We start from the raw sequence: 230,686 nt of genomic DNA, 5'->3' as shown, positions 1-230,686 counted from the left end.
CATGTAGTACAAACCAAACTCAGTCTCACCTAACTGCGGAGCATAATAACCAAGCTTGATACCATACTGGCCAGAGTCACTGGCACTTTTCTGATCGTCAACCAAGGTGACTTTGGTTGGGTAGGCCAGCGCTAAACTACCCAATGTCGCGGCATCATAGTTACCTGAGGCAATCATCGCCGCCAAGGTATTATATTCAGCTTGCAAGAAATCGAGGTTAATATCTGGGTTAGCGTTAAAACCTAACTGAGCATTTTGCGAGTAACCGCCATAACCGGCAAAATCATTAGTTGAGAAATATGAACCAGGTGTTGGTACCCAAACTGGTTCCCAGTCGTACTGATAAAAACCTTCAACTGATAACGAGTCGGTAATGCCAAATGAAGCCCACACCATACCTTGTGGTCTAAAGGCTTCTTTGAGTTCCGCACCTGGCGCATTCAAAATATTCAAATCAACAGGGTTAATCACCCCAATACCATGGGCGATTAACGTACTTTCCCCCCAAGAAACCACTTGATTACCAACACGAACGGTCAGTGGGTTAGCACCATCATTAAAATCGAAATCAGCATAAACGAACGCATCTAACAGGCGAATATCTTTACATTGTACTTTTGATGCTTGGTCATCTGCACAGGGGTCATATTCTTGGCCAGTGATAGGGTCACTAAAGCCATAATCGCCATCATTGGCTTTTTGGTCATAAAAATACATACCACGGGCGAATAAGCCAAAGTTCTTATATTGCAAAGAAAGCTCATGCAAGCCCTTAAATACCATAGAGGTAACGTCACCTTGAGAGTAAAGCAGGTTACTCAAATCACCGTTACTTGAATATGAACCTGGCTGAGCCCAAATCTCAGACGAGGTATATTTGGTGTTATTAAATGCAGAGTAGTTAGACCAATCAAAACGTGGGTGATTCACTTTACCAATGTGATCGTTCCAGTTTCGCTCTTCAACACGCCAGCTAGCACCAGCACTGAAGGTCGAATCGAATGTCCCTTCTACTTCTCCCCAATTAAAGGATACTGCTTGCGCGGTAGTAGCACTTCCCATGCTTAGCGCTGCAACGATCCCCAAAGCAAGTGTCGACTTGTTAAAGCCGGTTTTCACGTTTTTCATTATTGCTATTCTCCGTAACCTGCTGGATTCTTGTTATAGGAATGATAACCAACAACTTGTTAGCGTTCAGATAACACCATTGTTACAGCATTTACATCGATGGAGCAAGACGAAAAATTAGAAAAATTACTCAAAAAATTGGTTACTTAAGTCAAAATTTAGACAGGAATTAAAACGGGTGATTTAAATTTGCAGAACGTAATATAAGAATAAACAAGGAAAAAGGGTTAAAATTATTTATAAACAATAAGTTAAAGTGCAGACAGTTGTTGAACGGCAGTTCAAAAATATAATCAGTCGTTTGAAGTATATACTCTAAACTAGAGTTTATTGAGTGATTGAAATTCTCCTTGTTTGTTAAGAATTAATCGAAATTGGCCTTGTAATCCGTTTGCGGTGAGAAATTTTCGGAAGTAACGGGCATGGATCCACAAAGTCTTACCACTATGTTGATCACGCACCTCAATTTTGTCTACATACCCCTGATAATATTGTAAAAAGTCTTTATAGCTAATACGAACACTAAAATAAAATTCCATCATTTTTCGCTGTAACTTTTAAGTAAACCTTGCACATTAGGTTAAATCAATGTTGTAGAGGAGGCGCACTCATCGCCTCCTCTATTTTAGCCTTAGGCTAACGCTTTAGATACTTTTTCAAACAGATCTTTTGATAGATTATCCAATGCTAGTAGTTCTTTGAGTGCCGACTTTATCAACTCTTGACGCTGATTGTCGTATTTCTTGAATTGAATCATAGGTGTAATAATACGAGCAGCAACCTGAGGGTTCAACGTATTGAGCTTTTTAAGGGCCCCAAGCAAGAATTGATAACCACTGCCATCTGCGGCATGAAACTCGAAAGTATTCGCAGCAGCAAACGCACCAATTAATGAACGCACTCGGTTAGGATTTGAATAACTAAAAGCAGGATCTTGGGTAAGCGCTTCTATCGCAGCCACTCTTCCTGCAGCCGGACACGTCGCTTGCAATACCAGCCACTTATCCATCACAAGCGGTGTATCTTGCCATTGATTGTAAAATTCAGCCAACAAACGCTGTCTTACCGCATTATCTTCACCATTAATGGCCTGCAAAGCCCCCAGACTGTCAGTCATGTTAGTCGCACTTTCAAATTGACTAACGGCGTAATGCTGATACTCATCTGACACACGTTGCAATAATAATAAACAGGCATTTTTTAACGCCCGTGAAGCAGGCTCGTTATATTTGAGCATTTCACGGTAAACCGTCGCAAGCTCATCTTCACAACGCGTGGCTATCTCTTCAACCACAAAGCTTCTAGCCTTTTGCAGCAAGTTAAGCTCCACTTGGTCGACTTGCTCAATTAGTGTTGATGCATTGGGTAGCGTTAAAATTTCGGCCAGTAATGCTCTATCTAATTCTGGATTTAATAACAATCCCTTAAAAGCATCGCTGACTTCGCTCGGTAAGCTCATCGCTTGGTGCTGCGACAACGCTGCCACATTGTGCCAGGTCGCGTCACTAAACAAGGCAACTGACGCCTCCCATTTGGCGACCTCGCTTGATGCATAGCGGATAAGATGAATAAGCTGATCATTACTATAGTTAAACTGCAATTTAACTGGCGCTGAGAAATTTTGTAATAATGACGGTACAACGCCAGCGCCAACACCCTCAAATTCGAATGTTTGTGATGCTTCAGTCAAATTAAGCACCTGATTAATAACGCTACTTCCCTCTTTATCAATAAGTTCTACATCAAAAGGAATGTGCAGTGGTAATTTAGCTGCCTCACCCGCCATCGCTGGGGTATGTTGAGTCACGGTTAGCGCATATTTGTTGTTGGCTTCATCATAAGATTCCGTTACGTCAACAATCGGCGTACCGGCTTGGCTATACCACAATCTAAACTGCGTTAAATCAATACCTGATGCATCTTCCATTGCCGCCACAAAATCATCACAGGTGACCGCTTGGCCATCATGACGCTCAAAGTACAACGCCATGCCTTGCTGGAATGCTTGTTCGCCTAGCAAGGTGTGCATCATACGAATCACTTCCGCGCCTTTGTTATACACAGTTACCGTATAGAAGTTATTCATTTCAATAACAGACTCAGGACGAATAGGGTGAGACATTGGTCCTGAATCTTCTGCAAACTGCTGATTTTTTATGACTTTGATCGCTTGAATCCGGTTCACCGCTCGTGAACCTAAGTCTGAGCTGAACTCTTGATCGCGAAAGACAGTCAATCCCTCTTTCAAGCTCAACTGAAACCAATCTCGGCAAGTCACGCGGTTACCCGTCCAGTTATGGAAATACTCGTGGCCGACAACAGATTCAATACCATGGTAGTCATCATCAGTTGCTGACTCGGTATCTGCTAACACATACTTAGTATTGAAAACATTCAAGCCTTTGTTTTCCATCGCCCCCATATTGAAAAAGTCGACAGCAACAATCATATAAATGTCTAAGTCATATTCAAGATTAAACCGCTCTTCATCCCACTGCATGGCTTTTTGCAGCGATACCATTGCATGTTTAGCTTTATGGAGGTTACCGATATCGACAAACACTTGCAGCAAAACTTCGCGGCCACTTTGGGTTACAAACTTATCTTCCAATAAGTCAAAGTTACCTGCCACTAGAGCAAACAAATACGCAGGCTTAGGGAATGGGTCTTGCCAGCTAACAAAATGACGGCCATCAGCCAGATCACCACTGTTAACTTTGTTGCCGTTACTTAGCAGATACGGGAATTGCGCTTTGTCAGCTTCAACGCGTACATCGTAGGTCGCAAGCACATCGGGTCTATCAAGGAAGTAGGTAATACGGCGAAAGCCTTCAGCTTCACACTGAGTGCAATACGCACCATCCGACATATACAGGCCTTCTAATGCCGAATTAGCTTCAGGATCAAGCGCAGTCACAATCTCTAAACTGAATTCGTTTTTATCAGCAGCAATAACCAGCTGTTCATTATCAAAGTGATATTGGGCTTGGTCACCATCTATTTTTAATGACACTATCGTCATGTTATCGCCATCAAGGACCAATGACTTTTTAACGTCATCAATACGCTTCACTTGGCTTACAGCTGTAACCTGGGTTGCAGGGCCTTTAAGGTCAAAATTGAGATCGATATGATTAATCGTGTAGCTAGGCGCTTGATAATCCTTGAGGTGTTTAGCTTGCATTTGAGACATTTTCTTCCCTCTGTTTACGCGTTCGAATTCTTATATAAAAAAACGCGCCTAATGCGCGTTTTTGTGTTCAGGCTCAGTAACTTTTAATCACTCAGCTTGATTTTTGGCCAATCTACCCGCATCGACCATATCTAAAGTGATATTGACCGTTTCATCAAGGAACGCGTCAGGTGTCTCAACATCGTCCTCAACATCATCAAGGTTTTTAACCACCTCAAGGCCATCAGCAACACGTCTTTCGTTAAAACGATCTAACTGTTTCTTATCCGCGGTTTCACGCTCTTCAATGCGCTCACTTTCAACCAAAGAAACGGTTGTTTCATCGTGATGCTTCTTAAACTCAGCAATATCCTGGAAAATATAGCTAAACTCAACATCTTGCTTAATACGCTGCTCATGCTTACCGGCTAATTTAGCAATTAAAGCTGGGTCTATGTCACCTAAGGTGCCGTATTGGGCAACCGGTACTTTATCCCATGGTAATGCATTGTCTTCCTCTGCCTCACCGTACTCACCTGGCTCTAAGGCACTTGGGAAAGCGATATCAGGTGTAACACCTTTTAGCTGAGTTGAACCGCCATTAATGCGATAGAACTTAGCAATGGTGTACTGTACATGGCCAACAGGCTTCTCATACATGTCATAAATCTGACCAAGGCTCTTATGCTGCTGCACGGTCCCTTTACCAAAGGTAGACTCACCAACAATCAGTGCACGATCATAATCTTGCAGTGCGGCAGCAAAAATCTCTGAAGCCGATGCACTGTAACGATCAACCATTACCGTTAATGGTCCGCTATAACTGGTGCGGCCATCGTTGTCACGATTTTGCGATACCGTTCCGTTAGCGTCGCGGATCTGTACAACCGGGCCTTGCTCAATAAACAAGCCAGTTAATAAAGTCGCTTCAGTTAACGCACCGCCACCATTACCACGCAGGTCGATAATAATACCTTCAACCTTGGCTTCTTTCAGTTTAACCAGTTCTTTAGAGACATCTTGAGACAGGTTCATATAGAATCCTGGAATCTCAATCACGCCGACTTTGCGACCGGCATACTCTCCTTCAGTCGGCTCCATCACCTCTGAAGTTGCTGCTCTGTCTTCTAAACGAATCTTGTCACGAACGATGGTCACATCAAACGGTTTCGCCGCTGAGCCACCCTTTTTAGGCAAGATCTGTAAAACAACTTTACTGCCCTTAGGACCCTTGATGAGTTCGACAACATCATCAAGTCGCCAGCCAATCACGTCGACGATTTCTTCGCCGTCTTGGCCAACACCCACAATTCGATCCTCTGGGGACAATTTCTCACTTGCTGCAGCCGGGCCGCCAGCAACTAAGCTACGTATCACGGTGTAATCTTCATCCATCTGCAATACGGCGCCAATCCCCTCTAAACTGAGGTTCATCTCCATTTGGAAACGCTCGGCATTACGTGGCGACAGATAACTAGTGTGCGGCTCGACAGTACGAGAGAAGGCATTCATCACGCCTTGAAAAACATCTTCGCTTTTCGTTTGACTTAGACGTTTGATGGCATTGTTATAGCGTTTTTCCAATACCGGGACAATCTCTTCCCACGTTTTGCCAGTCAGTTTCAAATTCAATGCATCATATTTGACGCGCTGACGCCATAACTCATCTAACTCGGCTTCATTCTTCGGCCAAGCAGCATCTTTGCGATCGTACTGATACTTGTCATCGGGAACATCAAACTTGATTTCATTTTCAAGTTGACTCAATGCAAAGGCAAAACGGTCGTAGCGACGCTTTTGAATCAATTCATACATTTCATATGCTGGCGTCAAATTACCGCTTTTAAGCATATCGTCGAATTGAGTGGCGTATTTTTCTAAACTATCTACGTCCGATTGCAACAACACATTGCGGCGGAAGTCGAGCTGCTTTAGGTAGCGGTCGAAAACTTGTTTAGAAAATTCGTCATCTAAATCAAATCTATGATAGTGCGAGCGCGTGAACAGACGTGTTACGCGCTTACTTGCCACCTTATGTTGTGGCTCTTGTGACAGTGAGGGTAACTCGCTGAATGGAATGGTTGGCGATAGCGCCAAAGCTGAGAATCCAACAAAAAGACTGGCAATAGAGGCGGCCAGAGATAATTTTCGCATCAACAAGTTACTCCTTTATGACTATGAGGCAGTTACAATAGGATATGTTCTACCCGAACTTTAACGGTCAATCCCGAATCTAACTGCACTTGAACATCTTGCTTCTTAATGTCCAAGATAACGCCCTTAACAGGGGCTTTGCCAAGTTTGACATTCACACGTTGATTTGGTTTCAATTCATTTAACACAGCTGGTGTTAAATTAACCGCTTTAGGTGCAGCTGCAGGCTTACGTTTCGGCGGATTTTTCTTAACCGGCTTCTTCGTTGCCTTAGGTGCTTGACCTTCAGACTTAGCGGCTTTCTCAGCACGCTTGGCCTTGGCTCTGTCTTGGCTTTCTTTTAGCGTAGCTTGAGCGTGATCAATATGCTCCTGCTCTAGCTCACCACAAGGGTTACCGTCTAAGTCGATGCGCTGAGCGCCCGCTTTAACCCCTTTAAGGTAACGCCAACTACTAGTATAGCGTCTCAGTGCAATTCTCAACTGAGTCTTACTGACTTTTGAATCATCAGCTAACCTTTCAGCCAAATCCTGAAACAATCCAATTTTAAGCGGCTTAGTTTCACCTTCGGCGATAAAGCACAAAGGAAATGTTTCATATAAATACGCGAGTATCGCGTTGGTGTCGGTCAACTTTTCTGTTGATTCCATCATTACTTCCACAGTTAAAAAGGGGCACTTAGTTGCACTTTAGTTGAGTAGCAGCCAGTGTCGTTCATCATTGTTAGCTTACGCATAGAAACAAATAGTCGATCATTTATTTTCTGCGCGGTCACCAACATACCTTAGCAATTACAAATAACAAACACCAAGTGTGATTCACTCATAGAAATATGATGTAACACTTGGGTTCATTCCAGCAGCCTATTATAAGGAGGATACTGACGATTGCGACCTTCAATTGATAAAAATTGGTTGTAGTTTAGGCGAATAACGTCTTTTCAAACGAATTTACTAGCTTTTCTAACCCGATTTGATCAGTTTCACTAAATCTGTCCAACGAAGGACTATCGATATCTAACACCGCAATCACCTGATTATCACGACGAACCGGGATAACAATTTCAGAATTACTGGCCGCATCACAGGCAATATGACCATCAAACCCATGGACATCTGCAATGCGTAAGGTACGGTTTTCAGCTGCTGCCGTGCCACACACTCCTCGGCCCATAGGGATACGAGTACAGGCAACTTTACCTTGAAATGGCCCTAATACTAATTGGTCCTGCTTAAAAATATAAAAGCCAGCCCAATTGATATCATCAAGATTATCATTCACTAACGCTGAAAAATTCGCCATTGCTGCAACAAAGTCATCTTCGCCAGCCAATAAAGCTTCTGTCTGTTTTGCTAAAGTGTCGTAACACGGGGAGTTCATACAAATTTCCTAACAATTTATCTCGATGTTAATCAGCTTTCTTGGCTGCTTTTTTAGCAACCGGCGCCTTCTTAACCGGCGTCCCTTTAAGCAGCGCCATTAATTGATCTTTATGCTGTGCCAAATAAAAGCTCAGCTTTTCACTTGCTTCATCGTCGAATCCTAGGTCAGCTTCGCTGATAAAAGGAAGCAGGTTGTCGGCGATATCGAGCATCTTATCATATGCATCCGCCTCCTTTTTAGATGTGAATGTCATCTTCTCCACCCCTTCTCTGACCACGACAAATTTAGTTATAACTGCCATGCCTACCCTCATTACTGTTTTTATATACAGTGCTAGAATCTCACACAATCAACTTCTTATGCAAGTATTGGAAATAATCTGATATTATTGCGTAACCATCGTTTGCATAAAAACACTCTTTTTGATGTTAAAATGCGACGGTTAGCCTTTGTATCATAACGCTTTGATGTTTATTTGTGCTGGGTTTAGGTCAATAAACATTGGTTTTTTTTCATTTTTGCAAACCAACATCAATAGGTATTGAGTCACACAAGATATGCAGCAATGTGCTTTAGATAAAAGTGTTATTTTATGCCGTTCGTGTGATCTAGTGGTAAGCAAACGTGCGTTGCCCACCGGGGTGCGAGCCTTGTGCCCGCGTTGCCATACTGCACTTTACGACACACCTTATTGCTCTATCAATGGCATGCTGGCCCTGTGCTTAACTGCGCTTATCTTCTTTTTCCCAGCCAACCTACTTCCCGTTTTAGAACTGCATTTTCTTGGCAGTATCAGAACCACAACGATTGCAGAGGGCGCCATCAATGTCGCCCAGCAAGGCTACTGGATAGTGGGGATTGCGGTCATTACGGCAGCGGTCATCGCGCCTGGGTTGCTGATTGCATCCATACTGGCGCAAATTCTTATTGTAAAATATCAACTTAGCAGCCCCTTTTTCAGAGAAGTATTGCGCCAACTACTCAGGCAGCAAAGCTTGTTATCGCAACTTACTATGCTAGAAATCTACATGATCAGTATTTTAGTCTCGGTGTTCCAACTGTCTGACTATACTGATTTATATTTTGGGATGGGCACTTTCTGCTTCACCATGCTGTTTGTTATGACGATTTTTTTACAGCGTGAATATGACCTTGAACATATGTGGAGCATGCTAGATGACTGATAAAGCCAAGCAAGTTCAGGGCAAAGACAATGGACTGGCACCGTGTAAGACCTGTCTTAAATTGTGCAAAATAGAAGATCGTCAGTGCCAACGTTGTGGCACAACGATTTCAGCACGGGATTATACCAGTGTGCAAAAAAGCTGGGCCTTGTTGATCACTGCAGCCATATTGTTGATACCGGCCAATGTCTACCCTATCACCATTATGACAAGCCAAGGTACCATGCGCCAAGATACCATTTTCAGTGGAATTACCCACTTAGTGGAACTTGAGTTGATGCCAATTGCCATCATCTTATTTACCGCTAGTATTTTGGTACCTATGTTGAAAATTGTCGGCCTCAGTATCTATCTGTGTGCGATTAGTTTTCGAATGCCCATTTCCAAAAAGAATTTAATGTCCGGTTTTCACATCATTGAGTGGATTGGACGCTGGTCCATGTTAGATCTGTTTGTGATTTCCATTACCGCCGCTTTAGTTAATATGGGACAGTTACTTGATGCTAAGCCTGCCCCTGCTGCTACCGCATTTGCCCTTGTGATTCTCTTGACACAGTTAGCCGCAAAAGTACTCGACACTCGCCTATTATGGGATAGATTGGAATTAGACAATGACACAAATTGAAACACCCAAAGTCGTTAAGAAAAAACTATTTTCACCTATATGGTTACTGCCGATCATCGCATTGGTGCTCGGCGCCTGGTTAGGGGTAAAAAGCATCCGAGAATCCGGTGTCGAAGTACGCATTCATTTTCCAAGTGCCACCGGTATCGATGTAGGTAAAACCTTAGTGCGTTATCAAGGTCTTACCGTGGGTAAAGTGGTAGACATCAGTATCGATGATGATCTGCAAGGCGTGAATGTAGATGTATTGATGGATTACCGTGCAGCGCCGTTTCTAAATGATAACACCCAATTTTGGTTGGTTACGCCCAAAGCCTCTATCACCGGCGTCGAAGGCCTTGATGCGCTGTTTTCTGGTAACTATATCGCCATTAAGCCCGGTGACGGCGATTCTCGTTCGGTATTTGAAGCTGCACGTGAAACGCCAGTGATGCTGCCGGGTAATGACGGATTAGTGATTGAACTATCCAGTGACACCTTAGGCTCGTTAGATGTTGGTTCACAGGTTTATTATCGACAAATACCCGTAGGTAAAGTCATTAGCTATCGCTTAGAGACCAGTGAAAAGATTGTTTTTAATGCCTACATTCAACAAAAGTACGCTGATTTGGTGAAAGTAGATTCACAGTTTTGGAATGTATCAGGATTTGATATTGATGCGTCACTCAATGGCATTAGCGTTAAAACAGAAAGTTTAGCGGCTATTCTAGCTGGCGGCATAAGCTTTAGCTCAACGGGTAATGCTACCGCACAAACCGGTCAGCACTTTAACCTCTATGAAAGTGAAGCGTTAGCCTATGGCGGCAAAGAGTTTACCTTAATTGCCAGCAATGCTGACCAAATCAGCGAAGGCAGCCGTATCCAATTCCGCGGCATTGAAATTGGCCGAGTCGTGCAATCTAACCTAGATGATACAGGGGTCGAATTTAAGGCAAAGATAGACCACCAATATGCTGATTTACTTACGGGTACAGCCAAGTTTTGGATTGAAGGTGCCGACATTTCATTTGCTGGCGTCAAGCACGCCAGTCGACTGATAACCGGCAGTATCGTCAACTTTATGCCAGGTCAAGGGCCGAGCAAAGACAGTTACAACCTGCTTGAGTCAGCCCCAGAAATAATCAATGCGCAGCCAATTACACTACAACTGACGGCTAGCGAAAACCCCAATATTAAGCAAGGCGCTCAAGTTCGCTATAAACAACTCCCCATAGGTAAAGTCACCAAAGTGGCATTTAGCGATGATTTTAAAGCGGTTGAATATCAAGTCGAAATTGATGCGGTTTATGCAAGTTTACTGAAACAAAACAGCTATTTCCTGCCCGAGTCGGTATTTGCTATTGATGCATCTTTAGATGGTGTGAGTGTCACCACCCGAGATTTAGACACCTTCTCGCAAGGGGCAATAAGCCTAATATCGGGTGATAGTTCAAGCTTACTAAGCACGGGCAGCAAAGCCAACTTGTATGCCTCTGCCGATGCAGCAGAACAAGCAATGAGTCGCGCCTCACAAACCCTGATTACCTTAAGCAGTCCCGATGGCGGTCAACTTTCTGCCAATGCCCCTGTGTATTATAAGAAAATGCAGATCGGTCAAGTTAACCAAGTTAACTGGCAAGCGGACCAAGATAATTTCGCCATTGAAATCGGTATCGACAAAACCTTTAAACGACTGATACAGCCAAATACCGTGTTTTGGCGCAATAGCGCAATGACAATCAATGCGGGTCTGAGTGGTGTTGATATTGACGTTGCCCCGATCGAGGGAGCCCTTAAAGGCAGCATCACCCTAAGCCTACTCGCTGAAGATCAGCAAGCTAACAGTGACTATCTCTACCAAAGCCAAGTGTTAGCTGAAGCCCAAGCCGTTGCCGTGAAGCTGCACTTCCCTGCTTCTACCAAACTAAGCGCTAAAGCGGCTATTCGTTATCAAGGTCATCAGGTTGGCGAAATTGAGCAAGTGAGCCTAGATAACGATCTGCAAAACCTCACTGCAATTGGTTACTTATATGGCGACTACGCCGATAAATTTACTCAAGATGACGCCCACTACACGATTACCGAAGCCAAAGTATCTATTACTGGCATCGAAGCACCAGAGACTTTGATAACCGGGGCCTACGTTAGTGTGACACCGGGCAATAGCGGCACCTCATCATTCGAGTTTTACGGCGAACAAAGCGCACCATTAACCCTCAACGAAGGCGATGTACGCTTTACATTGATCCGCGACACACTGGGCAGCCTAAATATCGGTACGCCTCTGGTGTATCGCGGCGTTAAAATTGGCCAAATTGATCACTATCAATTGAACGGCGCAGGGAATCAAATTGAATTGACAGCCCATGTTGAACAACCTTTTGCTCACTTGGTCAATCAGAGTAGTCAGTTCTGGGATCTATCTGGTATTAAAGTCGACTTTGGCCTGTTTTCAGGCGCGCAAGTAGAAACTGGCTCCCTAGAAACCATATTGGCAGGCGGTATAGGCGTGGCCACTGAATTAGTGACATCACAAAGCAATCTAATCGCCACCGGGCAACAATTTATCATTGCACCGAAAGCCGAAGAGCAATGGTTACAGTGGTCACCGGTCCAACAAAAACCCTAAACTCTCTTCGAATATAAAGGCAATAGCTGCAAAGTTATTGCCTTTTTTTATGATGAAGTCAGTTTTAATTGGACAAGTTGGCCGCTTCTCGTAAACTTTAACTTAGGCCTCAGCAATCACAGGCTTAAGTAGATAACGCGATAACAATCACTACGTCAGTGAGTAAGTCAGACAGGAAAATTATGTCAAAGAATCTGATGCAACAAGCAGCTGCCAACCTTAAAAAAGCTGTACCTTTGATGTTAAAGCATCAAATACCGACGACCCCAACTAACTATGCGTTATGGTACGCCTACGTGGGTGAGCAGAGCCCACAATTGGTTGAAAAGCTCGATAGTGTGATTGAGCAATACCAAACCTGTCCGCCAATAAAAGCAGAAATGCTGTATCGCGAACACATTAGCGATCCCGTTGAAATTGATTTAATTGATATGCGCCAGAACCTAGAAGCTATGGCTACTGAATTGTCGCAATCATTAAAAGACACCAACCACGATGCCAGTCAGTTTCAAACTCGAGTAGATACCAACTTTAACCGCCTAAACCGTATTGAAGAAGAAGGCGTAAGTTTGGAAAAAGTCCTAGGATTGGTGCGCGAATTAGTAAAAGAATCTGACGATATCCGCCAATCAACACAATTTTTTACTGGTCAACTGGACAAAGCTCAATCGGAAATTGAGTCACTAAAAAGCAAACTAAAGCAGTCTGAAAACGATGTCTATCACGATGCGCTCACTGGCGTGCTCAACCGGCGGGCCTTTGACCGCGATTTAGACGGTATTCTCAATCAATCCCCCCAAGGTTGCTGCTTAATCCTCGCCGATATTGACCATTTTAAAGACTTTAATGATACCTATGGCCACCTACTAGGCGATCAGGTATTGAAAGTCGTTGCTAAACGATTAAGTGAGTCTTGCAGGGATGGCAGCCAAATTTATCGCTACGGCGGTGAAGAGTTTGCCATTATTGTCCCCCACAGCCATCAACGCAAAGCACGTCACTTAGCCGATGCAATGCGCCGTTCTATGGAGAAAATATCTTTAAAGGATCGTCGTAAAAACCAAAGAATTGATAATGTTACAGCATCATTTGGGGTAACAGAATGGCAAAAGTCTGACGACGCAATTAAGTTAATAGAGCGCGCCGACGGACTATTGTACGAAGCCAAACGACTAGGCCGAAATCGGGTAATGCCTATTTGATGAAACAGGCAGCGCCGTCACCACTAAACGATATTCAGTGTTTGGACTGATACTGTCAAATGGGTAGCAAGTCACTAGGGTTAACATAACCTCGTCATTATCAGAAAATTCAATTTGTGATTGATGCACTATCTGAGTATTAACAACCCGATAGGTCATTTCATCCGCATTGGCATCTTCCACTGCTATCGTATCACCGGGTTTAACATACTTAAGTAGTGAAAAATGACTATCTCTATGGCCCGCAATCACAGTATTACCCCATACATTAATTTCGTTATCTACCAACATTGCAGCTGGGCCAAAAGCTAAATTTCGCCCAGAAGCCCCAGCCAGCACATACAGATCATTTCTGTCTCCTTGCTGACGCTCAAAGCGTAATTTGGCTACCGGATAGGTATCAGCCCAACTCCAAGGCTTATGAAACTGACTGTCATTCAAGGTTTTTTGCCAAGCGTTTTCGATAAGAAACTGAGCAAAATGGGCTTTAGCTTGCATATATCCTCCAGAAAAAATGAGTGCAACACCACCAAGTACCAATCCAAGCACACAGATCTTTAGCTTAAGTGTTGCCGTAAAATTTGCTGATTTGTTCATACTGGCCCCGTCACAGAACCCTCAAGGGCGAGTTTACTGCCCTTGATGTTGAATAAATGTCGATAACTGACATATAAAGCCCCACCGAACATCAACATGACACTGCCCAGAAATAGTAATAACGGGCTCATCGTTGCAGTTTGCGGCAAGCGTCCAACCTGCCAGCCTTTAGGGAGATTTTGCGCTGTTTGCCCCTGCATTAATGACTGGCCTTGATTACGCCGTGCCACATCATCGATAGCGACTAGGCTGGTGTATTGACTAACAATGTGATGGGAAAGCGCTAAGGCAGTGACTTCGCGCTTGATAGCGTCACGGTTATCAGACCGTCTTGCCAGCATCAGACCGGCAATTTTCTCTCTCGCCCAGACAATATCGAGCCCTGGCATCTCGCTCGCCGGCTGCGGTTCAACCTCGGTATACCAGTATTGTCCATCCAACAGGCCTGAAATAACGATGCTATCTGCAACCAGTGGTTTTTTATAGCTGAACATCAGTGCCTGATCTTGATACACATCGCGCTGACGTTGCGGCCAAACATCTAATGGCTGGCCACTTTTGCTTGCTATTTTGATGTCGGTAAGACGAGGAGTAGAGATTGCGCTTAGCAACTGCTGCATCTTGACTTCGACTTCTTCAACTTTGCCAATATAGGTATAAGTCCCGCGCCCGACCCTAGCAGCCTTTTCCATAAAATAACCATTTGGCGCAGCACCAATACCCACGGTAAATAACCGGCTGTCACCCAGTTGTTCGGTAATTTGATTGAACAGGGTTTGCTCATTCCCTACCGCGCCGTCGGTTATGAATATCACTTGGCGTAATTGCGCCTTGCTTGCAACATTGCCCTGATGTGGGTTGGCTAGCACTTGATGTTGCAAAGCCTCAGTTAACGCAGCGGACATCTCCGTGCCACCATCGGCAGACAGTTGCCTGATAAACTGCTGGGCCTTACCAAGCATTCTGGCAGTCACTGGCATCGCGTAAGGGGCAAAACTGCGGGTGTGAGAGTCAAAAGCAATGATATTAAAGGTATCTTGACTGCCTAAGTCAGCCAATGCCGTTATCAGCGCAGATTTAGCCTGCTGTATTGACTCACCGTACATTGAGCCCGACGTATCAACCACCAATATCAGTTCACGATGTACTTGCCGCTCTGAGCCGTAAGACGGATTCACCATCACTAAGCCATATTCTTGCTCAGCACTAGGTAACGAATCTTGCAAAAATTCATTATCTTTTGTGCTTGGCAACCCTCTATGGGTGATCCCTGCCTGACTAAATGCTGCTATCACAGGTTGCTGTGCAGATCGCATTTGCCAGTTGAGCACAAAATCACGCTCGGGCCGCGTCGCCTCCTTTAACGCAACATTCAACTCGCTACTGTTTTTCGAGCTGACCTCAATATCATGGTACGGCGCACTAATACTGCTGATATCAGCTTGAGCATTCAGCGTTATATTGAGAGTCATATGTGCCTGCTTCGCCGCGACAAAACTGGTATTTGCAGGAGCCAAAGCTGCATCATCAATCCTAGAAGCTGAGCTCGTCCTAACTGCCTCATACCTAGGTGTGATGGCCGTTGGAAAGCGTAATGCAAACTGACCATTACGTAGCTGCAATCTTTGCTGGTAGACCAGTTCGACATGCAAGGTCTCGCCCGGTGCGAGGTTGGTAAAGGCATTGCTAAACAGGTTTGGTCGTCGCTGTACTGTTAATGTTGCTGTCTTACCCTGCTTTTGCGCCTGCTCGAACATGGCTTTGGCCTGCGCTTTGGGCTTAATCACCCCAACCAGCTTTCGTTCGCCGACTCGCATGATTAGCGTATCAATAGCCGCATCATGGGGTAAGGGAAATTGAAATTGCCCCCGCATCCAGTGCTCGGTGTGATTAACAAAAGTTTGTTTGACCCGCGCACGATTAACCCAACCCGTGACCTGCATTTCGACATCAGTTTGAGTGGGCAAGCTAACCAGTTGTGTGGGGCTACCGTCAAAAAGCTTGCCGCTTTGTTCAACCAGTTGATAATTAATGTAGCTTTGACCTAAAGTCGGTTCTATGGCGCTCATCGCCATAACTGCGTCACTTAACAGCATAACGGCTACAGAAAAGGTCACTAAAATGTGTTTGGCCCAAGTGGCTCCCAACGGGAGCCCTTTTGGGTGGTGTTGCCATTCCTTCGAGCATGCAATGTCCATCGTATTGCTCCCAAAATCACTTAGTGGTTGGCTGCAACAGCAGTTTCTTCGGTCACTAAGCGTAAGGTGACACGGCGATCAAAAAAGTCATTCTCAAAATTCTGTTCTTGATTCAGTGGTGAGCTAGCACCAAAGGCACTGGTGTCTAGTCGTGCCACTTCCACCCCCTTATTAACTAGGTAACCTCTCACTTCTGCCGCTCGCTGCTCTGACAAGGCTTGGTTGTAGGTTGAATCGCCACGTCTGTCGGCATAGCCGGTGAGGTCGAGTCGTAAACTAGGAGATTGATTTAGCAAGTAGGCCACTTCATCTAACTGCGCTTGAAAATGCGGTTGGATTTCTGAAGAGCCGGTTTTAAATTGCACATTGAGGCCTAAAGTCAGCTCAGCTAAACGAGTAGACTGCGCCTGTTTTAACGCCACAAGTTGCTGTTTGGTTTGCTGCTGGTTGGCCGCCAGACGCTGTTTTTCAGCTGCAAGGTTGGCAATTTCATCTTGTTGCATTGCTAATTGCGCACTATTACTTTTCAGCTCTGATTCATCACCAACAGATTTACCAATGATGGTTCCGGTAAAGGCACCAATAATCGCACCAACGGGGCCGCCTACCACAGCACCCAGGACAATGCCCGAGCTTAGGCCAATGAGCTCTTCGTTATGGCTGCGGGTTTCAGGCTCTTGTGCTTGCTCGGCGAAGCTCGCTTGAGAGAAAGTAACGCTTGAGATAATTAATGCGCTTAGAAGTTGCTTTTTCATAATGTATTCCTTTATTTCAACTGTTTGTTAGATGTCGACTTAATGTGTCGATGAACTTGATGTCACCTATTAAAACGATTTGAAATGGCTACATTGGGCGGCAAAAATGGCATTGCGTCGATCAAATGTGGCAACAAAATGGCAATTGGCCTGCACGCCTTTAAACCCGCAAAAATTACTGTATAGTTCGAACAATCAAAGCAGTAAAAGAGACTCGTTGGTTATGAAACGTATTGCCATCGTTGAAGATGAAGCGGCTATCCGCGAAAACTATAAAGAAGTATTGCAGCAACAAGGTTACCAAGTTCAAGCCTATGCCAATCGTCCTAGTGCGATGGAGGCATTTGCCACACGCTTACCCGATTTGGCCATAATAGATATTGGCTTAGAAGATGAAATTGATGGGGGATTTACTCTCTGTCAATCGCTGCGAGCCCTATCCAGTAGTTTGCCAATCATTTTTCTGACCGCCCGCGACAGTGACTTTGATACGGTATGTGGCCTGAGACTGGGTGCGGATGACTACCTCACTAAAGACGTCAGCTTCCCGCACCTGATTGCACGCTTAGCGGCGCTGTTTCGCCGCAGCGAGCTCATCGCGCAAACAACCAAGCAAGATAACTTAATTGAACGCGGTGATTTAACTATCGATGCCAATCGCATCCAAGTCTATTGGAAGCAACAAGCCATTGAGCTAACCGTTACAGAGTTTTGGATGGTACATGCGCTGGCCAAGCACCCTGGCCATGTCCGCAGTCGCCAAGCGTTAATGCAAGATGCAAAAATCTATGTCGATGACAGCACGATTACATCGCACGTTAAACGGATTCGGAAAAAGTTTTTACAGCAAGATAGCGAATTTGATTGCATTGATACCGTATACGGTATGGGTTACCGCTGGGATCCACAAGGTTAACTATGTACCATCCGCCCATTGGTCTACGCTCAAAAGTTGCCATTTTATCGTTGTTTTTATTGTGCCTACCTTGGTTGGGTTATCAGTACGTGTGGGAGATGGAAAAATACCTCAGACACGGACAGGAAAAAACCCTTGAAGGTACGACTCAAGCACTGGCAACCGCCCTGCATGAGAGACCAAAGCTGTTTGACAAACAAGCCAGTTTTCTTAATCAAGTACAGCTAGGCCGCGACCTGTATGCTTACCCGTTGGCACGTCCAATTCAACTTGATGGCAAGTTAGGTGATTGGGATGCCTATCGCCACCGTTCTATCAATTATGCTGAGCAATACCAGATTTACCGCGCTGATCCCGCTAAGCCATTAACCCTGAGTTTTGAGCATATGGTCGGCAAGTATTCTGGCTACCTATATGCATTTTTTGAAGTCACAGACCCTAGCGTAATATATCGAGGCAGTAACAGCCTACAAATCGATAATAATGATCATTTAAGTATTGCCACCTTGGCGCCAGACGGCGAGTTTAGGCGTTATATCGTCTCTACCACTCAAGATGGTTGGGTTAGCGCGTTTGAACTCCCCCTTGACCCCAACAAGCGCACGCCGGTAACGCCTGAAGTACGTATTCAAGGCAAATGGCTGAAGACCGACAAAGGGTACAATGTTGAACTAAGAATGCCGCTGCACATGGTTGGCAGTAAACTTGGTTTTGCCATTGCCGATGTCAATTCCAAATACAGCCGCAACATCGAAGCCATTATCGGTACCTCGGGCATAGATGATGTTGAAAAGCTTGGAACCGTACTCGTACCCTCCCCCGAAATTGAAAGCATTATCAAAGGTATGAGCCATAATAGCTCGCGTATATGGGTCGTAGACAAGCATGGACGCGTATTGGCTAAATCGGGTGACATTCGCGCTAGCCAAAGTGTGTGGACAAAAACCGCAGCGGATAAACCAGCAGACAATGCTTGGGACCAATTCAAGCAGCAGTACCTGCACCCGCTTTATTATAAAATTCTAACCACGCCACCGAAAGATTTTGTCGACTCTTTGCAAGATTCAACGGTTCTCAACGGCAGTCACATTGAGTTGGCCTTAAAAGGAAAGCAAGGCTCTACATGGCGACTGACTCCCGATAACAAGGCTGTAGTGCTGGCAGCAGCCAGTCCAATCTGGATTGACGATAAAGTGATGGGAGTCGTCATAGCTGAGGAGACAACCCATGGCATTCGCACTTTGCGTAATCGCGCACTAGAAAAATTGTTTAATGTCATTCTCACCATTATGAGTATGGGAACACTGGCGCTGTTTTTCTTTGCGTCGAGCATCTCTAGCCGCATTAGACGGCTACGTGATGATGCCGAACAAGCCATTGATAGCCAGGGCCGAATTCAAAAAGCCATTGAAGGCTCCAAAGTGAGGGATGAGATTGGTGATTTGTCACGCAGTTTCTCCAACATTGTTAGTCGTTTAGGTCAGTACACCCACTATTTGGAAAATATGTCATCTCGGCTCTCCCATGAACTGCGCACACCTGTGGCGGTAGTGCGCTCCTCACTCGAGCACCTCAACAACCAAGCCTTGGATGAAGCCAGTCAGAAATACGTTGATCGTGCGCAAGAAGGGGTCAGCAGGCTTAATATGATCCTTAACAATATGAGTGAAGCCACTCGCTTAGAACAAAGCTTATCGCAAGCTGAGCTAGACGAGTTTGCATTAAACAAGGTCATCGCGGGCGTGATGCAAGGTTATCAGTTCACCTACCCAGAGCAGACATTTAACCTTAATCTCAGTGAGCAGCAGATGCCAATGCAAGGTGTACCGGAATATATCGCCCAACTAATGGATAAACTGATTGCCAATGCCATTGAATTTAGTCCTAAAGAGAGTGCTATTGCCGTGGATTTAAGCGCCAGCAGCAAACAAGCCATCATCATAGTGAGTAATCATGGCCCGGCATTGCCTAGCGATATGGGTGAGCAAATATTTGAATCTATGGTGTCAGTGCGCAGTCAAAAAGCCCAAGAAAAGCCGCACTTAGGACTTGGGCTCTATATTGCTAGGCTCATCTGCGACTTCCATCAAGGCAGCATCACAGCCAAAAACCTGCTTGATGAACAACAGCAGGCCATTGGCGTCCAGATCACCATTAAATTGCCATTGTATTCAGGCTAATAATACAGCGCGTTAATTCTAAATTATTCAACTTAGCGCACGCACCACTTCTATTTAGCCGTACAGATGTTAAGATGGCTAAATAGACGTCAGCGACAGAGTGTAATGTTCATGAAAAAAGAAACAGCAATTGTTAGCGTAGGCCGCGATAAAAAGTGGACTAAAGGGGTGATCAACCCGCCGGTATTTAGAGCCTCAACTATGGTGTTTGATACCATCGAAGAGATGCGGTTTGCCACCAAGAACCGCGCCAATGGTGAAATGTTTTATGGTCGCCGTGGTGGCCCGACTCATTTCGCGTTTCAAGCTGCCATTGCTGAACTCGAAGGCGGAGTAGGCACCGCACTCTACCCTTCAGGTAGTGCCGCCATTAGCGCTGCGCTCATGTCGTTTTTAAAAGCCGGCGATCACTTGTTGATGGTTGACAGCGCATACGAGCCGACTCGCGATTTGTGTAATAAATTATTGGCCGGCTATGGTATCGAAACCACCTATTACGACCCTATGATTGGCGCAGGTATCGCCGAGCTTATTCAACCCAATACCAAGGTTTTGTTCTTAGAATCGCCAGGTTCTATTACCATGGAAGTACAAGACGTCCCTACTTTATGCAAAATCGCGCATCAACATGATTTGACAGTTATGCTCGACAATACATGGGCTTCGCCTATTAATAGCCGCCCATTTGACATGGGCGTCGACATCTCCATTCAGGCGGCCACTAAGTATATTGTGGGCCACAGTGATGTAATGATGGGGACTGCAACCGCCAATGAAAAACATTGGGAGCAACTCAGGGAAAACAGCTACCTGATGGGCCAATGCACCTCACCCGATGACGTATACCTTGCCAGCCGCGGCCTTAGAACACTAGGTGTACGTATGGCTCAGCATGAACAAAACGCCCTTAAGATTGCCAACTGGTTGGCTAACCGCCCAGAAGTTGATCATATTCGTCATCCGGCATTTGAAACTTGCCCCGGCCATGAGTTTTTTAAACGCGACTTTAGCGGTGCCAATGGCCTGTTTTCCTTCGTTTTAAAGCAAGGCAACATCAAGTCTGTTACCGCATTTGTTGAGAACATGGCGCACTTTAAGATGGGCTTTTCTTGGGGCGGCTATGAGAGCTTAATTTTGGGCGTTTTTGGCATCGATAAGCTGCGTACTGCGACCCAGTGGGATAGCGGTAAGCCGCTGATACGTTTACATATTGGATTGGAGAATGTTGACGACTTAATTGCCGATCTAGATGCGGCGTTTGAGCGGTTCAACCAAGCACTATAATGGATCCTTTTCAGGGTGGTATTGGCCACCCTGATTAATTGACCTCAATATCTTGATAGTCATCGCTGATACCTTTACCTTCAAGTAAACGGATTTTCACTTCTAAATTATGGCGTGAATCGCCAAAATTAAGCGCTGCTTGTTTATCTATTCTCCCCTGCTTATACAGCTGCAGTATCGCCTCATCAAATGTCACCACTTCTTGTTCCAAATTACGTTCAAGTGCATCACGAATATCATCAATTTTTGCGCGTCGAATGAGCTCTCTAATGAACGGGGTATCTCGAAGGATTTCAATCGCAGGCCAACGCTTTTGATCCACTCCTGGGATTAGACGTTGGCAGATAACCGCTTTAAGATTGTGAGACAAATCAATTAATAACTGCTTATGGGCAATTTCAGGGAAAAAGTTTATCACTCGATCTAACGTTTCTATACTGTTGCTTGCGTGAATAGTCGCTAAACACAAATGGCCGGTCTCAGCATAGGAAATCGCATTTTTCATTGTCTCTTGATCGCGGATCTCGCCAATGAGTATCACATCCGGTGCTTCGCGCATCGCACTGCGCAATGCTTGAGCATAGCTTTTAGTGTCCTCACCAACTTCACGTTGATTAATAATGGCTTGTTTATAGCTATGAACAAATTCGATGGGGTCTTCAATGGTAAGAATATGTCCAGGTTGGTTAGCATTGCGATAATCAATCATTGAAGCCAATGTGGTCGATTTGCCTGATCCCGTAGCGCCAGCAACCAAAATTAATCCTCTCGGCTGCATGACTAAATCTGCTAAACACGGCGGTAGATTCAGTTCATGTAATTGCGGTGGTTCAGTTTTGATATGTCTAATGACCATCGCCACATCAGCCATTTGCCTAAAAATACTGACTCGAAATCGACCTACACCAGCTAAGGTTATACCAATACTGACATCCCACTCAGACTCAAATTGGGCTAATTGGCGATCTTTCATTAATGAGTACGCCAAACTCTTAACATCATCAGCATGCAATATCGTTTGCTGTTCGACTGGGCTGCATTGACCTTCTATTTTAATCAGTACAGGCGCATCAGGACTGAAAAACAGATCCGATGCTTGCTTTAACACCATTAACTTTAAGTACTTTGCAATTCCCATAGGCATCCCTTACCTGCGAGTCCAATATAAAAGGCAACCCTCAAGGTTGCCTTTAAAACATAGCAGAAAATCAATAACCTGTAGTACTAACCACTAATTTGGGGCAGATTCACTTTGGTTGTCGACCCAAGCCTCTGTGCCATACAAAGGCACTGTCGACAGTGCGTGTTTATGGCTCCCATTGGTCTCTTTGGTTGAATACGACAAATACAGCAAAGTTTGATTTTCTGCATCGTAAATTCGACGCACTTTTAGTGATTTAAATAAGATACTTAACGACTCTTTAAATACAATTTCACCATTTTTACTGCGGTCAATCGCTGCAATATCGGCACGACTTATCGGCCCGGTTTGTCGACAGGAAATGCTCATGTCGGAGGGATCGGCAAAATCTAAATTAGCTTCCACTCGACTAATATGACAAGTCACCCCGGCAATTTTTGGATCGTCACGAGCATCTATCACCACATCTTTGGTGGTAAACAGCCCCAAACTCACTTTACCAACATCATCGCCGCAACCCGCCAGCAAGATTGTGCCTAATAAACCCAGCAATAAACGCTGTATCATTGTCAAATTTCCCTTATTCCATTAGTAACTTCAGTCTATCAGCGTTCAACGCCAATAGCTTATTTCCCGTTAAATACTTTTTGCGCCCAGCGCGTTAAACCCGCAGTTACACTACCAAAGTGATCCCCAACTACAATCGGTACTTGCGGATAGAGCGATGCGATAACACTGTATATCGCAGGGCTTCGCGCAGTACCGCCAGTGACGTATATTACCTCTGGTGATTGGCCTGCTTGTTCAACCGCCCGCTGCATTAAATGAGTAATTTTACTACTAGGAGCCTGAATTGCTTCAATAAACATAGCCTCAGTCACATTGGCGTGTAGGCCACGGTGCAAATAATCTAGTGGCGCGTCGGTGGCAACATTATCCGATAACGCAATTTTTACCGACTCAGCACTTCGCACAATACGATAGCCCAATTGATCAGCTTGCACCTTTAATAAACGCTGCAGTAACTGAGGCGATTGAGCATCTTTAATGAGATCTAAAATGAGTGTTTTTGAACTCAAAGCGGCAAATTCGCGCTGCGCACTGATATCATTGACTGCAACCGCATTCCAAAAAGGCTTGCTTGGCACTGGTAGGCCATTGGTCATTAGTGTATCTAACCCCAGGTGTGGCATAAATGCGCCCATAGCGAGCGCTATATCAAGATCGTTACCACCAATACGTTGTCCGGTATGAGCCAGAAAATCAGCACTTCTGTCGGAGTTACCACTTAAAGTCGGCCCCATGTTCACCACAGAGCAGTCAGTAGTACCACCACCCACATCGACCACTAACACACATTTATCTTCAGTTAGGCTCGCTTCATAATCCATACCTGCGGCAATCGGCTCAAACAGGAAGGCTACGTCAATAAAGCCGGCACGCCTTGCCGCTAAACGTAGAATTGATTCTGCTTGTTGATTGCTCTCTTTACCGCCAATCCCTTGGAAGTTTACCGGACGCCCCACGACGGCATGGGTAATTGGCTCACCTAAACTTTGCTCGGCAGATTGCTTCACATGGAGCATCATCATAGTGACAATATCTTCAAACAGAGCAATCTGTTCGCTACGCAAGCCTTTTGCGCCCAAAAATGATTTGGGTGAGCGGACATAAAAGCCTTCTTCAGGCATATCTAAATAGGCATCAATTGCTGCTTGTCCGACAAACACAGCCTGCTCATCAGCGTCAAGATCTAACTCTCGTCTCGCCGCTCGGGCACGCGCTAATTGGGAGGAACGTAATTTGGCATAGTCTGGTCTAAATGCAGCTGGCATTTGATTTAACACCGCTTCAGCGATCAGTTCCCTGTCCATTGCGTAAAGGGTGGAGCTGATGTACTGGCTACCATTTACTAGCGGTACAAGCTTCACTTCACCCGCTGCCATTACACCGACAGCACAATTGGCACTGCCGTAGTCAAAACCAACAAACATGGTTCACTCCAAAGACTCTAAAAAAGCCGGCAAAGTTAACACACTCGCTGTAAAAGGCAATGGCAACAACAAAAATTCCTACAGGTCATCACAAATAGTAAAACGCCGTAATCGACTACTAGCGTTGCAACCAATATTCAAAAATAAGAAATATATAATTTCCCATAGTACTTCTGACTGTATATTCGAAATCAAGTTTGATTAATTAATAACCTATAACTAGTCTAACTATTCAACTTATTTTACCTGAAACGTCTCATGGATGCGGACAAAAAAACTCAAAAGAAAAGCAATTTAACTGCCTACTTAATTTTAATACTCGCCGGTGTTGTCTCCACTGGAATCTATTTTGACTATAAAAGCGATATAGATAGGCAAGTTAATGTCGATTACTTTCGTCAACTATCCGAGGTTGAAGACTCTTTCAGCCATACAATAGCCAGAATAGCAGCGCTTAGTAAATATGATGATTCAAAAACCCTGGCGAGACAATACAATACCTATAGTGAAATAAACCTAGATACTGCAAATGGAACCTGTTTATTCTTGGGTCCGCCCACTAGAGAGGATGCTAGCCGAGAACTAAATGGGGATAATCCAAAAAAAGGCGTAAGTGATATTTGTATTCGGAAAAAAGGTGAAGATAAAATAGACAACAATGATGAAGGTAATTTCCAAGCCATTGAGATTAACGAAGTACTGTCCCAGCTACCCAACCAGTTTGATGAAATACTATTAGCTAACAATGATGACAAAATAATCGGCCATTCAAATAAATACAGCATCCATAACATCAGTAATATTAACAAGCTAATCAATAAGGTTTATAAAGAGGCCGAAAAATCCGGCATATCGAAGATATTATCTAGCCGTGCCCAACCTTTAGCACCTACTGAAGAAAAAATAAGTTTGGGTCAAACCAGTTTTACGGATACAGAGTTAGGTGGACAACGTTATCGAATATTTTTTCATCCCATGGTTTACTCTGAACTTAACCAAGGTGATGAGCTGGTTTTAGTCGCGATACTCTCCCATGCGAAACTAATGAGTCGAGATCCGCTGTCCCATAACCTACCATTTTTAGTCAGTGGACTATTTTTGCTCTTAAGTATCTGGGTTGCGACGCTACTTTGGTTTTACCCTATCAATGCAAGCTTAACAAAGCTAACAAGAAACCTATCGATCGTTACGCTCTATGGACTACTGTTTACAGTTTTAGCACTGACCTTATCCCTAAGTTTCAAAAATCGAGTCAAAGACCACCGACATCAATTAACTGTCGAAAAAATCAAACAGTTTAGATTAGACTTTGAAAACGACATAAATTATGCCACAGAAAATCTTTTAGAACAGAAACAACTATTTGAGTACATTTGGTCCATTGATGACAAAGTTGATTGCGAAGAGCTAACCGCTAAAGCAAAAAAAATTATCAACACCAACTTTTACCAGAAAAAAACAACGTCAAGAACTAAAAAAAATGAACAGTTAGAGGAGACTTTCAATCAGGGTAGTTGTTTCTTATCTAGTGAGACATTGCAATTTATAACAGAAAATGTACAAGGCGAAGATGAGACAGAAACTCATAGCATAAGGTTTATCGGTAACGACCTTATTCCACCAAACGAAAGAGAAAACCATGCCCAAGATGGACAGCGACTTGATATAGAAAAAATCAAAAACGGCCTGACTCAGTACAATGGCGATCAACCATTTCCCCTTAGTGCTTTTATTGCCAACGATAAAGGTATTACAGTTTTATCCATTCATCATCACGAGGCCAATTTAACTAGCGGCACCAATCTGTCACATCGAAACTATATAAAACAAATTCAACGAGGTAATAGCTGGTCTCTTCCAACAAATAATAACCCGCAGACACAAGGAGAAAAGTTCTACTTACAACGCCTTTACAACGTCACCAACGGTTCTCTAGGCACTACCATCAGTGTACCGTCGAGCTTTCCGAATCAGGTTATCGCTGGTGATTACTATCTACCTAGTAGTCTATTAATGTCCGTAGATAAACACGATTCAATAGAAAATAACCAATGGATATCTGATCTGATTATTATGATTAGTAATATTAATACTGGCGAAGTCATATTCCATACTGAGAATGAACGAAGTCTTAAAGAAAATCTAGTCACACTTAATAGCGAAAACTCAAAAGCCTTTGCAACATGGTTAGCCACTTCAGTCAGCAACGAAGAGGAACAACTTAGCTTTAAAGGTTTTTACCATGGTGAACCAGGGCGATATTACAAAACTCATAGTATTACAGGCCCTTATACTGTGACAGCTTTTCTACCTGACAACAGCCTTAAAACGCTAACGGTTAATCAATTTTCATATTTACTAACCGCTATAACTATAGTAATAGCTATAACCTCATCATTGATGTATTTGTTCTATACACTCTATGTCGGTTTTAGAAATAAGTCGCGTACAGAAGTTGTAGTCAATGGTATAAAGCACCCTTTTTTCTATCGATTGCACCTACCAACATTAATTACAGTCTGGTACTTAGTAGTAATAGAGTCATTGCAAGTCTCTGCAGCCATTTTTTCAATTACTTTAGCGAGTACTTTAGCATTAGCTGGGCTTTATATTCTCAAGGAGTTAAAAAAAAGCCGATCCCACTTCACCGATTTTAAGATAGAAAGCATTGTTAAGCATAAAGCCACATTCTCTACTGGAATTACGCTAGTAGCTTGCATAATAGTCATCACACCTACCTATCAATCTAGCCTGTTCACCTTCAATAAATATCAACAACTAGTGCACGAACATATTATGAAAAATAATACTCGAGACATCTCCAAGTTCTACCGTGAGTATTACCCAAAAACACTGAGTCATTGTGTTAGTCAGCAAACTGAAATGCCTATCTGCGAATGGTTTACCCAAGATATAACTAAAGCCTCCAAGCCTGTCGATTTTACAACTTACACACAGCTAAGGTTACTTGAGCACTATGTAGATGAACAGTTGTCTGCGATTGTAAAGGAACAAGCTAAATTGTCCCCGGTTGAGCTGTTAGGTCTTTCAAGCCTATGGGTAATACTCTCGATTTTGCTCAGTGCGAGTTGGCTCATAATATACAGCTGGTGGGTAAAGCCAAGATTACTTTTGTCTACAGGTACTCGGAAACACTTAACACTCATGCGGAGGCTTAACCGCAGTCTAGCTTTATCTGAGCTAAAAACAAACCAAGACGCGAGTGGGTCACAAACGGCCAAGTTAACAATTTGTTTGGGCATGACTAAGCGCCATGGCGAAAGCCTACCGCATGCGCTTGCTACTAGGGATGACGACTTATTTCGTGAACTAAAATCGGCAGTTAATGCTGATCAATCAAATTACCAGCCCTTAGAGCAATTGAATGAACACCCACAGCAGGCTAACAAAACGATCAATTATAGAGAAATGTTACCTAGCATAAAATATTCATACGACGCTGCTGAAAATGCCATGTCTCTATGGGATCTAGAAATTTGTCTTGAAACTCACTTCACACGCACACAATTGCTGCGTCTTATTGAAGAGCTCAAGCAACAAAATCAAGTCACCAACCTAACCGTTACCCTGCATTGCTCTAGTTCTACATTAGATAAATTGAACTGGCTGGACGAGTTACAGCTTAAGAAGTTTGAAACTTTGGAACATAGAGATATGTTAGCTTGGTCTGAATGTCTAATGGACTTTGATGTTGAGCTGGCAGATGAGCTGGATACTTACTATATCGGCCTAGACAAAAGTATCGCTGTCAAAGAGCAAACGTCCTTACCCGAACTAGCAGCTATTCCGTTGCAACTAAAGCGTTTCTATTGCAACGAAAAAAGTTCAGACCTCACTACTAAGTTTAACCGAAATTTATCTCGAGCCCACACGTACAGCTATTTACTACACCATTACAGTGCGACCTATCGATATAAGTGGGAAAGCTGTAATGACAATGAAAAGCTAGCCTTATTCTATTTAGCACGAGATGAACAAATAAACCCCCAAAACAAAAACTTAATTAGTATCCTTGGTCAAAAAGGTTTGATCGAGCTTCACCCTAACGGCATCGATTTAAAGATAATTAATGAGACATTCAAAATCTATGTCAAATACGCAGAATCTCAAAAGGTATTCGAACAGTTAAAGCGCCGTGGTTCAGCAGGCACTTGGAATAATTTCAAAGTACCTTTTACTATCCTAATTTTTATGGCTGTCATAGGTTTAGCACTAACGTCTGGCCAATCAATATTTGTGTTGTTAGGCGGCATCAGTGCGGCTCTTTCATCTATAGCCAGCATTAGGACTAATATGGGGAATGGTCTACCTAAGTAATAGTAAACGTTTAAATTAATTTAAAGGTAATCACGTAAAGCTGCTCGGTATCGGGGTAGACATCGCGGATAATTTGCTTGAGCTTATCTAACGGAAGATATTCTTGTTTAGCATGAAACTGATTAAGTTCGCTAAACAAGATGGGCTCGACACTCAGGATTTCAATGTCGCACACTTTGACTTGGGTCTCTAAGGTAAACACAGCGACTTGAGTACCAGGAACATAATGGCTTTCAGCTTCGTCACGAATGGTTATGGTCTTCTTCCCCGAAGCCACTAGTGGAGTTAAGAAGTCAAAAAAGGTAATGGTTGATGGGGCAATATCTGGCATATATTAGTTCTTTTAGGAAAAATGACAGCTAGTACATGCCTAATTATACCATGTTTATTGGCCAACTAACGCGACATATTTATAAAAGTAATTGGTGTTACTTAATGTACAGTTACCAAAAAAATCAAAACCACACATTAGAGTTTTATTGCATATACTTCCCCCTTTTAGTTCGGCTTAAAAAAATAAGGGGGTAAACATCAAGAGTTACACCCTTATTTTCTTAGTTCGTCTATTTAGTAGAAATTACAAGAACCCGGTACTTGGCGGGCACACGCTCTAAACTCATTACTGCATTGCATCGGTGTTTTGTCGCCCGACACTAAACAAGCCTCCCAAGCACGATTACACTGAGAACAAGATGGGTTAAATGCGTATGCAGTTACAGCTGCGCCTAACCCTAAACCCACTATTACAACTTTAAACATTTTGCTAATTGTCATTATTATATCCTTATAATCAGTTACTCATTTCCCAATATTAGACAAATTTAAGTTAGCACTATTAAAATCCTACCAGCAATAACCCAAAAGTTTATATTCAGAACTGTTAGGTCAACAAAATGTCGTCAAAAACAGCACAAACAAATTGACAAGATATAAAGACAATAGAGGTTAGAACAAAAATAAATAAGGCCGCATTAGCGATCTTATTTAAATATATTGTTTAGAAAGAGTTTATTTATTCTGCTGACTTTGCTTCACTTGTGCTTTACGGTCACGGCGTTGTTCAATAACTTTATTTACATCACTGCCGATATGACTTTCGCCACGTTTAGCGGCTAGTTGCACCTGCTTTTCACGCTCAGCAAATCGCTGCCTTTGTTTCTCAGAAATACTATCAATACAGTGCGGGCAACTGACACCTTTTACATAGTGTTCGCTGGCTTTATCTTGCTCGGTAATAGGTAATCGACAGGCATTACATTGGTCGTAGTCACCTTTCTCAAGATCGTGATTAACTGAAACACGATTGTCGAATACAAAACATTCGCCTTGCCATAGGCTGTCTTTTTGATCGACTTCTTCTAGGTATTTAAGTACGCCACCTTCTAGGTGATAAACCTCATCGAATCCCTGCTCTTTTAAATAAGCGGTCGATTTTTCACAGCGAATACCCCCCGTGCAAAACATGGCCACTTTTTTGTGTTGTTGCGGGTCTAGGTTATCTTTTACGTAGTCAGGAAACTCTCTAAAGGTCTTCGTTTTTGGGTCAACGGCATGTTTGAAGGTACCAATATCGACTTCATAATCGTTACGAGTATCAATAAGCAGCACTTCTGGATCAGAAATCAGTTTATTCCAATCTTTGGGTTTCACATAGGTACCAACCACTTTACGTGGATCAATACCTTCAACACCCATAGTCACAATCTCTTTTTTAAGTTTAACTTTGGTGCGATAGAACGGCATTTCGTCGTCAAAAGAGAGTTTGTACACAATATTGTCTAGTCCAGGCTGCTCACCCAACCAAACTAGTAGTGCATCAATCGCGCTTTGGCTGCCAGCTACGGTGCCGTTAATACCTTCATTGGCTAACAGTAAAGTACCTTTAATTTGCAAGCGTTCCATCTGTTGTAACAACGGCGCTTGTAATTGCTCGTGATCGGCTAAGGTGACAAATTTATACAGGGCACACACAACAACTTTTGACATAACATCCTCTTTGCTGGCTGAGGCTTAATCCCCAGTGCAGGTAACCACAATGATTGCTATTTATGAGTTAACAGCACTGCAATCATCACATAATCGGGCGCAAATTCTACCTAGATCACACCCCAACAAACAGGGACAAAAAGTAAGGTTATTAAAATTATTCATAAATCTTGCTTGAGCCAAGGCAATAATCACGCAAAAATGGCGCCTATAAACGCCAAATAGCGGCGAACTTTGCAAGGAACTGCCAGTGTCGACTCAACTCAATCAATCAACACAACGACCGATATTATACTCTTTTAGGCGTTGTCCTTATGCTATGCGCGCTCGACTCGGCTTACTACTTGGGCAGCAGTCGGTACAACTTAGGGAAATTATCCTTAAGCACAAACCACAGCCCATGTTAGATGCCTCACCCAAAGGCACAGTGCCAGTTTTGATATTGGCTAATGGACAAGTGATTGATGAGAGTTTAGACATCATGCTGTGGAGTTTAAGTCAATCTGATCCCAACAACTTATTATTAGCTGGCAGTGCAAAACAAGAGTTAGCGCAAGCGCTCATCGCAACCAATGATCAGCAATTTAAACCTTGGTTAGATAAGTACAAATATGCAGACCGCCATCCCGAACATGACGAGCAATACTACCGTCAGCAAGGTGAAACCTTTATTGCTCAGCTTGAAGCCCTGCTAGGTAAACATGACAATTTATTAGGCGAGCAGGCTAGCATTGCCGATTTTGCAATCTTTCCGTTTATTCGCCAATTTGCCCATGTTGACCGCGATTGGTTCTTTCAGGCCAACTATCCACAGGTGCAAAGCTGGTTGACCGCGCACATCAACAGTGAGGTATTTACTCAGGCAATGAAAAAATACCCACAGTGGCTCGATGACCCTAGCCCTATTACTTTTGGTACCAACTAAGCGCTGCTAGCTCACACGGCCCCCGCCAACATCCACTAAACCAATGCCAACAAACAGCATCGACACACGAGCGCTAGCAAACGAGCACTAGCCAATAAAAAGCCCGGTGATCCAATTGGGTCACCGGGCATAAGTCACTAAGCCAATCTGATTTGCTATGGTTTCGCGATTAATACCATGAATACTAGCGTCACAGAGAATCGCACCATCGGCTAGTAAACGCGTTAGCTTAAAGGCTCAATTGATACACAGCCGTGGTGCCACTCACTTCATTGCCAATAATCAACAAAGGCTTAGCAGTTGGGCTATATTCTGCCGCGACAAACTTCATGCCTTCAGGGCCTAAGTCGCCAGCCAGTTCCGGTGTGCCAGTAATGTCACTGCCATCAATCTCAAAATCGACATCAAAATCTCGATTAACAATATAATCAACAAATTGCACAGCAAACGGATTAGTTATGTCAAAAATCATAAAGCCAGAGGTGCGCTCCAAGCCAACAAATGCATAGTGCTTACCCGCGATTTGCCCTAAGGCCAATGCTTCTGGCTCGGCGCCTTTGTCATCGCTACGGCTATCACCTTTGCTTTCTTCATTATGATTGTTGAAGTTGTCGCCCAACACTGCCGCTGTAATGCGAGCAATCTGGTTGCCGCTATCGAACACTTGGTTACCAGACGTATCCCAAATTGAGAACGAGCGTCCGCCATAACCCACTATTTGGTCGTAGTCGCCATCACCGTCGGTATCACCCATTGATGTGGTGACTTTTAAACGGCCTAACTGGGTTTCATCTTGCGCTGCAGCCACTTGTGGATGGTTGGCATCTAAGGTGAGATCTTCGGCACGAACTTCTTCAGAAAAACCACTGTAGTCTCGAGCGTCACCTTCATTAGCCGAGACAATAAAATGCGCGCCGTTCCACGAGTAGCTAGCAATGGTATCAGGCTGATACAGGCCATATACCCCTTCATAGGCTTGGATATTGATGGCATCATCTTTATCACTGGCATCAATGGCGTTATGCGCTAATCCAAAGTCCTTTAGTCCCAATGGCATTATTGATACCACTTGCATCAGCTCAAGGTCGATAACAGCAATGGCATTATTTTCCTGCAGGCTCACATAGGCTTGGGTGTTATCTGCTGATACTGCAATGTACTCAGGCTCTAAATCTTGCGCAATGCTTGCACCCGGTCCATTAATTTTGATTTTGTCACTAAACTCGCTATTGCGCTCGGAGCCAACATTAAAGGCAGTAAAGTCAATGGTGTTGGCGGTATCTGCTGGTACCCCATCAGCCAGAGTAATTATTGATACGCTGCCTTCAGGATCAACTGTGTAAGCATCATTAGGTTCACCCTCGTTAGCAACAATCACTTTGCTACCGTCATGACTAAACACCACATTGTCAGGCAGTGCGCCAACTTCTACTGCTTTAAGCAAACTAGGTTGCGCTTCTGCGTCAAGTTGGTAGAAAGCAATATAGCCATTACCCTGCTTACTGTTACCTTGGCCGTCACCGCGCTCAATCGCCACTGCCAATAGGTCATCGAAAATTGCCAGGCTATTTACGCCACCTAAATCGGTAAGCGCCAAGTCACCTGCAACATCAATTGAAGCAACTTTATCGATATTATTAAGGGTGTATTGAGCATCCGCTGCAACCTCTTCACCACTTAGGCTACTGGCATCAATGATGTCAACTTGACCACTTTGGGCGTTCACGACAAAAATGTGCTGCGACGTTTTATGAAAATCGACAATTTCAGCGGCACTTTGACCAAATATACCAGACTCATTACGCGCAATTAGCTGCGCAGAAAGCTGACCGATCGCCTCTTTGCACAGCGCTTGAGTTTGACTGGCATCGACTTCATCAGCGTCAAGCACACTATTGCCATTAGCATCGAGGCCAGTTTCGATTAATTGGCCACCCAAAGCACACTGTTCGCTACCCATTGCTAGCTCAGTAATCGCCACTAAAGAACTTAAACCCTGGCTACCGTCGGTACCATTTGTACCGTTAGTTCCGTTAGCGCCTGCCGCACCGTCGTCGCCATCACACCCAGTTAGCAGTGCTGATGCGACAAGTAGCGACAATATGGTTTTTGTTGTTTTCATTTTTATTTCCCTTAGGTTTCAGAATGGGTTTCAAAAATTGCCAATTGGCCCGATAAGTGCCGCTAATTTAGAACCCTAGTAAGAAAATAAAATGAAACAAACATGACACTTTTGATACGTTAATTTAACAAAGCTTGCTATCGGTGATGCAAACATGAGATTTGTTACAAATAAAGCGCGAAACAACAGGCTTAAAGATGGTCAAAACGCCAGCATGAGCGTAGACTAATCCACCTCTCAAAAATTGCTGTGCCCTCAGCAGTTCATCGATAAGTCATCCAAAATTCACAAGAGGTATGAGTGAAAAGCGATCCGATCCCAACAGCCCCATCTCAAGCCGAGTTAACGATCAGCCTAGCGCTGTTGATCCCAATGCTATCTGCCATTGTGGCCATTACTCCGCTGGCCATCGATCTGTATCTGCCGGCGATGGCAACCTTGGCCACCAGTTTCCACACCGATATCACCATGGTGCAGCAATCATTAAGCATCTACCTCGCAGGTTATGCCGTGGGTATGCTGACTTTTGGTCCTCTTGCAGACCGATTTGGTCGCAGACCATTAGTGATTATTGGGCTAACAGGCTTTGCCATTACTAGCCTAATACTGGCGTTTGTTAATAATATCGAACTATTTCTCAGCTTGCGGTTTGTGCAAGCTTTTATTGGAGCCGCAGCAACGGTAGTTGTACCGGGGTATATTAAAGAGGTGTACGGTAAAAACACCGCCAAAGGCATGTCTTATGTCAGTCTGATTATGATGCTAGCGCCGTTAATCGCCCCTAGCATTGGCAGCTTAATTCTTGAGTTTGGTGATTGGCATCTGATTTTCTTCATCTTGGCCTTTTATGCCATTGCCCTGTTGATGTTGGTCATGGTTAAACTCAAAATGCCCAGCGACATCAACCACGGCCAGCGCAGTCAAAAATCATTCTTTGGCGCTTACGCAGTGGTATTTACTAAACCCGGTGTCAAACTGCATATCACCAGTGGTGTACTGACCTCGTTTGCGTTTTTCTGCTACCTCACCGCATCGCCTTTTGTGTACATGGAAGTGTTTGGGCTGGATAAGTCACTATTTGCGGTGTTGTTTAGTACCAATGTTGGCGCCCTTATGGCCGCAAACATCATCAATACTCGCATTGTAGGCAAGTACGGTTCGCGGCGCATGCTTCGAGCCTCAACCATATTAGCGATTTTCGCCGGCAGTGCCTTACTGAGTGTTAACTTACTGGATTTAAGCTACCACTATACCGTTGCGGCGCTTATTCCCTTTATGGGCTTTTTGGGGATTATGTCGGTGAACGCCGATGCCATCGTGCTGATGAAATTCCAACAAGAAACCGGCACTGCGACTGCAGTTATCGGAACGCTAAGGTTTGGCTTTGGCGCCGTTGCTGGACCATTACTGGCGCTATTTTATACTGGTACCGCTGTGCCGTTTTCGGCGCTAATGCTCGGTGCCGTCATGCTAGTTGGCGTGTGCCAAATTGCCAGTCGGCGTACCAGTAACTAGCCACATTCAGTGTAATAAGGGATGCCTTGTCGCATATTGCAATTGAGGTGAGGCTAGCGCCCCGGTAAGCAGCGCATAAATAGTAGGCTAGAATTAGCGAGGCACGAGCGCAAGCCTACTGTTTTGCGTCCGCCCTTGATCGGCTTGTTACCTGCCTATACCGACGCCCCTATTAACCATGTACTGATAAAGTAATTGGCTTTCAAGGCTTTTCGTTTTTGATAAAGCCGAGGTAACCCCAAGCTGGTCTTCTGTTGAGCGATGTTGCCCCAGCTTTTGTTTACCTTGAAGCGATTCTATGTTGATTTTAAAACCAACAATACCTTTACTAATTTTTGATTTAAAGTCCTCTGGAATAGTTAAATTAGGCTCATATTTCTTAACGGTTTCATCAAGTGTTGTCAGAGTTGTTTCCTGATCCGTTAGGTGAATTATTCCTGTGACGTGGACAGCGCTGTAATTCCAAGTTGGCACCGCTGGAGAAGCATGATACCAAGTAGGTGAAATGTATGAATGTGGACCAGAAAAAATTACTAAAACCTTGGCTCCGTTAGCAGCTTTCAAGTGCTGATTTGTTCTGGCAAAGTGACCATAAAGAGTGCCATTTTCACCTTCATTTTCCTTAATCAATAAAGGGAGATGCGATGCCTCTAAGTCATTAGATATAACAGCAGCAAAACCATACTCTTTAATAAAGTTTTGTATTTCTATGTCAGAATTTATTTTCCATTTGTCGGGAATGTGCATTGTAGTCCTTTGGCAGATAACGCCTAAATCAGGTGCGCCGTAGGCGCCACCTGTATTCACTTGTTAGGTGCGTGATGCTTAGGGTTTATTTTTGACGTGAGAACATGGTCTTGCCATTTACCCGCAATTTGCAGATACGATTTTGCAAGACCCTCACGCTCAAAGCCCAATTTGTCCAGTACAGCCGCACTTTTTGTGTTTGTTGGAATGTAGTTGGCCATAACTCTATGAAGATTAAATTCAAGAAATATCTGTTCAATTGATGAGGTTAAAATCTCTGTTATTAGCCCTTTACCTTGATGTTTTTCAGCAACGGAATAACCAAGATTGCATGCTTGAAATGGGCCAAAGACGATGTTTGTGAAATTACAAACACCTACAATTTCACTTCTGTCAGGTGTCAGAGCAGCAAATTTTACTGCGGATTTATCCTGAAGAAGTTTATGGTTTTCGCTAAGCATTTTTGAGAAGTTACTCAGCTTAAAATAATCATCATCTCTCGTTGGTTCCCACGGTTGAAGATGATCTTTATTTTCCAAGTGATAATTCAGCATTAACTCAGCATCTTCTTTGCCAAGGACTTCAATCACTGTTCTATCTGTTTCTATTCTCATACGACTCGATGTTTGATATTTGGTAGCACCTAACGCCCGCTTAACAGGCAAATGCTGATTGGTTAATCCGAAGCGCAGCGTAGATACCAACCAGTATTTATCCTTGTTGAAGCGCTTGTTAGCAATTTTTTACATCGTTCTCTGAAACTTTCTTGCTTCCTCTCCAAAAGAGAGCATTTTCAATGCTATTGCTTGTTTATCTTTATATATTGCTTGCAACCTAGCTTCAGTAAACGCTTTAAAAACAATAGTTTCTTTATCAAGCAGCTCTATTTCAAAAGCTGGTTCATCTAAATTTTGATAAAAAAGTTTGCCATTTTCTTTAAAAATTTTGCGCTTACCATACGTACCTATAATTTGGTCGATGTCATTCTGACTTGGCTGGTATTTGTTGGATTTAGCTTTTACTAGCGGATAGACCCATTGATGTATACCTAGGTTTCTATGCTTACTTTTTATTAAAGTGTTCAGAACCTCTGCATAAGCAAGATAAAAAGCATTGTCACTGCTTGTTTCAATATTAGGTTTTACACCTTTTCTTTCCCAGTTGCCATTTGTTCTCGGATCTATAGGTCGTGAAGATGGCAATGTGAGGATATAATTTTCATTAACTATTTCAGCACTTCTTGCATGAGCTGCACCAGCGGTAACCTCTCCAATAATGGTAGCTCTTGCTAGATTTTTCATAACATAACTGAAGCTTTCTGCTGCAGATGCAGAATTATTGCTGGTAAGAATGTAGAGGGGTGTATCTTTAAATCTGGGACCCGGAACATAAGGCGACGTCCAATCTTGTGTTTGGGTTAACACGCCATTTGTACGACTTTCAAAAGTTAATAAGTGAACAGTATCTAGGTCAAAGAAGTAACTTGCTAAGGAAGTCACCATAAATGGACTGCCACCAAAGTTGTTTCTTAAATCAATAATAATACCATCAGAATGTTGTAAAAATTTCATCGAATTTTCAAGTGTTTCACCACCCAAATGACTATCTGAGAACACTCTAATGTCAAGATAACCAATGTTACCATCAAGCATTTCAACCTTTTTAAAACCATAGTTGTCTGTCGGAGTCTCCATTTCACGACTACCTGCAAACGCCTCAGTTTGTGCTGACGAACGATAGGCTTTCAATTCACTAACCCAATTTGGATCATAAACAACAGAGAGGTGTTTATCATTTGCAATCTTGTTTAATTCCAAAGTTATAAAATCAGCAATATCTTCAGATGACTTTTGACGTTCACAACCAGATAAAAATGCTTGAGAGCGCATTAACTGAGCTAACGTTGTTGCTGTATTTTCAATAACGTAGTTATCTTCAAGTTGTTTGGCAATAACTTGCGACACATCACGACAATCTGCGGCGCTGACATAATTGCATAGAACGAGTGAACTAACGATGAGGGATTTAAAAATTTTATTCTTCATATTCTTCCTGAAATTTTAATTGTTACTTCCTATAACGCTCAACCACACCAAAAGAGGTAAATAAAACTTTAAAAACTTTAGCCAGCCAATATTAATCAATAACATAGCAAAGCTACTACGTACTACTCAAGGGCAAACTAGATTTGTACCTTCAAATGCTTTGCTTAATACAAAAAAACTTTTGAAATTAGCAAAAATGAGGAAATAATCTGTTAATTGCTGTATTTGGCGCAAGGGGGGGGTTACTCTGCGGAAGGAGCTGAGGAGTTATGAAAAATATGAACGTTTGAATTTAGTTTGCAGGCATAAACTGGCAACTACTTGAGAAATGTCGCCTTCGCTTGTTTAGATGTTCACAGTAATGGCTAAACTCCTCCAATGTCCCCACAGGTCCATGAAAAAGTTGTCCAAATTCTGTGACTATTTTAAGCCAATTAGCTGAGGGGATGTTTAGCCTACTCAGTATGTCACAAGCCTGTAAATCAATCGCGCCGCGCTTATCGTCTCGAATCACCCTGCCTGTTTCATCCACCAACACGAGGTAGTCTTGAAGAGAGAAAGCGATGCCTTTGGATTGCTATTACCAATGAAAGGTAAAAGGCGTTTAGGTTGCTCTCCCGTGAGCGCAGCTTTGACTCTGAGCTTGATACTAGTGAAGTCCGATTGCTCAGGTGTGGTCGACATTTTAGCCCGTATCGGATTAAGTTCGACATAGGCCATACAGGCCAACACAGCTGCTTCATTAAGCAGCGCTTGTGATTTAAATCGTCCTTCCCACAAATTTGTATGGAACAAATTTGAACGCGTTTAGGCGGCCTGAAAGGTGAACGCCAAGGATGGCAGTGAATAGAAGTGTCCTCTGCAGTTATCTTCTATACTAGCTTGTCTTGCAACAGGCTCATTTAGACACCTCAACTCTTTTGAAAGCGTTAGCAGCTAATATCGCAAAGGCGCGAGCGATACGTCGCAACCAGGTATTTAAGCTGAGCAACTTTGTATTCTTCTATCACTTCACCTTTGACGAATTTCTGCGTTAACTCAGTCCCTTTAAACAGTTTATGCCATTGCAATACAACGTCCCTATCTGACCAAGTGTTAACTTGTTCAACATCAATATAGAGCACGACATGCAGGTGGTTACTCATCACTGCGTAGGCAGTAACATCGATGGCAAACACTTCGGTAAGCTTTAAGATTTGAGTTTCTACCCAACCACGGCGGTGGTCATAATTCTTGCCGGTGTATTTATCGTCACCACATACTCTTTATTGCAAAAGATTGCGCGTCGTACAACGAGACTACAGCAATGATAATAAGGTCATCTTGTTGATAAGAGTTCGAGACTAATGAGGGTTCGTCTTGGCCTTAGCATCCAACCTCCTTGTTAAATGCTCAAATCAAGCATAGTTGGAGGGCGTCATTTACGCTATTAACAATAGCTGTCTAAATTATTTTGTCTTGCAGAAGTAATAGCTTCTCGTTTTTATCATCCCACTCAAGATGATCAGAGATGATTAACTCTATATTAGAGTCATTAACTCCGATGATATCTACCTTGTCTAATTGCTCTATTGTCATCATTTCCCTTGGCAACTAACGCCCAGCTAAGGGGCTGATAATAGTTGGCTAAAATAGCGAGGAACGAAGCGCAGCAAACTGTTAGCAGTCCGTTTTAAGCAGCTTGGTAAGTGGCTGATACTTTTGACTTTATAGAGTCAAAACTTTCAACGCTAGTATTAATTTTATCACCTAAATATATTATAACTTCTCTTGCTCCTGAACCAGCGGCAAGCTCCCGTAGTACGCGGTCTTCTATAGAAGTTAAACCACCTTCAACTTTTTCAAGTTGGTGCATAATGATTCTTGGTGCAGGTCGAATTCTAGATTTATGGATTTGATAGATTCCATGTTGAAGAATTTTTTCAGCAAGCATAAAGTCTGCAACAAATGATCTAGGGTGCTTAAAAGGGTTAGTTATTGTGATATTGGTAGCTGTTTCCCGTTTTGCTTCTTTTCCAATAGCCTTTACGATTTCACCTTTTTTGGTATTTTCTACAGCAATATATGGCTCTTCTTCAAACTTTATATCTGACGAAAAAACCTTAATTGAAATTTTACTTTCACTTAACTCAACAAGTAAATCATTCGAGAAAAGACTTCTAAGATATGTGAACAATACTTTCGGCCTCCGAGCCACTTAACGCCTTGCTAAGAGGCGAAAAAATAGTTGGTTAAAATAAGCGAGGCACGACAAAAACCAACTGTTTTTTGTCCTGCTTTAATGACTTGTTATGTTTTTGATAACTCAACTTTAACCTGAAAATGTAAATGATGAATTAAAACAGAATACTGGTTCTAAATCCTTGTAAGGCTCTGGAGCCCAACAAGTAGTTCTAAAGTTTTCATAAACATCCCTAAACGGCGATAATATTAATTCACTTTCATCCATCATTATTTTAGAAAAATCAGCGGATTTGATAACAATATAGATGAATTCAAATTCATCGTCTTTTTCATAAAATACAGAATCCCAGAAGTATCCTTTTTGCTCCATTTCGCTCTTTGGAAACTCAATATTTTCACGCATATAAGAGATCAAAGTATCTAAATCACTTCGAGAATTTGGGTTCAATTTAATTTTTAACAGCTTAGATTGCACTCTTACCTCTAGAAAAACATAACGCCCACATTAAGGGGATTTTTATTAGTTTGCTAAAATTGTGTAGCGAAGCGGAACCGAGCAAACTGTAAAAAGTCCCGCTTTAATTGCTTGTTAAGTGCCCCTGACGTACTCAACCATAATAAAAGCACTACCTAGAAATAAGCTAGATGCTGAAATTAAAAACCAAGGTTCCGAGTAAATGCCCATATAAAGCGCGATACTCAACACGGAGCAGCCTAACCCTATGACATAAATAGTAAACTTACTAATTTTAGGGTATCGAATTACTGATACTACAGCAACTAATAATGAAAATAAGCCAGCTAATGTTGCAAGTGTTAGAAAGAATGAAGGAAGATCTCGAAAGGCACCGTGAGCAAAAATCGCAAAACCGAAAAGGCACATACCAAGCCAATGAATACTGGCAGGAATAACTAACGTGATTAATGCTACTTTCTTGAATTTAATGCTCATACTTCCTTGGGGCATTTAACGCCCAATTAACAGGCAAAAAATGGTTGGCTAAAATAAGTGAACGTAGTGAACAAAAAGCCAACTGTTTTTTGTCCTTGTTTAATTTCTTGTTAGGTATACGGTGCCACTTTATAATCAATTTTATTAACTTTATGAAACTCGTTAATTTCACTCACCGCTTTTTCTACATATTCAATTGATGCATTTTCTGCAAAATACAAAACGTAGTCGCCGGTTACATCCTCATTAGAACAGAAAGCATAATCTAAATCGAAATGCTCACATAATACATCTTCAATGTAATCTCTATGTTCATAATCAATGAGTTCAATATAAGCTCCCCATTCAGGATGACTTTTGACACTTATTGGTGACAAGATGTATCGAAACTCTTCGAGCATGATTGTATACCTAACGCCGCTATTAAGCGGACAAAAATTGTGTGTCAAAGTTGTGAGGATCGAAACATGGCACACTGTTTTTGTTCCGACTTAAATGCACTTGTTAGGGGGTTAAGGTAAGCCTATTTTTATTTTTAGTTTATTGAAAGCTGAATTAATATCACTTTCCTTTACACTATGATCCACTCGGAATAATTTAGATTTATGCTTTCTCTTTTTTAGAGTGATTTTGCCATCAATATTAACTAACAAATAATCATTGCCTTTCCAATTTCTTAATTGATACCCTTCTTGACTAGCAATCCAATCGGGAAGACCAGCCCTAACTTTTGCAAGTTCAGCCAAGAATTCACTTACATTCGAATATCTCTTACCATGATTGAGAGTAGCTTTTTTTATTACTCTAATTATTTTTTTTGGAACATAAAATGGAATAGAAGACCAATCCAATAGCTTTCCTGACTTGATCCGTTTTTCAATACAAGCATCAACAAATTTTGATTCTTCAAATCCATCACCTGTTAGCTTTACTTTTTCAAAGTTATTTAGCTCATTATTATTTAAGTGCTCTAAAAGATCATTACTCAATAATCCGCCAAAGAGTAAGTACGCAATTAGTCCCGCTTGATAAACATCAGAAGAAAAGTCAAAAAATGCATTATCACCAAAAGCTTCAGGAGGCCTATATAAAATACTATGTTTGGAGGCAGGGGCTTTACCTGTTGCTTCATCAATTCGACGAACAGAACCAAAGTCCGCAATAACAAGCTGGTCATCATGTACTAAAAGGTTTTCAGGTTTTAAATCCCTATGAACTAATTGCTTATCCGGGCAATGCATCGCAGACAAGCCAGAAAGAAGCTGACATAGTAATTTATTACTTAAATCTAATGATAAATGATAGCGCTTTTGAAATGTAAAAAGATCCCCATCATTTGCAGCTTGCATCATGTAAAAGGAACAACAATTCTCTACTTTCCTTGCATCGAAAACCTTGAGTATGTTTTCATGGTTTAACGTTGCGATAATAGCAGGCTCTTGGTCAACATCATTCGCCTCATGAAAGTATATCTTTATGGCTACATCTTTTCGTAACACATCATGACGACCAATCATGACGTAGCCGTTTGCACCAGAATCATTAAATTCTGCTAGCTGAAATTCACTGAATTGCTGTAATGCTTTTTTTGCCTCACATGGAAGTGATTCTATATCTACTGTCATACTTTAACTTAAACCTTCATAACCAAAATCATAGGCTTTACCTAAATCAATTGTTGTGGGCTTTATTGATTTTTTATCCATTTCTCTTTTATTCGTAGCTCTGACAGTAGCTGGGTGAATAAACTCTATCGGGGCAGGCGAAATCGCAAGTAAGACACCTTCAAGAAGAAATGTACCAGCACCTCCTGCACCTTGCCCGCTAGTAGCTCGCCTGTTGATTACAATTTTATCAACACCGCTACTGGCACAATATGCTTTGAATGCTTGTGTAAAAATTTCTACATCATCTTGTGTTGGGTTCTTTGGAAGTGAAAATTTATTAAGTTTAGGTGCGACTAATTGATGAGAGTCACGACTACCTGTGATTGTTACAACTCTGATTTCATTCGCTTTTAGAAATATTCCTGAAATTACCATACGTATATCTCCATGTTAAATATCCCCCTAACAGTATATTAGGCTGAATTCCGCATAACAACGGACAGCCATGTTAATCCAATAACATGTAAGCTACCTCAAAAAACTATCGGCTTCAAATGCTTACAGCTAATTTAATAATGGTTTTTCTTCAATAGCTGTTGTTGAAAGTCGGAATTGACATATTTGTGACGTTCGCTGAACCAAGAACCTAAAAAGACCCTATAAAAACAAATACTTGTAACACACCTGTATTTCATTGCTGTCTGAGTTGCCCCAGAGTTCGGTCAAAATATGTGATATTTCAATATAACTGTATATAAACACAGGCGTGCAAGTCTGCATAGCAAGGGCTATTTAAATCGCTATTACTCGCTTTAACACTCAATCGTCATACTCATTCTAACGTGATTCATTGTAAGAAAGCTCATTCTACGGTCTTGATAATTCGGGCGGGATTACCGGCGACTATCAGGTTATCAGCCACGTCTTTAGTGACCACAGCGCCGGCGCCAACCACCACATTATCCCCTAGTGTCACCCCAGGCATAATGGTGGCGTGACCGCCTATCCAGCAGTTGTTGCCAATATTAATAGGCCGGGCAAATTCAACACCGCTATTGCGCTCAACAGGATTTATTGGGTGACAGGCAGTATAAATGCCCACTTGTGGACCAATAAAACAATTATCACCTATGGTTACTGTGGCGCAGTCGAGGATCACGCCAGCAAAATTCATGTAAAAGTTATCTCCCACATGAATGTTTTGCCCATAATCACAGTTAAAATGTGGCTCTATCATGGCGCCTTGGCCGCAATGACCCAACAGCTGATGTAGTAGAGCGCTGCGCTCAGCCTTTTGCTGGCACTTGGTCGCATTGTATTGGCCAACCAATAAGCGGGCTTTAACGCGCATGTCTGTTAACTGCGGATCGCAAGGGTCATAACACGCCTGCGCCAACATTTTTTCAAGTTCTGTCATCGTTTATCCTGTGCGACACCTGCTGTGCCAATTCATGCTGCGATCAAAATAGCCTGCTATCTTGCTGTTAATCATTAAAGCTGGTTATGATGAACGCTATAGACCATCTATATTACCTGTATTTGAACCCATTAATCGACGCCAATAAATATAGCACCATTGCCGCGTGGTCACTGGCCATAGCCAGAGCGCTCGCTGCCAATAAAGTCGACCCACAGCAGGTGTTTGCGGAAGTGGGTTTAAACCTACAGCAACTGGAATCCGCCCCCAATTCACGCATTGCTATTGAGCAGATGACCTCCCTGTGGGGATATGCCCAACAAGTCACCAACAACGAGGCATTTGGCTTATGTGTAGGCCAATATGCTTATCCAATACATTTTAGTGAGTTGGGCTCGCTACTTATCAATAGCAAAACGTTAGCGGCCGCGTTTGAAACTTTGCCGCACTATGGTCCATTGGTAAGCAATTCAGCTGCGGTTAGCTTGCAGCGAACCCCCACACTATTGGGTTTTACCATCACCCCACTTAACAGTGTTGAAATAAGCCATTTAGCAATCGATGCTTTTTTTGCCAGTTTAATGCTTTTGGGCAAGCAAATGATTGGCCAGCAAGCTTTGGTAAAAAAAGTTGAACTGCAAAAAGCTAACGTGACTAACCCAGCCACTTGGGAGACATTTTTTAACGCCAATGTCGACTTTAACCAAACCCAAAACTGTATGTGGATGGACAGGACCATTCTTGAGCAACCCGTCGCACACCGAGATCAACACCTAGCTGAACAAAAAGAGACCTCAGTACAACAATACCTCACCCAAATGCAGTCTTTGTCTTGGCGGGAGAAAACCAGTCAAGGCATTCATACCTTGTTGGTCGACCAACAACCTAACGCGGCGAAAATCGCGCAAATGTTCAATATTAGTGAACGAACTCTTAGTCGATATTTGCAAGTGGAAGGATGTAACTTTAGGCAGTTGCTGGCGAATAAACGCCTTGAGCTGGCACACCACTATTTGGTGAACACCCCAATCGCCATCAACTGTCTGTCTGATACCTTGGGTTATACCAGTGTCAGTAATTTCAGTCGTTCATTTCAAAAGTGGACCGGTCAAAGTCCTGGCTGTTATCGCAAACAACACCAGCAAAACCGCGAGTAGCGAGTCGATTGGGTTCGGCTCTTTGCTGTGCAGCGCACTGCAGCTCTGAACACTATAGCTCTGGGCACTAAATCTCTGGGCACTAGCTCTGGGCAGTTCCGTGCTTAGCGGTGCTTTTGGCGAAAAATGATAAACCAAAAGTTAATAACTTGTAATAACTTAGTGAGCATCGTTAACTTTTAGGGTCTGACTATGAAAGGCTTACACTCAGCAAGTATTAGCAAATCGACAACCGCACCAAGTAGTATCAGCAAAGCTGCCAGTGACTTTGGCAGCAAATTATCAAGTGCAATAGTGCTACTTGCCTTACTAGGGTGCGAGCCACAGCCCAATAACGCAACGTCTCTACCTTCGAATGGCACCGCTAATGGCACCGCGCAAGATGTTGCTGTTGATCAGCATGGATTTACCGCTGCCAGTGTTCATACCATTGACGCTAACAACGCCCTGCTGTCACAACTTCCTTTTGACAGTCAGCAAGATTTTGAGGGCGCACAGCGCGGATTTATCGCCAAAATGCCACAACTTATCGTGCAAGATGAACAAGGCAAAGTGATCTGGAGTCGACCTGAGTACGACTTTATCAACCAATCGGCACCTAATAGCGTCAACCCAAGTTTATGGCGTCAAGCGAGCCTTAATAACATCGACGGCTTGTTTGAAGTCACCGAAGGTATCTACCAATTACGCGGTTTTGACCTTGCCAATATGACCGTGATTAATGGTGATACTGGTTGGATTATCATTGACCCGCTGACCACCACAGAGACCGCTAAAGTCGCTATTGATTTTATCAACCAACAACTCGGGCCCAGGCCAATTAGCACGATTGTGTTCACTCATAGCCACATGGACCACTTTGGTGGCGCGTTAGGTCTGATGGCTGCAAATAGTAACAATGATATCGAAGTGGTAGCCCCAGCTGGGTTTATGCATGAGGCCACCAGCGAAAACGTGATGGCAGGCACTGCCATGAGTCGCCGAGCCATGTACATGTATGGTAAACAATTGCCCCGCTCTGTCCGAGGCCATATCGACTCAGGCTTGGGCAAAGAACCCGCTTTTGGCCAATTTGGTATTTTGCCACCCACGCAAATAATAGAACAAGATAGCCAGCTAACCCTAGACGGTGTCGAGTTTGAATTTCAAATCGTATCTGGCACTGAAGCACCGGCTGAAATGACATTTTATCTGCCGCAGCATCAAGCCTATTGCGGCGCTGAGCTTGTCTCAAAAAATATGCATAATCTATATACCTTGCGCGGTGCAAAAGTGCGTGATGCACTGGCTTGGAGTCAGGCGATTGATAATGCCATTAGCGCACAGCGGCAAACCAAGGTTTATTTTGGCAGTCATCATTGGCCAATTTGGGACTTAGATAACATCAATCAATTTTTGATAACCCAGCGCGACACCTACAAGTACATCCACGATCAATCGGTGCGTATGCTCAACGCTGGTTTAACGCCAGCGGAGATTGCCGAAGCCATTGAGATGCCGCCAGAACTGGCCAATACTTTTGCAAGCCGAGGATATTATGGCACCGCTAAGCACAACGCTAAAGCGGTCTATCAGGCCTATTTAGGTTGGTATGATGCCAATCCAAGTCACTTAGATCCCCTGCCAGCCACGCAGTCAGCAGACAAATATGTCCAGCTTATGGGCGGCGCAGATAAAGTCATTGCAGCGGCAACCCAAGCGTACCAACACGGTGATTACCGCTGGGCCGCACAACTTCTCAATCATGTCGTGTTTGCCGACAGTGATAACCGTCAAGCTAAAGCGCTGCTAGCCAATACCTATGACCAGCTTGGCTATCAGGCAGAATCGGCCCCATGGCGTGATGTGTATTTAAGTGGTGCTTATGAGCTGCGCCATGGCAGTCCCGAGGTAGGCATAGATTTAAGTTCCATGAAACACATATTGCTACATGCCCCAGTAGCGAACTTTTTGCAGTCGATGGCATCAAGGATTAACGGCCCTAAAGCCTTTAATCAACAATATGAAATTAATCTCAACTTTACTGATTTACAGCAAAATTACGTACTAAGCCTTAATCATGCCGTGTTACATCACCGCTTGGGCGCAAAATCCGCCACCGCCACGGTTACTTTAAATATTAGTCACGGTTTGTTTATCGACATTGTGATTGGCGCCGCTGATGTGAGTGATTTACTGTTTTCTGATGAGCTCAATATTGAAGGCAGCAAACTGGATTTAGTCGGCTTTTTATCGCTATTGGATAAACCCAAAGGGGTATTTAACATTGTAGTCCCGTAATAGCGCGTCACTCCCTAAGGAAAGTGCCACAGCTTAGTAGAGTGCCACAGCTTGGTAGAATGTCATTCCCCAACAATGCCACCGTACCTACCAACCTCTAACTATAAAAAGCCGCGACTTACGCGGCTTTTATAGGGGCAAACTAGTTAGCGCCGTTTAATCTCGCTTGAATCGCCAGTTTAGCCTCTTCTTGTGCCAATAATAGCTCTTCTTGTTCTTTCTGGCGCATTAAGCCATCAAATGCCAGCCGTGCTTGTTGCGCCTGAGAAGAAGCCTGCACTTTTACCTCTTTAGCTTTAACAGCGTCGAGTGCCAGTTGCTGTAACTGCTCAAGCAATTCCGCTGGCGCATCCCCCAAATCGACACTCGACTCTCCGCGAGACAACGCCTCTTTGCGCAGCTGTTTCTTGAGCATCCAGATAGCTTCATTGATATCGCGCTCACTATTCGCCGCGGCTATGGCGCTGTCGCGTGCGACTTCAAACTTCCCTAGTGCTTGGCCCTCTTTACTCCACGGATCGACATCAGGCAGATCAGAGATATTAATAACCGGATCAACATAATCGTCTTGATGAGATAGGTCGAGCATGGCTGCCTTAATACCTGATACCATCAGCAACACGGCAATCACCAACAGAGGTAACCCACCAACAATTGCTGCCGTTTGCAGTGTCTCTAACCCACCCATAAACATGAGTGCTGATGGCATTAAAGACAAAGTGAACGCCCAAAACAGTCTATTCCAGCGCATGGGATCTTCAGTGACATTGGTTTGCACTACTGAGGCCAAAATATAAGAGATAGAATCAAAAGTCGTAGCTGTAAAAATAATGCACAAGATAGTAAACAGCGTAATAACTAATGCGCTAAAAGGTAGTTGCTCCAGCACCGCAAAAATAGCCCTAGTTGCTCCTTGGGCGTTAAGAATGGCAACCACATCAAGTTGACCTGATAACTGTAACGACAAGCCATAGTTACCTAAAATGATGAAGTACATCGAACAACCTAATGATCCAAAAAATACCGCGCCAGAAACCATCTGTTTAATGGTTCTACCCCGTGAAATACGGGCCACAAACAAGCCCATACTGGGCGCAAACACCAGCCACCATGCCCAATAAAAAATCGTCCAATCTTGTGGAAAATGGGTATCAGCAAACGTTCCTAATCCGCCAAAGGGCTCTGCCCAAGTCGCCATAACAAAAAAATTGGACAACATACGGCCAATAGAATCTAAACCCGTTTCCAACATAAAAATCGTCGGCCCGCAAACTAACACAAACAGCAATAAGACCAGCGCGCCCCAAAAATTGATATTGCTGAGGATCTTAATGCCCTTGTCCATGCCTTTGTATGCCGAATAAGCAAAGATGGCGGTACATAACATCAGCACACCTATTTGACTACCTGTGGTGGTGGGGATGCCAAACAGATAGCTAATCCCCTCATTTATCAGCGGTGCCGCTAAACCTAAGGTTGTGGCCGCGCCGCCCAATAGACCAAATATAAATAAAATGTCGACCGCTTTACCCAGCTTACCCACGCTATTGGCTTCACCAATCACAGGCATAAGCGCCGCTGATACCTTCAAAACCGGTTGTTTACGCACATAGTAGAAATAGGCAATCGGAATCGCTGGGATCATGTAAATACACCAAGCAATTGGGCCCCAGTGAAATAATCCGTAGGTTGCAGCCCAGCGAATGGCTTCTTCACTGCCAGCGGCCAATTGAAATGGCGGGTTCTGATAGTAATAGGCCCACTCGATGGTGCCCCAATATAAAATACTCGCGCCAATGCCCCCGCAAAATAGCATCGCCGCCCATGACGCCAACGCAAACTCTGGCGCTTCGTCTGGATCGCCCAGCTTTATCTGACCAATGTCAGAAAAAACAATGTAAATCATGAAGAAAAAGGCCGCGAGTCCCAAGCCAAGATAAGCAAAACCCAGCTTATCTGTCATAAATGTTTTCGCAATCGCAATCCAATGCGCACCTTCAGCAGGAAACACCAACAATGGGGTGACTACCGCAAACAGCAAAGCCAATGCGCCGAAAAATGTCGGCTTATCGATCAGCTCAAATGATTTGTTCATTTTTTTTAAATTCCAAAACAACAACAGCATATTTAAGTAAAAGCGCGCCACGCATATTCGCTCCAAAACAACATTCATTTTGGAGAGCAATATCTTGTTTAAACTAAGTAGTGTGTCGTGCGTATTTGTCGTGCAGAAATCCTGAAAAGCGCTCACTTAACTGATTGGTGAGCCGGCGACAAAATAGAACCAAACGGCTTAGAAGTCGACAAAATAATCTTCAAGTCAGATCAATAATGAGAAGCGGATCACAAGCTGATAAGCCATCATAAATGAGACTAACCATACCCTGTCAGTTCAAGGTATTTAACCCGTAAAGTGCTTTAGCTAAATTCTTGGCAAAACGAATAAATACCAAATGCCTGGTCAATTTTACCAAGTAAAGAACACCGGAAAGTCGCACTCTAAGAGACCGTCACTGTATCTAATAAGCGAGATAAGCAAATGGCCGATGATAGACAAAGAGAAATTAAACGGGTGATCAGTGGTTGGCTAACAGAGAAGTTAAACGAACTTGGCGGAACTCAAAATCAAGAGCTAGAAGATTTCAAATCTCAAGTTCGCTCTATCGTCTTGGTCAGTTTAGAGCGAATTAACTTACGTCTGCACGAAATCAATCGAACAACAAAACAAAAATTTAGCTTGCAAGACGGTATTGTATTGTCGCGGTTTTACATTAAAGGCGGAAACGCTTTTCGGTTCACAGTTGAAAACCAGCAAGGAAAATCCGACTGGGACACCCAGATTGTCATTAACCCTTGGCTACCAGAACCTCTAACGGACACCCTTTATGCCCTTATTGAAGATGCTGTACTAGATGAATTCTATTATTGCAGCGAACAGATCGGCCAAGCCTCTGATCTACTATTGAGTGATGCCAATCATAGCTTCAGTGAAGTAATTAAAAATTTTTGGTTAGCAAGTGATTTAAAAGTTAACCCACAGGACACAACACAACTACCTGCAGTCTATCTACTAGAATACCCCCCGCAGCAATCCATTAAACGTGTTTTTGCTCATAATAAAGCTGGTCTCTGGGACTATGACAGCCGACCGATGATGGGCAAAACGACGGGCAATCAATCTGGACCAGGAATGGTATTTAACGATGCAATACCTCCCTTTGTTCTATATCGATTAGGCTATGTTTGGACAACTAAGATCCAAGAGAATGAGATACCTACAGAACGCTATCCACTGATAACCAGCCCAATATTAATGGAGATAATTGACGTTACTATTCCCCGTAAAAACACCATTGAAGCCATTGGGCTGTGGGATGAGATCCAGGCCGAGTTAACACTTGATACCTTACCCATACCTGTACCTGTTACCGACGACGTGCTCGGCTATGTTTCTCAAGTCTCTCTACCTTTCCCCAACAAGGACTATCACTGCGCTGAGCAACTCACCATGCTTGGTGAAGTAGCCGATGGTTCATCAAAACATGCTGACAAAAAAATGAAACGTTTCAAACGCTTTGGTACTTTATGGGCATCACTTGATGTGCAACAGCGTGAACGTATGCTAAGTCATGTCATTCAACCTATGATGGGGATCAATGATATACATCGATATGTCATCCAAGATCCGATATGGCTACAGCAAGCGTTTCAAGATGTGGGAGCGCAAGATAGACAAACGATTACTCCCCTCATTGATTTGCTGAGCAACGGCCATTTTATCATTGGTCAAAATCAAGGCTTAACACCTACCGAAAACGCCTATGTGATAGCGTTGATGTTTATGGATAACGTCCATTATCGTTCTATCCAAGCCACTCCTGTCACCGAGCAACAACTTCAATTTTATGAAGCCATTGCACGGCAAGTCCTAGGTAATGTGCAAACTCGGTTAAGGGCACGAAACATCACTAACATTGACATAGAAGAAGCCGCTTTCTCTGGCGATTCAATGTTACAACAAAGCTTGACAGAAACGGGCTTATTTAACTTAGACCCAATGCCATTAAGTGGAGTGGCGAGTATGTTCTATATCCCCGTCACTAACAAAGAAGCCATTGAACTTTGTACTGAACTACTTATTGATGAGCTAATGAGGCCTGGTGTGAATATTCCACCCGCCAATATCCAATATAGAACACATAATGAGCAACAACTTACCCGTTTGTCGTTCGCCGCAACCACCTGTGTCTATAATGACGTTGGTCAGGTAAAACTGGCTTTTACCTTTAGCTCTGCCACCGTTGCTGAAAGCCCATTACTTTCTCCTTTCAAGGGCACACTGGTAAAACATGTTAACGCTAAAGCCATGGCGGAGCAGCGACGAGTCGCCGCAGGTATGGTTAAAGATTATGTAGTGCGTACCGCTTTTGCTAAACAGATAGAGATGTTAGACAGCATCTTGCCAGCGGATTAATAGCCAACTTAAAACCAGCCTGCATACGATTCATTTGCTAAAATTCATGGTTATTTTGTGGTAGCGAGATATACTGCCACGCTCGGAGACCCTCTGAGCAAATAGATATTTGATAATGTAAAGGCAGGCTATGACCGTTCTACTAATGACTCCCCCCATGACTCAGCTAAATACGCCCTACCCGGCAACAGCGTATTTAACCGGATTTTTGCGATCCCGTGGTTATGAGGCAGTACAACGCGACCCTGCTATTGAGCTATTTTTAGAGATGATGACCGCGCCTGCGTTGGATGTCATTCGCCAGATCGTCGAACAGAACTTTGAGCATTTTGAAGACCATGAGCTACCGGATGTTATCTTTAATTTTCTGGCAGAGTTTGACCGCTACCAACTCACCGTAGAGAGCGCTATCCGCTTTTTACAAGGCAAAGATCCTAGCTTAGCACTACGTATTAATTCTCGGCGTTTTTTGCCCGAAGGCCCTGCATTTGATGCCATAGCGCAAATGGAAGCTGTATCGGGTGACGTATTACAAGCGGCATTTGGCAATTTAGGTGTGCAAGATAAAGCTAAGTACCTCGCCACCTTATTCATCAATGATTTATCATCGGTCATTACCCAAGGTGTCGATCCTTACTTTGAAGTTAGCCGTTATGGCGAGCAATTAGCTGCCGCTAATCCCACTTTTGATAATCTGTACGACACATTAATGGATGAGCCAACCTTCAGCTCTGAAATTTTGGAACAACTGGTAGAGCAATACCTAGAAGAAACACAGCCTAGTGTAGTGGCACTGACGGTACCCTTTCCTGGCAACATGTTAGGGGCGCTGCGTATCGCCCAGACCTGTAAGGCGCTCAACCCAAATATCCCAGTTGTGATGGGTGGCGGTTTTATTAATACTGAACTGCGCGCGCTAAAAGATCCGCGAGTATTCGAGTTTATTGATTTTATCTGTTTAGATGATGGTGAGCGGCCGCTGATCACCCTTTTAGAGTATTTGCAGGGCCAGCGTGAAGTCGACGATTTAGTCCGTACCTATTTTCTTGCCGAAAATGAACAAGGCGAAGTCTATGTTCATTTTAACGAAAATACCGAGCTACACGACATCCCGCAAACTGATGTAGGTGCGCCTATCTATGACGGCTTACCATTAGATGAATACCTGTCTTTATGCGAAATGCTCAACCCAATGCACCGCATCTGGAGCGATGGTCGCTGGAACAAGCTTACCATTGCCCACGGCTGCTACTGGCGCAAGTGTAGCTTTTGCGATGTTAGCCTCGATTACATCGACCGATATGACGCTGCCGGCGCAGATGTATTAGTTGATCGAATTGAACAGCTTATTGAAGAAACCGGCCAAACGGGTTTTCATTTTGTCGATGAAGCCTTACCGCCTAAAGTGCTGTTTTCAATGGCCAAGCGCTTAATTGAGCGCAATGTAGTGATTAGTTGGTGGGGTAACATTCGGTTTGAACGGACCTTTAGCCCAGCCCGTTGCCAATTGTTGGCAGATTCTGGCTGTATTGCGGTCAGTGGCGGACTTGAAGTTGCATCAGACAGGCTACTAAAACTGATGAAAAAAGGCGTCAGTGTCGAACGTGTTGCCAATGTCACTAAGTCATTTAGCGATGCTGGCATTATGGTACATGCATACTTAATGTATGGCTTCCCTACCCAAACAGAACAAGAAACCGTCGACTCACTGGAGATGGTAAGACAAATGATGCAACAAGGCTGTTTCCAATCTGCCTACTGGCACCGTTTTGTTGCTACAGTCCACAGTCCGATAGGCATGAATCCCGAACAATTTGGTATAACCTTAGCGGAGCGGCCAGAGATCTTATTTGCTGAAAACGATGTCGACTTTATCGACCCAACCGGCACTGATCATGACATGCTTGGTGAAGGCTTACGCAAAGCCATTTATAACTATATGCATGGCATAGGCTTTGACCAACCAATGAGCTTTTGGTTTAACCAAGCCGTTGCGCCCACCAGCATGAAAAAAGATTTAATAGCGAACGCAATCACCCAGTTTATTGAAAGCCATCAGGAATAATGCAGTCAAGGCCACCACTAAGTGGCCTTTAACAGCAGCAATGGTTAATTGTTCTCTAGTTGTGACGCCATTTCTTCATCAAGGCGTGTGACTAGCAGTTGATCGACTTTGTAGCTATCAACATCGACGACTTCAAATTTGTAACCTGCGTGGATGACCGAGTCAGTGCACTTAGGAATTTTACGCAACATGAACATCATAAAACCGGCAATGGTTTCATAGTTATGACTTTGCGGGAAAGCCTCAATATCTAACGCGCGCATCACATCAATGATGGGCGTCACTCCGTCGACTAACCAAGAACGGTCATCGCGGGCAATGATCTGCTCTTCACTCTCGGGAAGTGACCATGCACCCATTACCGCATCTTGCAGATCTTTAGCTGTAACCACACCCACCACCAGTGAATACTCATTCATAACAACCGCGAAATCTGCCCGACTGTTTTTGAAGTAGTCCATCGATTCCGACAAACTCAAGGTATCGGGAATGAAAAAACAATTGGTCACTAAGCTTTTATCTTTAAGACTAATGCTCTCGCCATTAATTAAGTAAATCAGCAGCTTTTTGGCATTAACAATGCCAACCACGGTATCGAGCTGCTCATTACAAACCAAGAAATTTGAATGGGGCTGCGCAGCAATCTTGGCTCGAATCTCCTCTTCGCTATCTTGCAGCAGAAAATACGCAAGACTCTCCCGCGCCGTCATTGCTGCTGTTACCGGAATGGATTGCATCTCAAACACTTTTTCCATCATCAGCTGATCGCCTTTATCCAGCACCCCGGCTTCTGCGCCCGCATCCATTACCGCGTAAATATCGTCGGAGGTCACTGCATCATCTCGGGCGGTTTGCACTCGAAAAATTCGAAATACAAGATTGGCTAAGCTGTTAAAAAACCAAACAAATGGCTTTAACACCACAATACATATCATCATCGGGCCAACAAACACCATGGCCACTTTTTCAGGAAAAGCCATTGCCAATCGTTTTGGCATTAAATCGGCAATTAAGATAAACAAACTGGTCACCAGCATGAAAGAGAGAAAGAAGCTGGTTTTCTCTAGCCAAGGGCCTGACAGCCATGCCGATAAAAAGGCCTGTATATGGGGAGTAAAGGCCGACTCACCGACAATCCCGCCCATGATGGCCACGGCATTGAGACCGATTTGTACCACAGTGAAAAAGTTGCCCGGTTGCGCTTGAAGATGCAGCACTTTTTGTGCGCGAATATCGCCTTCATCGCTCAATTGGCGCAGACGTATTTTTCGCGCCGCAGCCAAAGCAATTTCAGACATAGAAAAGAAACAACTCACCCCAATAAGGAGGAGAATGACCACAACATTATCAAAGAAGCTCATGAGGCACCTGAATTAACCCGAATGTTCAGACTAACAATTAGATTAGCGCTTTAGGTTAGCAAATCAGTTTAAACACGCACTGAACCACGCACTGAGTTTAAGTTGTCAAACAAACCAAATTGACGCTGTATTTCGACCATCTCATAACCATAGAGGGCCCGATTTGCGGAGTATATCCGCAATATTGAAAGCTCGCTAGTGAATAAATGACACATTGTGATTGAGTTAAATTCATACACTTGTTGCTACCTGTATTAGCATTGCTGCCATACAAAACTTGCACGCTTAGCTTACTGTTAATCAATCAATTGGTGCTTCACTTGATAGGTGGATTTATAGAGAGTAGGTCTAAGTGCTTAAGATATTAAGGCTAGCTGCTATTTGGTGTTATAAATAAGCCGTAAATCATACAAATTAAAATCATTTACTAAACACCTCAGACAACATCCACCACTAAAATCAATGGTAAACAGTAAAAATACACACCACCAACAAACTCAAGCTTTATCTGTAACAACCTGGCAACTTAAGTTTATATATTAATCACTTAAACACAACTTCCCTGCGTTTTATATCCAGACAATTGACACCTATATAGAATGATGCCGAAGCTCAAATAAATGAGCTCGTTAATATAATTACAATTGATGGGTCAAAACATGAAATTACTTAAATCTGCCGCAGCTTTAGCTGTTGGTTTAGCACTACTTACTGGTTGCAATAACGATGATGACATTAAGTATGTTGATCATACCGAAGTTAAGATTGCGGCTTACAATTTATCGTTCGATCGTGCAACTTTTGCTGATTTAGTGGCTGAAATGGCAATTGCAGCGGATCAACAGAATATACTCGTTGCAGCGTACCTAGAAGATCGCGACGCTATGGAGCCTGCTGACAAGGCTACAGCGGAAAAAGTTATCCAAATTCGTAATGTTGCCGCAATCATTCAAAAGACTCGCCCAGATGTCCTAATGATGGGTGAATATAATAATGACGGTACGGGTGAAGACTTATCAGCATTAGAAGGCTTTCAAGCAAACTACTTATCAGTAGCCCAAAGTATTGACGGCGCTGGCGGCACTGCAGAGTTAGAACCAATTGAGTACCCATTTGCGGAAAGCTACGCAACGAATACGGGCTTATTAAGCGGATTCGATTTGAATAATGATGGCTACATTGCAACTGCCGAAGATCTTGGTACCGATGCCTACGCCAATGATTCTTGGGGTTATGGCAAGTATCACGGTCAATATGCTTTTGCGCTAATGTCTAAATACGAAATTGATTCTAAAAATACCCGGACTTTCCAAAACTTTAAGTGGAAAGACTTAGAAGGCGCTGAAAACCCATTATTAGATGGCGAAAACTGGTACACAGATGAAGAATGGCAGCAAATGACATTGTCATCGAAAAACCATGTGGATGCACCTATCTTAATTCCAACTAAAGATGGTACTGAAACCGTACACATTCTCATGTCTCACCCTACGCCTCCTGTATTTGATACAGGTAAAAACAAACTTCAAAATGCGGCAGAAGTGGAGTTTTGGCATAAGTACGTAACGAGGGCACAAGATTTCTACGACGATGCTGGTAATACAGGTGCACTCACAGCCGGTGCCCATTTTGTCATTGTAGGCGATCAGAATTTAGACGCTGCAACAGGCGCAGGTGACGGATTTACGGAAGTGATGGCACAGTTACATGCTGATCCTGTGGTAAACCAAAATGTCACTAACGGTGATTTGTACCCCACTAGTTTTGGTGCTGCGGAATATGCAGCTGATAGAAGCTCCGCCCATCCGTACCCTAACCGCATCACGGCCGAGTTCCATAATGCCTATGGCGGAATCAATGCAGATCATGCAATTCCTTCGGCTAGCCTAAACATTATTGATTCTGGTGTATATTGGCAGGCTTCTTACCAACAAGGTCGTCTATTGTTTAATGATGCCCGCATTGGTAATTACGGCAATGGTAAAGATGTTTCTTCTGATCACCGTATGGTTTGGGTGAAAGCTAGATTCTAATCTGAAGTGCGCTATAAAAGCCTCGATTTATCGAGGCTTTTATATTACTGCACTACCCAAAATCATAATCTAAGTGCATGACAGGAAACTCAACCGAAAGCTTTGAAATAGCGCCCACTAATTTGGCTGAGTAGAGGCGTTTTTAGCAGCTATCCACTGTGACATGTACTTGGTGCTCGCCATAGAATGATGCTTTAACATGGCACCAGTAAAATTATTCACCCTGTGCTCAGCTAGATTAGCCAACGTCTCATTGAGCTTTTTCATCCACTCAGCGGCTAAGACTTTGCCATTATACCTAGCCGTTAACAATGTAGCGGCATTCTCCTGGGCTTCACTCCAAAGGGATTGTTGTTGATACAGTCTGATTGCAGCTTGTGCAAACTCTTGATAATCATCGATGATATCACCTGGCCATGGTTCATCACCGCACATACCTTCACTGCCTACAGAGGTCGTTACACTAGGAGTCTGCATTATCATGGCGTCAAGCAATTTGCCCTTAATGCCAGCACCAAAGCGAATAGGCGCCAAACAAACTCGCGATTGCTCCATCACTTGATAGGCATCTTCTGCCCAGCCCTTAACTAAAAAACCGGTTTTGGGATTATTAAGCGCTGTGGCTTTCGGCGGCGGATAAGAGCCATAAATATGCAGCTCAGCCTGAGGTAGCTGTTGGCGAATAATGGGCCATATCTTTTGCAGATGTAAGACCACATCCCAGTTTGGCGCGTGGCGGAAATTACCTATGGTCATAAAGTGCTGACGTTCGGCATAGCTTTTTGTTTTAGTCGGGCAGTTATCTAGATCCACCATAAATGGCAAATGATGCAAAATGCTTGGGTCAATTTTAAACTGTTTTTGCAAAAGCTCCATTTCGAAACTGGAGATGATAAGTGAAATATCACAACGAAGAATAGCCGCAATCTCACGTTTAGCGATATCACTAAACAGATCCGCTTTTGTGAGCTCTCGTTCAGCCTTAACAGCTTGGTGACGCGCATTACGCAAACATTGTAGATCTTCAGTATCCAGTATTTTTAAAGCATTGGGGCAGCTTTTTTCAACTCGCCAGCCAAACTGCTCCTCCATCATAAAGCGATCAAACATCACGATGTCGGGCTGATAATCTGAGATATAAGCATCAAAGCTGTCGCAGTTTAAATTGATATTCTGACTAGTTATGCCGGCTAAACTTAGATCGACCATATGATCGGAAGGTTGAGCAGGAGTGGCAAATTCAACCTGCCAGCCTTGCTGTCTATAAAGTCTTAATAGCGACATCATATGGCTACCTGCCGCCGATGAGTTTGGCTCGGGCCAGACATAACCAATCACTAGTACTTTTATCATTACCGCTCACTTTATTGTTTTTTGGGAAGGTTAGGGTTTAGCCGATGAACATTCAAGCTTGTCGTTTAACACAACACAGCCATGTATAACTCTGGATGTACGACTTTAATTGATATTGGCAATGTTATTCATCACCTGCGTTGCAGTAAGTCCCATTTGTTACCGTATAGGTCTTCAAACACCACAACCGTGCCATACTCTTCCTCACGAGGCTGTTCGTTAAAATGCACGCCAATGGCTTTCATCTGCTCATAATCACGCCAAAAGTCATCAGTTTGCAAAAACAAAAATACCCTTCCGCCAGTTTGATTCCCAACTGCATGTCGCTGCTGGTCGTCGCTTGCCTGAGCTAATAACAGGTTGGTGCCATTGCCATTGGGCGGTGCCACTTGCACCCAACGCTTACCCTGCCCTAAATCTGTATCTTCAATCAAAGTGAACTGCAATCGCTGAGTGTAAAACTCAATTGCGTCATCATAGTTATCGACAACCAGCGCGATATTACTGATTTGCTGAACTCGCTCAGGCATAACGGTATCCTTAATTTCAAACCACCAATTCTATATCAATAGCCGCGTTAGCCACAAAGTCACAATGCCACCAAAGGGAAAACCTTTATCATGTTTCAAACCTGTCTCCATGGCTAGGTGGTGTTGAAGTCACAATAAAAACCAAATCGCCTTGGTGTTGATTGCTTACCTGATGCTTTGCACCTGCCGGAATATGCAGCCCTTGATTTGACGTGAGAGTGAAGACCTTTTCTTCAAGTTCAATGGTGGCAATTCCGGATAATATGAAAAAAAATTGCTCCGCTTGTTGATGAAAATGACGACTCTCATAACACCCTGCTGGCACCCTTTCTTGAATAACACTTAAATTTTTAGACTTAACCAAATGCCAGCCATCACATTTCTCTCCCCAAATATAATGTTCTGCAGATTGTTGACTCACCACAGTAGCCAAGCGCGCTCCTTTTCAAATATGAATACCGACTTTACGATAATAAACGAGCATAAAAGCAATGAGAACAGCTAAAATCTATTGCAATATAGACATCAATATAAAAATGGCACGCATCACGCCAGGCCACTTACCGTAAAGATTTTGGCCGCAGACTTTCAATCACTTCAGTACTCACCCAATATAAGTTGGATATCCCGTGTTGCTCATCGTAGCGACTGAAAAACATAAATTTGCCATCGGGCGTCACACTAGGCACAGTTTCACTAAAGGCTGAGTTAATATCAGTGCCAAGATTAATGGCCTTAGACCATGTCTGGTCTGGTTGCTTGAAGTACACATAAATATCGCTATCTGTACGACTGGCCTCTTCTCTGGAACGTGAATCCACCAACAAGTAATCTCGAGTTGGCGATATAAATCCATGCACACCAAAATCGATAGCCACTTTTTTGGGTTTGCCGTAATGACCATTAATGAAAGCGGAATAGTAGGTTTGAGATTTGAAAATATCAGTAAAGAAAAGATCGCCGTTTTTCGCTAGCGTCGAGAAAAACACCTCTTCATCATTGATCGGTGAGTCGAGCTTTTTAGCGCTCTGCCACTTTTTTCCTTTGCGGTTTGCTAGCCATATTTTGGTGTCGCTAAAATCAGCGTTATAGGCCGTAAAGTACATCTGTTTGCCATCAAGGCTTAAAAAAGGCTCCATTTCACCGGCTTTATCGCCTTGGGTAAAATTTGCCTTTTTGAACGGTTGCCATAGGTTATTCTCTACCGTTGAAAAATAGATATCAGCCGTTTTATCCGGCAGTTGTGCAGAAAAGTAAATCTCCTTTAAATCAGCCGAAAATGTCACACCGTACTCGTACCTGCCGGCGATTGACACTAGCCCCTTTGCAAATACCTTAGGGATCACTCCTGGGGTTTGTTGCCCTAAATAAGCCCCCTGTAATAACGGAAAACCATCTTGACTGTAACCTTTGTTGGCTGTCGTTTGCGCCACAAGCAAGGCGACTAGCATCACTTTAATAAGTGTCACTCTATTAAGCATCATACATTTCCTTTTAATAGCCATAACCTGCTTTAATTCGTTAATAAATTGAATGACTACAGTGTAGGTAGACAGGTAAAAAAACACCTGACGTCTTTATGATTTTTGACTGATTTGCAACTGGCGATAGCTAACGACAATTAACTGTCGTTTTACGAATAGCGCTGCCTCTAACAACAAGCAGATCTTTTCCACTTATCCCTAAGCAGTTATTAGTACCCAGAAATAGATTTATTTCGATTGAGGGCACCAATGCACTATCAACCTATTCCTGAAAAGATACGCCAAAGCAGATAGCAACAACCTCCTTTATGTCGCTTACTCAAAAATGACTCACAGATAGAACGTCTAATTACATTCTTAAACTCAGATTCAAGCACTGAACAAAAGACCTTAAAAAACAGAACCACATTGAAACCACGATACACACGATATTACTTACCCTTTCAAAAAATCGCGTAAGTACAAACACCTAGCTTAAAAACTCATAACTGTGCAGTATAGGAGAGCCGAGTAACATTTCTTTTACATATAACTAAAAGCAGGAATAATAAATGCTAAATGAACCCAAAAGTGTCTCGTTACCCCAATTGTGCTCGTTGGAGGAACAAGGACAGAGAAGTTTTGATTTATCTATTTCAAAAACTGACTATAACTATATGTTCAGTTATTTAGAGCCTATCCCCATTGCTGCAAGCGTACCTAAAAGTGAAGAATTTAGTCTTGCTTATGAAGCTAAGGTCTTACAAGTATTTCTTGCTATCGCTGAAAATTTCAAATCGGTTGTGATCAGTTTTATGGAAAAAGAGTTGGTGGATGATATGCCCACTAATTTACGCTCATCAATTGATGCTGTTGAGGTCGCCCACGAGAAGTTAAAACAAGCGATGCAAGAAGGAATAATCGTTAAAAAAGTGCACGAGGTCGAGTATTCCATCGAGTTGATTCAAGCGTTAGCTAAAGTCCCTAAAGAATTGGAAGAAGCATTGGCTGGCGTCGCCAGGCTGCCCAAAGATCTGCTAAAAATGGTCAAAGGTCTTGAGCAAGTATTTCATGATTTAGCCAAGGAAGGACCAACCGCTTTCTTAAAAAGTAGCTTGTACGACATGCTCGCGACAGACGGCAATCGAGACTATTTAGCCGCCACATCGGTAGAAGATTACCGCGACTTATTCAAAACACTGCCTACTCCAGACAATTTAAAGATAAAAAAGCAAAGCTGGATGCCAGACAACAATCAGGAAGTGTGGCAACAGGACTGGTATTTTGGCTATATGCAGACTGCGGGCTTTAATACTACCAATTTGAGAGGGGTGTTGCTGAGTGATAGCTACTCATCCGAAGCCGTTGTGTTACAACAGCTATTGGAGAAAATGCCTATTAGCGATGAGATCTTTCACAACGTTGTCGGCCACAATGAGCTCTCGCTTAGCCAAGCTGCTGACCAAGGACTACTATACGTTTGCGATTACGCTATGATGCAAGGGCTTGAATCTAGCATGCTCCATGACAAAGAACGTTACCCTTGTGCCCCCATCGCACTATTTTTTTGGAATCAAACCCCGCCCGAAGGCTATCCGCCAAGCGGTGCACTGCAACCTATCTGCATTCAACTAACCCAGAACTTTGATGCAGAAACATCACCTATCTATACCCCCAATGACTGCACCGCAAATAACGACAGTACTGGTGTAAAGTGGTCAGTTGCAAAAACAATGGTCCAAAATGCCTGTGCGGTTCAACATGAAACCGTTGCCCATTTAGGCGCCTGCCATTTAACCATTGAACCTATGGTGGTCGCGGCAAATCGACAACTTGCACAATCACACCCCTTGATGGTGCTGCTCAAGCCTCACTTCAGATTTACTTTGCCAATTAATGACGGCGCAATTCATAGTCTGATTGTCCCTGGTGGCGTTGTCGCTTCAGTGCTTTCCCCTAGCCATCAAAGTACCGCAAAACTCATCACAGATGCCCATGAAAAATGGCGTTTTGACCAGCAGTTTCCTGATCAGTTATTCCAGCAAAGGGGCGTTTGTGACAAAACCTTGGCTAAATTTCCTTTTAGAGAAGACACATTAGAACTTTGGGACTCGATTACAAAATTTGTTAGCCAATACCTATCCCTTTACTACGCAGGAGATTCAAAGCTAGACCAAGATAAGTTGGTCACTGAGGACTATGAGCTGCAAAACTGGGTAAATGAGATGGTAAACAGTCGCTGTGCTGCAATTAAAGGCATGGATGGCTTAGTTGAAACCGGCGATAGTCAGTCTCCTTACCAGATAAGAGACTTTAATTACCTAGTAAAAATAGTCTCTTTGATTATCTATACCGCCAGTGCCCAGCATGCGTCAGTCAATTACGCTCAATGGCCACTAATGAGTTACTTGCCTAGCGTATCGGGCACCCTTTACGCACAAGCACCGACGCGCTCAGATAAGCTGTCCGAAAGCAGCTTTTTGCAGTACTTGCCTCCTCTAGATGTCGCACTTTATCAAGCAACCTTTGGATACCTGCTCAGTAATGTTCAGTTCGACAGTTTAGGCCACTATAGTGAAGACCCAAGAAAGCCCTATTTTCAAGATGAACAAGTCCAGCCGCTAGTGACCGACTTCCAATTGGCCTTAAATCAGGTAGAGATGAATATACACCAACGAAACAAGCAACGGCCTTTTCCCTATCTGTTTCAATTACCGTCAATGGTACCCAACAGCATAAGCATCTAAATCTTGCTGAAATGCCAACTGACAACCCTAAAAGTACGGGATAGGCCAAACGTTTCCTGTCTCGTACTTTTGTCTGAGCAAGATAAAACTAAACTAATCTGTTTTATAACAGATTGATACATACTAAATTGGCCAAAGCTGTTACCATTGCAACACAGCAATAAAATAATAATAACATTGTCGTAACCATCGGATTAACCGAGCCACTGTAATTAAGCAAGTTCAGTTGCTGGTTCAATGGTTGGGTTCAGCATCAAGGAGATAACAGTGAGTACCCTTCTCTTTATCCTAGGTTTCTCTTCGATCTTTTCTCTAGGTACTCAATCAAAGAATGCAATGGCTTTAAATACCTTGCTTGCGCTGTCTTTTATACTCATTACACCGTTATCTTTTGCTTTCGAGCCCAACACCATTGAGATTAACGCTAGCCAAAAAGTGCAAAGTACTGGTGATAACTATCTTTACTTAACGGATGCAAGCAACTCACTTTATCTAGAGCAGGTCATCACGAGTTCACAATGGCGTATTCCTGAACCCAATATCACCAACCGCGGCTTTACATCCGCGAGTTCTTGGATGAAGTTTGCCATACAAAACAGCGGCGACACTGATCTCAATCTCATTTTAGAATATGTTGAAGCCTCTATTGATCGAATCGACCTATACCATAGAGTCAAGGGCTCCGCGGCAGATTTTGAACACGCGAGCTTTTCATTTACCGATGCTGTCGCCATGCGTGAAATCAGCTTCTTTAGGCCCGCATTTCAGCTCCCTTTACCAAAAAATGAGACAAAAGAAGTATACGTAAAAATATTTCCCGGCAATCAGATCCCCATGCACAGCTTTACAGCAATGAAGATATGGGACGAGTCGAGCTTTTACTATTCAACTCACATCGAACTCAGTTTCATGGTGATTTTGTTGTGTACAGAGTTATTGATGGGCATTGCAACATTACTCGTGTTCTTTGTCTCAAAAGATAGGATGTTTCTGTATTACTCTATTTTTGCTTTTTCAATCGCTTCACTGTTCGCCTCGTTGAGTGGTATTTGGGGATACTTTTTCTACAAAGAAGGCTACCAACTTTGGATGATTGTCCTGCAAATAAGTATTTGCCAGGTCGCGGCCATATGGTTTGTCAGATCATTTCTCAATATTCGACGCTTATCAGTTACTATCGACAACCTTTTGCTCATGGCTTTGGCCATCTCGATCGCGGGCGTGCTAACCAACCTCGCGGGATACCATTACTACCCTAGATTAATCATCGACAACATAGCGTTCCTATATATTCTACTGCTGCCAATTGGGCTATACGCATGGAAAAAGAAGGTTCCCCATGCAGGGCTATTTACCTTTAGCTGGGCAGTATTTATTTTTGGGATGCTCACTGCTTCGCTTAGGCTGCGTGGCTATTTAAATGATTCATACGGCGTACAGTGGCTGATCTACATTGGTGGCTTCATCGAGGCCTTTTTGTTAACAACGGTCATGTTGCTTCGATTAAAAGACATACAAGATACTAAACAACAGATAGAACAGAAACATCGCCAACACCTACAAAATTATGCAGATGAACTGGCCTTGCAAGTCCAACTGCAAACCAAACAACTTTCAGAGGCAAAAGATGAGGCTGAATCAGAAGCCCGCGTAGACTTTTTAACGGGTATCTATAATCGCCGCGCATTCATCGAGTCTGCCAATCGGTTCCTCGCAAGAGTTAATCGTAATCAAGACGCGGGCCTGCACTTTCTGATGATAGATATCGACTATTTTAAGTACGTAAATGACACATACGGTCATGCTGCGGGGGATGCGGTACTCATCGCGGTAGCCGATGCGATTTCTGCAACGGTGCGCACAGTAGATGTTGTCTCGAGACTTGGCGGTGAAGAGTTTGGCATTCTTATGGAAAATAATGAGCCACAAGATACGATTACCCTAGCAGAGCGAATTCGCAGTGCAATTGAATCACTCAATATTGAATTTCAAGACCACCGAATCACCATAACCGCTTCAATCGGTGTCGCAAAATGGCAATCTGGGATGGACTTAGATTCGCTAATGAATCAATCGGACCGATTACTTTATCAAGCTAAAGAATCCGGCAGAAATAATGTAGTGAACAACTTTTATGAGAACCACCGGCTAACCTTATAATACTCACTAGGCTCAATATCAGCGATGTTACTTAAGCTTTTTATTAACTACTTAAAATCTATCGTTAAGCCCTTATCAGCGAGAATTACTCAAACCATTTCATCTGCTACTTGTGAAATGCTCGAAGCAATCATTAAAGTAAACTGATATAGGGCCTATCAACTATCGCAACTAGAGGCTTGCAATTTTCAAAATCAACGAGCGTATAGGGGTTATACCACTTTCCCCATCTAACCCTATTAACCAGCGATAGCTATTATACTTGCAATTAAGTAATACCTACTAGGTAGTTACACTGTGTCTATCGACAATATCTTGAGTTGCTCGATTCATGCCTATTAGAGATACACGTACGCCTTGTCTTTTATACTTAGCCAAAACTGTATCCAAGGCCTTCACCGCAGTGAAATCCCAGAAATGTGCGGTAGATATATCGATAGTCACGGTCTCGATGTCATCCATAAAGTGGAAAGAATTGATAAACTTGTTCGACGAGGCAAACAGCACCTGCCCTGTCACCTTATATTCACGGTGCGCATTATCTTTTAGTAAACTGTTAACGACCATCATGTGGCTAACTTTATTAGTAAAAAATACCGAAGCCAACAACACCCCGACTAATACACCTATAGCAAGATTGTGCGTCATAACCACGACTATTACCGTAGATAACATAACCACATTAGTCGACAACGGGTGCGTTTTCATATCAATAATCGATCGCCAAGAAAAAGTCCCAATTGCCACCATAATCATAACCGCGACCAATGCTGGTATAGGTATCTGCTTTAGCCAGTCACCAAGAAACACCACCATAAACAATAAAAATACACCTGCCGCTAAGCTTGATAAACGGCCTATGCCGCCGGATTTAATGTTAATCATAGACTGACCAATCATGGCACACCCAGCCATTCCGCCAAGAAACCCTGCTGACATGTTTGCTAATCCTTGCCCTCTGCACTCTCGGTTTTTATCACTATTGGTTTCAGTAAGTTCATCAACAATAGTGGCTGTCATCATCGACTCCAACAATCCAACCGTCGCTAAGGAAAGTGAATAAGGCAACACAATTAATAGCGTATCCAAATTGAAAGGTACGTCTGGCCAGACAAATATCGGTAAGGTATCAGGCAGTTCTCCCATATCTCCAACACTACGGACCTCGACGTTAAAATTCATAGCTAATAGCGTTAGCGCCACAATACAAATGAGTGGGGAAGGAATCAGTTTGCCGACAATAGGCAAATACGGGAACAAGTATATGATGCCTAACCCCGCCAGTGTCATAGCGTATACATGCCAACTAACATGGGTAAGCTCTGGCAATTGCGCTAGCAAAATTAAAATTGCGAGTGCATTTACAAATCCAGTGACTACAGACTGAGAAACAAATCGCATAAAATTACCAAATTTTAGGTAACCAGCAACAATTTGTAGTGCACCAGTCAATACGGTTGCTGCTAGCAGATACTGCAAACCATGCTCTTTTACTAGCGTGATCATAAGTAGCGCCATCGCACCGGTAGAGGCAGAAATCATTCCTGGACGTGCGCCACTAAAAGCGATTACAACCGAGATACTAAATGACGCGTATAAGCCCACTTTAGGATCGACACCTGCGATAATAGAAAAAGCGATAGCCTCTGGAATGAGCGCTAAGGCGACAACAAGTCCAGCAAGAAGATCACCTCGAATATTGGAAATCCAATCAGTTTTATAATTTTTAGACATTAAACTCTCAAATTTGACACAGCCGAACGCACCAGAGATAAAACTGGAGTGTTATATGTGCTTTTGACAAAATATGGCGCTAGAGCACTGCCGTTGACATTCGACAATGAATTTAAAAGCGCAAGAAATTAAGCGTTGTACTTAAACTAGTAAGATAGCTTTAGGCGGGACAAAACGTTAGGGTGGCGTCATTAACACAGTGAGTAATTTCCTCGATTGCAAAATTTTCAGCATGGTACACCTTGAGAAACCAAGTTTGTGAGACGTAGATCACGTAAATAGGTGTTAGTGTTAGCACAATCTAAGCCTTCTCATACTACACCCTCTGAGTAATAGCTCGAGATAATTCGCCATCACCTTGGTCTAAACCACTTTATGATGAACTTTCAGCTTCACCAAAAAAATTAACTTGCTAAAGGTATGTTCACTTGCCTGAGTATGTCACAAGCCTTTAAGTCAATGGCGCCACGCTTATCATCTCGAATCACCTACCCGTTCCATGCACCAATACAAGGCAGTCTTGAACAAAGAAAGCGATATCTTTTAGTTAATTAGCACGTTCATTATCAATGAACGGCAAAAGCCGTTTAGGTTGCTATCCAGCCAGCACGCCTGCTTCATAAATCAGTGCGCGTAACTTAAACCGCACTCCCCACAAACTTGTTTAGTTAAACCAAAAACCAATAGCCCGCCTACTTTTGCACCATTTTCATGCGTTTTAGTAGCAAAACAATGAGTTTTGTTCATTTTGAGCCATTTTTGTCATAAAAGGCTTGAAATCATAAGTGATTTAAATATGATGAAAATCTGAACATCTTCAGATGAACTCCGCCTTACAGGGCGACAAATGCGATGTGATGAGTTCTACGCGCTTGAATTACCGTTCAAGCTTAATTTTAAATAGCGATTACCGTCGCTGTAGCAAGATACTGCATACCGTAGCGGTAACTTATTGAGGGATGAAAAATGGAGCAGTTATCCGGCGCCAGCATGATCGTACGATCATTAATTGATGAAGGCGTAAAACACATTTTCGGCTACCCAGGTGGCTCTGTCCTTGATATCTATGATGCGTTGCATCAAAAATCTGATATTGACCATATTTTAGTTCGCCACGAGCAAGCTGCGGTGCACATGGCCGATGGCTATGCACGCGCCACAGGCGAAGTGGGCGTGGTGTTAGTAACCTCAGGCCCCGGCGCAACCAATGCCATTACCGGTATTGCCACCGCTTACATGGACTCAATTCCATTGGTGGTACTTTCAGGCCAAGTACCTAGCAACCTGATTGGTAATGACGCTTTCCAAGAGTGCGACATGATTGGTATTTCCCGTCCAGTGGTTAAGCACAGCTTTTTAGTCACTGACGCGAAAGACATTCCCGCCATCATTAAAAAAGCTTTTTATCTCGCCGCCAGTGGCCGACCTGGACCCGTTGTGGTTGATATTCCAAAAGATTGTTTGAACCCACAGATATTGCATGATTATCAATATCCTGAAGAAATTCAAATGCGTTCATATAATCCAACGACCACCGGCCATAAAGGCCAAATTCGTCGTGGTTTACAGGCATTATTAAAGGCCAAAAAGCCGGTACTTTATGTGGGTGGCGGCGCGGTTATCTCTGGTTGCGACCAGCAAATTTTAACCCTGTCTGAAAAACTCGGCATTCCGGTTGTCAGTACCTTGATGGGCTTAGGAGCGTTTCCTGGTACCCACGCTAATAGCGTCGGTATGCTTGGTATGCATGGCTGCTACGAAGCCAATATGTCGATGCACAATTCCGACCTCATCTTTGGTATTGGTGTGCGCTTTGACGACCGTACCACCAATAATGTCGAAAAGTACTGCCCTAACGCGACCATTTTGCACATTGATATCGACCCATCTTCAATTTCGAAAACCGTTAAAGTTGATATCCCAATTGTTGGCTCTGCAGAGAACATTCTTGATAGCATGTTAGCTATTCTCGAAGAAGATGAAAGCCTCACCAACGATGTGGCCGCCAATGAATTTTGGTGGAGCGAGATCAATCAATGGCGTGCGCGTAAAAGCTTAGCCTATGACAAAAGTGGCGATAGAATTAAGCCACAGCAAGTTATTGAAACTTTACATAAACTCACTAATGGTGATGCTTATGTATCGTCCGATGTTGGCCAGCATCAAATGTTTGCCGCATTGTATTACCCCTTTAATAAACCACGCCGTTGGATCAACTCTGGCGGGCTTGGCACCATGGGATTTGGTTTACCCGCGGCGATGGGCGTAAAAATGGCCATGCCCGATGAAACCGTAGTGTGTGTTACCGGCGATGGCTCTATTCAAATGAATATCCAAGAGCTTTCTACCGCGCTGCAATACGATACACCGGTTAAAATCATTAACCTTAACAACCGTTTCTTAGGCATGGTGAAACAGTGGCAAGATATGATTTACTCTGGCCGCCACTCGCACTCTTATATGGACTCGGTACCCAACTTTGCCAAGATTGCTGAGGCCTACGGCCATGTGGGCATGACCATTAGCGATCCAGCAGAGCTAGAAGCGGGTCTAGAAAAAGCCCTAGCAATGAAAGACAAGTTGGTATTTGTTGATATCAGTGTTGATGAAACTGAGCACGTTTATCCGATGCTAATCCGCGGCGGAGCAATGAACGAAATGTGGCTAAGCAAAACGGAGAAAAGCTAATGCGTCGTATTTTATCTGTATTACTTGAAAACCAACCCGGTGCTCTTTCACGCGTGGTCGGTCTGTTTTCTCAGCGTGGTTACAACATTGAAAGCCTAACCGTGGCACCGACTGATGATGCAACATTATCACGACTTAACATTACCCTCGAAGCAGATGAGACAGTACTTGAACAAATTGAAAAGCAGCTACACAAGCTGATTGATATTTTAAAAGTAGCTAACATTACCGAGTCTAGTCACATTGAGCGTGAAATTGCCTTAGTAAAAGTCAAAGCTAAAGGCGCGGCGCGTGAAGAAGTGAAGCGCACTACTGATATTTTCCGTGGTCAGATTGTCGATGTCACCAGTGAGCTGTATACCATTCAACTTACCGGTACAACCGCTAAGCTTGATGCTTGCATTGCCTCATTAGGGGAAATGACCAAAGTGGTTGAGGTGTCTCGCTCTGGTGTAGTGGGACTATGCCGCGGTGAAAAATCTATGCGCGCTTAATTGCCGCTAAACACTTATTATGTTGCTTAGAGCAATAACTAAAAAAGGGAGCCTAGGCTCCCTTTTTTATGTACTCGTGATGTCGATGGTCAGTGATGAGTCCAGGCAACCCTGCCATCATTCACTGGGGTTTATTTGGCGTCTAATACTCTAGAGCGTCCAATTTCGATTTTGCGTGGTTTAAGTGCTTCGGGGATCTCACGCTGTAAATCGATATCGAGTAAACCATTTTCAAGGCTTGCACCTACTACAGTGACATAGTCGGCTAACTGGAACGTGCGCTCAAATCCGCGCTCAGCAATACCTTGATACAGGTACTTACGTTCTTGGTCTTGCTCGACTTTAGTGCCTTTGACGAGTAATTTCTCACCTTCGCTGGTGATTTCAAGTTCATCCATCGTAAAGCCGGCAACAGCCATAGTAATTCTATAACGGTTTTCGCTTAACGATTCGATGTTATATGGGGGGTAGCCAGAGTTACCTTTGTTTGACGCCGCATGTTCAGCAAGTTGAGCTAAACGGTCAAATCCAATGGCGCTACGGTATAGTGGAGTTAGATCATAGTTACGCATAGGTATATCCTCACAATTAAGCAATATATTAAGTTGGCCAAATTGATGTCATAGCATCGTTTTGCACCGATAAGTTTTACAAACCGCTAAGCCCCGCAGGCACCTAACTTGATGGTTTGTGATGAAGCCTCATTGAGCGCCTCATACTCACTATATGTAGACAGGCCATTTTGTTTTCAAGCCTTTTCAAAAAAATTTTACTTTCAAAAGATGAATAAATAACTATATCATTGATAATAATAAGAAATTAATTTGCTATTTTTAATTGGATTTTGTCTTAGTTAACAAACCAATTATCATTTCTTAGGCTCAAAAAACAAAAAAGGCAGCCCCATGGCTGCCTTTTTTAGCTGCTTTTTATTTAGTTAGCAGTAATTTTACACCCTTCAACACTTTCAGAGTTTTCGTAAACGATATCGCCTACTGGGTTGTAGTCAGCTGCTACGATGCTGCCAGCATCTTTGAAGTAACCGTAAAGTACGTCGGCATCAACGTAACCAGTTTGTACTGGTGTAAGCACTGGATAGCCGTCACCACCTGCGGCGTTGTAGCTAGGAACAGTAAAGGTGTATGTATCTGTATCGCTGTAACCTTTGCCGTTAATGTCACTAATGGCCACTGACTGAGCTTCACAGTCTACGGTCATTTTCACGCCGGTAATTTGTGCATATGCACCTGCGCCAATTTGTAGACTCGCCACATTACCTAAGTACTCCGATACCTGTGCACCTGTCATGGTACTCAGTGTCACCATGTTGCCAAATGGCTGTACAGTCAATACATCACGGTAAGAGATCTCGCCTTGCTCAATTGATGCACGCACACCACCTGAGTTCATCACACCAAAATCAGCATTCACTTTTTTAGCTTGAGCAATCGCAATTAGGCGGCCTAGGTTAGTTTGCATGTAACGTACGTTACTACGCTCACCGTCAAGTAAGCCATCAGTTGCAGCAATTACTTCATCAAGGCGCTCTTGTCCCTGTTCTTGGTAAAAGCTCAGTAGTTCAAGTAGCTCAGCATCTGGCTCGATTTTCTCGCCAACAATCTCTTCTACTTCGTTGCCTTCTTCGTCAAGAACCGGCTCACCGTTTTCGTCAAGCACAGTACCTAACAAGTTAACGGGTACTAAGTTATAGCTTGCTAGGTGTAGCTCACCATTAAAGTATTCAAAATCAGCACGGCCAACATACTTACCCCATTCGTGGGCTTGCATGATAAAAGTGCCGTTTTGCACATCTGGTTTACACTCATCACCAGGCTTAAAGTCTTCTGCATAGCCATCGCCTTCCATACACACTGGGTTTTGCGAGTGACCACCAATAACCGCATGAAGTTGACCCGCTTCAAGTGCATTAGCGAGTGCCACATCACCAGGAGCATTGCTACCGTGCTCGCCGTTAGCATAGTGACCCATATGAGTGGTTGCGAAAATCAAGTCTGCTTCACCAGCATCGTTGATCTCTTGAATCACCTTAGCCACTTCCTCTTTAGGATCGGTAAAAGTCAGTTCGCTAATAAATTCTGGGTTACCCAATTTTGCAGTATCTTCGGTAGTTAAACCAATCACGGCCACTTTTACACCATTGATATCAAATACCTTATAAGCATCAAAGTAACGTGTACCGTCTGCTTTGTAGATGTTTGCAGCTAACATTGGGAAGTTAGCAATAGAGCGCTGTGAGTCTAAAATAGCTAATGGGTTATCAAACTCGTGGTTACCCACGGCCATTGCATCATAAGCAATCTCATTCATGCCAATGAAATCTGGGATGGCATTTTGTAAGTCTGACTCAGGTACGCCAGTATTGATATCACCGCCTGATAGCAACAGCGTGTGGCCGCCTGCACTTTCTACTTCAGCGCGAATTTGATTAATTAGAGTTTTACGTGCAGCCATTCCATATTCGCCGTCTTTGTTTTCCCAAAAACGACCATGGTTATCATTGGTATGCAGTACAGTAAACTGCGTACATGCATCACCGGCTTCGGCACATGTTGTTGGCGTGTTGTTGTCATCATCACTGCTATTACAACCAGCTAGTGCCGCTAGCACTGCAGTTGCAAGTAATCCTTTAACTAGCTTATTTGTCATTACATCAACCCCTGTATTTTTTATAAAAATATCTTTAATTGGTAACACTCTATTATCTACAAAAACAAACACACTGTTTTTATGGCCAACATCTTAGCAAATAATATCCAACCTTTGTGTCATTTTTATGAATTAATGTGACATTAATGTGTTGATTATTAAGTATTTACATCCAACTTTGTTTCAAAATGAGAACGGACATCAACACATGCATCAGGCTAAAGTATGATTAAAGTGATACCAGCAAAAACCATCCATTTGGTTTATAAGTCATTTGTGTTATTCACAAACAAACGAGATTCATCCGCACAGGCGAACACGACCAGCCGATTAATAAGAAAAAACTGATAAATTACAGGGCTAAGAAATGACAAATTTATTAAACAGAAGAGCAAGAATGGGTCAAATGAGCAGTAACAACCTATCGGGTGAAAAAGCATTTTGCGCTTAATTAGCAAACCATTAACAAAAAAGGGCAACCTATGTTGCCCTTTTTATCAATTAACTTCTAGGTCAATTTATTTTACATCACCAGCACAGCTTTTCACTTCTGCACCGCCTAGGAAGAAGCGCAATTGGCCTTCAACAGGCGTATAGTCACTAGCAATGATGTTTGGGTTCGCAACAAAATACTCGCGGAACACCGCTGCATCACTTAACTGAGTGTCAATGTAATTAGGATGCTGGTTGATCACTGGGTAATCATCACCACCTGCTGCACTGAAATGAATTAACGAGAAGGTGTAGTCTTGTTGCTCATCAAATGCACGGCCACCAAGACTGGCAATTTCAACGCTGCCAGCGTCACAGTTCACATCCATCTCTACGCGATTAAGTTGCGGGTAACCACCGCCTGTTTTCACCGCAATGGCCGCAAGGTACTCTTGTACTTCGCTACCTGTCATTGTGACATGAGAAACAAAGTTGCCAAATGGCTGCACGGTGGTAAGGCAATAATATTCTTAGTGTTATGTATTAAATTATCGAATAGATATTAATTACTCCACTACTCTTCTACTCGCTATCCTGCACACCTATTCAAGATCAGGAGATGAGCATGAAGAAAACATTCAGTGAAGATGAGAAGCAAGCAATAGTTGAGATGATAAGTAGTGGTGCTAGTTGTAGGCAGGTACAGCAAGAGTTTAACATCTCTACGTCCTACTACCACAAGTTGAAGAAAGACATAGGATTAGTGGCTCCCCTTACAAGGGGGACGGTGGAAGTATCCACTACAGACAAAGCTTATGAGCTATTTAAGAAGGCTTATGGGCTACTAGGTGGTAATGTGAAGGATGCTATTAAAGAGGCTATGGAGCTTGTCCAGAGTGATGAGATAGAGGCTGAGAAGGCTAAAAGGATAGCTGAGGTGGAATCTGAGTACGCTGAAGGTGTAAGGAATGCCATGGGAGCTTGGGGACAATGAAGAAACTAATATCAACCATCGCTCTATCTATCTGCTCTCTAACCGCTACTGCTGTTGATCTAAAAGCAATTACTATTGACTGGGAAGATAATGCAACAAAAGTGCACCTAGTAGGTGCAGATACTAGACAAACAGCGAAAATGCAGATTATGTCATCAGCCGAAGGCTGGGCTAGTGTGTATTTCAGTTGGCAAAATTTAGAAGAAGGCATGGAAACGTGTAGCCCTAGGGATGAAGAATGGGACGCTAATGGTTACAGAGAGACTGTTTATAAAATAAATGGACAAAATGTAAAAATGAGAGAGCGCTGTACAAAGTACACTGACACTAACTCCCATTACAAAATGTCGTGGGCGATCACTGACAACGGCCACTCTTTTATTGTCAATACTTTCAAGAATGCGAAGGATAGCGTGCACGTTAAATTCAGTGACGGAGGTGCTGTCAACTTCAGTGCTAAAGGTTTCTCTCGTGAATGGAATAGCTTTGGCGGTAATGCAATATGAAACTAATTCCTTGGTTACTTGGTGGCTTATTACTTGGTATGGCTTTCGTACCAACGCATAGCTTGGTCAGAACAGTAGATGGATTACATTATGACACGCTGACATATTCTAGTTACTTCCGCTGTAGTGTGAACAAAGCTGAAATGGAAGAAGCTAGTAAGAATAATCCACTGTTATCTGTATTCGATTATGAATGTAAGATGTGAATCCTGTGACGATTTGTAAAGGGGCAAAATTGCAGCCCCCTACTGGCGTGGGTTTGAGAGGAGTGTTATACAAAAAACTGATAAATCACAGGGCTAAGAAATGACAAATTTATTAAACAGGAGAGCAAGAATGGCTCAAATGAGCAGTAACAACGTATCGGGTGAAAAAGCATTTTGCGCTTAATTAGCAAACCATTAACAAAAAAGGGCAACCTATGTTGCCCTTTTTATCAATTAACTTTTAGGTCAATTTATTTTACATCACCAGCACAGCTTTTCACTTCTGCACCGCCTAGGAAGAAGCGCAATTGGCCTTCAACAGGCGTATAGTCACTAGCAATGATGTTTGGGTTCGCAACAAAATACTCGCGGAACACGGCTGCATCACTTAACTGAGTGTCAATGTAATTAGGATGCTGGTTGATCACTGGGTAATCATCACCACCTGCTGCACTGAAATGAATTAACGAGAAGGTGTAGTCTTGTTGCTCATCAAATGCACGGCCACCAAGACTGGCAATTTCAACGCTGCCAGCGTCACAGTTCACATCCATCTCTACGCGATTAAGTTGCGGGTAACCACCGCCTGTTTTCACTGCAATGGCCGCAAGGTAATCTTGTACTTCGCTACCTGTCATAGTGACATAAGAAACAAAGTTGCCAAATGGCTGCACGGTAAGTACGTCGCGGTATGAGATGTCACCAGTTTCAATTGATGCACGAATACCGCCTGAGTTCATCACACCAAAATCAGCCGTGACGTTAAAGTTATCTGTTACATACTCAGAATAAGCAGTGGTTAACAAGTTACCTAAGTTGGTTTGCTCGATGCGCACCACTTCACGATCACCTTCAAGCTTACCGTCGGTGTGTGAGATCACCACATCAAGTAGCTCTTGACCACGTTCTTGATAAGGCTTAAGCATGTCGTACACACCTTGGTGCTTATCGATTTCTTCTGTGATAAATACCAAGTCGCCGTTTTCATCTTCTTCTTTGAGGTTAATCGGGATTAACTTGTAGCTGGCTAATGTTAGCTCACCATCAACGTATTCAAAGTCAGCACGGCCGACATACTTACCCCATTCGTGTGCTTGCATAATGTAAGTACCATTTTGCTGATCGGGCTTACATTCTCCACCTGGAGTGAAATCAGCATAGTCGTTACCTTCCATACAAACTGGGTTTTGCGAGTGACCACCAATAATTGCCTGTAGGCGCCCTTCTTCTACTGAACGTGCAAGCATAACATCGCCTGGTGCTTCAGTACCGTGGTTACCATCGGCATAGTGACCCATGTGCGTTACCGCAAAGACCATATCAACGGTTTCATTGGCTTCAATTTCAGCCAACACTTTTGGTAGTTCTTCTTGTGGGTCAGTAAAGGTTAATGACTCAACATTTTCCGGGTTAACAATTTTAGGCGTATCTACCGTAGTGAAACCAATAATAGCGATTTTGATGCCGTTAACGTCAAACACTTGGTATGGCTCAAAGTAGCGAGTTTCAGTGTTATTGTCATAGATATTGGCAGCCAACATTGGGAAATTAGCTAAGGTAGATTGCATATGCAAAGTGCTAAGCGGGTTATCAAACTCATGGTTACCCACCGCCATGGCATCGTAGCCCAGTAAGTTCATGCCGACAAAATCAGGGATGGCGTCTTGCATGTCTGATTCTGGTACACCAGTGTTGATGTCACCGCCAGACAATAGAATGGTTTCACCACCGGCACGCTCAACTTCGTCACGAATTTGGTCAATAACCGTTTTACGAGCTGCCATGCCGTACTCACCGTTACCGTTTTCCCAAAAACGACCGTGGTTGTCATTGGTGTGAATGACTGTAAAACCGGTACAGTCGGCAGCACCACTTTGACAGCCAGTGTAGTTTTTATCATCGTCGCTACTGTTACAGCCCACTAGTGCTGTCATTACCGCTGTCGCCACTAAGCCTTTTATTAGCTTATTTTGCATCTCATCAACCCCTTTTATTATGTGTTTCCTGCTCGGTAGGTCGAGCTTAAGGAGCGCTGACTATAATCAATGTTTATGACAAAAGCAGACACGACCGTTCATAGAAAATCAATAAAACCGCCAAAAATTAACAAGTTAAGAACATTGTTGTTCGAATTAGCAGATAAACAAGCTAACGAAGGGTAGGCTCGGAAGATACACTGAGTGCTATTTAGGTCAATAAATATCGAATTAACTTTATTTTACATTAGCTTACATGTTACAGGCAGGTGGCAAATGCTTGACAGTGATAAAAACAATTTATTTTGCAACACTTTGTATCAAGCATTTGTTTTATAACAATAATTTAAATCAAGATAAACGTTTTATCAACCATTGGCTGATATCACCGATTTGCTCAGGCACGACACTGTGCCCCATGGCATATTGCTGCCACTGGGTGTCATATCCTGCAGCCTTAAGTGCGTCAAATGCCATTTTGCCAGCCATAAACGGGACCACTTCATCTTGCTCGCCATGATGTTGCAACAGTGGGGTTGCCTTGTTGCTATCGCTTAAACCTTCTGGCAACGATTCACCCGTAGCTAAATAGCATGACATAGCCAGAATACCGGCTAATGGTTGCTCATAACGCAGTCCGGTAAATAGGCTCATCACCCCACCTTGGCTAAAACCGGCCAAGACAATTTTGTCACTGGCTATGCCGGCAGCGATTTGCTCATCAATCAAATCACGGACGTGCTTTTCAGATGCCAACACATCTGGCATGAAGGCGCGATTGCCAATATCCATGCCTTTAATGTCATACCAAGAGCGCATCACATAGCCTTGATTTATGGTCACTGCTTGCTCTGGAGCATGGGGAAAAATAAAGCGCACACCAAGTTGCGCTGGCATGTTTAACGCCGGAACGATGGGAGAGAATCCCGCCCCTGAATCACCTAATCCATGTAACCAGATCACACAAGCCTTAGCTTGGGTTTCAGGTTCAATTGTGATCCGCTCTAATGTACTGCCAGACATACTCTCTCCGTTGAGATAACTAAATTTGGTTGCTGATAATAGCAGTGTTTGCGGCGCGACCCAACCGCATAGCGACATCGACAATCCTAGATGGATAAATCAATTAATCTATCGCCAGTGCTTGTTTTACTTGATTAAGTTGCTCAAGGTTGTCTAATGCAATGCTCCAACGTACTGCCCCCGCGTCGGCTAACAAAAGCCGCGCGTCATCTATCGCTTTAACATCCTCAGCCATAGCAAACAACGTGGTATTCGCCGCAGTCAGACGAATTTGGATCTCAAACGCACTGGTAATAATTTTGCCCTGCGAAAACTCAACAATCATGATTATCCCCCATAAAAAAAGCGCTAACTTTACCGTAGCGCTTTTCGGTCTTAACCCACACCTAATTAGTGCTGGTGACCACCAACGCCATGTGCATGGCCATGGGCAATCTCTTCATCGGTCGCTTGACGTGCGCCAATGACTTTCAAATCGAAGGTCAATTCGCGGCCCGCTAAAGGGTGATTGATATCAATCGTTGCCATAAACTTACCGACTTTGAGTACAGTCACCTGACGTTGACCTTGTTCAGTATTAACAATGGCGCGCATACCGGCTTTCCACTTCTTTTCACCTTGCAGGTGCTTAACTGGCACACGCTGCTCGGCGTTTTCATTACGAATACCGTAAGTGGTTTCTGGCGCTAAAGTCACTGAAAACTCATCATCAACTTCACGACCTGTTAATGCATCTTCAACACCAGGCATCATATTATCGTGACCATGTAGGTATGCGATAGGATCAAGCCCTTCATTGCTTTCTAACACTTCGCCCTGCTCATCTTTCAAAGTGTAGATAAATTGCACCACCATATTGTCCTGGATGCTCATAATTTCTCCGTCTGTTACGCCATTTATAGATAATTGCGCCGCAGCTTAACAAAGTGCGACCAACAGGTCACGCCAAAGTCACTTATCGACTAGGATTAGCCCCAGGGACAATCGCTAAATGCTCAATGTCTGCCAGTACCGCTTGGTTGGCTAATGCCAATTGGCACACACCGCTGGTAATTTGGTGTTTTGGCGAGCAATCAACGCTCCATTGACGTAACAAGTACCCCGCTAACGCCGCTCTTGTTTGTACCAGCTTACAACCATTTTCCATTTGATAATCTAAAGCAATCGCTTCACCGTGAGCTAAGCTTGGGTGCGGCACGAGTTTTAGCTCGACCATTGTTTGCCAATGCTGGTCTTTTGCCGCAATTTCGGTTGCTCGGGTCGACTGTTCACAGTGCTGGATCTGTTTAATGCGGGTTACCACAAAATCGGTAAATGTCTGATGGGTTCGGTCAAATGCCCGTACATGCCAACGTTGACCATTATTAACCAGCGCATGGGGAACAATTTGCCGACGCTTTTCGCCACTTGATACCGACACGTAATTCACTTCTATCGCCTGCTGACTTTGAATCGCCCGCATCAACGCAGCAATAATGTCGGTATTGGGATGAATGAGTTGCACTGCATCAAAACACACTTCACTGGGCCTTAACGGCTGTGATAAGCCATCACCAAACCCTTTAGCTAAGCCATGCAAAATCACTTCGGGATCATGGTCAAATATGGCTTTAAAGTGCTGGCCGCGATGGTAACTTTTAGTTTGGTGAACTAACGTGAGATTATCCGGTGCAAGTTGACGGTAGCTAGCAAAGTCGCGGGTAGCTGCGGCAAGGCCGGTGGCAAACTTCTGGATTAAATCTTGGCGACTAACCTGCCCAAAATACTGCAAACTAAAATCAATAAAAGCCAGTCGTTGTTTCTGGCCGTGATTAAGTGAATCGATAGCGTCCATTGGCAATATACATCCTCAACCTGCGGTAATTGAGGTTAACTTACCCAATAAACAAAAAAGATGCAATCATAATGATTACATCTTTTTTTGTAAGACGCTCAATAAACTTACTGTGCGACGCCTAGTGCTTTGAATGTGGTTTCACTGGGGAAACCATCTGGTACCATTCCAGCGCTGAGTTGGTAAGCTTGCAAACCAGCACGCGATTTAGACCCTAACACGCCATCGGGTTTGCCCACATCAAAGCCAAGTTCATTAAGCTTAACTTGTAACTGCTTCACTCGGGCGCGGCGCAAATTATCTTGCTGAGGTGGTGGAGTCACTAGTGTCACACCACCATTGATTCTATCAGCCAAGTGCCCAACAGCAATGGCATAAAATTCAGAGCGGTTCCAACGCATAATGACATTAAAATTGTCATAGCCTAAAAATGCAGGACCTGTGTAACCGGCAGGTAGATACAGCTTGGCTTGCATATCTGGGGTTGAGAGCGGCTGGCCATTAGCTTGTCTAATGCCACTTTCAGCCCAATGAGTTAACGGCTGTTTTTTAGACTGCCCCACCAATTGATAGTCAAAGTCATCGGGCAAATTCACTTCACGTCCCCAACGCTCATTTCTAACCCAACCTAAGTGTTGTAAAAAATTTGCCGCTGAAGTCAGTGCATCTTCGGTGCTGTTCCACAAATCTACCTTGCCATCACCATCACCGTCGATGGCATACTTAGCATAAGCAGAGGGCATAAACTGAGTATGACCCATCGCGCCAGCCCACGATCCCACCATATCGCTGCTACTAAAACCGTTAGCCTCTTTGAGTTTTAGGGCTTGCATTAACTCGCCAGTAAAATATTGACTACGGCGTGGATCGCACGCCAGTGTGGCTAACGAATCAAGCACAGGCATCTTGCCTTTATAAGAGCCAAAATTGGTTTCTAGCCCCCAAAATGCCATTAGATATTGTGGTGGAACCCCATACTCTTTATGCAATTTGTTGAGTAATTCACGGTGCTGGTTGAGCATCTTGCGCCCCTGCTCCACCCGCCAATCTGTCACACGTTTACTGAAATAATTGTCGAAGGTTTGGCTGAACTCTGGCTGCTTTTTATCTAGCTCAATAACGCGACTCACATACTTAACATTTGCCAAGGTGTTATCGATGGTATCTTGCGACAGGCCTTGGGCTTTGGCGGTCACTTTTAACTGCGTCACACACTGGGCAAAATCGTCAGCATGGGCGGTAGGCAAAATAAATGTGGAAAATAACACTGCTGATGCAATAGGAAACAATTTCTTCAAAACAATACTCCACGTCAAATACATTGATAGGACGGCACGAGCAACTGACTCCCATCCCAGCCAAGTTGCCACTTTCATCATATATGCCATCATAACGATAGCGAAGATTTATACTATAGCTAAGTGGGTAAAAGTCACCGAATTAAACCAAAATTCATCTAATCGGCCAATTAGTACACTTTTTCTTTGCTCGCCCCCTTGGACAAGTGCTGGCTTACCGTATAATAGCCGGGTTAACTAACCTATTTAAGAGAAATACCATGACTGATATCCACCCAACGCTTGCACGCTTTATTGAAAATGTAAAAGAGCACCAAATGGTCTGGGGTCTTCAAGATGAAACCGGTGAAGGATGGGTGGTATGTGATTCTTCAGAATATGAAGACACAGATGTTATGCCTATTTGGTCTACTGAAGCACAAGCTCAAGTTCACTGTAGTGATGAGTGGGCTAACTATAAGCCAGCAGCCATTAACCTAGAAGAGTTTCTAGAGTATTGGGTCGGTGATCTACATGACGATGGTGTGCTTATTGGCGCTGATTGGGTTGCTGAAGAAGAATGCCTTGAGCTAGACCCAATCGTTGTGGCGAAATCTTTGGTAGATGTTGAAGCGGAATAAGCTCAAATTGCCAATGAAACAGCCTAAGGCTGATAAGGTCGCATAACCTTGTCAGCCTCATTTCAATTTCAACCCATTGATGTCCCCTTTGAGTTACGTCACCAATGTTGGTTTTGCGCCGAGCCCTGCGCCAACGAGTTATATTACAGCGCCAGCACACATACCCCGCACCCATCACTGATTATTCCAGCTTGCAAAGAGTGCATGCAACTGGCAAAGAAACAGCCATTGACTTCTATTTGGGACTGCCAAGTCGCAGTGAAAGATGAGTTGATGCGGATCTACCGTAAACATTTAGCCATTGGAGTCAACTGGACAGAAGCGGAAATCGCCCAAGCCGAATTTGACCCAGACTGTAAGATATTTGGTGGATTTGGTAAAAGCGCGTGGGCGATGTATTTGATTGCTAAAAACCGTGTTAACTATCCCGGTTGGCCATTGAGCGTCAATGGTATCGCACTCGACAATCACGATTATTCAGTGAGTTTTGCTTTTGATGGCGTGACTTATACGTCACTATCTCAAGCCATTAGTCACTACAGTCAAAGTTTGGGGCTAGATAAACGTTTTTTGCAGGACATTGTCAGTAAAGTCGGTCGGGAACGTTTTGGCTATGCTGTGCGGGTAGCACGCATCAATATTGTGTCTACCAGTAAAGTTAAGCAGCAAGTGCTGCGAGATATCATTGCAGAGCAGAAAAACTAATACGGCACGAATACAGAACTAATACAATACCTAACCCACGATTTGGCGTAACCTTTCTTGTACCACGCCCACCAGTAAGTCAGGCTGGAACTTAGAAATAAACCGATCACAACCGACTTTTTCAACCATGGCATTATTGAAACTGCCACTTAACGATGTGTTAAGGGTGATATATAGCTCATTCATGCGCTTGTCGTTGCGGATCTCATAGGTCAGCTTGTAGCCATCCATTTCTGGCATTTCTGCATCGGTGATCAACATGATAATTTCATCATACACATTCACGCCGTCATCGCACCATGCTTGGAGTTGCTGCAGAGCCTGTAAACCGTCAGACACTTCCATCACTTCGATACCCAGTGGTGCCAGGGTTTCTTTCACCTGCCTGCGCGCTGTTGAGGAATCATCGGCAATTAAGATTTTGCGGCCCAACATTTGCGAAGTCAGCGACTCATCTAATACCCCATCAGATAGGCGAATATCATAACTGATTATTTCAGCGAGAACTTTTTCTACATCAATTATCGATACTAACTGGGTAGCACCGTCATAATCGACTTTAGTGATGGCGGTCAGATAGTTGTGTGCACCGGCTGTTTTAGGTGGCGGTAGAATGTCGCCCCAGGTCATATTGATAATATGTTCAACCTTGCCGACCATAAAGCCCTGAACACTGCGATTATACTCAGTGATAATGAGGTTAGCTTCTTGGTCGTCTTCACGGGCGCTAAATCCAATGGCTTGGCGAAGATCAATAACCGGAATCGACATGCCGCGAATGTTAGCCACGCCTTTAATACTGTGATGACTACCAGGCAAAGCACTTAAATGAGGCAGTTTAACCACCTCTTTGACTTTAAATACATTAATGGCAAAAAGCTGGGTCGCGTTAATCCGAAATAACAGTAATTCCAGTCTATTTTCACCCACAAGCTGGGTACGTTGATCAACGGTTTCTAGTACTTTAGCCATAATACATCTCTTTGGTAAACAGGCACACGATGACGCGTTTTATACCAATCAGTATAAAGATTTAGGCACTCAGCGAGAGTTTAGCGCTTCTGAGGCACGGTCATTAGTTGTCATATTATAGCCTTTATGGTGCAAGTTTAACTAGTTCACTCGATGAAAACGCTATTTACATCATGATTTTTATATTATTTAGTCGCTATGGGTGCCACAGGTATAATCCGCGACCCATGCTGGTTAACAATATCCATAATGCCTAAATGTAACTCTTGTGCCACCAGCTGATAAGTGGGAAAGCTTGTCGTGGCCACATAGGCAAACACATTGACCTGTAAACCATGCAGACCAAAGCCCTGAAACGTCACACGCAGAGGGTCGGCTTCAACTTGTTCATGTTGCTCTAACATGGTGCGAATATCTGAGGTGATATCCTTAAGCTGCTTTGAATTTGTAATGGCGTAATCGAGGCGAATATCCGCTTTAAAACGAATTTTTTCTCGCTCGGAAATGTTCTCAATTTCCATCTCAGCTAACTTAGCGTTGGGCACATGGATTAAGGTACGATCTAAGGTACGTATTTGTGTACAGCGCAAACCTATCTCTTCAACGGTACCGTTAATAGTGCCAAAGCGGCATAAGTTACCCACTTTAATTGGGGCAGCCGAATACAATGTAATGGTACCGATAAAGTTTTCTATCGACTGTTTAGAAGCCAAAGCGATAGCTACACCGCCAATGCCCATGCCTGCCAGTATCGCGCTGGCATTAAACCCTAAATGCTCTAACCAAACCAATACCGCGATAATCACAAAAATGATCCGCACAAAGTTGGTTAAAGGTCGCAGTAATGACGCCCCTTGTTGGTTATCACGCATCAACCAGCGTTGCTTGAGGCCGGCCTGAAATATCCCTAATGCCGACCACACTAACCAAACCACGGCCAACATCAATAACAAGCCACTGTCGATAACCGCTAGTGCGCCGGCAGAAATTGAACTGTGCGCAATCCAAGCTCGGCACAGCACCACTGCTAAAAAGAAACGCAGTGGGCCGGCAACCACATAGGCGACCTCTTGTTTAAGCTCACTTTTACTTCTTAGGATGAGCCACTTAGCCAACCATGTCAGAGGAATAATGACCATAAAGGCGCCAATGAGGTAGCACAGGATCAGTGACCATTCCCACAAGTTAATTTTAAAGAGTCGGCCTTCAGGAATATTATCGACAAACCATTCGACAACCGGCCCGTAGCCAAGTTGGTCATATAAGTTAGGGACCTTGGCAACAGTGGCGTTAGATATTTTCCAGATGGAGCCACCTTTTGATGGTACTCGTTGTAGTAGTAAGGTGATGTGGCCACTGTTGATGGCTATTCGGCCAAAGGCATCTCGGTAAGCTGGCAGGTTATCGTTAGCGACACCCTGCGGCGTATCATTGACGTCTTCGAGTTCTATCCATAAGTTGCGGTCGATAATGGCTTGCAGTTTTTTGGCATACTGCGGGCCTTTATCTTTTGACATGTTGTCTGGAAGGTAACGTAAGTCAAGATACTCAGCGGCCAACTCAAAGTCTTGCTCGTAGGCGGCGTTAGTGAAACCGGCTAACGTGCCCCGCGGCGTGTCACGTTGCAGCTCGTCTTGATACTGATAGCGTTGATGTACCGCCAAATCAGGCTCATCAGCGGCCTCTTGCAACGTATTGACTAATCCCGGTGGGTTGGCAGCCCAAATTGGCAGTGCCAAAATGGTGAAACAGATACCCAGCAGATATTTGACTATAGTAGCGCGCATAGTAGGTTGTCTTCCCTTAACAAACTTGTGTAAATTCTAACACCTATACAAAAAAACAACATAATTAGTGCTGATAAATTTTTGTCATGTCGATAAAGGGATTTTGCAACGAAATTGATTGACTAAGTTTTAGCCAAGGTTATAATGGCGGCGATTTTAGTTATATCCACTTGTAGATCTGTGCACCTGTTTGTTTGACTCGTTAATGTTCGTCACACCGTAAACACTCACAATTTTCTCTCGTCATATCACTGTCATATCCCTGTGCTTAACTTCGTGCATCTAGTATGTGCGAGCGCTTAGATACAATTTCTAACACAAAGCTCAAGCAAGGTACTTGATAAGGAATGAAAAGCTGGGTAGTCTCAAATCGAACAACTCATCTTTTGCAACAAAAGCTAAGGATAAATTATTAATAAATTTCAACTACTAACAAGTAGTTTCGTTAAAAAGGAGTATGGCCAATGTCGTACACAGTAAATGGTCACGAGATCACAGTAAACTTTCCAGTAGACTCTATTTCAGTTAACAAGTCTTCGATAGCGTTCACAGACAGCGCCGGTAAAAATAAGCAAACCTTTACCAAGCGTACTGAAGCTTTGAAGTTCATGAAATGGTTATTAAATAGCAACAAGTAACATCGAAAATTACGCTAGCAAATACAGCTCCTCTCACTTGTATTTGAGCCTGCACTTTACAGGCAAGGTTGGACTAACACCGGTTAGCAACTGCTAGATATCATTTGGTTTAGGCAGTATCACTTTCACAGATACGCCTAACCAAATGACTTAATTCCCATCAAACTTTCTCTTATACCGTGGCAACATGGTTTCATTGCCCAACAACCCACCTTGATGCAAGTAAAGCATAGGTTCATCGCTCGATTGTTGTAGGTACTGTTTGCACATCATCCACCCCAGTGGGTCATACAATAATTCAAACTCTATTCCTGACTGATTGAGCTCAAGCCAATGCTGGTAGAACTCGTGATATAGCTTGCCAAAGTGATAACGCTTGGGGGGAGTAATGATTTGTGGATGATCGTTACAATCCGATGAAAGCTCGTAAAACTGGCTAGTTAAATAATCATCACCGCCGACAACCGCGCAAGTTAACACCTTAATCGATTCATCTAGCTGCGCGAAACTGCGGGTTAAAAACAGCGCGGTTGTACCGGTACCCGACGGTAAAAACACATTAAGCTGACTCAGTTGTTGTTGCTGTTTCCAATCAACGATTTCACGCGCTAATTGAAACAAACCATATTCAGCGTATTCGCAACGTCCACCTTCAGGCACATAAAGAACCGTGTCATCACCGGCTACATGACGCTCGATATAATCTCGCGTACTTAAATCATTGCGATCATCTTGCTGGCTCAAATCAATCACATTAGCACCATGGGCAATGGCGGCGGCATAGTTTCCCGCAGGCTGCTTTAAAATTTGCTTTGCAATATGATCAACATAGAAGTCCAGCTGCCAACCGCGCATCTTTGCGAGTACCGCCATTGAATACAAAGAGTTGGCCTGCGGTGATCCATAACCCACAAGTTTACTAACCTGGGTATACGGCTGCGCTAAAAAATAGGCAAATTTGCGCGCCTTGTTGCCCGAAAAGGCCGGATGCAACTGATCATCTCGTTTTACAAAAACATCAAAACCCGCAATGGTGACCTTATCGACAGGCGTGTGGCTAAGTTGCATCAATGCCTCATTCATCAAAATTTAAATTCCAGTGTAAACCAACTTGATGGCACTCGACTAACTCGTGCGTCATTTTCGCTAACAAGATCAAACTGGTGGGAGTGACTAACCTTTAGTAATACTCGCCACCCACCCAACAACACCATAATAAAAAACCATTAAATTCAACAACTAAAAAGTTGGCATACTACTCGCATAGACTCAAGTGTTATTCGTGATAGTTTAACGCAACAATAATAATAGTCAGGAATTTAGGAGTATAACAATGGCTGTTTTACGCTTGATATTTAACATTGCATGGTTTGTGCTTGGTGGCTTTGTGATGGGGCTTGCTTGGTGGTTGGCAGGCATACTTTGTTTTATTTCAATTATTGGTATTCCTTTTGGCCGTGCGTGCTTTGTTATTGGTGAAATGACTTTTTGGCCATTTGGTCAAGAAAGCCAAAACCGTCGTCACCTAACCGGTGTGGATGATCTTGGTACTGGTCCGCTGGGTATGATTGGTAATATTGCCTGGTTCTTATTATTTGGAATTTGGTTAGCCATCGGTCATATCGCCCATGCTCTGGCTTGTTTTGTAACCATAATTGGCATTCCATTTGGCATCCAACATCTCAAGCTTGCGCTACTGTCACTGACTCCTATCGGTCAAACGGTAACCGCTAAAGCGTAAGGGCATTGCCCCGGTCACTCAAACTACAATAGCAGCCAGTCGCTTGCGCTGGCTGCAAGCAACTTAGCTATTGGTAACGACTAAAGTACTCAGCAAGCACCTTATCTGCATCAATCTTTTTTAGGCCTTTATCGTAGATATCACGCCAATACTGACCTTGCTCAGAATCAATAAAGGCAATGTGTAAGCTAATCCGCGCCAGCGACTTTTTATTAACCTGCAATTTAGTGGCTAATGGCTTAAGGTGTGGTTGCGCCAACAGATGCATAAACACCTGACGGTCTATCACAGCGGCATCAATCCGGCCTGTGGCGACCTTCTTGACGTTATGCTCATCAGATGTCACCTCTTCAACTTTTTGCAATCCATTAGCAATCGCAATGTCCAGCTCAGGGGTGTTGATGTAATCTTTTACAGTGCCTATGCGGTACTGCTGCAGGTCACTGACTTTGCTCCAACTGATGGGGTCTAATGGCCTTTCAATTATGACTAATTCACTGTGACCACTGACTTTGGAAAACAGTACTTTGTCATTTGGGTGCAGATACTCTGGAAAATAACCTGCATATTGACTGCCCTGCATATGAGGTAACCTCACTGCCCGGCTCCACGGGTAGAAATCAACTTCTAAATCATGCCCCATGGCTTGCAACGCCGCCCTAGCTACAGCCACACTCCCGCCTTGTTGCGGCAGCTTCTCAGCACAATATGGCGGCCAATGTAAGGTCGATAAATGTAAGGTCGCTGCGTTGCTAACTTGCACATTCAGCCAACAAAGCGCGATTAGCCCACACCAGCGAATACCTTGGCAGATATGATTCAAACAATGCCTCCTAGCCCAGCAGCATCAATTGCGCTGCATCATAGATTCCTGCCATTGATTATAGTCGTTTCACAGATTGTTCAATATTTATCCTTTGTTACAAAAGCCAACTAGCCAAGTACAGCAACAAAATGGCATGCTGAATTTAAGCTACAACAATAGGTGCAAACAGATGTTAAGAAAAACCATGGTGACAATCATAGGCGGATTAACCACTGCATTAGGTGTCGTTTTTATTTTGCTACCGGGGCCAGCCTGGTTACTGCTGCCCATTGGTTTGGCCATTTTGAGTTTAGAATACCCTTGGGCGAAGCGATATTTGCGGATAAGTCAGCGGAAAATGTCGCAATCAGCGGCTTGGATGGACAAAAAGATCAGAATGATGCGCAATTAAAATGTTAGCGTAACAACTGCAACCCACATCAAGATCACACTTTTAATTTTGTTTGTGAACTCAAGCAGAACACTATCCTATTAGTTATTGATTTTCAGCGATAAATGTCACATTTATATAATCCAGTTTAGCGATAGTCCTAATCTAAACAACGCGTTATACCCAAGCTAAAACACACATTAATATCAGGGTTAATCAAAACAAAGCAGCTCGCTACTAACCCTATTTAAGGTGCTGAAGATGAACAAACTAACCCCTATTAGCTTAGCTATATTAGCAAGCGTGATCACGGCTCCAGCCGTAGCTAAAGAGCCTATCTCTATTATTGAACCTGTTAAAATTACTCAGCCTGAAAAAGTCGAGTTAGGCAAAATGCTGTTCTTTGAACCACGTTTGTCAGCATCTGGTTTTATCTCTTGTAACTCTTGCCATAACCTATCTACAGGTGGCGTTGACGCCCTACCGACTTCTATTGGCCATAACTGGCAGGAAGGCCCAATCAACTCGCCAACAGTACTTAATGCTGAGTACAACCTTGCGCAGTTCTGGGATGGTCGTGCAAAAGATTTGCAAGAACAAGCAGCCGGTCCTATTGCTAACCCAGGTGAGATGGCTCATACCCACAGTGTTGCAGTTGAAACCATTGATTCAATCCCTGAGTATCAACAGCGTTTTGCCGCAATCTATGGTAAAGACTCCGTCAACCTTGAAAACCTAACTGATGCGATTGCTGAGTTTGAAAAGACCTTAGTCACGCCAAATAGCCCATTTGATCAGTACCTACAAGGTGACAAAAAGGCGATTAGTGACCAAGCAAAGAATGGTTATCAACTATTTAAAGACCGTGGTTGTACCTCTTGTCATAATGGTCCGGCAGTTGGCGGCACTATGTATATGAAGATGGGACTCGTTAAACCATTCCACACTGATAACCCTGCAGAAGGACGTATTGCGGTTACTGGTCATGAGCACGACAGAATGGTATTTAAAGTTCCAACACTGCGTAACATTGAACTTACCTACCCTTACTTCCATGATGGCGCGACTTGGACATTAGAAGAAGCTGTAAATACCATGTCTGATATTCAGCTTGGTCAGCAACTGTCTGAGCAAGAAACCGCAGACATGGTGGCATTCTTAAAAACCCTAACCGGTGATCAGCCGCAAATTGTATTACCGATTTTGCCGCCTTCAAATGCCAACACGCCTCGACCTGTGCCATTTGCAAAATAAAGCACAGTTTACTGGCGCAGCAAGTCATTAAATAGCAACAACTTGAATAAACGGCAGCGCTAAGCTGCCGTTTTTATACCGCCACTCCCATCGCCAACGTCTGCATACGACTTACAATGGCAATCAGCACGCCTTGGCGACGATAGTTATCGATAACGCCGGGACTAAATTTTTCTAATCTCGCCATTGCAGTTAACAATAGCTGGCATTGATACCATGTTGCATCAGCAATATAGTCAGGGCGATCAACAAAGTGGCTATGTTCATACCACTCGTCCCAATTTAGATGCGGTAAAAGTACGCCTTGTTGTTCCAGTTCGGCGACAAACTGCTGAAACTGGCTAACACAAACTGGCTTATCACCTTGTAAGAACAGATCTGCATATCGACTGTATAAGGGCGAAATAGCTAAAGTATTCATAGAAACCTCCATTGCGCTGGCAATTGGCTTAGGGTCTGACTGGCTGTTAATCAGCGCTAAGTGCTATCAGTCAAAATGCATAAGCCATACCAACAATTCATGCGCCCATGCTAATGCAATGAAGCTGAACTTTAGCTTAACGTTTTGTAATACCAATCAGTATAAACATTTAGTCACTCAGCGAGAGTTTAGCGGTTCTGAGGCAAGGCAACGAGTGAAGAGCATAGTTATTCTACGGTTAAGCTCGTTAACACAGCATCAGAATCGCTAAAACTCGCCATTCTGGCGCGTTTTAGGCTGCCTACTTCTGCGTTGAATAATTTCACAAGGGAACAACCATTGTTTCAATCATTCGCCTTGAATTAGTTTGCCCAAAGCGCGCTGAGTAGATCAAATTCTTATACTGATTGGTATAATTGGTTAACCGATTAATAATTAAGCAAATTAAAAATCAGCTGTTGGCCATATTGATGGTGAGGATAGTGATTAGCTGCGACTCATTTTAGCCGCAGGCCTATTCTCTACTTGCCTGAACCGCAAGCTATGACAGGCAAAATCAACACGCCTTTGCAAATTGCACTCACGGCTAGCGGGTCCTATTGAAACAGGTTAAATTCTTCAAGTATAAGGTCGGTAAACAGCATGCCCGCGCGGCCTAGCGGTCGCTCCATGGTCGATACCAGTTGCGGCGTAAAGCTATAATGACTACCGCCAATGAAATCGAGCTCTTTGAGTTGCCCTGAGCGCAATTCGTCAGCAATCAAAAACTCAGGCATCCAACCAAAACCCAATCCCATGAGTAAGGCATTTTTCTTCATTATAAAGCCTGACAAATAGAAAACTTTATCGCCACCAAACTGCAAATCATCGCGCGCGGCCTGCTGCGGCGCAGAGTCTTCAATCGTCAGCTCAACATGCTGTAGCAAGTCAAACAGGCTAATGTTTTGTAGACTAGAGAGCGGATGCTCCTTAGCAACCACCAGCAGGCTTTTTACATCCGGTAAAGCCTGTGGCCGATAATGGGGCCCGGTGCGATAGTCTTTAACTAACATCAAATCAGCGTTATCGCGCTCAAATCGTGCTTGCACACCGCCTAAGAACTCCATATTCAACTGAATTTTGGTAGGGATATCATATTCAGACATACGCTTTAATGCGCGCATGATAGGCTCCATTGGTAGTGAACCATCGATCACTAACTCAAGTTTTGGCTCCCAACCCTGACTAAAGCGCTGGGCTAAATGCTCTATGTTGCCTAAGTATTGCAGTAAACGTTGGCCTTCCGCGAGGATGACCTTACCTTCATCGGTTAATTCTGCTCGATAGCTATCACGACAAAAAAGCTTTACACCTAGGTGTTGCTCCAGTTTTTTCACTTGGTAACTAATTGCAGACTGTGCCTTGTGCAATCGCTCAGCAGCCTTAGCAAAGCTGCCTTCTTCCACTAATACCTGCAATACATTAAATGCGTCTACATCGATTCTCATTATTCATTCCCCGCGTAAACTTTTTTATACCATCTAAAAAATAGAACATCTTAAGCTATTTATTATTCTTTTTTTTGTTCAAGACAGCAACTAAATTGATACTTAGATCACAAAACAGGGTGGTTAGCCAATCAATAAGCGCTGACACACCGATTAAAAATCCCATGCGCTGACCTGAGTTAGCGAGCTAAAGTCACCCACTATTGCAAGAGTGACCTTTGGGTACAACATAATGAAAGAGGACTCACCCATGGCAAGCGAACAAAATCCACTTGGTCTACTCGGCATTGAATTTACCGAGTTCGCCACACCTGATATCGATTTTATGCATCAGGTTTTCATCGATTTTGGTTTCTCAAAGCTTAAACAACACAAAGAGAAAGAGATCGTTTACTACAAGCAAAACGACATCAACTTTCTACTTAATGTGAACAAACAAGGCTTTTCTGCAGAGTTCGCTAAAACACACGGTCCTGCCATCAGCTCAATGGGCTGGCGTGTAGAAGATGCTAACTTTGCCTTTGAAGGCGCGGTAGCACGCGGTGCAAAACCAGCAAACGAAGACAGTAAAGATCTGCCTTACCCTGCCATTTACGGTATTGGTGATAGCCTGATTTACTTTATTGATACCTTTGGCGAGAACAATATCTATGATGTTGACTTTGTCGACCTTGACGAGCCTGTGATTGTTGAAGAAAAAGGCTTTATGGAAGTCGATCACCTAACCAACAATGTTTACAAAGGCACCATGGAGCATTGGTCTAACTTCTATAAAGACATTTTTGGCTTTACCGAAGTACGTTACTTCGACATTAAAGGTGAGCAAACCGCACTAGTGTCTTATGCACTACGCTCGCCAGATGGCAGCTTCTGTATTCCTATCAATGAAGGTAAAGGCAACGATAAAAACCAGATTGATGAGTACCTACGCGAGTACGACGGTCCAGGTGTTCAGCACTTAGCATTCAGAAGTCGCGATATTGTCGCTTCGCTTGATGCAATGGAAGGTTCGTCAATTCAAACCTTAGACATCATCCCAGAGTACTACGATACCATTTTTGAGAAACTGCCTCAGGTAACTGAAGATAGAGAGCGTATTAAACATCACCAAATCCTGGTTGATGGCGATGAAGACGGCTACTTGCTGCAAATCTTCACCAAAAACCTATTCGGCCCTATTTTTATCGAAATTATTCAACGTAAAAATAACTTAGGTTTCGGCGAAGGTAACTTCACTGCACTGTTCCAATCTATCGAGCGAGATCAGAAGCGCCGCGGCGTGCTGTAATTCCATGGCAAATCGATATTGATAAAAAACCAGCCTAATGGCTGGTTTTTTATTTTCAGCAGCAAATTAATTCTCTACACTAGCGCCCTGCTAAGCGGCCTAAGCCGTGATACTTTGTTAGCCACTAAGGAACACCATGCCAGATTTTGCTGTACTCGCTGTCTTTATACCGACCTTTTTCTTTGTTTCGATCACACCGGGTATGTGTATGACGTTGGCCATGACACTGGGGATGAGCATAGGTGTAAGGCGCACATTATGGATGATGATAGGTGAGCTAGTCGGTGTTGCCATTGTGGCCATAGCGGCAGTTTTGGGCGTAGCTAGCGTGATGCTTAATTATCCGCAAGTCTTCGAAGTGCTCAAATGGGTCGGTGGCGCTTACCTGGCATACATTGGGATTAATATGTGGCGCGCCAAAGGTAAAATGGCCATTGTTGAAGGTCAACAAACCGACCGCTCCATTAGCAATATGACCCTAATGTCGCAAGGGTTTGTCACCGCCATAGCGAACCCAAAAGGCTGGGCATTTATGATCTCGCTACTGCCGCCATTTATCAATGTCGATCGCGCGGTGGCGCCGCAATTGTTGATGTTGCTTAGCGTGATCATGATGACCGAGTTTGTCAGCATGCTGGCCTATGCTACCGGCGGCAAGAGTTTGCGGCTATTTCTAAGCCGAGGCGATAACATCAAGTGGATGAATCGTATTGCCGGCAGTCTAATGGTGGGTGTGGGATTCTGGTTGGCATTAGGTTAGCGCTTGCCAATTAGCGCTAACCACTTGCTATGCCGACTTAGTCGGACTCTTTTGCCGGCTCTCTATACGGTAAGAGCTCATCTAACTGCGACATGTACTGCGCCATGTTGTGCCGCTCTTGCCCGCAAAAATCTTCTATCGCCGTGCTAAAAGCTTGATGTTCAATATAATGCACCGAATGCATGGCGACTGGTTCAAAGCCGCGCAACACTTTATGCTCACCTTGTGCGCCAGCATCAAACACCTGCAAGTTTTGGTTAATTGCGTAATCAATCCCTTGGTAATAACAGGTTTCAAAGTGCAACCCGTCTATCTCTTTGAGTGCGCCCCAATAACGCCCGTATAGATGGGTGTCAGACACAAAAAACAACGCCGCAGCGATTAACTCAGGTTCGGTATTTTCACTGCTATCCTCGACTGGCTTATCACTGTGCTGATACACCATCAATAGGCGCACGTTCTCTGGCATTGTGCGGCCTAAGGTTTGAAAAAACGCTTGATTCAAGTAACCACTATGGCCGGAGCGCTTCAGATACGTGTGCATATAACAGTGATAAAACGCCTGCCAATCATTGGGCGTGATCTGCTCTCCTGCTAGCATTACAAAGCTGAGATTGTGCTTTGCAACACATTGACGCTCTTTACGGATATTCTTACGCTTTCGGCTTGTCATTGCGGCCAAAAAATCATCGAAATGATGGTAATCGCGATTACACCAGTGAAACTGCGTCCCTAAACGGGCAATCAATGCACTTGACTGATACTGCGCTAGCAATTGCGGCGTAATAAACAAGCTATGCCAGCCCGAGTACTGACCACTGCTAACTTTGCCGGTAATGAAGTTAACCAGCGCGGTCACGAGCTGTTGTTGTTGCTCGTCATCCAAATGCTTAGCAATAGCGAGTTTACTGGCAATCACCGGCGTAAAAGGCACCGCGTTAACCAGTTTAGGGTAGTACTCTAAGCCATTACGTTCATAGGCTTCAGCCCAAGCCCAATCAAATACATACTCACCATAGGAGTGGTACTTTTCGTATAGTGGCATTAAGGCAACCACATCTTGCTGATGCATGACCTGTAAATGTTGCACCTTCCAACCGGTTTTCGCTGACACCGCCCCACTACTTTCTAGCGCAGACAGAAACTCATAACGCATAAACGGCATGGTAGTGCCCACTATCGCAGCCCATGTTTGTTGGCCAATCTGCTCAATGCTATCAACCAACCTAAAACTCAACTCATCCAATTAATCTTGCTCCTTAAGGTTGATTTTCGACGCGATAGGCGTCACATTGTTGGCCTAAAACACAAGACGCAAAGGAATGACAATGCGCGCCGCTAAGACCTTATGCTGTATCCTTACGCTTACTTTGCCACTCATTGCAAGCAATGTCAGTATTGCAAAAGAATCATCAATTTATAGTCATGCTGCCACCTCTCAACCTGTGTGGGCAAAACACGGCATGGTTTCAAGCCAAGAAGCCCTCGCCACTCAAGCTGGCGTCGCCATTCTAGAACAAGGTGGCAATGCGGTTGACGCTGCGGTTGCGGTTGGTTTTACCTTAGCCGTCACCCTACCAAGGGCCGGTAACTTAGGTGGTGGTGGGTTCATGCTGGTTCACCTAGCCAAAGAGCAAAAAACCATAGCCATTGATTATCGAGAAAAAGCCCCGAGTGCTGCCCACAAAGATATCTTTTTAGATGAAAAAGGCAATGTTAACAGCGACTGGAGCCGCAGCCATGGCTTAGCTGTTGGGGTGCCCGGCACGGTAATGGGCATGGAGTTGGCACTTGAAAAATACGGCACAATGTCGATGAAACAGGTCATCGCTACGGCAATAGAACTGGCTGAAAAAGGCATTAGTGTCACCCCAGATCTTGCCACCTCACTGGCAGGGCTGAAACGACGTATTGGCCGCTGGCCAAGCTCTGCAGCAATATTTTATCATCCAGATGGTCGCAGCTATGACATTGGCGAAACATTAGTACAGAAAGATTTAGCCAAGTCACTAAGCCTAATTAGTGAACATGGCAGCAAAGGATTTTATCAGGGCGTCACAGCCGAAAAGCTAATCGCAGCCATTTCCGCTGCAGGCGGTAATATGACCTTAGCCGATTTAGCCAACTACCATGTGGTTGAAAGAGAGCCTGTGGTTGGCGAATACCGCGGCTATCAGGTGGTGTCTATGCCACCGCCCTCATCGGGTGGTGTGCATGTTATCGAAATGCTCAACATGCTTGAACCCTACCCAATAGATAAGCTTGGCCACAATACCGCTGACACCTTGCACTTAATGACTGAAGCGATGAAGCGTGCTTATGCCGATCGCAGTGAATATTTGGGCGATCCTGATTTTGTATCGGTGCCGGTCGACAAAATTATCGATAAGGCATACGCCAAATCTCGCGCATCTGATATCACCATCAACAAGGCGACCCCCAGTAGCGAGATAAAACCTGGCAACCTAAACCCGTACGAAAGCGACCAAACAACACACTACTCTGTCGTTGATAAGTGGGGTAATGCAGTTTCCAATACCTATACACTTAACTTCAGTTACGGCTCAGGTCTGGTAGCAGAAGGCACAGGGATATTACTTAACAATGAGATGGATGACTTTTCAGCAAAACCCGGTGTACCTAACGGTTATGGGCTAATTGGTGGCGAAGCCAATGCTGTCTCGGGTAATAAAAGACCGCTAAGCTCGATGACCCCCACCATTGTGATGAAAGATAACAAACCCTTTATCGTGACGGGTAGCCCAGGCGGTTCTCGAATCATCACTACTACGCTACAGATCATTATGAATGTGATTGACCATGATTTGAATATTGCAGAAGCCACCCAAGCGGCGCGTATTCACCATCAATGGCTACCGGACGTGATCCGCGCAGAGCGCAGTTTAAATCGAGACACCATCTCCTTGCTTGAACAAAAAGGCCATAAAGTTAAAGTTAAAAATGCTATTGGCTCTACCCAGTCAATTATGGTCACAGAGGACGGGATCTATGGCGCATCAGATCCCCGCAGAGCCGGCAGTCTAACAGCCGGACACTAACTCAACAGTTGTATTTATAACCGTATCGCAGTCTGCTTAGCAAAAGTTGACTGCTTTACGGTTATTAACTTGCTAACAAACTAGTTTGAATCCATTTTAAGACACAAGGCGGCATTAAAGACGAGCAGAAAGCTTGAGTGCTGGATTATGCTCGATATTTCTTATATCAACATTGCTTAAATCACCGAATAAAACCTCATAACCGGTCGAGTAAATGGCCAAAAACACCCCAATCGAAACATTTGTTACAAACAAATGGGCTATTTATTGGATTTAACACCCCTAGACATGTTAAATAACATCCTTTAACTGCGGCAACAAAAGTATTAACGCCGATTTAAGCTAACTGGCGTATAACGAGATCTGGCTCACCTTTTTTAATACCAATTAATCTTGGCGAGATTAGACAAATACCTTGTCGACACAACACACGAGCAACAATTCGGGGATAACATAATGAAGGGATTAACCCTCAAACCAATCGTAACAGCCATGGCGCTCACCTTTGCCTTAGGTGCATGTAGCAATACTGATAACCAACAAGCTACCGATAACGCTAACCAAGCGCCCAATGTCGTTGCACAGCAAATCATTGAAAACAACGCCAGCAACCCATTCTTTAAGCCCTATGACACGCCATACGGCATCCCTGATTTTGCCAAGATAAAGACTGAACACTACCTGCCCGCATTCAAAGCCGGTGTTGCTCAGCAAAAAGCTGAAATTGCAGCCATCGTCAACAATCCTGATGCACCGACATTTGCTAACACTATTGAAGCAATGGAATTTAGCGGTGATCTTGTCCGTCGTGTCAGTAGCGTGTTTTATAACTTAACCAGTGCCGACACCAATAAAGATTTGCAAAAATTATCTAAAGAAGTGTCGCCAATGCTTAGCGCCGCATCTGATGATATTCGTCTTAATGACAAACTTTTCCAACGTGTAAAAGCGGTGTATGCGCAAAAAGATTCGCTTAACCTCAATCATTCAGAAGCTAAGTTGCTTGAAGATGCCTATAAAGGGTTCACCCGCGGCGGTGCTAACCTAAGCGAAGCAGATAAAACCAAGCTACGCGGCTTAAACGAGCAAATTGGTAAACTAAGCCTAGAGTTTGGTGACAACCTACTGGCAGAAACCAACGCATTTGAATTGGTGATCGATAATCAAGCCGATTTAGCCGGCCTGCCGCAAGATGTGATAGCCACTGCCGCTCAAACCGCGACCAAGCGTGGCCACGAAGGCAAGTGGGTATTTACCACCTCTCGCCCTTCTATTACGCCGTTTTTGACCTATGCCGATAACCGCGACCTACGTGAGATTATCTACAAAGGGTACATTGAGCGTGCCAATAACGATAACGCCAATGACAACAAGAAGATTCTTGCCAAAATGGCGGCATTACGCGCAGAGCGTGCCCAGCTAATCGGCTACAAAACCCATGCACATCTTGTACTTGAAGAGCGTACGGCTAAAACACCAGAAAATGTGTATGAATTACTAAACAAAGTCTGGCCAGCAGCGTTAAATCAAGCTGAAGCCGAAGTCGCTGAAATGCAAAAGCTGATTGACAGCGAAGGTGGCAACTTCAAGCTAGCCGCGTGGGACTGGTGGTACTATTCAGATAAAATTCGAGTGGCTAAGTATGACTTTAACGAGCAACAAACTCGCCCATACTTCTCGCTAGAGAGTACCTTAAAAGGGGTGTACTACACCGCTAACCGCCTGTTTGGAATTACCGTAAAAGAGCGCACCGATCTACCAACATACAACGATGAAGTCCGTACTTGGGAAGTGTATGACAAAGATGGCTCACTTATGGCTATCTTCCTTGGCGATTACTATGTACGCGACAGTAAGCGTGGCGGCGCATGGATGAACTCTTACCGTCAGCAGTACAACATGAATGGTGTAGACTCTATGCCTATCATCGTTAACGTACTTAACTACCCACGCCCTGCTGCAGGTGAGCCTTCATTATTGACGTTCGACGAAGCCAGTACCTTGTTCCATGAGTTTGGCCATGCGCTACACGGTATCCTGTCTGACGTTAAATACCGCTCACAAGCTGGTACCTCTGTGCCACGTGACTATGTAGAGTTTCCATCACAAGTGATGGAAAACTGGATGACTCAGCCTGAAGTGTTGGCGCAGTTTGCTAAGCACTACAAAACTGGCGAAGTGATCCCACAAGAACTCGTCGAAAAAATTCAAGCGGCCAGCAAGTTCAACCAAGGCTTTGCGACGGTTGAGTACATGGCAGCAACTAAACTTGATTTAGACTGGCATACACTGACTGATTTTACACCAAAAGATGCAGCGAAATTTGAAGCAGACAGCTTAAAGAAAATGGGGCTAATTGAAGAGATTGCACCTCGTTACCGTAGCACCTACTTTGCGCACATCTTCTCTGGTGGATATTCAGCGGGTTATTACAGCTACCTATGGTCAGATATCCTAGGTGCTGATGCTTTTGAAGCCTTTAAAGAGAACGGCATCTTCGATAAGAAAACTGCAGATGCTTTCAGAGATAACATCTTATCTCAAGGTGGCAGTGACGATCCGATGAAACTGTACAAACAGTTCCGCGGAAAAGAAGCGGGTATTGAGCCATTACTGCGCAGTCGTGGACTGCTGTAACAGCAAAAGCCTACTGCGCTAATTAACCCATTAGTTTAAAAAGCATGGCCTGAGGCCATGCTTTTTTTTGCCTATAGCATAAACGGTATTGACGTGCTTGTTCAGCTAACCCTGCCCTTGTTTATCTACCACTATACTTTCACTGCGGCGCATATATAAACAGTCTTCAATCGGCAATGGCTCTGGGCATGACCACACTTCAAACCCAAGCTGCTGATAAGATTTCAATGCGGCCTTGTTGTACGCCAATACAAACAACGACGATGTTTGACAACCCGGTAAAATATCCGTGTTGCCCAGCGCAACTTTTACCAATTGATTGACCAACAAATGGCTAAACTTTTCACCATTTTTTCGTTTACCACGAAAGTTAGGGGCAACAATTAAGCGTGATAAATGGATGCAATGCCAGCGCGGGTACCACTGACCAAACGCCACCAGTTCACCGTTATCCACCAGTGCATAAGATGCCATTTTACTTAACTGTAAATCGTCACTAAAACTTTGTTCATCATAGGGATAGCGAAAGCCAGGCCCTCCCCACTGATACAATGCTGCTTCATCATCAATCCATGACATCAACGTGGTTATGTGCTGCTGCTCAACGTCAACCAACTCCATAGTTAATCCCTGTCCTTTTACTCATAATTCCCACCGATACAACGATTAGCAAAGGCTCACCATTGAAAGTGTGCCCCACTACGTTGTTGCATTATCTTACTGAGCCCAATTAAATCGGCGCTTCTCACTTAATGCTATTCGCGCTACAGTAACGAGCAAAGCCAATAGCATACATGCCTAATACTCCAATGAATTTACCTTTTTCTCAAGCCTGTGAAAACAATAAACAGCCAATATTTGAAAAGCTTAGCCAAATATTTAACCAGAGTGAGCATATATTGGAAATTGGTGCAGGGACGGGTCAGCATGGCGCTTATTTTGCTCAACAGATGTTGCATCTAACTTGGCAATGCAGCGATCAACCCCATTACCTAGATGGGCTTAATTTACGCATCGCCGCCTCAAAATTGGCAAACCTGCCACTCGCTGTGGCTGCCGATGTCGCTAACCCCAGTGAGCAGCTGTTACAACAACGCTTTGATGGCATATACACTGCCAACACCTTGCACATAATGAGTAAAGCTTTGGTGGCGCGCTTCTTTGCGCTCGCAGAGCAATTGATAAAACCTAATGGGTCTTTGTGCATTTACGGGCCATTTAATTACCAAGGCCAATATAGTAGCGATAGCAACCGCGACTTTGACCAATGGTTGCTGGCGCGAGATCCTAACAGTGCTATTCGCGACATTGAATGGGTCGACCAATTAGCCACCGCACACGGTTTTGTTATGCAGCAAGACCATGCCATGCCCGCCAACAATCGTTTACTGCACTTCAACGCAATAGCATCAGCAGCCCAGTAAGCGTTTATACTTTAAAACCTGCAATATGCTTAGCCAGTTGCTGAGCATCATTGGCCAAGCGTTGGCCTAACTCGCTGGCGCCTTGGGCAGTATTTAGCGCCGCTTGGGCATCACTATCAATCGCGCGAGTTTTACTGCTCATTTCAGCGGCTGCGAGGCGTTGCTCGCTCACAGCAGTACGAATTTCGTCGGTAATACTGACAATCTGACTCACACTGCTGGTTAATCCACTGATGCTTTCACTAACGGCACTGGCTTGCACGACGCCTTGCTCAGCTTGTTTATCCCCGTTATCCATGGCTATAACCGCTTCATTTGCCCCCGCTTGAACAGACTCAATCATAGTTTGAATCTCTGATGTTGAGGTTTGGGTGCGGCTGGCCAAAGTACGGACCTCATCAGCCACAACCGCAAAGCCGCGGCCCGCTTCACCAGCTCTGGCCGCTTCAATGGCCGCATTGAGTGCTAACAGGTTAGTTTGCTCAGCAATAGAGCGAATGACATCAACCACCTTGCCAATCTCTAAGCTGTGATCGGCAAGACGGTGGATCACTTGTGCGCCACGGCTAACTTCAGTTGCAATATCATTAATGCCGGTTACGGTTTGTGTAATCACTTGCTGGCCATCAAGCACGTTAGCATGAGCGCTGTCGGTGATCGTTGCCGCCTGTTGCGTACTGCCTTCAACCAGCTCAACTGAACTGACAACTTGTTCAATGGCTATCGATACATCTTGGGTTTGTAGTCGTTGTGCTTTTAGGGTGTCGGCCACTTCATCGGTGACATTATTGACCGCATTACTGGCATCGAGCACCTCTTCACTCAGCAGTTTAACTTCGGTAATAAGTGCTTTAACACTGGCTTGCATGGTGTTAAAAGCCGTCGCTATTGCAGCAAACTCATCCCGTCCAGCAACCGTTACAGGCTCGGTAAGATTACCCTCTGCCATCGCGGCCATCGCCGTTTTAATCTGGCTAACATTGTTGGCAATGGCATAATAAAAGGTCCATAAAAAATACACGCTGGTAGTCACCACTAAAGCCAACATCACCAGTAACAGCCACATCATGCCCTTTTGCTCAACAACTCGCTCAGCAAGGTTGCTAGACAACTGCTCTGCCACTAACTGCAATGCCGCTTGCTGTTTAGTCGCGACAACGCGGTTTTGACTAGCAAAGCTGCTAAGCGTGACTTGTGGGCTATCAGGGTTGATGATCTGCTGCTCTACCAAGTTGCTTAAACTGGCTGTTTGTTGCTGCATGAGTGTTAGCTCATCAAGTAACGATGATAAACCGGCCACCTGCAGCTGAGATAATCTTTGCACGGTTTTCTGGCTAAGTGTGAGTAACTCTAAGGTGCGATTGTTCAGCGCGACAACTTGAGTGTAGTTAGTGGGGTTAAACCCGTTTTGCAAAATATCAACGACGGTGGTGGCTAAGCGAGACTGATAGTCACGCAATAACGGGTACTGCTTAACGTACAATTGCGCCAGGTAGAAACCATCGGGCTGCTTATCTAACGTTAAACCACTTTGAGCGCCAATATCTTCTTTAATTTCAACCAAACGGTCTGCCAGGGCTTCGACTACTGCATCAGCCTGGCGCGATGATTTCACCACACTGATTAAACTGTCGCTGTGTAAGCTCATTTGCTGGCGTTCGGTAGCCGAGCTGTAATGCCCTTGACCACGTTGTTGGTCAACAAAACGGGTAAAAGTATTGGCTTCAAATGACTGGGATTGGCGTGCTTGAATTAACCATTGATCATATTGGGCGACATCCATGAGCATCTGCATGCCAGTGCGCTCACTTTCGACCGCGTTTACCTGCTGATATTGCAAATTAGCTAAATAAATCGCGCCGAAACACAACGGGGTTAAAGTGACGAGTGCTAGCACCACAAATTTGTGTTTAAACGTGAGGCGATTTCCTAGGGATATCCCTATCGCAAGTATTGGGTTTGTCATCTATCGCAGTATCCTTTCTCAACATGCCGATAACATAGACCTGCAAAACGCGATAGATATTTCTTTTTATTTAAAATTAATTCACTCTGTGGCCGCTAAAGACGCTTAGCCGCCAGTTTGAACGCTGCTGTCGCGCTCAAACTGGCCACAATGTACTGCCTCAGCAACCAAGCTCTACTAGGCATTGCGACAACAAATTAAAAGTGGCTTTCATCGAACTCTGTCAGTAACTGGCTGCTGGCTTCAATCTGTTTACGCAAACTGCGGGTCTGCACTGCCCAGTAATGCATGTAAAACTTAGCACCACGCAATTTATTTTCATAAAAAGCCTTGTCACCTTGGCCACTGGCAATAGCATCAAGAGACACCACCGCCATCCTGCTCCACATCCATGCGAGCGCTGTGATACCAAATATTTGCATATAAGGCATAGATGCAGCGCCTATGATGTCAGGGTTTTTCTGTGCATTCGCCACAATGAAATGGGTGGCTTTTTCTAAGTCAGTCGAGGCATCCATTAATGCCACGATATATTCTTTCATCGCCTCATTGCCCATGTGTTCAGCTAAGAATGGCTTTAATTGATCAGACCATAACGTCAGCGCAGCGCCGCCGTCGGCCAATAACTTACGCCCAACTAAATCGAGCGCCTGTACACCATTAGTACCTTCATAAATCATTGCAATACGGCTATCTCGGACAAACTGCTCCATGCCCCACTCATGAATATAACCATGGCCACCAAAGACTTGCTGCGCATCAACACAGGCTTTAAAGCCTTGATCAGTGACAAAGCCTTTGGCAACGGGTGTAAACAAGGCCGCCAACTTAGCAGCATTGGTTGCCTGCGCGGCGTCTTGATGACGATGGGACTCATCTATCCACAGCGCTTGTTGACCTAAAAGGGCTCTCGCGCCTTCATTGAAGGTTTTTTGGGCCATTAGCATACGTCTTACATCGCCATGTACCAAAATGGAATCGGCGGCTTTATCCGGCGATTTCACTCCGCTTAATCCGCGGCCTTGAATACGCTCTTTGGCGTACTCAAGCGCATTTTGATAAGCGATTTCAGAAACACCTAACCCTTGAACGGCAACCCCTAGACGCGCTTCATTCATCATAGTGAACATGGCCCGCAACCCTTGGTGTGGCTCGCCAATCAATTCACCTAGGGCGCCATCAAACACCATCACACAAGTGGAGTTACCATGAATGCCCATTTTATGCTCTAGCGCCGCAGTTTGTACGCCATTTTGCGCCCCTAGGCTGCCATCATCATTGACCAAGAACTTAGGTACTGCAAACAAGGAAATGCCTTTTACACCCGCGGGGGCATCAGGCAGTCTGGCTAACACCAAATGGACAATGTTTTCAGCTAAGTCATGATCGCCCGATGAAATGAAAATCTTCTCTCCACTAATCGTGTAAGTATCATCGCCCACCTCTTGTGCCTTGGTGCGCAGTAACGCCAAGTCTGTGCCAGCGTGAGATTCGGTCAAGTTCATGGTGCCAGTCCACTCGCCGCTCACCAGTTTTTCTAAATACTTATTTTTTAACTGGTCGCTGCCATGGGCATGAATCGCCGCATAGGCACCGTGGGTCAAACCCGGATACATGGCGAATGCCATGTTAGTTGAAGTATTCATTTCTGTGGCAAACACCCCAACCACCTCAGGTAATCCTTGACCACCAAAGTCGGGGTCACTGGTGAGGGTCGCCCAGCCATTATCAACATATTGCTGATAGGCATCTTTAAATCCATCGGGGGTGATCACTTTGCCATCGACTAGCTTGCAGCCTTGTATATCGCCAACACCGTTAAGCGGTAACATGACTTCAGTAGTAAAATCTGCCACACCTTGCAAAATGGCATCGACGAGTTCGCTGTCCACTTCGTCAAAACCTGCAAGTTCAGTTTTATTGTTAATTGTTAATAATTCATTAAGAATAAATTGATAGTCTCTTAGCGGTGCTTGGTATGTCGGCATTCCCCACTCCTTTGTTATTATGTTGCAACGACAATGACTGACTTCTTTGGTCAGTGCTCTGACCACTGTACCCAAGTATGAGTAAAAACACAGCAATTATGTTGCTTTGTTTAGTTTTTAGAACAAGCTTAACCAAAAATCAGCACAACAAGCCCTTATTTATTGGGGAAAAAATCAGTAAGCTTGATGAATGATTATTCCGCCTTCGGGCCTGTATTTAGGAATGAGGAGCACCACATGGGTTCAGTTACGACAAAGAAGCACGCCAATGGATTGGAGTATGTCGATGTTGATACGTCATTGTGTAAAGCACGCATTTTTCTTCAAGGTGCACAAATAGACTTTTTTCAACCCGCGGGTAAAAAGCCGCTACTTTGGGTGTCTGATGCCGATGACTACCAACCAGGAAGTGGTATTCGTGGTGGTATTCCTGTGTGCTGGCCGTGGTTTGGCATGAGCGATACCCCTGACTGGCCGCAACATGGTTTTGCTCGTACCCGTTTATGGGCGCTTGAGTCGGTAAAAATGAACAATCAAGCCGTGGATCTGCGTTTTACGTTGGCAATCAGTGAAGCCGATAAACTCTATTGGCCGCATAATACCCAAGTTGAATTATTATTCAGCCTCACCGACACCCTTAAAGTGACATTGAAAAACACCAACCATGCGGATTATCCGGTAAGTTTTACTCAAGCGTTGCACACCTATTTCCCTATCGGCGATATCAGCCAACTAAAAGCCGCTGGCTTTAGTGACTCACAATATATTGAGTTTGGCGATGGCCCCTATAAACAGCCAAGCGACGAAGTGATTTTTGATCGTGAAACGGACCGTGTATACACCCAGTTATCACCGCTGCAAACTCTGCACACTGCCGATGGTGTCATTGAAGTTGGCCGTGAAAATAGCCAATCAGCAGTACTGTGGAACCCGTGGATTGAAAAGTCGCAACGATTGTCACGATTTAATAGCGATGATTATAAAACCATGGTGTGTCTAGAAGCCGCGAATGTATTGGAAGATAAAGTGACCTTAGCGCCTGGCGACAGCCATGAATTAACCACAACCATAGCGTGGCAGTAAGCTAAATAATCTTACTTAGCGCTACAGGCAAATAAGCAGTAGCGCTATCATTTACGCCCATCCAAAAGTTTGTATTGTTTATTTACCAATACTATTTCCTTTGACCCTAGCAGTTGATTTACACTCAATACACTCACTCTTTTGGCAGCGACAACTTTCCTATCCGCGATGAATAAACGGCGCCTAGCAGCAATATTTGTGCTGCTCTGTATCATTGTTATCAGTGCAGCTGCAGTGCTGACGCAATATTACGAAACTTTAACTCGTGATATCGCCAATCGATTCCTGCGCCCTTACCACACACAAATCGACCAGGTGAGTTTCTCGCTCTCTAGCCCGCATCACTGGCATGTTGAGCAGATATCGCTAACGGTTAACGGCACTAAAATTCACGCCAACGGTATAGACATAGTGAGAAAACCCGCTAGCCCTTGGTTTAGTCTGACCACCGAAATGATTGATTACCTTGCGGTGCAATCATTAACCGTCGATCTCAGTGCAAGCTTGCTCAATAACAAAACCAATCAGATTGACCAGCAAGGGCCATCAGCAGCGTTAGATGTCAGCCAGTTACCCCAAGTGGTGCTGGGTAATATCAGCTTAACCTTACCCGATGCGCAGCGCAGCGCTGTTGACATAGACTACTTAACCTTTGATGAGCAGGCTAACCTGCGACTGGCGGCCAATTACAATCAGCAGCTGCTTGCTCGTATTGATGTGTCGCTGGCACCAAAGCGCTGGCAACTGGACTCGACGATAGATCTGCAGTCGCTGCAAAAGTTAACCTCCACCTTGGGTAAGATAGCAGGCGCTGAGCAACCGCAATCTCGACTGCACTCTCTGCACCAGTTCAGTCAATTGCCATTAGTGCTAAACGGCAGTCTGCATAGCCAAGCGACGCTTTCACTAAACAATGCCCAGCTAACATCTCGCCATCAGATAACGCCATTTGAATTACTCTGGCAAGGTGACAACAGCGCTGAGCTACGTGCTTTTAACGCTAGTCAATCGCGACAGCCAGGGCTCGACTTTACTATCATCGGCGCAGTGAATCAGCTGATACTGACACTCGATACCTCGCATTATGCGCTGCAGTTGCCACTGGCCAGTGTCGAGCAATTGGCACAAGATAACTTTACGCCTCATTTGCAGTCGCTAATAGCACAATGGAGTACCAACCCCACTCAAATTGCACCGCCCCATTCAGCAGTCAATCATGGCGTGACACCGAGTACTAACCAAACAGAACCCACAGCAACGTTGACACTCGACAGCACCCCTATCGCCATTGATTTAGCCAATCTACAGTTAGCACCGGTGACACTAAACGCCAACTTGTCCTTGCCGCAACTGCATAGCCAATTGCAAATGAGTAGCGAGCAATCAATACCTTTACATGCTGATTTGGCAGCCAGTAACCAACCACTGCCATTTGACTGGCAACTATCGTTACACACAGGTCCATTTGCGCTCGCCTCTGCGCCGAGCCAATCTCAAACCCATCATTTGCAGCACAACAGTACAGACAAACACGCTAACGATAAGGATAAGGAAAACGATAAGGATAATCTCAGCGTGGTTTGGTTTGATGCAAAACGCTTAGCCTTTAATGCCAGTGGTAGCACTGAACTTCAACGCTCACCGCTAGACTTATCCAATACAAATCAAAATACTAAGCCAAGTAGCGATACCCAAAGTGCTTGGCAATGGCACGCAGACATTCAGCCTAACTGGCAATTTAGCTTGTTAAAGCCAAGGTTGAGTAAGCAAAGCTCCGCTCTGGTGACGAAGCAAAGCCCTCTTACTAAACAAAATCCACAGTCTGTTGCGAGCCAACACCACAAAACACCTAGTGAAACAAGTGTTCAGCGAGTCGCATTAGCCAATGCGGCGTTTAGCAATCTGACACCTTTTTACTCAGCAGATAATATGAGTTTAACCAGCCAGCACGTTAATCTAGATGGGCAAACACTCAATAAGACCTTAAACGCCAATGTACAAGGCCCCGTGCTTAACGTTGTTGGCGCATCTTTTGATATCGCGCAGCTTAGTGACAATCTTGCCCAATCAGCGCCTTCAGTCAGCTTGCTGCGCAGTGAACAAAGCCAATTAAATATACAGCAGCTTAAATGGCAAAGTGGTCCACAAGCGTGGTCATTGTCGGTGGGTAAACCTCAGTTAACCACCAAAGCTATCCATTTCAGTCATGACACGGCTGATATTCGTAGTCAGCAAATTAGTTTGGCCTCGCAAGGCATAGAGATCGTACAACAAGCAGGCACAGCACTTGGCAGCCAAACCCAATTAACCGCCCCTGCCACGCCGGCTTCAACACAAAGCACATCGCAACTGATATCGGTATGGCCGTTATCCACTCAATTGACGAATACAGAAGTGTTTGTGGCCCAACAACATCAGCACTACCAAGCGATCATTGACACTATTCACATCGATTCATCGACCACTAACACAAGCCTAGAACCGCATGATGAAACATCGATAAAGATTAATCTCACTGACTTTACGCACAGCCAAATTAGTCAGTTACTTAACTACCAGTTAGACGGCGTAAGCCTTACCAAAACAGACACACAAGCTAAAAGAAATGCCAGTCAAACACTGCTTGATTTCAGCCAGATTTATTTGTCTCAACACCTAGATATTAAGCCGGCGACCCAAAGTCCCCATCAAAATGCCAGTGAAAACAGCGCTGCAGCCCAAGAGCACACCCTCGCCGTAAACACCCACGAACAGTGGCAACTCGGGTTGTTGGCATTAACGAGTCAACATAAGGCGAGTTTTGGCCGAGACATTACCGTCACAGGCCAACTTCAGCAACAAGGCGATATAGAACAACTACTCGCCCTCGCCCCCAGTGATGCGCTGCAGCAATGGCAAGTAGCACTTGCTGGCAGCAGTGACATTAGCAGTGATTATCAACTGATTAAAAGCCCACAACAGCTGACACTTAACGCGGATATTAATGCCCGTTTTAGTGCGCTAAATGGCGGCTACCGTAATTTGCCTTTTGAAGATGGTTTACTCACCGTCAATTGCCACAGCAACCTTAACAGCAATAAGACAATACAAGCCCGAGTTACCTGCCCTGCAATTGATTTTAATGTAGCCGCGTTCAACCCCAGCACGGTAATTTCAAACCTTAACATTAACGCCGATATTGACGCTGACCTGTCGCCATTAATGGCACAAGGCTCAAAAATACAACCGTCATCCGCCAGTAATGTAACACCATCAAAAATCGGTCCGACAACCCTCAACCTCACAGCATCAGGAGAACTGCTTGGCGGTGAGCTACTCATCCCTAGCTTTAACCTTAATACCAACGCTGACTCCCATGCCTATCTAGTGTTGCAAGGGTTGCAATTACAACAGCTGCTAGACATTCAGCCAGTCACAGGCCTATATGCCGACGGTGTGTTTGACGGCGTACTACCCATGGATGTGGTCAATCGTCAGTTAACCATTAGTGGTGGACAGCTGGCGGCGCGGGCACCAGGCGGGCTTATTATGCTCGACGGCAACCCTGCCATCGAGCAGATGCGGTTAACCCAACCTTATTTGGATTTTGTGTTTTCAACCCTAGAGCATTTGCAATATAGTGAACTGGCCAGCAGCTTTGATATGGCGGCCGGTGGTGATGCGGTAATGGCGGTATCAGTTAAAGGTAAAGCCGCTGATGTGACTCGGCCTATCCATTTAAATTATCATCACCAAGAGAACGTATTACAGCTTTTAAAGAGCTTACAGATTGGTGATAAACTACAAAATCAAATTGAACAATCGATGCAACAATAACTGTTCAGCTTATCGTCATCTACATTGACTACAATAAAACTAACTCGCTAAGTGAGCGCACAAGCTTACAGAATAATAAGGACACCTCTGTGATTATGCTAAAAAAGACATCACTGTGCGGTATGGTAATCACCCTGTTAATAGCCAGTGGTTGTACACCGACAGTCAAAATAGAGCCACCAGAGAAACCCATTGTCATCAATCTTAATGTCAAAATTGAACACGAAATTAAGATTAAAGTAGATAAAGAGTTAGACGACCTATTGTCTAATGACGAACTTTTTTAACCACCAAACCACAGGAGTATCATAATGAACCGTTCACTTTTATTACTCGTCGCTGGCCTGGTGTTTAGCGCGAATGTTTTCGCCATCTCACTACAAGATGCAAAATCCCAAGGATTTGTTGGTGAGCAAACCAACGGTTACTTAGGCATAGTAAAAGCCAGTCCCGAGGCACAAAGCCTAGTAAGTAGTGTTAACGCTAAACGTAAATCACACTATCAGAAAATTGCCACTAAAAATGGCATCAGTACCCAAGATGTCGCCAAACTCGCGGCAGAAAAAGCCATTCGTGGCACCAAAAAAGGTCACTATATACAAACCCAGTCGGGTAAATGGATTAAAAAATAATGCCTTGCAGCTCACCCCAGTAGCAAACTGGGGTGAATGTAATGTGTCGCGAAAACTTGACTTATTTTTAGCTCACAGCGTAGCACTGGTACTCAACTCTTAGTTCAACAGTAAAACCCATTAACTACTTAAACGATCGAAAGGGCTTATCGTTCCGGCTCTTGTTTGACCAAGTACATGAGTATAAATCTCTGTTGTACGTAAATCCCTGTTGTACGTAAAAAACTGTGCCCCAATAACTCTTGCACTGTACCAATGTCGCTGCCTTGCGCTTGATTCAATAATAACGGATGGTATCCCTTTCCCCTCCCAACTACTCAACTGTATATTTACACCGCTATAATGCAAAGTTTGGAATTTTGCCACATTTTTGGGGCAACTCAGAAAGCAAACAAAAACACGCTCCCCTTTAACATTTAATTTTATTACTTTTTAAATAAATACCTATTAACTAGCGGCACAAATAAGTCAATTCCGACGTTCTACACCAGGTGTTGAAAACAAATCACTCTCAAATTAATCGTAAGCTATTGAAGGCAATTAATTTTTAAGTTAACTTGCAGGTATTAGATTAGCGCGGCTGTACGTTGTTATACGGAATTCAGCCTAATATACTGTTAGAAGTACAAGAATGGGGAGCTAATGGAAGTATCCAGAGAGTTTGAAAATTGGGGGCTACGTTTCTCTGGGTGTGACGGTGGAGATATTGGAAGCCCAACAAGCCCGGCAATCTGGGTATGCGGCATAGAGTGGGGTGGTGGCCATACCCCAGAGTCCCTAGAGTCCCACATGGAACAGGATGTAAATCACCCGCCGAGAGGGTATGCCGACTGGATGGAAAACGTTGCCTATATCTTCAACTGGCAGGTAATGAAGATACTTTCTGTGCTCGACGGCGGGATCATATCAGAGTACAAACAATTCGCAGAACGTGCTCAACCGTTTGTTGATGGTGGGCGCGGTTACTTCAAGATGAACCTTTACCCGATCGGTTTTAAAGACACCAGTCATACTCGGTGGCATGATAATTTTGCAACTATCACGGGCTTACACAGCAAAGCAGACTACCTTGCATGGTGTTTGGCGTTCCGGTTCCCTCGAATGCGAAAGTGGGCAGAGCAGGCTGCTCCGAAATTGATACTTTGCCTGGGAAAAACCTATATTAACGAGTTTCAATCTGCCTTCTATGATGAAGGAGCTGAATTGACGCACGAGATCATCGATGATCGAGACCTGTTTTGGGGCGTGAATAGCCAAGGATCAGTTGTTGCGGTAATTCCATTTATGGTGAATCGAAATGGCTTAGTTAAAAATGAATCCATTCAACGATTTGGTGAACGTATATCGCAACTGCTAACAAATCAAAGCACTCGGACGCAGAATAGCTGCGCCTGTGTTTGAGGCGTTATGCCCTACTATTTTACAAAGGAGGTTATTTTGAGAAAAGCGATTTTATTTATATCCTTTATTTTTATTTGTCTACCTGTGAGCGCAGAGGAGCTTGACCTAACGGAATTCGGCAAGTCATATTTCGCTGCTTGGAAAGCTACTCAAGTTCCAAATGCAACAAAAAAGGACATCGAGCACTATTTATCGTTCCTAAAAGAAGATATTGGCCATCAACACCTACCCTACGTAAATGACGATTCTCGCATTCCAACAGGTAAACAAAATATGCGTAGTGGCATGGCATATTACCTTGGTGCGCATACTCAGTATTCTGCCAAGCTCAATGAAATCGTTCCAGCACATAATGTTGTTGTAATCAAATACTTCACTAAAAGTAGCGGCGTTCACCCTCAAACCAAAGAAGTCGTAAATCAAAGCTACGATACTATGGAAGTACTAGAAATCGAGGATGGCAAAGTATCTGTGATTAGGAAGTATTCAGAATAGCGGCAAGGCATAACTAGTTAATCAAAAGGACGCAAAACAGTTGGCTTTTGCTCCTTCGTCGCTAATTTTGTCCAACAAATTTTTGCCCATTATTTGGGCCTTAGGCACCTTTCTTATAGGAAATATTTATGACTGTAGATATTCGTTTCAGGTATTACCAAAACAAAGATAGAGAAGATTGCCTCAAGGTGTTTGATGCCAACTGCCCAGAATTTTTTGCGCCGAATGAACGTCCAGATTATGCCGACTTTCTGGATGCCTCTCCTGAGACTTATGAAGTTTGCGTTTTGGATGGCGATATCATTGGCGCTTTTGGTTTGTCGGGTAATGACCCTTTATATAAATCGATAAACTGGATAATGATATCACCCAAAGCTCAAGGCTTGGGGCTAGGCTCCAAATTTATGGAAAGAGCGATTAATTTGGCTAATGAGCAAGGGCTGAGCTATATAAAAATCGCTGCTAGCCATTTGTCCGCACCATTTTTCGCTAAATATGGCGCACTAAGCATTAATGAGATTAAAGATGGCTGGGGTGCAAACATGCACCGTATTGATATGGAGTTACACCTTTAAAGCCGACGTCAAACATTGCGATGTTTTGACTTTCCTAGGTCAATTATGAGCACCACAACCCGTTTCCATACCCATGATAGCAAGCAAGACAGATGCAATTTTAACTGATAGCTTGTTTCTTTTAACTGTTTGCTTTAGTTTAGTTTTGCCCTATTAATCTACGGCACAAACACTAGCATTTGCCTAAATCGATGCAAATTACTTTAATTAAACACTTATGGACTCTCCTTGTTTGAACCCCTGCGCTTTCAATGTGACACATAGTGGCCAATGGGTAAGCGGAGTCTATATCATTCGTAAAATTTCACCATGATTAAAGATCTTACCGAATTTTGGGAAACAGAATTCAAAAGCTTTGTTCCTGAAGCTCACAACTTAAAGCATGAGTTCAGTGATCGTTGGGTTCGATTCCATTACTTACCAGAATCAAAAAGGTACCCACAAAACGAGCAAGAGTACATAGAAGTGCTTCGTAGGTACAATACATTACTAAATGAGTTACTTGGTAAGAATGAGGTTTTTGTCATATTGCCAGAATACTCTGAATCAAAAACTCCCACAAAACCTAGTTCTGAATTAACAACATTATTTCCCATTACAAAACCTTGGCGCTCGGTAGAGCAGCACGAAGATGATGACGACTATAAGCTGTACTGGCATCTTCATGTATCTGAAGTTAACTACAGTGGTAGCGAGCTAGATAGCTTGTTTCGCTTGGTGGCTCACGATGAGGCTAGCAACATTATCATTGTTAATCCCAATAAAGGTGTCATATTTCACCCTTATGATGGAGGGGCCGACATTGTGTTAGCATCCACAAGACAAAGAGACCAACTCAAGGATAGACACCCTGGATGGCTACCATCGCATTCTGAAGGTTTCTAGGTTAAACAGGGCAAGTCAACCCGACACCTTACACTTCGTTTACGCTGTTAGTTGAGCGTAGTAATTTAATTTAGAGGGTTCATATGAAGAATCTCATTTTTATTTTTGCATCTTTTTTGGCGGTAACATCACAAGCATTTTCTGAGGATTTAATTAAGTATAATAAAGAATTAGATGGATTTGATTATCCATTTGAAGTCACTACATTTGAGTTTAACTCTCAAAACCAAGATCTTAAAATGCGATACATGGATGTAGGCGATAAAGATGCAGAAAAGGTCGTCGTTTTATTGCATGGTAAAAACTTTTCTGGTTACTACTGGGAAAAAGTCGCCCAATATCTTTTAGACAAAAATTACAGAGTTGTTATTCCTGATCAAGTAGGTTTTGGTAAGTCAACTAAACCCGATTCCTACCAATATAGTTTTGGTCAACTGGCATTAAACACTAAAGTATTATTGGATGAACTCAACATCAACAAAGCGCATGTTGTGGGCCATTCTATGGGAGGCATGTTAGCGACTACCTTCTCAGTTAATTACCCAAACCTAGTTGATAAACTTATTTTGATAAACCCAATTGGATTAGAAGATTACGGCCGCTACGCTGAGTTTAAAGACACTAACTTCTTCTATAAGAATGAATTAAATAAAACAGTGGATAAAGCCAGAAACTACCAAAAGAAAAATTACTACGACGGTAAATGGTCAGATGAATATGAACAGCTTTTAACACCTTTAAAAGGTATGTTGTCAGGTGGTGATTGGGACATTATCGCTTGGAATAATGCGCTAACTTATGGGCCAATTTTCTCGGAAAATATTGTAGATAGACTATCACAGGTTAAAACCGAAACCTTCTTGATTATAGGAACCAGAGATAAAACCGGACCAGGTAGAGGTTGGCTAAAACCAGGAGTAAACAAAAACCTAGGCGACTATAAAACGCTCGGCCAAGAAGCTAACGCATTGATTGAAAACTCAACACTAATTGAGCTCGATGGGCTCGGTCATATGCCTCAATATGAGAACTATGATGTGTTTATTAAAGCTTTCAGTAAAGCGATTGACGCACAATAGGCAATATGATTGATGAGGCAACCTTGCTATTTAGCGAGTTGCCTCTATAACTCATAGTTTCTTAAGGTAAAGCATGACTCGCTAAGCTATCAAATCGTCCTTGAGCACGCCGCAATAAGTTTTTGATAAGCAATACACCGATGTATATTGGTTACATACAAGTGCAAACAGGGCCTATCGCTTTGCTTACATTACCAGCTCATTGATACTCGATATTGCAAACCCATCACTAGATTAACTCTGATATATCTCGGCATTTAGAGTCACAATAAATGCCAACTTAATACCGCTTTATTCCCCCCTCACCTATTTACATATAGCAATCCTAAAGCAGTGCTATAAATCATCACAACGATTGATTAATAAATAACCAACTAAGAATAGTATAAGCAGTGACCTTAAATAGAACATACCGAAAGTCAATTAAAGAAATAATACATTATTTAATGAGCAAGGATTAATAGAATTAACAAAGGAGAAAGTAGACATGAAGTTGATTAAGTTATTATCAAGACCTTTATTGATGTTATCGCTGGTATTTTTAACTGGCTGCGTCGCCCAACTCGCGCCTAAATATGATCAAGCACTTTTTGAGGGAATAACAAGCACTAACGTGCAAGTTATGCAGCTATTTGCATCTGTATCATCTGGTACAGACCGCAAAACCTGTACTGAAAGAGCCAATGCCTACAATTCAGTCATTGGCGCTATTGATGCGCTAGCACTGCAGTCAAAAGCCCGCCCAATGCCAGATAGCTCCAGCATCGATAAAATTAATGATTACCTTAGCTCGAAAGGGTTTGCTGCAATCGTAGGCAATGAACCGCCAAGCACAAATGCGCTTGAAGAGGTATCAAAAAACCTCACTAAAATGAAACAGACCGATTGCAAAATCGGATTGCAAGAACCGGTGGTTGCTACGTTTAAAAACGCGGTTTCTATTTCAATGGATCAAGCTATTACTTATGAGTCTTTTCTAAATCGATAAAGGAATATTGAAATGTCTATAGATATAAACCAACTACTGTCTGATATGAAAAACGCGGCTTCTCAAGTCATTAATCAAGATGTGACTGTGTTAAGAGGCTTTTCAGAAAGACAATTAAAAGCATTAGCTAAACAAGCTGAACTGATTGCCAAAGGGGTTGCTTCGGGCGACATAGACGAAGATTTGCGCGATTTCTTTTTAGATTCACTTGAAGATATGACGTTAAATTTTGCCAAAACGCTTCGAGGTCTGCTGATGGTCACCATAGAAAAGGTGTGGAACGCCCTTGTGGGTGTTTTATGGGGCGCGATCAGTGCTGCCACAGGCATTGATATTGCCGCGCCGTCAGCCAATTAGCATCTAAACCACTGTACCTGTCCTTAGTTATACAACGGACAGGTACGGTTAGAGGTTAGCTCAAAACCTTGGCATCGTTAAATCCACCACAAGATTTTTGACATTCTCTTACCGCTTAGCTTTGCAACGTTCAATCAAAAAACACCGCCAGCCAGATAGTGGCTTGCTCAGGGTCGGTAAAGCTCACTTTGTGCTTTTGTTGAGCGGGTATCAGTAAACTGTCGCCATTGCTTAAATCAAACTCACGGCCATCATCATAGCTAACAATACCTCTTCCCTTTAGTACAACGACCCACTCTTGCTGCGCTTGTTCATACCAACCACTTTGCGGTGATTGTTGGCCAAAGGATACAATACGCTCAATACGCACGTTTGCTTGATTGACGATATCTTCAAAATGTTCCATTGAAGGATCCGCTGGCAGATTTTCATATAGATTCACTCTTTATCTCCAATAGATTTAACCACAAGTATTAAAATTTCGAATACTAACTAACTTAATGAATTTGTTTCTAGAATAGAAAATAGCCTTAGCCAAAACAACACTGACTTAACTAAGGACTTATCTATGAAATCAATTTTTGCCGTCTTACTCACTTCTATCATGCTATTTGGTTGTGCTTCAAATGAAGTTTCAATGCACCGCCAAGGTGAAGTGCTAGCAAATCAAATTACTAAAGCCGATAACACCGGCACAGGACAGGCCATTGGTAAACTCAGTGGCCTAGCAGGATCAGACTCTAGCTCTCGCCTGTCTGGTTGGATCATCGGCGGTCTAATTGGTGATGCCATAGAAGAAGGCACGCTATCGGTGACCTCAGAGTTGGTTATCCGTTTAGAAGATAATCGTGTTATCAACCTTAAATTGCCGGCAGTAAATGACACTATTGCCCAGGGAGATATTGTTGATGTCGTCTTTGATGGTTACGGTGATCCATTAGATGTACGAGTGATCAAAAAAGCCGACACACAAGCCCACACGGGCGCTATCGCCGCGACTGGACTGACTCACTAGCAGCCACCAACAATAAAAAAGGCCACTGTTAACAGTGGCCTTTTTGCTGATTAAGCCAACACTAGAACGATTTAGAGATACTATCTTGTAAACCGTCGTTATCGGTGACAGTTAACGTCACTTCGGACGCACTGCTACCAAAGCTTATTGCCAATAAGTTTCTACTGGTTTTACCGTTGTTAAACTGCCATAACTGCTCAGTAATATAACCATCGGAATCAGTACTAGTGGAGATAAATACCTGCATAAAACGGAAGTTTACGTGCCTGAAACTGGCTATCGGCTGTGATTGCTCGGCAGCAGAGTCAACTATTACTTGTTGCTGACTTTGCGTGCTGGCACCACTATTATCAGTGGCTGTCATCGTCACCATGTAAGTCCCGGCTTGGGCATAGGTATGTGCGGCCGTATCGCCTGTGGCCTGTGCACCGTCACCAAATTGCCACTCAATACTCACCACTTCGCCATCAGCATCGGCGGCGAGTGAGGCAAAACTGACATTGAGCTGGTCGATATCAACAGTAAAATCCGCTGTGGGTGGCACATTGTCGGCTTCGAGTAGCAATGAAATAATAACCGGATCATGATCTGACGAACGGTAAGCATCTGCTTGGTATAGTTCGCTTAACTGCGTATCCGATTTATATTCTTCGTTATAATCTAAAACTCGAGGTTCATCGGTATTGATATGCCACTCGGCAATGTCGACCACCTTTTCTAACAAACTTACATTAGCCAATGCGTGATCGAGCTGACCTGTCTCACCTTTGAATATGTAGCTGTACGAAGCTGGTTTGTTCAAATAGTCATTTAACTCGGTATAGCCAGCACTCGCTAACGCTGTCAGCGGATCTTCTTTGGCGTAGGCATTTAGATCACCAATCACTAAATGGTCCTGGGCAGGATATTGCGTTTGCATCCATTGCCCAATGGCTTGCGCCGCACGGGTACGAGTTAGATTACAGTTGCCTTGGCCATCGCCTGCATCAGGATCATTAAGACTATCGCAGTCACTGCCTTTAGACTTCAGGTGATTAACTGCAACCACCAATCCTTCTTGGCTATCTAGCAATCTGAACCCTTGGGCCAACATAGGTCGGTTTTTTGTGTCGTTAAACAGCGGTGCCCCCTGACCATCTAGCGGCGAATTGGCGCTAGATAGCACCTGAGCAGCACCATCTAAGCTGAGTTTATCGTTGCGATAGATTAAGCCAACAGCAATGGCATCACTGCCGATACCATTGCCAGTACCTGCGACAAAACTATAGCGACTATCACCCCAGGCTTGATTAAGTCCATTGACCAAATCGGCGATGGCAGAATGTTGGTCAAAACCATCGTTCTCAATCTCCATTAGACCAAAGACATCCGCATTTATGCCCACCATGGCACTGATGATCTTGTCACGCTGACGTGCAAACTCGCTCGCTGAATCTGCACCACGTTCGGTTGGGAATCCATTGCCTAAACCATCACCATTGAAATAGTTAAGCACGTTAAAGCTGGCAACAGTAACGTTGCCGCCCGCGCTAAGTTCTGGCGCTGGTGTGCGCATGTTAGCTTGTACAAAATTGACGGTATCGACAGGCATGAGTCGATATTGATCAAAGCCATAGTGCATAACCGCATTAAGATTAGTGATGCTATCACCCACTCGCACCGTGTTGGCAGCACTTAAGCCCGGTTGTGGGTAACGGATAGGGTCTGGGTTTTGTGCGGTAAGCCCATCGTCGAGAATCAACGTATCTTTGAGGTTGGCTGCGGTTACTGCCAGCGCATCAGCACCAGGAGCAGCCACTTGCGTTCCAATAAAGTTACGGCTACTACCCAGTAACAGTTCACCATAACGGCCTAGATTATAAACTTCGTTGACCACCAAAGGTTGAGCAAAGCTCACTAACATACCTTCAAATGCTTCAAAATCGGCTAGGCTATCAACCGGAAGTTGAATTGCAGCGGCGCTAGGTAAAATAACATTAGTCTGACATAAAGCATGGGCACTCACCTCAGCAAGTTCAGTCAGTCCGTTGTACTCTTTTACCAATGCTTCAACTCTAATTTGATCGCCAACCTGATAACCCAATTGGCCGCCACTGTATACAAACACGCCTTCAGAGGTTAACGGGTCACCATCAATATCACTGTCTAGACTTTGAATGAATAGCCCATTAAGACCCGCCTCTTGGTTGCTGGTCACTACCGCTTCAACCACAACGGTTTGGCCTACAAGTGGGCTGGCATCACCACTGCCCTGTATCGCATTAATAGGCGTAGCCGTTTCACCACAAACAAAATCAACTGGGTCGGTAGGATCTGTTGGGTCAGTCGGGTCAGTTGGGTCAGTCGGATCGGTTGGCTCCCCTGCATCAAACAAACCTAAATCTGAACTGTCATCGGTTGCAAACCCAGACCAAGCCGTTAAGGTGACTTCATCACTGGGGTCAATATCAGCTACTAACTGGTCGGTTAAACGGCGCAAGGTATTATTTTGAGTGGATAATTCACCCGTGCCCCACTGAGAACCTGGGTCGACACCCACTTGACCCAAACTGTCTACCACCGTACCGGCTTTTGAAAGTACAATGGCGTCGTCGCCATTAAAAAAGCTACTGCTACTGACCTGATCTGTGACTGCTAAAATATCTGCATTGGCATCATTGTCCGCCAATACAAATACCCCTTGCGGCTCCAGATTGCCCACTAAGTCTATCGTGGTACCAGCTTGGTCGCTGCCATTAAAGTAAAAGGCCAATTGATAGCCCGCCAAGTCAATGGCTTGTGTGCCATTGTTGTATAGTTCAATGGCTTTATTATTGCTGCTGCCCTCAATATACTCACTAATAAGCAAGTCATTAGCATGTGCGCTGGTCACCGACGCAATTGCTAGTGCGACAACACTGAATTTAGATAACATGAAAACCCCTTATAACATCCTAGTTTTATTTGAATTTAGATCTGTTTGCCTAAATTTCGTTGGCTTTGTCTTAAAGCTCGGATGACTATAAGGCAGTCAAATTACATTTTGCTTACACCTGTATCAAATTTAGCGCTTTAGACTGATACTCTTTACCTATTTATCAATCATTTAGATGAACACTACCCGCTGAAAACTCCCACTAAAGTTGCAGCGTTTGTCGGTCAATTCTCTGTCTCACTCAGCTATGTCACTACGGCTATCTCACTACAGCTAAGACAATGTCGATTAAGCCAGCGACCTAAAGTGCGTCAGATCACAATCAATCGCACTCAAGCCTGTGGCAGTTCACAACTTGCACAAAAACTGAATTAGTAAAGCCGATAAAGCGCTAAACAGGCGTAAAATTGATTATTGCTGCACCTCGCAGCCAATTAATCTACTGTTTAACTATTCACTAGCGGAAAACCCGCACTGAGGCTGGCATGTTAGTCGCTGAATTATTTATCGTATTGGCTTTTATTTATCTTGGCGCACGCATGGGCGGGATTGGTATCGGCTTAGCCGGCGGTGCAGGCGTTTTAGTACTGACACTGGCCCTTGGGGTTGATGCTGGCAGTATTCCAGTTGACGTAATTTTAATTATCATGTCAGTTATCGCGGCTATCTCCGCCATGCAAGTCGCTGGCGGACTCGACTGGCTGGTTGATTTAGCCGAGCGGTTCTTACGCAAACACCCTAAACGCATCACGTTTTACGCGCCTATCGTTACCTACTTTATGACCTTACTCGCCGGTACTGGTCACACAGCATTTTCGACCTTACCGGTTATTGCTGAAGTTGCCAAAGAGCAAGGTATTCGTCCATCAAGGCCACTGAGTATTGCGGTTATTGCCTCACAAGTTGCTATCACCGCTTCACCAATTTCTGCCGCGCTGGTGTTTTTCTCAGGATTGCTCGAACCTATCGGTGTGAGCTATCTAACACTGTTAGCTATCTGTATTCCTGCCACGTTCATCGCCTGCTTAATCGGCGCATTTGTGGCTAACTTTATTGGCTGTGAACTAAAAGATGATCCGGTTTACCAACAACGATTGAATCAAGGTCTAACGGCCAGTAAAGGGCCCACTGCGCGCAATATTTTGCCTAGCGCCAAACCAGCAACCTTAATCTTTGCTGCAGCAATTGTCAGTGTGATTGGCTATGCTACGCTGATTTCAGATTCAGTTGGGCTGATCGCCTCCCCAAGCCTAAGCCGCAACGAAGCTATCATGGTATTCATGCTCGCTGCCGCGAGCCTCATTGTCACCCTCACTAAAATTGATGCCGCCCAGATCACCAATACGGCCACTTTCCGCTCAGGCATGAGTGCCTGTATCTGTGTTTTAGGGGTTGCTTGGCTTGGTGACACGTTTGTATCACACCATATTGATGCCATTAAAGCATTCAGCGGCGACCTATTAGCTCAATACCCTTGGTTATTAGCGGTGACCCTTTTCTTCGCTTCAATGCTGCTCTATTCACAAGGTGCAACTACCACAGCACTTATGCCTGCGGCTTTAGCAATTGGTGTTTCACCTTTGACCGCTATCGCATCGTTTGCAGCAGTCAGTGCGTTATTTGTTTTGCCGACTTACCCAACCTTGCTGGCCGCTGTAGAGATGGACGATACCGGCTCAACGCGCATTGGTCGCTGGGTGTTTAACCATCCGTTTTTTATACCGGGTGTGGTCACCATCGTAAGTTCGGTCATACTGGGCTTCATTATTGGTGAGTTACTGCTGTAATCGACTTAACACTCGCCAAGCAACGTCATTAAAAACAGCGCCGTTAATCGGCGCTTTTTTTATGGCCCATTAGCGGCAATCGTCTTGGTGCGAATGGCATAAAGCCTCTTGCAAAAAATTGACGTTCATCGCTAATTAAGTGTGATTTACAAAAGCGTCAAAAACCCAGTAAACATGGGGATTTCGACAAGATATTGGCAGTATCACTAGCATAAAAATCACGCTATAGTGCTCAGCCCCAATCATTATATTGAGTGTGTTTGCGATGTTTAGAGTTACCATATACGCCATTTGTGCTTATGCATTTTGGCTTACTTTTGTCGATGTTTCGGCGTTTTTTGAGCCAGAAGAAAATAGTACAGAAGAGGTAGAATCAGCATACCAAACAGAAGCTTATGCTAAGCAATCAACCCAGTTGCAACCTGAGCCGGTGATCATTGAAACCGCGCTTCTTAACGAATAACCTCGCGGACAATCAGTCGCCGATGGGCAATAAAGCACGCTATTAGCTCGTCTAGACACCTTAGTGAATGCGTTTGCTGATGGCAAGCTGCCAGTTAATCCCTGTCATTTAGCGCCACTGTATGCCTATTCGGCTGCATCTTTACTGTAGATAAGGCTAATGCTTGATTTTTTATTTATATCAAATATAAATAAGAAACGTTGTAAATTGACAATCTGAATATATAAATTGTTCGCCTAACTACGCTGTCATTAGGCGAACATTCACTGTTAAAGGCGATTAATCTCGCTGTAATGCCACAATAGGGTCAAGTCTTGCGGCTTTTTTAGCAGGATAGAGGCCAAAACCCACGCCAATGGTCATACATACACCAAGCGCGAGAATGATAGCAAACGGCGACCATGCCACTGGCCAGCCCGCTGCGGTAGAGATGATCACAGCCAACAGCAAACCAACCAATATACCAATTAGCCCACCTGTTGCTGAAATTGCGATACTTTCAATAAGAAATTGCCGCGCAATATCTTTTCTACGCGCGCCTAATGCACGCAGTAATCCTATCTCGCCAGTCCGCTCTAGTATCGTCGCCAACATGATATTCATAATGCCAATGCCACCCACTAACAAGGAGATTCCGGCTACACAGGCCATCACGATATTAAATATTTGCTGGGTTTTTTGATGTTGTGCCAACAAGTCAGCCGGCACTACAATTTCATAGTCTTTCTCACCACCATGACGCCGATTTAGTAGATGGCGCAAACTCTTGGCGGCCAAAGTAGGTTCAACCCCAGCAGATAACGCCAACTTAAACGAATCTAGCTCATCCTCAAGCGGCTTAAAGTTCATTTTCTTTAAAGCCGTCGCTAACGGAATGAACACTTGATTGCGCTCGCCACCCAATTTAACACCTTGGATTTTGGAGTTGCCTACCTCACCTTGAGACAAAACGCCCACCACAGTGAACCATTGATGGTTAACTTTAATGATGTTACCCACAGCATTACCTTGAGGAAACAAACTCCGCGCGGCTTCTGAGCCCAATACGGCGACCTGCCGATAATGCGCATTGTCACTGTCACTAAAGGCTTGGCCATCATCAAGGGCAAAAGCACTCAATGCAAAATAGTTAGCCGTTACCCCTTTTACCGAAGCATCACTGCGCCCTTCAGTACTAAACAGGGAAAAGGTTTTAACCTGCTTTTCAGCGCTCCAATTTTCTACAAAAGGCAATGTCTCATTGGCACTTTGCACGTCGCGTAAACTCAAACCTATACTATGTTCACGTACAGATTTAAGTGCTTCGCCATCGGCTGGGCGGGCATTAACCACCAGATTATTGACCCCCATCGATTCAATCATCTTCAAGGCTTCACGCTCGGCCCCCTCACCGACACTTAACATGGCAATAACGGCGCCTACACCAAAAATCATCCCAAGCAGAGTCAATGCGGTGCGCAGTTTATGATGGCGCATCTCATCGAAAGCTTGCTTGATGCCTTCAAAATATAAAGTCAGCTTGCCCTGTTGGCTCATACTCGACTCCTTTTCGGCGGTGTGGTCAATGCAATCACATCACCTTGATTTAATCCCTGTTTTATCACGGTACGATTTAGGCTGCGGCTGCCAGGCTCAACGGTTTGTTTAGAAAAACCGCCACTGGTCTTTAAATAGACCCAATACTGACCCTCTTTTTGAAACAGCGCTTGATTAGGTACAGTCAACACATCTTTTTCAGCAAGCGCATGCACTGCGGCGTTAACTTGACGACCCGGTTGCATCAACCGCTCGACGGTTTGCTCAAGTTTGACGGTAAATTGAAAGTAATTAACCGGTGAGTCTTTTTCCCGAGGTTTGGCTAAAGCATCAACCTGAATCACTTCGCCGTTAAAAGGCTTATCAGGATAAGCATCAAGGTAAATCGTGGCTTTTTTGCCCAAACTTAACCCCGCAGCTTCAGATTCAAGCACAAATAGCTTTGCCTGCATCTCGCGGGTATCAGGTAGCGTGCCAATAGGAAAACCTGAGAACATCATATCGCCCACCACCGGGAAGGTGCCGTCCCAGCCCGCTTGATAAACAAACAGGCCATCGCTTGGTGCAACGATATCCATTTGACTGAGGTTGTTTTGGTAACGACTGATTTTTGCGGTAAGCCCTTGTTGCTGCAACTTGATTAATTCAAGCTCAGCTTGCGCTTGCGAGCCATGCTGTTCAATACCCCAGCCATAGAAATCTAATTTGGCATCGAGATAGTCTTGGTTTCGCATCTGCTCAATGATCTCAATTTTGGTGTAAACCCGCTCATCTTCACTAAAAAAGCGTTCAGCTAAATCACGCTCTTTGGTCGTCACCTCAGTGCCGGCATAGAGCTCATTACTAATCGTTTGATCTTTTTGCGTTTGCATCGAACCATCAAGATCAAGTCGGTCATAATCAAACTGCTCCATACGCAGTCGATAGCTCTCACGGGTTGGATCCATTTTGGCAATCACATCACCTTGCTTTACCTGGGTAAAATTATCTTGGATCCACGCTAAAGATTGCGGTCCGCGCAGCCCCGGCGGCACAATAATAGAGGTAGATTTACTGGCCTCTAATTCACCATTAGCAGGAATTTCGACGGTAAAGTCACTGCGCTTAACCTCCATCGTTAACACGCCATCGCTATTGTTATCGCTGCAGCCACCTACAAGCACCAACAAAGGCATGACAAACGCCATCAGTTTTACATGCTTCATGGTAAAATCACCTCATCGCCTACAGTGACACCTTCGGTAATCGCCACTTTATCTATTCCTACATCACCCAAGGTCACCAGCTGTTTAGCTTGGCCCCATAGCTTACCGGCGGTATACACATAAGGACGGCCATCGTCGTAATGCACCGCTTCAATTGACAATAGATTCACTTGATCATCATTGGCGGTATTAATCGCAATTTTTGCCGTCATACCTGGACGCATTAGATCAGTATCGGGTTTGGCAATGCTGGCCACCGCATCAAACACCACCAGTGGAATATCTTGGTTTTTATGTCTAAAAACGGCGCCGAGTTCGACAATCTCACCGTTGAAAACCCGCTCTGGGTTAGCATCTAGACGAATTTTGATTTGCTGGCCCAATTTAACCCGGCGAGCCTCAACTTCAGGCACCGTCATATTCACTTGCATATGAGACAGATCAGGAATGCTGAGCACTGCATCCCCCACATAAACCGACTGGCCTTCTTTAATTTTATTTCCCTGCGAATCATTGCCATAAACCACCATTCCCGCCCGTGGCGCTTTAAGGGTCAGCGAGGCAATACCGCGTTGTAGGTTAGCCACTTCAGCGGCAAATTTTTGCTCATCACCACTTAACATTGCTTGGCGTTGCTTGGCACTTTTTATTTCTAAATCAATTTGTTGCTCTGTGAGTAGAACCTTGTCTGCAGCAATTTCCGCATCGCGTTGATATTTCTGCTTTTCAATCGCAGCAACCGTATCATCGGAGAGGTCAAATTTGCGCTGCGCTTTTTCAAAGTTCATTTTCGCTTCGGCTAAATCAAGCCTTAGCTCCTCTAACTTCTTCGCATTGCGTAATTTGGAAGTTTCAATATCTTGTTGGGTCGCAGCCAGTTTGGCCGATCTTACCGACAGGCGCTGACTCACCTCAGAGGTATCGAGCCGAGCAACGACATCCCCTTGTTTAACTTCACTGCCCTCAGGCGCAAGATACTTCACCTGATATTGCCATACACGACGCATTGCCGGCGGCATCATCGATACCGTATCAGCTGAAACTAACTCTCCGGTCACTTCAATTTGTTGAGCCAATACACCCTGCTCAACTTCGGTCACAGCATGACCATTGCAGCCACTTAATGCCATTGAGCCCACCAGCACAGCCAATGATGTCGTTAAACGATTACAAAACATTAGTGACCTCCGAGGTATCAACCATGACGCTCATACCCGGTATGAGTTTAATATCTAGCGCGTCGGTAAAATCGATTTCGACTTTAAACCATTTACTTTTGCCCCACGCGGGCTGCGCAATGGCTTGGCGGCCGATCTCACTAATCACACCTCTAAACTCGCGTTCTGCCTGGGCATCTAAGCGCAGTGTTACCTGCTGTTGTGGTTGGATCTTATCGACATCGACCTCGTTTACCCACGCTACAACTTCTAGTTCTTCTAATGCTGGAATCATGGCTACTTGGCGGCCAATTTGTACTGTTTCGCCAACGTTAAACTTCTTGTTAGACCAAGGGTCACGCGAATACAGCACTGGCCCAGTTATTTCGGCACTGAGTTCAAGTTGCTCGAGGCCATTTAACGCCTGTTGCAGCTCTAACTGTGCTTTATGTTTGTCAATCGCGAGTTGCTCGGTGGTGGCGCGCTGACGATCTAAGGTTTCCTCTAATGCTTGTTTTGCCTTATTGTATTCCGTATTGGCCTGCATTAAGTTGAACTGATTCTCGGCATACTCTTTGGCCGCAATAAAATCTGCCGGCACCTCTGCATCCAGTTGGGCCTTTTCTACCTCTAATCGACGTTGTTTGAGATCAAACTGGGCTTGTAATACCGCCGAGCGTAAGTCAATGGCATTGCTTTGCTCTTGAGCGGTCACCCGCAATAAACTGGCTTCAAGTTGCTCAATTTGATTGGCAATTTGGCTTTTATCAAATATAACCACAGGTTGGCCTTTCTGGGCAATCTGCCCTTCGGGCAACATCCACTGAATCTGATATCGCCAAGCATCGCCGGCTTTAGGCACGGTAAAGGTTTGGGATTGTGCAGACGAGATAGCCCCGGTTAGCAATAAAGGCTCAGTGACTGGCTGCGCCAGCAACGTGGTTGGCCAAGAAAGCAATATAACTGCACTAAGTTGAAACCAGCTACGCAGCATAAGTATCACCTCGTGTCTCAATCTCGACGATGCCGCCATCACGCATGCGGATCACTCGCTGTGCATACGCTGCAACCTCTTCTTCGTGAGTGACTAAAATAATAGTTTGGCCCACTTGGTGCAGCTCGGTGAACAGTTGCATGATCTCTACTGACGTTTTGCTATCCAATGCCCCTGTGGGTTCATCGGCCAATAAAATTGCCGGTTTATTTATCAATGAACGCGCAATCGCGACACGTTGTCGCTGACCACCCGACAGTTGATTTGGGCGATGATGTTGACGGCTATGTAATCCCACTCGGTGTAACAGTGATTGTGCATACTCATCAGCACTATCGGGATGCTCGCTGTAGCGAATTGGCAACAATATATTTTGCAGTGCACTCAAGCGCGGCAGTAAATGAAAACTCTGGAACACGAAGCCAATCTCTTTGTTTCTCACCGCTGACAGTGCATCGTCATCAAGCTGAGCGACCTCTTGGCCATTGAGCTGATAATGCCCGCTAGTGGGCTTGTCCAGACACCCAATGATATTCATTAATGTCGATTTTCCGCTGCCCGAAGGCCCCATAATCGCGACAAATTCATTGGCATTTATATTAAAATCAACCCCAGTTAGCGCGGCAACGAGGTTCTCGCCCATCTGATAGGTTTTGGTTAATTGAGAGACACTAATCATAATATTTCGCTTAACACTGATACTCATCCTTAAGGCTCCACCGGTGTGGAGAAAAATCCATTTTTCGCATAGAGAGATGCAAGGTCGTACCGCAAGAGCTCGACCTATTTAATAACAGTCACCTTATTGGTTAACTGCCATTGATATTTGAGAAACTTGGGTTACTAAAGTTCAACAACGGATTGAATAAGTCAAGAAAAAAGCGAGTTAAAGAGTATTTTTCATACGAAAAACAGCTTATTACAACAAAGTTGCAACATTAAGTTGTGATTGCACCCACGACACTCAATGCGGAAATAGTCAAATACAACAGCCAGTGATTGACCTTAATAAAAGGCGTTTTTAGGTCACTGACAAAGCTGATATACAATTGCCAGATGGCAAAAATACCGCAAGCCATACCGATAAACAGCACCATGCCAAAACCCTGCATAGAGGCGATGACATCAAAAGCACAGGCGGTCAGTACCGCTGCACTGAGCAATAACATCACCGACTGATAATGATAGCTGCATTGCAGTAAGGTTTTAACCATGGGGTCAAGCTCGCTATTTTTTAATGGCACGAGTACTTGTTTACGGCCAATCGTTAATTGCCATAGCAGCAACAGCGCAGCACAACTTCCTGCTGCAAGAAAATAGATATTCATATCACCCTCAGAATTGCTAGCCAGTGGCTAACCCATTTGGTTCACTTTTGCTCATCAAAGCAATAGACCTTACTAGTTGGCCTTTGCTTTCATCATTAAAAAACGCGCCGAAGCGCGCTTTTATACCAATCAGTATAAACATTTAGTCACTCAGCGAGAGTTTAGCGGTTCTGAGGTAAGGTCCTTAATTGCTCCTGCATTAATGACATTCACCACATCCATGTGGTTTGCAACGAGTGAAGAGCATAGTTATTCTACGGTTAAGCTCGTTAACACAGCATCAGAATCGCTAAAACTCGCCATTCTGGCGCGTTTTGGCTGCCTACTTCTGCGTTGAATAATTTCACAAGGGAACAACCATGGTTTCAATCATTCGCCTTGAATTAGTTTGCCCTAAGCGCGCTGAGTAGATCAAATTCTTATACTGATTGGTATTAATCATTCAGTTGAGTCACATTGTTGCCATGATCCAATAATCGAGTCGTTTTTGTGGTTCGGCTAATAGGCTCTTACAGGGTTCTTTGTATTTCCCCATTAATCGACCTAAGGCTTTGTTATTTGGAAGGCTATCGAGCTGAGCTTGTTTTTGGCTGGCGAGCACTTTCTCAACGTCCGCTTCTGCTTGATATTGTTTAGCAAGTGTCACCGCCTGCTGTGATGATTGCTTCAGCCGCTCACCAACTGCCGCCATTTGCGGCGCATTCATGTTAGCGATCGCATCAGACGCAATCTCATAATAGGCCGCACATTCCAATACTTCTTTATTAAATGCCACTTCAGCATCTGATGCTTGTTTAGCCTGCACTGCCGTGCTGGACATTACCCACATCGACATCATCGCTGTTGCGAGCATTCTTTTATTCAACGCCATCATTTGTTCCTTGCGTGAGTCCCACATCATCACCTGATATTAGGTGACAACTGCAGCATTGTTATTATTGATTGCATTCACATATTTCTACTTTAGCTGTGACTGAATATCAAGTACATAGGTAAAAAAGCTTTGTTCTTTAACAAAGCCCAACTGTTGGTAAAGCGCTTGTGCGGTATGATTGTGCTGATGGGTTTGCAAACTTAGACTACTGACTTGCTGCGTTTGGGCAAATTCAATGGCCGCTGCCATTAACTGTTTGCCTATCCCTTGCTGCCGAGCGTTTTCAGATACAAATAGGTCATTTAGAATTAAAGATCGACTGACACTTACTGACGAAAAACTCCAATAAAGCTGCACAAAGCCTTGTGCTTCACCTGTCTTGCCACGGGCGATAAAAATAATTCCGCTGTCGTCGGCTAAGCGCCGAGTAATAAATTCAGTGGCTACCTCTATGTCATCAACTTGCTGATAAAACTGTCGATAGTCATTAAATAACTGGCTGACCTCTTGATGATCAGCAATGGTGGCACGGTGAATAATCGATGCCATTTCAACTCCTTGAAACTTGTCGTGGCCTTCTAGCCTGCGCTGTTAACACAGACCCTCATCGAGGTATTAATCAGCTGTAAGCCGAGCTTTTAACGATTGCTTCACTGCGGGCCATTCGCTATCTATGATGGAATACACCACGGTATCGCGTATGGTGCCATCTTTTAAAATACGATGGTTACGCAGCACCCCATCTTGCTTAGCCCCAAGGCGCTCTATCGCTTGTCGCGAACGTTCATTGTGCCAGTGAGTGCGAAACTCGACAGCTAATACATCAAGCGTCTCAAACGCATACGCTAACATCAGCAATTTAGTTTCCGTGTTTACCCCTGTGCGCTGTGCTGACTTGGCATACCATGAATGACCAATCTCTAGCCGTCGGTTGGGCTGATCCCAATTGAATATCCGTGTACACCCCACAACGCCACCTGAGTGCTTATCTCTAACCACATAAGCTAGCGCCTCACCGCGGCTCTCTTGGGCCAATGCCAGCTCAACGTACTCAGCCATTTCATCGGGATGGGGTACCGAGGTAAACCACAACGACCAAAGCTCGCCATCCGTCACTGCAACACTTAGTGCTGGAATATGGTCTTTACTCAATGGCTCCAAAACAACATGCTGACCCACTAAGCCTCCAAGCTCAGTCACTTTATCCATACATCCTCCCTTTATTGGTTATTATTATTGTTCAGATAACTGCTTATTATTGAGTAAATAGTGCTAGCTATAAAGCGCGTTGAAACAACATGACCTGCTCATCTGGTTGCCAATCTATTAATCCTTGAGATGTAAAACCTAACTTTTGTAACACGTTGGCCGATGCTTGGTTACTCGGTGAAATCACGCCATAAAGTTGCTTTAGCCCTTGTTGTTTTGCCCATTTTAGTACGGCCATAGCCGCTTCGGTAGCAAACCCCTGTCCTTCATATTGCGGCAGTAATGCGTAGCCAATATCAGGGAACGGTAAATGGTCTCGTTTAATCAAACCCGCTTGACCTAGCCACTCGCCTGTCGCTCTATCTTCAACGGCAAACATGCCAAAACCATGTTGCTCGTAACTGGCCAAAGTGCCTTGCTCTAGGTACTGCTTTGCTTGGCTTTCATCACGAACTCCTCGATCGCCGATGTGAGTAATAAAGCCCTCAGTGTTGACTAATTTCAATACCTGAGCGGCATCAGCAATTGTAAGTAGCCGTATTCGTAATCGGCTTGTCTCTATTGGCTGCATCAATATCTCCCTATATATCAATATACTACTATACGAACAATATTCAGCAGAAGATAGCGACCCTAATTGAAGATTATTAAACTTAGCCACCCACCCATTGCAGCAGCATTAGCTTAAGCACAAACTTTATAAATAACGCACCACATTATCCGCTTTGCGGCTCGGTTTGCTTGGCGCCTTAACTGCTGGCGTACCTATGTATAAAAAGCCAACAATTTGATCTGCATCTACAAGTTCAAGTTGTTGATGTAAGTGACGGTTAAACGCCAAGCCACCCGTGCGCCAAATCGCACCGAGTCCCAAAGCAAACGCTGCTTGTTGCATGGCCATTACCGCACAACCTGCTGCAAGCTGTTGCTCCAAAGCCGGAACTTTAGGATGAGCAGTCACCTTTGCAACAATAGTTATTACCATAGGCGCTCTGAACGGCATCTTGGTACATTTCTCTAGTAGCTCTTCATCGCCACCCTCAGCCTTAGCCGCTGCGACAAAATGATCAGCTAATGCTTGTAATCCTGCTTGCTGAGCGATAATAAATTCAAAAGGCTGTATGCCTCCGTGATCTGGCACTCTGAGCCCTGCTGCGATAATCGTGTCTAGCTGTGATTCTGTGGGACCAGGCTGTTGTAAACGTGGAGTAGACTGACGAGTAGTAAGTAATTCAATGGCGTCCAATGCATACGCTCCATATAAAAAAGTTAACTAAAAGAATATCAAAGCGCAAAAAAAAATCCTACCAAATTGGTAGGATTAATTTCTAAGGTACTGGCAACTGAACGCTTAGTCGTTCAATCTGTTCTTTCGAGCTACCCAATAGTCAACGCTGGTGTAACGTCCGCCGCCCATAAACAATAGCGCCAATAACATCACAAAATAAGTGATGGCAAACTCAATGCCATTGTTAAGTACCACAAAGTTGCCTGAACTAGTGAGCCATTCGTAGTTACCGTTATCTTGCAAAATAGACTTGGCTCTATCTAATTTTTCTGCCGACGCTAGCACTTGATCATTGGCCAACCACGAACTGGCATCAGCAATGGCCAACCAACCGTTTTGCCAATGTACTGCAAAGGCCGCAACCAACATAGTGACCATCAGCGGAATGGAGATAAGTCGCGTTGCCAAACCGATAATTAACAAGATGCCACCAAAAAACTCGGTACCCGCCGCAAGGGCAACCATCACTTCCGGCATAGGTAATCCCAATCCCCAATCAGGATTACCAAACCATGCAGCGGTATCTTCAAAGTGCGACAGCTTGTTATAACCAGCTTGCATCAATACCGGCGCAAGATACAGGCGTAACGCCAATGGCGCTGCACCCTCCAAGTGTTTTATGGTATTTAGAAATTGTTGATAGTAGTGTGCCAATTGCATAGAAAATCCTCTTAACTGCTCTTGACAGAATAGACCATAAAAGTTGATTTTATCTTTCAAATTTTTGAATTTAACGCAATAAATGTCGACATTGATACTATTTCTGGTCAGAAGATGAGATGTCGATTGCTTTTTCAAGGTAGTCATCAAACCAAGTGAAATAATCGTTAGCTTGGTAAGGGGTCAGCGCCTGAGTCACAGGTTTATTCTCAGCAGCAAGAGATTGTGCCGCCATTAATAGCGCCCAGGCAGCACTATAAAACCAGTATAAGCTGCTGATACCAGTCAATGCCTTAGCAGCATTAGGCTTGAGATTTGATTGCTGAGCAAAGTAGATATCACATAGACGTTGTTGCTGCATACACGTTAAGTTATGGGTTTGCAGTATAACCGCCAAATCAAATAACGGGTGGGATGCGCAGGCATACTCAAAATCAATGCAAAATAGTCGCCCATCAGCATGCAGTAAATTATGTGGCGTTAAATCTCGATGACAAAACTGCGGCCCAATGAGATAACTATCACTTAGTGAGATAGCTTGCCTGACAACCTGCTCATACTCATTTAAGCGATGCCAACGCCGACACCAGCGCTGTTGTTGTTCATCCTGCGTATCACTGCTTGGTGAGGATGCTTTTAAGCCATCATTGGCCAGCGCTAGCTGTTGCAAATAATGCTGCCATTGCCCGGTCAAATCCATGTGATTAGCAGGCAGAGGTAGACTTTGTAAGCGAAGCAACAAGTCTGCTAATCGTTGCTCAGCATCTGGACAAAGTTTGTGCTGGGTAGCATCAGCGTGACTTTGAGAAGCGGTCATTTGCTGAGACCAAAGCTTGTCAGTGACAATAAACTCGCTTAAATAACATTGTCTATCTTCACTTACGAACAAAATTTTAGGCGCTAAGTTTGCTTGGGCGGCCAATTGCCAGCAGTTAAGCTCATGCTCTCGACTCACAAAACCATCACTGCCTTTGTGATTCAACCGTAATACAAAGGCTTGCTCACCATCTTTAATCAAATAATTTAAGTTACTTAATCCCTCAGATAAGCGAAACACTTGCATGTGTTGGCTAAAACGTACACCCATAGTGTGCGTTATCTGTTTTAGGTAAGCGGCCACGGTACTCACGTTGACCGCTATGCCCTGCACTTCACTGTGGCTCATGGCTGTCTATTTCTCTTTCGGTCATGGCAATAAGTAACTCACGGCTGTGCAACGTGCGCTGACTCATGCAACGAGCCCTGCTGGCTAAGAATAGTTTTACGCCACATGAAATAGCCGCCAATCGCCATCGCGACATAAAACACAAACAGTACAGAGGTCAGCATCAACCCCTTACTGAAATAAAGGTAGATAGATACCAAGTCTATCACGACCCAATAGAGCCAATTTTCCAAAACTTTTTTGGCCACCAAGTAGGTGGTCATTACCGCAAAACAGGTAGTGGCAGCATCAACGTAGGGAAACGATGCTTGTGTGTATGTTGCCATGCCATACCCCACCGCAAGGGAAATGGCTGTGGTTACGCCAATTATCGTCAGATGACGCGACATTGACCAACTCACTACAGCAATTGATGAGCCCTTATCTCCACCCCGCCATAAACGATAACCATACACCGCCATCGCCATATAATAGACATTAAGCAGTGACTCCATTAATAACGAGACATGCCAGAATAAGGCAGTATAAATGGCGGTGCTAAAGAAAGCCGCTGCCCAGCACCAGATATTGGTGCGCATCGCAAGCGCCAGATACGCTACCGCTAATACCACCGCAACCAGCTCCCACAAGGTCATCACTGACACTTCTGTAACAGCTGCTAACACGGTTGTTTGTATAAGTTGCCAAAGCTCAGCCATTGGGTTCTAACCTTTATTGGGACAAATTATTCACTGTGGCTCAAATCCAGCTCACCACCAATGAACTTAACAACAAAGACGGCCTTACCCCATTTTTCATGACCGGCTTGCATTTCTGTCGCCAACATCGCCATTACATCGGCGTATTCACCGCATACCTGTGTTGCCATAGCATTGGTTTTGCGAGTGATGTTGTCGTAACTATCCACGCGACCAATAAACCATTTGATTGGGTCGAGATAGTTGTCTTTAAGCGGATACATACTGATTTCTGCTGTGAGCTTCATTTTTGTCCTCAAAGATTAAAACGGCGTCTAATGACGCCGTTTGTATTAAATTACATAAACTTAACGTTTACCGTCACACCAAGCTGACGGGGATCACCGTAGCGGATATACTGTTTGTCGGCCCAATCTTGATCGGGCTCATTACCGAAGTAGAAGCCACGTACGCCATACTTCTCATCAAACAAATTGCGTCCCCAAAGATAGGCAGACCACACATCAGTCTCGTAACCTACGCGTGCATTAAATATGGTGTAGGGATCTGAGCGTGAATCGTTACTGTCTGAGTAATAAAACTCACTCTTACCACTGGTAGTTAAATTAGCAAACCAGCCTGAATCACTGCGGTATGTCCCGCCTACGCTATAAGTGAAATTAGGCGAATGGGCTAATTCACGCCCGGATAAATCAACCGTTCCACCATACTTGTCTTGATACTGGTAATCGCCATAAGCGGTTTCTAGCCAACCTAAGCTCGCATAGAAGTGTAGATTATCTGTGGCATACCAATTGGCATCAAGCTCGGCGCCATAGTTGTGTGAACTGCCTGCATTTTCAGTATATAAGATGAATTTTTGCGGCTCTTCAGGGTTTTGCTGTGAAGCGGAAACCTGCTGATCGCGTCTATCCATGTAAAATACCGAGAAGTTGGTGGCAACATCACCGTCAAGCCAGTTTGATTTAATGCCTAACTCATAGTTATAGAGTGTTTCTGCATCGAACTCTTTCTTATCGCTTAACTCAACAGGCAGTGACATGTTAAAGCCACCCGCTTTATACCCTCTAGCAACACGGATATAGCTTTCATGGTTCTCAGCTAACGCCTTACTCAATGCAATATGCCCGCCCCACATGGTTTCTGATGGGTCAAAAGCATCACCCGCACTGTCGCGGTAATCGCTGTCACGACGCTCAGCACGTAAGCCAAATGACAAAGCATAACCATGGCCTAAGTCTGAATCTAGCTGACCAAATATCGCTAAATTTTTCGCCTCATATTGTGCTTGCAGACCATCTATCCAACCGTTGTAGTACTCGGTGGTATCATTGTCTTCTTCAAGACGCATACCATAGAGCCCAAATAACCAATCAGTACTGCCATTGAACCAACGACCGGCGTCGGTTGAACTTAAGCGAAACTCTTGCGATAAGGTTTTACGGTCACCCTCTTTATCCCAAGTATAGTCATACACACAGGCTTCCCCGCCGCAGTCTAAACCAGCCCAATAATCTGAATTGGCCCAGTCGCCGTCATAACCGTGGTGGTGGTCAGTACTGGCATAAGATGTCAGTGAGACTAATTCAAAAGTCTGCGCGCCACTATAGGTAAACTTAAGTGAGCTACCTGTAGTACGCTGTTTATCAACACCTGGGTCGTCTGTCAGCGTATCAAAGCCATTGTTATCTAACGTCCAAGCATCGTAGCCATTATCAAAATTGGCGTGCAACATCGTTAAATCTATGGATAAATCGTCAGTCGCGTACCAACGCAATTTCGCTCTAGCAGTAAATTCGTCTCTGGCATTAGTATCGTCACGATCTAAATACAGGTTATTGCGATAACCATTTTGTTGATGTTGTTGCAGCGAGACGCGATAGAGTAATTTGCCTGAATCAGTCAACGGCCCTGAGCTAAAACCGCTAAAGGTTTGTAGATCGTCATCGCCCATTGAAATCTCGGCGCCATGCTCAAATACATCAGTGGGGTCATTACTCTTCAAGTAAATTAGACCAGCTAGGGCATTGGCGCCATATCGCGTACCTTGTGGGCCGCGAAGCACTTCCACTTGCTGCAAATCATACATACTGGAGATCATACCAAGACCCGACATATCAATGTCATCGATGATATAACCGACCGAAGAATTAGGCGCACCTTGGTACTCCTCTTGCTCGCCTACACCACGAATTTGAAAGTACTTTGGACGCGAACTACCGCCAGACCAATTGAAATTAGCGACCGAATTCAGCAAGTCCTCGAAGTGCTGTGCGCCTTCGTCTTCAATTTGTTGCTGATCAATCACCGTAATGCTTGAAGGCATTTTTTCGATACTTGATTGACGAAAATCAGACGTAACAACAATGACTTCCATTTCATCGTCGGCAGTATTAGTGTCAACTGGGTTGGCAAAACTATAGGGGCTAGTCAGGGCAGCTACAACAGCAACGGCCACTTTTGAGTACGAACGGATGTTAAACATGGGACCTCAAAATATATCTGCTTGAGATCCGGCACTTATATGGTAAGAGAGAGTCGGTCTTGATGATTTCATCAATTAGTCAGCCCATTCCTACGCCGGTACAAGCCGGATCAGGTTCTAAGGGTTTGTCATCGACATCTCAGTAACCACTTTAGCGGTTACACCCCTTGGCGCAGCTGATTATACATGAGTAATACAAATTGTTGACATATTTACAGCACTTTTACGGGCAACTGATGTGAAAAACGCCAACATGCAGGTAAAAACCTAAGTTGGCGTTTTGCAACAATCATGGTGTAGCGCTAATTTGTAGCGATTAGTTCGAAAATGCTTTTCTAACGTACAGTTCATAGCGCACAGCATTAGCATTTGGGGCTAGGCCCACAACCTGCATCTGTTGTTTACCATGTAATTTAACTGACTTCCAACTCACGCCTTCATCTTCAATGGCAAAATTAGCCGCATCAAACCAAGTAAATTTGTACTGCAAACGTAAATCCGTTGCTACTTGACTGCTTATTAACCCAGCTCCCTGCAATAAACCGCCTTCAGGGCGCGCTTTTAGTTGCGTTAGGGTCACTTCATTAGCAAAGTTACGGTTATCGATGCGCGACTCACCTGTTGAGCTCGCCATAATACCTGCAGTATGGGGCGCACAACCCGCTAATGCTATTGATAATCCAGTCACTAGCGCCACTGCCATTATTAGCTGTTTCATGGTCTACTCCTCAATCGTTTTAGCGTCACTATCATCAATCTATCAAAAAGTGCGCTCTTGCTGTAGCGATAAGTTTTTTACGGTTAGTTTGCCAACAATTAATATTCACATTAGCGACACGTCGACCTTGGCGAGTGATTTTGCATTCGGCAAAACTGTCGCGGTGATGACCAGCCCTTAAATAATCAATGGAAAAATCGACCACTTTAGGCACCTTCGTGGTTTGCATAAATACCATTAGTTGTACAATAGCGGACATCTCCATAAAACCCGCTATCACGCCGCCATGCAATGCAGGCAATGTGGGGTTACCAATGTTGTCGTCTTTAGAGGGCAATTGAAACACCAACTCATCGCCAAAACGTGACACCTCCATGCCAATAAACTTCGCATAGGGAACATGTGCTAATAGATGGCTAAAGTCATTGAGTTCCGTGGCTTTTTTAACAATCTCTTTTACATCAAGTGGGCTTTGCTCAACACTATTACTGGTCATGCTCGGCTCCCATTAAGGCCTGCTGAAACTCTTTACCGATTAACTCTGGGCTAATGCGCATAAAAGACCCGACTGCATGGGCAATAGGGTCATCAATTGACTCTTGGTACGCGATCGCACGAGTAAAGGCGACACTTGATGACAACTTATAACACTCTGCAAAACCATAAACTGGCTTGTGCGGCTGCGCTGGCTTCATGTAATCGACACGCAAATCTAACGTTGGCGATAACTCAAGCGACTTATACTTATCAAAAATAGAGCACACAACCGCACTGCCACTGGCCGTATCCATTAAGGTTGTGATCACACCGCCATGGATAACACCCGTATCGGGGTAACCAATAAGCGCCTCATCATAGGGTAATTCAATCAACACGTGATGCTCACTGGCTTCTAGCACCTGCAAACCAAGACGTCGGCAATGAGTTAGCTGACCTACAAATCGCGTAGCAAGTTGTGTCAGCGGGAAAAACTCCGCATTATCGGGCATGAATTAATCCTGTTCTATGACTGACGTGTCAGCATTGGGCCCAATGGTTGACCACCGACCAAATGCATGTGGATATGGTAAACCTCTTGGCCACCATGTTTATTGCAGTTCATAATCAAACGATAACCATCTTCGGCAATACCCGCCTCTTCAGCTAATTTAGCGGCAACGCTCATCATGCGCCCAAGTGCTTTCTCATCTGAGGCTTTAATATCATTTGCCGTTGGAATTAGGTGGTTTGGAATGATCAAAATATGCGTGGGTGCTTGTGGCTGAATATCACGAAATGCAGTGACTAAATCATCTTGGTACAAAATGTCGGCAGGGATTTCTCTACGAATAATTTTGCTAAAAATGGTCTCTTCAGACATAACAGGCGCTCCGTAATTGTAGGTTTAATCTTAGCTTCAGCTCAGTTGATTAAAATACTGAATAGATTGCATTATCGCAGTCATTTTGTAACTGAGTACATGCCACTTTTCGATAACACATTGTAAGCATAAAGTGCGCCTAGTATACGCAAATTTTAGCTTGATTGTTTTTTTGTGTGCGATAGCAGTCACTGACTGCTTGCTTTATCAGCACTCGCATCCAAATGAATGTCGCTTAGTCAGGCCTAGAGTGTAATGAACTAGAAAATACACCGCAAACTCTAGTAGATACTCAGATTATACATTTGTATAGCGTAAAACGTTGACAAGTGTTCACTCAACCATTGTAATGCTCTCAAACGGCATTGATTCACCAACGGATGGAAACCTATGTTAACCGATAAAGAACAAGCGCTACTCGATGCAGCTGCTGAACTCATTGCCGAAAAAGGCATGATAGCGCTTAATATGTCAGACGTGCATAAAAAAGCAGGCTATTCCCGTGCTGCCCAATATCAGTCTTTCAGCGACAAAAACTCACTACTCGCCGCGTTATGTATGCGAGAACTTGTGCAATGTACTGAAGCGATCAAAGCTAAGCAGTATGATGGGCTTGCGGGTGATTTCACCGTGGTGCTTCGTCCTGTGGTGTATAACTATCTTAAACTTGCCGATCGGCTGATGATTGACTCAGCCTTCAATCAACTTCTAGTAGAAGTCCAAACCTTGCCTGATACCGAACACTTTAGATTTGTAAAAAAAGCCTATGATTATTTGGATTTAGAACGAAAAAGAAACGGTAAATAGCCTAAAAATCAAAAAGGGATGCCAACGCATCCCTTATTAGTAATTGTTTAAACAATTAACCTTGGTCGATACGCGCTTGAACTCGTTGTGGCGAGTGCGCCTCTAACCAATATTTCTGCAGCACTTTATTTTGTAATCCAGTCTCAGTGTCTGCTAAATTCCACGCTCTTTTCCAAATACCGTCAGCAATCATATGCACAACCGCACTTTCTATCGCTGAAGCGACACACAGGCTAACCGGTTCATTTGAGGTATAGCCTAGCTCTGACTCAAGTAACTCTTGAGCATCGATAAATTTAAATACGCCGGCAGACACTTCAAGTGACAGTACAGATTTAGTGGTCGTCACACTACTGAGCAGCCTACCTGTACGAATATCAACGGCCCTTAAGTTAACCGTAACCGTATCAACTCTAAACTGCGTCGATGCGCCGATACCTAAATAACGTGCACCAGCCCCACCTGTACGAATATTAGTGTCGTACGCCACGATGCCACCTTCCATAAGGATTTGCGCAGAGTTTAGCTGAGGTAGCTGACCCGCATCTCCATTTAGCCCAGCGCGAACAATTTTTCGTTCTGTGAGCAGGTTTTGTAACCCTTCACGCTCTACAGGCATAAACCAACTGGAATCATTCAATGCCTGGGCGAGAAAAGCGGTACCACTTTGCGGTACAGCCGTAGAAAAGTTACTAGAAGGAATGGGTTTATACTGCCCCGTTTGATCACGAAAATCATAAACGGCAGCAACCATGCTACCTTGCGGCGCAGGTAAACCGATTAAGTCATAATAGGTGTCACCTTTGGGCATTAAGCTAGTAGAAGCATCGATGCCTTCAAAGCTATCAGTAGACGAGCAACCTGCTAGCAATAATAACAGTGCAGGGATAATGACTTTTCTCATTGCATTAACCCTCTGTACTAGTACTAGTTAAACCACCAACCTCAATGACTGTGGTTTCACCAGTCAAAATATCAGTAATATGCACTAACAGCATGCCATCTTCATTCACCACTTGGATTTCGAAATCATTAGTCTTTAAATATCCTTCGCCACCATTAGCCGCATCATTGAATAACTGGCTCATTAGTCTTGACTCTAATGAGCTTGCCATACGCTCTAATGCGGTCGGTGCGGTATAACCTGAGCCATTGTTGTGGTCATTTTGCGCAGAGGCATTGGCAAGTAAATAAGCACCATTTAAATAGCTGCCCCCAAAATTGGGGTTAACTGGTGTATAGACTAATTGGGTAGCAAAGGCGCAACTTGCCGATATGCTAAGCCCCAAAGCCGAAACTATAATTAATTTTTTCATAGACTTAATCCCTGTTAGAACTCGTCAGGCGCCAAATCTGGGTCTAAAAACTGAGCCCAAGTTGCCTGCTTCTTATTTTGTTTCAATGTTTGATCGACGCGTGCTGCTGCAGCCATAGCTTGTTTGTCGATATGACGACTTGCTGGTGAAACAACAGTAATAAAAACCGGTTTCCGGTTGTGTAAAACCGTTATCTGACTACCGCTACGCGCGGTTGCTCGTTCGACAATGCTCAGGCCGGAATGGTTGGTCATACCGCCGATGTCTCTGTAGGCAGATACAAATTCTCGGTAAAAACGATGACCTAGTCGCGTCATCGCTCTATTTAAAATCAAACCATCAATGAGTTGAGTTTCATCTTTTGGTGAAGCATCACTGATATTTTGCGCTTGCACTGCCTGCTTTGAAGTGAGCGTCTCTTGCTCATCACGCTCAGCAGCCAAGCCTGCCGGCGCAATCAGTAATAGCCCGGCTAACCACTTCAAATGAGGTTTCACTGATGTACCTCGTGCAAATGGGTTTGAGCCCAAGCAATGGCCTGGCCGCGGCTAGATACGCCAATCTTTCTGAAGGCGCGATATAAATGCGTTTTAATGGTGCTCTCACTCACAAACAGCTGATTAGCAATATCAACGTTAGTGCTGCCAGTTAACAGCGCTTGCAAGACCTCACGCTCGCGAATAGTCAGGTTTTCGCTGCTATCGATACCCAGTGAGTTTTCATAAGTCGCACTAACTAACTGTGGTGGGTAAACTGTTTTACCCCGTAATATATTGGCTAAGCCTTGGCCGATTTCATCAAGTGAAGCATCACTGTAAAACACCCCGGCAGTGACAGATTGTTGGATCAAAAAACGGGCATCAATCTGTTTTGGGTAGTGTATAAAGACCACCCTTGCGGCGTACTCTTTTTCTATGTGTTTTTGCAATTGATAGGCTTTTTGAACATCGACAGTAGACAGATCGATAATAACCAAGGAGTACGCACCTTCCTTGATAACACTTTCCATTCTTTCTGGAGAAACTTTTGCTAACTTCACTAAAAACTCTTGCGGCCAGCGTGTATCAAGTAGATCGGCAAGTAACTGTGAGCGGGTGATGACTACCCAATTGATAACTTTAAACATTTAACTCTCTCCTTGATGTGTGATCTGACCATCCATATCAAACTAAAGTATGATAACACCAAAATTACAATTATTTAACCTTTGTATCAACAGGTTTGACCTTATAGAAACAGATCAAGTTAATTTCTTGCCAAACAGCGAATCAATAATATTAATTCTGGGTATATCCTTGAGTGATCACGGTTGTTTGTAATTGGCCCCACTGCAAGACACCGACTTTATGTCCTGAACCATTCTGAATAATATGTACCGAATTTTCGTTGCCGGTTTGGTGAATATACGCCTCATTATCGGTACCGTTCTGTTCAACATCTAATTCAAGCGCTGAGCCTAATTGGTTGGCTAAAACCACATTATTAAAGCCACTTTGCAATATAGAAGCTTCGATGTCCTGGCCATTTTGAGCCAGCAAAACTCTATTCATACCGCCCGTTTGACGGATATCTAGGGTGTTGTTATAACCGCCCTGCTGCAGCCCAGCAGTATTGGTAACACCTGACTGATTAATATCAGCTTGTAAACTATCGCCAATTTGCGAAATAGTGACGTCATTATCAAAAGAAGACAGTTCATCATCTAGGCTTATATCATTGGCAAAAGCTGGCATGCATAGCATTAACGCTGATAGACACAACAAAGCGCGAAACATGAATGCTGGAGAAAATGGCGAGAGATGCATGAACAAACCTAATTAGTTAATTACATGGCATAGTATGAAAGTTTACCCGGAATTCAGCGTCCAACTTGAGTATGAAGGGACTATAGACTAAAAGGCTATTTAACAAAAAGGACTAATACTTTATTACTATAAAAGCGAAATATACACAGCGCTCAGATGACCTAGCGATAAAATACAGAGCGCAAAAAATAAAAACAAATAAAAACAAATAAAAACAAAGGTTTAACCACAAGCACATAAAGAGCGCCCAATTTAACAAGCTATATCCAAGCAGTGTAGATAACCAATTAAGAAACCAAAAATAGCACTTTATGTTGATTCATAATGGACGAAAATCACAAATCCTCTTGTCGAGTATGACTTACGACTCTATTGTCTATTGCTGTGCTAACCACGCAAGTTTAGCTTTGTACTGACGCTGTTTTTCAGGTAGCTGGGTATAAGTTAAAGCCTTATTTAAGGCTTCTTTTGATGCGTTAATGTTTCCTAGTTCAAACTCGACCTTAGCGAGCTCTACATATGCTGGGTAATAGTAATCGGTAACCGTTAGAAAACGCTTTAAGTAGAGTTTAGCAGATGGAAAGTCCCCTGCGGCGATTGCATCTCGGGCAACAAAAATCCATCCATAAGGTGACTCATCATCCAATCTACGTAATTGTTCGGTAATCCTATCCGCCCCAGTTTTATCGCCAAGACTTTGCAGCAACACATAAAAGTTATTAAGAGTGTGTATTTTGCTGTTAGATGAGTATTCTAATGCATACTGGTAGAATGCTTTGGCGCTATCCACATCTCCTAACCGGCGATGGGCGATGGCAATCATATCAAGCACAGGAGAGAAATTGGGCGCATATCCAATCGCTTGGTTTAATAAAGATAATGCCAGTGATGGATCATTCTCAATCAAAGCATCAGCCGCCAAATTGCGGTAAAGCATCGCAATAAACTCATCCTCAGTTATCATTGCGCCACTGCGATCTAACCTATCAGGAAAATAATCTATCACACTGATGTCTTTTGACGGTTCTACGTCTTCACTAGTCGGTTTATCCGCCAAGAAACTGCGGACATGATCTGAAATGACTAATAAATCATCACTGGCATCAACTAGCATCGGAATAGTGTGCATTCTTTGAAAAGTGATTTCGACATCAAAAGCATTCGCGATGGCGTAAGCGAGCAAAGCCAAAGACATGCAGTTGCCATGCTGTTGCTCGTAAGCTTCAGATGCCGACAAATTTTTCCCTTCATAGTTAAAGTTCACCATTTTGCGCTCAATAAATTTCGCTGCCTGTTTACGCTTAGATAAGATTCTAATCTCAGGCTGAAGTTTATATTGGGCTATTTCAGCATGTTGCTCAGGACTCAGCGATGCTAATTGCTCTATTGTGGCAACAGGATGCAATGATAAATCGACAAGTTTATTGTTTATTGCTGGGGGAGGCACAACTGCAACGGGCGCTTGCTGAGACACACAGGCAGATAAGATTAAAGCCGCACTGGCTAGCACAATTGCTTTCATGAAAATCCCTATTCATTAATGACTGATATCGTTTAATAATACGATTTCTATATCCAATCCTTTAGCAAAGTTAACACATTAAAATCTTTAGACACAAACAAAAACACCAGCTAATAAGCTGGTGTTTTTTTTAAAATTAAATTCGTCGCTGAATTATTTCAGTATTGATTCCGCTGTGCGGCCGTCATCGTGACAGCTATCACACGCTGGCTTATCGCCAACATTCATATCATGCGGTGCATGACAATCTGCGCATACTAGTGCGCCGTCGTGTGGTTGGTGAACGGCATCCATTTCAGCCAATGTACCATGACAGCTTTGGCACTGTTCAAATTCAAACGCACCATCAGCTGACGGTTCACCATCTGCATGACAGGCTTCACAGCCATCCATTTCTGCATGCATTTCTGCAAGCTCTTGGGGCTCTGCCATCGCCGCTGGAGATAACGCCAATGCTGCTAAACCAGCACCAAATAATGCACTAAGTATTTTTTTGCTCACAGTATTTATCCTCTTTTAACAACCACATAGTAAAAGCTTTGTATTGATTTTGCTTTTATCTTGCAGCTGAATTTTATCGCACGACTTAGCTAAAAATAGCCAAGGAGTGACCAATTGGCAAACTTTAATGGGCGCAGAATACTGTCTCGTCATCAGCGAAACTGTGCGCTACATCAATATTAACCAGAAAATATGACGAATAAACAACAAGGTGGTGACCAGCATCACACTTTTACCATGCAAAAGTGAATAATTAACGATATTTTTAAGATTAGATTAAGCCTAGGGCAACATCTAGATCACAGCTTAGCGTAACTAGTGCCATTTTGGGCTAATACCAATCAGTTTAAACATTTAAATTCTTATACTGATTGGCATAAACACGGTATCAAGCTATTAATGGCATTTGGCCAAGCCCTAGTGCAAGCAACCTGCGAAAAACTAACGAGATAAAATAGTGGGCAATTAAAATAGTAGACAGTAAAAATACTGAGCAACAAAAAACGGCAACCCGCTTGAGGTTGCCGTTTTAAAGCTGTCAGTCTAACTAAGCTAGATTAGCTAGCTTGTAGTGCTGCGATACGCTTGTCTAGTGGCGGATGACTCATCATCAGTTCAGCCATAGACTTCTTACCATTGATACCAAATGCAGCCATGTTTGCTGGCATTGCACCGGTTTCTGGACCTTGGCGTAAACGGTCAAGTGCGGCAATCATCTTATGTTTGCCAGCCAGTCTTGCACCGCCTTCATCGGCTTTATACTCACGGATCCGAGAGAAGTACGCCACAATCATTGATGCCAAAATACCAAATAGCATATCCAGTACAAACACTACTGCCATGTAGGCGAACATACCTAGGCCTTCGCCTTCTTCGTCGTTACTGGCAACAAAGTTATTGATAATGCCAGCTACAACACGGGCAGCAAAAATAACGAAGGTGTTCACTACACCCTGAATTAGGGTAAGGGTTACCATGTCGCCGTTAGCAACGTGGCTCACTTCATGGGCCAGTACGCCTTCAATTTCATCACGTGTCATGCCGTAAAGTAGACCACTACTTACTGCAACAAGAGAATTATCTTTGCTTGGGCCAGTGGCAAAAGCGTTAAGCTCTTGAGCTTGATAGATGGCAACCTCAGGCATTTTAATACCTGCCTGCTCTGCTTGACGAGCAACAGTCTCAACTAACCAGCGCTCAGTCTCATCACGTGGTGTGGTGATAACTTCACAACCCATGGTTTTCTTAGCCATCCACTTAGAGATAGCCAAACTGATAAATGCGCCACCGAAACCAAATATTGCTGCAAATATCAGTAAGCCACCCATAGTCGAAGTATTCACTCCGAGGATAGACATTACAATTGACGCAACTAGCAAAACTGCCATGTTAGTCGCTATCAATAAAAAAATACGTTTCATGTACGCTCCTTTAGATCTTAACCACGATTGGTTAACTTTACTTTCTTAGAGACATAATATGTCCCAAAAACCAGAATTCAAGGGGAGAAAAGTAAAAAAATGTATAGATGGTTAGAACCCGTACGATCTGTTTTACTACTCACACATTGAGCAAGTGCAACAGTCTAAAATTAAACAATTAATCGAAACTTAAACGCCTACTCAGTTACAGCTTGTTTGCGCTAATTTAGCATTAAATTTGGTTAATTTTGCTAAATAACCTTTCACGCACTTAGTCCGAATCTGCAGTATTGCTTAAACACTAGTCTGTAGCGCCGAAATATCAAGGTAACTGGCAGCCTGTTCAACCTTGGCGTCGTCGATGTGCGGAACAATACCAAGACATGGCGCACGCATCATATTTTGCAGCGACGCAATGTTTTCTTGCAAGCAGCTCATGTTAGGGTCAACAAGATTGCCTACCCAACCTGCAACCGTCACACCATCATGGGCCAACGCCTCTTGAGTCAGCAGCGCATGGTTAAGGCAACCCAGCTTAAGGCCAACGACCAAAATCACCGGATAGCCCCGCTGCTGAACCACTTGCGACAAAAATTGGCTATCGTTAAGGGGTAAGCGCCAACCTCCCGCCCCTTCAACTAAAGCAAAGTCAGCTTGCTGAAACGGCACCGCATCTAAAGCCTGGTTAACACGTGCGATATTTAACGATTCATTTTGCTGCTTAGCAGCAATATGGGGCGCAATGGCTGGCTGAAAAGCAATCGGGTTAATACAGTCATAATCGAGATCAACATTGGCGTGAGCCATCAAAGATAGCGCATCACTATTGCGCAACCCTGCTTGGGTGCGCTCACAGCCAGAAGCGATAGGTTTTACCCCTAAGGTCGTTCCATGTTGGCTAAAACGATGCAGCAAAGCACTGGCAATCATGGTTTTGCCGCAATCTGTGTCTGTACCCGCAATAAAATACACCATCATACTTTCCTAATCATCAAAGCTAACTCACAGAAAAACCCGACGCTAAACGCCAATGACCACAGCTAAACTAACGCTTTTGAGCACGAATAAAGCCAATCTGATAACTCAGTGGCAGCCCTTGTGCTACTCGTATTTGCTGCGCGCTTTGCTGCAAAGCGAGCCAAGATTGGCGCCCTGTCAGTTTAGTTTTGGCATTGGCTTGCCCACAGGTATGGGTTGAGGCCCCTACCCCTTTTATCGAATACAACAACTGTTTTAAATCATCAAAATAACACGTTAGGGTTTGTTGCTCATGCCACTGTAAATGCCAATCACTGGGCGTAAATGCCTCAGTCACTGACTCAAAAGTTAAAAACGAATTAACGTGCAAACCCAACTGTTGCAGCTCGGCTAAACTGCCATCGGTGACAATGGCTAAATTAACGTAACCACCAGAGCGCACCACTCTAGCCATTTCGTTGACTGCGCTAGGGAAATTGTCGCACCACTGCAATGCCAGATTTGAATAAATACATTCAACCGAGTCATCGGCTAATGGCAATTGTTCAGCGTTGGCACAAATTGGGCTCAATCCCACTAGTTGATCGCGCGCTTGTTGCAACATGCCTAGCGCAATATCAACACCAACCGTATGCTTAACTCCCTTAGCTGATAAGTCAGTTCCCGGACCACAGCCAATATCGACCACGGATGCGGCAAACTGCCCATGGGCAAGCAGCACATCACGGCTCATACGCTGCAAACTATCGTGTTTGGCATAATGGTGGGCGGCCGCTGAGAAATGTTTGGCTATCTGTTCACCCTGCGGCTTTTGGGCGCTTGAGTGGTCAGCATTTGTGCTTGTCACGTTTAACCCACTTATCACTGCTTGGGGTTCCTCATAATTAATCTTGCTGCTGTAATGGGGATAAATCTTTCAGCCCTTGGGCGATAGCGATAACTAAGTCTTTAATCTGGCTTTGGCTATGCAAAGCTGACAACGTGACCCGCAAGCGCGCGCTCCCCTTTGGTACTGTTGGAGGTCTTATCGCACCCACCAAAAAACCTTGGTGTTTAAGGTTGGCCGCCAAGGTGAGCACCTTATCGTTATCGCCTATCACTATGGGTTGAATGGGCGAACTTACCGCTAATGTTGCCACCTGGTAGTCACTGCAACACTGCTTAAAAAATTCAATATTGCGCTTAAGTTGCTTGCGCCGCTCATCGCCTTGCCTAACAGATTGCACCGCATTGAAAGCGATATGCGCATTTAATGGCGATAATGCCGTTGAGTAGATATAGTGGCGAGCATTAGCCACCAAATAATCAATCACCAATTGGCTCGCCAAAATTGCCGCACCTTGGCAACCTAGGGCTTTACCGAACGTCACCACCTGTATATCGCAACTTTGGGCGCTTAACGCCTCCGGCGAAGGATAGCTTGGCTGCACGCCAAAGCCATGGGCATCATCAACGATTAACCAACACTGCGCCTTTTGCGCTAACTGATAAAGCGCATTAATCGGCGCGACATCGCCATCCATGCTAAACACTGATTCAGTCACTATGGCACTGGGTTGTTGCTTGCTCAGTAACTGCTGAGCATGGTTGATATCATTGTGTTTAAAGCGATTAAACTTGGCACCGCTATGCAATAAGCCGTCAATGAGAGAGGCATGTAGGAGTCGGTCGCACACCACGTAATCGTTACGGTCAAACAAGGTTTGCATTAACGCGCTATTGGCACTAAATCCAGAGCAAAACAGTAACGCCGCTTCATGTCCTGTTGCATCGCACAAACTACGCTCTAAAGCTTGGTGCGCGTCACTGTAACCACTGACTAATGGCGAAGCAGCGCTGCCGACACCATATTGCTTAACGCCTTCGACTGCAGCTTGCTGCAAACATTCGCTACTTGCTAAGCCGAGATAATCGTTACCGCTGAAGTTATGATAACGCTTACCCAAATGATACAAATCACTTGATAATGGATCATCTACTGCATCAAATTGCTGCCGTTGACGCAATACACCCGCCTGTTTGGCAGCTTCAAGTTGCATGCGCAGTTTAGTGTCTAATTTTGATACCATCGCGCCAGCCTAATCAATTGCCAAAGCTGACGGCGCAATGTTACAACGCAGCCGCATCATAAAACTGACTGGTCTTTTTGGCTTTAATCGCTTCGGCCTTGGCAAAAACTTGCTTTTCCTCTTCAATTTTTGCCGCTGGACCTTGTTCTGGGTGTAAGCCCAAACGCTTAAACAACGTCATGTCTTCGTTCTCTTCTGGGTTGGCTGTCGTTAACAGTTTGCAACCATAGAAAATCGAGTTAGCACCGGCAAAAAAGCACATCGCTTGCAGTTCATCTGTCATGCTTTCACGGCCAGCAGATAAGCGCACTCGCGAATGGGGCATGGTAATGCGCGCCACCGCGATGGTGCGCACAAACTCAAGTGGGTCTAAATCATCTAAATCGGCAAATGGCGTACCAGCAACTTTAACTAGCATGTTAATTGGCACGGAATCTGGGTGCTTTTCCATATTGGCTAGCTGCTGAATTAGGCCGGCGCGATCGGTCGCTTGCTCACCCATACCCACAATTCCACCAGAGCAGACTTTCATGCCTGAGGCACGGACATTCGATAAAGTATCTAGTCGTTCTTGATAAGTCCGAGTCGTAATAATATCACCGTAGTACTCGGGTGATGTATCGAGGTTGTGGTTGTAATAGTCTAAGCCCGCATCTGCTAACTCTTGCGCCTGATGGGCTGACAGCATACCTAAGGTCATGCAGGTTTCCATGCCCATGGCTTTCACTTCGCTCACCATATCTTTCAAATAAGGCATGTCGCGTTCGTGTGGGTTGCGCCATGCCGCGCCCATACAAAAACGTGATGCACCCGCTGCTTTTGCGCTACGCGCTTCGGTCAGCACTTTGTCTATCTCTAACAAACGCTCTTTTTCTAATCCGGTATCATAACGAGCACTTTGCGGGCAGTATTTGCAATCTTCTGGGCAGGCGCCAGTTTTAATCGACAATAGGCGGCTAATTTGCACTTCATTAGGATCGTATACTTGGCGATGAATCGTGTGTGCTTCAAACAATAAATCGTTCATCGGTTTAGCAAACAAGGCTAAAATTTCTTCACGAGTCCAATCGTGACGTAGTGCAATATTCGACATGTTTACAACCCTTTAATACCTTTACTAAGCAATTTTGTAGGCTAATTTTAATTAACTTTATGTTGCTTAGCATACCTTGAAGTCGTAACCTGTCAACGCAATAACACAAAAACAGTTTACCAATGGTTAAATATTAACCACCAATAAGCGTGAGACTTTCTATGACAAGCAAGCCAACCTCTGATTATCACACATCCCCAATTGACTACACATTTGATAGTCAACATATCTGGCACCCTTATAGCTCAATGCAACAAAGCCAAGCAGTCACTGGCGTCGTAGCCGCAGATGGATGTGAATTAATCTTAGATGATGGCCGCCGCTTAGTGGACGGTACCAGCTCTTGGTGGGCCTGTGTGCATGGCTACAACCACCCAAGCATCGTTGCGGCCATGCAAACCCAATTGCATACCCTAAGCCATGTGATGTTTGGCGGTATTACTCACCCGCCTGCCATAGAGTTATCCAAGCGCTTAGTCGCAATGACCAGTGAATCATTAACTAAAGTATTCTTGGCCGATTCCGGCTCTATCGCAGTTGAAGTTGCCCTTAAAATGGCTTTGCAGTACTGGCAAGGAAAACAACAACCGCAAAAACAGCGTGTATTGACCGTAAAAAATGGCTATCACGGTGATACTTTTGCCGCAATGAGTGTCTGCGACCCAGAAGGCGGCATGCACACCATGTTTGGCGATGCGGTGACACAGCAGCTATTTGCTCCCGCGCCCCAAAGCCAATTTGGGCAAGACTTTGAACCAAGCGATCTTGATGAGATCAGCCAACTGATGGCCGAGCAACACCCGCATATTGCCGCCGTCATTATTGAGCCAATATTGCAAGGTGCCGGGGGTATGCGTTTTTATCACCCTGAATACCTACGCGGCCTGCGCAAACTTTGCGACAAGTACAATGTGTTACTTATTTTGGATGAAATAGCCACAGGATTTGGCCGCACCGGAAAACTATTTGCCTACCAATACGCAGGCATAGAGGCGGATATTCTGTGTTTAGGTAAAGCGCTAACAGGAGGCTACATCTCTTTGGCCGCAACCCTTTGCAGTGATGATGTTGCCCTTGGCGTCAGCCAGTCACCCTCAGGGGTATTTATGCATGGGCCAACTTTTATGGGTAACCCGCTTGCCTGCGCTGCCGCCTGTGCCAGTTTAGATCTATTGCAACAAGGCCACTGGCCACAACAAGTTAGCCAAATTGAAGCGCAATTAAAGCAAGAGCTAGCAGACGCAATTGACTACAGTCAGGTGGCCGATGTACGCGTACTCGGCGCAATTGGCGTCATTGAAATGCGCCATACCGTTGACACACCAAGGCTTCAACAGCTTTTTGCTGAGCAAGGTGTGTGGATACGCCCGTTTGGCAAGTTAATTTATATCATGCCACCTTATGTCATTAGTGCATCACAACTCAGCCAATTGACACAGGCAATGAAGCAAGTGGCTAAACATATTAGTGACACGTCAGGCCTGGGCATAGACCAAGACCAAAGACACGAAGAGCCAAAGTTTATCAGCCACGGTTAAAAGCTGCGGCCCTATGCGTGGCGCCTAATGGTCATACTCCAGCTAAAAGTACAGCTGGAGTATGGCGTATAATTTGGCGCCATTAACTGATTTTATCTTCGCTTAAACAATCGATAGATTACGCACTGGTATTAATGCGATTGCGCCCGTCAGATTTAGCCCGGTACAAGGCGGTATCGGCCGCGCATAACAGCGCGATTGCGCTGGGGTACTCACCCATTTTTTCAACGGCAATTCCCTGGCTTACGCTCACTCTCACAGAGGGGTGCAAACCAAGGTCAGTAAAGGCCAAGTTGTTAATTGCATGCTGAACCTTTTTGGCAGTTAACTCCGCCATAAGCTGGTTACAGCCTGGCAATATTAACGCGAACTCTTCACCACCATAACGGGCAGCAATGCACTGCTCATTAGGCAATACCGCTTTTAATTGCTCGGCTATTAATTTTAAGCAGCGATCACCATTTATATGGCCAAAGCGGTCGTTAAACAGCTTAAAATAATCCACATCAATCATTACTAAGCTCATTGATTGCAAATTGCCGGTCGTTTGGGTCCAGCAGCGTTGCAACACATCATCAAAAGCATGGCGATTGGCTAAACCTGTTAAGGCGTCAGTGCAGGCTTGTAACTGTAACTTCTGATAGGCCGATTTATGATGAGACAAGTCATGCATCACCCCAATAAATAGTGGTCGTGCACCGGTTCGAGTTTGTGGAATGCATGATAATGTTAAATCTACATCGACTTGTTGATCGCCAGCACTATCAATCACCACCTCTTGGGGCCCATAGTAAAAGGTTTTGCCGCGACTGTTTTTCCAACCTATGTACTTTGCTAAGTAATCGTCTCTGTAACCCTCTGCGAGAAATGCACACCAAGATTGTCCAATCAGCGCCTGTTGAGCATCACCAAATATTTTAGCGGCTAAAGGATTCACCATCTCGATGATGCCTTCATCGTTAACCACAAAAATGGCTTCGGCAACGTAGGCTATAACCGTACTTAGCGCCTGCATAAAATCGCTATCATCTGCACCATTACTGTTATCTGCTGCGCTATCAGGCTCTATGTCCGCTTGCTGGCGGAAGTTTTTGCCGCCATGTAGTGGCGCCACATTGCTGCGCTCAGTCTCTAACTGACTGCTAAGCCCATTGCCAGCACTTTGGCTGGCTTCAATATTAACTTTTGAGTTTGCACCAGTGCCGACATCTGCATTATTCACCGTGGTCTGCGATGAAAGCGTTACGTTTGCCTTTTTGCTGCCACTGCTTAATGTGGTATTTAAATCCGGGTTAACCGCATTTGACCAACTACGGATCAGTTCGACTACATCGAGGTTATGTCGCTGTTTTTTGGTAGGTGTATCTATCATGGTAAAGCTCCCTGTCACCCTGAATGTTGCTCAATCAATCATTTGATGACATTCATTGTGCGCCACAAGCTCAACTTTTACCTTCTGGTTACCTTCTGATTTAACCAATTGTTACTATTATGATTTTACAGCCATCACGGCTAACCTTCTGGGTTGTTTCCGAAATATTTCACTACTCAAAAGCAGGATAATCCTTTGATTCGTCACTTTTTAGTGCGGGCACTTCTCTGCAAAATAAGCTGCTTTGATAAACAAGCAGCTTTGGAAATGACCTTCCGTGAAGCTAAGCTGTTTTGCAGATTGATTATCCAAGTAGGTACCTGTCGCTGGCAATGTCTCTGCCATAAAAAACGCCCTAGCATCATTTTTGAATCGTGATGATAAGGCGTCTTTAAAGCGGAGAGCGCTTTCAACTGCATCTTCTTAATAAAATTTTTTACATATCACAGGTAAAACTGAATAACTCTTCTCACGTAGAAAATAATCTGTAGGGTTTCAATTATTTTCAATGTAAAATTAAACTTCCCTTAAGTCGTTGGTCTATTTTTCACTTGCGGATCAGGGCTCACCAACAGCAAATTGCTGTCGTCGCTACTAAAGATGAACTGAAATTTACTCACCCCTTCATTTTCAATATTATTGCGTAAAAATATCTGCTGGCCATCATCGCTAATGGTGACCTCTTCAATATGGGCATCATATGGGTTGGTAAAACCTGCGCCAACAATCTTAAGCCCTAGTGGTGTGCGAGCACGGTGAACTAAGCGGTAGCTAATAGTTGTACTTTCATTTAGCTCGACATTGCCATCGCACTCGATTCCTGACTGTTTATATTTAAAGTGCGCCTGCTTGGCTTGGTCCACGGTAACAATCAACCTAATCGGTTTGTCGCCCTGACATAAAGGCAATGAGGCCTGCGCTGCTAGGCTAGCTTGCAACAACTTGTCACTGTCTGACACTACGCGCGCCTGAGCATAATCAACCAATTGGTGTTGCATGCCAAACAAAGACAACACCTGATAGACTTGTGACAAGCTCAAATTGCCCTCAAGCAAGCGGCCATCAAATTGAACGCTACCGTCGCCAAACTCAACACTGTTTATGAATGCTGGCAACTCGTCACCCAGCGCATCCAAGATTGATGGCGCTGCCAACAATGCTTGTAAATCTGCTGTTGATTTTACCCGAGCAAAAGCGGCATTCACCTTGGCCTGCTGCGCTGGCGCCGTAACGTTATGGAAGCTCTCAGCCACGTCATTAGATAGTGGGTTGGCGATAGCTCCAAGTGGCGCTGCGGTGAGGAGGAACCCGGCTAGCGGTAATAAATGATTTAATGATGTTTTCACTGTCTTTCCTTGTGTTGGTGGGTACAAATCCGTTTGCGACAAAGCTACTGAATAAATGTGAGGTAAATCAAGGACGAATGAGTATTTTAAGCCAGAACAGTGATATCGACTAAAAGATAACCAGTGAGAAGAGGATTGTCTCGAAACTGTGCTAATTAAAACAAAAACAATCATAAGCAGCCAAATTGTTTAGTATGGGTGGCCAAGCAAATATAGAAAAAGCCCCCATAAGGGGGCTTTATATTAATCATGGTTGGCCATGTTTTAACTAAAAGCCCAACAAAATGGGGCTTATTACGATGGGTTGCAATGTTTCGTAAGCTACTTCGTATCCCGGTTTATGACTTGAGGGTCAGGACTGAGTAACCAATTGGCAGATTGTGGGCATTTAATAATAAGCTGAAAGGATGTCTTACCCACAACAGAGTCTTCATCCTGTAGCTCCAGTGTTTGTCCGTCACTACTAACACAAGTTGACTCTATAACACCATCGCAAGGTGTAATAAAACCAGCACCAACGAAGCTATAATTAATATCTGATGAAGCCATTTTATAAGTGATAATTTCACCAGTAGTCACAATTACAGTTCCATCTGTTGGGTTACCTTTCTCATCAACATATAAAAACTCATGAACATTGCCTGCTTCATTGTAACTAATGTGTACAGTAATTACTGGTCCTTGAGCCAAACTCTTAATTCCCATTATTTTTCTCCTTAATTAATAACCTACGATTAAAACTCATATCCGACAATACCAGATTTTTGGATAATAATTTTGACAACTTCATTGCCAACCAATATTCCAGTGCAAGACAGTGCCTTTCCATACACAAATACGTTTAATGGGTCTTTATCATTAATCAAAGGTTTTATAATTTTTTCTGCGACAATACAGTCATCTTTGTAATGAACACCCATCAATGCTTTGCTTGATGCCAAAGCAACGTAGCTTTCAGCTAGCTTAGCTTTGAAAAAGTTATCTTTTGTGTGAAATGACGTCAGTTTTTCATACCTATCAACAGCTTCATTAGCAGACACTAATGCGTCATCACTCTTCTTTTTGGCATTAAATAACTTGGCTTCAACGAGGTAATATGCAGCCATAAGTGATTCACGTCTTGGTGAGTCACTAGGGAGCATATTAATACTCTCGAATATGGGCTTCATATCAATTAACTTAAGCCCATATGTATTGTTTTTTCTCACGACATCAATATATATAAGTTGAAGGTTAAGGAGGACTTCCTCAATTTTCCAATGCTCATTATCAAAGTCAAGAGTAATAGCTCCTCTAACAACTTTTAGACCCTGCATTGCAATCTCAAAAGCATCATCATATTCCCCTCGGTATCCTTTAAGATCAGACAGTATTTTAAAACTCCCCATATAGCGGTCAGCCAAATAACCGTTAGCTTGTATTGTTTTATCAAAATTTAAATACTCTGTTTGAAGATTCATATGAATACTTATAGCCAGATCAATATCACCTTGTGAGCGAGCTACGCTTGCAAGCCAAGAACGTGTATCGGCAACATCAGCAATCAGCATAGGATCGTTAGGGCTTTTTGATAAAACCAACAACTTCAACTCTAAAGACTCCTCAAAATACCCTTTTGCTTGCTTAAACTCCTGGCGCTTCATCAACAACGACCCTAACGAATTAGTCGCATAAGACAGCTCCATTAACGCATCGGCATCATCTGGTGCAATTTGGTACATCTGCTGACTGTATTGATAATACAGCTCAAAAAAAGGCTGGGTGGCTTGCCAGTCACTGGCATCATACTCAATTTGCCCAAGCCAGAAGGCATTGGCACCTAAGGTTTTGAGTAATTCAAGATTTTGCGACTGTTCAATTAATAAGGCTTCGAGTTTGCTTTTAGCACTGAGCAGTGCGGCGGTGGCTTCATCAATCTTGCCGCGTGAATAGGCCACCTCGCCCATGGCTTCTAGGGTTTGGCCATGCTGGAAACGGGCATCAAAACTGTAAAAACTGGCGTCACTGGTATTAGACTGCTCACTGAAATACTCCAGCGCTTTGTTGCTGATACCATCGAGTAAATCCATGCGGCCAATGCCACGCAATTTGTCAGCAAAATCCCCCACCATGAATCCCAATAAGTTTTCGGCGGCAAGCCGTTTTTCAAGCGCACGATTCTCTGCATCTATACTTTTTACCGTCATCAACACTGAAGTTACGGTCAACATAATGAGCACTAACACGGTAGTGCGTAGCGTCCAAGTTTTCACATTGGCGCGCTGATTTGACGCTTGAATGAACTCAACTTCGCTGGAACTGACACTGAATAACTCACTGCTCGCCAGCGCTTGTGCTTCTTGTAACGGCTTACCAGCAGGTAAAAGGTAAGCCTTATTTTTGTTTTCTTCTTGCCAGCGTTTAGCGAGATATTGCAGTCGTGATTTGACACTTAAGCTATCTTTGTGGGCAGCAATCCACTCTGTGGCCCTTGGCCAACGGCGTAACAGGGCTTCGTGGGCGATACTAAAACACGCGACTTCATTTTGTAGGTGCGAGACAAATAGGCGACTGTCCACCATAGCTTGCACTAACGCTTGTTCGGCATCGCTAGTTAACAGACTCCAGCGGCCGCTACGACTGGTAATACTGGCATCGTCGTGCTGCAGGGTGACAAGTTGTGATAATACTTTGGGCAGGCTGTCACGCTGCGCTTGGCTTAACAGTGCAATGGCTTGCTCGGCGTTTTTACCTATGGCGCCCTCTATGCCGCCGAGTTCATGATAAACCGACACTAATAGTTGATTGTCATCATCTCGGTTTAGATATAGCGCCTGCAAGGTATATTGCAACATAGGCAATACATCTAAACCACTGGCTGCTTCATCGCATAACAGCTCATCCAATGAAATACCGGTTTGTGGGTCAACTTGCCAGGTGAGCTGTGCAGCTTGCGCCGGTAAGCGGATCATCTGCAATAGCTCATTGCGTGAAGGAGGCGATAGATCGAAGTGCGCGCCTTTAGCCTTGCCAGCCATTAATGGCGGATAGGCCACCAATTGCGGATAAAAGTCGTTGCGACAAGCACTTAGCACTAAAATCACCCCAGAGGTGGCAAAACGTTCAATCAGTTCGACAAACTGGCTACGTTGCTCGTCACTGTATAAGGGCGATGATAATAAGACTTCGAGACGGTCAATAAACAAAGCAAACATCGACAGATGATCGGCTTGTTCTTGCAAGACAGTTTTACAGCGCCTAATGATATATTGAGGTTGTTCTGCTAGCTTGCTGGCAATGTCTTCAGCACTTTCGCCATAAAACACCGGCACATCATTTATCTCCCAGTCTAGCAGTGCACTGGCAAGCTCTAACATTAATTGATTCGGGCCAACATCAGCCAGATCTAAGCTAGTGTAGCCATTAACTTTAATGCCATTGTAACCTTGCGGTGTCATCAGGTTAGGCAACACCCCCGCTTGTACTAATGATGATTTACCACTACCACTGGGCCCCAGCACTAAGCAAAAACCGCGGCCAAAATGCACCTGATTGGCAATTCGGTCTAGCAAGGTATCAACCTGGGCTTTACGACCAAAAAATACCGTAGCATGTTCAGGGGTGTAGGCCTGTAGCCCAGGGAATGGCGACGCACCTTGCCAAGTATTGGTCGCCGCGCCCTGCTGATCACCCAATAAGTACTTTATTGGTGCTAAAGTGCGATAACCACGTTTGCGGATAGTTTCAATGTAGGTAGGAGAACTGGCGCTGTCGCCAAGGGCACGGCGCAATTGGTTAATAATTTTGTGTAGTGGATTATCACCTACGTCAAAATCCGGCCAACAATGGCTGACGATTTCATCACTGCTGAGTACTTCACCGTCGTGTTGACACAACAACTTAAGCACATCCATTGCTTTGGGCTCAAGTTGCTTAACGGTATCTCCCGCGCGCAGACGGTTTGATTTAGGTTCTACTTGCCAATCACCGAAGTAAAAGGTTGTCTCATCCATGGAAACTTTTGCCTTATTCGATTCACTCAGCTTTTGTGCTGACAGCAGTATCCGACTCAATCTACCAAGCTATTGGTATCATTTATTTTTATAAGTTTATTTTAAAGCGCGCTCGTTGAACGCTTAGCGGTTGGCTTAGCTAAGTAACTACTCTAATTGGCTTAAGACAGCGATGTCAAATTTGACTCAAGTTGAAATGAAAAAGCGTACTTTCTTATGATGAGCTAGTCGCGAATTGGCCGGTAACTTTGCAAGTCCGCTTACTTAGCTTGGCTTGCAGTTTGGCCTCGGCGCAACGTTTAGCGGTAAAGGCTTCAATGGCGCTTTTATAGCGGCGGGTCTTGGTGCCAGCACCAGTAGGGATAGTGACTTGATACTTGTCATCAATCAGGGTCACACCTTCAGGCAGTTTCATCTATTTTCCTCTACAGCAGCAACAAAATCTCGATAGCACTATTAAGCGATCGAGATTTTAGCAACTACACAACTGTATAGCAATAAGGCTACCTATGTGATTTTAGCGTTGAATAATGTGCTATCTATGGCATTGACATAAACGCTTTAGCAGACCAGTAAAAGACGCCTTAAAGTTTTTGCCATACCTCAACTTCTTTAAGTTGGCCTTTTTCAATACGCTTAGTATGCATTAAGGTTTTATCGCCCAGCTGCTCTAAGGTGTACTCAAATGAAAACGTTTGGCCATGCTTTGCGCCAAAAGAGTTAAGTGAAAGATATTCGGTATATTGGGTATCAGTCAGTTTATATTGGCCTGAACCTGCTGCCCAAAATTCGGTGGGGGCAAGCTCAGCAGCAATGCCAGATTTGCTCGGGGGTTGCTTAACCGTGGTAAAGCTAAAATATCCGTCAGCTATCACCTTGATGGCTTGCAGGTGCAGTGCGGCGTAGTCTTGCCACACGCCGTTATCGTCAAGGTACTTACCTTGTTGCAGTCGCCAAGCACCTTGTAGTCGATCAGTTGCAGAGGTTTGCGTGACGAGTGTTTCAGCGGGCGCAGATTTAGCGATTTGCGGCGCGGTTTGGGCCATCACTGCAGGAGCAGAAAATAACCCAGCCATTAGCAAAACAGTTGAGGCTAGCAAAGCCCGCGTTGAGCGTACCTGCTTAGCGGTGTATTGAGGTGAAGATAATTTATTTGGGATGAAACTAGGGGTTAATTGAGACTGCATTATGAGCTTCCTGCCACCGAGAAAACCCTTAAATTGCCAGCACTTAGTTATTCGAGCAACTGATTTAAGGCGAAAATATATTTCTCGGTACAGAACGTTTACTAAAGATGCTGGGACGCTTTAGCCACCGTTTAGCGCAAACTCTCGGCAAGCTTTTGCATGCCTTGATCGATAGAAATTAGCGCTTGGTATCCTAAATCTTGCTTAATGGCATCGATATTAAAGTAATGACAGGTAGATAACTGCCGCGCCACAAAGCGCGTCATCATTGGCTCGTCTTGTTTTCTAAGCAATGAATAAACACCTTCTAAAACACAACCGGCTGCATAGGCAACATTGGCGGGTACCCGCTGTGTTACCGGCGGTAAATCCACACAAGCAAGAATTTTATTGAGCATGCTTGCCATCGTAATAGGCTGATCGTTACTGACAAAATACGCTTTACCGGCACAAACCGCATTGGTTTGGGTTTGTGCGAGCGCCGCCAAAATATGCGCATAAGCCGCATTTTCAACAAAAATGGTGTCGACTAATTTGTCTTGTTTACCCACTAACTTGAGTTTGCCTGCACGAGCGCGGTCAATAACACGTGGCACCAAGTGAGGATCTTGTGGCCCCCAAATAAGATGTGGCCGAATAGATACCGTTTGTAAACGTTCGCCGTTGGCAACACTGACCCCGTTGGCTTGGCGCACCATCTGCTCTGCTTTGGCTTTAGACTCACCATAGTAATTGAGATACTGGTTAGCATAGGGCGCAGACTCGTCAATGCCCGCTTCATCTACGCCAGCAAAGGTAACACTGGGCGTACTGGTATAAACTAAATTGGTAATATTGTGCTGTTTAACGGCGCTAATAATATTGGCTGCACCATCAACATTAGGGGAATAATAACTCGCTTTACTGCCCCATACACCAGCCTTAGATGCAACATGAAATACCACATCACATCCTTGTATTGCATCAGTCACAGTTGCTTTATCGGCAATATCACCCGTTACCATAGTGACACCCATAGCTTGCAGCTCTGGGTAGTTACCGCGTGCAAGTCCGGTCACTTTAATACCCGCAGCTAACAGTCGAGTGCAGATCGCTTTTCCTAAAAACCCACCCGCTCCAGTGACAAACGCATGTTTGACCTTGGCCGCCAACTGCGTCAGCGCTTGCTGTTCAGCGCCGTGTAAAGCGCTAAATACTTGCTGCGGGTCAAATTGGGTAGTGGCTGTCATGGTTATTCCTTGTGAGTCTTTTGCGCCCAAACTGCCAGTTTTTCGCGAAATATCTTGGCATTGTGACGAATATCAACGGGGAAATCCGGGTGGATAAGAAAGCGCGCTATGCCTTGAGTTTGTGAATGCGCCTCGGCAAGCTGCGTTAATGCATGAAACAGCTCTGATGATTGCGAACACGCTAAGCTGTTGTCTAGCTCGACACACAACAATGGCACTCGTTCACCGTTGACATCAATCCCCACCAACGCAGAGCGTTTAACTTGCGGGTGGGTATTAAAGATACGCTCAGCTGGAATAGAAAAATAGCGTTTGCCGTCACTGGCATCAACTCTGTGGGCTTTACGGCCGCACATCCACAGTTGCCCTTGTGCATCTAAGTAACCTAGGTCACCCATGCGATGATAGACCTTGCCGTTTTCATCACGCATTTTTGCCTGTAAGGTTGCACTATCGCGGTGATAATAGCTTTGGCTGACCATATTGCCGCTCACCACTATCTCGCCAACTTGCTGGGTGTCTAATAACTTGGCATCGGCGAGCTGGGCAATGGGTTGTTCATCAATATCAATGATGGCGATATCCACTCCCTTAATTGCCTGACCCACACAAATTCCACCGCCATTATCAGTAATTGCCGTGGTATCTAATAAGGCATCGCTACCCATCATGCTTATGGGTAATGACTCGGTTGCTCCGTAGGAGTTAAGTACCTGCACACCGGGGTTAAGCATAGTGGTAAAGCGGGCAATAGAAGGCAAAGTAGCAGGCGCGCCAGCAGATATAACACGCTGAATACTATTTAATTTACGTACAGGTTCTGCAGTTGTGCCCGCAAGACCAAGACGCTCAATCAGCGCTGGGTTAACAAACATATTGCTACATTGATATTTATCAATTGCCGCAAAGATATAATCGGGATTGGCAGTGATGGGTTTACTAGCATCCATATCAGGCACAATCGATGCCATCCCGAGTGCCGGACCAAATAACGAGAACAGCGGAAATGTGGCTAGATCTCGCTCTCCCACTTTGATCTGATAATCGTCCCTAAGTGCGCTGATTTGCGCCTCAAACATTTTGTGAGAATACACCACCCCTTTTGGAGTGCCTGTGCTACCACTGGTGAACAAGATGGCACACATGTCATCATCAGCTAACCACTGCATAGCAAACGGTTGCTCGGCGTCAACCTTAGCAACCAAGCTAGCAAGTGAAGGGCCACCGCTAAGCCAACTTGGGCCACCCACTCCAATGATGTGCTTAACGCTAGTCTTCCCCCAACCAAATAATTTACGCGCAATGTGCGCTTTAGGTATGCCAATAAACGCATCGGGCTTGGCTTCTTCAAAGCATTGTTTGAGATTATGAATCCCCATACCTGGGTCAACAAATATCGGAATGATGCCGGCTTTAAACAGGGCAAAAGTCAATGCAAAAAAGTCGACACTTGGGGTTACCATAAGCACCGCTTTCATACCCGGCTTTATACCCTGCTGGCACAATGCATGGGCCATACGGTCGCTTAAACGATTAAGTTCGGCAAAGTTTATTTCTTGATAGCTTAGGGTTTTAGCCTGCCAAGGCAGTCCATTTGCTTGTTGCACTGCCACAGCTAGTTTGTCTGCGGAATGATTGGCCGCATCGACCAAGTGGCGACATAAGTTCGCCGTGTGCTTACTTGATTGAGTCATCGCCATCGGCCTTTATGGTTAGGTTAGCGTTTAGTTATACTGCCACGGTGACAGTTTAGCTTGTTGCCATAAACTGCTTAATATGACCCACCACTTCTTCGCTAGCATCTTCAAGAATGTAGTGACCACAGTCAGCAAACTCATGAACTTGCGCGTGAGGCATTTCTTGTTTCCACTGTGCAAGAAAGTGTTTATCGAACACAAAATCTTGTAGGCCCCAACAAATTAATGTTGGCACCTGACTAAATTTAGGCAATGACTGGCTAATTTCGGTCACTAAGTCGTAGTTTCTATCACCTGGTTTAAGCGGAATATCTTGTACAAAACGCAGGGTCGAGATGCGGTTTTCCCATGAATTAAATGGTGCGACATAGGCTTGGCGAATATCTTTAGGCATAGGTTTGCGTTTTACGCCAACGTAACTCGCAATCGATGAAAAGGCATTAAAGCCGCGCACTAATCCGGTACCAATAAAGGTATTGCGGCAGATCCACAAAGGCCACGGGAATGGTTTAGATTTAGGAAGATGAAAGGCACCGGTATTAAGAATAACCAGTTTTTTAATTCGATCAGGGTAACGTGCCGCATAACCCATACCAATCATGCCGCCCCAATCATGGACCACTAAGGTAATGTTTTGCTTAATGTTGAGTTGATCGAGTAAGGCTTCTAAGTCGTCAATACGCTGTGGCAAGGTATAGTCGTAACTTTCGTCACCGGGTTTATCTGACAAGCCACAACCAATATGATCTGGCACTATGCATTGGTGCGTCGATTTAAGCGTTTCAATTACGTTACGGTAGTAAAACGACCAGCTAGGATTACCGTGTACCATGACAACCGGCTCGCCTTGGCCTTCGTTGACATAATGCAGTTTATTGCCGTTAAGATCTAAATAGTGACGCTGGTAAGGAAAAAGCGTGTCTAACATGACTTGTCCTAAATTTGCTCTGCCCTGTGGTCAGCACACTTGGCTGCCACAGGTATTTTTGTTGGGGACGATACAGCTAGTACGTGGCGTAATCTACCACTTGATGCCTAACATCATGCAGTTCAATCCACTGCCGATGCCAAGAAAGCTGACTTGATCGCCCTTTTGCAAGAAGCCCTGATCATGAGCGATAGCGGCAGTGACGGGTAACGACACCGTCCCCATATTGCCCAGCAACTGGTATGTAGGGAACTCTTTTTCTTGCGGAATATTAAGCGCATTAAGCACTTGTCTGCGATTAGATGCACCCACCTGATGACAAATGACTTTATCAACCTGCTCTACCAACCAATCACGTTGGTCTAAGAAGTGGGTCCAGGTGTGTCTGGCAAGCTCAACCCCTTCTTTAAGCAGCGCTACGCCATCAGTACGCATAAACTCGCGATAAAGCTGCAAGCCCGCTTCCTGTAACCCCCATTGACAAAGGTTGTGATGCTCTGGTGCCGATAAATGACTGGCGCCTAACAATTGATGCTGTCTGTCAGACTTAAGATCAACACTGCCATCGGTAAGTAGTACCGCGACAGCTCCAGAACCGCCGGTTAAGGTCGCTAATGACTGTGCGTAGTTTTTCATCGTAGGCTCAGCAAGCATGTTGTCGATGGTGATATCAACAATGTGTCTGGCTGATTCACACGACACCACAAGCCCAGCTTTGATTTGCCCTAACTCAATACGGTTGGCAATGTCTAAAATACCGCTCAGCACACCTAAGCACGCATTACTGATATCATAAATTGCCGTATCTTTTGAAACACCGAGTTCTGCTGCAATTCTGCAAGCGGTAGCTGGTTCGTGTTGATCGCGGCATACGCCGGTATAAACCACCGCACCTAAATCACTTACTTGAATACCGGTTTCGTCAATGGCTTTGTTAGCAGCAACAAGCGCACCGTCTGACAAACGATGCCCTTTTGGCCACCAACGACGCTCGTCAATACCCGTCAGTGCAGCTAACTGCCCCATTGGGATACGAAACTTCTGATACAAAGGGGCAAGTCTAGACTCTAACTCTGACGTTGAGACCACTTCCGGTGCCAACTCATAGGCTAGGCTATTTATATAAACGCGGGAATATTTCATGAAACAGTATATTTCGCTCACTTTATCGACAGTTTAAGCGTCGACAAATATTATTATTCAATGTTAACCCGTCATTTGAACAAGAAAACACGCATCATTCAATAAAAAACCACTATCAATGGCTATTTTTCACTTATAGAGCACATTGTATGGCGCTGTTTTTGCAACACTTCGAATGTTATTCAAATATCATAGCTAATTTTAACTATTAATAAACATAACCTTAGAGAGCATTTCAGTCGCAAGCTGCTTTTTTCAACGTTTTTTGGCCAAAATAAGCGCATTTCTTGGGGTGACAGTAAAATCACAAAAATTAAACAATTCGACACGGTAACCATGTGCCTGCAGATAACATACCCGGTCAAGTAATAACCAACGCTCTAATACATGACGAAACAGGTGCGCCACCAAATCAATTCGGCGCGTTAATCTTTGCCGTTGTATACCCTGTGCCAAAAACGAGTCAGCACACCATGGCTTAGTCAATTTGAGCTGTTTTTGCTGCGCTGCCCAATGACAAAAATGCTCAAAACCCATTTTATGCTGACTTTGTTTCATGGTGGGTACTGGTAAATACTCATCTACATCACGTTGATAGCGCTGCAAACTATCAAAACCTAAACGCCATGCGACCTGTTGTAACCGCAATTGCCGCTGACTGTCGCTGGCAATCACACTCTGTTGCAGTGGCAACTGCAAATCGTGACGCGATAGCGTCAGTGTGCTTTGCTGGCCTAACTGACTGAGAGGTTGATAGTGTTTATCGCGGATTAAGTGATAACAACACGGCGAAATAGCGATTTGCTCCGTCGCCGACTGGCTAGCCTGTTTAAGCAACTGCACATGCAGATCGCCACAAGCATGCAAGGCAACTGCGGTTTGCTTAGCCTGAACGTGTTTTACAGCGCTCGCATCAAAGGCATCTTGGCAAACGAAATGTTGTGGTAAATGCCATTTGTCAGCAAATACTTGTCCCGATTGGCACAGCGATGCCTGCCATTCAAGGCTCGTCACTTGGCAATCATGTTGCTTTGCTAGTAACCGGCCTAAATGCCCTTTACCGGCACACCACTCAAGTATTGGCAACTCGGTGCGCGGTACCACCGCAGCAAAAGCTTGAATTTGTAGCCACTTACGCCCCTTAATATGAGCGCTAAAATGAGGCAGATCATCGGCCGAAAGTGCTGAGATTGTGCTGCTCTGATGATTAGCGACTTGATTGTGCAGTTGTAGGCCCAAAGCTTTGGGGTCAAGTAGCGATAACAGCTTATCAGCCTCAGATTTCAAATCTTGTTGCAGTGCAGGACGTAAGCGGGCGAATAAGGTTTCAGGGCAACTGTCTAGCGCTTCAAGCTCGCTATCTTGCAGTTGCCATACTGTCTGTGCCAAATGCGGATATTGATGTTGCCAAGGCAGTTGCTGGCAGTTAAACGCCTGTACCTGCCATAGTGCTTTGGTTTGCAATAGCAAGCTGTCGATTGCCGCAAATTGTTCAGCAAACCCCATATATACCGCGTCATGGCTTGCACCTACTCCACTATCCACGACTAGTTTTGAACCGGCTAATTCCGTCATTGTGGCGCTGCACTATCGCTGCGTTGCTGCATACGCTTACCAAGCCAAATGCCTAAAAATAGCGGCACAAACACCACCACCATAATAAATAGAATGATATAAAGGATGAGATCTTGTAACAGTTTGCCGAGCTCATCAAACACTTTGGCGACGGTCATTTGTGAGATATGCTCTAAATCCGCGGCCGCGGCGATACGCTCGCGAGCAATCATCTCTTCTATCGCTAAGCGCTCATTTTTAACCATGATAGTTAGCGCTTCACGCTCGCTCGACAGCTGCGCCATTTTATCATCGGTTACACTGCTCAGTTGATTGAGCAAAGGGGTTAATTCACGGCGTAAATCAACGGCTAAAGATTGCATCATCTCAGGGCTTTGCGCCATTAACACTTGAAATTTAGCTGAGGTATCAGCAATGCTAGCTAGCGTGCGCTGCACTTCTTCAGAGTTAATATTTGAATGCAACGCATATAGCTCTGCTTTCCAGCCTAATATTTTCGGCATCTGTTCAGATATCATTGCCATGCGATCTGAAATATCACTCATCACCTCAGGTAGAGTCCCAAAGGTGGTGACCGCTTCAAACTCACTGATCTCGTTGTACTTTAACCAAGATTGAAACGCCGTTTGCCGCGCAAAACTGATATCAGGTAGCGGCTGACTCGCTATATACTGATTAATGAATTTGCGGTGCTTGTTAAAATCTGATTTGGAAACAAACCCTTGCACTGTGGTCTCAAAATCACGCTGTAATTGCTCACTCGCTTTAATGGCAATCCCTTGGTGTTCGCCAAATAATTGCTGACCGGCTCCGTCACGAAAAAACGCATTCATTTGCGCCGTTAATGCCCAGGTATCCACCATCGCGGCGACAGGCGAGCTTTGATAGATACTGCGGCTGAGCGCCTCTTCAGCGTTGATTTTCCACATTAAGGTATTAGAGCGGATACTAATATCACCGCTTGCTGCTTCATCATTTTTAGCCAGTCGCGCAATGTCATCAGCAGCATGTTCGACGCCGATAAAAAACGTCTGACTAAAATCGCGACTAAATAGCCGCATATTAAGTTGCTCTTGCGGTAAAGGTTCAATACCACTTTCAAGTTTGACTTCTAACAAAGAGCACGCTGATAACATCACCCCAAACGTAAACGCTAATGCGCTACGCCATAAATTGCGGGGCCAACGGCTTGCAGGCCTAATGTGACTGGGCCAATTTGACTTCATAAATTCCTCGTGACGCCATCCTCACCAACAGGCGAGCTTAATAGCAATGAATCGTTTAAGTTTATCACCGCAACGGTGAGTCAACCAATATCGACAAATCGCTTTTAGCCTATTCTGTTGCTGCTAAAGTGAGCATTTATTGAAGATTGCGCTTAACAAGATTGAAGATGTGAACCAGCTCACATAAAATAGCGACCTGTTTTTATGTTGAGATAGTTAAATGCAATCACCCTGCGTAGCAAAATGTGGCCTTAACGATGATGATTTTTGTGTCGGTTGCTTTCGACATATTGACGAAATTGTCGGCTGGTCTGCGGCAAGCGATGAACGGAAACAGCATATTTGCCAGCAAGCCGCCGCACGCAAGCAAGATGTTAAAGGTACTGATAACAAGCAGATCATCAGCCGAGCGAAATGGTTAGCAGCAGAAGCGCGTATCGCCGATCGCCCTGTTGATTAGCATCTTCCTAATGCTTTACGAGCTCTGGATTTACGCACATTACTAAATCAGCCTCCGGCATGTGGCTTCAAGCTAGCATAGACAAGGCGTGTCAGCTAAAATTACATTCTCGCTTGGGTTTAGCTTAACCTAGGCCATCACTTCTTATTCATCATGCCTTTCAAATCCGCAAATGGGTTGTATGTGGCGGCTTCTACTTTGGTTTCTGTGGTGTCACCGTACTGAATCAACTCTTCATATTTAGCGTGTTCGTTGTCGTGGCAATATAAACACAATAGTTCCCAATTTGAGCCGTCAGAGGGGTTGTTGTCGTGGTTATGGTCCACATGATGCACGGTGAGTTCTCTTAGGTTGGCATGGGTGAACTCGCGGGTGCAGCGGCCGCAGATCCATGGGTAGAGTTTTAACGCTTGCTCGCGGTAACCCGTTTCACGTTTGGCTTTATACTCTCTTGCTTGGGCTAAAACACGATCTAATTTGCTTTGTGGTTGGCTCGACATGATGCACACTCGGTCTGTAATTATGCCATTAGAATAATCGCCGCTATCAATAGATTCAAGCGCGCTAGGCCACATTACTTAAAAACCCTAGCGGGGGTAGTTACTACATTAAAAAAGCAGCGTGAACGCTGCTTTTTTAGTTAGATAAGTGACCGTAACGAGTCCGATTAGATATTTTTCATCTCTTCATAAGAGGTATGACGCACATCTTTACCTTTTACGTAGTAAATAATGTACTCACAAATGTTCTGGCAACGGTCGCCCACACGCTCTACCGCGCGAGCAGCCCACAATACGTCAAGCACTTCAGGGATTGAACGTGGATCTTCCATCATATAAGTCATTAACTGACGAATAATCCCTTCATATTCACTATCAAGCTTTTTGTCTTCACGGTGCAGTTCAATCGCCACTTCGGCATCCATACGCGCTAGCGCATCTAAGGTATCGTGCAATGTGCGGGTTGCATGGCGCCCCATATTTTCAATGCTGACCAACAAAGGTTGTTGGTTCTTTAAGCGCTTATCGAGTGCCGCTTTAGCTATTTTTACGCAAGCATCACCAATACGCTCAAGGTCAGCAATCGTTTTTGAAATAGCAATAATCATTCGTAAATCACTGGCTGCCGGCTGGCGCTTAGCAATAATACGGGTGCATTCTTCATCAATCGACACTTCCATGCCGTTGACGCGGTGATCGCCTTCTATCACACGCTGCGCTAACTCAGCATCCAAAGAGACCAGTGCGTTAAGTGCTTCTTGCAACTGGTTTTCAACTAGGCCGCCCATGGCTAATACGCGATTACGGATATCATCAAGCTCGGCATTAAATTGGCCTGAGATATGGCGATTTAAATTCATGTTTTCCATTATGTTTTAACCTTAAGTATTTAATTTAAACTGGCACTATTAACCTAAAGCTATTAGCCATATCGTCCGGTAATGTAATCTTCTGTCTTACGCTGTTTTGGCGTTGTGAAGATGGTGTTGGTATCGGCATATTCAATCAACTCACCCATATACATAAAGGCAGTTTGATCCGATACACGTGCTGCTTGTTGCATGTTGTGTGTAACAATCACCACGGTGTACTTAGATTTAAGTTCGGTGATCAACTCTTCAATGGTTAAAGTAGAGATTGGATCCAGTGCTGATGTTGGCTCATCGAGCAGTAATACTTCTGGCTCAATGGCGATGGCACGGGCAATCACTAGACGCTGCTGCTGACCACCAGATAAACCAAATGCGTTGTCGTGTAGACGATCTTTTACTTCGTCCCAAATGGCAGCGCCACGCAGTGAACGCTCGGCAGCTTCATCCAATTCACGGCGGTTATTGATGCCTTGTAAGCGTAAGCCATAAACCACGTTTTCATAAATAGACTTAGGAAACGGGTTTGGACGCTGGAATACCATACCTACGTTACGACGTAGTGACGCTACATCGACTTTCTTGTCGTAAATATTTTGGCCATGCAGCATGATCTCACCACCAATATGGCAGTTATCGACTAAATCATTCATGCGGTTGATGCAGCGCAGTAATGTAGATTTACCACAACCACTTGGACCAATAAATGCGGTAACTTTCTTCTTTGGTATTTTCATTGAGACATCAAACAATGCCTGCTTATCGCCATACTTAAGATCTAGGTTACGGATCTCTAGGGCTGTTTGCTCAGGACTTAAGTTGTCCAAATCTAAAGTGTCTGTTTTCATTACCGACTTATCTATCGAAATCATATCTATTCCTAATCACTTCAGGATAACTGTTTTTAAAGCGCCCGACCACTTTGCGGACGCTTTCAAATCTGCTTGTAAATTAATGTTCTAGCGAACGGTATTTTTCGCGTAAATGGTTACGTACGGCAATTGCGGTTAAATTCAAACTCACAATCACAGAAACCAGTAAGAACGATGTGGCATAAACCAAAGGACGCGCTGCTTCAACGTTAGGGCTTTGGAAACCAACATCATAAATATGGAAACCTAAGTGCATGAATTTTCTTTCTAAATGCACAAATGGGAAGTTCATATCGATAGGTAATGTTGGTGCCAACTTAACCACACCCACTAACATAAGTGGCGCGACTTCACCTGCTGCACGGGCAACCGCCAGAATCAAACCGGTCATAATCGCTGGACTTGCCATTGGGATAATAATGCGCCATAGGGTTTCCGCTTTGGTTGCGCCCAGGGCTAAACTACCTTGGCGCACAGAGCTTGGAATACGGCTTAAGCCTTCCTCGGTCGATACAATCACCACTGGCAAGGTCAAAATGGCTAAGGTTAGCGCCGACCAAATAACACCTGGCGAGCCGAATGTCGGCGTAGGCAATGCTTCAGGGTAAAACAGTTGGTCAATTGAGCCACCTAACATATACACAAAGAAGCCCAGACCAAATACGCCGTAAACAATCGACGGTACACCGGCTAAGTTAATCACCGCGATACGGATCATCTTAGTTATCGGCCCTTTCTTGGCATATTCGTGTAGATAAATTGCGGCAACAACCCCAAAAGGTGTCACGATGACAGCCATCAGCATCACCATAAAGACTGTACCAAAGATAGCTGGGAACACCCCGCCCTCGGTATTGGCTTCACGTGGATCATGAGTGACAAAGTTAATTACCCCTTTCACCCAATGGGCTGCTTTACCAAACACGTTAAGACGGTTTGAGTAAGTCACCCCTAAAATGCTATCAAGTTTTAATGTGACCTCTTGGCCACGCATATCTTTAATGATCACCGCATCACGGCCAGCTTCTGCACGCAGGTCAAAGAACTGCTTTTCCAATACCAGATAGTCAGCTTGTAAGGTATCGCGCTGCGTTTGTAACTCAAGCTTACGGCTATCGGTCAGGGCATTATCTAGCTCATAACGACGTTCTTTTAAACGCAGTTGTTCAAGCTTATGGTTAATGGCGCCAATTTCACGCTTTTGTAGTCCTACCGCTTTTTCGCTGAGCTCTACCGCTCGCTCGATTTGCGCTTCAAACTCACTTTCAACATCTTCTGGGTTAAGACGCTTACCATTTTCGATAATCGCTACTGGGTAGCCATAGAAGTCACCATTCTTGGTGCGCTCCATTTTGGCAATCCCTTCAGGAGTTGAACGCGACACGATGTCGGTTTCCATCACCCAACGAAAATCTAGGCCAACAAATTCACGGTTACCGGTTTTAATCAAATAACGCGTGACGGTTTCACCCGGATGGTCGTTAAACTTGTGACCCGCTGAGATTAAACGTTCAGTAGGCACTTCTTCACGGTCATAAATCTCACCAATAATGGTGGATTTTTGTCCCTGCTGATCAACTAGCTCCCATTGATAAATCTCTGCAGGCCAAAAGTAACTTAGGCCGCGCCAGGCAATAAGCAACAATAGCCCTAATACTGCGATCAAGCTGATGCTAACAGCACCACCTGTCATCCATATCCATGGAGACCCTGATTTAAACCACTTACCCATTGCAACAACCTCTTACGGATTCAGGCGATAATACAATTACGTTAAACATCCATTTCCCCTTACAGTGAGCTGTAGCGTTCACGAAGACGCTGACGGACCACTTCTGCAATGGTGTTAAAGAAGAAGGTGAAGATAAACAACACGAATGCGGCCAAGAACAACACACGATAGTGTGAGCTGCCAATAGCAGACTCTGGCATCTCTACGGCAATGTTTGCCGCTAAGGTACGCATACCTTCAAATACGCTCCACTCCATAATCGCGGTGTTACCCGTTGCCATTAGTACAATCATGGTTTCACCCACAGCACGGCCTAATCCCATCATTACGGCTGAGAAAATACCCGGACTTGCGGTAAGTAGCACAACGCGTGTCAATGTCTGCCAGTTGGTCGCACCTAAAGCCAAACTACCGTTTGATAGGTGACGGGGTACTGAGAACACCGCATCTTCAGCAATAGAGAATATGGTAGGAATAACCGCGAAGCCCATAGCAATACCCACCACTAGTGCATTACGCTGATCGAATGTAATTCCTAGCTCATTAGTGATGAACATACGCGAGTCGCCACCAAAGAAGGCTAATTCGATGGTTGGGCTAATGTAGAATGAGAACCAGCCTACAAAGATAATCACCGGCAGTAACATCAGCTCTTGATAGACTTCAGGTAAACGCTGTTTCCATTTACCTGGCAAGTTATGCCACGCAAACGCGGTAGTCAGTATCGACAGTGGCAATAGCAGTAATAGCACCAGTATGCCCGGCAAGTTGTCTTCAATCAGCGGCGCTAACCACAGACCCGCTAAGAAACCCAAAATAACCGTCGGTAAGGCTTCCATGATTTCAATGGTTGGTTTAACAACGGCGCGCACTTTTGGTGACATGAAGTAAGCCGTATAGATAGCACCAGCAATCGCCAATGGCGTTGCAAATAACATCGCATACAGTGCCGCTTTCATGGTACCGAACGCTAAAGGCGTCAAACTTAACTTAGCTTCAAAATCATCTGAGCCTGAGGTTGACTGCCATACAAACTGTGGCTCTGGGTAACCTTCGTACCAGACTTTGCTCCACATCGCACTCCAGGAAACTTCTGGGTGAGTGTTATCAACGCTAAATAGGTTTAACTTATTGTTAGCTTCAACCACCAACGCATTCGAACGTGGGGTAAATCCTAGCGCCGTTGGGTTTTGGATATCAAAAGTTTCAGTGAGCAACTTACGTTGGCTAGTGGTGTATAGCAGGTTCAGTTCGCCTTGCTCACTAACGGTGATGAAGCTTTTACGATAAAACTCACTCGCCATAGCTGCGATAGCGGTTTTATTTTTGAATTCACGGATTTGTTGGTACTGACGACCTTTATCACCGTTAACTTGGAAATACTGCAACACCAAACCATTGTCGTAAGACACCAACACTGAACTCGCGCCAGCGAGTAGCGTAACATCAGTCACTTTGGCCTTGCTACGTTCAAGTTCAACCACTTGTAGTAAGCGCACGGCTTCTACATCGCGAATGTCATAGACAAATAGTTTGTTGTTTGCTCTTAACATCAGTTGACGCTGATCTGGCGTCATCAGCTGCTGATCAACACGTTGTGGTGCATCGGCAATAATGCCGCGATAGCTGTACCACTCGACCTCTTCGGTCATCATGTTCTCTTCACCCTCTTTACGAGTGAGATACCATGTTTGGTCGTCACCTTGATAGGCAAATGACATTTTGTCACTGGCATAAGCAAACGCGAGGTTATTTAGCGGCGCGCCATCAAGTGCTACCTGCAAAGGTTGCTCACCTAAAGGCAAGCGCAGCTTAGGCGTGATAAGGCGCTGGTTGTTTGGATAGGTAACACCAAAGTCAATCCCTGCGAGGATGAGCTGACCGTTAGATAGGCCAAATGCAAAACGTTGCTCACTCGGGACAGAAACCGCACTACTAACAATGCTCGCATCGGCAGGAATGGTAAGCTTATTGGTTTCAATTTCGCTACCGCTAGATGCGCGATAAAAGCTCACCGTGGCATCTTCGCCGACACGGTAAAGTACTTCATTTTGTTCATCTGCGCCGACCATTAATGCCGGAGCACTAGTTTCATCGAGGCTAATTTGGCTTACGGGCGCGATTTCTGCACCGTCAAATATTGGCTTTACTACATAAAGCAAATAGAAAAAAATCAGCAGTAGTGCCACAAAAACCATTGTGCCACCTAAGGTTACACCTGCCTGTGTTAATCTATCTTTTATCGCCCTTCTACTCGAGCCCTTACCCATTAATAGGTTTGTTGCCGTAGAACCAGGTTGAGATACCTGAGCTTCCATTAAAAACCTCGTTTATTATGTTTCAGTAGACTTTTTTCTGGGATTGTGAACAACGCTATGCTAACAATAGTGTTCGTAACCCATTTCAGACGAGTGGGATTATATGACGTAAAGATGACACTAGTGTTACAGTGGGGCAATGTCAGCTTTTTTATTAATTAGTGGAGTTTTATCAAAATGTTACGATATTTAGTAACCTTGCAGGTAGCCGACAAAACGGGTTTAGTCGAGCAAATAGCCCATGCAGTCAGTCGTCACGGCGGTAATTGGTTAGATTCTGAACTGCGTCACATTAATGGTATTTTTGCTGCCATTTTGTTACTTGAAGTACCGGCAAATAATTGGGACAACTTAGTCGATAGCCTAGAGTGTATAGAAGGCCTAAGTTTAACGTATGCAAAGACTGGGCAAGAAAGCCAACCTTCACAACAACTTAGCTATAGTGTCGTTGCCTATGACCGCCCCGGTTTAGTGCATGAAATCTCCAATAAGATCAATGCTACGGGTATGAACATTGAACATTTTAGCACCCAGTACGAAAGCGCAAGCCACACAGGTGTAGCGCTATTCAAGGCGACATTTATTGTCGGCCAAGCGGCGCAAGATAGCGATGAGCGCTTAACAGAGGCGCTTTATACTATTGGCGATGACGTGGTTTTGGATAAGCTCGAACGCTAATACCTGCACATTACAGAGACTCATGGGCCAGCCTTTACAGCTGGCCTTTTTTATTAACAAATATATCCTGCATTTTCTGCCTATTTCTAGCCAATGCTAATCGATTAAATCGTTCTAAGTTGTCGATGATAATCTGTTAGACTAGCTACCAAATCATAAAAATAGCTTTGGAAACGCAATGTCAAACACCACTATTGGTCATATCAGAAAAATGAAGAGCGCACTCAATGCGCAAGGTGAAGTTAGCTATCAATTGCCACTTGGCGATCAGTTAGTCGACATGAACCCGTATATAGGCAAAACACTGACATTAGTGCATACCGGTAATATTCACTGCTGTAACTGCGGCAAGAAAACCAAGAAAAGCTACTCGCAAGGGCACTGTTTTGTTTGTATGAAGAAACTTGCTAGCTGCGACATGTGTATTATGAAGCCGGAAACCTGCCATTATGATCAAGGTACCTGCCGAGAGCCTGAATGGGGGCAAGCCAACTGTTTCGTACCCCACTATGTTTACTTGTCGAATACCTCAGGTTTAAAAGTCGGCATTACTCGTCATACTCAACTGCCTACACGCTGGATTGACCAAGGCGCGACTCAAGCACTAGCAATACTGAAAGTATCAAGCCGCCAATTGTCAGGGCTTGTTGAAGTTGAGCTGGCAAAAATGATCGCAGACAAAACCAATTGGCGTGCAATGCTTAAAGGCGATGAGTCACCAATGGACTTGCAAGCCAAAGCGGCTGAATTGCTACCTGAAATTGAAACACGCTTGCACGAACTGGCAATGGAACATGGTGAATACGCCATTGAGAGATTAGACAATGCACCCCAGTCGATCTCATTTCCGGTGAGCCAATATCCAACTAAGATTAGTTCGCACAATTTTGATAAAAACCCCGAAGTATCCGGTGTTCTTCAGGGCATAAAAGGTCAGTACTTAATTTTTGATACCGGCGTGATTAACCTTCGAAAATTCACCTCTTATGAAATTGAATTGAGTTAATCAATCGAGCTGCGTTGGCACTTAGCCAACGCAGCCTTGTTCTACGTGCCCTACTTTAGCTTGTCAGCAAATAACTGTTTAACTTTATCCACTTTCGGCTTAACCACTATTTGGCAGTATGGCTGCTCACCATGTTGAGCAAAGTAGTCATCATGGTATGACTCAGCAGGGAAAAAGCGGTCGAAAGCACTCACTTGAGTGACGATAGGATCGGGCCATAGCCTAGCTCGGGTCATCTGTTCAATATCCTGATTAACGCTATCACTTTGCGCACTATTGTGAATGAACACCACTGAACGGTATTGCGGCCCAATATCGTTACCTTGACGGTTTAACGTTGTCGGATCATGGCTTTGCCAAAATACAGCCAATAACTCATCAAAAGAGATCACTTTGGGGTCAAACTCAATATGAACCACTTCAGCATGGGCGGTCGTTCCGCTACAAACCGCTTTGTAATTTGCATCCGACTCATCACCACCGCTATAGCCAGACTGAACGGTTAACACTCCGGCTAATTGACTAAATACGGCTTCGATACACCAGAAGCAGCCACCGCCAAAGGTTGCAAATTCAGTTGTACTTTGATTTTGTGCCTGATCATCTAACGCTTTAAAACTCATGGAGACAGAGTTAACGCAATGGCGCAAGTTTTTGTCTGTTAAGCGCTCACCGGCAAAAACATGGCCTAAATGGCCATCGCAACCACTGCATACGATTTCTGTTCGTTGGCCATCGGCATCTGGAATCCTGTTAACTGCCCCGGCAATCTCATCATCAAACGCAGGCCAACCACAATGGGCATTAAACTTATGTTCGCTCAAGTAAAGCGGCTGATCACAACGCTTGCAAACATACACCCCCTTAGCATCATGTAGGTGGTACTCACCGCTAAAAGGTCGCTCAGTGCCTTTTTCTTCAATGACATATCGTTCGAATTCAGTTAACTCACGCATTAATACTCTCCAACTCTCTAACTCGCGATTGCTTATAACTACCTAGACCGGACTTAAGGTCAATTTCTGTCATCATTTGCAGCGATAACTCAACTGAGTCAACAGATTAAGTATCTGACTAATTTACTAAGATATTAGCAAAATTATTTTGCTGATGCTTGTTTACACTCATCTGACTGATATTACGTTATTAATGGGCTTTTTCGATCACCTAAACCTAAATTAAAAACAATAAAACAGTGACTTATGTCACACTTGTTTGCAGGCTAAAATAATGCAGGCTACTATCTATCTTGGGTCAAACATACAATAAAAGCGAAAAGCAGATGCAACTACCAACCATAAATTATCAAGCAGCAGATAGTGCGCAGCAATTTGTCGAGTCATTAAGAGAGACAGGCTTTGGGGTGCTTACTCAACATCCCATTGACAAGCAACTCGTTGAAACCATTTATCAGCAATGGCAAGACTTCTTTAATAGTGATGAAAAACAGCAATACTTGTTTAAGCCGGAAACTCAAGATGGCTTTTTCCCAGCTGAAGTCTCTGAAACCGCCAAAGGCGCAACAGTTAAAGACATTAAAGAGTACTACCATGTTTACCCTTGGGGACGCATCCCACCTGCTTTAAAAGACAACATTATTGCCTATTATCAGCAAGCTAATGACTTAGCAGCAGAGTTGCTAAGCTGGGTAGAAGCTCATACACCAGCAGAAATTGCCGTCAATTACTCTATTGCTCTGCCTAAAATGATAGAGCAAAGCCACAAGACACTGTTGCGAATTTTACATTACCCACCAATGTCTGGTGATGAAGAACCCGGTGCCATTCGTGCCGCCGCACATGAAGACATTAACTTGCTTACCATCTTGCCCGCAGCCAATGAGCCCGGACTGCAAGTTAAAGCCAAAGATGGTCAGTGGTTAGACGTACCCTGTGATTTTGGCAACCTGATCATCAATATTGGAGACATGTTGCAAGAAGCCTCTGGTGGGTACTTCCCATCAACCACTCACAGAGTGATTAACCCCGAAGGGGCGGATATGAGTCGCTCTCGTATTTCGTTGCCGCTGTTTCTCCACCCGAAACCAGAAGTCGTGCTTTCAAGTCGCTATACCGCAGACAGCTATCTAATGGAAAGGTTACGTGAATTGGGTGTGATCTAACAAAACAAACCCTTTAGTGCCACGGCAAGTCAGTTTAAGTCGCCAAAACTTGAGCTGACCCCGCTCCAATCAACTTAAGAGTACGATTGGTTAAAATAGCTAAACATGCGGTTTAGCTTGGCTTAAGACGCGGATAATGCCTATAAAACGGTCTGTGTTCGCGTAAAGCACTTTACTAAACACATAACAGATAACGCCAATCGTCTTACGCTAGAATCTACCTGCCACTACAGCATCACAAAAACTTTAAAAACATCAACTTAATAGCAAATTTTGCTTGCTATCACGTTTACATAATATTATGTTTTAGCCTTGATGGTATTAACATAATAACAATAAAGGTTGCGCTGGATGTACAAAAGGCTTGTCGTCTTCTTGCTGCTATTCGCACCGTTGTCAATTGCAGCCAAACCACTAACTTATTTAGTTATCGCTCAGCAAGCCGAGCCGTTTCAAATTGTGCATAGCCAAACAGACGCCATTGAATACAGCGGCATCATTACCGATATCGTCAACCATCTTGCAAAGCACTACCTAAAACAACAACTGCGTACTGAACACGCACCTTTTTTGCGTTATATTCGCTCAATGAATGAAAAACAGATGCAACCTTGGATTAGCTACGGCTCTCCAGTATGGGCCCAGCATCAAGCGGTCGCAATTCAAAACACTCACCTAGTGGCGACCCCATTATTCACTGTGCACCATCAATTGCTTACCCGCTCTGCCGACCCGTTCCACTATCAGCGTATCGACGATCTATTTGGTGAAACGGTCATATTGCTTAAAGGGTACAGTTACCCAGGCCTGCAACAATACATAGACTCAGGCCAGATCAAAGCTTTTGCAGTCAATAGCCACCAAAGTGCACTCAATGCGCTATTGAATAACCGCGGTAAGGGCTTTGTCTCTATGGGGATTCGCAGTCATTACACCATTGAACGCTATGGGTTTAACAAACGCTTATTTGCCTTTAATGATTTCTCCGACACCATTAAACCTAATAACATCCATATTTCTCACAACGAAAAAATGCCGCAGAGATTAATCAATCAGCTTAATCACGGCATCATCAATATGCATCAAGAGCATAAGATTGCCGAGATTATCTCGCGTTACACGGTGGCGAGCAGTCCAGCACCAAGGTTGTAAACTTGCCCATACTCACAGCAAGAACATGCTGTGAGGTCAGCCTATGCACAGTTAATTTTCTTAATATGAGAACACACTGTTTAGCAGTTGAAATTGCGACTGAAATAGCTGTTGAGTGAGTCAAGTTCTGCTACAATTCCCGCCGAAAACTTCCTTCACCAACATGATAAATAACAATAGACCCTATGAATCCGTCAAACAAAGTTTTAGCCGTCAACGACGACCTGCCGATCCGCACTGATAAAGCGGTTCACTCTGGAAAAGTACGCAGTGTCTATTGGTTAACCGCCGCAGATAGTGCGCGTCTTATTGAACAAAAGGGTTACGATGTACCCGCTGATACACCACTGGCTATTATGGTGATAAGCGATCGTATTTCGGCGTTTGATTGCATTTGGCAAGGCGAAAATGGCTTGAATGGTGTACCAGGTAAAGGCGCAGCGCTTAATGCTATTTCCAATCACTGGTTTAAATTATTTAAAGAGCAAGGCCTTGCAGATAGCCATATTTTGGACGTCCCGCACCCATTTGTTTGGATTGTACAAAAAGCCCAACCTATCATGATTGAGGCCATTGCTCGCCAATACATCACAGGTTCAATGTGGCGTGCGTACAGCAATGGTGAACGAGAGTTTTGCGGAATTACTTTGCCTGAAGGACTAGAGAAAGATCAAAAATTACCAGAGTTACTGATCACCCCGTCTACCAAAGGTATTTTAACCGGCCTTGAAGGTGTGCCTGAAGCTGATGATGTCAATGTATCGCGCAGTGACATTGAGCGTCACTACGCAGGCTTTAATTTCCGCAATACCGATGATATTAGTCAGTATGAAAAGTTGCTTAAACAGGGCTTTGATGTCATTAGTGCCGCACTGGCTGAGCAAGATCAGATTTTTGTTGATACAAAATTTGAGTTTGGCTACGTCAATGATGCAAGCGGTAACCAAAAGCTGATCTATATGGATGAAGTCGGTACGCCAGATTCATCACGTATTTGGGATGGACCCGCTCGTCGCGAAGGTCAAATTGTAGAGAAATCAAAAGAAGGCTTCAGACAATGGTTGCTAAACCACTTCCCTGATCCCGATATTTTGCTGAACAAAAACCGCATGCAAGAGCGACTCACCCTGGCAACTGACAATAAGTTACCCACTAGCGTAATGATGGATATTTCCAACACCTATGTCGGAATTGCCGAGACCGTTATAGGGAAAAAGCTCACCCTCAGTGATAATCCTCGTCAAGAAATTATCGATGTACTGCGCAATGACTATCAATTGATCGTTGAGTGATCGTTGGTCGCAAATAACAAAAAGCCGTCTTCTCTATGACGGCTTTTTTGTAACAACAGCTCCAGGCTATCTTTACTGATAAATTGAAGGCTCGCCAGCGGGGCGAGTTTTCAGCACCTTTAAGAACCACATATATTGCTCAGGATAGGCTTTAATCACCTGCTCTACCGCTTGGTTAAGCGCAAGCGCTTCATTGTCTTTACCCTGCATTGATTGCGGATCTATAGGCGGCATAACTGTGAGTTGGTATTTACGCTTACCCTGATCATAACCAATTTTAACCGGCATCACTTGAGCGTTACCCGCCTGTGCTAGCCGCCCTACCACCGGCAAAGTGGCTTTTACGGTCCCTAAAAATGGCGCGAAAATACTTTTATCAGGCCCCAGGTCTTCATCGGGCAAATAAAAAAAGCTGTTACCCAATTTAAGCTCAGACAATAGCGCTCTAATGCCCGCTTCACGCATATAAACATTGCCACCTTGAGAGCTACGCATACGGTTATTAAACCAATCAAATAGTTCATTGCGATGCGCTTTAGCCATTGTGACCATAGGTAACTGAGTGTTGAGCCGCAAACCAGCATACTCAATTCCCCAAACATGGGGCATGATAAATACCACTGGCTGCCCAGCCTTTTTTGCCTGCTCTACGTGCTCGAAACCATGTAGCTCAACACGGCGCTTTAAATTAGCCGTAGAGCGCACCATTAATTCAGACTGCGCCAGTAGTATCATGACAAAGTTTTCGACATTCTCATGAATTAACTGCTCGATTTCTGCAGCTGATTTATCAGGGAAACACGCTGTAAGATTTGCCCTCGCCACTCGCAAAGGTTTCTTAGCGATCTTTTTTACCAGCTTGGCCAATTGTTTTGCGATGGGATCACGTAACCAAGCAGGTAACAATCCAAATCCAACCAACACTCCGATAGCCAGCCAAGTTGACCATAATTTGGGGTGTAATAACGACAACCTAAAACGGCGGTCAAAATATTTTGGTTTTCTAGACAAAAAATAAACCTCAAACACACATGTTTTGGCAAACGGATTGTTTGCAATATTTGTTAAAAAGTTGCCTAACAGAAAAAGCCACTCATAAGAGTGGCCTTTAAAGAGACTGATGCAGTATTACTTGTCTGCGTTAGCTTCTTCTACTCTGCTTTTAAGCTTCTGCCCCGGGCGGAAAGTCACCACTCGACGAGCTGAGATCGGGATATCTTCACCAGTTTTTGGGTTTCTTCCCGGTCTTTGATTCTTGTCCCTTAGGTCAAAGTTGCCAAAGCCAGATAACTTGACCTGCTCACCACTTTCTAACGCTTGACGAATTTCTTCGAAAAACGACTCAACCATCTCTTTAGCTACTCGTTTGTTAATTCCAAGCGTTTCAAAAAGATGCTCTGCCATTTCGGCTTTGGTAAGTGCCATACTTTTAATCCCTCAACAATGCGTTGAACTCTGACTTGAGTTCAGAAACTACCTTATCTACCATCTCAGCAATTTCTTTTTCTTCAAGTGTACGAGTGTTGTCTTGTAGTGTAAGTGCTATCGCCAGACTCTTTTTGCCTGTTTCAACACCTTTACCTTGGTATACATCGAACAAGTTTAAGCCAACCAACTGATTTTCGCCAACTTTTCTTATCAATTTTACAACATTTCCTGCTGACACACTTTCATCAACAACGATGGCAATGTCTCGACGGTTTGCTGGAAACTTAGATACAGTCTGGGCTTGCGGCAAACTTGCGTGTAATAAAGCGTCTAATTCAAGCTCAAAAACAATGGTCTTTCCATTAAGACCAAATGGCTTTTCTAGCGATGGATGTACCGCACCAATGACACCAATTACTCGATCATTTCTTAATATTTCAGCACATTGCCCAGGATGAAGCGCTGGGTGTGTTGCTGATCTAAAAGTAAATTCTTGTTCTGAAACTGTCAAGCCGATAATTGCTTCAAGGTCACCTTTAAGATCAAAGAAATCGACTGTTTTGGCTTCCATTGACCAATGTTCATCATTTTGCGTCCCAGAAATTACCGCGCCTAACATCGCTTGTTGACGAACGTTAGAATCAGCTGTTTCGTCAGGCACGAATCGAAGACCCGTTTCAAATAAACGCACTCGGTTTTGCTGACGGCTTTGGTTATAGCCCACTGCACCTAATAAACCGGTAAACATTGACAAACGCATTGCCGACATTTCAACAGAAATAGGATTCGGTAGCACCATGGCTTCTTGCTCAGGGTGTACTAAGGCCTGCAATTTAGGGTCAACAAAGCTATAGGTCACCGCCTCTTGGAAGCCACGAGCGACTAGCATGCTGCGTACACGGCGTAAGTTAATGTCTGACTCTTTATGGTCAGGCATGCTCAATGAAGCCACAGGCGCAATGTTTGGAATGTTGTTGTAACCGTAGATACGTGCCACTTCTTCTATCAAATCTTCTTCGATAGCCATATCAAAGCGATAGGTCGCAGTAGTTACACTCCAGCTGCCTTCATTGACTTCAACGCTAAAGCCAAGGCGAGTCAAAATTTCACTGACGTCGGCGTCGCTAATATGATGACCTAGTACACGGTCAAGCTTGCTACGACGTAACACGATGTTAGCTGGCTTAGGTAGGTGTTCATCAGATTTAGACTCAACAACTGGGCCAGCTTCACCGCCACAAATATCCAGTACTAAACGAGTCGCTCTGTCGATAACTTTATGCTGCAGCTCAGGGTCAACACCACGCTCAAAGCGGTGTGAAGAATCAGTATGCAGGCCAAGTCGACGAGACTTACCCATAATCGCAAGTGGTGCGAAGAAAGCACACTCAAGCATAATATCTTGAGTTTTATCCGTTACGCCTGACGCTTCACCGCCAAACACACCTGCTAGTGCCAATGCTTGTTGCTGATCGGCGATAACTAAGGTGTCATCCGGTACAGTGATTTCATTGCCATCTAGTAAAGTAAGCTTCTCTTTACCATCAGCAAGACGAATCGTGATATCGCCATTGAGAGTAGCCAGATCAAACGCATGCATTGGCTGACCAAACTCAATCAATACATAGTTGGTCACATCAACAATCGGGTCGATTGAACGTATACCACTGCGGCGTAACTTCTCTTGCATCCATAATGGTGTAGGCGCTTGCAGGTTAACACCTTTAACAATACGACCTAAATATCGTGGGCATGACGCTGGCGCTTGGTTGTCGATAGCAATGACATCATCAATTGATGGCGTCACGGCATCCCAACTCGGCGTGGTCACTTCCGCACGGTTTAGAACGCCGACTTCACGAGCTAAACCTACCATACCTAAACAGTCGGCACGGTTAGCAGTCAAATCTACATCAATAACGGCATCTTCTAGGTCAAGGTACTGGCGAATATCGGTGCCAATTGGCGCGTCACTTGGTAGCTCGATGATGCCATCGCTTTCGATATCAATGCCAAGCTCACCGTATGAACAAAGCATGCCGAAAGATGGCTGACCACGCAGCTTAGCCTTCTTAATTTTAAAATCACCAGGTAGTTTAGCTCCTACCATTGCCACAGCGACTTTAAGCCCCTGGCGGCAGTTAGGCGCACCACAGACGATGTCAATCAATTCGGCTTCGCCGACATTAATTTTGGTTACGCGCAATTTGTCGGCGTCAGGGTGTTGGCCACATTCAACCACTTCACCAACCACAACACCGCTAAACTCACCAGCAACGGCGTCAACACCGTCAACTTCTAGACCAGCCATCGTAATTTGATGTGATAACTCATCGCGAGTCACCGCTGGGTTGACCCACTCACGGAGCCAAGATTCACTAAATTTCATGCTGTTACTGCTCCGTTATTTGAATTGCTTAAGGAAACGTAGGTCATTCTCGAAGAATGAACGTAAATCGTTAACGCCATAACGCAACATCGATAGACGCTCAACCCCCATACCAAAGGCAAAACCTTGATACTTTTCAGGGTCAATACCTACACTGCGCAATACATTGGGATGTACCATGCCGCAGCCAAGCACTTCTAGCCATTTACCGTTCTTACCCATTACGTCAACTTCTGCAGACGGTTCTGTGAATGGGAAGTAAGATGGACGGAAACGTACCTGTAAATCTTCTTCAAAAAAGTTACGTAAGAAATCGTGCAAGATACCTTTTAGTTCCGCAAAGTTAACGTTCTCATCCACTAATAACCCTTCAACCTGATGGAACATTGGGGTATGCGTCTGATCGTAGTCATTACGGTAAACACGACCTGGAGAGATAATACGCAAAGGAGGTTGTTCATTTTCCATGGTACGGATTTGTACGCCTGAAGTTTGCGTACGTAACATGGTTTTCGGATTGAAATAGAACGTATCGTGATCGGCACGTGCAGGGTGATGCTCAGAGATATTAAGCGCATCGAAATTATGGAAATCATCTTCGATTTCTGGCCCTTGCTTGACACTGAAGCCCAACTCACCAAAGAAAGTTTCAATACGTTCGATTGTACGAGTGACAGGGTGTAAGCCACCATTATCAATGCGACGGCCAGGCAGAGTAACATCGATACTCTCAGCTGCTAACTTAGCTTCTAGCTCAGCGGCTTTTAGCTTCTCAATACGCTGTGTTAGTTGCTTTTGAACAGCTTGTTTTGCTTGGTTGACAGCTTGACCAAATGCTGGCTTTTCTTCAGCACTTAATTTACCCATCATCTTCATCATGTCGGTAATCTTACCTTTCTTACCTAGGTAATCGACACGAAGCTTATCGAGGGATTTTAGATCATTTTCCCTTTCGATAGCCTCCAAGGCCTGTTCTACGATCTCTGTTAAGTTTGACATCATCTCTTCCAGTGCGGTTGGCCTAGCTTTTTAGGCCATGGCGTTCATTGCTAGCTATTTATCTTACGAAAATAGAAAAAGAGACAAATTTTACGTGAGCTTGGCGACTTTGACTAGGGGTAATTGGTTCTTTTTTACCACAAAAACCGCTTATATTGGTCGATGCGGCTTTATTGAACAACCTAAATCCTTACCTTGACTATTTCTCGCAGTCTGCATCAATGCGATATACACTCTTGTAGATAATAATTACAAATGCGCAACCCTAAGCGCGCAAATAAACAACAGTTAATTAAAATATCGTCATTTATCGATTAAGTTGTTCGATGATGAACCGATAATAACAAAGACAAGCAATGAAACCGCTAGCCGGATAGAGAATGAACTATGAAAGAAGTCAAATTTCGTTGGATAGACCAATACCTTATCCATCTGACACTAAAAGCCAAATTTACTATTTTAGCCATCATCCCCATTGTGACTCTTATTGCACTATCAGTACTGCTGTATAGTCAGTTCAGCAATAAACTCTCAAGTAGCCACCAACACGCCGCCATCGAACACGCTAATCAATTAGTGCGGGTTGCAGAGATCAGTCAGCAATACATCAATCCCGAACAGCAGCAACGTTTTATCGATGATTTACGTAATGCAGGCCTAGTCCAGCCTACGCAGCAGTTGTCCTCATCACTAATGCAAGCGAAAAGACAACAACAGGCCGTTAGCCAAGGTTCGAAGCAAATCGCGTTAAGCAATACCAGTGGCGATCTCACCGCGACACTGCCGGTGGCCTCCCACCGCGAGGCGCTGGCCGAATCACGAAATATAGTGATTGGCGCATTGGTATTGCTCATTTTGGTGGTATTAATCAGTAGCTATTACATTTCCACTTTTGTTGGTGGCGCACTGTATACCAGTGTAATGGCGTTAAAACGGGCCGCCGACGGTGACTTAACTGGCCGTCTGAACTTTTTTGAAGTAAAAGATGAGTTCAGTATCTTAGCAATCAGTATCGACACGTTAGTTGAGCGCCAGCACACACTAGTTAAACGATTAACCCAAGCAAACGATCAGATCCGGCAAGTGGTGCAAGATTTCCGCCATACCGCAGAAGATGGCCAGTCTCTCGCGGCAAATCAACGCTCGCACCTTGATTCTCTGGCAACAGCCATGGAAGAGATGACAGCAGCAGTAAAAGAAGTGGCTCGCAATGCGGAGCAATCTTCGCTTGAAACCCAAGAAGCCAACCATCAAGTGGAAAAAGGCTCCAAAGATATTGCAACCACGGTTGACGCTATTGGTGTGCTATCTAATGAAATTGAAGATGCTTCAAATGCCGTCACCACGTTAAATGATAACGCGGCTAAAATTGATGAAGTCGTCACCACGATTAACGCCATTAGTGAGCAAACCAACCTATTGGCATTGAATGCCGCCATTGAAGCCGCACGCGCCGGTGAACAAGGACGAGGGTTCGCAGTTGTCGCCGATGAAGTTAGAACCTTAGCAGGCCGTACTCAAGAGGCAACGGTAGAGATCAAAGCGATGATTGAGTCATTACAAACAGGCTCAGAAAACCTGACACATGTAATGAAACGTACTGTTGATAAAGCTGAGGAAGGCAAAAAACATGTACTCAATACCGGTGATGATCTTAACGCCATCTCTCACCATAGTAACAAGGTTTATGAAATGAGTGTGTTAATTGCCACATCGGCCGAGGAGCAATCAGCCGTGGCCAATGAAATAGCCACTAACCTGATGGAAATACGCAATCAATCTCACAACGTTGAGCAATCGGCAAATCAATCTGTCTCAGGTTGTGATGAATTGCATGCAACGGCTGAAGAACTTGACCAACTGTTAGTTGGGTTAAAAATCTAAACACTGTGAAACCTATGTTTACAATAAATCAGGAGCTGCGGCTCCTTTTTTATTACGTGAAAATAAACAACAGTTTAATGATTGTTAAATTTGTTCTATGGTAATAGACAGACTAGTAAAACCGCTTGGACACCGCAGTACCTATGGAAAAACCGAAAGACAGTAGTGTTTTGTCTGCTAATAATCACTGGCTTAACAGCTTACCGTTTAAACTCTCTGTTATTCAGTTTGCCGTCGCAATCGTCATTATTGCCACCAGCATGTGGTTAATATTTTCTATAGAAACCAAGCATCATATGGAAACCGAGCAGACTCTGAGCCAAAGTAAAGGCCAAGCCATTGTCGCGTTAGCTCAAGAAGATGTCGCTAAAATTGAGAGTCTTGCACTTGCTGTTGGTAGCATTGGTGAAACCTATCAAAAGCGCAGTATTGAGATTGCCAACTTGGTCCCTCCCATGTTGGATATTAATCATTATCATAATTTAATTGTCGGCGGCGGCGTATGGCCGGAACCTGGCGCATTTAACGAGAATAAACAGCAAGACAGTTATTTTTGGACCCGCAGCGATGATCAGCAATTTGTGCGGGTATACAGTTACAACGACGACGGCGAGCGCTACCAAGATGAGCCTTGGTACAAACCCACCCGTTTTATTCCCCATGGCAGTGCTTATTGGTCTCCCGCCTATACCGACCCGCACACTAAGGAAATAATGGTTACCGCATCGGCTCCTATGTGGCGCGACCATGAATTCATTGGGGTGTCTACGGTCGACATTCGCCTAGAAGCTATCAATAAGTTTTTTAATAGTGCAGATTTTACCGCTAATGCCGGTGGCTATGTGTTTGTGCTTGATAGTCTTAATCAGCTATTGTCATACCCACTTGATACCCAACCCAGCGGCGAATCAAATACCACTCCTGCTGCTGATGCGTTCCTGGCGCAACCTTTTACCAGTTATGCCGCAGCTTTCCCACAAATGGAACCTATTAATGAAGCCATAGCCGTGGCAGATAGTGACTTTATTAAGCGCTCAGAGCAGTCGCCTCTGTATCAGGCAGAACAATTAGACGAGTTATTTGAGGGGGTGAGTCGCTCGCAGCGCATTAAACTGGCAGCCATTATTAATGCCAATACCAATCGCAGCGAAACCACCACCAAAATGATCTCTACCTTCTCTATTGAACGAGACCCGATGCAAGGTGAGTCAGCCTTAGTAACGGTCTTTATAATGCCTAAGACCCATTGGAAAGTTGTTCTGGTTACACCGGTCTCCTCCTTGGCAGCACAAGCGAATACGGTGGCCATTAAGATTGGCGCGTTTTTACTGCTATCTCAGCTAGCAGCGTTGTTTATTTTGTTTCTGAGCCAACACCGATTATTTGTTAAACCTGTGGCGGTAATGGCCACCAGTTTAGATGAAGGCAACACCGCGCAACTTGAGCTCGATGCCAATACCCGCAAAGATGAAATTGGTAAGTTAGCAAGAGCATTTATTGCCAGAAGCCATCAGCTTGAAGTGGCCTATGCGAGCCTTGATGCTAGCAACTTAGCGTTAGAGCAGCAGTTAGTCGTGCAAAAACAAGCACAGAGCGAACTCAAGGTTAAAGAAACGGAACTGAGTTCTTTATTAAATGCCTCTCAGAACCTTATCTGCATTAAAGATGTCGATGGTAGCTACAACTTGGTTAATGACAAGTTCTGTGAAGTGATTGGTATTGAAAGGGACAAGCTCATCGGCTTACGGGATATCGACATCTACCCGCCTCATATCGCCGAAATCGTTGCTCACCACGATAGTATTGTCTATGGGACCGATAAGCCCCACTGCTTTGAGCAGCCCATACCGACCGCCCATGGCGAACAAACCTTCTTGGTATCTAAGTACCCTATTAGCAATGCAGAAGGCATGGTCACCTCTATTGGCGCGATGGCAATCGATATTAGTCAAATCACCAATCAGCGTGATGAGCACACCGAAACCATTAGTGAGCTAAAACAACAGCTCAACACCTTACAGACGAATCAATTGGCCCTACAACAAACAATTGAAAATGGGACTAAACTGCAAGATGAGCTAGCAAAGCAGTTGGCACATTCACAGCAGTTAGCCACCATCAACCAGCAAAACCAAGGGCTATATCCGCAGTTTATGGACAATGCGCTATTGGCGCTATCAAACATTCAAGAGCAGTTATTCACCCATCTCAATCAGCCACAATCGACTGAACAAAACGAGCAACAGTTCGCGATGTTGCTGGCGAGGCAAACCGATAATTTACGTCACTTGCGTCAGTTGCTTGGCCATGCCACAGATGGCCGCGCGATCAGGTTATCGCAGTTCTTATTACACTTTGATGCGATTATGACGCCGATACTGGCAGAAAAGCGCATTCGCCTTAATGTGAGTGCTAAAAATGCCAAGCACGTGCAGTTGCCGCCATTGACGTTGTTGCAGATATTTTTTGGTTTACTGCAAAACTCAGCGTCAAGGGCATTCGATCCAACCAATATCCCAGACAATGCTGAAATTGAGTTGTCGGTAGTGGTTAATGATCAATGCATCGCCATCGACATTCGTGACAATGGGGTTGGCTTAGACAAACAACAATTAGAAAAGCTCAATCAGATGCTCGCCCAACGAGCAGGTTCAGGTACCTTGTATGAGCTGGCATTCTGGCTCAACACAGAGTTTGATGGCCAACTGCACATTGATAGTGAAGCCCATAAATATACGGCAATATCTTGTCAGCTTAAATTGACCCACTTTAGCTAGCGCTCAAACAGATTAAAGGTCAAACAAATTAGCAATCTGGCTGCTTGGTGGGTGCTCAAAGGCCTACACAAGGGTTTGAAATGAGAGAAGGCCTATAAACAAATTAGCCAGTTAAGTTCAACACTTAACTGGCTAATACTAGGCATTTGACGATTGGCTTATTTTAGATCGACATCAACTAAATAGTGACCTTGTAGCCAGTTGCGGCCGATAAGTAGTTTGTGACTCATCTTGCTACGATCACGCAGATTCACTTTCACCTTGTACTCTTCACCAGGCTCGCCAATCTTAAGTTCTACCATGTAGCGTATTTCACTGCCCTGGGCGTTGCGTATGAGCGAGGTTTCAACAATCATCGCATCTACTCGCTTTGACTCGCCCTTCTCATTTTCTGTGGTAAAACTAATGATTTTACCGACATTGGCTTCCATATCCTCAACACCACCAGCAATATCGAGATCAACAGCATGTAGAGAGTTCTCAACGGCGCCGGTATCAATACGGGTGCTATAAACTAAACCTGTCTCTTCAATACTTATCGGTGCGACTGGACCAATCAGCTTTTTCTCAGCAACATCGACAATGTATTTGCCCTTTAGCCAGTTACGTCCTATCAGTAATTTATAATCCATATGGCTACGGTCACGAAGATTGACACGTACCGTACGCTCATCGCCATCAAATCCGATATCTAAATCGACCATATAACGGGTTTCGCGGCCCTGTGAATTACTCACAGTAGAGGTTTTGACAATTTTTGCACTGAGGCGCTTACGTTCACCTTCGCCATTTTCCGTGGTAAACCATACCGTTTTACCAATATTGTCTTTCATCTTTTTGGCGCTGCCGCCTTCAACCTCAATATCAAACGCATGCAGAGAGGTGTTAACGGCACCGGTATCAATTCTAGCTTCATAGTGCAGTTGAGTTTGTGCCACAAGCATATTAGCACTTTGGCCAATAATCGCTTTATCTTGTGCCCACAAAGGCGATGAGAAAAGTACTACTAATAAACCGAGCTTTTTCAGCATAGATGACCCAATTGTGTATGTTTAAATAAAAGATAACTGACTTCAGTGAATGAGCTTAATCTTTATCATCACTGACTAGCCATTGCCGAGCTTGTGTTTTTTGCTCCGCATTGAACACCTCTACTTGGCAAGGCATCATTATTGCCAAAGCGTTCGCGACACCTGTTGAATGTTCACTGGCGGAAATGATGACAACTCTAGAAATATCCGTCAAATGAAATAATGATAATGTCGCTTCTTCCCATAAAGATCCTAACGTCATGCTAGTAAAGTCTTTATCAAACTCATACCAAATTCTTACGCTTGCATAACGTTGTAAACGTTGTTGGACTTCTGCTAACAGTGAAGTGATATCTTCACTGTCGACAGTATTAGTTAGCCTTACAGCCACAATATTATCTGAAAACTCATTTAACAACATCAGCATAAGCGTATATCTCCATCTTATTCTAATAAATGAACAGCAAGACAAATAACAACAAAAGTGTGGCAGTAAATATACAGTGTAACAAGTGGGGTTGATACTGATGATAGCTACGTATGCAGTGTAAATGGTGGCTAAACTGGATAGCCAGCCAGACTAAAATAAACGGCACAAAAGGTAAACAGACAATCATTGGGAAGAAACCCCAGCCTAAATCCACTGCGTTGTGGCTAAAAACATAGAGTGCGCTGCAAAATAGCATCAACAACAAATAGATGCCAAAGTGGACTAAATAACGTGCTGAACGGTGAGAGTGCATGTTGAGTCCCAATGCCTGATTAACTTAACATTAGGACTGCCACCTCGATAGAACAAGCGCTGACTTGTAAAAGACTGTAACTATTTATAATTGTTAAGCAATGAGCTTGGCAATTTCCTGATCAAATAGGTTTTTAATCAAGCCGGAAAACTCAGTGATAAATAAGGTCTGCTCTGAAGTCGCTTTACGCTTGGCCACATTAGCCAAGATTTCTTCTAGGTCATAAACAATGGCATCAATCTCACGGATCACATGATTACGCTGCTCAAAATTTAATGAGGGATTTTGTCCACACACCATAATGATTTGTGCAGATAACTGCTCTTCAAACAGCTCCATCACAGTTTCATCTGAGGCACTATTTGCTCCGGGCGTTTCAAATATACCCAAGTGCTCAGTAAGATACTGAATTAGGTGCATGTAGCCGTCTTTATCTGTAACCATTATTAACCTATCTTTACTTAAAATTAGATGCAGCAGTTAAACCGCATCTAACAAACATCTTACGGGCATTATGAAACAGTTTCGTCAAACTGTCTCATGCCCAAATCAAATTTTTGTACTATTGCGACAATTTCAATATAAAACTGACAGGAACCGCATAGCTAATCACCGGCAGCCCAGCAATGTCGCGCAGTTTATCTATCCCTTTGGTTAAATCAAAATCACCAGCATTAACAATCAATGGTCCATGACTCACTACCATTAGCTCATTGGCTTTGAGTTTAGCAACCACCACAGACATTGGCATGGGTTTACTTTGACCGTGCAAGCTGATTTTAGCATCAACCTTCATCACCAAGGTATCACCCGCAGCCATGGCATCCACTTTCGCTTTATCGACTTGAGCACTTAAAGCGAGCTCAGGGTATTTAGCGACCTCAAACAAGATATCTTTAACCCGAGTATCACGGATTTCAATATTGGTCGATACACTACTTAGGGGAATATTGAGGCTAAACTTGCCGCTGTCATCCAATTGACCTGAGACTTGATTAAAGCGGTTAACTTCGGCCACATTGCCCTTTTTGGTAGAAATAAAGTTCACTGAAGAATCTTGGTTGTCTACATTCCATGGCGCAGCAAAACAGGTTGTAGACAACATAGTAAGTGCAGTACCGAGTATCAATCTTTTCATTTCAGCTTTCCTTTTATCAATGCCGAGCGACTCAGTTAAGTCGTTGCTAATCTTTGCAAGTTAGGGGATGCATTAGTAACTGTCAACAAACAAAAAAGAGTCCTTATTAGGACTCTTTTTAAGTATCGACCATTAAATTATGGTGCTAATCTGCTAATTGACCAAGTTTCATCCTGCTTTTGATATAAAAAGCGGTCATGCAGACGATATTCCCCACCCTGCCAGAACTCTATACTGTCTGGGCGTACAAGGTAACCGCCCCAAAACTTCGGTAGTGGCACTTCACCTTGACTAAATTTGGTTTTCATTTCTGCAAATTTAGTCTCTAGCGCCTGCCGAGCCGATATTTTACTCGACTGCTTTGACACCCACGCCGCTATTTGGCTCTCCTTTGGCCGCGTCATAAAGTACTTTAATACTTCAGTTTTCGACAAAGGTTCTGCTACGCCTGTGACAGCCACTTGACGCTCCAAGCTATGCCACGGAAACAGCAAGCTCACTTGACTGTTTAATTCAATATGCTGTGCTTTGCGGCTTTCCAAATTGGTAAAAAATACAAAGCCATTGTCGTCAAAACGCTTAAGCAGCACGATTCGTTGAAACGCTTGTCCTTGTGCATCGACCGTCGCAACCGACATCGCAGTTGGATCGGGCAGAACCTCAGAATCTCTCACCTGCTCTAGCCAGGTGGCAAACAGATCCATCGGCTTTGCTGGTAACTCGTCACGGTTTAAACCACCTAAAGTGTACTCACGGCGAATATCACTAAGTTTAGACATCTATCATCCTTTCTTTGTCTTGCAGGCGCTGTAACAACGCTGAATTATTCTACTAAGCCCTTGCCTACAGCCCACACATGGAGCATTTCTAGCCCAAGTGTCGCGCCAGCTAGCGCAGTAATTTCAGCATTATCATACGCGGGAGCAACTTCGACCACATCCATGCCAACAATGTTCATTCCACGTAGGCCACGGATGATTTTCATCGCTTTGTCGCTAGTGAGACCGCCACATACCGGCGTACCGGTACCTGGAGCAAAAGCAGGGTCTAGGCAATCAATATCAAAAGTGACATACAACGGCATATCACCCACCCGTAGTTTAATCTGCGCAACGATTTCATCTGCCGACATATCATTAGCAGCGGCGGCGTCAATCACCTTGAATAAGTGATTGTCGCTTTCATATTCTGTGCGAATGCCTATCTGGATTGAATGCTCAGGGCTGATAATCCCCTCGTTAGGGGCATGATAAAACATGGTGCCATGGTCGTACTTACTGCCTTGGCTGTAGGTATCGGTATGGGCATCAAAATGCAGCAATGCCATTTTGCCATGTTTTTTGTAGTGTGCGCGTAATAGCGGCAAGGTGACAAAGTGGTCACCGCCAAAGCTCAACATCGCTTTACCGGACTCAACAATTGCTGTGGCAAAGTCTTCTACCCTTTGGGTAAAATCAGCAGCATCGCCACAGTCGTACACCAAATCACCGGCATCCACAACGTTAATATGCTTGCTAAGGGTGAAATCCCACGGCCAACGCGTTTCTTCCCAAGCGAGATTGACTGATGCTTGTCTGATTGCACCCGGTCCCATCCGTCCACCTGAGCGCCCTGTGGTCGCCATATCAAAAGGTAAACCTAGTACTACAACATCGGCGTCGCTGTTAAGCGGGCTGAAGTTAAGTGGTAATCTTAAATAACCAAAAGCGTTAGAGTACAAAGAGTAATCTGGCTTATCGTTTAAGGTAGTCATATGTTCTCCATCAACTTTAACGCGTGGCGCTAAAGCGTTTCGCAACAAAGGCGAATGTCATTACGTTGATAATGGTTAAACTGAACATTATCACTTTGTTCACTAACAATAGAACAAGTTGACTGGGTTGCGCCCGATAGTTCATGTTCAACGGGGTGCTGATTAACAGCTATCACGTCCCAACTCTCTGGGGCAAACAGTGCAAGTAGTGCATCTGATACCCGCTTGAGTAATTGAGGCGCGGTAATATTGGTTTCAAAGCTCACATAGGAGTGCGCTTTTTCTGGGGTAACATGTATGGTGAAGTACTCAGCTTGATTGACCCCATTGACTGAATAACCAAAGGGAGAAAACAGGTGATCATCAATCGTAAACTCAGGCAATAATTCAGTTAACTGCAATAAGGCTCTTATATGCATTACTGACAATGATGACCCACGTAATTGATTGGCCACGTCGGCATCAATATGATGCATCAACAGCTCGTAAGTGACCGGCGCGGGGCGAGAACTTGACTCACCATAGGCGAGAAAAAGATAGTGATGATGACTGTCTAGATGACCGACACGATAGCCTTTACCGTTGATAACTTGACGCAATTGAATCAACTCTTGATCAAAGCTCGCTAAACTCACCTGATGGCGATATTCATTTTTACGCTGATAACTCGCGACACCAATCTGCGCAGCACCTAGTTTTTCAATTAAGGTGGCTAATGCAGGACTGAGTAACGTATCACCACAAGTTAGCATGCGTACTCTATCGTGCCAGACGAATAAACTCGACTCGCTAAGCAAGTAGGCATCACATGATTGATGGTGCACTACAGATAGGATATCAGCGCCGCACGCAGCGACTAGCTCTTGCCAAAACTGAGGTGGAAGCTCACGCAAGCTATCACAATTTGGCCGCAGCGCAACATCAATGATTTTCTCTGAACCTTCAAACATCTTCGCTGTTACAGTTACCTCAATAGTGGCGACAAAGCGTGAAACCTTGCCGCCAAATCAGCTGCAGGTGATTTAAGAGAAGTCTTCCAAGTAAGTGTACCCTTTTAGGCCTACTTGTAACTCTTCCAAAATATTTGCCCGCTCTGACTCATCTATGTGCTGGTTTACTAGCTCTTCATAGGTGCGCATAAATGATACAGCATCGAGGTTAACGTAACGCAGGACATCCGCGACCGTATCACCTGCCAGTACCGACTCAATATTGACTAAGCCTTCATCATCAAGACGCACCACCGCTGAGTTAGTGTCGCCAAATAGGTTGTGCATATCACCAAGGATCTCTTGATAAGCCCCCACCAAGAAAAAGCCTATCAAATAAGGGCTTTCTGCACTCCAAGCTGGCACAGGCAAGGTGGTTTCAATACCTTGTCCGTCAACATACTGATCAATCGCCCCATCAGAGTCACAGGTAATATCTAACATCACTGCCCGGCGCTGTGGCTCTTTGTCGAGTCCCGATAACGGCATGACCGGAAAGACTTGATCAATACCCCATGCATCTGGCAAAGACTGGAACAATGAGAAGTTAACAAAAAACTTATCGGCGAGTTTTTCGTTCAACTCATCAATCACCGGCCGGTGGAAGCGGTACTTACCGCTCATCACCCCTTTGAGCTCATAACAAACCCGCAGGTTAATTTGCTCTGCCCAAGCACGTTCAGTTAGGCTCATTTGCCCAAGCGCAAACATTGAGTGCACTTCAGCTAAATCACTTTGACAATCATGATAGACCTCAATCAATGCCCGTTGATCCGCTCTAGCACTGACTTCATTCCATGATTGCCACATATTTTGTAGCAGTTGCGGCGCATCTTCAGCCGGTGGCTGCACATTTTCAGGATGATAGGCTTCAGTACCAATCACATCGGCAATCAACACTGCATGATGGGCAGTTAAGTATCGACCAGATTCTGATATCAATCGCGGCATAGGTTGCTCATATTCATTACAAATATCGGTCAGTACGCTGACAATATTGTTGGCATATTCCGTCAGGCCGTAATTCATCGAGTTGCTGCTTTGACTGCGGGTACCATCGTAATCAACCGCCAAACCGCCACCGACATCGAAACATTTTACATTGGCGCCTAGCTTTTGTAGTTCACAGTAAAAGCGCCCTGCTTCGCTAACACCACGGCGAATATCGCGAATATTGGCGATCTGCGACCCCAGATGGAAGTGCAATAACTGCAGACAATCGAGCATGTCGTTATCTTTAAGTGAATCGATCACCGTCAACACTTGCGCTGCAGATAACCCAAACTTAGATTTTTCACCGCCACTGGCTTGCCACTTACCTTTGCCCTGGAACGCCAAACGCACACGCAAGCCTAAACGAGGCGTAACGCCAAGCTTTTTGGCTTCAGCAAGAATGACTTTAAGCTCGGACAGTTTTTCTAGCACGATATAGACTTTGTGACCTAGTTTTTCGCCAATCAAAGCTAAGCGTATGTATTCAATGTCTTTATAGCCATTACAAATGATCACTGAGCTGGCTTTTTGCGCCATAGCTAGCACTGCCATCAGCTCAGGTTTTGAGCCGGCCTCAAGCCCCAATTGCGGCACTTCTTTGGCCACTTGGCTGGCGAGGATCTCTTCTACGACCGTTTGCTGCTGGTTAACCTTAATCGGGTAGACAAGCAAATAATCTGATTGATATTCATAACGCTGAATAGCTTGGTTAAATGCATGGCATAAACTATTCACCCTATGGTGTAAGATCTGCGGGAAACGGACTAGTACAGGTAAATTCACACCTGACTTAACCATGTCCTTAGCTAGCTCGTTTAATCCGATACTATGATCAGGGTGACTAGGATCTGGTGATACAGTCACCTCTCCAGACTCACTAATGCCGTAAAGCCCTTGGCTCCAGTAATTTACATTGTATCCAGCATAAGCATCTTTAATAGACCAATTACTCATCTTTTCTCAACCTGTCTATTGAAAATCAACCAGGCTATAACAGCCTGCACTTCAGCACGGTAGAGCCTATCGCAATCCACTGCGCTGTGTTAACCATAAAAGAACCATATTACACCCACGGCTATTCGCCAAATAATTCTGGTAAATTCAACCGAAAATATGCCCCAAAATCCATAGCATCCGCATGAAAAGGCGCGCAATTAAACATCCTAAATGGCCTAAAAGCAAGTATTAGATCACGGTTTGTTGTCGACCATAACGCCCCAGTGTGCGATTGTTAAACTAAGCTAACATATCAAAAACCAAAATCGCCCAAAGTTTGTCGATAAAACACAAAACATCTACAGCATATTGTGCGTTTTTCCACTATAATCAGCCGCGAAAATAACCGCAGTAAAGAGAGCATCATGGCACAAATTGGTAAGAAATGTACGCTTGACGTTGTTAAGCAAGTCGATTTTGGGGTGTACTTAAATGCCCATGACCTAGGTCAGGTATTATTACCCAATAAAGTCGTCCCTAAAGATTGCCAAGTTGGCGACCAAGTTGACGTGTTTCTTTATCTCGATTCTGAAGATATGGTGATTGCTACCACTAAAATGCCACTTGCTCAGGTTGGCGAATTTGCCTACCTCAAAGCGGTAGCAACCGGTCCATATGGTGCCTTTCTTGATTGGGGCCTTGAAAAAGACCTACTGCTGCCCTTTGGCGAACAATTAAGAGAAGTCGAAGTGGGCCGTTCATATTTAGTCCATATTTACCGCAACAGCGCCGACGAGCGTATTGTGGCATCGGCAAAAGTGGATAAGTTTTTGGATCTCACCCCACCGCCTTATAAAAACGGCCAAGAAGTTAATCTGATTATTGGCGGTCGTACTGATTTAGGTTTTAAAGCGATTATTGACCATAGCCATTGGGGCGTACTGTATAGCAATGAAGTTTTTTGTAGCTTAAAGTTCGGCCAACGTCTAAAGGGCTTTATCAAGCGTGTACGTACCGACGACAAAATTGATTTGATCTTGCAGCGCGGTGTTAAGCAAGAGCTGGATAAACATGCGACCAGTATTATCATCAAGCTGAAGCAAGCGGGTGGATTCTTGCCACTTAACGATAAGACAGATGCCGATACTATCTATGCACAGATGGGAATGAGTAAGAAAGCCTTCAAAAAGAGTATTGGTGGTTTATATAAGGCAAAGCAGATCTCTATCGCACCCGATGGTATTCGTCTACTGGATTAACGCATATCCACCGGCTTGATTAACTCTTGTCCATCTAAAGCCATAACATAGCGGTTTGATGTTGATTAAAAGCTTAGCTTTGATATAACAAAGCTAAGCTTTTTTATTGGGACCGCCATATGATCACCTTAACCACCACCGAAGCCAGAGTCATTGGCTGTTTACTTGAAAAAGAAAAAACCACCCCTGAACAGTATCCGTTATCTCTTAACGGGCTAACATTAGCCTGCAATCAAAAATCAAGCCGAGAACCGGTGATGGCATTAACGGAATCTGACGTCCAACAGGCCTTAGACAGTTTAAGCAAAAAGCGCTTAGTTGCAGAACAAACAGGTTTTGGCTCTCGGGTTGTCAAATATACCCATAGATTCTGTAATACCGAATTTAGTGCCCTGCAATTAAGCCAAGGGCAGCTGGCTATAATGTGCCTACTGTTATTGCGCGGCCCGCAAACTGCCGGGGAGTTACGTACCCGCAGTAATCGCCTACACAGTTTTACTGATGTCGCTGAAGTCGATGAAGCCTTAAACCAGCTCGCGGCACTAGAGCCTGCCTTAGTTAAGCAATTACCAAGAGAGCCTGGTAAACGCGAGAGCCGCTTTACCGAACTGGTTTCTGAGCTTGGGCAAAATCAACAGACTGCCACTGCGCCAGCGCCCCTCACGTCAGCAGCCACAGCAACTGATAGCGACTTGCAGCAACGGGTTAGTCAATTAGAAGCCGAAGTGGCTGCATTGAAAACGCAATTACAACAATTGCTTGAATAGAACTCGTTACATCTTTTTGCCTAGCAAATGTTTCTTAGCAATAAAGAAGTGCTAGTCTAGGCACAGTAACAAAAGACCCAGTAAGGAATCACCATTGCAAAGTAATGCCCCTATAGCGACCGCGCCTAACGGCATAAGCGGCAATTCACAGTTAACCAATATGTTGCTGCTTGCTAAACATGAGCTGGTTAAACTTCTTTTCAATCGCCGGGGTGTCATTGCCTTAGCGGCATTTGCGTTAGTTTGGGGGCTGCTATTGTGGTACCCAATCCGCGAAGCTTCGAGCTTTCTCATTGACCCTAACTTTAGACAACTGCTCGCCAGCGTTTTTGGCGAAGCGGCTGTCGGCAATCTGTTCCTGTGGCCGGTTGCTGAAATGGCGGTGTTCTGGGTGGCAGCGCTATACTTGTTTCCCTTATTTAGTATTTTTGTCTGCGCAGATCAGTTCTCCTCAGATAAAACCCGTGGCACTTTTCGGTTTATTAGCTTAAGAACGGGTCGTAACGCCCTATTCTTTGGTCGGTTTAGCGGCTATATGCTCATTCAAATGATACTACTGGCCATTACTGTGATAGCCAGTGTATTGCTTGCCAGTAGCCGCGAAGCGAGTTTATTGATGTCAGCTTTGATGTCCGGTGTGCTGGTATTCATCAACATCACCATCATCTTACTGCCTTACACCGCAATGATGGCATTGCTATCGCTGTATGCCAATTCGGCAAGACAAGCGACTATCTACGCCATTTTATTTTGGGCGATCACCTCAATTGTTATAGGCATTGTTAGTCACTATTTACCCATGCTCAGTGAAGCCTTACAGTGGATTCTCCCCGGTGCGCAAATATCGTTAATGATTAACACCCAAGGTATAGGCACACTCGCTTATGCCCCTATCCCAATCATACAGGCAGTTGTACTGCTATTTATTGGCCGAAGCTATATGATGAGGAGTGCGTTGTAATGCTAATAAGCTGTCAGAATTTAAGCAAAAAATACGGCAATAAACTGGCATTGAATCAGGTGTCTTTATCGCTACAAGCCGGCGCGCCTATTGCGCTAGTCGGGCCAAATGGAGCGGGCAAAACAACGCTGTTCTCGCTGCTTTGTGGTTATATTCTTCCTTCTAGCGGTACATTATCGATACTAGGCCACCCACCAGGAAGCAAAGCACTATTTGGACTAGTTGCCGCGCTACCTCAAGATGCACAGCTTGACCCCTCACTGTCGATTATCAGTCAATTAAGCTTATTTGCTCAACTGCAAGGTTATAACGCTAAGCAAGCTAAACAAGAGAGTTTGCGTGTACTGGGTTTAGTCGATCTTGTGCATGTGGCTGACCAAAAGCCGCAATCACTAAGCCACGGCATGAGCAAACGCGTTTCCATTGCACAGGCACTTATCGGCTCACCCAAAATAGTCTTGCTTGATGAACCTACCGCCGGTTTAGACCCGGCTAATGCCAAAGCAATCCGTGAGTTGGTGCAACAGCAATCTGGACATACAACCTTTATTATCAGTTCACATAATCTAGATGAGTTAGAAAAACTCTGTGATCAGGTGCTGTATTTAGATCAAGGTGAGTTAGGCCAGTCAGTTTCAATTCAGGACGAGCTCAACGATGATTATTTAACGCTGTCAATGCAACACTGTGATGCGGTGTTATTTGACCAAGTTGTATCCGCCATAGGCGGCATAAAATCGGTAGAAAACAAGCAGAGTAATGAATATGTCATTCACTATGATCAAACGGTTGCTAAGCAGCTAGAAGTCACCCTGTTTGGTTTATTCGAACAACATAACTGGCAATATAAAGCGCTGATTAAAGGCCGTACATTGGAAGACAAGCTATTTTCTTAAATAGATAGCGATTGAGGAAAGCAGGCAGAGCCTGCTTTTTTTATGCCTGTTTGTTGTAAGAGTGAGTATAATACCAATCAGTATAAACATTTAGTCACTCAGCGAGAGTTTAGCGGTTCTGAGGCAAGGTCCTTAAATGCTCCTGCATTAATAACATTCACCACATCCATGTGGTTTGCAACGAGTGAAGAGCATAGTTGTTCTACGGTTAAGCTCGTTAACACAGCATCAGGACTGCTAAAACTCGCCATTCTGGCGCGTTTTTGGCTACCTACTTCTGCGTTGAATAACCTCACAAGGGAGTAACCATTGTCTCAGTACTCACTTTGAATTAGCCGGCCTTGAATTAGTTTGCCAAAAGCGCACTGAGTAGATCAAATTCTTATACTGATTGGTATAAGGCGCGAACCAAAGCGTTGTGACTAACAGCCCTAAGTGGCAGCGCTGCGGTTCGACAGTCGCTAAATGGCGCTGTTTAGCCTAGCAAAGTTAATAAACAGACATAAAAAAGAGCTGCGATAAATCGCAGCTCTTAGGAATCTTTTCATATATAGCTTGAAGCTATATAAAGGCAAGCTTAGATAACAGTTACGTTCTCAGCTTGTGGACCTTTTTGACCTTGAGTCACGGTGAAAGAAACTTTCTGACCTTCGTCAAGAGTTTTGAAACCGTCTGAGTTGATCGCACGGAAGTGTACGAAAACGTCTGGGCCAGACTCTTGCTCGATAAAACCAAAACCTTTGTCAGAGTTGAACCACTTAACAACGCCAGTAACTTGAGACATGATATAAATCCTGTAACTTAAATAAAATAAAGCCATAAACGGCAGTAGAGCTGGAAAATGCCGGTATTACTTATGTTAACAGGACGAACGGATCGTATTGAACACATAAAAATAAGCCCAACCTTCAAGCTGCACTTACTATAAATCATTCTGGCAGTATGTCAACAATCATTTCATATGATGAAACAGAGTTTTTTTACTTAAATTTCTGTCAGTTGGTGCAGCTTTAATAGCGAAAAAAAATTACTAAAAACTGAGGTTTTACTCAAATATGAAAAATAGACTGCCTAAACAACTGATTACCGATTAACTGGCTCGAAAAACTTCAATCTTAAAGTCTAATTGGCACGTAAGGCCCTGCGCTATTAGCGTTTGCTTCTGTTCATCGTTAAGCTTCCAACTATAGGGTGTCATATCTAAAAAGTGCTTTATGTCGTTACTTGGCAACAAAACTAAATCACTCACTAGGTTTTCACCGTGTAGTCTCTCGAAGCCACTAATGACACTGGGTGTTTCAATATGCTGCTGTGGATTATCGTAGATCAGCTCTTTTAGTGCGAAATGATGCATTGGCCCCGCTGACACGGTGATCAAAATGGCACCTTTTTTCGCTACACGATGCAGCTCTTCATCAAGTGAAGGTGCATAGATTCGCAGCATAAAATCAAAACTGTCATCACTAAAGGGCATCTCAAAACTGCTGGCCACGCAAAAGTCGATAGCTTTATAGCGTTTAGCGGCATAACGCAGCGCTGACTTAGATATATCCACGCCCTGCAAGCTAAACTGATTATGTTGATTGAGTGCGTCATGAAGCCGATGGCTGTAATACCCCTCTCCACAGCCAATATCGAGCCCAGCACTCGCGTTAGCGGCAAATTCAACCGCCAATTCATTTACTCTGTCGCTTAAATGTTGATAGTAACCCTGATTTAGAAATTCACGCCTTGCCAGCATCATCTCTTTGTTATCACCCGGGTCTTTTGAGCGTTTTTTTTGCACGGGAAGAAGGTTAACGTAGCCCTCTTTTGCACAGTCAAAACGATGATTATTGGCACAGGACCAAGTGCGGACATCTAACGTCAACATTTGACGGCATATTGGGCAAGCGTAGTTCATGATATTTCCAAGCGGCAACGGGGTGGATTAACTGTTTTTCTCGTCTAAGAGTAAGTTTTCCACCATGGCATTCATTTCTGGCGTAGACAATAACTGATAGTACTCTAGTTTTCGATATAAACTTTCATCACAGCCGGGTTGATTGGCACTGTATTGCCAATTATTGCGCTCCATCGCTTGTTGATACTGCTGAGACAGCCACTGCTTTTTACGTTGTAGCTGCGCATCAATACTGGCAATTTTTTTGAGCTGCTCATTAGGACGGTTGTTGGTATGGTCTTGTAACATCAGCCCTAAATCGGCGCACACCATATCGATTTCACTGAGCTCAAGCAATAGCTGTTCAGTATTCGCATTATAATCATTTGCACGATTCAATAACGCTTTGGCTCGCCTTAACTCTTTTTGGCCGGTAAATAAGCGCATGTCATTTTCTAGGGCAACAAGCTGCCAGCCATGGTGAATATGCGGGGTAACACATAATTGGCCATCACAGTTGTCAATATCGATGCGAATACCTTGACGCAGCAACTGTAAACATAATATTGGCGACCGACCTAGCTCGCTAAATAACCGCCAACCTTGCCCCACAGAGCGACGAAGGCTTGGGGGTTTATCAACGTCAGAATTGAGCGTTAATCGCGGGTCTGCAACACTACCTATTAACTGAATATAGGGGTGTAACCGAGCCAGTATCGCGGTGCTTAATTCACTATGTTCGACAATCACAAATTCACCTAGATGACCATTAAGCGCCTCAAGCATACTCAAATCCCCTACAGTTTCAGGCAACTGCAGAATAAAACTCGACGTTTGCGTAAATCTGATGATTTTTGGCGTTGTTAAAATAGGTTCAAACATAGGCGATATTTATTAGTATTATCAAACAATTGTAACCATAAACTGTGAAACAAACCAGTGTCAAAATGATTCAATGCTCTGCAATCGCACCAAGGAGCCATAAAGCCAAAGGACAGTACCCGATTGCAGTGCTATGATAAGCGCAATGAATAACAAAGACATAGACACTCATGGCTTCAACACAACAAGAAACCATATTCTGGCACGATTATGAAACTTTTGGTGCCAATCCGGCCAAAGATAGGCCCTCACAGTTTGCCGGCGTTAGAACTGATTTAGATCTAAATATCATTGAAGAAAGCGTAACATTCTACTGCAAGGTGGCCAATGACTATCTGCCACAACCAGAGGCAATTTTAGTCACCGGTATTACGCCGCAATTAGCTAACTTAAAAGGCACAGTTGAGCCGGAGTTTATGGACAAGGTTCATAGCCAGTTTAGCCGACCCAATACCTGTGTTGCCGGCTACAACTCACTACGATTTGATGATGAAGTCACTCGCTATGGCTTCTATCGTAACTTTTATGACCCTTATGCAAGGGAGTGGCAAAATGGTAACAGCCGCTGGGATATCATCGATTTAGTGCGTGCATGTTACGCCTTTCGACCTGAAGGTATTGTATGGCCTGAAAAAGCAGATGGCAGTCCTAGCTTTAAACTAGAAGACCTCACCAAAGCCAATGGCCTAAGTCACGACAATGCCCATGATGCAATGTCAGATGTCTATGCCACTATTGATATGGCGCGCTTAATTAAGCAAAAGCAGCCAAAGCTATACGAGTATTATTTTTCCTTGCGCCGTAAAGCCGCGGTAAGCAAGCAAATTGATGTACTCAATATGCAACCACTGGCACATGTGAGCTCAAAAATTAATGCCATGCACGGCTGTACCACACTTATCGCTCCTCTCGCCCACCATAGCCAAAATAAGAACGCCGTGATTTGCGTTAATTTAGCCATGGATGTCAGCCCGCTACTTGAGTTAACCGCCGACGAGATTAGGCAGCGCATGTACACCAAGCGCAGCGAGTTGGCCGAAGATGAGTTACCTATCGGACTAAAACAACTGCATATCAATAAATGCCCGTTTATTGCACCAGCCAAATCGTTGACCGATGATAACGCGCAACGACTGGATATCGATAAAGAGTTTGCTAGAGCGCAATATAAGCGCTTAAGGCAGCATCCAGAGATCCGCGAAAAGCTGGTCGCGGTGTTTGATGTCAAACATGAGCAAAGCAGCCAAGATCCCGACCAGCAACTGTATAGCGGTGGCTTTTTTAGTCATGCAGACAAAAGTAAGATGGAGATCATTCGTCACACTGCACCCAAGAACCTTGCCGCACTCGCATTAGATTTTGATGATCCTCGTTTAGCAGAAATGCTATTTAGATATCGTGCTCGCAACTATCCCGAGACACTTGATCACAGTGAGCAGATGCGCTGGCGCGAATACTGTAAAGAGCGCCTGAACGATCCGGATTACATGGTACGGCTTGAAAACCTTGTCAATGAAACCGCTAACGATGAGGCAAAACAAAAGCTGCTTACCGCACTTTGCCAATACTTAGGTAACCTGTAATTTTTTAACGGTTATGGGATCAAGTTCAACTTGCCCATAACCAATGTTACCTACAATGAAACAATCTTAAGCTTTTTACTAAAGGAACTGACGCATGCAAGACAGATTTATTCACTGCATCGCTAAGCTGCCAGCCTCGTTGCAAACCCATATTCTTCCCATATTGAACCAGGACTTTGCAGGTCATATCGACGCACAACAAATTGCTGAGTTATGCGATGCCTGCAACATGACAGAAAAAGCGCTATTGTTGGCACTGCTGCCCGTTGCAGCTGCATTGGCCAAGCCGCCTATCAGCCAGTTTCATGTTGGTGCAATCGCCAAAGGTAAAAGTGGTGATATTTATATGGGCGCCAACCTCGAGCTAAACGGTGAAGCCCTGTTTCACTCTGTCCACGCCGAGCAAAGCGCCATTAGTCATGCATGGCTAAGTGGTGAGCAACAAATCGTCGATATTATTGTTAATGCGTCACCCTGTGGCCACTGTCGGCAGTTCATTAATGAACTGGTACAAGGGCAATCAGTTACTATTCACCTGCCAGAGCAGCCAAGTCAGCCATTGAGTCACTACCTGCCCTATGCCTTTGGCCCCAGTGACTTAGACATTACCGAAGCCTTGCTAAGTAAGCAGCAGCATCCGCTTGATTTTGATAGTGCTGATCCGATGATTATCGAGGCGCTAGATCATGCCAGCCTAAGCTACGCCCCCTACACCCACAGTTATGCTGCAGTGGTATTGGAAACCCAAGACGGTCACACTTACTGTGGACGCTACGCAGAAAATGCCGCATTTAATCCATCAATGATGCCGATGCAGATGGCGCTATCGACCTTAGTCCGTCACAACCGTGATTTTAGTGAAATAAAGCGTGCGGTACTGATAGAGTCAAGCCTAGGGAAAATATCTTTAGTGGGGGCGAGTATGGATGCCTTGCACGCGAGCGCTGCCGTAGAGTTGGAACACATTGTCATAGAAGCTAGCGAGTAGTCTGTGAGCCAGCAATAAAAAAGAGGTTGCTAAGCAACCTTTTTTTTATCTCTACCTTTCTACATTTGGTAAGAGAGTCAATTAGCTATGGCGATACTTTTCTAACCTAGCAAGTAAACTAGATGTGTCATAGCGATTGCCACCAATGCCTTGCACTTCTGAATAAAATTGATCAACCAGTGCCGTTAACGGCAAGTGAGAGCCATTACGGCGGGCCTCTTCAAGGGCGATCCCCAAATCTTTACGCATCCAGTCAACTGCAAAACCTAAGTTATACTCGCCTTGCCACATCGTTTGGTAACGGTTTTCCATCTGCCAAGATTGTGCTGCGCCTTTACTGATCACCTCAACCACTTTTTCACCGTCTAACCCAGCACTGCGGGCAAAGTGCAGACCTTCTGACAGTCCTTGAACGACACCGGCGATGCAAATTTGGTTAACCATCTTAGTTAGCTGCCCTGCTCCCACATCACCTAAACGCTCAGCACATTTGGCGTAGGCTGGCATAATTTGTTGCGCTTGAGCAAATGCCGACTCGCTGCCGCCAATCATCACTGTCAATACGCCATTTTCAGCGCCAGCTTGACCACCAGATACAGGGGCGTCGATAAACTCAACGCCCTGCTCTTTAGCAATGGCAGCAAGTTCCCTAGCAACATCTGCCGATGCGGTAGTATGATCTATTATCAAACTTCCGGTGTGCATACCGGCAAGCGCGCCCTCTTCACCCAATACAACAGATCGCAAGTCATCGTCATTGCCCACACAAATACAGACAAAATCTTGCCCTTGAGCCGCTTGTTTTGGCGTGCTAAACGCTTGACCACCGTATTGTTCAGCCCAAGCTTGCGCCTTAGAAAACGTCCGGTTATAGACTGACACATCATGTCCCTGTTTCACTAGGTGGCCGGCCATTGGATAACCCATTACCCCTAACCCTAAAAATGCTACCTTAGCCATAAATTATCCTTTAAATTTCAATTTGATGAGATTAAGTGAATCTATCATATTCGGTAGGTCTGCAACAATGCACCAGCGAGAGTCTATGGCGATATTAGCCATAAAAAATGGGCCGAAGCCCATTGATGAGTTATAGCGTTAAATGCGCTTCCATTTCGGAGCCGATCCGTTTACGCATATCCATTAGCCGGATAGCTGACTCACGTAACTCTTTATCGGCATCAGTAACAGGCACCCATTCAGGTACCTCTGTGGGTTGACCTGAGTCATCAACCGCGACCATGATAACAATACAGTGAGTAGTAAGATGGCGTTCAGGATTTTTCGGATCGCCCGCTTTAACATCAATGCCCAAATGCATTGAAGAGCGGCCGGTATAAATCACTTTAGCGCTGACTTCTACAATGTTGCCTACATGAATGGGTTTTACAAAACGAATACCGCCTGCATAAGCGGTAATGCAATATTTACCGCTCCATGCTGCAGAACATGCATAGGCAGCTAAATCGATCCATTTCATGACCGCGCCACCATGGACTTTACCACCAAAGTTGACATCGGCAGGTTCTGCTAAAAAACGTAGGGTTATCTCTCTTTCTTTACCAGCCATTGTCTTCACTTGTTTAACTATTAATTGTGACTTTAGTGTACTGCATAATGATAGATACCCCTACCCAATCTGTATTGATTTAATCGATTAGCCTAAATAAGCCACCACACCGCAACCTAGCGCCATCACCGGCAACGCTAAGCGATACAACCAGACTTGCATACTGTCAGTTAAAAACCGCCCTAACTTAAATGCTGAATACGTTCCAAGTCCAGCCAGAAACAACATGAGCACTTCAACACCCGCAATGGTGTTGCTGTCGCCACCGGTATAAATAGCGGTAATAAGCAACATAAACCACACCGACGCAAAAGCGGCACTTGCCGAGGCAAAAGTCTTCATTCCTATAGTGCGTTTAAGTGTACTTTCCCCTCTAACGAGTTCATTTAAATTAGCGGCGATAGCGCCAATGAAAGGCATGATGGGTATAACTAGTGGATTTAGCATGATCGACTCCAAGATCAATAGGTAACGGCGAAAGTATCTCCCCATTCCACTAAATCAGCTACTGATTAATACCTCTATTAACAAAAGATCATCCAAGCGTCATCAGAGATTCATTCAGCTAACATTTGATTAGCTTTTGGCATAAAAAAAGCGCCTAAAGGCGCTTTTTTTAACGTAACTTAAGATTTGGTTTATTCAGCTTTTTTAAACAGCAATGAACCGTTTGTACCGCCAAAACCAAATGAATTACACAACGCATAGTCAAACTGATGCGCCCGTGCCGTGTGCGGCACGAAATCTAAGTCGCAGCCTTCATCTGGGTTGTCCAAATTCAATGTCGGAGGCACCATCTGATCTTTAAGTGCCAATAAGGTGATAATCGCTTCAACAGAACCGGCTGCACCTAATAAATGACCGGTCATTGATTTGGTTGAACTGACCAATAGATCATAAGCATGCTGCTCAAACACAGATTTAACTGCCGCAGCCTCAGCTTTATCACCTGCCGGTGTCGATGTGCCATGGGCATTAATGTAACCAATCGCTGTTTTTTCAATACCTGCGTCGTTGATTGCATTTTCCATTGCAGCAGCAGCGCCACTGCCGTCAGCTGGCGGCGAAGTCATATGGAAAGCATCGCCACTCATACCAAAGCCCACAAGCTCACCGTAAATGGTCGCTCCGCGCGCTTTGGCATGTTCATATTCTTCCATCACCATCACACCAGCGCCATCGCCTATCACAAAGCCGTCACGGTCTTTATCCCAAGGGCGACTCGCCTTAGTCGGGTCTTCATTACGTGTTGATAATGCTTTAGCTGAGCCGAAGCCACCTACGCCTAATGGGCAAGTCACATCTTCAGCGCCGCCGGCAACCATCACGTCAGCATCGCCATAGGCAATTGTACGGGCAGCAAAACCGATATTGTGTACGCCAGTTGTACATGCTGTAGTCACAGCGAAATTAGGCCCGGTCATGCCATACTTAATCGACAGATGACCAGCAATCATATTGATAATGGTACTGGGAACAAAGAAAGGTGACACTTTACGCGGTCCGCCTTTCATCAACGCGGTATGATTTTGCTCAATCAGCCACATGCCACCCATGCCTGCACCCACTGCGGTACCAACTCGAGCTGGATTTTCTTTAGTCATATCAAGACCAGCATCTTCAATTGCTTGAATACCTGCTGCCATACCATACTGAATAAAGAGATCCATTTTACGTGCGTCTTTTTTCGACAAATACTGCTCTACGTCAAAATCTTTGACTGAGCCGCTAAAACGCGTAGTAAATTCACTGGCATCAAATTTAGTAATTGGGGCAATACCACTCTGGCCAGCAAGAAGTGCTTTCCATGAACTTTCAACGGTATTGCCTACAGGAGTGACTAACCCAAGACCTGTTACGACGACACGACGTTTTGACACGCTTCCACCTTATCTATATCTAATACCAATCAGTAAAAGAAGTTTATCTACTCAGAGCATTTTTTACGGCTCTGATACTGCGTTAAAGAACTTGCTCAAAGAACAACGATGTTGTTCATTCCTTGCCTTACCTCAAAACCGCTAAACTCTCGCTGAGCAATCAAATCTTTATGCTAATTGGTATGATTATCACAACAATTAAAAAGGTCTGCTGAAATAACCTATATCAGCCTAATGAGCATCTATTCACATTAGTCGACACTTTTTCAAATTTCAAACAAAAACAGGCGGCATATAGCCGCCTGTTTTCTAGAATTCAGAATTACTGATTCTTTGAAACGTAATCGATCGCTGCTTGAACAGTAGTGATCTTTTCTGCTTCTTCATCAGGAATCTCGGTATCAAACTCTTCTTCTAGAGCCATTACCAACTCGACGGTGTCCAGAGAATCTGCACCCAAATCGTCTACGAAAGATGCCGCTGGCTTAACGTCTTCTTCGTTAACACCTAGTTGCTCTACAATGATTTTCTTTACACGTTCTTCGATGTTGCTCATTAGTTTTCTTTCCTATTCAAATTACGCACTTGCGTAAGATTGCGAGTAGTTTATTCAATTTGACTCACAATGCAAGCTTAAGTTTTGTGGTCTAACCACGAAGCTTAGGTTTACATTGCCACAAAAACGACTCAATTCAAGTAGTTACCTACCAGATACCCTAAACCATGTACATCCCGCCATTTACATGCAGAGTTTCCCCTGTGATGTAAGCAGCTGAATCCGAGGCTAAAAATAGTACAGCGTTAGCAATCTCTTGCGCCTGACCTAATCTTTCCATCGGAACTTGCGACATAATACCTTGTTGCTGCTCTTCAGTCAGCTCATCTGTCATGTCTGTCTGAATAAATCCAGGAGCAATAGCATTCACTGTTATTTGACGAGATGCAACCTCCTTTGCAAGAGATTTTGTAAATCCAATCAAACCAGCCTTGGCCGCACAATAGTTAGACTGCCCTGGATTACCCATGGAGCCTACCACTGAGCCGATATTAATGATCCGACCATTACGCTTTTTCATCATCGGACGCATGACTTGCTTAGACGTACGATACAAAGAAGTGAGGTTAGTATCAATGATATCTGTCCATTCATCTTCTTTCATACGCATCAGCAGGTTATCGCGCGTAATACCAGCATTGTTGACTAGAATATCAACATCGCCAGCTTTTTCTTTGATCGAGGCAAATAATTGTGCCACTGATTCGCTATCAGTGACATTTAATACCATTCCGTGACCTTTATCACCCAAATAGGCTTGGATAGACTCAGCGCCGCGCTCACTGGTGGCGGTTCCCACAACAACGGCACCAGCTGAAACGAGTGTTTCGGCAACAGCACGACCAATACCACGGCTTGCACCGGTAACCAATGCAACTTTTCCTGTGAGATCTAACGTGAAACTCATGACGGCTCCTTTATTCAACCAATGCAGCTACACTAGCTACATCATTAATCGCTTTGCCTTTAAGCGATCGATTAATTCGTTTGCTTAGCCCAGTAAGTACCTTACCAGGACCAATTTCATAGACGTTCACTACGCCCTGCTCGGCGATTTGACTAATAGTTTCAGACCATCTAACCGGGCAATATAGTTGACGCACAAGCGCATCTTTAATCGCTGCAACATCTTGATTGGTCGCCACGTCAACATTATTAATAATTTGCACTGCAGGTGTTTTAAACTCAATCTCACCTAGCGCCAGTGCCAACTTCTCTGCAGCGGGTTTCATTAGCTCACAATGCGATGGAACGCTAACAGGCAGCGCGACTGCCATTTTTGCACCGGCGGCTTTACAAGCATCAGCTGCGCGTTCCACTGCGGCTTTCTCACCCGCAATAACCACTTGGCCTGGACTATTGAAATTAACAGGGCTAACCACAGCGCCATTAGCCGCATCATCACAGGCTTTCTGGATGGCTTCATTATCTAAACCTATAATGGCGTACATCGCACCAGTTCCAGCAGGTACTGCTTGCTGCATTAACTGGCCGCGTAACTCCACCAACTTAACCGCATCAACAAAATCAATCACACCGCCACAAACAAGTGCAGAGTACTCACCTAAGCTGTGCCCGGCTAATACATCTGGTTTAGCGACACCAGCCGTTTCTAACGCGCGCCATATAGCAACGCTGGCTGTTAATAATGCTGGCTGTGTTTTGTCGGTTTCATTTAAACGCTCAACAGGCCCTTCTTGGACAAGTGCCCAAAGATCATAACCAAGTGCTTCACTCGCCTGTGCGAACGTTTGTGCGACAACTTCATGCTCCGCCGCCAAATCAGCAAGCATACCCAAAGCTTGAGAGCCTTGGCCAGGAAATACATATGCCACTTTTTCCATTACGATACCTTTATATACTGTGTTCTATTTTGTTTTAAACAAGCTTAAAAACGTACTAAGGCACTGCCCCACGCAAAACCAGCACCAAATGCTTCTAATAACAACAGCTGACCACGTTGAATACGCCCATCTCTGACCGCTTCATCTAATGCAATGGGTACTGAAGCTGCTGAAGTATTACCATGTTTTGCCAATGTCAGTACAACTTTATCTAAGCTCATGTCCAATTTTTTTGCTGTCGCTTTGATAATACGGAAATTTGCCTGATGAGGCACTAACCAATCAATCTCTGACTTATCAATTTGATTAATGCGCAAAGTTTCAGTGACAACATGGGATAATTGCGTTACCGCAACTTTGAAAACATCATTGCCTTTCATAGTCATGTAGCCAACAGCTTCTGATGATTCCCCCGCGCGTGGTGGGAAAGAACACTTCAGTAGATCGCCTTGGCTGCCATCAGCATAGATGTGAGTTGAAATAATACCAGGCTCTGTGGTGGCCCCTACAACCGCAGCACCGGCACCATCTCCAAATAAGATAATGGTCGAGCGGTCTTCTGGTTCACAAAGACGAGACAATACATCAGCGCCAATCACCAATACGTTTTTAGCAGCGCCGGTTTTAACAAACTGGTCTGCAACGCTTAGCGCATAAACAAACCCTGAGCAAGCAGCGGCAATATCAAAGGCGGGAATGGTTTTCACACCCAACATTGCCTGGATTTCACAGGCTGCGGCTGGAAATGCATTGCTCGCACTAGTGGTGCCACAAACAATCATGTCGATATCTTGTGGCGTTAAGCCTGCCATTTCTAACGCGTTAAGTGCTGCTTGATAGCCCATGGTGGCAACAGTTTCATTGTCTGCTGCAATACGGCGCTCTGAAATACCAGTTCGTTCAACAATCCATTGGTCACTGGTTTCGACCATTTGTTCTAAATCTTGATTGCTACGCACTTGCGCTGGCAAATAACTGCCAGTACCGAGAATTTTTGTATGCATAAGGAGATATCAGCTATTAATGTCTAAAAGAATCGACTCGAGACGTTGTTCAATCATCTGCGGAAGCCGACGTTGCGCTTCGGTCACTGCTAAACTAATTGCTTGTATAAAAGCAGCTTCATCGGCGCTTCCATGACTTTTTACTACAATTCCGCGCAATCCTATCAGACTTGCACCATTATAGTGGTCGGGGTTCATCTGATTTAAAACACTATTTATACGTGGCGCAATGAGTTTGGCCATCAGGCGTACAAAAAAGCCTTGGGTGAGTCCGTGTTTTAATTGATGGACCAAAAGCTTAGCAATGCCTTCAGAAGTCTTAAGGGTAATATTACCGACAAAACCGTCACACACTATGACATCGACTTTACCTGAGTAAATGTCATCGCCTTCGATAAAACCTTGGTAATTAATTTGCGGGGTACTTTGTAGCAATTGCCCAGCTTGCTGCACTTGGTCATTGCCTTTGATCTCTTCAATGCCAACGTTCAGCAACGCCACTTGAGGTTGGCTATTATTGTCAACGGCTTCGCTCAACACTGAGCCCATAACTGCAAACTGGAATAACGTCTCGCTGCAACAGGACACATTTGCGCCCAAATCTAACAAATAAACCGGTTTACCGTTAACTGACGGTAAGCAACTCACCAAGGCAGGCCTATCGATACCTGACAGAGTTTTAAGCAACACTTTTGATATCGCCATCAAGGCACCGGTATTGCCCGCGCTAACGCAAGCCTGTGCCCGTCCATCACGCACCAACTCAATTGCGATACGCATAGAGCTTTGTTTGCGATTACGCAATGCATGTACTGGGCGATCTGACATTGAGACCACTTCGGTGGTGTGGATCAATTCGATTCGTTGACGGATGTCGTCTTCAGCACCACTTAGCAGTGGACTGATTTGGTCTTGATGACCTACAAGAATAACTTTTAGGAAAGGATATAAGCGAAGTGCCTGCAAGGTTGCAGGCACTGTGATGTGAGGGCCATGATCGCCCCCCATCGCATCTAACGCAAGCGTCAGATCAGTCATTAAGAAATCAACAAATTACTTGTTGATAACCTTTTGACCACGGTAGAAACCGTCCGCAGTCACGTTGTGACGACGGTGTAGTTCACCACTCGTTGCATCCACAGATAGTTGAGCAGTGCTCAATGCATCGTGTGAACGGCGCATACCGCGCTTTGAACGAGATTTTTTATTCTGTTGTACAGCCATTTGACCTGTCTCCTAGATTACTTGCTCTTCAGTTTTTCTAACACTGCAAACGGATTTGGACGCTCCTCTTGAGCGGGTTCAATCTCGCCTACGACTATATCTTGATCACCTTTGCTGCAATTTTCATCAGCATGCATTGGGATCAAAGGCATAGCGACTATCAATTCATCTTCAATCAATTGATGCAGACGAACTTCACCTATCTCATTGCACTCAATAGGGTCATACGCATCCGGGAGCTCATCGATTTCTGCCTCAGTCCCGCAAGGGCTAAAACAAAAGTCGACCGTAACCTCCGTGGTAAATAGCGTCATGCAGCGTTGACAATTCAGAGTGAGCTCCGTCACAGCCTTCCCTTTCAGGTAGACTATCCCCTGTATATCTACACCACATTCAAGCGACACTGCCACTTCGGAACAGTCGCCGGCACATAACTCATTTAATCGTTTCAGCTGCGTACCAGGAATCAAGCCTTCATAAGAAGCCTTGCTCGCTGCCGCGCGTGTTGGATCAATTGAAACCGGTATCTTTACTGTTTGCATAAGGCGCGCATATTATAGTTTGAATTACTCAGAGTCAAAGGAAAATTTATCCCTATCAATGATCGAGTTAACGATTCCTTTAAAACTGACCCTGACATCAAAAATTAGTCGGAGCAAAATTCTACCCAAGCGCACCAAGATACTCAAGCCCCAAAGCCGCTAAATAAGTACGATTCGGTTAAAATTTCGCTATATAAAGCACAGATAGTCAGCAGTTAATCAACTACGGAGATTTCCAGCCTATCAACAAGTTTAGCTAAGCTGTTATTTTTGTCATCATCGAGACTGCCAATATCGAATAATTAGTGGCAATATTAGCCTCAAACTTTCTGACACTGATATTAAACAGGCTCATTTCATGGCTGCATCAATCATTTTGGCTTCAACCTCACCTTTCAGAAAAGCATTGCTAGAAAAGTTACAGATAAGCTTTGACACTTTCGCGCCAGAGGTTGATGAATCACCGCTATCAGGAGAAAGCGCTGAGCAGTTAGTGGCCAGGTTGGCCCACGCTAAAGCGCAAGCTGCAAATGGCCACTTTAATAGCGGTTTGGTTATAGGCTCAGACCAAGTCGCGGTAATTGATGGTCAAATCATCGGCAAGCCGCATACTGAGGCCAATGCATGCAAACAACTGCAAGCGGCCTCAGGCAAACATGTCACCTTTTATACCGGCCTGTCCCTATACAATCTTGCCACCCAACAGAGCCAAACGCTTGTAGAGCCTTTCGATGTGCACTTTAGAACGTTAAGTGACCAACAGATTGCTGCTTACGTTCGTAAAGAGCAGCCTCTGTATTGTGCTGGCAGTTTTAAGTGCGAAGGACTAGGCATTGCATTGTTTGAACGTTTAGAGGGCAAGGACCCAAATACCCTAATTGGTCTGCCTTTGATCAGTTTGATATCGCTATTGGCAAACGAAGGCGTTGATATTCTCATCCAATAAGCCAAGCAGATTTAAGCCACGCAAGTGCTGACTATGGTCTAAAATTAAGCTAACAATAATCGCTGCATTACTACCACTAGATTGACCATCTGGTTTCAATATTTTGTTTATGTGCAGCTTTTTTTAATAGCAGGGTTATGACCGATACAGAAGAAGCGCTGGCATTGTTAGCCGCGCCATGTACAGACGAACGATTTTTCCAACGCGCGCTTAAAGCACTGGCTCTGGTGACTCAATGTCGCTGGGCTGCGTTTGGACGTCCAGCACAAACGCCGGGAAAAGCAGAAGTCATTGCCTTTTGCGATTTAAAGCAAGCGGTACCTGGTTTTCAGTTTGATCTTAAAGGCTCACCCTGCGAAACCATCTACCAGTTACGCTACCCCGATACCCATATTTTGTATCACAGCAACCTACAACAACACTTTCCTGATTTTCAGCTCATTAAAGATTTAGGTGCGCAGAGCTATCAGGCTGAGCTGATATTAGACGACGATGGTAAACCATTAGGCCACATATTAGTCATGGACCCGTTGCCACAAACACCGTCTGTAAAGTCGAATGAATTTTTTAGATTATTAGCCCAACGAATTGGTGTTGAGTACAAGCGGCTCCTTATGAGGCAGCAACTCAACATGCACCAAGAGATCATTGCCACTACTCAACACTTAATGTCATTTGTAAGCGACAGTTTTGAGTATCAAATCATATCTCAGGGGTATGAAACACTATTTGGGCTGCCACGCGAGAAGATTATCGGACAGCACGTCGCTGACATTCATGGCAAGGAGATATTTGAAACGCGGCTAAGGCCACTGCTAGAGCGTAGCCTAAATGGCGAGACGGTGAATACCGAAACCGTCATTCAGCCGCCAAACTTAAATCACCCTATTTACTTAAACGTATTGCATACGCCCTTTTTAAATGAGCAAGGTAAAGCCACTGGTGTCATCATCTCCGCCCACAACATTACCAAGCTCAATCAATTGCAAAAGCAAACAGAGTATTTAGCCTATCATGACAGTTTAACCGGGTTACCTAACCGGCTGTCGCTATTTAATCACCTTAGCCAGTTGCTCCCCATCTCATCCCCGCAGCGAGTCGCTGTGATCTACTTAGATTTGGATGAGTTTAAGTTGGTTAACGACCAACATGGCCACCATGGGGGCGATCAGATCCTCAGCCAAGTGGGCCGCATTATAGCAGAGCAACTGCAGCAGCATGATTTTGCCGCCCGAATTGGTGGCGATGAGTTCGTGATTGTTAAACATTTTGAGTCGCACATGGATACTGATGAGATGTTAAAGCATCAATTGGCGCAATTGGTCAGTGTGATGCAACAATTGCAGCTGGGCGATCAATCTCTACCGATAAATGCGAGTTGGGGAATACATTGGGTGAACGAAAATGAAAACGACGTATCAACACTGCTAAGCAATGCCGATACGCGTATGTATCAAAACAAGCGAGCTAAAGTTCTGTAATAGCAACAACGGCCAAGCTCAGCATTAATAACAGTATGATTAAGCGGCGAGAATAACATCCAACAATTGCATAGGCGCATCCACAATCGCCTTGGGTGCAACTGTAGCTAACTTATCGCGACTATGGGCACCGTAACTTACCCCAATAGCATCTATGCCAGCACTGTGTGCCATGTTCATATCATGCACAGAGTCACCAATCATTACTGCGCGCGCTGCCGGTACGTCAAGCTGAAGTAATAATAGCTGTAACATTTGCGGATGGGGCTTACTTTTTGCTTCATCAGCGCAGCGACTAGCAACAAAATGCTGTCCAAGTCCGGTAGCACTTAACACTCTATCTAGGCCCGCACGCGCTTTTCCTGTGGCAACGGCCAACTGATGATCGGCCGCCTTGAGTTGCAGCAACACCTGTTCAGCACCGGAGAAAAGTGGGCTAGGCATTTTATTTAGTGACAAATATTGCTGGCGATAAACATCAACCATCTGCTGGCGCAGTTCATTGTCAGCATGAGGATGTAACACGTTTAACGCTTCTTGCATCGATAAGCCAATAATATCTCGCACAGCCTGCTCACTGGGCTCAATGACGTCTAACGTGCGGGCAGTTTGCTGCATGCAGGCAACAATTTTACCAACCGAATCCATTAAGGTGCCATCCCAGTCAAAAATCACTAAATCATACTGCTTCATAGGGCGACCAACTTAGTCAATAGTTGCTGCAACGGCTTATCCATGGGCGCTTTAACCTGCATCACCTCTTCGGTCACCGGGTGGGTGAAACGAAGTTGTGCAGCATGTAAAAATAATCGATTTAAACCTAGTGCACGCATACTGTCATCAAACTTTTGCTCGCTGTACTTTTCATCGCAAGCGATAGGATGACCAGCATATTGACAGTGAACACGAATCTGGTGCGTTCTTCCCGTGACAGGGCTAGCTTGAACCAAGGTAGCACCTTGATATCGTTGTTGGATTTTAAAGCGCGTTTCTGAAGGTTTACCTTCTTGGTTGACCCGCACGATGCGCTCACCAGATTTCAACGTTAATTTAAGTAGCGGCGCATTAATCATTTTGACGTGTTTTTGCCAATCACCGCGCACGAGTGCCAGGTAATCTTTTTGCATCTTTTTATAACGCAGCTGGTCATGAAGATGTTTTAGGGCGCTGCGCTTTTTGGCAATCAGTAGTACGCCAGAGGTTTCTTTGTCTAAGCGATGCACAAGTTCAAGGAACTTTTGCTGCGGACGTAGCGAGCGCATCGCTTCAATCACACCAAAATCAACACCACTACCGCCGTGAACGGCGATGCCAGACGGCTTATTCAGTACAATAATCGCCTTATCTTCAAATATGATGCGTTCTTCTAACTGAGCCACTTTGGTCAACTTGGCATTAGGCGCTGGTTTATCATCACCTTTAGAGACTCGCACAGGCGGAATACGGACGATGTCACCGTCTTGCAATTTATACTCTGGTTTGATGCGCTTTTTATTAACTCTGACCTCACCCTTACGAATGATCCGGTAGATCATGCTTTTGGGCACACCTTTGAGTTTAGTTAATAAAAAATTATCGATGCGTTGTTCAACATGGTCTTCATCAATAGTAACCAGTTGCACTTTAAGGTTGGATTGTTCGTTATTCATGCTACGCCTTGCCTTTTGCTAGACGCGCATTGTACATCAACAATAACTTTTGTGCCTTTCCATTTGCTGATTTTATAGATTATTGCTATATTTCCACGGCAGTTGGGGATAATGAGTGAATAAAGTGTTCACAAACCCACAACTCAAAGGCGAAAAAACGGAGACTAAAAGTCTTTTTATTATGTCGCAAATGATTGATTTGCAGGTCGTTATTTAATATAAAACCGAAAAAACGAGTTTTAACGGCTAAACAAAATAAAAAGCCACATAGAGTGTGGTTTCTCCGTCAATGCCTCCCAAAAATTCGAAGATTAATTTTAACTAGTCGTCAGACAAACACTTTCGATTTTTGGCATTACTGGAACGTACATTAGAATTTATGGGGTTGGTTGACGTTTTACAACGAATTCCTTGTTTTTATAAACTTTAAAAATTAAGCCATAAATAGGATGCGACACGCAGCGAATGCGTCTAACTTTATCAGCGCACCTTTGCCTAGAGCCCTGCCGTGAGGCGGAGATATGCTCTTGGGCCCGTAATGCACCGAAAATTTGTCTGGTGACCCTCATTTAAGAAGAATGACGTCATCATGAAACGGATGTTAATCAATGCAACTCAGTCTGAAGAGTTGCGCGTTGCCCTAGTTGATGGGCAACAACTGTATGACCTAGATATCGAAAGCCCAGGTCATGAGCAGAAAAAAGCTAACATTTACAAAGGTAAAATTACCCGCGTAGAACCTTCTCTAGAAGCTGCATTTGTCGACTACGGTGCAGAGAGACATGGCTTTTTACCCCTAAAAGAAATTGCCCGCGAATACTTCCCTAAAGGTTATTCTTTCCAAGGCCGCCCAAGCATTAAAGAGGTGGTGAAAGAAGGCCAAGAAGTCATTATCCAAATCGATAAAGAAGAGCGTGGCAACAAAGGTGCCGCACTGACCACCTTTATCAGTTTAGCGGGTTCTTACCTTGTACTAATGCCAAATAACCCGCGTGCGGGTGGCATTTCACGACGCATTGAAGGCGACGAGCGTACCGAACTAAAAGCAGCGATTGCAGAGCTTGATGTCCCTCAAGGTATGGGACTGATTGTGCGTACCGCTGGTGTTGGTAAAGATGCAGCAGAGCTAAAATGGGACCTAAAAGTGCTACAGCACCACTGGGCCGCCATTAAAGAAGCCGCTGACAGCCGCCCTGCTCCTTTCTTAATTCATCAAGAAAGTAACGTTATTGTACGTGCTATTCGTGATTACTTACGTCGTGATGTCGGTGAAGTGCTCATCGATCACCCACGTATTTATGAGCAGGCTAAACAACACGTATCTCTTGTTCGTCCAGATTTCGTTGAGCGTATCAAACGCTACGAAGCTGAAGTGCCACTGTTCACTCACTTCCAAATTGAAACCCAAATTGAATCGGCGTTCCAACGCGAAGTGCGCCTGCCATCAGGTGGTTCAATTGTTATCGACCCAACTGAAGCACTCACTTCAATTGATATCAACTCCGCCCGTGCTACAAAAGGCGGCGATATTGAAGAAACGGCTCTAAATACTAACCTTGAAGCGGCAGACGAAATTGCTCGTCAACTTCGCCTACGCGACTTGGGCGGCCTAGTGGTTATCGACTTTATCGATATGACCCCAGTGCGCCATCAACGTGAAGTTGAAAACCGCATGCGTGATGCTGTCCACCATGACCGTGCTCGCGTACAACTAGGTCGTATCTCTCGATTTGGTTTGATGGAGATGTCACGCCAACGCCTACGCCCATCATTAGAAGAGTCTGCTGCGCATTTGTGCCCTCGCTGTCATGGTCAAGGTACCATTCGCGGCACCGAATCACTGGCGCTGTCTATTCTTCGACTTATGGAAGAAGAAGCCATTAAAGAGAATACATCGCAAATTGAAGCGATTGTGCCTGTTGATGTTGCTGCATTCCTACTCAACGAAAAGCGTAAAGCCATTCGCATTACTGAGCAGCGCCACGACGTTGAAGTATATGTGATTCCAGATCCTAATATGACAACACCTGACTATCGTGTTGTGCGCCATCGCAAAGACGATGAGATCAGCGAATCAAGCTACAAACTATTAGATCAACCAGAAGCTAAGCTTTACGAGCCACGTAAACTAGAGCGTGCGGCACCACCAGAGCCAGCACTGAAAGGTTTTTCTGCACCAAAACAAGCGAGTCCTGCACCAAAACCAGCGGCTGCACCTGCTGCTAAACAAGACGCAGAGCCAGGCCTAATTGCTAAGTTGTTTGCAGCAATAGGCTCACTATTTGGTGGCGGTGAAGACAAGAAAGAGGAAGAAGAGAAAAAGCCTCAGCCTCGTCGTAACAGCCAAAACCGCAATGGTCGTCGTAACAACCGTAATAATCGCCGTAACGAACGTCGTGACAATGACAAGAAAGATGGTGAAGACAAACGTAGTCGCAATGCTAAGCCTGACGACAAAGACAGCCGTCAAGCCAAAGACAAAAAAGACAACAAACGTCCTAAGCGTAATGACAACCGTAATAAAAATCGCAATGAAGCCCCTACTGACGAAGCACAAGAGATCTCGCCAAAGCAAGAAGCGGCCAGAGAACGTCGTCAGCGTCGTAATATGCGCAGAAAAGTACGCATAGAAAACGAGCAAAAAGGTGAAGTTGCAGCAGATACTGCGCAAGTTGATGCTAAGCCTGCGGCTGACAAGCCAAAAGTACAAGCTGAGACTGACAAGGCGCCACGTCCTAAGCGTCAGCCACGTAAGAAGCCTAAGCAAGAAAAAGCTGAATCAGCGGATACCAATGTTGAAGTCGATACTGCAGTCGCTGAAGATGCGAATGTAGCAACTCAGCAGCCAGCAAAAGTTGAAGCACCAAAGGTAGAAGCAGAGCAAACTGCAGTAGAAGCTGTAGTGAGCGATGATAATTCTGATAGCACTGAGCAAGGCGATAAGAAAGAGCCACGCGAAGGTCAACGTCGTAGCCGTCGTAGTCCGCGTCATCTGCGTGCTGCAGGTCAACGTCGTCGTAGAGATGAAGACGTTGAAACTAGCGATGCACCTGCCGCTTTTGTCCCTAATGATGTTGAGCTAGAGCAGCAAAGCAATGATACTGCGCCAGAAATGACTGAAACAGTTGTAGTTGCAGCTGAAGAAGTTGTTACTGAGCAGCCGAAAGTTGAAAGCGAGCCGGCAGCTGAACCAACTAGTGTTGAGCCGATTGCCAGTGTTGAAGAAAAACCTAAGCGTTCACGTCGCACTGCAAAGTCAGCAAGTTCATCTTCAGCGTCTAGCGCAACTGCAACCTCACCAGCAAAAGTAGCTGTGGTTCCTGTTGAAGAAGCACCTGTTGAAGTCACCACTGACAGCGTCGAAGCGGCGGCAGTGACTGAGCCTTCAGCTGTAAAAGAGCCTTCAGCAAAAGAAGAGCCTGCAGTAGAGCAATCCCCTGCCGCGAAAGCAGAACCTTCAGTGCAAGAAGAGCCCTCAGCAAAAGAGGAGCCTTCAGCGCATAAAGAGCCTTCAGCGCAAGAAGAGCCAGCAGTGAGTGAAGCACCCGTAGCGAAAGCAGAACCTGCAGTGACTGAAGCGCCTGCTGCCGAAACGCAAGCGGCTCCAGAGCCAGCAGCACCTGCTGAAGAAGTGGTTGCTACTGCTCAAGCGCCTAAGCAAGAGAAGCACGCATCTGCACCTATGGCTAAGCCACAAATTGCTATGCCTGCGGCGACCGAACACGCGCCAAAAGCAGCAGTTAGCGCTGCGCCAAAGGCTGCGACATCAAGTGCCAAAGCCACTAGCCGATTCGGCACTATGGTCAGTTCAACAACGACCAAGCCAGCAGTCGGTACTCCTGAAAATGTTGATACGCCAACAGGTCGTCAATATTCAGCACAAGCGGCTGCAAGTGCACCGACTAAAAGCGGTTTAGTCTCTGCAGCTGATTCAGCTAATTCAGAAACGACCAAAGCATAACGTTTAAATAACGTTTGTGACTAAAAGCCATGCAGTAATGCATGGCTTTTTTATTTTCTTGTAGCCAAAATTTTGGTAGTATTCGCGGCCGCACTTTAATCTATCAACATATTTATAACAGAGGCAAAATGTTCGATCTCATTCGTCACAAAACAGCCAGTAGTAAAGCTGATGTATTATCAGGTTTAACTGTTGCGCTCGCGCTGGTTCCTGAAGCGGTTGCATTTGCATTCGTTGCAGGCGTCGAGCCTATGGTTGGCCTTTACGCGGCTTTCATCATGGGACTAGTGACCGCCGTCATCGGTGGCAGACCGGGCATGATTTCTGGTGCAACAGGTGCCATGGCCGTGGTGATGGTAGCCTTGGTGGCAGAGCACGGGGTGCAATACTTGTTTGCCGCTGTGGTATTAGCCGGTTTAATTCAGGTTAGCTTTGGCCTGTTGAAACTGGGTAAGTTTATTCGAATCGTTCCATATCCAGTAATGATAGGATTTGTAAACGGTCTGGCTATTGTTATCTTCTTAGCTCAGCTCGGGCAGTTTAAAGCGCCCGATGCCAATGGCGTGCTGACATGGTTACCTCAGAATCAATTGCTGCTGATGTTAGGCTTAGTTGCGCTAACGATGGCGATTATTCAGTTCTTGCCTAAGCTGACCAACGCAATTCCTTCTTCATTGGCGGCCATTTTGACCGTCACCTTAATGGTGGTGTTTTTAGATCTCGATACCCGCACCGTACTCGATTTTCTTAAATCGATGAGTGGCGATCCTAATGCAACTATTGCAGGCTCACTGCCGAGCTTCTCTATACCTTCGGTCGAGTATAATTTAGAGACTCTTTACATCATCCTGCCCTATTCAATGATTTTAGCCGCGGTGGGTCTCATTGAGTCTTTGTTAACCCTAACAGTTGTCGACGAAATGACTGGCACACGGGGTAAAGGCAACAAAGAGTGTATTGGCCAAGGTGTAGGTAACATTACGAGTGGTTTCTTCGGTGCCATGGGTGGTTGCGCGATGATTGGTCAGTCAATGATCAACATTAATTCAGGCGGACGTGGCCGCTTATCGGGTATCACAGCCGCAGTTGCACTGCTTGCCTTCATCTTATTTGGTTCATCATTAATTGAAATGATTCCGCTTGCGGCTCTCGTGGGTGTGATGTTCATGGTAGTGCTTGGTACCTTCGAGTGGGCTAGCTTTAAAGTGATGCGCAAAGTACCAAAACATGATGCGTTCGTAATTGTGTTGGTGACCGTTGTTACTGTCTTTACCGATCTTGCTTTCGCTGTGTTTGTCGGCGTTATCGTATCGGCATTGGTGTTTGCTTGGGAGCACGCAAAACACATCAATGTTGAAGTGAGCGAAGATGCCAACGGCTGGAAGATCTACAAACTCAATGGCCCATTATTCTTTGGCTCAGCAGCGGAATTCCTAGAGTTGTTCCACGCAAAAACCGACCCAGAAGATGTCATTGTCGATTTCCAAAACTCACGGGTCTGCGACCATTCTGCACTTGATGCTATCGATACATTGGCAGAGCGTTATGTGAGTGCTGGCAAGAAGCTGCATTTACGTCACTTAAGCCATGATTGTAAACAGCTACTGCATAAAGCAGGCGATCTTGTTGAAGTTAATCTTATTGAAGATCCGCACTATAAAGTGGCCGACGATAAGTTAGACTCTTAACCCAAAAAAAGGGCTTCATTAATGAAGCCCTTTTTTACAGTCATTGTTAACTATATCACGTTACTCACACGTTCCTTCTAACTGCCACACACCCCACTCATTTGCGGCATCTGGCACTTCAGCTCGTGTCCACCATTTAGCACTGAACACTTGCCCTTGGTAGGACACACTATCGCCAGCAACATAGATGGTATCCGTCTGCCAAGGCGCTGCAGTGCATCCACCTTGAGCCGCATTAACCTCAATACTGACACTTGTGTTAGATGTCAGGCCACTGTTATCTGTCGCAGACGCGCTTACAATTACCGTACCAGCTTGTTGCAGTATGACCTCCGTTGTGAACGGCGGCTGACTTAACTGCGCGACTATATTACCGGCAACACTAAAATCCACTGATACGATTTGCCCATCGCTATCTGTTGCTTGTGCTGATAACAATGCAGTATCGCCTACCGTGTAAACATCGCCACTGGCCGGACTGAGCAAAGACACCTGAGGCGCATTAGCACTGGACTTAATATCCATTTGATAGCTTACATTGGCAATTGAACTCCAAACACGATTTAAACTGCGATCTGCCGCATAAGAAATAGTGCCATCGGCTTGGACCACGCCCACCTGGACACTGCTACTATGGCCTTGTACCACTTGTGCTGCCAATTGTTCTGCCCACAATTGATTGGCACTATTTGCTGTATCGACAACTAAAGTTTCAAATACCAATTCCTGGCCGGCACCATCAAATAGCCTAAACCACACTTCATCACCAATATTCGCATCAATGCCATTAGCTAAGTATTGACCTACATCTGCCCATTGTGGCGGCAAGCCATCTTGATTGATATTGATATCACTACAGTTATAAAAGCCTTCTCCAGCTTCATCGATTCGTTGCCAGCGTGTATACAGCGTCGCATCACCACTGCGATGAGCCGGTATATTGATGGTCATTTTGTAGACTTTCATGCCATTGACAGTTTCAGCTGCTACATTACCCAATTCACTAATTAACGTGAGTTGCTCCCAAGTCAGCGACTGAGTGGCGGCATCATAACCTTCGTTAGACAAATAAAACTCCCAGTAACTTGGGTTATGGGGAGTGTGCGCGGCAAACACCACTTCAACATCACCGTTTGCAGCAGGTGTAACCTGACTGCGCTGCCAAAAAGGTGAAGGTTCATCCATTCCTTGTTTGGCGCTATCACCACCAGCGCATAACAGACCGTTGGGTACTGCAGCTTCAACTGACGCTTGATTGTGATAATCAACCACGTTCGTTGAAAACTCATGGTTTTGTACAAACTGCTTAGTTCCTGACTTTAAAAATGCCTGACGACAGGCTAGATTGGGTATTGCACTGCCGTCATCTGGCCACCAATAACCACCATCTTCTACACAAAACTGCTGCCTCGCTTGTGGCGATTGCATAAAACCATGGCCATAGGCCAGGGTTGCCAATAGTGTTTGGCTCACTAGTGCAGCAGAAACCAGACCTAAGGTATACATGTTTCGAGTTAACATACTATTCTCTCCATTACGCGTTTAAACTGCGTATAGGTAATGGCGCGCAAACCAGCCTGCGCGCCCTATGTGTGCTAGACAATTAGTCGATATTACAAACGAACTTCCAGTCACTACCTCCCGGCACGCTGCTGGTCCACCACAGCGCTTCAAACACTGAGGTGTCATCTTTCACCCGATCGCCTCCATTGGCATGGCTCGGGTTACCTTGCCAGTCAGTTTGTGGGAAGTTGGGATAAGCAGGGATAGTGCTAGCGTCTATGCCCACAGCCGAACAAGGATCGGTTAGTGGCGGCTGGCATTGGGGCAGGCTCGGGTCGAGTTCACATTCACCGGGCACTGAGTTATCACTTTGACCAAAGCCATAGCTGGTACCGTTAAAACTGACGGTGAAGTTGGCGGGCATACTTACCGGAAGGTAATACTTGATGACACCACCAAAGCTTTGTCCTGGCGCTAAAGTCTGATAGCTTGGTAATGTCATTTGCACACGGTGATAGTTTTTCTCTAAACCGCCAACATTGCCGCCCGCCACATTAGAGCCATCACTTATCACAGTGAGATTTAACCCAGATTGGTCACTTATCTCGGCGGAAGTTGACGTTGCGATGTCAAACTCGAAAACTGCGCCTCCGGGGATAGTTGTTTGACTATTATTGGTGATAGTCAAAGTGGGCGTGATGGGATAATTACTGTCACCCACCTTAAACCCACTAAGTGACACTGCCATATCAAGGCTCTGAGCTGGCATTGCTTGTTCGCTGACACTATTCCCATACGGACTCGCTGAGGCGAACGCATTGTACGCAATGCTGGTCATCGTGGTGCCGATAAAGTACTCACCTTGGCCATTGTTTCGCTGTGGATGCCAGTCAAAATCCCCTGCCAACTCCCAAAACATCACCCCACCTAGCCCTTGCTCAACCACATATTGCACTTTGGCATTCATGGCTTGCTCATCTTCGGTAGACAAGTAAACAGACTTACTGGGGTTCCACAGCCAAGCCGCTTCAGCAATCACATCATAGTGTCGCTGATAGCTTCCGGTTAACTGGTGATTTGGATTAGTGGCAGGATCCAGACCATAGTCAGCCAGATAGCTGGCTAAAATGCCCTGTTCTAGGTTTTTCGCATGCCACATAGGGTTAGAACCTGCGAACATTTCATTACCCAGTTTATCTTTGTCATGCCAAAGATTATCAATCCCTTGGGCCCCATAACCGCAGTTGTTGTCACCCTCGCCGGTACCATCAGGGCAAGTTGTTTGATCAGGTAACGCCGCTTTACCCCACAAGCCATTAGTTCCACCAGTCACCCCCTGCCAGCCGCGAGTGTAGTACGGAATACCAATGTTGATTCGCCCAGCAGGCAGCGCGCCTCTGAAATAGTGATAGGCCCAATCGGTATTGAGGTAGCCTATTCCGCCGTATTGCGGCGTAGAATACACATCCCAGAACGCCAGTTCGGCATCTTCACCAGTGTCATACAAAGGTGAATTGTGTCCGACAAAATCGTTCCACGCACCGTGTAAGTCATAGGTCATGATGTTGACGTAATCGAGAAAACGCGTCATTTGGTAGGCTTCCATACCACGAAGTAAATATCCCGACGCTGGCGCCGCGACAGTTAACATGTAGTGCTTACCATCTGCAATACCCGCTGCATCTAGCTTGTTACGCAAGGTCTGCATCAACACATCGTATTGCTTAAATAGCGTAGCCCGGAGCGGATCTGCAATGGCAAAGTCATCAGGGTTACCCGACTTTGCCATGGACGTAGCATACTCGTAGTCGATGTCGGCACCGTCGAACCCATAGGTACGAAGAAACTCCACCACAGAGTCAGCAAATGTATCAATACCAGCTTGAGTTTTAGTCATCTCGTAGAAGCCACCGCTGGCAACACGCTGACCACTTTCATCAAAGTAACCACCGGTTTCAGCCCAGCCACCAATCGAGATAAGGGTTTTCACCTGCGGATAAAGTTTTTTATATTTACTCAATAAATTGAAATGACCTTGATAGGCAAACTCAGGGTCCATTTCTGCACCAGCAATGCCATCCCAAGTCATGCCTGTAGCCGGATTGGTGGCACTATTAGGGTTACCTACTGAAACCTTATTGTTAGCATCAACATGGGCAAAGGCATAATTAATATGGGTAATTTTATCCCAGGGTATATCGTCAACTAGATAGCTAGGTTGGCCATTGGTACCGGTTCGCCATGAAGTGAAATACCCAATGACTCTGCGGACATGATCTGCACCCATTTTTTCTCGGCCCTGCTCATCGTAAACATCACAATAAACAGACTGACCAAGTAAACCTTCGGGGCGACATTGTTCGTGATCAGTCGGCATTTCACCTACATAGCCGATAACCGCACTCGATAGTGTGCTTGCACCAACATCATCGGTTGCTTCGGCTGTGATCACTAAATCACCTTCTGTCGCAGCGATGTAATCGTAAGTAAAAGGTGTACTCGTATCGGTACCGACCAAGGCGCCATTAGCATAGAAGCTCACCGAAACTATCTCACCATCACTGTCGCTCGCGCTAGCGCTGAGGGGGATGACCGCATTAGTCGCGACATTAAAACCGCTGACTGGCGAAGTTAAATTTACCGCCGGAGCACTATTTGCTGCATTAACCAAAATATTGATTACGGCAGAATCAGCGCTGTCCCCAGCACTGTCATAAGCACGTGTACGCAGTGAGTGAGCGCCAACGGCGCTCGCCTGCCAATCAAACTCGTAAGGTGCGCTGAGATCGGTCGCCACGACAACATTATCAACTAACAACTCCACCGATTGCACCGTATCACCTTGATCTGGGTCGCTAGCAGTCGCGATG

At 44.5% G+C, this 230,686-nt stretch carries 204 protein-coding genes, 2 pseudogenes and 1 riboswitch (2 of these 207 only partly in view); of the genes and pseudogenes, 66 read left to right on the top strand and 140 right to left on the bottom strand.

Annotated elements, in window-relative coordinates:
* From FLM48_RS09875 to FLM48_RS09845, 7 genes are all read right to left on the bottom strand, one after another.
* Positions 1-1,128, bottom strand: partial view of a DUF1302 domain-containing protein gene (locus FLM48_RS09875; protein ID WP_028773995.1) — the 5' portion only. The gene continues 933 nt to the left of window position 1, outside the view; 1,128 of the gene's 2,061 nt are visible here — the first part of the coding sequence; it begins with the start codon at positions 1,126-1,128; the stop codon falls past the left edge of the window.
* A 320-nt stretch (positions 1,129-1,448) separates the two neighbouring features.
* Complete coding sequence (locus tag FLM48_RS09870) at positions 1,449-1,667, bottom strand: DUF2835 family protein (protein ID WP_028773996.1); 219 nt, start codon at positions 1,665-1,667, stop codon at positions 1,449-1,451.
* A 92-nt stretch (positions 1,668-1,759) separates the two neighbouring features.
* A complete protein-coding gene (gene pepN, locus FLM48_RS09865; RefSeq protein ID WP_179024517.1) occupies positions 1,760-4,321 on the bottom strand; it encodes an aminopeptidase N in 2,562 nt (853 codons plus the stop codon).
* Positions 4,322-4,408: 87 nt separating this feature from the next.
* Entirely contained in the window at positions 4,409-6,454 is a 2,046-nt protein-coding gene (gene prc / locus FLM48_RS09860) for a carboxy terminal-processing peptidase (protein WP_179024516.1), read from the bottom strand.
* Positions 6,455-6,486: 32 nt separating this feature from the next.
* Positions 6,487-7,104, bottom strand: coding sequence for an RNA chaperone ProQ (gene proQ / locus FLM48_RS09855; protein WP_179026336.1), 618 nt, complete (start codon positions 7,102-7,104; stop codon positions 6,487-6,489).
* A 271-nt stretch (positions 7,105-7,375) separates the two neighbouring features.
* Positions 7,376-7,834, bottom strand: a complete 459-nt coding sequence (locus tag FLM48_RS09850) for a GAF domain-containing protein (RefSeq protein WP_179024515.1) — start codon at positions 7,832-7,834, stop codon at positions 7,376-7,378.
* A 28-nt stretch (positions 7,835-7,862) separates the two neighbouring features.
* On the bottom strand, positions 7,863-8,138 hold the full coding sequence (locus tag FLM48_RS09845; protein WP_179024514.1) for a YebG family protein: 276 nt from the start codon (positions 8,136-8,138) through the stop codon (positions 7,863-7,865).
* Between the two features lie 256 nt (positions 8,139-8,394).
* Between FLM48_RS09845 and FLM48_RS09840 the strand changes: the two genes are divergently transcribed.
* The 4 genes from FLM48_RS09840 to FLM48_RS09825 all read left to right on the top strand — a co-directional run bounded on the left by FLM48_RS09840 (position 8,395) and on the right by FLM48_RS09825 (position 13,456).
* A complete protein-coding gene (locus FLM48_RS09840) occupies positions 8,395-9,021 on the top strand; it encodes a paraquat-inducible protein A (protein ID WP_028774002.1) in 627 nt (208 codons plus the stop codon).
* Positions 9,014-9,646, top strand: coding sequence for a paraquat-inducible protein A (locus tag FLM48_RS09835; RefSeq protein ID WP_179024513.1), 633 nt, complete (start codon positions 9,014-9,016; stop codon positions 9,644-9,646). Before FLM48_RS09840 ends, FLM48_RS09835 begins: the two co-directional genes overlap by 8 nt.
* Positions 9,633-12,254 carry an MlaD family protein gene (locus FLM48_RS09830; RefSeq protein ID WP_179024512.1) on the top strand — a complete coding sequence of 874 codons (2,622 nt, stop codon included), beginning with the start codon at positions 9,633-9,635 and terminating at the stop codon, positions 12,252-12,254. The genes FLM48_RS09835 and FLM48_RS09830 overlap by 14 nt, the downstream gene beginning before the upstream one ends.
* A gap of 182 nt (positions 12,255-12,436) precedes the next feature.
* Positions 12,437-13,456: a GGDEF domain-containing protein gene (locus FLM48_RS09825; protein WP_179024511.1), complete on the top strand. Its 1,020-nt coding sequence runs from the start codon at positions 12,437-12,439 to the stop codon at positions 13,454-13,456.
* Here the strand turns inward: FLM48_RS09825 and FLM48_RS09820 are convergent.
* Genes FLM48_RS09820 through pdsO form a run of 3 tightly spaced genes read right to left on the bottom strand, consistent with a single transcriptional unit; the run spans position 13,427 to position 17,006 of the window.
* Complete coding sequence (locus FLM48_RS09820; protein ID WP_179024510.1) at positions 13,427-14,053, bottom strand: class GN sortase; 627 nt, start codon at positions 14,051-14,053, stop codon at positions 13,427-13,429. The genes FLM48_RS09825 and FLM48_RS09820 overlap by 30 nt on opposite strands.
* Positions 14,050-16,251 (bottom strand): marine proteobacterial sortase target protein, encoded by a 2,202-nt coding sequence (locus tag FLM48_RS09815; protein ID WP_179024509.1) that lies wholly within the window; start codon positions 16,249-16,251, stop codon positions 14,050-14,052. Before FLM48_RS09815 ends, FLM48_RS09820 begins: the two co-directional genes overlap by 4 nt.
* Before the next feature lie 20 nt (positions 16,252-16,271).
* A complete protein-coding gene (gene pdsO, locus FLM48_RS09810) occupies positions 16,272-17,006 on the bottom strand; it encodes a sortase-associated OmpA-like protein PdsO (protein WP_179024508.1) in 735 nt (244 codons plus the stop codon).
* Positions 17,007-17,229: 223 nt separating this feature from the next.
* On the opposite strand from pdsO, the gene pdsR reads away from it, so the two are divergent.
* The 3 genes from pdsR to FLM48_RS09795 all read left to right on the top strand — a co-directional run bounded on the left by pdsR (position 17,230) and on the right by FLM48_RS09795 (position 21,386).
* Positions 17,230-17,922, top strand: coding sequence for a proteobacterial dedicated sortase system response regulator (gene pdsR / locus FLM48_RS09805; RefSeq protein ID WP_179024507.1), 693 nt, complete (start codon positions 17,230-17,232; stop codon positions 17,920-17,922).
* 2 nt (positions 17,923-17,924) lie between these two features.
* A complete protein-coding gene (gene pdsS / locus FLM48_RS09800; protein WP_179024506.1) occupies positions 17,925-20,102 on the top strand; it encodes a proteobacterial dedicated sortase system histidine kinase in 2,178 nt (725 codons plus the stop codon).
* Between the two features lie 111 nt (positions 20,103-20,213).
* Positions 20,214-21,386: a cystathionine beta-lyase gene (locus tag FLM48_RS09795; RefSeq protein WP_179024505.1), complete on the top strand. Its 1,173-nt coding sequence runs from the start codon at positions 20,214-20,216 to the stop codon at positions 21,384-21,386.
* Positions 21,387-21,420: 34 nt separating this feature from the next.
* On the opposite strand, the gene FLM48_RS09790 is transcribed toward FLM48_RS09795, so the two are convergent.
* From FLM48_RS09790 to yegD, 3 genes are all read right to left on the bottom strand, one after another.
* A complete protein-coding gene (locus FLM48_RS09790) occupies positions 21,421-22,524 on the bottom strand; it encodes a PilT/PilU family type 4a pilus ATPase (RefSeq protein WP_179024504.1) in 1,104 nt (367 codons plus the stop codon).
* A gap of 93 nt (positions 22,525-22,617) precedes the next feature.
* Positions 22,618-23,094, bottom strand: a complete 477-nt coding sequence (locus FLM48_RS09785; protein ID WP_179024503.1) for a CreA family protein — start codon at positions 23,092-23,094, stop codon at positions 22,618-22,620.
* A 59-nt stretch (positions 23,095-23,153) separates the two neighbouring features.
* The gene (yegD, locus tag FLM48_RS09780) at positions 23,154-24,521 is read right to left on the bottom strand and encodes a molecular chaperone (RefSeq protein ID WP_179024502.1); all 1,368 of its coding nucleotides are present in this window, start codon (positions 24,519-24,521) and stop codon (positions 23,154-23,156) included.
* A gap of 258 nt (positions 24,522-24,779) precedes the next feature.
* Here yegD and FLM48_RS09775 point away from each other — a divergent pair, with 258 nt between their 5' ends.
* Positions 24,780-28,859, top strand: a complete 4,080-nt coding sequence (locus FLM48_RS09775; protein WP_179024501.1) for a hypothetical protein — start codon at positions 24,780-24,782, stop codon at positions 28,857-28,859.
* Positions 28,860-28,869: 10 nt separating this feature from the next.
* On the opposite strand, the gene yqfB is transcribed toward FLM48_RS09775, so the two are convergent.
* The 3 genes from yqfB to FLM48_RS09760 all read right to left on the bottom strand — a co-directional run bounded on the left by yqfB (position 28,870) and on the right by FLM48_RS09760 (position 30,845).
* Positions 28,870-29,190 carry a N(4)-acetylcytidine aminohydrolase gene (gene yqfB, locus FLM48_RS09770; protein ID WP_179024500.1) on the bottom strand — a complete coding sequence of 107 codons (321 nt, stop codon included), beginning with the start codon at positions 29,188-29,190 and terminating at the stop codon, positions 28,870-28,872.
* Positions 29,191-29,426: 236 nt separating this feature from the next.
* Complete coding sequence (locus FLM48_RS09765; RefSeq protein ID WP_179024499.1) at positions 29,427-29,633, bottom strand: hypothetical protein; 207 nt, start codon at positions 29,631-29,633, stop codon at positions 29,427-29,429.
* 234 nt (positions 29,634-29,867) lie between these two features.
* Complete coding sequence (locus FLM48_RS09760) at positions 29,868-30,845, bottom strand: rhodanese-related sulfurtransferase (RefSeq protein WP_179024498.1); 978 nt, start codon at positions 30,843-30,845, stop codon at positions 29,868-29,870.
* Positions 30,846-31,095: 250 nt separating this feature from the next.
* On the opposite strand from FLM48_RS09760, the gene FLM48_RS09755 reads away from it, so the two are divergent.
* The gene (locus FLM48_RS09755) at positions 31,096-31,770 is read left to right on the top strand and encodes a glutathione S-transferase (RefSeq protein WP_256871109.1); all 675 of its coding nucleotides are present in this window, start codon (positions 31,096-31,098) and stop codon (positions 31,768-31,770) included.
* A 229-nt stretch (positions 31,771-31,999) separates the two neighbouring features.
* Here the strand turns inward: FLM48_RS09755 and FLM48_RS09750 are convergent, their stop codons facing one another.
* The gene (locus FLM48_RS09750; protein ID WP_179024496.1) at positions 32,000-33,892 is read right to left on the bottom strand and encodes a choice-of-anchor I family protein; all 1,893 of its coding nucleotides are present in this window, start codon (positions 33,890-33,892) and stop codon (positions 32,000-32,002) included.
* A 300-nt stretch (positions 33,893-34,192) separates the two neighbouring features.
* Here FLM48_RS09750 and FLM48_RS09745 point away from each other — a divergent pair, with 300 nt between their 5' ends.
* Positions 34,193-35,407: a multidrug effflux MFS transporter gene (locus FLM48_RS09745; protein WP_256871108.1), complete on the top strand. Its 1,215-nt coding sequence runs from the start codon at positions 34,193-34,195 to the stop codon at positions 35,405-35,407.
* A 147-nt stretch (positions 35,408-35,554) separates the two neighbouring features.
* On the opposite strand, the gene FLM48_RS09740 is transcribed toward FLM48_RS09745, so the two are convergent.
* The 12 genes and pseudogenes from FLM48_RS09740 to FLM48_RS09690 all read right to left on the bottom strand — a co-directional run bounded on the left by FLM48_RS09740 (position 35,555) and on the right by FLM48_RS09690 (position 44,359).
* Positions 35,555-36,154, bottom strand: a complete 600-nt coding sequence (locus FLM48_RS09740) for an FMN-binding negative transcriptional regulator (protein WP_179024495.1) — start codon at positions 36,152-36,154, stop codon at positions 35,555-35,557.
* Positions 36,155-36,210: 56 nt separating this feature from the next.
* A complete protein-coding gene (gene rimJ / locus FLM48_RS09735) occupies positions 36,211-36,858 on the bottom strand; it encodes a ribosomal protein S5-alanine N-acetyltransferase (protein ID WP_256871107.1) in 648 nt (215 codons plus the stop codon).
* A gap of 39 nt (positions 36,859-36,897) precedes the next feature.
* The gene (locus tag FLM48_RS09730) at positions 36,898-38,199 is read right to left on the bottom strand and encodes a S41 family peptidase (RefSeq protein ID WP_179024494.1); all 1,302 of its coding nucleotides are present in this window, start codon (positions 38,197-38,199) and stop codon (positions 36,898-36,900) included.
* Positions 38,200-38,491: 292 nt separating this feature from the next.
* Positions 38,492-39,571, bottom strand: a pseudogene (locus FLM48_RS09725) (transposase).
* 71 nt (positions 39,572-39,642) lie between these two features.
* The gene (locus tag FLM48_RS22890) at positions 39,643-39,777 is read right to left on the bottom strand and encodes a DUF6572 domain-containing protein (protein ID WP_372847477.1); all 135 of its coding nucleotides are present in this window, start codon (positions 39,775-39,777) and stop codon (positions 39,643-39,645) included.
* Positions 39,778-39,871: 94 nt separating this feature from the next.
* Positions 39,872-40,396 (bottom strand): rod shape-determining protein, encoded by a 525-nt coding sequence (locus FLM48_RS09720; RefSeq protein WP_179024493.1) that lies wholly within the window; start codon positions 40,394-40,396, stop codon positions 39,872-39,874.
* Positions 40,397-40,510: 114 nt separating this feature from the next.
* Positions 40,511-40,858, bottom strand: a complete 348-nt coding sequence (locus FLM48_RS09715) for a DUF6176 family protein (RefSeq protein ID WP_179024492.1) — start codon at positions 40,856-40,858, stop codon at positions 40,511-40,513.
* A 114-nt stretch (positions 40,859-40,972) separates the two neighbouring features.
* Positions 40,973-41,335: a hypothetical protein gene (locus FLM48_RS09710; RefSeq protein WP_179024491.1), complete on the bottom strand. Its 363-nt coding sequence runs from the start codon at positions 41,333-41,335 to the stop codon at positions 40,973-40,975.
* Between the two features lie 110 nt (positions 41,336-41,445).
* Complete coding sequence (locus FLM48_RS09705) at positions 41,446-41,736, bottom strand: hypothetical protein (RefSeq protein WP_179024490.1); 291 nt, start codon at positions 41,734-41,736, stop codon at positions 41,446-41,448.
* 111 nt (positions 41,737-41,847) lie between these two features.
* Entirely contained in the window at positions 41,848-42,960 is a 1,113-nt protein-coding gene (locus tag FLM48_RS09700; RefSeq protein ID WP_179024489.1) for a protein kinase, read from the bottom strand.
* A 3-nt stretch (positions 42,961-42,963) separates the two neighbouring features.
* Entirely contained in the window at positions 42,964-43,377 is a 414-nt protein-coding gene (locus tag FLM48_RS09695) for a DUF3010 family protein (RefSeq protein ID WP_179024488.1), read from the bottom strand.
* A 427-nt stretch (positions 43,378-43,804) separates the two neighbouring features.
* Positions 43,805-44,359 carry a sugar O-acetyltransferase gene (locus FLM48_RS09690; protein WP_179024487.1) on the bottom strand — a complete coding sequence of 185 codons (555 nt, stop codon included), beginning with the start codon at positions 44,357-44,359 and terminating at the stop codon, positions 43,805-43,807.
* Between the two features lie 86 nt (positions 44,360-44,445).
* Between FLM48_RS09690 and FLM48_RS09685 the strand changes: the two genes are divergently transcribed.
* Together FLM48_RS09685 and FLM48_RS09680 are read left to right on the top strand one after the other, a co-directional pair.
* A complete protein-coding gene (locus FLM48_RS09685) occupies positions 44,446-45,516 on the top strand; it encodes an AraC family transcriptional regulator (RefSeq protein WP_256871106.1) in 1,071 nt (356 codons plus the stop codon).
* 192 nt (positions 45,517-45,708) lie between these two features.
* Positions 45,709-47,796 carry an alkyl/aryl-sulfatase gene (locus FLM48_RS09680; RefSeq protein ID WP_179024486.1) on the top strand — a complete coding sequence of 696 codons (2,088 nt, stop codon included), beginning with the start codon at positions 45,709-45,711 and terminating at the stop codon, positions 47,794-47,796.
* A 142-nt stretch (positions 47,797-47,938) separates the two neighbouring features.
* Here the strand turns inward: FLM48_RS09680 and FLM48_RS09675 are convergent, their stop codons facing one another.
* Positions 47,939-49,891 (bottom strand): BCCT family transporter, encoded by a 1,953-nt coding sequence (locus tag FLM48_RS09675; protein WP_179024485.1) that lies wholly within the window; start codon positions 49,889-49,891, stop codon positions 47,939-47,941.
* A gap of 444 nt (positions 49,892-50,335) precedes the next feature.
* Here FLM48_RS09675 and FLM48_RS09670 point away from each other — a divergent pair, with 444 nt between their 5' ends.
* Both FLM48_RS09670 and FLM48_RS09665 read left to right on the top strand, forming a co-directional pair.
* A complete protein-coding gene (locus tag FLM48_RS09670; protein ID WP_179024484.1) occupies positions 50,336-52,270 on the top strand; it encodes a hypothetical protein in 1,935 nt (644 codons plus the stop codon).
* Positions 52,271-52,400: 130 nt separating this feature from the next.
* Positions 52,401-54,335: a radical SAM protein gene (locus tag FLM48_RS09665; RefSeq protein WP_179024483.1), complete on the top strand. Its 1,935-nt coding sequence runs from the start codon at positions 52,401-52,403 to the stop codon at positions 54,333-54,335.
* Positions 54,336-54,379: 44 nt separating this feature from the next.
* On the opposite strand, the gene FLM48_RS09660 is transcribed toward FLM48_RS09665, so the two are convergent.
* Positions 54,380-55,696 carry a hemolysin family protein gene (locus tag FLM48_RS09660; protein ID WP_179024482.1) on the bottom strand — a complete coding sequence of 439 codons (1,317 nt, stop codon included), beginning with the start codon at positions 55,694-55,696 and terminating at the stop codon, positions 54,380-54,382.
* Between the two features lie 659 nt (positions 55,697-56,355).
* Between FLM48_RS09660 and FLM48_RS09655 the strand changes: the two genes are divergently transcribed.
* A complete protein-coding gene (locus FLM48_RS09655; RefSeq protein ID WP_179024481.1) occupies positions 56,356-57,729 on the top strand; it encodes an endonuclease/exonuclease/phosphatase family protein in 1,374 nt (457 codons plus the stop codon).
* 117 nt (positions 57,730-57,846) lie between these two features.
* Here the strand turns inward: FLM48_RS09655 and FLM48_RS09650 are convergent, their stop codons facing one another.
* From FLM48_RS09650 to FLM48_RS09635, 4 genes are all read right to left on the bottom strand, one after another.
* Positions 57,847-59,082 carry a glycosyltransferase family 4 protein gene (locus FLM48_RS09650; protein WP_179024480.1) on the bottom strand — a complete coding sequence of 412 codons (1,236 nt, stop codon included), beginning with the start codon at positions 59,080-59,082 and terminating at the stop codon, positions 57,847-57,849.
* A gap of 131 nt (positions 59,083-59,213) precedes the next feature.
* Positions 59,214-59,612 carry a VOC family protein gene (locus FLM48_RS09645; RefSeq protein ID WP_179024479.1) on the bottom strand — a complete coding sequence of 133 codons (399 nt, stop codon included), beginning with the start codon at positions 59,610-59,612 and terminating at the stop codon, positions 59,214-59,216.
* A gap of 88 nt (positions 59,613-59,700) precedes the next feature.
* The gene (locus FLM48_RS09640; RefSeq protein WP_179026332.1) at positions 59,701-60,036 is read right to left on the bottom strand and encodes a cupin domain-containing protein; all 336 of its coding nucleotides are present in this window, start codon (positions 60,034-60,036) and stop codon (positions 59,701-59,703) included.
* A gap of 136 nt (positions 60,037-60,172) precedes the next feature.
* The gene (locus tag FLM48_RS09635; protein WP_256871105.1) at positions 60,173-61,096 is read right to left on the bottom strand and encodes a hypothetical protein; all 924 of its coding nucleotides are present in this window, start codon (positions 61,094-61,096) and stop codon (positions 60,173-60,175) included.
* 551 nt (positions 61,097-61,647) lie between these two features.
* On the opposite strand from FLM48_RS09635, the gene FLM48_RS09630 reads away from it, so the two are divergent.
* Positions 61,648-63,822 (top strand): lipoxygenase family protein, encoded by a 2,175-nt coding sequence (locus tag FLM48_RS09630; RefSeq protein WP_179024478.1) that lies wholly within the window; start codon positions 61,648-61,650, stop codon positions 63,820-63,822.
* 267 nt (positions 63,823-64,089) lie between these two features.
* A complete protein-coding gene (locus FLM48_RS09625) occupies positions 64,090-65,982 on the top strand; it encodes a diguanylate cyclase (protein ID WP_179024477.1) in 1,893 nt (630 codons plus the stop codon).
* A 282-nt stretch (positions 65,983-66,264) separates the two neighbouring features.
* Here FLM48_RS09625 and FLM48_RS09620 read toward each other — a convergent pair whose 3' ends face one another.
* The gene (locus tag FLM48_RS09620; RefSeq protein WP_179024476.1) at positions 66,265-67,716 is read right to left on the bottom strand and encodes a SulP family inorganic anion transporter; all 1,452 of its coding nucleotides are present in this window, start codon (positions 67,714-67,716) and stop codon (positions 66,265-66,267) included.
* A gap of 966 nt (positions 67,717-68,682) precedes the next feature.
* Between FLM48_RS09620 and FLM48_RS09615 the strand changes: the two genes are divergently transcribed.
* Positions 68,683-70,404, top strand: coding sequence for an acetolactate synthase 3 large subunit (locus FLM48_RS09615; RefSeq protein WP_028774469.1), 1,722 nt, complete (start codon positions 68,683-68,685; stop codon positions 70,402-70,404).
* Positions 70,404-70,898 carry an acetolactate synthase small subunit gene (gene ilvN, locus FLM48_RS09610; RefSeq protein WP_028774470.1) on the top strand — a complete coding sequence of 165 codons (495 nt, stop codon included), beginning with the start codon at positions 70,404-70,406 and terminating at the stop codon, positions 70,896-70,898. The genes FLM48_RS09615 and ilvN overlap by 1 nt, the downstream gene beginning before the upstream one ends.
* Positions 70,899-71,029: 131 nt before the next feature.
* On the opposite strand, the gene FLM48_RS09605 is transcribed toward ilvN, so the two are convergent.
* From FLM48_RS09605 to FLM48_RS09595, 3 genes are all read right to left on the bottom strand, one after another.
* Positions 71,030-71,470 (bottom strand): Hsp20 family protein, encoded by a 441-nt coding sequence (locus FLM48_RS09605; protein WP_028774471.1) that lies wholly within the window; start codon positions 71,468-71,470, stop codon positions 71,030-71,032.
* A 361-nt stretch (positions 71,471-71,831) separates the two neighbouring features.
* A complete protein-coding gene (gene ushA / locus FLM48_RS09600) occupies positions 71,832-73,565 on the bottom strand; it encodes a bifunctional UDP-sugar hydrolase/5'-nucleotidase UshA (RefSeq protein WP_179024475.1) in 1,734 nt (577 codons plus the stop codon).
* A 518-nt stretch (positions 73,566-74,083) separates the two neighbouring features.
* Entirely contained in the window at positions 74,084-74,506 is a 423-nt protein-coding gene (locus tag FLM48_RS09595; RefSeq protein WP_256871104.1) for a 5'-nucleotidase C-terminal domain-containing protein, read from the bottom strand.
* Positions 74,507-74,622: 116 nt separating this feature from the next.
* Here FLM48_RS09595 and FLM48_RS09590 point away from each other — a divergent pair, with 116 nt between their 5' ends.
* Together FLM48_RS09590 and FLM48_RS09585 are read left to right on the top strand one after the other, a co-directional pair.
* On the top strand, positions 74,623-74,991 hold the full coding sequence (locus FLM48_RS09590; RefSeq protein ID WP_179024473.1) for a hypothetical protein: 369 nt from the start codon (positions 74,623-74,625) through the stop codon (positions 74,989-74,991).
* Entirely contained in the window at positions 74,988-75,497 is a 510-nt protein-coding gene (locus tag FLM48_RS09585) for a hypothetical protein (protein ID WP_179024472.1), read from the top strand. Before FLM48_RS09590 ends, FLM48_RS09585 begins: the two co-directional genes overlap by 4 nt.
* A gap of 457 nt (positions 75,498-75,954) precedes the next feature.
* Here FLM48_RS09585 and ushA (FLM48_RS09580) read toward each other — a convergent pair whose 3' ends face one another.
* The 6 genes from ushA (FLM48_RS09580) to FLM48_RS09555 form a co-directional block, all read right to left on the bottom strand.
* Positions 75,955-77,679, bottom strand: a complete 1,725-nt coding sequence (gene ushA / locus FLM48_RS09580; protein ID WP_179024471.1) for a bifunctional UDP-sugar hydrolase/5'-nucleotidase UshA — start codon at positions 77,677-77,679, stop codon at positions 75,955-75,957.
* A 351-nt stretch (positions 77,680-78,030) separates the two neighbouring features.
* Positions 78,031-78,702, bottom strand: a complete 672-nt coding sequence (locus tag FLM48_RS09575; RefSeq protein ID WP_179026330.1) for an alpha/beta hydrolase — start codon at positions 78,700-78,702, stop codon at positions 78,031-78,033.
* A gap of 103 nt (positions 78,703-78,805) precedes the next feature.
* Positions 78,806-79,027: a DUF3389 family protein gene (locus FLM48_RS09570; RefSeq protein ID WP_028774407.1), complete on the bottom strand. Its 222-nt coding sequence runs from the start codon at positions 79,025-79,027 to the stop codon at positions 78,806-78,808.
* Between the two features lie 65 nt (positions 79,028-79,092).
* Complete coding sequence (locus FLM48_RS09565; RefSeq protein ID WP_179024470.1) at positions 79,093-79,575, bottom strand: peptidylprolyl isomerase; 483 nt, start codon at positions 79,573-79,575, stop codon at positions 79,093-79,095.
* 82 nt (positions 79,576-79,657) lie between these two features.
* Positions 79,658-80,536: a WYL domain-containing protein gene (locus FLM48_RS09560; protein ID WP_051484678.1), complete on the bottom strand. Its 879-nt coding sequence runs from the start codon at positions 80,534-80,536 to the stop codon at positions 79,658-79,660.
* A 107-nt stretch (positions 80,537-80,643) separates the two neighbouring features.
* A complete protein-coding gene (locus FLM48_RS09555; protein WP_179026329.1) occupies positions 80,644-81,858 on the bottom strand; it encodes a lytic murein transglycosylase in 1,215 nt (404 codons plus the stop codon).
* Positions 81,859-82,094: 236 nt separating this feature from the next.
* On the opposite strand from FLM48_RS09555, the gene FLM48_RS09550 reads away from it, so the two are divergent.
* Complete coding sequence (locus FLM48_RS09550) at positions 82,095-82,454, top strand: DUF2750 domain-containing protein (RefSeq protein WP_028774403.1); 360 nt, start codon at positions 82,095-82,097, stop codon at positions 82,452-82,454.
* A gap of 48 nt (positions 82,455-82,502) precedes the next feature.
* Complete coding sequence (locus FLM48_RS09545; RefSeq protein ID WP_179024469.1) at positions 82,503-83,159, top strand: hypothetical protein; 657 nt, start codon at positions 82,503-82,505, stop codon at positions 83,157-83,159.
* 30 nt (positions 83,160-83,189) lie between these two features.
* Here the strand turns inward: FLM48_RS09545 and FLM48_RS09540 are convergent, their stop codons facing one another.
* Complete coding sequence (locus FLM48_RS09540; RefSeq protein WP_179024468.1) at positions 83,190-84,131, bottom strand: chemotaxis protein CheV; 942 nt, start codon at positions 84,129-84,131, stop codon at positions 83,190-83,192.
* A gap of 185 nt (positions 84,132-84,316) precedes the next feature.
* Positions 84,317-85,918: a mechanosensitive ion channel family protein gene (locus FLM48_RS09535; protein WP_179024467.1), complete on the bottom strand. Its 1,602-nt coding sequence runs from the start codon at positions 85,916-85,918 to the stop codon at positions 84,317-84,319.
* 464 nt (positions 85,919-86,382) lie between these two features.
* Between FLM48_RS09535 and FLM48_RS09530 the strand changes: the two genes are divergently transcribed.
* Positions 86,383-86,556 carry a hypothetical protein gene (locus tag FLM48_RS09530; RefSeq protein ID WP_179024466.1) on the top strand — a complete coding sequence of 58 codons (174 nt, stop codon included), beginning with the start codon at positions 86,383-86,385 and terminating at the stop codon, positions 86,554-86,556.
* A gap of 150 nt (positions 86,557-86,706) precedes the next feature.
* Here the strand turns inward: FLM48_RS09530 and FLM48_RS09525 are convergent, their stop codons facing one another.
* Complete coding sequence (locus tag FLM48_RS09525; protein WP_179024465.1) at positions 86,707-87,624, bottom strand: pyridoxal-phosphate dependent enzyme; 918 nt, start codon at positions 87,622-87,624, stop codon at positions 86,707-86,709.
* Between the two features lie 265 nt (positions 87,625-87,889).
* Between FLM48_RS09525 and FLM48_RS09520 the strand changes: the two genes are divergently transcribed.
* Positions 87,890-88,297, top strand: a complete 408-nt coding sequence (locus FLM48_RS09520; RefSeq protein ID WP_028774398.1) for a YccF domain-containing protein — start codon at positions 87,890-87,892, stop codon at positions 88,295-88,297.
* A gap of 67 nt (positions 88,298-88,364) precedes the next feature.
* Here the strand turns inward: FLM48_RS09520 and FLM48_RS09515 are convergent, their stop codons facing one another.
* The gene (locus FLM48_RS09515) at positions 88,365-89,120 is read right to left on the bottom strand and encodes a substrate-binding periplasmic protein (RefSeq protein ID WP_372847460.1); all 756 of its coding nucleotides are present in this window, start codon (positions 89,118-89,120) and stop codon (positions 88,365-88,367) included.
* Between the two features lie 172 nt (positions 89,121-89,292).
* Here FLM48_RS09515 and FLM48_RS09510 point away from each other — a divergent pair, with 172 nt between their 5' ends.
* Together FLM48_RS09510 and FLM48_RS09505 are read left to right on the top strand one after the other, a co-directional pair.
* Complete coding sequence (locus FLM48_RS09510) at positions 89,293-89,514, top strand: PGPGW domain-containing protein (RefSeq protein ID WP_028774396.1); 222 nt, start codon at positions 89,293-89,295, stop codon at positions 89,512-89,514.
* A 240-nt stretch (positions 89,515-89,754) separates the two neighbouring features.
* Positions 89,755-90,747, top strand: a complete 993-nt coding sequence (locus FLM48_RS09505) for a cytochrome-c peroxidase (protein ID WP_028774395.1) — start codon at positions 89,755-89,757, stop codon at positions 90,745-90,747.
* Between the two features lie 73 nt (positions 90,748-90,820).
* On the opposite strand, the gene FLM48_RS09500 is transcribed toward FLM48_RS09505, so the two are convergent.
* Both FLM48_RS09500 and FLM48_RS09495 read right to left on the bottom strand, forming a co-directional pair.
* Positions 90,821-91,168, bottom strand: a complete 348-nt coding sequence (locus FLM48_RS09500) for a DUF6508 domain-containing protein (RefSeq protein ID WP_179024464.1) — start codon at positions 91,166-91,168, stop codon at positions 90,821-90,823.
* Positions 91,169-91,764: 596 nt separating this feature from the next.
* The gene (locus FLM48_RS09495; protein WP_179024463.1) at positions 91,765-92,655 is read right to left on the bottom strand and encodes a LysR family transcriptional regulator; all 891 of its coding nucleotides are present in this window, start codon (positions 92,653-92,655) and stop codon (positions 91,765-91,767) included.
* A 250-nt stretch (positions 92,656-92,905) separates the two neighbouring features.
* Here FLM48_RS09495 and hppD point away from each other — a divergent pair, with 250 nt between their 5' ends.
* Together hppD and FLM48_RS09485 are read left to right on the top strand one after the other, a co-directional pair.
* Positions 92,906-93,943 carry a 4-hydroxyphenylpyruvate dioxygenase gene (gene hppD / locus FLM48_RS09490; protein WP_028774392.1) on the top strand — a complete coding sequence of 346 codons (1,038 nt, stop codon included), beginning with the start codon at positions 92,906-92,908 and terminating at the stop codon, positions 93,941-93,943.
* 136 nt (positions 93,944-94,079) lie between these two features.
* Complete coding sequence (locus FLM48_RS09485) at positions 94,080-94,703, top strand: LysE family translocator (RefSeq protein WP_028774391.1); 624 nt, start codon at positions 94,080-94,082, stop codon at positions 94,701-94,703.
* A gap of 37 nt (positions 94,704-94,740) precedes the next feature.
* On the opposite strand, the gene FLM48_RS09480 is transcribed toward FLM48_RS09485, so the two are convergent.
* Positions 94,741-95,949: a GNAT family N-acetyltransferase gene (locus FLM48_RS09480; RefSeq protein WP_179024462.1), complete on the bottom strand. Its 1,209-nt coding sequence runs from the start codon at positions 95,947-95,949 to the stop codon at positions 94,741-94,743.
* Positions 95,950-96,031: 82 nt separating this feature from the next.
* On the opposite strand from FLM48_RS09480, the gene ggt reads away from it, so the two are divergent.
* Both ggt and FLM48_RS09470 read left to right on the top strand, forming a co-directional pair.
* The gene (gene ggt, locus FLM48_RS09475) at positions 96,032-97,762 is read left to right on the top strand and encodes a gamma-glutamyltransferase (RefSeq protein WP_179024461.1); all 1,731 of its coding nucleotides are present in this window, start codon (positions 96,032-96,034) and stop codon (positions 97,760-97,762) included.
* A gap of 456 nt (positions 97,763-98,218) precedes the next feature.
* Positions 98,219-100,399 carry a M3 family metallopeptidase gene (locus tag FLM48_RS09470; protein ID WP_179024460.1) on the top strand — a complete coding sequence of 727 codons (2,181 nt, stop codon included), beginning with the start codon at positions 98,219-98,221 and terminating at the stop codon, positions 100,397-100,399.
* Positions 100,400-100,504: 105 nt separating this feature from the next.
* On the opposite strand, the gene FLM48_RS09465 is transcribed toward FLM48_RS09470, so the two are convergent.
* Positions 100,505-101,020 (bottom strand): GNAT family N-acetyltransferase, encoded by a 516-nt coding sequence (locus FLM48_RS09465; RefSeq protein ID WP_179024459.1) that lies wholly within the window; start codon positions 101,018-101,020, stop codon positions 100,505-100,507.
* Positions 101,021-101,193: 173 nt separating this feature from the next.
* Between FLM48_RS09465 and FLM48_RS09460 the strand changes: the two genes are divergently transcribed.
* The gene (locus tag FLM48_RS09460; protein WP_256871102.1) at positions 101,194-101,823 is read left to right on the top strand and encodes a DUF938 domain-containing protein; all 630 of its coding nucleotides are present in this window, start codon (positions 101,194-101,196) and stop codon (positions 101,821-101,823) included.
* A gap of 4 nt (positions 101,824-101,827) precedes the next feature.
* On the opposite strand, the gene FLM48_RS09455 is transcribed toward FLM48_RS09460, so the two are convergent.
* Together FLM48_RS09455 and FLM48_RS09450 are read right to left on the bottom strand one after the other, a co-directional pair.
* Positions 101,828-103,789 carry a methyl-accepting chemotaxis protein gene (locus FLM48_RS09455; RefSeq protein ID WP_179024458.1) on the bottom strand — a complete coding sequence of 654 codons (1,962 nt, stop codon included), beginning with the start codon at positions 103,787-103,789 and terminating at the stop codon, positions 101,828-101,830.
* A 197-nt stretch (positions 103,790-103,986) separates the two neighbouring features.
* The gene (locus FLM48_RS09450; protein ID WP_179024457.1) at positions 103,987-105,777 is read right to left on the bottom strand and encodes an acyl-CoA dehydrogenase C-terminal domain-containing protein; all 1,791 of its coding nucleotides are present in this window, start codon (positions 105,775-105,777) and stop codon (positions 103,987-103,989) included.
* 237 nt (positions 105,778-106,014) lie between these two features.
* Between FLM48_RS09450 and FLM48_RS09445 the strand changes: the two genes are divergently transcribed.
* From FLM48_RS09445 to FLM48_RS09415, 7 genes are all read left to right on the top strand, one after another.
* Positions 106,015-106,860: a D-hexose-6-phosphate mutarotase gene (locus FLM48_RS09445; RefSeq protein ID WP_028774384.1), complete on the top strand. Its 846-nt coding sequence runs from the start codon at positions 106,015-106,017 to the stop codon at positions 106,858-106,860.
* 198 nt (positions 106,861-107,058) lie between these two features.
* Positions 107,059-110,676, top strand: coding sequence for a YdbH domain-containing protein (locus FLM48_RS09440; protein WP_179024456.1), 3,618 nt, complete (start codon positions 107,059-107,061; stop codon positions 110,674-110,676).
* A 95-nt stretch (positions 110,677-110,771) separates the two neighbouring features.
* Positions 110,772-110,963 carry a YnbE family lipoprotein gene (locus FLM48_RS09435; protein ID WP_028774767.1) on the top strand — a complete coding sequence of 64 codons (192 nt, stop codon included), beginning with the start codon at positions 110,772-110,774 and terminating at the stop codon, positions 110,961-110,963.
* 24 nt (positions 110,964-110,987) lie between these two features.
* The gene (locus FLM48_RS09430) at positions 110,988-111,308 is read left to right on the top strand and encodes a YdbL family protein (RefSeq protein WP_028774768.1); all 321 of its coding nucleotides are present in this window, start codon (positions 110,988-110,990) and stop codon (positions 111,306-111,308) included.
* Positions 111,309-112,097: 789 nt separating this feature from the next.
* On the top strand, positions 112,098-112,709 hold the full coding sequence (locus FLM48_RS09425; RefSeq protein WP_218645332.1) for a hypothetical protein: 612 nt from the start codon (positions 112,098-112,100) through the stop codon (positions 112,707-112,709).
* Between the two features lie 36 nt (positions 112,710-112,745).
* A complete protein-coding gene (locus FLM48_RS09420; RefSeq protein ID WP_179024454.1) occupies positions 112,746-113,204 on the top strand; it encodes a nuclear transport factor 2 family protein in 459 nt (152 codons plus the stop codon).
* Between the two features lie 128 nt (positions 113,205-113,332).
* The gene (locus FLM48_RS09415; protein WP_179024453.1) at positions 113,333-113,779 is read left to right on the top strand and encodes a GNAT family N-acetyltransferase; all 447 of its coding nucleotides are present in this window, start codon (positions 113,333-113,335) and stop codon (positions 113,777-113,779) included.
* Positions 113,780-113,824: 45 nt separating this feature from the next.
* On the opposite strand, the pseudogene FLM48_RS22885 reads toward FLM48_RS09415, so the two are convergent.
* Positions 113,825-113,929: pseudogene (locus FLM48_RS22885) on the bottom strand (IS110 family transposase); the annotation flags it as partial.
* A gap of 159 nt (positions 113,930-114,088) precedes the next feature.
* Here FLM48_RS22885 and FLM48_RS09410 point away from each other — a divergent pair.
* From FLM48_RS09410 to FLM48_RS09395, 4 genes are all read left to right on the top strand, one after another.
* The gene (locus tag FLM48_RS09410) at positions 114,089-114,664 is read left to right on the top strand and encodes a hypothetical protein (protein WP_179024452.1); all 576 of its coding nucleotides are present in this window, start codon (positions 114,089-114,091) and stop codon (positions 114,662-114,664) included.
* An 83-nt stretch (positions 114,665-114,747) separates the two neighbouring features.
* Positions 114,748-115,743, top strand: coding sequence for an alpha/beta fold hydrolase (locus tag FLM48_RS09405; RefSeq protein ID WP_179024451.1), 996 nt, complete (start codon positions 114,748-114,750; stop codon positions 115,741-115,743).
* Between the two features lie 487 nt (positions 115,744-116,230).
* Positions 116,231-116,731 carry a hypothetical protein gene (locus FLM48_RS09400; protein ID WP_179024450.1) on the top strand — a complete coding sequence of 167 codons (501 nt, stop codon included), beginning with the start codon at positions 116,231-116,233 and terminating at the stop codon, positions 116,729-116,731.
* A 12-nt stretch (positions 116,732-116,743) separates the two neighbouring features.
* Positions 116,744-117,088 carry a hypothetical protein gene (locus FLM48_RS09395; RefSeq protein ID WP_037471646.1) on the top strand — a complete coding sequence of 115 codons (345 nt, stop codon included), beginning with the start codon at positions 116,744-116,746 and terminating at the stop codon, positions 117,086-117,088.
* A 130-nt stretch (positions 117,089-117,218) separates the two neighbouring features.
* Here FLM48_RS09395 and FLM48_RS09390 read toward each other — a convergent pair whose 3' ends face one another.
* A complete protein-coding gene (locus FLM48_RS09390) occupies positions 117,219-117,530 on the bottom strand; it encodes a cupin domain-containing protein (RefSeq protein ID WP_028774775.1) in 312 nt (103 codons plus the stop codon).
* Between the two features lie 126 nt (positions 117,531-117,656).
* Between FLM48_RS09390 and FLM48_RS09385 the strand changes: the two genes are divergently transcribed.
* Positions 117,657-118,103 carry a hypothetical protein gene (locus tag FLM48_RS09385; protein WP_028774776.1) on the top strand — a complete coding sequence of 149 codons (447 nt, stop codon included), beginning with the start codon at positions 117,657-117,659 and terminating at the stop codon, positions 118,101-118,103.
* Positions 118,104-118,164: 61 nt separating this feature from the next.
* Here FLM48_RS09385 and FLM48_RS09380 read toward each other — a convergent pair whose 3' ends face one another.
* Positions 118,165-121,017 (bottom strand): ExeM/NucH family extracellular endonuclease, encoded by a 2,853-nt coding sequence (locus FLM48_RS09380; RefSeq protein ID WP_179024449.1) that lies wholly within the window; start codon positions 121,015-121,017, stop codon positions 118,165-118,167.
* A 485-nt stretch (positions 121,018-121,502) separates the two neighbouring features.
* On the opposite strand from FLM48_RS09380, the gene FLM48_RS09375 reads away from it, so the two are divergent.
* On the top strand, positions 121,503-122,804 hold the full coding sequence (locus tag FLM48_RS09375) for an anaerobic C4-dicarboxylate transporter (protein ID WP_179024448.1): 1,302 nt from the start codon (positions 121,503-121,505) through the stop codon (positions 122,802-122,804).
* Between the two features lie 265 nt (positions 122,805-123,069).
* Complete coding sequence (locus FLM48_RS09370) at positions 123,070-123,267, top strand: hypothetical protein (protein ID WP_179024447.1); 198 nt, start codon at positions 123,070-123,072, stop codon at positions 123,265-123,267.
* A gap of 279 nt (positions 123,268-123,546) precedes the next feature.
* Here the strand turns inward: FLM48_RS09370 and FLM48_RS09365 are convergent, their stop codons facing one another.
* From FLM48_RS09365 to hinT, 20 genes are all read right to left on the bottom strand, one after another.
* Entirely contained in the window at positions 123,547-124,803 is a 1,257-nt protein-coding gene (locus FLM48_RS09365; RefSeq protein WP_179024446.1) for an ABC transporter permease, read from the bottom strand.
* A complete protein-coding gene (locus tag FLM48_RS09360; RefSeq protein ID WP_179024445.1) occupies positions 124,800-126,008 on the bottom strand; it encodes an efflux RND transporter periplasmic adaptor subunit in 1,209 nt (402 codons plus the stop codon). Before FLM48_RS09360 ends, FLM48_RS09365 begins: the two co-directional genes overlap by 4 nt.
* Positions 126,005-127,186 (bottom strand): efflux RND transporter periplasmic adaptor subunit, encoded by a 1,182-nt coding sequence (locus FLM48_RS09355; RefSeq protein ID WP_179024444.1) that lies wholly within the window; start codon positions 127,184-127,186, stop codon positions 126,005-126,007. The genes FLM48_RS09360 and FLM48_RS09355 overlap by 4 nt, the downstream gene beginning before the upstream one ends.
* Positions 127,176-128,159, bottom strand: a complete 984-nt coding sequence (locus tag FLM48_RS09350; protein WP_256871101.1) for an HlyD family secretion protein — start codon at positions 128,157-128,159, stop codon at positions 127,176-127,178. Before FLM48_RS09350 ends, FLM48_RS09355 begins: the two co-directional genes overlap by 11 nt.
* The gene (locus FLM48_RS09345; RefSeq protein ID WP_179026325.1) at positions 128,149-128,838 is read right to left on the bottom strand and encodes an ABC transporter ATP-binding protein; all 690 of its coding nucleotides are present in this window, start codon (positions 128,836-128,838) and stop codon (positions 128,149-128,151) included. The genes FLM48_RS09350 and FLM48_RS09345 overlap by 11 nt, the downstream gene beginning before the upstream one ends.
* Before the next feature lie 259 nt (positions 128,839-129,097).
* Positions 129,098-129,487, bottom strand: a complete 390-nt coding sequence (locus tag FLM48_RS09340) for a hypothetical protein (protein WP_179024443.1) — start codon at positions 129,485-129,487, stop codon at positions 129,098-129,100.
* Between the two features lie 451 nt (positions 129,488-129,938).
* Positions 129,939-130,325 (bottom strand): hypothetical protein, encoded by a 387-nt coding sequence (locus FLM48_RS09335; RefSeq protein WP_372847476.1) that lies wholly within the window; start codon positions 130,323-130,325, stop codon positions 129,939-129,941.
* A gap of 120 nt (positions 130,326-130,445) precedes the next feature.
* The gene (locus tag FLM48_RS09330; protein ID WP_028772915.1) at positions 130,446-130,910 is read right to left on the bottom strand and encodes an N-acetyltransferase; all 465 of its coding nucleotides are present in this window, start codon (positions 130,908-130,910) and stop codon (positions 130,446-130,448) included.
* 66 nt (positions 130,911-130,976) lie between these two features.
* On the bottom strand, positions 130,977-131,570 hold the full coding sequence (locus FLM48_RS09325) for a GNAT family N-acetyltransferase (RefSeq protein WP_028772916.1): 594 nt from the start codon (positions 131,568-131,570) through the stop codon (positions 130,977-130,979).
* A 67-nt stretch (positions 131,571-131,637) separates the two neighbouring features.
* Complete coding sequence (locus FLM48_RS09320) at positions 131,638-132,141, bottom strand: GNAT family N-acetyltransferase (protein ID WP_179024441.1); 504 nt, start codon at positions 132,139-132,141, stop codon at positions 131,638-131,640.
* A 126-nt stretch (positions 132,142-132,267) separates the two neighbouring features.
* Positions 132,268-132,816, bottom strand: coding sequence for an NAD(P)H nitroreductase (locus FLM48_RS09315; RefSeq protein WP_179024440.1), 549 nt, complete (start codon positions 132,814-132,816; stop codon positions 132,268-132,270).
* Positions 132,817-132,921: 105 nt separating this feature from the next.
* Positions 132,922-133,518, bottom strand: a complete 597-nt coding sequence (locus tag FLM48_RS09310; protein WP_179024439.1) for a DoxX family protein — start codon at positions 133,516-133,518, stop codon at positions 132,922-132,924.
* A gap of 97 nt (positions 133,519-133,615) precedes the next feature.
* Entirely contained in the window at positions 133,616-134,683 is a 1,068-nt protein-coding gene (locus FLM48_RS09305) for a phosphotransferase (protein ID WP_179024438.1), read from the bottom strand.
* A gap of 38 nt (positions 134,684-134,721) precedes the next feature.
* Positions 134,722-135,381, bottom strand: a complete 660-nt coding sequence (pnuC, locus tag FLM48_RS09300; protein ID WP_179024437.1) for a nicotinamide riboside transporter PnuC — start codon at positions 135,379-135,381, stop codon at positions 134,722-134,724.
* A 26-nt stretch (positions 135,382-135,407) separates the two neighbouring features.
* Entirely contained in the window at positions 135,408-135,668 is a 261-nt protein-coding gene (locus FLM48_RS09295) for a hypothetical protein (RefSeq protein WP_028772921.1), read from the bottom strand.
* A 50-nt stretch (positions 135,669-135,718) separates the two neighbouring features.
* Positions 135,719-137,866, bottom strand: a complete 2,148-nt coding sequence (locus tag FLM48_RS09290) for a TonB-dependent receptor (RefSeq protein WP_179024436.1) — start codon at positions 137,864-137,866, stop codon at positions 135,719-135,721.
* Positions 137,867-137,936: 70 nt separating this feature from the next.
* A riboswitch (TPP riboswitch) is annotated at positions 137,937-138,044 on the bottom strand.
* A 138-nt stretch (positions 138,045-138,182) separates the two neighbouring features.
* Positions 138,183-138,584: a YcfL family protein gene (locus tag FLM48_RS09285; RefSeq protein WP_028772923.1), complete on the bottom strand. Its 402-nt coding sequence runs from the start codon at positions 138,582-138,584 to the stop codon at positions 138,183-138,185.
* Between the two features lie 34 nt (positions 138,585-138,618).
* Positions 138,619-139,080, bottom strand: a complete 462-nt coding sequence (locus FLM48_RS09280) for a PaaI family thioesterase (RefSeq protein ID WP_028772924.1) — start codon at positions 139,078-139,080, stop codon at positions 138,619-138,621.
* Complete coding sequence (locus tag FLM48_RS09275) at positions 139,070-139,573, bottom strand: PaaI family thioesterase (protein ID WP_028772925.1); 504 nt, start codon at positions 139,571-139,573, stop codon at positions 139,070-139,072. The genes FLM48_RS09280 and FLM48_RS09275 overlap by 11 nt, the downstream gene beginning before the upstream one ends.
* Before the next feature lie 14 nt (positions 139,574-139,587).
* The gene (gene hinT, locus FLM48_RS09270; protein WP_179024435.1) at positions 139,588-139,944 is read right to left on the bottom strand and encodes a purine nucleoside phosphoramidase; all 357 of its coding nucleotides are present in this window, start codon (positions 139,942-139,944) and stop codon (positions 139,588-139,590) included.
* A 390-nt stretch (positions 139,945-140,334) separates the two neighbouring features.
* Here hinT and FLM48_RS09265 point away from each other — a divergent pair, with 390 nt between their 5' ends.
* Positions 140,335-140,751 carry a helix-turn-helix domain-containing protein gene (locus FLM48_RS09265; RefSeq protein ID WP_179024434.1) on the top strand — a complete coding sequence of 139 codons (417 nt, stop codon included), beginning with the start codon at positions 140,335-140,337 and terminating at the stop codon, positions 140,749-140,751.
* Positions 140,752-140,806: 55 nt separating this feature from the next.
* Here the strand turns inward: FLM48_RS09265 and FLM48_RS09260 are convergent, their stop codons facing one another.
* The 12 genes from FLM48_RS09260 to bioB form a co-directional block, all read right to left on the bottom strand.
* Positions 140,807-141,655, bottom strand: coding sequence for a CsgG/HfaB family protein (locus FLM48_RS09260; protein WP_028772928.1), 849 nt, complete (start codon positions 141,653-141,655; stop codon positions 140,807-140,809).
* A 4-nt stretch (positions 141,656-141,659) separates the two neighbouring features.
* Positions 141,660-142,067, bottom strand: coding sequence for a curli assembly protein CsgF (locus FLM48_RS09255; RefSeq protein WP_037470888.1), 408 nt, complete (start codon positions 142,065-142,067; stop codon positions 141,660-141,662).
* A gap of 14 nt (positions 142,068-142,081) precedes the next feature.
* Positions 142,082-142,564 carry a curli production assembly/transport protein CsgE gene (locus FLM48_RS09250; protein WP_245608416.1) on the bottom strand — a complete coding sequence of 161 codons (483 nt, stop codon included), beginning with the start codon at positions 142,562-142,564 and terminating at the stop codon, positions 142,082-142,084.
* On the bottom strand, positions 142,561-143,193 hold the full coding sequence (locus FLM48_RS09245; RefSeq protein WP_028772931.1) for a LuxR C-terminal-related transcriptional regulator: 633 nt from the start codon (positions 143,191-143,193) through the stop codon (positions 142,561-142,563). The genes FLM48_RS09250 and FLM48_RS09245 overlap by 4 nt, the downstream gene beginning before the upstream one ends.
* 151 nt (positions 143,194-143,344) lie before the next feature.
* Positions 143,345-143,872 (bottom strand): curlin, encoded by a 528-nt coding sequence (locus FLM48_RS09240; protein ID WP_256871100.1) that lies wholly within the window; start codon positions 143,870-143,872, stop codon positions 143,345-143,347.
* Positions 143,873-144,248: 376 nt separating this feature from the next.
* Complete coding sequence (locus FLM48_RS09235) at positions 144,249-145,394, bottom strand: lipopolysaccharide assembly protein LapB (RefSeq protein WP_179024433.1); 1,146 nt, start codon at positions 145,392-145,394, stop codon at positions 144,249-144,251.
* A gap of 153 nt (positions 145,395-145,547) precedes the next feature.
* Positions 145,548-145,895, bottom strand: coding sequence for a cytochrome c3 family protein (locus tag FLM48_RS09230; RefSeq protein ID WP_179024432.1), 348 nt, complete (start codon positions 145,893-145,895; stop codon positions 145,548-145,550).
* 557 nt (positions 145,896-146,452) lie between these two features.
* A complete protein-coding gene (htpX, locus tag FLM48_RS09225; protein WP_028772935.1) occupies positions 146,453-147,316 on the bottom strand; it encodes a protease HtpX in 864 nt (287 codons plus the stop codon).
* A gap of 294 nt (positions 147,317-147,610) precedes the next feature.
* A complete protein-coding gene (gene bioD, locus FLM48_RS09220) occupies positions 147,611-148,288 on the bottom strand; it encodes a dethiobiotin synthase (protein WP_179026324.1) in 678 nt (225 codons plus the stop codon).
* Positions 148,289-148,361: 73 nt separating this feature from the next.
* Positions 148,362-149,141: a methyltransferase domain-containing protein gene (locus FLM48_RS09215; RefSeq protein WP_256871099.1), complete on the bottom strand. Its 780-nt coding sequence runs from the start codon at positions 149,139-149,141 to the stop codon at positions 148,362-148,364.
* Positions 149,142-149,178: 37 nt separating this feature from the next.
* The gene (locus tag FLM48_RS09210) at positions 149,179-150,363 is read right to left on the bottom strand and encodes an 8-amino-7-oxononanoate synthase (RefSeq protein ID WP_179024431.1); all 1,185 of its coding nucleotides are present in this window, start codon (positions 150,361-150,363) and stop codon (positions 149,179-149,181) included.
* Between the two features lie 40 nt (positions 150,364-150,403).
* Positions 150,404-151,456: a biotin synthase BioB gene (gene bioB / locus FLM48_RS09205; protein WP_179024430.1), complete on the bottom strand. Its 1,053-nt coding sequence runs from the start codon at positions 151,454-151,456 to the stop codon at positions 150,404-150,406.
* A gap of 161 nt (positions 151,457-151,617) precedes the next feature.
* On the opposite strand from bioB, the gene bioA reads away from it, so the two are divergent.
* Positions 151,618-152,994 carry an adenosylmethionine--8-amino-7-oxononanoate transaminase gene (bioA, locus tag FLM48_RS09200; RefSeq protein WP_179024429.1) on the top strand — a complete coding sequence of 459 codons (1,377 nt, stop codon included), beginning with the start codon at positions 151,618-151,620 and terminating at the stop codon, positions 152,992-152,994.
* A 118-nt stretch (positions 152,995-153,112) separates the two neighbouring features.
* Here bioA and FLM48_RS09195 read toward each other — a convergent pair whose 3' ends face one another.
* From FLM48_RS09195 to FLM48_RS09140, 13 genes are all read right to left on the bottom strand, one after another.
* On the bottom strand, positions 153,113-154,366 hold the full coding sequence (locus FLM48_RS09195; RefSeq protein WP_179024428.1) for a sensor domain-containing diguanylate cyclase: 1,254 nt from the start codon (positions 154,364-154,366) through the stop codon (positions 153,113-153,115).
* A 210-nt stretch (positions 154,367-154,576) separates the two neighbouring features.
* Positions 154,577-154,711, bottom strand: coding sequence for a hypothetical protein (locus FLM48_RS22740; protein WP_256871098.1), 135 nt, complete (start codon positions 154,709-154,711; stop codon positions 154,577-154,579).
* Between the two features lie 182 nt (positions 154,712-154,893).
* Complete coding sequence (locus FLM48_RS09190; RefSeq protein ID WP_179024427.1) at positions 154,894-155,712, bottom strand: DP-EP family protein; 819 nt, start codon at positions 155,710-155,712, stop codon at positions 154,894-154,896.
* Between the two features lie 321 nt (positions 155,713-156,033).
* Positions 156,034-156,417 (bottom strand): DP-EP family protein, encoded by a 384-nt coding sequence (locus FLM48_RS09185; RefSeq protein ID WP_179024426.1) that lies wholly within the window; start codon positions 156,415-156,417, stop codon positions 156,034-156,036.
* Positions 156,418-156,446: 29 nt separating this feature from the next.
* The gene (locus tag FLM48_RS09180) at positions 156,447-159,704 is read right to left on the bottom strand and encodes a winged helix-turn-helix domain-containing protein (RefSeq protein WP_179024425.1); all 3,258 of its coding nucleotides are present in this window, start codon (positions 159,702-159,704) and stop codon (positions 156,447-156,449) included.
* A gap of 214 nt (positions 159,705-159,918) precedes the next feature.
* A complete protein-coding gene (locus tag FLM48_RS09175; RefSeq protein WP_179024424.1) occupies positions 159,919-160,119 on the bottom strand; it encodes a hypothetical protein in 201 nt (66 codons plus the stop codon).
* Between the two features lie 169 nt (positions 160,120-160,288).
* On the bottom strand, positions 160,289-160,891 hold the full coding sequence (locus tag FLM48_RS09170; protein WP_179024423.1) for a hypothetical protein: 603 nt from the start codon (positions 160,889-160,891) through the stop codon (positions 160,289-160,291).
* A gap of 131 nt (positions 160,892-161,022) precedes the next feature.
* Entirely contained in the window at positions 161,023-162,120 is a 1,098-nt protein-coding gene (gene oleD / locus FLM48_RS09165; protein ID WP_179024422.1) for a 2-alkyl-3-oxoalkanoate reductase, read from the bottom strand.
* Between the two features lie 2 nt (positions 162,121-162,122).
* Positions 162,123-163,814, bottom strand: a complete 1,692-nt coding sequence (oleC, locus tag FLM48_RS09160) for an olefin beta-lactone synthetase (protein WP_179024421.1) — start codon at positions 163,812-163,814, stop codon at positions 162,123-162,125.
* Positions 163,815-163,869: 55 nt separating this feature from the next.
* Positions 163,870-164,745: an alpha/beta fold hydrolase gene (locus tag FLM48_RS09155; protein ID WP_179024420.1), complete on the bottom strand. Its 876-nt coding sequence runs from the start codon at positions 164,743-164,745 to the stop codon at positions 163,870-163,872.
* A gap of 93 nt (positions 164,746-164,838) precedes the next feature.
* Positions 164,839-165,888: a 3-oxoacyl-ACP synthase III gene (locus FLM48_RS09150; RefSeq protein WP_028772949.1), complete on the bottom strand. Its 1,050-nt coding sequence runs from the start codon at positions 165,886-165,888 to the stop codon at positions 164,839-164,841.
* 255 nt (positions 165,889-166,143) lie between these two features.
* Positions 166,144-167,463: a methyltransferase gene (locus tag FLM48_RS09145; RefSeq protein WP_372847459.1), complete on the bottom strand. Its 1,320-nt coding sequence runs from the start codon at positions 167,461-167,463 to the stop codon at positions 166,144-166,146.
* Positions 167,460-168,689, bottom strand: a complete 1,230-nt coding sequence (locus FLM48_RS09140) for a chemotaxis protein (RefSeq protein WP_372847458.1) — start codon at positions 168,687-168,689, stop codon at positions 167,460-167,462. The genes FLM48_RS09145 and FLM48_RS09140 overlap by 4 nt, the downstream gene beginning before the upstream one ends.
* 220 nt (positions 168,690-168,909) lie before the next feature.
* Between FLM48_RS09140 and FLM48_RS09135 the strand changes: the two genes are divergently transcribed.
* A complete protein-coding gene (locus FLM48_RS09135; RefSeq protein WP_028772952.1) occupies positions 168,910-169,149 on the top strand; it encodes a DUF1289 domain-containing protein in 240 nt (79 codons plus the stop codon).
* 137 nt (positions 169,150-169,286) lie between these two features.
* Here the strand turns inward: FLM48_RS09135 and FLM48_RS09130 are convergent, their stop codons facing one another.
* The 5 genes from FLM48_RS09130 to FLM48_RS09110 all read right to left on the bottom strand — a co-directional run bounded on the left by FLM48_RS09130 (position 169,287) and on the right by FLM48_RS09110 (position 175,440).
* Positions 169,287-169,649 carry a YajD family HNH nuclease gene (locus FLM48_RS09130; protein ID WP_028772953.1) on the bottom strand — a complete coding sequence of 121 codons (363 nt, stop codon included), beginning with the start codon at positions 169,647-169,649 and terminating at the stop codon, positions 169,287-169,289.
* Positions 169,650-169,816: 167 nt separating this feature from the next.
* The gene (gene phoU, locus FLM48_RS09125; RefSeq protein WP_028772954.1) at positions 169,817-170,518 is read right to left on the bottom strand and encodes a phosphate signaling complex protein PhoU; all 702 of its coding nucleotides are present in this window, start codon (positions 170,516-170,518) and stop codon (positions 169,817-169,819) included.
* A 53-nt stretch (positions 170,519-170,571) separates the two neighbouring features.
* A complete protein-coding gene (pstB, locus tag FLM48_RS09120; RefSeq protein ID WP_028772955.1) occupies positions 170,572-171,390 on the bottom strand; it encodes a phosphate ABC transporter ATP-binding protein PstB in 819 nt (272 codons plus the stop codon).
* A 79-nt stretch (positions 171,391-171,469) separates the two neighbouring features.
* Complete coding sequence (gene pstA / locus FLM48_RS09115) at positions 171,470-173,122, bottom strand: phosphate ABC transporter permease PstA (protein ID WP_179024419.1); 1,653 nt, start codon at positions 173,120-173,122, stop codon at positions 171,470-171,472.
* 59 nt (positions 173,123-173,181) lie between these two features.
* Positions 173,182-175,440: an ABC transporter permease subunit gene (locus tag FLM48_RS09110; protein WP_028772957.1), complete on the bottom strand. Its 2,259-nt coding sequence runs from the start codon at positions 175,438-175,440 to the stop codon at positions 173,182-173,184.
* Positions 175,441-175,617: 177 nt separating this feature from the next.
* Between FLM48_RS09110 and FLM48_RS09105 the strand changes: the two genes are divergently transcribed.
* Together FLM48_RS09105 and FLM48_RS09100 are read left to right on the top strand one after the other, a co-directional pair.
* Positions 175,618-176,118 carry a glycine cleavage system protein R gene (locus FLM48_RS09105; RefSeq protein ID WP_028772958.1) on the top strand — a complete coding sequence of 167 codons (501 nt, stop codon included), beginning with the start codon at positions 175,618-175,620 and terminating at the stop codon, positions 176,116-176,118.
* Positions 176,119-176,329: 211 nt separating this feature from the next.
* Positions 176,330-177,124: a DUF2797 domain-containing protein gene (locus FLM48_RS09100; RefSeq protein WP_372847475.1), complete on the top strand. Its 795-nt coding sequence runs from the start codon at positions 176,330-176,332 to the stop codon at positions 177,122-177,124.
* A gap of 50 nt (positions 177,125-177,174) precedes the next feature.
* On the opposite strand, the gene FLM48_RS09095 is transcribed toward FLM48_RS09100, so the two are convergent.
* A complete protein-coding gene (locus FLM48_RS09095) occupies positions 177,175-178,080 on the bottom strand; it encodes a bifunctional methionine sulfoxide reductase B/A protein (RefSeq protein WP_179024418.1) in 906 nt (301 codons plus the stop codon).
* 326 nt (positions 178,081-178,406) lie between these two features.
* Between FLM48_RS09095 and FLM48_RS09090 the strand changes: the two genes are divergently transcribed.
* From FLM48_RS09090 to FLM48_RS09080, 3 genes are all read left to right on the top strand, one after another.
* Positions 178,407-179,246, top strand: coding sequence for an isopenicillin N synthase family oxygenase (locus FLM48_RS09090; RefSeq protein ID WP_028772961.1), 840 nt, complete (start codon positions 178,407-178,409; stop codon positions 179,244-179,246).
* Between the two features lie 351 nt (positions 179,247-179,597).
* A complete protein-coding gene (locus FLM48_RS09085) occupies positions 179,598-180,398 on the top strand; it encodes an ABC transporter substrate-binding protein (RefSeq protein ID WP_179024417.1) in 801 nt (266 codons plus the stop codon).
* Between the two features lie 185 nt (positions 180,399-180,583).
* The gene (locus FLM48_RS09080; protein ID WP_179024416.1) at positions 180,584-181,690 is read left to right on the top strand and encodes a phosphoribosylaminoimidazolesuccinocarboxamide synthase; all 1,107 of its coding nucleotides are present in this window, start codon (positions 180,584-180,586) and stop codon (positions 181,688-181,690) included.
* Positions 181,691-181,762: 72 nt separating this feature from the next.
* Here the strand turns inward: FLM48_RS09080 and lpxM are convergent, their stop codons facing one another.
* The 4 genes from lpxM to pheS form a co-directional block, all read right to left on the bottom strand.
* Positions 181,763-182,701, bottom strand: a complete 939-nt coding sequence (gene lpxM, locus FLM48_RS09075; protein ID WP_179024415.1) for a lauroyl-Kdo(2)-lipid IV(A) myristoyltransferase — start codon at positions 182,699-182,701, stop codon at positions 181,763-181,765.
* A gap of 117 nt (positions 182,702-182,818) precedes the next feature.
* Positions 182,819-183,115: an integration host factor subunit alpha gene (ihfA, locus tag FLM48_RS09070; RefSeq protein ID WP_028772965.1), complete on the bottom strand. Its 297-nt coding sequence runs from the start codon at positions 183,113-183,115 to the stop codon at positions 182,819-182,821.
* A 4-nt stretch (positions 183,116-183,119) separates the two neighbouring features.
* Positions 183,120-185,507, bottom strand: a complete 2,388-nt coding sequence (gene pheT / locus FLM48_RS09065; RefSeq protein WP_179024414.1) for a phenylalanine--tRNA ligase subunit beta — start codon at positions 185,505-185,507, stop codon at positions 183,120-183,122.
* A gap of 15 nt (positions 185,508-185,522) precedes the next feature.
* Positions 185,523-186,506 carry a phenylalanine--tRNA ligase subunit alpha gene (gene pheS, locus FLM48_RS09060; protein ID WP_179026320.1) on the bottom strand — a complete coding sequence of 328 codons (984 nt, stop codon included), beginning with the start codon at positions 186,504-186,506 and terminating at the stop codon, positions 185,523-185,525.
* Between the two features lie 387 nt (positions 186,507-186,893).
* Here pheS and FLM48_RS09055 point away from each other — a divergent pair, with 387 nt between their 5' ends.
* Both FLM48_RS09055 and FLM48_RS09050 read left to right on the top strand, forming a co-directional pair.
* A complete protein-coding gene (locus tag FLM48_RS09055; RefSeq protein ID WP_179024413.1) occupies positions 186,894-188,390 on the top strand; it encodes a methyl-accepting chemotaxis protein in 1,497 nt (498 codons plus the stop codon).
* 143 nt (positions 188,391-188,533) lie between these two features.
* Positions 188,534-191,167 carry a PAS domain-containing protein gene (locus tag FLM48_RS09050; protein WP_179024412.1) on the top strand — a complete coding sequence of 878 codons (2,634 nt, stop codon included), beginning with the start codon at positions 188,534-188,536 and terminating at the stop codon, positions 191,165-191,167.
* Positions 191,168-191,325: 158 nt separating this feature from the next.
* Here the strand turns inward: FLM48_RS09050 and FLM48_RS09045 are convergent, their stop codons facing one another.
* The 8 genes from FLM48_RS09045 to speA all read right to left on the bottom strand — a co-directional run bounded on the left by FLM48_RS09045 (position 191,326) and on the right by speA (position 198,768).
* A complete protein-coding gene (locus FLM48_RS09045; RefSeq protein ID WP_028772970.1) occupies positions 191,326-192,198 on the bottom strand; it encodes a RimK/LysX family protein in 873 nt (290 codons plus the stop codon).
* 55 nt (positions 192,199-192,253) lie between these two features.
* Positions 192,254-192,625: an STAS/SEC14 domain-containing protein gene (locus FLM48_RS09040; protein WP_179024411.1), complete on the bottom strand. Its 372-nt coding sequence runs from the start codon at positions 192,623-192,625 to the stop codon at positions 192,254-192,256.
* A gap of 409 nt (positions 192,626-193,034) precedes the next feature.
* Positions 193,035-193,385: a DUF3802 family protein gene (locus FLM48_RS09035; RefSeq protein WP_028772973.1), complete on the bottom strand. Its 351-nt coding sequence runs from the start codon at positions 193,383-193,385 to the stop codon at positions 193,035-193,037.
* 118 nt (positions 193,386-193,503) lie between these two features.
* The gene (locus FLM48_RS09030) at positions 193,504-194,079 is read right to left on the bottom strand and encodes a YceI family protein (RefSeq protein WP_028772974.1); all 576 of its coding nucleotides are present in this window, start codon (positions 194,077-194,079) and stop codon (positions 193,504-193,506) included.
* Positions 194,080-194,216: 137 nt separating this feature from the next.
* The gene (pdxH, locus tag FLM48_RS09025) at positions 194,217-194,858 is read right to left on the bottom strand and encodes a pyridoxamine 5'-phosphate oxidase (RefSeq protein WP_028772975.1); all 642 of its coding nucleotides are present in this window, start codon (positions 194,856-194,858) and stop codon (positions 194,217-194,219) included.
* Positions 194,859-194,902: 44 nt separating this feature from the next.
* Entirely contained in the window at positions 194,903-195,832 is a 930-nt protein-coding gene (gene speB / locus FLM48_RS09020) for an agmatinase (RefSeq protein WP_028772976.1), read from the bottom strand.
* Between the two features lie 29 nt (positions 195,833-195,861).
* Entirely contained in the window at positions 195,862-196,782 is a 921-nt protein-coding gene (locus FLM48_RS09015) for a hypothetical protein (protein WP_037470893.1), read from the bottom strand.
* Between the two features lie 72 nt (positions 196,783-196,854).
* A complete protein-coding gene (gene speA / locus FLM48_RS09010; RefSeq protein WP_179024410.1) occupies positions 196,855-198,768 on the bottom strand; it encodes a biosynthetic arginine decarboxylase in 1,914 nt (637 codons plus the stop codon).
* Between the two features lie 407 nt (positions 198,769-199,175).
* Here speA and FLM48_RS09005 point away from each other — a divergent pair, with 407 nt between their 5' ends.
* From FLM48_RS09005 to FLM48_RS08990, 4 genes are all read left to right on the top strand, one after another.
* Positions 199,176-200,009 (top strand): S1 RNA-binding domain-containing protein, encoded by an 834-nt coding sequence (locus tag FLM48_RS09005; protein ID WP_179024409.1) that lies wholly within the window; start codon positions 199,176-199,178, stop codon positions 200,007-200,009.
* Positions 200,010-200,131: 122 nt separating this feature from the next.
* A complete protein-coding gene (locus tag FLM48_RS09000; protein WP_179026319.1) occupies positions 200,132-200,776 on the top strand; it encodes a YceH family protein in 645 nt (214 codons plus the stop codon).
* 160 nt (positions 200,777-200,936) lie between these two features.
* Complete coding sequence (locus FLM48_RS08995) at positions 200,937-201,737, top strand: ABC transporter permease subunit (protein WP_179026318.1); 801 nt, start codon at positions 200,937-200,939, stop codon at positions 201,735-201,737.
* Complete coding sequence (locus FLM48_RS08990) at positions 201,737-202,633, top strand: ABC transporter ATP-binding protein (protein WP_179024408.1); 897 nt, start codon at positions 201,737-201,739, stop codon at positions 202,631-202,633. Before FLM48_RS08995 ends, FLM48_RS08990 begins: the two co-directional genes overlap by 1 nt.
* 98 nt (positions 202,634-202,731) lie before the next feature.
* On the opposite strand, the gene FLM48_RS08985 is transcribed toward FLM48_RS08990, so the two are convergent.
* The 4 genes from FLM48_RS08985 to FLM48_RS08970 form a co-directional block, all read right to left on the bottom strand.
* Positions 202,732-202,929: a hypothetical protein gene (locus FLM48_RS08985; RefSeq protein ID WP_179024407.1), complete on the bottom strand. Its 198-nt coding sequence runs from the start codon at positions 202,927-202,929 to the stop codon at positions 202,732-202,734.
* Positions 202,930-203,210: 281 nt separating this feature from the next.
* Positions 203,211-203,417 carry a cold-shock protein gene (locus FLM48_RS08980; RefSeq protein WP_028767115.1) on the bottom strand — a complete coding sequence of 69 codons (207 nt, stop codon included), beginning with the start codon at positions 203,415-203,417 and terminating at the stop codon, positions 203,211-203,213.
* 306 nt (positions 203,418-203,723) lie between these two features.
* Positions 203,724-204,536 carry a 23S rRNA (guanine(745)-N(1))-methyltransferase gene (gene rlmA / locus FLM48_RS08975; protein WP_179024406.1) on the bottom strand — a complete coding sequence of 271 codons (813 nt, stop codon included), beginning with the start codon at positions 204,534-204,536 and terminating at the stop codon, positions 203,724-203,726.
* Between the two features lie 27 nt (positions 204,537-204,563).
* Complete coding sequence (locus FLM48_RS08970; protein ID WP_179024405.1) at positions 204,564-205,301, bottom strand: hypothetical protein; 738 nt, start codon at positions 205,299-205,301, stop codon at positions 204,564-204,566.
* Between the two features lie 266 nt (positions 205,302-205,567).
* Here FLM48_RS08970 and sbcB point away from each other — a divergent pair, with 266 nt between their 5' ends.
* Both sbcB and cdd read left to right on the top strand, forming a co-directional pair.
* Positions 205,568-206,980 carry an exodeoxyribonuclease I gene (gene sbcB / locus FLM48_RS08965; RefSeq protein ID WP_179024404.1) on the top strand — a complete coding sequence of 471 codons (1,413 nt, stop codon included), beginning with the start codon at positions 205,568-205,570 and terminating at the stop codon, positions 206,978-206,980.
* Between the two features lie 94 nt (positions 206,981-207,074).
* Positions 207,075-207,968 (top strand): cytidine deaminase, encoded by an 894-nt coding sequence (gene cdd, locus FLM48_RS08960; RefSeq protein ID WP_179024403.1) that lies wholly within the window; start codon positions 207,075-207,077, stop codon positions 207,966-207,968.
* Positions 207,969-208,049: 81 nt separating this feature from the next.
* Here the strand turns inward: cdd and FLM48_RS08955 are convergent, their stop codons facing one another.
* The 11 genes from FLM48_RS08955 to yceD all read right to left on the bottom strand — a co-directional run bounded on the left by FLM48_RS08955 (position 208,050) and on the right by yceD (position 216,588).
* Complete coding sequence (locus FLM48_RS08955) at positions 208,050-208,928, bottom strand: NAD(P)-dependent oxidoreductase (protein ID WP_179024402.1); 879 nt, start codon at positions 208,926-208,928, stop codon at positions 208,050-208,052.
* Between the two features lie 130 nt (positions 208,929-209,058).
* Positions 209,059-209,538 carry an acyl-CoA thioesterase gene (locus FLM48_RS08950; protein ID WP_028772988.1) on the bottom strand — a complete coding sequence of 160 codons (480 nt, stop codon included), beginning with the start codon at positions 209,536-209,538 and terminating at the stop codon, positions 209,059-209,061.
* A gap of 87 nt (positions 209,539-209,625) precedes the next feature.
* Positions 209,626-209,985, bottom strand: coding sequence for a hypothetical protein (locus tag FLM48_RS08945; protein WP_028772989.1), 360 nt, complete (start codon positions 209,983-209,985; stop codon positions 209,626-209,628).
* A gap of 191 nt (positions 209,986-210,176) precedes the next feature.
* Positions 210,177-211,418 carry a beta-ketoacyl-ACP synthase II gene (gene fabF, locus FLM48_RS08940; RefSeq protein ID WP_028772990.1) on the bottom strand — a complete coding sequence of 414 codons (1,242 nt, stop codon included), beginning with the start codon at positions 211,416-211,418 and terminating at the stop codon, positions 210,177-210,179.
* A 322-nt stretch (positions 211,419-211,740) separates the two neighbouring features.
* Positions 211,741-211,974, bottom strand: a complete 234-nt coding sequence (gene acpP, locus FLM48_RS08935; RefSeq protein WP_028772991.1) for an acyl carrier protein — start codon at positions 211,972-211,974, stop codon at positions 211,741-211,743.
* A 160-nt stretch (positions 211,975-212,134) separates the two neighbouring features.
* Entirely contained in the window at positions 212,135-212,881 is a 747-nt protein-coding gene (gene fabG, locus FLM48_RS08930; protein ID WP_028772992.1) for a 3-oxoacyl-ACP reductase FabG, read from the bottom strand.
* Between the two features lie 10 nt (positions 212,882-212,891).
* The gene (fabD, locus tag FLM48_RS08925; protein WP_179024401.1) at positions 212,892-213,818 is read right to left on the bottom strand and encodes an ACP S-malonyltransferase; all 927 of its coding nucleotides are present in this window, start codon (positions 213,816-213,818) and stop codon (positions 212,892-212,894) included.
* Between the two features lie 44 nt (positions 213,819-213,862).
* Positions 213,863-214,822 carry a beta-ketoacyl-ACP synthase III gene (locus FLM48_RS08920; RefSeq protein WP_028772994.1) on the bottom strand — a complete coding sequence of 320 codons (960 nt, stop codon included), beginning with the start codon at positions 214,820-214,822 and terminating at the stop codon, positions 213,863-213,865.
* Between the two features lie 9 nt (positions 214,823-214,831).
* A complete protein-coding gene (gene plsX / locus FLM48_RS08915) occupies positions 214,832-215,860 on the bottom strand; it encodes a phosphate acyltransferase PlsX (RefSeq protein ID WP_179024400.1) in 1,029 nt (342 codons plus the stop codon).
* A gap of 15 nt (positions 215,861-215,875) precedes the next feature.
* A complete protein-coding gene (rpmF, locus tag FLM48_RS08910; RefSeq protein WP_012155726.1) occupies positions 215,876-216,046 on the bottom strand; it encodes a 50S ribosomal protein L32 in 171 nt (56 codons plus the stop codon).
* Between the two features lie 17 nt (positions 216,047-216,063).
* Positions 216,064-216,588, bottom strand: coding sequence for a 23S rRNA accumulation protein YceD (yceD, locus tag FLM48_RS08905; protein ID WP_037470916.1), 525 nt, complete (start codon positions 216,586-216,588; stop codon positions 216,064-216,066).
* A gap of 358 nt (positions 216,589-216,946) precedes the next feature.
* Here yceD and FLM48_RS08900 point away from each other — a divergent pair, with 358 nt between their 5' ends.
* Together FLM48_RS08900 and FLM48_RS08895 are read left to right on the top strand one after the other, a co-directional pair.
* On the top strand, positions 216,947-217,534 hold the full coding sequence (locus FLM48_RS08900; RefSeq protein WP_179024399.1) for a nucleoside triphosphate pyrophosphatase: 588 nt from the start codon (positions 216,947-216,949) through the stop codon (positions 217,532-217,534).
* 137 nt (positions 217,535-217,671) lie between these two features.
* The gene (locus FLM48_RS08895; protein WP_179024398.1) at positions 217,672-219,015 is read left to right on the top strand and encodes a sensor domain-containing diguanylate cyclase; all 1,344 of its coding nucleotides are present in this window, start codon (positions 217,672-217,674) and stop codon (positions 219,013-219,015) included.
* A 39-nt stretch (positions 219,016-219,054) separates the two neighbouring features.
* Here the strand turns inward: FLM48_RS08895 and FLM48_RS08890 are convergent, their stop codons facing one another.
* Both FLM48_RS08890 and rluC read right to left on the bottom strand, forming a co-directional pair.
* Positions 219,055-219,708 (bottom strand): HAD-IA family hydrolase, encoded by a 654-nt coding sequence (locus tag FLM48_RS08890; protein ID WP_179024397.1) that lies wholly within the window; start codon positions 219,706-219,708, stop codon positions 219,055-219,057.
* Positions 219,705-220,664 carry a 23S rRNA pseudouridine(955/2504/2580) synthase RluC gene (rluC, locus tag FLM48_RS08885; protein ID WP_179024396.1) on the bottom strand — a complete coding sequence of 320 codons (960 nt, stop codon included), beginning with the start codon at positions 220,662-220,664 and terminating at the stop codon, positions 219,705-219,707. The genes FLM48_RS08890 and rluC overlap by 4 nt, the downstream gene beginning before the upstream one ends.
* Positions 220,665-221,253: 589 nt before the next feature.
* Between rluC and rne the strand changes: the two genes are divergently transcribed.
* Both rne and FLM48_RS08875 read left to right on the top strand, forming a co-directional pair.
* The gene (gene rne, locus FLM48_RS08880; protein ID WP_179024395.1) at positions 221,254-224,625 is read left to right on the top strand and encodes a ribonuclease E; all 3,372 of its coding nucleotides are present in this window, start codon (positions 221,254-221,256) and stop codon (positions 224,623-224,625) included.
* Positions 224,626-224,753: 128 nt separating this feature from the next.
* Entirely contained in the window at positions 224,754-226,313 is a 1,560-nt protein-coding gene (locus tag FLM48_RS08875) for a SulP family inorganic anion transporter (protein WP_028774661.1), read from the top strand.
* 60 nt (positions 226,314-226,373) lie between these two features.
* On the opposite strand, the gene FLM48_RS08870 is transcribed toward FLM48_RS08875, so the two are convergent.
* Both FLM48_RS08870 and FLM48_RS08865 read right to left on the bottom strand, forming a co-directional pair.
* Positions 226,374-227,834, bottom strand: coding sequence for a lytic polysaccharide monooxygenase (locus FLM48_RS08870; protein WP_179024394.1), 1,461 nt, complete (start codon positions 227,832-227,834; stop codon positions 226,374-226,376).
* 82 nt (positions 227,835-227,916) lie between these two features.
* Positions 227,917-230,686 carry the 3' portion of a chitinase C-terminal domain-containing protein gene (locus tag FLM48_RS08865; protein WP_179024393.1) on the bottom strand. The gene runs 608 nt beyond the window's last position, so the window shows 2,770 of its 3,378 coding nt (coding positions 609-3,378); its start codon lies off the right edge, out of view; its stop codon occupies positions 227,917-227,919.

It is taken from the genome of Shewanella sp. Scap07, from assembly GCF_013394145.1.
GTDB lineage: Bacteria > Pseudomonadota > Gammaproteobacteria > Enterobacterales > Shewanellaceae > Shewanella > Shewanella waksmanii.
The sequence above is the reverse complement of the archived record's forward strand: the minus strand, read 5'-3'. Positions and strand labels throughout refer to the sequence as shown.

Coding starts and splice junctions, on each gene's coding strand:
- FLM48_RS09870 (WP_028773996.1), bottom strand. CDS start 1,667: ATGGAATTTTATTTTAGTGTTCGTATTAGCTATAAAGACTTTTTACAA.
- pepN (WP_179024517.1), bottom strand. CDS start 4,321: ATGTCTCAAATGCAAGCTAAACACCTCAAGGATTATCAAGCGCCTAGC.
- prc (WP_179024516.1), bottom strand. CDS start 6,454: ATGCGAAAATTATCTCTGGCCGCCTCTATTGCCAGTCTTTTTGTTGGA.
- proQ (WP_179026336.1), bottom strand. CDS start 7,104: ATGGAATCAACAGAAAAGTTGACCGACACCAACGCGATACTCGCGTAT.
- FLM48_RS09850 (WP_179024515.1), bottom strand. CDS start 7,834: ATGAACTCCCCGTGTTACGACACTTTAGCAAAACAGACAGAAGCTTTA.
- FLM48_RS09845 (WP_179024514.1), bottom strand. CDS start 8,138: ATGGCAGTTATAACTAAATTTGTCGTGGTCAGAGAAGGGGTGGAGAAG.
- FLM48_RS09840 (WP_028774002.1), top strand. CDS start 8,395: ATGCAGCAATGTGCTTTAGATAAAAGTGTTATTTTATGCCGTTCGTGT.
- FLM48_RS09835 (WP_179024513.1), top strand. CDS start 9,014: ATGACTGATAAAGCCAAGCAAGTTCAGGGCAAAGACAATGGACTGGCA.
- FLM48_RS09830 (WP_179024512.1), top strand. CDS start 9,633: ATGACACAAATTGAAACACCCAAAGTCGTTAAGAAAAAACTATTTTCA.
- FLM48_RS09825 (WP_179024511.1), top strand. CDS start 12,437: ATGTCAAAGAATCTGATGCAACAAGCAGCTGCCAACCTTAAAAAAGCT.
- FLM48_RS09820 (WP_179024510.1), bottom strand. CDS start 14,053: ATGAACAAATCAGCAAATTTTACGGCAACACTTAAGCTAAAGATCTGT.
- FLM48_RS09815 (WP_179024509.1), bottom strand. CDS start 16,251: ATGGACATTGCATGCTCGAAGGAATGGCAACACCACCCAAAAGGGCTC.
- pdsO (WP_179024508.1), bottom strand. CDS start 17,006: ATGAAAAAGCAACTTCTAAGCGCATTAATTATCTCAAGCGTTACTTTC.
- pdsR (WP_179024507.1), top strand. CDS start 17,230: ATGAAACGTATTGCCATCGTTGAAGATGAAGCGGCTATCCGCGAAAAC.
- pdsS (WP_179024506.1), top strand. CDS start 17,925: ATGTACCATCCGCCCATTGGTCTACGCTCAAAAGTTGCCATTTTATCG.
- FLM48_RS09795 (WP_179024505.1), top strand. CDS start 20,214: ATGAAAAAAGAAACAGCAATTGTTAGCGTAGGCCGCGATAAAAAGTGG.
- FLM48_RS09790 (WP_179024504.1), bottom strand. CDS start 22,524: ATGGGAATTGCAAAGTACTTAAAGTTAATGGTGTTAAAGCAAGCATCG.
- FLM48_RS09785 (WP_179024503.1), bottom strand. CDS start 23,094: ATGATACAGCGTTTATTGCTGGGTTTATTAGGCACAATCTTGCTGGCG.
- yegD (WP_179024502.1), bottom strand. CDS start 24,521: ATGTTTGTTGGTTTTGACTACGGCAGTGCCAATTGTGCTGTCGGTGTA.
- FLM48_RS09775 (WP_179024501.1), top strand. CDS start 24,780: ATGGATGCGGACAAAAAAACTCAAAAGAAAAGCAATTTAACTGCCTAC.
- yqfB (WP_179024500.1), bottom strand. CDS start 29,190: ATGCCAGATATTGCCCCATCAACCATTACCTTTTTTGACTTCTTAACT.
- FLM48_RS09765 (WP_179024499.1), bottom strand. CDS start 29,633: ATGACAATTAGCAAAATGTTTAAAGTTGTAATAGTGGGTTTAGGGTTA.
- FLM48_RS09760 (WP_179024498.1), bottom strand. CDS start 30,845: ATGTCAAAAGTTGTTGTGTGTGCCCTGTATAAATTTGTCACCTTAGCC.
- FLM48_RS09750 (WP_179024496.1), bottom strand. CDS start 33,892: ATGAAAACAACAAAAACCATATTGTCGCTACTTGTCGCATCAGCACTG.
- FLM48_RS09740 (WP_179024495.1), bottom strand. CDS start 36,154: ATGCACATTCCCGACAAATGGAAAATAAATTCTGACATAGAAATACAA.
- FLM48_RS09730 (WP_179024494.1), bottom strand. CDS start 38,199: ATGAAGAATAAAATTTTTAAATCCCTCATCGTTAGTTCACTCGTTCTA.
- FLM48_RS22890 (WP_372847477.1), bottom strand. CDS start 39,777: ATGACAATAGAGCAATTAGACAAGGTAGATATCATCGGAGTTAATGAC.
- FLM48_RS09710 (WP_179024491.1), bottom strand. CDS start 41,335: ATGAGCATTAAATTCAAGAAAGTAGCATTAATCACGTTAGTTATTCCT.
- FLM48_RS09705 (WP_179024490.1), bottom strand. CDS start 41,736: ATGCTCGAAGAGTTTCGATACATCTTGTCACCAATAAGTGTCAAAAGT.
- FLM48_RS09700 (WP_179024489.1), bottom strand. CDS start 42,960: ATGACAGTAGATATAGAATCACTTCCATGTGAGGCAAAAAAAGCATTA.
- FLM48_RS09695 (WP_179024488.1), bottom strand. CDS start 43,377: ATGGTAATTTCAGGAATATTTCTAAAAGCGAATGAAATCAGAGTTGTA.
- FLM48_RS09690 (WP_179024487.1), bottom strand. CDS start 44,359: ATGACAGAACTTGAAAAAATGTTGGCGCAGGCGTGTTATGACCCTTGC.
- FLM48_RS09685 (WP_256871106.1), top strand. CDS start 44,446: ATGATGAACGCTATAGACCATCTATATTACCTGTATTTGAACCCATTA.
- FLM48_RS09680 (WP_179024486.1), top strand. CDS start 45,709: ATGAAAGGCTTACACTCAGCAAGTATTAGCAAATCGACAACCGCACCA.
- FLM48_RS09675 (WP_179024485.1), bottom strand. CDS start 49,891: ATGAACAAATCATTTGAGCTGATCGATAAGCCGACATTTTTCGGCGCA.
- FLM48_RS09670 (WP_179024484.1), top strand. CDS start 50,336: ATGGCCGATGATAGACAAAGAGAAATTAAACGGGTGATCAGTGGTTGG.
- FLM48_RS09665 (WP_179024483.1), top strand. CDS start 52,401: ATGACCGTTCTACTAATGACTCCCCCCATGACTCAGCTAAATACGCCC.
- FLM48_RS09660 (WP_179024482.1), bottom strand. CDS start 55,696: ATGAGCTTCTTTGATAATGTTGTGGTCATTCTCCTCCTTATTGGGGTG.
- FLM48_RS09655 (WP_179024481.1), top strand. CDS start 56,356: ATGAAATTACTTAAATCTGCCGCAGCTTTAGCTGTTGGTTTAGCACTA.
- FLM48_RS09650 (WP_179024480.1), bottom strand. CDS start 59,082: ATGATAAAAGTACTAGTGATTGGTTATGTCTGGCCCGAGCCAAACTCA.
- FLM48_RS09645 (WP_179024479.1), bottom strand. CDS start 59,612: ATGCCTGAGCGAGTTCAGCAAATCAGTAATATCGCGCTGGTTGTCGAT.
- FLM48_RS09635 (WP_256871105.1), bottom strand. CDS start 61,096: ATGATGCTTAATAGAGTGACACTTATTAAAGTGATGCTAGTCGCCTTG.
- FLM48_RS09630 (WP_179024478.1), top strand. CDS start 61,648: ATGCTAAATGAACCCAAAAGTGTCTCGTTACCCCAATTGTGCTCGTTG.
- FLM48_RS09620 (WP_179024476.1), bottom strand. CDS start 67,716: ATGTCTAAAAATTATAAAACTGATTGGATTTCCAATATTCGAGGTGAT.
- FLM48_RS09615 (WP_028774469.1), top strand. CDS start 68,683: ATGGAGCAGTTATCCGGCGCCAGCATGATCGTACGATCATTAATTGAT.
- ilvN (WP_028774470.1), top strand. CDS start 70,404: ATGCGTCGTATTTTATCTGTATTACTTGAAAACCAACCCGGTGCTCTT.
- FLM48_RS09605 (WP_028774471.1), bottom strand. CDS start 71,470: ATGCGTAACTATGATCTAACTCCACTATACCGTAGCGCCATTGGATTT.
- ushA (WP_179024475.1), bottom strand. CDS start 73,565: ATGACAAATAAGCTAGTTAAAGGATTACTTGCAACTGCAGTGCTAGCG.
- FLM48_RS09590 (WP_179024473.1), top strand. CDS start 74,623: ATGAAGAAAACATTCAGTGAAGATGAGAAGCAAGCAATAGTTGAGATG.
- FLM48_RS09585 (WP_179024472.1), top strand. CDS start 74,988: ATGAAGAAACTAATATCAACCATCGCTCTATCTATCTGCTCTCTAACC.
- ushA (WP_179024471.1), bottom strand. CDS start 77,679: ATGCAAAATAAGCTAATAAAAGGCTTAGTGGCGACAGCGGTAATGACA.
- FLM48_RS09575 (WP_179026330.1), bottom strand. CDS start 78,702: ATGTCTGGCAGTACATTAGAGCGGATCACAATTGAACCTGAAACCCAA.
- FLM48_RS09570 (WP_028774407.1), bottom strand. CDS start 79,027: ATGATTGTTGAGTTTTCGCAGGGCAAAATTATTACCAGTGCGTTTGAG.
- FLM48_RS09565 (WP_179024470.1), bottom strand. CDS start 79,575: ATGAGCATCCAGGACAATATGGTGGTGCAATTTATCTACACTTTGAAA.
- FLM48_RS09560 (WP_051484678.1), bottom strand. CDS start 80,536: ATGGACGCTATCGATTCACTTAATCACGGCCAGAAACAACGACTGGCT.
- FLM48_RS09555 (WP_179026329.1), bottom strand. CDS start 81,858: ATGTATTTGACGTGGAGTATTGTTTTGAAGAAATTGTTTCCTATTGCA.
- FLM48_RS09550 (WP_028774403.1), top strand. CDS start 82,095: ATGACTGATATCCACCCAACGCTTGCACGCTTTATTGAAAATGTAAAA.
- FLM48_RS09540 (WP_179024468.1), bottom strand. CDS start 84,131: ATGGCTAAAGTACTAGAAACCGTTGATCAACGTACCCAGCTTGTGGGT.
- FLM48_RS09535 (WP_179024467.1), bottom strand. CDS start 85,918: ATGCGCGCTACTATAGTCAAATATCTGCTGGGTATCTGTTTCACCATT.
- FLM48_RS09530 (WP_179024466.1), top strand. CDS start 86,383: ATGTCGTACACAGTAAATGGTCACGAGATCACAGTAAACTTTCCAGTA.
- FLM48_RS09525 (WP_179024465.1), bottom strand. CDS start 87,624: ATGCAACTTAGCCACACGCCTGTCGATAAGGTCACCATTGCGGGTTTT.
- FLM48_RS09520 (WP_028774398.1), top strand. CDS start 87,890: ATGGCTGTTTTACGCTTGATATTTAACATTGCATGGTTTGTGCTTGGT.
- FLM48_RS09510 (WP_028774396.1), top strand. CDS start 89,293: ATGTTAAGAAAAACCATGGTGACAATCATAGGCGGATTAACCACTGCA.
- FLM48_RS09505 (WP_028774395.1), top strand. CDS start 89,755: ATGAACAAACTAACCCCTATTAGCTTAGCTATATTAGCAAGCGTGATC.
- FLM48_RS09500 (WP_179024464.1), bottom strand. CDS start 91,168: ATGAATACTTTAGCTATTTCGCCCTTATACAGTCGATATGCAGATCTG.
- FLM48_RS09495 (WP_179024463.1), bottom strand. CDS start 92,655: ATGAGAATCGATGTAGACGCATTTAATGTATTGCAGGTATTAGTGGAA.
- hppD (WP_028774392.1), top strand. CDS start 92,906: ATGGCAAGCGAACAAAATCCACTTGGTCTACTCGGCATTGAATTTACC.
- FLM48_RS09485 (WP_028774391.1), top strand. CDS start 94,080: ATGCCAGATTTTGCTGTACTCGCTGTCTTTATACCGACCTTTTTCTTT.
- ggt (WP_179024461.1), top strand. CDS start 96,032: ATGCGCGCCGCTAAGACCTTATGCTGTATCCTTACGCTTACTTTGCCA.
- FLM48_RS09470 (WP_179024460.1), top strand. CDS start 98,219: ATGAAGGGATTAACCCTCAAACCAATCGTAACAGCCATGGCGCTCACC.
- FLM48_RS09465 (WP_179024459.1), bottom strand. CDS start 101,020: ATGGAGTTGGTTGACGTTGAGCAGCAGCACATAACCACGTTGATGTCA.
- FLM48_RS09460 (WP_256871102.1), top strand. CDS start 101,194: ATGCCTAATACTCCAATGAATTTACCTTTTTCTCAAGCCTGTGAAAAC.
- FLM48_RS09455 (WP_179024458.1), bottom strand. CDS start 103,789: ATGACAAACCCAATACTTGCGATAGGGATATCCCTAGGAAATCGCCTC.
- FLM48_RS09450 (WP_179024457.1), bottom strand. CDS start 105,777: ATGCCGACATACCAAGCACCGCTAAGAGACTATCAATTTATTCTTAAT.
- FLM48_RS09445 (WP_028774384.1), top strand. CDS start 106,015: ATGGGTTCAGTTACGACAAAGAAGCACGCCAATGGATTGGAGTATGTC.
- FLM48_RS09435 (WP_028774767.1), top strand. CDS start 110,772: ATGCTAAAAAAGACATCACTGTGCGGTATGGTAATCACCCTGTTAATA.
- FLM48_RS09430 (WP_028774768.1), top strand. CDS start 110,988: ATGAACCGTTCACTTTTATTACTCGTCGCTGGCCTGGTGTTTAGCGCG.
- FLM48_RS09425 (WP_218645332.1), top strand. CDS start 112,098: ATGGAACAGGATGTAAATCACCCGCCGAGAGGGTATGCCGACTGGATG.
- FLM48_RS09415 (WP_179024453.1), top strand. CDS start 113,333: ATGACTGTAGATATTCGTTTCAGGTATTACCAAAACAAAGATAGAGAA.
- FLM48_RS09410 (WP_179024452.1), top strand. CDS start 114,089: ATGATTAAAGATCTTACCGAATTTTGGGAAACAGAATTCAAAAGCTTT.
- FLM48_RS09405 (WP_179024451.1), top strand. CDS start 114,748: ATGAAGAATCTCATTTTTATTTTTGCATCTTTTTTGGCGGTAACATCA.
- FLM48_RS09400 (WP_179024450.1), top strand. CDS start 116,231: ATGAAGTTGATTAAGTTATTATCAAGACCTTTATTGATGTTATCGCTG.
- FLM48_RS09395 (WP_037471646.1), top strand. CDS start 116,744: ATGTCTATAGATATAAACCAACTACTGTCTGATATGAAAAACGCGGCT.
- FLM48_RS09385 (WP_028774776.1), top strand. CDS start 117,657: ATGAAATCAATTTTTGCCGTCTTACTCACTTCTATCATGCTATTTGGT.
- FLM48_RS09380 (WP_179024449.1), bottom strand. CDS start 121,017: ATGTTATCTAAATTCAGTGTTGTCGCACTAGCAATTGCGTCGGTGACC.
- FLM48_RS09375 (WP_179024448.1), top strand. CDS start 121,503: ATGTTAGTCGCTGAATTATTTATCGTATTGGCTTTTATTTATCTTGGC.
- FLM48_RS09370 (WP_179024447.1), top strand. CDS start 123,070: ATGTTTAGAGTTACCATATACGCCATTTGTGCTTATGCATTTTGGCTT.
- FLM48_RS09365 (WP_179024446.1), bottom strand. CDS start 124,803: ATGAGCCAACAGGGCAAGCTGACTTTATATTTTGAAGGCATCAAGCAA.
- FLM48_RS09360 (WP_179024445.1), bottom strand. CDS start 126,008: ATGAAGCATGTAAAACTGATGGCGTTTGTCATGCCTTTGTTGGTGCTT.
- FLM48_RS09355 (WP_179024444.1), bottom strand. CDS start 127,186: ATGTTTTGTAATCGTTTAACGACATCATTGGCTGTGCTGGTGGGCTCA.
- FLM48_RS09350 (WP_256871101.1), bottom strand. CDS start 128,159: ATGCTGCGTAGCTGGTTTCAACTTAGTGCAGTTATATTGCTTTCTTGG.
- FLM48_RS09345 (WP_179026325.1), bottom strand. CDS start 128,838: ATGATTAGTGTCTCTCAATTAACCAAAACCTATCAGATGGGCGAGAAC.
- FLM48_RS09340 (WP_179024443.1), bottom strand. CDS start 129,487: ATGAATATCTATTTTCTTGCAGCAGGAAGTTGTGCTGCGCTGTTGCTG.
- FLM48_RS09335 (WP_372847476.1), bottom strand. CDS start 130,325: ATGATGTCGATGTGGGTAATGTCCAGCACGGCAGTGCAGGCTAAACAA.
- FLM48_RS09330 (WP_028772915.1), bottom strand. CDS start 130,910: ATGGCATCGATTATTCACCGTGCCACCATTGCTGATCATCAAGAGGTC.
- FLM48_RS09325 (WP_028772916.1), bottom strand. CDS start 131,570: ATGGATAAAGTGACTGAGCTTGGAGGCTTAGTGGGTCAGCATGTTGTT.
- FLM48_RS09320 (WP_179024441.1), bottom strand. CDS start 132,141: ATGCAGCCAATAGAGACAAGCCGATTACGAATACGGCTACTTACAATT.
- FLM48_RS09310 (WP_179024439.1), bottom strand. CDS start 133,518: ATGCAATTGGCACACTACTATCAACAATTTCTAAATACCATAAAACAC.
- FLM48_RS09305 (WP_179024438.1), bottom strand. CDS start 134,683: ATGAGCCACAGTGAAGTGCAGGGCATAGCGGTCAACGTGAGTACCGTG.
- pnuC (WP_179024437.1), bottom strand. CDS start 135,381: ATGGCTGAGCTTTGGCAACTTATACAAACAACCGTGTTAGCAGCTGTT.
- FLM48_RS09295 (WP_028772921.1), bottom strand. CDS start 135,668: ATGAAGCTCACAGCAGAAATCAGTATGTATCCGCTTAAAGACAACTAT.
- FLM48_RS09290 (WP_179024436.1), bottom strand. CDS start 137,866: ATGTTTAACATCCGTTCGTACTCAAAAGTGGCCGTTGCTGTTGTAGCT.
- FLM48_RS09285 (WP_028772923.1), bottom strand. CDS start 138,584: ATGAAACAGCTAATAATGGCAGTGGCGCTAGTGACTGGATTATCAATA.
- FLM48_RS09280 (WP_028772924.1), bottom strand. CDS start 139,080: ATGACCAGTAATAGTGTTGAGCAAAGCCCACTTGATGTAAAAGAGATT.
- FLM48_RS09275 (WP_028772925.1), bottom strand. CDS start 139,573: ATGCCCGATAATGCGGAGTTTTTCCCGCTGACACAACTTGCTACGCGA.
- hinT (WP_179024435.1), bottom strand. CDS start 139,944: ATGTCTGAAGAGACCATTTTTAGCAAAATTATTCGTAGAGAAATCCCT.
- FLM48_RS09265 (WP_179024434.1), top strand. CDS start 140,335: ATGTTAACCGATAAAGAACAAGCGCTACTCGATGCAGCTGCTGAACTC.
- FLM48_RS09260 (WP_028772928.1), bottom strand. CDS start 141,655: ATGAGAAAAGTCATTATCCCTGCACTGTTATTATTGCTAGCAGGTTGC.
- FLM48_RS09255 (WP_037470888.1), bottom strand. CDS start 142,067: ATGAAAAAATTAATTATAGTTTCGGCTTTGGGGCTTAGCATATCGGCA.
- FLM48_RS09245 (WP_028772931.1), bottom strand. CDS start 143,193: ATGTTTAAAGTTATCAATTGGGTAGTCATCACCCGCTCACAGTTACTT.
- FLM48_RS09240 (WP_256871100.1), bottom strand. CDS start 143,872: ATGCATCTCTCGCCATTTTCTCCAGCATTCATGTTTCGCGCTTTGTTG.
- FLM48_RS09235 (WP_179024433.1), bottom strand. CDS start 145,394: ATGAAAGCAATTGTGCTAGCCAGTGCGGCTTTAATCTTATCTGCCTGT.
- htpX (WP_028772935.1), bottom strand. CDS start 147,316: ATGAAACGTATTTTTTTATTGATAGCGACTAACATGGCAGTTTTGCTA.
- FLM48_RS09210 (WP_179024431.1), bottom strand. CDS start 150,363: ATGGTATCAAAATTAGACACTAAACTGCGCATGCAACTTGAAGCTGCC.
- bioB (WP_179024430.1), bottom strand. CDS start 151,456: ATGTCGAATATTGCACTACGTCACGATTGGACTCGTGAAGAAATTTTA.
- bioA (WP_179024429.1), top strand. CDS start 151,618: ATGACAAGCAAGCCAACCTCTGATTATCACACATCCCCAATTGACTAC.
- FLM48_RS09195 (WP_179024428.1), bottom strand. CDS start 154,366: ATGATAGATACACCTACCAAAAAACAGCGACATAACCTCGATGTAGTC.
- FLM48_RS22740 (WP_256871098.1), bottom strand. CDS start 154,711: ATGGCAGAGACATTGCCAGCGACAGGTACCTACTTGGATAATCAATCT.
- FLM48_RS09185 (WP_179024426.1), bottom strand. CDS start 156,417: ATGGGAATTAAGAGTTTGGCTCAAGGACCAGTAATTACTGTACACATT.
- FLM48_RS09180 (WP_179024425.1), bottom strand. CDS start 159,704: ATGGATGAGACAACCTTTTACTTCGGTGATTGGCAAGTAGAACCTAAA.
- FLM48_RS09175 (WP_179024424.1), bottom strand. CDS start 160,119: ATGAAACTGCCTGAAGGTGTGACCCTGATTGATGACAAGTATCAAGTC.
- FLM48_RS09170 (WP_179024423.1), bottom strand. CDS start 160,891: ATGCAGTCTCAATTAACCCCTAGTTTCATCCCAAATAAATTATCTTCA.
- oleD (WP_179024422.1), bottom strand. CDS start 162,120: ATGACAGCCACTACCCAATTTGACCCGCAGCAAGTATTTAGCGCTTTA.
- oleC (WP_179024421.1), bottom strand. CDS start 163,814: ATGACTCAATCAAGTAAGCACACGGCGAACTTATGTCGCCACTTGGTC.
- FLM48_RS09155 (WP_179024420.1), bottom strand. CDS start 164,745: ATGTTAGACACGCTTTTTCCTTACCAGCGTCACTATTTAGATCTTAAC.
- FLM48_RS09150 (WP_028772949.1), bottom strand. CDS start 165,888: ATGAAATATTCCCGCGTTTATATAAATAGCCTAGCCTATGAGTTGGCA.
- FLM48_RS09145 (WP_372847459.1), bottom strand. CDS start 167,463: ATGACGGAATTAGCCGGTTCAAAACTAGTCGTGGATAGTGGAGTAGGT.
- FLM48_RS09140 (WP_372847458.1), bottom strand. CDS start 168,689: ATGAAGTCAAATTGGCCCAGTCACATTAGGCCTGCAAGCCGTTGGCCC.
- FLM48_RS09135 (WP_028772952.1), top strand. CDS start 168,910: ATGCAATCACCCTGCGTAGCAAAATGTGGCCTTAACGATGATGATTTT.
- FLM48_RS09130 (WP_028772953.1), bottom strand. CDS start 169,649: ATGTCGAGCCAACCACAAAGCAAATTAGATCGTGTTTTAGCCCAAGCA.
- phoU (WP_028772954.1), bottom strand. CDS start 170,518: ATGGAAAACATGAATTTAAATCGCCATATCTCAGGCCAATTTAATGCC.
- pstB (WP_028772955.1), bottom strand. CDS start 171,390: ATGATTTCGATAGATAAGTCGGTAATGAAAACAGACACTTTAGATTTG.
- pstA (WP_179024419.1), bottom strand. CDS start 173,122: ATGGGTAAGTGGTTTAAATCAGGGTCTCCATGGATATGGATGACAGGT.
- FLM48_RS09110 (WP_028772957.1), bottom strand. CDS start 175,440: ATGGAAGCTCAGGTATCTCAACCTGGTTCTACGGCAACAAACCTATTA.
- FLM48_RS09105 (WP_028772958.1), top strand. CDS start 175,618: ATGTTACGATATTTAGTAACCTTGCAGGTAGCCGACAAAACGGGTTTA.
- FLM48_RS09100 (WP_372847475.1), top strand. CDS start 176,330: ATGAAGAGCGCACTCAATGCGCAAGGTGAAGTTAGCTATCAATTGCCA.
- FLM48_RS09095 (WP_179024418.1), bottom strand. CDS start 178,080: ATGCGTGAGTTAACTGAATTCGAACGATATGTCATTGAAGAAAAAGGC.
- FLM48_RS09090 (WP_028772961.1), top strand. CDS start 178,407: ATGCAACTACCAACCATAAATTATCAAGCAGCAGATAGTGCGCAGCAA.
- FLM48_RS09085 (WP_179024417.1), top strand. CDS start 179,598: ATGTACAAAAGGCTTGTCGTCTTCTTGCTGCTATTCGCACCGTTGTCA.
- FLM48_RS09080 (WP_179024416.1), top strand. CDS start 180,584: ATGAATCCGTCAAACAAAGTTTTAGCCGTCAACGACGACCTGCCGATC.
- ihfA (WP_028772965.1), bottom strand. CDS start 183,115: ATGGCACTTACCAAAGCCGAAATGGCAGAGCATCTTTTTGAAACGCTT.
- pheT (WP_179024414.1), bottom strand. CDS start 185,507: ATGAAATTTAGTGAATCTTGGCTCCGTGAGTGGGTCAACCCAGCGGTG.
- pheS (WP_179026320.1), bottom strand. CDS start 186,506: ATGTCAAACTTAACAGAGATCGTAGAACAGGCCTTGGAGGCTATCGAA.
- FLM48_RS09055 (WP_179024413.1), top strand. CDS start 186,894: ATGAAAGAAGTCAAATTTCGTTGGATAGACCAATACCTTATCCATCTG.
- FLM48_RS09050 (WP_179024412.1), top strand. CDS start 188,534: ATGGAAAAACCGAAAGACAGTAGTGTTTTGTCTGCTAATAATCACTGG.
- FLM48_RS09045 (WP_028772970.1), bottom strand. CDS start 192,198: ATGCTGAAAAAGCTCGGTTTATTAGTAGTACTTTTCTCATCGCCTTTG.
- FLM48_RS09040 (WP_179024411.1), bottom strand. CDS start 192,625: ATGCTGATGTTGTTAAATGAGTTTTCAGATAATATTGTGGCTGTAAGG.
- FLM48_RS09035 (WP_028772973.1), bottom strand. CDS start 193,385: ATGGTTACAGATAAAGACGGCTACATGCACCTAATTCAGTATCTTACT.
- FLM48_RS09030 (WP_028772974.1), bottom strand. CDS start 194,079: ATGAAAAGATTGATACTCGGTACTGCACTTACTATGTTGTCTACAACC.
- pdxH (WP_028772975.1), bottom strand. CDS start 194,858: ATGTCTAAACTTAGTGATATTCGCCGTGAGTACACTTTAGGTGGTTTA.
- speB (WP_028772976.1), bottom strand. CDS start 195,832: ATGACTACCTTAAACGATAAGCCAGATTACTCTTTGTACTCTAACGCT.
- FLM48_RS09015 (WP_037470893.1), bottom strand. CDS start 196,782: ATGTTTGAAGGTTCAGAGAAAATCATTGATGTTGCGCTGCGGCCAAAT.
- speA (WP_179024410.1), bottom strand. CDS start 198,768: ATGAGTAATTGGTCTATTAAAGATGCTTATGCTGGATACAATGTAAAT.
- FLM48_RS09005 (WP_179024409.1), top strand. CDS start 199,176: ATGGCACAAATTGGTAAGAAATGTACGCTTGACGTTGTTAAGCAAGTC.
- FLM48_RS08995 (WP_179026318.1), top strand. CDS start 200,937: ATGTTGCTGCTTGCTAAACATGAGCTGGTTAAACTTCTTTTCAATCGC.
- FLM48_RS08990 (WP_179024408.1), top strand. CDS start 201,737: ATGCTAATAAGCTGTCAGAATTTAAGCAAAAAATACGGCAATAAACTG.
- FLM48_RS08980 (WP_028767115.1), bottom strand. CDS start 203,417: ATGTCTCAAGTTACTGGCGTTGTTAAGTGGTTCAACTCTGACAAAGGT.
- rlmA (WP_179024406.1), bottom strand. CDS start 204,536: ATGAACTACGCTTGCCCAATATGCCGTCAAATGTTGACGTTAGATGTC.
- FLM48_RS08970 (WP_179024405.1), bottom strand. CDS start 205,301: ATGCTTGAGGCGCTTAATGGTCATCTAGGTGAATTTGTGATTGTCGAA.
- sbcB (WP_179024404.1), top strand. CDS start 205,568: ATGGCTTCAACACAACAAGAAACCATATTCTGGCACGATTATGAAACT.
- cdd (WP_179024403.1), top strand. CDS start 207,075: ATGCAAGACAGATTTATTCACTGCATCGCTAAGCTGCCAGCCTCGTTG.
- FLM48_RS08955 (WP_179024402.1), bottom strand. CDS start 208,928: ATGGCTAAGGTAGCATTTTTAGGGTTAGGGGTAATGGGTTATCCAATG.
- FLM48_RS08950 (WP_028772988.1), bottom strand. CDS start 209,538: ATGGCTGGTAAAGAAAGAGAGATAACCCTACGTTTTTTAGCAGAACCT.
- FLM48_RS08945 (WP_028772989.1), bottom strand. CDS start 209,985: ATGCTAAATCCACTAGTTATACCCATCATGCCTTTCATTGGCGCTATC.
- acpP (WP_028772991.1), bottom strand. CDS start 211,974: ATGAGCAACATCGAAGAACGTGTAAAGAAAATCATTGTAGAGCAACTA.
- fabG (WP_028772992.1), bottom strand. CDS start 212,881: ATGAGTTTCACGTTAGATCTCACAGGAAAAGTTGCATTGGTTACCGGT.
- fabD (WP_179024401.1), bottom strand. CDS start 213,818: ATGGAAAAAGTGGCATATGTATTTCCTGGCCAAGGCTCTCAAGCTTTG.
- FLM48_RS08920 (WP_028772994.1), bottom strand. CDS start 214,822: ATGCATACAAAAATTCTCGGTACTGGCAGTTATTTGCCAGCGCAAGTG.
- plsX (WP_179024400.1), bottom strand. CDS start 215,860: ATGACTGATCTGACGCTTGCGTTAGATGCGATGGGGGGCGATCATGGC.
- rpmF (WP_012155726.1), bottom strand. CDS start 216,046: ATGGCTGTACAACAGAATAAAAAATCTCGTTCAAAGCGCGGTATGCGC.
- yceD (WP_037470916.1), bottom strand. CDS start 216,588: ATGCAAACAGTAAAGATACCGGTTTCAATTGATCCAACACGCGCGGCA.
- FLM48_RS08900 (WP_179024399.1), top strand. CDS start 216,947: ATGGCTGCATCAATCATTTTGGCTTCAACCTCACCTTTCAGAAAAGCA.
- FLM48_RS08895 (WP_179024398.1), top strand. CDS start 217,672: ATGACCGATACAGAAGAAGCGCTGGCATTGTTAGCCGCGCCATGTACA.
- FLM48_RS08890 (WP_179024397.1), bottom strand. CDS start 219,708: ATGAAGCAGTATGATTTAGTGATTTTTGACTGGGATGGCACCTTAATG.
- rluC (WP_179024396.1), bottom strand. CDS start 220,664: ATGAATAACGAACAATCCAACCTTAAAGTGCAACTGGTTACTATTGAT.
- rne (WP_179024395.1), top strand. CDS start 221,254: ATGAAACGGATGTTAATCAATGCAACTCAGTCTGAAGAGTTGCGCGTT.
- FLM48_RS08875 (WP_028774661.1), top strand. CDS start 224,754: ATGTTCGATCTCATTCGTCACAAAACAGCCAGTAGTAAAGCTGATGTA.
- FLM48_RS08870 (WP_179024394.1), bottom strand. CDS start 227,834: ATGTTAACTCGAAACATGTATACCTTAGGTCTGGTTTCTGCTGCACTA.